This window comes from Streptomyces sp. NPDC003720 (assembly GCF_042875075.1).
In the GTDB taxonomy this organism is placed as follows: Bacteria; Actinomycetota; Actinomycetes; order Streptomycetales; family Streptomycetaceae; genus Streptomyces.
The window spans coordinates 502,341-716,478 of the sequence record NZ_JBIANZ010000002.1; the positions used below are offsets into that span (position 1 = coordinate 502,341).

Annotated in this window: 195 protein-coding genes and 17 pseudogenes (1 of these 212 running past the window's edge); 114 read left to right on the forward strand and 98 right to left on the reverse strand. The window is 70.5% G+C overall.

Annotated elements, in window-relative coordinates:
- The 13 genes from ACFYU0_RS07825 to ACFYU0_RS07885 all read left to right on the forward strand — a co-directional run.
- Positions 1-479, forward strand: partial view of an ABC transporter ATP-binding protein gene (locus tag ACFYU0_RS07825; RefSeq protein WP_351667036.1) — the 3' portion only. 451 nt of this gene lie to the left of the window's left edge; the window shows 479 of its 930 coding nt (coding positions 452-930); its start codon lies beyond the left edge, outside the window; the stop codon is at positions 477-479.
- Positions 476-1,246 carry an ABC transporter permease gene (locus tag ACFYU0_RS07830; RefSeq protein ID WP_351667035.1) on the forward strand — a complete coding sequence of 257 codons (771 nt, stop codon included), beginning with the start codon at positions 476-478 and terminating at the stop codon, positions 1,244-1,246. The genes ACFYU0_RS07825 and ACFYU0_RS07830 overlap by 4 nt, the downstream gene beginning before the upstream one ends.
- A gap of 3 nt (positions 1,247-1,249) precedes the next feature.
- Positions 1,250-2,074: an MlaE family ABC transporter permease gene (locus ACFYU0_RS07835; protein ID WP_389298579.1), complete on the forward strand. Its 825-nt coding sequence runs from the start codon at positions 1,250-1,252 to the stop codon at positions 2,072-2,074.
- Between the two features lie 5 nt (positions 2,075-2,079).
- Positions 2,080-3,342, forward strand: a complete 1,263-nt coding sequence (locus ACFYU0_RS07840) for an MCE family protein (protein WP_389298581.1) — start codon at positions 2,080-2,082, stop codon at positions 3,340-3,342.
- A complete protein-coding gene (locus ACFYU0_RS07845) occupies positions 3,339-4,379 on the forward strand; it encodes an MCE family protein (RefSeq protein WP_389298583.1) in 1,041 nt (346 codons plus the stop codon). The genes ACFYU0_RS07840 and ACFYU0_RS07845 overlap by 4 nt, the downstream gene beginning before the upstream one ends.
- A 59-nt stretch (positions 4,380-4,438) precedes the next feature.
- A complete protein-coding gene (locus ACFYU0_RS07850; RefSeq protein ID WP_389298930.1) occupies positions 4,439-5,650 on the forward strand; it encodes an MCE family protein in 1,212 nt (403 codons plus the stop codon).
- Complete coding sequence (locus ACFYU0_RS07855) at positions 5,647-6,756, forward strand: MCE family protein (protein ID WP_351667032.1); 1,110 nt, start codon at positions 5,647-5,649, stop codon at positions 6,754-6,756. The genes ACFYU0_RS07850 and ACFYU0_RS07855 overlap by 4 nt, the downstream gene beginning before the upstream one ends.
- A complete protein-coding gene (locus ACFYU0_RS07860) occupies positions 6,753-8,036 on the forward strand; it encodes an MCE family protein (protein WP_389298585.1) in 1,284 nt (427 codons plus the stop codon). Before ACFYU0_RS07855 ends, ACFYU0_RS07860 begins: the two co-directional genes overlap by 4 nt.
- On the forward strand, positions 8,033-9,307 hold the full coding sequence (locus ACFYU0_RS07865) for an MCE family protein (RefSeq protein WP_389298587.1): 1,275 nt from the start codon (positions 8,033-8,035) through the stop codon (positions 9,305-9,307). Before ACFYU0_RS07860 ends, ACFYU0_RS07865 begins: the two co-directional genes overlap by 4 nt.
- Positions 9,280-9,792, forward strand: coding sequence for a hypothetical protein (locus ACFYU0_RS07870; RefSeq protein ID WP_351667029.1), 513 nt, complete (start codon positions 9,280-9,282; stop codon positions 9,790-9,792). Before ACFYU0_RS07865 ends, ACFYU0_RS07870 begins: the two co-directional genes overlap by 28 nt.
- Positions 9,793-9,825: 33 nt before the next feature.
- Positions 9,826-10,578 carry a hypothetical protein gene (locus ACFYU0_RS07875; RefSeq protein ID WP_389298590.1) on the forward strand — a complete coding sequence of 251 codons (753 nt, stop codon included), beginning with the start codon at positions 9,826-9,828 and terminating at the stop codon, positions 10,576-10,578.
- A 426-nt stretch (positions 10,579-11,004) separates the two neighbouring features.
- On the forward strand, positions 11,005-12,606 hold the full coding sequence (locus ACFYU0_RS07880; RefSeq protein ID WP_389298592.1) for a hypothetical protein: 1,602 nt from the start codon (positions 11,005-11,007) through the stop codon (positions 12,604-12,606).
- Positions 12,607-13,110, forward strand: a complete 504-nt coding sequence (locus tag ACFYU0_RS07885) for a hypothetical protein (RefSeq protein ID WP_389298594.1) — start codon at positions 12,607-12,609, stop codon at positions 13,108-13,110.
- A 275-nt stretch (positions 13,111-13,385) separates the two neighbouring features.
- Here the strand turns inward: ACFYU0_RS07885 and ACFYU0_RS07890 are convergent.
- Positions 13,386-13,667 (reverse strand): annotated as a pseudogene (locus ACFYU0_RS07890) (calcium-binding protein); the annotation flags it as partial.
- Here ACFYU0_RS07890 and ACFYU0_RS07895 point away from each other — a divergent pair.
- Positions 13,642-13,980: a tetratricopeptide repeat protein gene (locus tag ACFYU0_RS07895; protein WP_389298932.1), complete on the forward strand. Its 339-nt coding sequence runs from the start codon at positions 13,642-13,644 to the stop codon at positions 13,978-13,980. The pseudogene ACFYU0_RS07890 and the gene ACFYU0_RS07895 overlap by 26 nt on opposite strands.
- A gap of 665 nt (positions 13,981-14,645) precedes the next feature.
- Complete coding sequence (locus ACFYU0_RS07900) at positions 14,646-16,511, forward strand: ABC transporter ATP-binding protein (protein WP_389298596.1); 1,866 nt, start codon at positions 14,646-14,648, stop codon at positions 16,509-16,511.
- Here the strand turns inward: ACFYU0_RS07900 and ACFYU0_RS07905 are convergent.
- The 3 genes from ACFYU0_RS07905 to ACFYU0_RS07915 all read right to left on the reverse strand — a co-directional run bounded on the left by ACFYU0_RS07905 (position 16,413) and on the right by ACFYU0_RS07915 (position 21,073).
- Positions 16,413-16,745, reverse strand: a complete 333-nt coding sequence (locus tag ACFYU0_RS07905; protein WP_389298598.1) for a hypothetical protein — start codon at positions 16,743-16,745, stop codon at positions 16,413-16,415. The genes ACFYU0_RS07900 and ACFYU0_RS07905 overlap by 99 nt on opposite strands.
- A gap of 932 nt (positions 16,746-17,677) precedes the next feature.
- Positions 17,678-19,924, reverse strand: a complete 2,247-nt coding sequence (locus ACFYU0_RS07910; protein ID WP_389298600.1) for an ATP-binding protein — start codon at positions 19,922-19,924, stop codon at positions 17,678-17,680.
- Between the two features lie 354 nt (positions 19,925-20,278).
- Positions 20,279-21,073, reverse strand: coding sequence for an intradiol ring-cleavage dioxygenase (locus ACFYU0_RS07915; RefSeq protein ID WP_389298602.1), 795 nt, complete (start codon positions 21,071-21,073; stop codon positions 20,279-20,281).
- 280 nt (positions 21,074-21,353) lie between these two features.
- Between ACFYU0_RS07915 and ACFYU0_RS07920 the strand changes: the two are divergent.
- Positions 21,354-21,671, forward strand: a pseudogene (locus tag ACFYU0_RS07920) (class I SAM-dependent methyltransferase); the annotation flags it as partial.
- Positions 21,672-21,919: 248 nt separating this feature from the next.
- Here ACFYU0_RS07920 and ACFYU0_RS07925 read toward each other — a convergent pair.
- Together ACFYU0_RS07925 and ACFYU0_RS07930 are read right to left on the reverse strand one after the other, a co-directional pair.
- The gene (locus ACFYU0_RS07925) at positions 21,920-22,342 is read right to left on the reverse strand and encodes an SRPBCC family protein (RefSeq protein ID WP_351667021.1); all 423 of its coding nucleotides are present in this window, start codon (positions 22,340-22,342) and stop codon (positions 21,920-21,922) included.
- Between the two features lie 100 nt (positions 22,343-22,442).
- Complete coding sequence (locus tag ACFYU0_RS07930; RefSeq protein ID WP_389298605.1) at positions 22,443-23,141, reverse strand: TetR/AcrR family transcriptional regulator; 699 nt, start codon at positions 23,139-23,141, stop codon at positions 22,443-22,445.
- 178 nt (positions 23,142-23,319) lie between these two features.
- On the opposite strand from ACFYU0_RS07930, the gene ACFYU0_RS07935 reads away from it, so the two are divergent.
- Together ACFYU0_RS07935 and ACFYU0_RS07940 are read left to right on the forward strand one after the other, a co-directional pair.
- Positions 23,320-24,351, forward strand: coding sequence for a medium chain dehydrogenase/reductase family protein (locus ACFYU0_RS07935; RefSeq protein ID WP_389298607.1), 1,032 nt, complete (start codon positions 23,320-23,322; stop codon positions 24,349-24,351).
- A 101-nt stretch (positions 24,352-24,452) separates the two neighbouring features.
- Entirely contained in the window at positions 24,453-25,049 is a 597-nt protein-coding gene (locus ACFYU0_RS07940; protein ID WP_389298609.1) for an SRPBCC family protein, read from the forward strand.
- A 500-nt stretch (positions 25,050-25,549) separates the two neighbouring features.
- Here ACFYU0_RS07940 and ACFYU0_RS07945 read toward each other — a convergent pair whose 3' ends face one another.
- Positions 25,550-25,954 (reverse strand): winged helix-turn-helix transcriptional regulator, encoded by a 405-nt coding sequence (locus tag ACFYU0_RS07945; protein ID WP_389298611.1) that lies wholly within the window; start codon positions 25,952-25,954, stop codon positions 25,550-25,552.
- Positions 25,955-26,098: 144 nt separating this feature from the next.
- Between ACFYU0_RS07945 and ACFYU0_RS07950 the strand changes: the two genes are divergently transcribed.
- Complete coding sequence (locus ACFYU0_RS07950; protein WP_351667016.1) at positions 26,099-26,971, forward strand: SDR family oxidoreductase; 873 nt, start codon at positions 26,099-26,101, stop codon at positions 26,969-26,971.
- 28 nt (positions 26,972-26,999) lie between these two features.
- Here the strand turns inward: ACFYU0_RS07950 and ACFYU0_RS07955 are convergent.
- Positions 27,000-27,182, reverse strand: a pseudogene (locus tag ACFYU0_RS07955) (IS630 family transposase); the annotation flags it as partial.
- A 9-nt stretch (positions 27,183-27,191) separates the two neighbouring features.
- On the opposite strand from ACFYU0_RS07955, the gene ACFYU0_RS07960 reads away from it, so the two are divergent.
- Positions 27,192-27,776: an SDR family oxidoreductase gene (locus tag ACFYU0_RS07960; protein WP_389298614.1), complete on the forward strand. Its 585-nt coding sequence runs from the start codon at positions 27,192-27,194 to the stop codon at positions 27,774-27,776.
- Between the two features lie 79 nt (positions 27,777-27,855).
- Here ACFYU0_RS07960 and ACFYU0_RS07965 read toward each other — a convergent pair whose 3' ends face one another.
- The 4 genes from ACFYU0_RS07965 to ACFYU0_RS07980 form a co-directional block, all read right to left on the reverse strand.
- A complete protein-coding gene (locus tag ACFYU0_RS07965; RefSeq protein ID WP_389298616.1) occupies positions 27,856-28,065 on the reverse strand; it encodes a DUF4287 domain-containing protein in 210 nt (69 codons plus the stop codon).
- 65 nt (positions 28,066-28,130) lie between these two features.
- Positions 28,131-28,796 (reverse strand): DUF998 domain-containing protein, encoded by a 666-nt coding sequence (locus tag ACFYU0_RS07970; RefSeq protein ID WP_351667014.1) that lies wholly within the window; start codon positions 28,794-28,796, stop codon positions 28,131-28,133.
- 1 nt (position 28,797) lies between these two features.
- Complete coding sequence (locus tag ACFYU0_RS07975) at positions 28,798-29,106, reverse strand: dihydrofolate reductase family protein (RefSeq protein ID WP_389298935.1); 309 nt, start codon at positions 29,104-29,106, stop codon at positions 28,798-28,800.
- Positions 29,107-29,115: 9 nt separating this feature from the next.
- On the reverse strand, positions 29,116-29,400 hold the full coding sequence (locus tag ACFYU0_RS07980) for a hypothetical protein (RefSeq protein WP_389298618.1): 285 nt from the start codon (positions 29,398-29,400) through the stop codon (positions 29,116-29,118).
- 108 nt (positions 29,401-29,508) lie between these two features.
- On the opposite strand from ACFYU0_RS07980, the gene ACFYU0_RS07985 reads away from it, so the two are divergent.
- A complete protein-coding gene (locus tag ACFYU0_RS07985; protein ID WP_389298620.1) occupies positions 29,509-30,156 on the forward strand; it encodes a winged helix-turn-helix transcriptional regulator in 648 nt (215 codons plus the stop codon).
- 249 nt (positions 30,157-30,405) lie between these two features.
- Here ACFYU0_RS07985 and ACFYU0_RS07990 read toward each other — a convergent pair.
- The 4 genes and pseudogenes from ACFYU0_RS07990 to ACFYU0_RS08005 form a co-directional block, all read right to left on the reverse strand.
- Positions 30,406-30,785, reverse strand: a pseudogene (locus ACFYU0_RS07990) (transposase); the annotation flags it as partial.
- Positions 30,786-31,106: 321 nt separating this feature from the next.
- Positions 31,107-31,637 carry a GNAT family N-acetyltransferase gene (locus ACFYU0_RS07995; protein WP_389298937.1) on the reverse strand — a complete coding sequence of 177 codons (531 nt, stop codon included), beginning with the start codon at positions 31,635-31,637 and terminating at the stop codon, positions 31,107-31,109.
- A gap of 519 nt (positions 31,638-32,156) precedes the next feature.
- Positions 32,157-32,375 (reverse strand): hypothetical protein, encoded by a 219-nt coding sequence (locus tag ACFYU0_RS08000; protein ID WP_351667010.1) that lies wholly within the window; start codon positions 32,373-32,375, stop codon positions 32,157-32,159.
- Entirely contained in the window at positions 32,372-32,578 is a 207-nt protein-coding gene (locus ACFYU0_RS08005; RefSeq protein ID WP_389298623.1) for a hypothetical protein, read from the reverse strand. Before ACFYU0_RS08005 ends, ACFYU0_RS08000 begins: the two co-directional genes overlap by 4 nt.
- A gap of 99 nt (positions 32,579-32,677) precedes the next feature.
- Here ACFYU0_RS08005 and ACFYU0_RS08010 point away from each other — a divergent pair.
- A pseudogene (locus ACFYU0_RS08010) lies at positions 32,678-33,173 on the forward strand (glycosyltransferase family 2 protein); the annotation flags it as partial.
- A gap of 137 nt (positions 33,174-33,310) precedes the next feature.
- On the opposite strand, the gene ACFYU0_RS08015 reads toward ACFYU0_RS08010, so the two are convergent.
- The gene (locus tag ACFYU0_RS08015; protein WP_389298625.1) at positions 33,311-33,856 is read right to left on the reverse strand and encodes a TetR/AcrR family transcriptional regulator; all 546 of its coding nucleotides are present in this window, start codon (positions 33,854-33,856) and stop codon (positions 33,311-33,313) included.
- Positions 33,857-34,043: 187 nt separating this feature from the next.
- Between ACFYU0_RS08015 and ACFYU0_RS08020 the strand changes: the two genes are divergently transcribed.
- The 7 genes from ACFYU0_RS08020 to ACFYU0_RS08050 all read left to right on the forward strand — a co-directional run bounded on the left by ACFYU0_RS08020 (position 34,044) and on the right by ACFYU0_RS08050 (position 40,817).
- Entirely contained in the window at positions 34,044-35,495 is a 1,452-nt protein-coding gene (locus ACFYU0_RS08020) for an aldehyde dehydrogenase (protein ID WP_389298627.1), read from the forward strand.
- A gap of 798 nt (positions 35,496-36,293) precedes the next feature.
- A complete protein-coding gene (locus ACFYU0_RS08025; protein ID WP_389298629.1) occupies positions 36,294-36,494 on the forward strand; it encodes a hypothetical protein in 201 nt (66 codons plus the stop codon).
- 261 nt (positions 36,495-36,755) lie between these two features.
- Positions 36,756-37,103, forward strand: coding sequence for a YciI family protein (locus ACFYU0_RS08030; RefSeq protein WP_389298631.1), 348 nt, complete (start codon positions 36,756-36,758; stop codon positions 37,101-37,103).
- Positions 37,100-38,386 (forward strand): RNA polymerase sigma factor, encoded by a 1,287-nt coding sequence (locus tag ACFYU0_RS08035; RefSeq protein WP_389298633.1) that lies wholly within the window; start codon positions 37,100-37,102, stop codon positions 38,384-38,386. The genes ACFYU0_RS08030 and ACFYU0_RS08035 overlap by 4 nt, the downstream gene beginning before the upstream one ends.
- A 171-nt stretch (positions 38,387-38,557) precedes the next feature.
- Positions 38,558-39,163 carry a dihydrofolate reductase family protein gene (locus tag ACFYU0_RS08040; protein ID WP_389298635.1) on the forward strand — a complete coding sequence of 202 codons (606 nt, stop codon included), beginning with the start codon at positions 38,558-38,560 and terminating at the stop codon, positions 39,161-39,163.
- 1,070 nt (positions 39,164-40,233) lie between these two features.
- Positions 40,234-40,512 (forward strand): hypothetical protein, encoded by a 279-nt coding sequence (locus ACFYU0_RS08045; RefSeq protein ID WP_351667000.1) that lies wholly within the window; start codon positions 40,234-40,236, stop codon positions 40,510-40,512.
- Positions 40,509-40,817 carry a hypothetical protein gene (locus ACFYU0_RS08050; RefSeq protein ID WP_351666998.1) on the forward strand — a complete coding sequence of 103 codons (309 nt, stop codon included), beginning with the start codon at positions 40,509-40,511 and terminating at the stop codon, positions 40,815-40,817. The genes ACFYU0_RS08045 and ACFYU0_RS08050 overlap by 4 nt, the downstream gene beginning before the upstream one ends.
- A 113-nt stretch (positions 40,818-40,930) precedes the next feature.
- On the opposite strand, the gene ACFYU0_RS08055 is transcribed toward ACFYU0_RS08050, so the two are convergent.
- The 3 genes from ACFYU0_RS08055 to ACFYU0_RS08065 all read right to left on the reverse strand — a co-directional run bounded on the left by ACFYU0_RS08055 (position 40,931) and on the right by ACFYU0_RS08065 (position 43,525).
- Positions 40,931-41,365: a DUF6228 family protein gene (locus ACFYU0_RS08055; RefSeq protein ID WP_389298940.1), complete on the reverse strand. Its 435-nt coding sequence runs from the start codon at positions 41,363-41,365 to the stop codon at positions 40,931-40,933.
- Positions 41,366-42,220: 855 nt separating this feature from the next.
- Positions 42,221-43,081, reverse strand: a complete 861-nt coding sequence (locus tag ACFYU0_RS08060) for an alpha/beta fold hydrolase (RefSeq protein ID WP_389298638.1) — start codon at positions 43,079-43,081, stop codon at positions 42,221-42,223.
- A gap of 9 nt (positions 43,082-43,090) precedes the next feature.
- Positions 43,091-43,525, reverse strand: a complete 435-nt coding sequence (locus ACFYU0_RS08065; protein WP_389298640.1) for a hypothetical protein — start codon at positions 43,523-43,525, stop codon at positions 43,091-43,093.
- 334 nt (positions 43,526-43,859) lie between these two features.
- On the opposite strand from ACFYU0_RS08065, the gene ACFYU0_RS08070 reads away from it, so the two are divergent.
- From ACFYU0_RS08070 to dapE, 3 genes are read left to right on the forward strand one after another with little or no spacing between them, the layout of a single operon-like run.
- Complete coding sequence (locus tag ACFYU0_RS08070) at positions 43,860-44,165, forward strand: hypothetical protein (protein WP_389298642.1); 306 nt, start codon at positions 43,860-43,862, stop codon at positions 44,163-44,165.
- On the forward strand, positions 44,165-45,616 hold the full coding sequence (locus tag ACFYU0_RS08075) for an amino acid permease (protein WP_389298644.1): 1,452 nt from the start codon (positions 44,165-44,167) through the stop codon (positions 45,614-45,616). Before ACFYU0_RS08070 ends, ACFYU0_RS08075 begins: the two co-directional genes overlap by 1 nt.
- Positions 45,613-46,671, forward strand: a complete 1,059-nt coding sequence (gene dapE, locus ACFYU0_RS08080) for a succinyl-diaminopimelate desuccinylase (protein ID WP_389298646.1) — start codon at positions 45,613-45,615, stop codon at positions 46,669-46,671. The genes ACFYU0_RS08075 and dapE overlap by 4 nt, the downstream gene beginning before the upstream one ends.
- Here the strand turns inward: dapE and ACFYU0_RS08085 are convergent.
- Positions 46,652-48,205: a PucR family transcriptional regulator gene (locus ACFYU0_RS08085; RefSeq protein WP_389298648.1), complete on the reverse strand. Its 1,554-nt coding sequence runs from the start codon at positions 48,203-48,205 to the stop codon at positions 46,652-46,654. The genes dapE and ACFYU0_RS08085 overlap by 20 nt on opposite strands.
- Before the next feature lie 103 nt (positions 48,206-48,308).
- On the opposite strand from ACFYU0_RS08085, the gene ACFYU0_RS08090 reads away from it, so the two are divergent.
- Complete coding sequence (locus ACFYU0_RS08090) at positions 48,309-49,064, forward strand: chorismate synthase (RefSeq protein ID WP_389298650.1); 756 nt, start codon at positions 48,309-48,311, stop codon at positions 49,062-49,064.
- The gene (gene menC, locus ACFYU0_RS08095) at positions 49,061-50,170 is read left to right on the forward strand and encodes an o-succinylbenzoate synthase (protein ID WP_389298652.1); all 1,110 of its coding nucleotides are present in this window, start codon (positions 49,061-49,063) and stop codon (positions 50,168-50,170) included. The genes ACFYU0_RS08090 and menC overlap by 4 nt, the downstream gene beginning before the upstream one ends.
- Before the next feature lie 370 nt (positions 50,171-50,540).
- Here the strand turns inward: menC and ACFYU0_RS08100 are convergent, their stop codons facing one another.
- The 3 genes from ACFYU0_RS08100 to ACFYU0_RS08110 form a co-directional block, all read right to left on the reverse strand.
- Entirely contained in the window at positions 50,541-51,890 is a 1,350-nt protein-coding gene (locus ACFYU0_RS08100) for a S28 family serine protease (protein ID WP_389298655.1), read from the reverse strand.
- A gap of 552 nt (positions 51,891-52,442) precedes the next feature.
- On the reverse strand, positions 52,443-53,510 hold the full coding sequence (locus ACFYU0_RS08105) for a pentapeptide repeat-containing protein (protein WP_389298941.1): 1,068 nt from the start codon (positions 53,508-53,510) through the stop codon (positions 52,443-52,445).
- Between the two features lie 291 nt (positions 53,511-53,801).
- Positions 53,802-53,990 carry a hypothetical protein gene (locus tag ACFYU0_RS08110; protein WP_389298657.1) on the reverse strand — a complete coding sequence of 63 codons (189 nt, stop codon included), beginning with the start codon at positions 53,988-53,990 and terminating at the stop codon, positions 53,802-53,804.
- A 282-nt stretch (positions 53,991-54,272) separates the two neighbouring features.
- On the opposite strand from ACFYU0_RS08110, the gene ACFYU0_RS08115 reads away from it, so the two are divergent.
- Entirely contained in the window at positions 54,273-55,241 is a 969-nt protein-coding gene (locus ACFYU0_RS08115) for a hypothetical protein (protein WP_389298659.1), read from the forward strand.
- A 242-nt stretch (positions 55,242-55,483) separates the two neighbouring features.
- Here the strand turns inward: ACFYU0_RS08115 and ACFYU0_RS08120 are convergent, their stop codons facing one another.
- Entirely contained in the window at positions 55,484-57,148 is a 1,665-nt protein-coding gene (locus tag ACFYU0_RS08120; protein WP_389298661.1) for a PLP-dependent aminotransferase family protein, read from the reverse strand.
- 20 nt (positions 57,149-57,168) lie between these two features.
- On the opposite strand from ACFYU0_RS08120, the gene ACFYU0_RS08125 reads away from it, so the two are divergent.
- The 4 genes from ACFYU0_RS08125 to ACFYU0_RS08140 all read left to right on the forward strand — a co-directional run bounded on the left by ACFYU0_RS08125 (position 57,169) and on the right by ACFYU0_RS08140 (position 63,007).
- Positions 57,169-58,113, forward strand: a complete 945-nt coding sequence (locus tag ACFYU0_RS08125) for an EamA family transporter (RefSeq protein ID WP_389298663.1) — start codon at positions 57,169-57,171, stop codon at positions 58,111-58,113.
- A gap of 479 nt (positions 58,114-58,592) precedes the next feature.
- On the forward strand, positions 58,593-59,258 hold the full coding sequence (locus ACFYU0_RS08130) for an HAD family hydrolase (protein ID WP_351666972.1): 666 nt from the start codon (positions 58,593-58,595) through the stop codon (positions 59,256-59,258).
- 99 nt (positions 59,259-59,357) lie between these two features.
- Positions 59,358-61,595 (forward strand): transketolase, encoded by a 2,238-nt coding sequence (gene tkt, locus ACFYU0_RS08135; RefSeq protein ID WP_389298666.1) that lies wholly within the window; start codon positions 59,358-59,360, stop codon positions 61,593-61,595.
- Between the two features lie 1,073 nt (positions 61,596-62,668).
- The gene (locus tag ACFYU0_RS08140) at positions 62,669-63,007 is read left to right on the forward strand and encodes a MerR family transcriptional regulator (RefSeq protein ID WP_351666970.1); all 339 of its coding nucleotides are present in this window, start codon (positions 62,669-62,671) and stop codon (positions 63,005-63,007) included.
- 289 nt (positions 63,008-63,296) lie between these two features.
- Here ACFYU0_RS08140 and ACFYU0_RS08145 read toward each other — a convergent pair whose 3' ends face one another.
- The 3 genes from ACFYU0_RS08145 to ACFYU0_RS08155 all read right to left on the reverse strand — a co-directional run bounded on the left by ACFYU0_RS08145 (position 63,297) and on the right by ACFYU0_RS08155 (position 66,192).
- On the reverse strand, positions 63,297-64,517 hold the full coding sequence (locus tag ACFYU0_RS08145; RefSeq protein WP_351666968.1) for a cytochrome P450: 1,221 nt from the start codon (positions 64,515-64,517) through the stop codon (positions 63,297-63,299).
- 889 nt (positions 64,518-65,406) lie between these two features.
- Positions 65,407-65,571 carry a hypothetical protein gene (locus tag ACFYU0_RS08150; RefSeq protein WP_389298669.1) on the reverse strand — a complete coding sequence of 55 codons (165 nt, stop codon included), beginning with the start codon at positions 65,569-65,571 and terminating at the stop codon, positions 65,407-65,409.
- 6 nt (positions 65,572-65,577) lie between these two features.
- On the reverse strand, positions 65,578-66,192 hold the full coding sequence (locus tag ACFYU0_RS08155; RefSeq protein ID WP_389298671.1) for a TetR/AcrR family transcriptional regulator: 615 nt from the start codon (positions 66,190-66,192) through the stop codon (positions 65,578-65,580).
- Positions 66,193-66,266: 74 nt separating this feature from the next.
- On the opposite strand from ACFYU0_RS08155, the gene ACFYU0_RS08160 reads away from it, so the two are divergent.
- Complete coding sequence (locus ACFYU0_RS08160) at positions 66,267-66,875, forward strand: peroxiredoxin-like family protein (protein WP_389298673.1); 609 nt, start codon at positions 66,267-66,269, stop codon at positions 66,873-66,875.
- Positions 66,876-66,905: 30 nt separating this feature from the next.
- Here the strand turns inward: ACFYU0_RS08160 and ACFYU0_RS08165 are convergent, their stop codons facing one another.
- A complete protein-coding gene (locus ACFYU0_RS08165) occupies positions 66,906-67,475 on the reverse strand; it encodes an ATP-binding protein (RefSeq protein WP_389298675.1) in 570 nt (189 codons plus the stop codon).
- 187 nt (positions 67,476-67,662) lie between these two features.
- Here ACFYU0_RS08165 and ACFYU0_RS08170 point away from each other — a divergent pair, with 187 nt between their 5' ends.
- Positions 67,663-68,298: a TetR/AcrR family transcriptional regulator gene (locus ACFYU0_RS08170; RefSeq protein WP_389298677.1), complete on the forward strand. Its 636-nt coding sequence runs from the start codon at positions 67,663-67,665 to the stop codon at positions 68,296-68,298.
- On the opposite strand, the gene ACFYU0_RS08175 is transcribed toward ACFYU0_RS08170, so the two are convergent.
- From ACFYU0_RS08175 to ACFYU0_RS08200, 6 genes are all read right to left on the reverse strand, one after another.
- Complete coding sequence (locus tag ACFYU0_RS08175; RefSeq protein ID WP_389298679.1) at positions 68,295-69,170, reverse strand: PfkB family carbohydrate kinase; 876 nt, start codon at positions 69,168-69,170, stop codon at positions 68,295-68,297. The genes ACFYU0_RS08170 and ACFYU0_RS08175 overlap by 4 nt on opposite strands.
- A 117-nt stretch (positions 69,171-69,287) precedes the next feature.
- The gene (locus tag ACFYU0_RS08180; RefSeq protein ID WP_389298681.1) at positions 69,288-70,289 is read right to left on the reverse strand and encodes an SIS domain-containing protein; all 1,002 of its coding nucleotides are present in this window, start codon (positions 70,287-70,289) and stop codon (positions 69,288-69,290) included.
- Between the two features lie 86 nt (positions 70,290-70,375).
- Positions 70,376-71,212, reverse strand: coding sequence for an ABC transporter permease (locus ACFYU0_RS08185; protein ID WP_389298684.1), 837 nt, complete (start codon positions 71,210-71,212; stop codon positions 70,376-70,378).
- Entirely contained in the window at positions 71,209-72,036 is an 828-nt protein-coding gene (locus ACFYU0_RS08190; protein WP_389298944.1) for an ABC transporter permease, read from the reverse strand. Before ACFYU0_RS08190 ends, ACFYU0_RS08185 begins: the two co-directional genes overlap by 4 nt.
- A 47-nt stretch (positions 72,037-72,083) precedes the next feature.
- Complete coding sequence (locus ACFYU0_RS08195) at positions 72,084-73,355, reverse strand: spermidine/putrescine ABC transporter substrate-binding protein (protein ID WP_389298686.1); 1,272 nt, start codon at positions 73,353-73,355, stop codon at positions 72,084-72,086.
- A gap of 20 nt (positions 73,356-73,375) precedes the next feature.
- Complete coding sequence (locus ACFYU0_RS08200; RefSeq protein ID WP_389298688.1) at positions 73,376-74,557, reverse strand: ABC transporter ATP-binding protein; 1,182 nt, start codon at positions 74,555-74,557, stop codon at positions 73,376-73,378.
- A gap of 233 nt (positions 74,558-74,790) precedes the next feature.
- Here ACFYU0_RS08200 and ACFYU0_RS08205 point away from each other — a divergent pair, with 233 nt between their 5' ends.
- On the forward strand, positions 74,791-75,888 hold the full coding sequence (locus tag ACFYU0_RS08205; RefSeq protein ID WP_389298690.1) for a LacI family DNA-binding transcriptional regulator: 1,098 nt from the start codon (positions 74,791-74,793) through the stop codon (positions 75,886-75,888).
- Positions 75,889-75,957: 69 nt separating this feature from the next.
- Here the strand turns inward: ACFYU0_RS08205 and ACFYU0_RS08210 are convergent, their stop codons facing one another.
- On the reverse strand, positions 75,958-76,602 hold the full coding sequence (locus tag ACFYU0_RS08210) for a hypothetical protein (RefSeq protein ID WP_389298692.1): 645 nt from the start codon (positions 76,600-76,602) through the stop codon (positions 75,958-75,960).
- 397 nt (positions 76,603-76,999) lie between these two features.
- Between ACFYU0_RS08210 and ACFYU0_RS08215 the strand changes: the two genes are divergently transcribed.
- Positions 77,000-78,184, forward strand: coding sequence for a type III polyketide synthase (locus ACFYU0_RS08215; RefSeq protein WP_389298694.1), 1,185 nt, complete (start codon positions 77,000-77,002; stop codon positions 78,182-78,184).
- Positions 78,185-78,244: 60 nt separating this feature from the next.
- On the opposite strand, the gene ACFYU0_RS08220 is transcribed toward ACFYU0_RS08215, so the two are convergent.
- Complete coding sequence (locus tag ACFYU0_RS08220) at positions 78,245-80,407, reverse strand: SpoIIE family protein phosphatase (RefSeq protein ID WP_351666943.1); 2,163 nt, start codon at positions 80,405-80,407, stop codon at positions 78,245-78,247.
- A 238-nt stretch (positions 80,408-80,645) separates the two neighbouring features.
- On the opposite strand from ACFYU0_RS08220, the gene ACFYU0_RS08225 reads away from it, so the two are divergent.
- Entirely contained in the window at positions 80,646-80,948 is a 303-nt protein-coding gene (locus tag ACFYU0_RS08225) for a hypothetical protein (RefSeq protein WP_389298697.1), read from the forward strand.
- A gap of 25 nt (positions 80,949-80,973) precedes the next feature.
- On the opposite strand, the gene ACFYU0_RS08230 is transcribed toward ACFYU0_RS08225, so the two are convergent.
- Complete coding sequence (locus ACFYU0_RS08230; RefSeq protein WP_351666939.1) at positions 80,974-81,927, reverse strand: YihY/virulence factor BrkB family protein; 954 nt, start codon at positions 81,925-81,927, stop codon at positions 80,974-80,976.
- 272 nt (positions 81,928-82,199) lie between these two features.
- On the opposite strand from ACFYU0_RS08230, the gene ACFYU0_RS08235 reads away from it, so the two are divergent.
- From ACFYU0_RS08235 to ACFYU0_RS08255, 5 genes are all read left to right on the forward strand, one after another.
- On the forward strand, positions 82,200-83,117 hold the full coding sequence (locus ACFYU0_RS08235) for an aminoglycoside phosphotransferase family protein (protein WP_389298699.1): 918 nt from the start codon (positions 82,200-82,202) through the stop codon (positions 83,115-83,117).
- 178 nt (positions 83,118-83,295) lie between these two features.
- Positions 83,296-84,243 (forward strand): ABC transporter ATP-binding protein, encoded by a 948-nt coding sequence (locus ACFYU0_RS08240; RefSeq protein WP_389298701.1) that lies wholly within the window; start codon positions 83,296-83,298, stop codon positions 84,241-84,243.
- Positions 84,240-85,595: an ABC transporter permease gene (locus ACFYU0_RS08245; RefSeq protein ID WP_389298703.1), complete on the forward strand. Its 1,356-nt coding sequence runs from the start codon at positions 84,240-84,242 to the stop codon at positions 85,593-85,595. Before ACFYU0_RS08240 ends, ACFYU0_RS08245 begins: the two co-directional genes overlap by 4 nt.
- A 4-nt stretch (positions 85,596-85,599) precedes the next feature.
- A complete protein-coding gene (locus ACFYU0_RS08250; RefSeq protein ID WP_389298705.1) occupies positions 85,600-88,353 on the forward strand; it encodes an alkaline phosphatase family protein in 2,754 nt (917 codons plus the stop codon).
- Between the two features lie 197 nt (positions 88,354-88,550).
- Positions 88,551-89,537: a hypothetical protein gene (locus ACFYU0_RS08255; protein ID WP_389298707.1), complete on the forward strand. Its 987-nt coding sequence runs from the start codon at positions 88,551-88,553 to the stop codon at positions 89,535-89,537.
- Positions 89,538-89,588: 51 nt separating this feature from the next.
- Here the strand turns inward: ACFYU0_RS08255 and ACFYU0_RS08260 are convergent, their stop codons facing one another.
- From ACFYU0_RS08260 to ACFYU0_RS08275, 4 genes are all read right to left on the reverse strand, one after another.
- Positions 89,589-90,062 (reverse strand): hypothetical protein, encoded by a 474-nt coding sequence (locus ACFYU0_RS08260; protein ID WP_389298709.1) that lies wholly within the window; start codon positions 90,060-90,062, stop codon positions 89,589-89,591.
- 394 nt (positions 90,063-90,456) lie between these two features.
- On the reverse strand, positions 90,457-90,861 hold the full coding sequence (locus ACFYU0_RS08265; RefSeq protein ID WP_389298946.1) for an ATP-binding protein: 405 nt from the start codon (positions 90,859-90,861) through the stop codon (positions 90,457-90,459).
- 212 nt (positions 90,862-91,073) lie between these two features.
- Positions 91,074-91,505: a response regulator gene (locus tag ACFYU0_RS08270; protein ID WP_389298711.1), complete on the reverse strand. Its 432-nt coding sequence runs from the start codon at positions 91,503-91,505 to the stop codon at positions 91,074-91,076.
- 3 nt (positions 91,506-91,508) lie between these two features.
- On the reverse strand, positions 91,509-91,871 hold the full coding sequence (locus ACFYU0_RS08275; protein WP_351666921.1) for a hypothetical protein: 363 nt from the start codon (positions 91,869-91,871) through the stop codon (positions 91,509-91,511).
- Positions 91,872-91,979: 108 nt separating this feature from the next.
- Here ACFYU0_RS08275 and ACFYU0_RS08280 point away from each other — a divergent pair, with 108 nt between their 5' ends.
- Positions 91,980-93,563, forward strand: a complete 1,584-nt coding sequence (locus ACFYU0_RS08280; RefSeq protein ID WP_389298949.1) for an ATP-binding protein — start codon at positions 91,980-91,982, stop codon at positions 93,561-93,563.
- Positions 93,560-94,771, forward strand: a complete 1,212-nt coding sequence (locus ACFYU0_RS08285) for a PP2C family protein-serine/threonine phosphatase (protein ID WP_389298714.1) — start codon at positions 93,560-93,562, stop codon at positions 94,769-94,771. The genes ACFYU0_RS08280 and ACFYU0_RS08285 overlap by 4 nt, the downstream gene beginning before the upstream one ends.
- 37 nt (positions 94,772-94,808) lie before the next feature.
- Here ACFYU0_RS08285 and ACFYU0_RS08290 read toward each other — a convergent pair whose 3' ends face one another.
- On the reverse strand, positions 94,809-95,177 hold the full coding sequence (locus ACFYU0_RS08290; RefSeq protein ID WP_389298716.1) for an STAS domain-containing protein: 369 nt from the start codon (positions 95,175-95,177) through the stop codon (positions 94,809-94,811).
- Between the two features lie 248 nt (positions 95,178-95,425).
- Between ACFYU0_RS08290 and ACFYU0_RS08295 the strand changes: the two genes are divergently transcribed.
- Positions 95,426-95,872 carry an ATP-binding protein gene (locus tag ACFYU0_RS08295; protein ID WP_389298717.1) on the forward strand — a complete coding sequence of 149 codons (447 nt, stop codon included), beginning with the start codon at positions 95,426-95,428 and terminating at the stop codon, positions 95,870-95,872.
- Between the two features lie 92 nt (positions 95,873-95,964).
- On the opposite strand, the gene ACFYU0_RS08300 is transcribed toward ACFYU0_RS08295, so the two are convergent.
- The gene (locus tag ACFYU0_RS08300; protein WP_351667179.1) at positions 95,965-96,330 is read right to left on the reverse strand and encodes a gas vesicle structural protein GvpA; all 366 of its coding nucleotides are present in this window, start codon (positions 96,328-96,330) and stop codon (positions 95,965-95,967) included.
- 175 nt (positions 96,331-96,505) lie between these two features.
- The gene (locus ACFYU0_RS08305) at positions 96,506-96,937 is read right to left on the reverse strand and encodes a protein kilB (protein ID WP_389298719.1); all 432 of its coding nucleotides are present in this window, start codon (positions 96,935-96,937) and stop codon (positions 96,506-96,508) included.
- Positions 96,938-97,234: 297 nt separating this feature from the next.
- Between ACFYU0_RS08305 and ACFYU0_RS08310 the strand changes: the two genes are divergently transcribed.
- Positions 97,235-98,338, forward strand: coding sequence for a fatty acid desaturase family protein (locus tag ACFYU0_RS08310; protein ID WP_389298721.1), 1,104 nt, complete (start codon positions 97,235-97,237; stop codon positions 98,336-98,338).
- 45 nt (positions 98,339-98,383) lie between these two features.
- On the opposite strand, the gene rph is transcribed toward ACFYU0_RS08310, so the two are convergent.
- A complete protein-coding gene (gene rph / locus ACFYU0_RS08315; RefSeq protein WP_389298723.1) occupies positions 98,384-100,987 on the reverse strand; it encodes a rifamycin-inactivating phosphotransferase in 2,604 nt (867 codons plus the stop codon).
- Between the two features lie 498 nt (positions 100,988-101,485).
- Here rph and ACFYU0_RS08320 point away from each other — a divergent pair, with 498 nt between their 5' ends.
- From ACFYU0_RS08320 to ACFYU0_RS08330, 3 genes are all read left to right on the forward strand, one after another.
- The gene (locus tag ACFYU0_RS08320) at positions 101,486-102,265 is read left to right on the forward strand and encodes a hypothetical protein (RefSeq protein WP_389298725.1); all 780 of its coding nucleotides are present in this window, start codon (positions 101,486-101,488) and stop codon (positions 102,263-102,265) included.
- Positions 102,262-102,648 carry a GntR family transcriptional regulator gene (locus ACFYU0_RS08325; protein WP_389298727.1) on the forward strand — a complete coding sequence of 129 codons (387 nt, stop codon included), beginning with the start codon at positions 102,262-102,264 and terminating at the stop codon, positions 102,646-102,648. Before ACFYU0_RS08320 ends, ACFYU0_RS08325 begins: the two co-directional genes overlap by 4 nt.
- 125 nt (positions 102,649-102,773) lie before the next feature.
- A complete protein-coding gene (locus ACFYU0_RS08330; protein WP_389298729.1) occupies positions 102,774-104,126 on the forward strand; it encodes a phosphatase PAP2 family protein in 1,353 nt (450 codons plus the stop codon).
- 67 nt (positions 104,127-104,193) lie between these two features.
- Here the strand turns inward: ACFYU0_RS08330 and ACFYU0_RS08335 are convergent, their stop codons facing one another.
- Entirely contained in the window at positions 104,194-105,027 is an 834-nt protein-coding gene (locus ACFYU0_RS08335) for a PIG-L family deacetylase (protein WP_351666903.1), read from the reverse strand.
- A 208-nt stretch (positions 105,028-105,235) separates the two neighbouring features.
- Entirely contained in the window at positions 105,236-105,409 is a 174-nt protein-coding gene (locus ACFYU0_RS08340; protein ID WP_351666901.1) for a CsbD family protein, read from the reverse strand.
- A gap of 245 nt (positions 105,410-105,654) precedes the next feature.
- Between ACFYU0_RS08340 and ACFYU0_RS08345 the strand changes: the two genes are divergently transcribed.
- A complete protein-coding gene (locus ACFYU0_RS08345) occupies positions 105,655-105,825 on the forward strand; it encodes a hydrophobic protein (RefSeq protein ID WP_121790737.1) in 171 nt (56 codons plus the stop codon).
- Positions 105,826-106,045: 220 nt separating this feature from the next.
- Here the strand turns inward: ACFYU0_RS08345 and ACFYU0_RS08350 are convergent, their stop codons facing one another.
- The 4 genes from ACFYU0_RS08350 to ACFYU0_RS08365 form a co-directional block, all read right to left on the reverse strand.
- The gene (locus ACFYU0_RS08350; RefSeq protein ID WP_389298732.1) at positions 106,046-106,309 is read right to left on the reverse strand and encodes a hypothetical protein; all 264 of its coding nucleotides are present in this window, start codon (positions 106,307-106,309) and stop codon (positions 106,046-106,048) included.
- Between the two features lie 151 nt (positions 106,310-106,460).
- The gene (locus tag ACFYU0_RS08355) at positions 106,461-107,129 is read right to left on the reverse strand and encodes a response regulator (protein WP_389298734.1); all 669 of its coding nucleotides are present in this window, start codon (positions 107,127-107,129) and stop codon (positions 106,461-106,463) included.
- The gene (locus ACFYU0_RS08360; protein ID WP_351666895.1) at positions 107,101-108,342 is read right to left on the reverse strand and encodes a sensor histidine kinase; all 1,242 of its coding nucleotides are present in this window, start codon (positions 108,340-108,342) and stop codon (positions 107,101-107,103) included. Before ACFYU0_RS08360 ends, ACFYU0_RS08355 begins: the two co-directional genes overlap by 29 nt.
- Positions 108,224-109,177 (reverse strand): lanthionine synthetase LanC family protein, encoded by a 954-nt coding sequence (locus ACFYU0_RS08365; RefSeq protein ID WP_389298737.1) that lies wholly within the window; start codon positions 109,175-109,177, stop codon positions 108,224-108,226. The genes ACFYU0_RS08360 and ACFYU0_RS08365 overlap by 119 nt, the downstream gene beginning before the upstream one ends.
- On the opposite strand from ACFYU0_RS08365, the pseudogene ACFYU0_RS08370 reads away from it, so the two are divergent.
- Positions 109,111-109,314 (forward strand): annotated as a pseudogene (locus ACFYU0_RS08370) (zinc ribbon domain-containing protein); the annotation flags it as partial. The gene ACFYU0_RS08365 and the pseudogene ACFYU0_RS08370 overlap by 67 nt on opposite strands.
- Before the next feature lie 119 nt (positions 109,315-109,433).
- On the opposite strand, the gene kdgD reads toward ACFYU0_RS08370, so the two are convergent.
- Positions 109,434-110,360, reverse strand: a complete 927-nt coding sequence (gene kdgD / locus ACFYU0_RS08375; RefSeq protein ID WP_389298739.1) for a 5-dehydro-4-deoxyglucarate dehydratase — start codon at positions 110,358-110,360, stop codon at positions 109,434-109,436.
- A 291-nt stretch (positions 110,361-110,651) separates the two neighbouring features.
- On the opposite strand from kdgD, the gene ACFYU0_RS08380 reads away from it, so the two are divergent.
- From ACFYU0_RS08380 to ACFYU0_RS08390, 3 genes are all read left to right on the forward strand, one after another.
- On the forward strand, positions 110,652-111,527 hold the full coding sequence (locus ACFYU0_RS08380; protein ID WP_389298741.1) for a LysR substrate-binding domain-containing protein: 876 nt from the start codon (positions 110,652-110,654) through the stop codon (positions 111,525-111,527).
- Positions 111,528-111,864: 337 nt separating this feature from the next.
- On the forward strand, positions 111,865-113,346 hold the full coding sequence (locus ACFYU0_RS08385) for a gluconate:H+ symporter (protein ID WP_389298743.1): 1,482 nt from the start codon (positions 111,865-111,867) through the stop codon (positions 113,344-113,346).
- Positions 113,347-113,407: 61 nt separating this feature from the next.
- Positions 113,408-114,742 (forward strand): enolase C-terminal domain-like protein, encoded by a 1,335-nt coding sequence (locus ACFYU0_RS08390; protein WP_351666885.1) that lies wholly within the window; start codon positions 113,408-113,410, stop codon positions 114,740-114,742.
- Between the two features lie 126 nt (positions 114,743-114,868).
- Here the strand turns inward: ACFYU0_RS08390 and ACFYU0_RS08395 are convergent, their stop codons facing one another.
- Both ACFYU0_RS08395 and ACFYU0_RS08400 read right to left on the reverse strand, forming a co-directional pair.
- Positions 114,869-115,819: a hypothetical protein gene (locus ACFYU0_RS08395; protein WP_351666883.1), complete on the reverse strand. Its 951-nt coding sequence runs from the start codon at positions 115,817-115,819 to the stop codon at positions 114,869-114,871.
- A 79-nt stretch (positions 115,820-115,898) separates the two neighbouring features.
- Positions 115,899-117,167: an amidohydrolase gene (locus ACFYU0_RS08400; protein ID WP_389298746.1), complete on the reverse strand. Its 1,269-nt coding sequence runs from the start codon at positions 117,165-117,167 to the stop codon at positions 115,899-115,901.
- Between the two features lie 510 nt (positions 117,168-117,677).
- Between ACFYU0_RS08400 and ACFYU0_RS08405 the strand changes: the two genes are divergently transcribed.
- Together ACFYU0_RS08405 and ACFYU0_RS08410 are read left to right on the forward strand one after the other, a co-directional pair.
- Positions 117,678-118,475 (forward strand): FGGY family carbohydrate kinase, encoded by a 798-nt coding sequence (locus ACFYU0_RS08405; protein ID WP_389298748.1) that lies wholly within the window; start codon positions 117,678-117,680, stop codon positions 118,473-118,475.
- 864 nt (positions 118,476-119,339) lie between these two features.
- Positions 119,340-120,101: an isocitrate lyase/phosphoenolpyruvate mutase family protein gene (locus ACFYU0_RS08410; RefSeq protein ID WP_351666877.1), complete on the forward strand. Its 762-nt coding sequence runs from the start codon at positions 119,340-119,342 to the stop codon at positions 120,099-120,101.
- Positions 120,102-120,584: 483 nt separating this feature from the next.
- On the opposite strand, the gene ACFYU0_RS08415 is transcribed toward ACFYU0_RS08410, so the two are convergent.
- From ACFYU0_RS08415 to ACFYU0_RS08440, 6 genes and pseudogenes are all read right to left on the reverse strand, one after another.
- On the reverse strand, positions 120,585-120,830 hold the full coding sequence (locus ACFYU0_RS08415) for a hypothetical protein (RefSeq protein ID WP_389298750.1): 246 nt from the start codon (positions 120,828-120,830) through the stop codon (positions 120,585-120,587).
- A 139-nt stretch (positions 120,831-120,969) separates the two neighbouring features.
- Positions 120,970-121,038: pseudogene (locus ACFYU0_RS08420) on the reverse strand (hypothetical protein); the annotation flags it as partial.
- Between the two features lie 213 nt (positions 121,039-121,251).
- Positions 121,252-121,668, reverse strand: coding sequence for a gas vesicle protein GvpJ (gene gvpJ, locus ACFYU0_RS08425; RefSeq protein WP_389298951.1), 417 nt, complete (start codon positions 121,666-121,668; stop codon positions 121,252-121,254).
- Positions 121,669-122,542: 874 nt separating this feature from the next.
- Positions 122,543-123,118, reverse strand: coding sequence for a hypothetical protein (locus ACFYU0_RS08430; RefSeq protein ID WP_389298752.1), 576 nt, complete (start codon positions 123,116-123,118; stop codon positions 122,543-122,545).
- Positions 123,119-123,275: 157 nt separating this feature from the next.
- Entirely contained in the window at positions 123,276-125,660 is a 2,385-nt protein-coding gene (locus tag ACFYU0_RS08435) for an SCO7613 C-terminal domain-containing membrane protein (protein WP_389298754.1), read from the reverse strand.
- A 174-nt stretch (positions 125,661-125,834) separates the two neighbouring features.
- On the reverse strand, positions 125,835-125,963 hold the full coding sequence (locus ACFYU0_RS08440; protein ID WP_351666869.1) for a hypothetical protein: 129 nt from the start codon (positions 125,961-125,963) through the stop codon (positions 125,835-125,837).
- 184 nt (positions 125,964-126,147) lie between these two features.
- Here ACFYU0_RS08440 and ACFYU0_RS08445 point away from each other — a divergent pair, with 184 nt between their 5' ends.
- Entirely contained in the window at positions 126,148-126,588 is a 441-nt protein-coding gene (locus tag ACFYU0_RS08445; protein ID WP_351666867.1) for an ATP-binding protein, read from the forward strand.
- A gap of 111 nt (positions 126,589-126,699) precedes the next feature.
- On the opposite strand, the gene ACFYU0_RS08450 is transcribed toward ACFYU0_RS08445, so the two are convergent.
- The gene (locus ACFYU0_RS08450; RefSeq protein WP_389298757.1) at positions 126,700-127,938 is read right to left on the reverse strand and encodes an MFS transporter; all 1,239 of its coding nucleotides are present in this window, start codon (positions 127,936-127,938) and stop codon (positions 126,700-126,702) included.
- A 137-nt stretch (positions 127,939-128,075) separates the two neighbouring features.
- Here ACFYU0_RS08450 and ACFYU0_RS08455 point away from each other — a divergent pair, with 137 nt between their 5' ends.
- Entirely contained in the window at positions 128,076-129,011 is a 936-nt protein-coding gene (locus ACFYU0_RS08455) for a LysR family transcriptional regulator (RefSeq protein ID WP_389298759.1), read from the forward strand.
- Positions 129,012-129,114: 103 nt separating this feature from the next.
- Here ACFYU0_RS08455 and ACFYU0_RS08460 read toward each other — a convergent pair whose 3' ends face one another.
- Positions 129,115-129,450: a hypothetical protein gene (locus ACFYU0_RS08460; protein ID WP_389298761.1), complete on the reverse strand. Its 336-nt coding sequence runs from the start codon at positions 129,448-129,450 to the stop codon at positions 129,115-129,117.
- Between the two features lie 118 nt (positions 129,451-129,568).
- Positions 129,569-130,573: a type I glyceraldehyde-3-phosphate dehydrogenase gene (gene gap / locus ACFYU0_RS08465; protein WP_351666859.1), complete on the reverse strand. Its 1,005-nt coding sequence runs from the start codon at positions 130,571-130,573 to the stop codon at positions 129,569-129,571.
- 139 nt (positions 130,574-130,712) lie between these two features.
- Between gap and ACFYU0_RS08470 the strand changes: the two genes are divergently transcribed.
- Together ACFYU0_RS08470 and ACFYU0_RS08475 are read left to right on the forward strand one after the other, a co-directional pair.
- Positions 130,713-131,174, forward strand: coding sequence for a MarR family winged helix-turn-helix transcriptional regulator (locus ACFYU0_RS08470; protein ID WP_389298764.1), 462 nt, complete (start codon positions 130,713-130,715; stop codon positions 131,172-131,174).
- Between the two features lie 171 nt (positions 131,175-131,345).
- Entirely contained in the window at positions 131,346-131,948 is a 603-nt protein-coding gene (locus tag ACFYU0_RS08475; protein WP_389298766.1) for a hypothetical protein, read from the forward strand.
- A 307-nt stretch (positions 131,949-132,255) separates the two neighbouring features.
- Here the strand turns inward: ACFYU0_RS08475 and ACFYU0_RS08480 are convergent, their stop codons facing one another.
- Positions 132,256-133,812: an oxidoreductase gene (locus ACFYU0_RS08480; protein WP_389298768.1), complete on the reverse strand. Its 1,557-nt coding sequence runs from the start codon at positions 133,810-133,812 to the stop codon at positions 132,256-132,258.
- Between the two features lie 205 nt (positions 133,813-134,017).
- Here ACFYU0_RS08480 and ACFYU0_RS08485 point away from each other — a divergent pair, with 205 nt between their 5' ends.
- The 6 genes from ACFYU0_RS08485 (at position 134,018) to ykgO (ending at position 139,861) form a co-directional block, all read left to right on the forward strand.
- On the forward strand, positions 134,018-134,344 hold the full coding sequence (locus ACFYU0_RS08485; RefSeq protein ID WP_351672955.1) for a trypco2 family protein: 327 nt from the start codon (positions 134,018-134,020) through the stop codon (positions 134,342-134,344).
- Positions 134,341-138,441 carry a trypsin-like peptidase domain-containing protein gene (locus ACFYU0_RS08490; protein WP_389298771.1) on the forward strand — a complete coding sequence of 1,367 codons (4,101 nt, stop codon included), beginning with the start codon at positions 134,341-134,343 and terminating at the stop codon, positions 138,439-138,441. Before ACFYU0_RS08485 ends, ACFYU0_RS08490 begins: the two co-directional genes overlap by 4 nt.
- Before the next feature lie 115 nt (positions 138,442-138,556).
- On the forward strand, positions 138,557-139,090 hold the full coding sequence (locus ACFYU0_RS08495) for a 2'-5' RNA ligase family protein (RefSeq protein ID WP_389298773.1): 534 nt from the start codon (positions 138,557-138,559) through the stop codon (positions 139,088-139,090).
- A gap of 137 nt (positions 139,091-139,227) precedes the next feature.
- Positions 139,228-139,392: a 50S ribosomal protein L33 gene (gene rpmG, locus ACFYU0_RS08500; protein ID WP_389298775.1), complete on the forward strand. Its 165-nt coding sequence runs from the start codon at positions 139,228-139,230 to the stop codon at positions 139,390-139,392.
- A 49-nt stretch (positions 139,393-139,441) separates the two neighbouring features.
- Positions 139,442-139,702, forward strand: a complete 261-nt coding sequence (locus ACFYU0_RS08505; protein WP_389298777.1) for a type B 50S ribosomal protein L31 — start codon at positions 139,442-139,444, stop codon at positions 139,700-139,702.
- 36 nt (positions 139,703-139,738) lie between these two features.
- Complete coding sequence (gene ykgO, locus ACFYU0_RS08510) at positions 139,739-139,861, forward strand: type B 50S ribosomal protein L36 (protein WP_026084623.1); 123 nt, start codon at positions 139,739-139,741, stop codon at positions 139,859-139,861.
- A 138-nt stretch (positions 139,862-139,999) separates the two neighbouring features.
- Here the strand turns inward: ykgO and ACFYU0_RS08515 are convergent, their stop codons facing one another.
- From ACFYU0_RS08515 to ACFYU0_RS08525, 3 genes are all read right to left on the reverse strand, one after another.
- On the reverse strand, positions 140,000-141,007 hold the full coding sequence (locus tag ACFYU0_RS08515) for a zinc-binding alcohol dehydrogenase family protein (RefSeq protein ID WP_389298780.1): 1,008 nt from the start codon (positions 141,005-141,007) through the stop codon (positions 140,000-140,002).
- A 149-nt stretch (positions 141,008-141,156) separates the two neighbouring features.
- Positions 141,157-142,248 (reverse strand): hypothetical protein, encoded by a 1,092-nt coding sequence (locus tag ACFYU0_RS08520; protein ID WP_389298782.1) that lies wholly within the window; start codon positions 142,246-142,248, stop codon positions 141,157-141,159.
- A gap of 182 nt (positions 142,249-142,430) precedes the next feature.
- Positions 142,431-143,546, reverse strand: coding sequence for a MerR family transcriptional regulator (locus tag ACFYU0_RS08525; RefSeq protein WP_389298784.1), 1,116 nt, complete (start codon positions 143,544-143,546; stop codon positions 142,431-142,433).
- Positions 143,547-143,692: 146 nt separating this feature from the next.
- On the opposite strand from ACFYU0_RS08525, the gene ACFYU0_RS08530 reads away from it, so the two are divergent.
- The 4 genes from ACFYU0_RS08530 (at position 143,693) to ACFYU0_RS08545 (ending at position 146,600) form a co-directional block, all read left to right on the forward strand.
- Positions 143,693-144,544: a class I SAM-dependent methyltransferase gene (locus ACFYU0_RS08530; RefSeq protein WP_389298786.1), complete on the forward strand. Its 852-nt coding sequence runs from the start codon at positions 143,693-143,695 to the stop codon at positions 144,542-144,544.
- 162 nt (positions 144,545-144,706) lie between these two features.
- Positions 144,707-145,102 carry a VOC family protein gene (locus ACFYU0_RS08535; RefSeq protein WP_351672971.1) on the forward strand — a complete coding sequence of 132 codons (396 nt, stop codon included), beginning with the start codon at positions 144,707-144,709 and terminating at the stop codon, positions 145,100-145,102.
- Between the two features lie 86 nt (positions 145,103-145,188).
- A complete protein-coding gene (locus tag ACFYU0_RS08540) occupies positions 145,189-145,578 on the forward strand; it encodes a hypothetical protein (RefSeq protein WP_351672973.1) in 390 nt (129 codons plus the stop codon).
- A 485-nt stretch (positions 145,579-146,063) separates the two neighbouring features.
- The gene (locus ACFYU0_RS08545) at positions 146,064-146,600 is read left to right on the forward strand and encodes a hypothetical protein (protein ID WP_388155940.1); all 537 of its coding nucleotides are present in this window, start codon (positions 146,064-146,066) and stop codon (positions 146,598-146,600) included.
- A 499-nt stretch (positions 146,601-147,099) separates the two neighbouring features.
- On the opposite strand, the gene ACFYU0_RS08550 is transcribed toward ACFYU0_RS08545, so the two are convergent.
- Positions 147,100-147,552: a hypothetical protein gene (locus ACFYU0_RS08550; RefSeq protein ID WP_389298789.1), complete on the reverse strand. Its 453-nt coding sequence runs from the start codon at positions 147,550-147,552 to the stop codon at positions 147,100-147,102.
- On the opposite strand from ACFYU0_RS08550, the gene ACFYU0_RS08555 reads away from it, so the two are divergent.
- Both ACFYU0_RS08555 and ACFYU0_RS08560 read left to right on the forward strand, forming a co-directional pair.
- Entirely contained in the window at positions 147,539-147,838 is a 300-nt protein-coding gene (locus tag ACFYU0_RS08555) for a DUF4240 domain-containing protein (RefSeq protein ID WP_389298791.1), read from the forward strand. The two genes, ACFYU0_RS08550 and ACFYU0_RS08555, sit on opposite strands and share 14 nt — an antisense overlap.
- A gap of 694 nt (positions 147,839-148,532) precedes the next feature.
- Positions 148,533-149,327: pseudogene (locus ACFYU0_RS08560) on the forward strand (transposase).
- A gap of 663 nt (positions 149,328-149,990) precedes the next feature.
- Here the strand turns inward: ACFYU0_RS08560 and ACFYU0_RS08565 are convergent.
- The gene (locus ACFYU0_RS08565) at positions 149,991-151,061 is read right to left on the reverse strand and encodes an NADH:flavin oxidoreductase/NADH oxidase (RefSeq protein ID WP_389298793.1); all 1,071 of its coding nucleotides are present in this window, start codon (positions 151,059-151,061) and stop codon (positions 149,991-149,993) included.
- A gap of 1,230 nt (positions 151,062-152,291) precedes the next feature.
- On the opposite strand from ACFYU0_RS08565, the gene ACFYU0_RS08570 reads away from it, so the two are divergent.
- Positions 152,292-153,239 carry a phosphotransferase family protein gene (locus ACFYU0_RS08570; RefSeq protein ID WP_389298795.1) on the forward strand — a complete coding sequence of 316 codons (948 nt, stop codon included), beginning with the start codon at positions 152,292-152,294 and terminating at the stop codon, positions 153,237-153,239.
- Positions 153,240-154,252: 1,013 nt separating this feature from the next.
- On the opposite strand, the gene ACFYU0_RS08575 is transcribed toward ACFYU0_RS08570, so the two are convergent.
- Both ACFYU0_RS08575 and ACFYU0_RS08580 read right to left on the reverse strand, forming a co-directional pair.
- Complete coding sequence (locus ACFYU0_RS08575; RefSeq protein ID WP_389298797.1) at positions 154,253-155,233, reverse strand: cation diffusion facilitator family transporter; 981 nt, start codon at positions 155,231-155,233, stop codon at positions 154,253-154,255.
- A 5-nt stretch (positions 155,234-155,238) separates the two neighbouring features.
- A pseudogene (locus ACFYU0_RS08580) lies at positions 155,239-155,371 on the reverse strand (acyl-CoA thioesterase II); the annotation flags it as partial.
- Positions 155,372-155,798: 427 nt separating this feature from the next.
- Here ACFYU0_RS08580 and ACFYU0_RS08585 point away from each other — a divergent pair.
- On the forward strand, positions 155,799-156,086 hold the full coding sequence (locus tag ACFYU0_RS08585) for a hypothetical protein (protein ID WP_389298799.1): 288 nt from the start codon (positions 155,799-155,801) through the stop codon (positions 156,084-156,086).
- Between the two features lie 123 nt (positions 156,087-156,209).
- Here the strand turns inward: ACFYU0_RS08585 and ACFYU0_RS08590 are convergent.
- Positions 156,210-156,449 (reverse strand): annotated as a pseudogene (locus ACFYU0_RS08590) (polyphosphate kinase 2); the annotation flags it as partial.
- 212 nt (positions 156,450-156,661) lie between these two features.
- Here ACFYU0_RS08590 and ACFYU0_RS08595 point away from each other — a divergent pair.
- The 4 genes from ACFYU0_RS08595 (at position 156,662) to ACFYU0_RS08610 (ending at position 160,411) form a co-directional block, all read left to right on the forward strand.
- Positions 156,662-157,660 carry a DUF1259 domain-containing protein gene (locus ACFYU0_RS08595; RefSeq protein WP_389298801.1) on the forward strand — a complete coding sequence of 333 codons (999 nt, stop codon included), beginning with the start codon at positions 156,662-156,664 and terminating at the stop codon, positions 157,658-157,660.
- Entirely contained in the window at positions 157,660-158,865 is a 1,206-nt protein-coding gene (locus ACFYU0_RS08600; protein WP_389298803.1) for a cytochrome P450, read from the forward strand. Before ACFYU0_RS08595 ends, ACFYU0_RS08600 begins: the two co-directional genes overlap by 1 nt.
- A 636-nt stretch (positions 158,866-159,501) precedes the next feature.
- Entirely contained in the window at positions 159,502-160,185 is a 684-nt protein-coding gene (locus ACFYU0_RS08605) for an HAD family hydrolase (RefSeq protein ID WP_389298805.1), read from the forward strand.
- Positions 160,186-160,189: 4 nt separating this feature from the next.
- Positions 160,190-160,411: a hypothetical protein gene (locus ACFYU0_RS08610; RefSeq protein WP_389298807.1), complete on the forward strand. Its 222-nt coding sequence runs from the start codon at positions 160,190-160,192 to the stop codon at positions 160,409-160,411.
- A gap of 29 nt (positions 160,412-160,440) precedes the next feature.
- Here the strand turns inward: ACFYU0_RS08610 and ACFYU0_RS08615 are convergent, their stop codons facing one another.
- The gene (locus tag ACFYU0_RS08615) at positions 160,441-161,871 is read right to left on the reverse strand and encodes a hypothetical protein (protein ID WP_389298809.1); all 1,431 of its coding nucleotides are present in this window, start codon (positions 161,869-161,871) and stop codon (positions 160,441-160,443) included.
- A 188-nt stretch (positions 161,872-162,059) separates the two neighbouring features.
- Between ACFYU0_RS08615 and ACFYU0_RS08620 the strand changes: the two genes are divergently transcribed.
- The 5 genes from ACFYU0_RS08620 (at position 162,060) to ACFYU0_RS08640 (ending at position 165,516) form a co-directional block, all read left to right on the forward strand.
- Complete coding sequence (locus tag ACFYU0_RS08620) at positions 162,060-162,545, forward strand: cupin domain-containing protein (RefSeq protein ID WP_389298811.1); 486 nt, start codon at positions 162,060-162,062, stop codon at positions 162,543-162,545.
- A gap of 83 nt (positions 162,546-162,628) precedes the next feature.
- On the forward strand, positions 162,629-163,120 hold the full coding sequence (locus ACFYU0_RS08625) for a FadR/GntR family transcriptional regulator (RefSeq protein WP_389298813.1): 492 nt from the start codon (positions 162,629-162,631) through the stop codon (positions 163,118-163,120).
- A 718-nt stretch (positions 163,121-163,838) separates the two neighbouring features.
- Positions 163,839-164,450 carry a peptidoglycan-binding protein gene (locus ACFYU0_RS08630; protein WP_389298815.1) on the forward strand — a complete coding sequence of 204 codons (612 nt, stop codon included), beginning with the start codon at positions 163,839-163,841 and terminating at the stop codon, positions 164,448-164,450.
- Between the two features lie 11 nt (positions 164,451-164,461).
- Positions 164,462-164,731, forward strand: coding sequence for a hypothetical protein (locus ACFYU0_RS08635; RefSeq protein ID WP_389298817.1), 270 nt, complete (start codon positions 164,462-164,464; stop codon positions 164,729-164,731).
- Positions 164,728-165,516, forward strand: a complete 789-nt coding sequence (locus tag ACFYU0_RS08640) for a peptidoglycan-binding protein (protein WP_389298818.1) — start codon at positions 164,728-164,730, stop codon at positions 165,514-165,516. Before ACFYU0_RS08635 ends, ACFYU0_RS08640 begins: the two co-directional genes overlap by 4 nt.
- Positions 165,517-165,686: 170 nt before the next feature.
- On the opposite strand, the pseudogene ACFYU0_RS08645 reads toward ACFYU0_RS08640, so the two are convergent.
- Positions 165,687-165,884: pseudogene (locus ACFYU0_RS08645) on the reverse strand (transposase); the annotation flags it as partial.
- An 89-nt stretch (positions 165,885-165,973) separates the two neighbouring features.
- Here ACFYU0_RS08645 and ACFYU0_RS08650 point away from each other — a divergent pair.
- A pseudogene (locus ACFYU0_RS08650) lies at positions 165,974-167,332 on the forward strand (cellulase family glycosylhydrolase).
- Between the two features lie 407 nt (positions 167,333-167,739).
- Entirely contained in the window at positions 167,740-169,035 is a 1,296-nt protein-coding gene (locus tag ACFYU0_RS08655; protein ID WP_389298820.1) for a hypothetical protein, read from the forward strand.
- A gap of 361 nt (positions 169,036-169,396) precedes the next feature.
- Here the strand turns inward: ACFYU0_RS08655 and ACFYU0_RS08660 are convergent, their stop codons facing one another.
- A complete protein-coding gene (locus tag ACFYU0_RS08660) occupies positions 169,397-169,753 on the reverse strand; it encodes a hypothetical protein (protein WP_389298822.1) in 357 nt (118 codons plus the stop codon).
- Positions 169,754-169,894: 141 nt separating this feature from the next.
- On the opposite strand from ACFYU0_RS08660, the pseudogene ACFYU0_RS08665 reads away from it, so the two are divergent.
- Positions 169,895-170,170, forward strand: a pseudogene (locus ACFYU0_RS08665) (hypothetical protein); the annotation flags it as partial.
- Positions 170,171-170,238: 68 nt separating this feature from the next.
- On the opposite strand, the gene ACFYU0_RS08670 reads toward ACFYU0_RS08665, so the two are convergent.
- Positions 170,239-170,394, reverse strand: coding sequence for a hypothetical protein (locus ACFYU0_RS08670; protein ID WP_389298824.1), 156 nt, complete (start codon positions 170,392-170,394; stop codon positions 170,239-170,241).
- 621 nt (positions 170,395-171,015) lie between these two features.
- On the opposite strand from ACFYU0_RS08670, the gene ACFYU0_RS08675 reads away from it, so the two are divergent.
- Together ACFYU0_RS08675 and ACFYU0_RS08680 are read left to right on the forward strand one after the other, a co-directional pair.
- Positions 171,016-171,672 carry a hypothetical protein gene (locus ACFYU0_RS08675; RefSeq protein ID WP_389298826.1) on the forward strand — a complete coding sequence of 219 codons (657 nt, stop codon included), beginning with the start codon at positions 171,016-171,018 and terminating at the stop codon, positions 171,670-171,672.
- A 123-nt stretch (positions 171,673-171,795) separates the two neighbouring features.
- Entirely contained in the window at positions 171,796-172,131 is a 336-nt protein-coding gene (locus ACFYU0_RS08680; RefSeq protein WP_389298827.1) for a hypothetical protein, read from the forward strand.
- 56 nt (positions 172,132-172,187) lie between these two features.
- Here ACFYU0_RS08680 and ACFYU0_RS08685 read toward each other — a convergent pair whose 3' ends face one another.
- Entirely contained in the window at positions 172,188-172,493 is a 306-nt protein-coding gene (locus ACFYU0_RS08685) for an endo-1,4-beta-xylanase (protein ID WP_389298954.1), read from the reverse strand.
- Positions 172,494-172,790: 297 nt separating this feature from the next.
- Positions 172,791-173,078 (reverse strand): hypothetical protein, encoded by a 288-nt coding sequence (locus ACFYU0_RS08690; protein WP_351673110.1) that lies wholly within the window; start codon positions 173,076-173,078, stop codon positions 172,791-172,793.
- Positions 173,079-173,731: 653 nt separating this feature from the next.
- Between ACFYU0_RS08690 and ACFYU0_RS08695 the strand changes: the two genes are divergently transcribed.
- On the forward strand, positions 173,732-173,998 hold the full coding sequence (locus ACFYU0_RS08695) for a lamin tail domain-containing protein (protein WP_389298828.1): 267 nt from the start codon (positions 173,732-173,734) through the stop codon (positions 173,996-173,998).
- 116 nt (positions 173,999-174,114) lie between these two features.
- Here the strand turns inward: ACFYU0_RS08695 and ACFYU0_RS08700 are convergent, their stop codons facing one another.
- The 3 genes from ACFYU0_RS08700 to ACFYU0_RS08710 all read right to left on the reverse strand — a co-directional run bounded on the left by ACFYU0_RS08700 (position 174,115) and on the right by ACFYU0_RS08710 (position 177,951).
- Positions 174,115-174,861: a hypothetical protein gene (locus tag ACFYU0_RS08700; RefSeq protein ID WP_389298830.1), complete on the reverse strand. Its 747-nt coding sequence runs from the start codon at positions 174,859-174,861 to the stop codon at positions 174,115-174,117.
- Between the two features lie 1,878 nt (positions 174,862-176,739).
- Positions 176,740-177,063, reverse strand: coding sequence for a hypothetical protein (locus tag ACFYU0_RS08705; RefSeq protein WP_389298832.1), 324 nt, complete (start codon positions 177,061-177,063; stop codon positions 176,740-176,742).
- Between the two features lie 165 nt (positions 177,064-177,228).
- Positions 177,229-177,951: a pentapeptide repeat-containing protein gene (locus ACFYU0_RS08710; RefSeq protein WP_389298833.1), complete on the reverse strand. Its 723-nt coding sequence runs from the start codon at positions 177,949-177,951 to the stop codon at positions 177,229-177,231.
- A gap of 23 nt (positions 177,952-177,974) precedes the next feature.
- On the opposite strand from ACFYU0_RS08710, the pseudogene ACFYU0_RS08715 reads away from it, so the two are divergent.
- The 3 genes and pseudogenes from ACFYU0_RS08715 to ACFYU0_RS08725 all read left to right on the forward strand — a co-directional run.
- Positions 177,975-179,465 (forward strand): annotated as a pseudogene (locus ACFYU0_RS08715) (hypothetical protein); the annotation flags it as partial.
- A 29-nt stretch (positions 179,466-179,494) separates the two neighbouring features.
- Positions 179,495-180,181 carry a hypothetical protein gene (locus ACFYU0_RS08720; RefSeq protein WP_389298835.1) on the forward strand — a complete coding sequence of 229 codons (687 nt, stop codon included), beginning with the start codon at positions 179,495-179,497 and terminating at the stop codon, positions 180,179-180,181.
- A gap of 722 nt (positions 180,182-180,903) precedes the next feature.
- Positions 180,904-181,086 (forward strand): annotated as a pseudogene (locus tag ACFYU0_RS08725) (hypothetical protein); the annotation flags it as partial.
- Here the strand turns inward: ACFYU0_RS08725 and ACFYU0_RS08730 are convergent.
- Positions 181,085-181,861: a hypothetical protein gene (locus tag ACFYU0_RS08730; RefSeq protein ID WP_389298837.1), complete on the reverse strand. Its 777-nt coding sequence runs from the start codon at positions 181,859-181,861 to the stop codon at positions 181,085-181,087. The pseudogene ACFYU0_RS08725 and the gene ACFYU0_RS08730 sit on opposite strands and share 2 nt — an antisense overlap.
- Positions 181,862-182,090: 229 nt before the next feature.
- Positions 182,091-182,678, reverse strand: a complete 588-nt coding sequence (locus tag ACFYU0_RS08735) for an ALF repeat-containing protein (RefSeq protein ID WP_389298839.1) — start codon at positions 182,676-182,678, stop codon at positions 182,091-182,093.
- Positions 182,679-183,195: 517 nt separating this feature from the next.
- On the opposite strand from ACFYU0_RS08735, the gene ACFYU0_RS08740 reads away from it, so the two are divergent.
- Positions 183,196-185,028: an AMP-dependent synthetase/ligase gene (locus tag ACFYU0_RS08740; protein WP_389298841.1), complete on the forward strand. Its 1,833-nt coding sequence runs from the start codon at positions 183,196-183,198 to the stop codon at positions 185,026-185,028.
- A 7-nt stretch (positions 185,029-185,035) separates the two neighbouring features.
- On the opposite strand, the gene ACFYU0_RS08745 is transcribed toward ACFYU0_RS08740, so the two are convergent.
- Complete coding sequence (locus ACFYU0_RS08745) at positions 185,036-185,272, reverse strand: hypothetical protein (RefSeq protein ID WP_389298842.1); 237 nt, start codon at positions 185,270-185,272, stop codon at positions 185,036-185,038.
- Positions 185,273-186,206: 934 nt separating this feature from the next.
- Between ACFYU0_RS08745 and ACFYU0_RS08750 the strand changes: the two genes are divergently transcribed.
- The 3 genes from ACFYU0_RS08750 to ACFYU0_RS08760 all read left to right on the forward strand — a co-directional run bounded on the left by ACFYU0_RS08750 (position 186,207) and on the right by ACFYU0_RS08760 (position 190,350).
- Positions 186,207-187,679, forward strand: a complete 1,473-nt coding sequence (locus ACFYU0_RS08750; RefSeq protein WP_389298844.1) for a neuraminidase (sialidase) — start codon at positions 186,207-186,209, stop codon at positions 187,677-187,679.
- Positions 187,680-188,509: 830 nt separating this feature from the next.
- Positions 188,510-189,319 (forward strand): formate/nitrite transporter family protein, encoded by an 810-nt coding sequence (locus tag ACFYU0_RS08755; RefSeq protein WP_351673296.1) that lies wholly within the window; start codon positions 188,510-188,512, stop codon positions 189,317-189,319.
- A gap of 458 nt (positions 189,320-189,777) precedes the next feature.
- Complete coding sequence (locus tag ACFYU0_RS08760) at positions 189,778-190,350, forward strand: hypothetical protein (protein WP_389298846.1); 573 nt, start codon at positions 189,778-189,780, stop codon at positions 190,348-190,350.
- A gap of 651 nt (positions 190,351-191,001) precedes the next feature.
- Here the strand turns inward: ACFYU0_RS08760 and ACFYU0_RS08765 are convergent.
- The 3 genes from ACFYU0_RS08765 to ACFYU0_RS08775 form a co-directional block, all read right to left on the reverse strand.
- Positions 191,002-192,000, reverse strand: a complete 999-nt coding sequence (locus ACFYU0_RS08765; RefSeq protein ID WP_389298848.1) for an SDR family NAD(P)-dependent oxidoreductase — start codon at positions 191,998-192,000, stop codon at positions 191,002-191,004.
- Positions 192,001-192,252: 252 nt separating this feature from the next.
- Positions 192,253-193,383, reverse strand: coding sequence for a hypothetical protein (locus tag ACFYU0_RS08770; protein ID WP_389298850.1), 1,131 nt, complete (start codon positions 193,381-193,383; stop codon positions 192,253-192,255).
- 151 nt (positions 193,384-193,534) lie between these two features.
- Positions 193,535-193,678 carry a hypothetical protein gene (locus ACFYU0_RS08775; protein ID WP_389298852.1) on the reverse strand — a complete coding sequence of 48 codons (144 nt, stop codon included), beginning with the start codon at positions 193,676-193,678 and terminating at the stop codon, positions 193,535-193,537.
- A 159-nt stretch (positions 193,679-193,837) separates the two neighbouring features.
- Here ACFYU0_RS08775 and ACFYU0_RS08780 point away from each other — a divergent pair.
- Together ACFYU0_RS08780 and ACFYU0_RS08785 are read left to right on the forward strand one after the other, a co-directional pair.
- Positions 193,838-194,306, forward strand: a pseudogene (locus tag ACFYU0_RS08780) (transposase); the annotation flags it as partial.
- Between the two features lie 209 nt (positions 194,307-194,515).
- The gene (locus tag ACFYU0_RS08785) at positions 194,516-195,112 is read left to right on the forward strand and encodes a hypothetical protein (protein ID WP_389298854.1); all 597 of its coding nucleotides are present in this window, start codon (positions 194,516-194,518) and stop codon (positions 195,110-195,112) included.
- 341 nt (positions 195,113-195,453) lie between these two features.
- Here the strand turns inward: ACFYU0_RS08785 and ACFYU0_RS08790 are convergent.
- Positions 195,454-195,726: pseudogene (locus ACFYU0_RS08790) on the reverse strand (transposase); the annotation flags it as partial.
- Here ACFYU0_RS08790 and ACFYU0_RS08795 point away from each other — a divergent pair.
- Positions 195,688-196,032, forward strand: a complete 345-nt coding sequence (locus ACFYU0_RS08795; RefSeq protein WP_389298855.1) for a hypothetical protein — start codon at positions 195,688-195,690, stop codon at positions 196,030-196,032. The pseudogene ACFYU0_RS08790 and the gene ACFYU0_RS08795 sit on opposite strands and share 39 nt — an antisense overlap.
- A 107-nt stretch (positions 196,033-196,139) precedes the next feature.
- Here ACFYU0_RS08795 and ACFYU0_RS08800 read toward each other — a convergent pair whose 3' ends face one another.
- The gene (locus ACFYU0_RS08800; protein WP_389298857.1) at positions 196,140-197,675 is read right to left on the reverse strand and encodes a serine/threonine-protein kinase; all 1,536 of its coding nucleotides are present in this window, start codon (positions 197,673-197,675) and stop codon (positions 196,140-196,142) included.
- A 293-nt stretch (positions 197,676-197,968) separates the two neighbouring features.
- On the reverse strand, positions 197,969-198,664 hold the full coding sequence (locus tag ACFYU0_RS08805; protein WP_389298859.1) for a type 1 glutamine amidotransferase domain-containing protein: 696 nt from the start codon (positions 198,662-198,664) through the stop codon (positions 197,969-197,971).
- Positions 198,665-198,803: 139 nt separating this feature from the next.
- On the opposite strand from ACFYU0_RS08805, the gene ACFYU0_RS08810 reads away from it, so the two are divergent.
- A complete protein-coding gene (locus ACFYU0_RS08810) occupies positions 198,804-199,709 on the forward strand; it encodes a LysR family transcriptional regulator (RefSeq protein ID WP_389298861.1) in 906 nt (301 codons plus the stop codon).
- Positions 199,710-200,338: 629 nt separating this feature from the next.
- Positions 200,339-201,553, forward strand: coding sequence for a hypothetical protein (locus ACFYU0_RS08815; RefSeq protein ID WP_389298862.1), 1,215 nt, complete (start codon positions 200,339-200,341; stop codon positions 201,551-201,553).
- A gap of 113 nt (positions 201,554-201,666) precedes the next feature.
- Here the strand turns inward: ACFYU0_RS08815 and ACFYU0_RS08820 are convergent, their stop codons facing one another.
- Positions 201,667-201,795: a hypothetical protein gene (locus ACFYU0_RS08820; protein WP_389298864.1), complete on the reverse strand. Its 129-nt coding sequence runs from the start codon at positions 201,793-201,795 to the stop codon at positions 201,667-201,669.
- 147 nt (positions 201,796-201,942) lie between these two features.
- On the opposite strand from ACFYU0_RS08820, the gene ACFYU0_RS08825 reads away from it, so the two are divergent.
- The 3 genes from ACFYU0_RS08825 (at position 201,943) to ACFYU0_RS08835 (ending at position 205,055) form a co-directional block, all read left to right on the forward strand.
- Positions 201,943-202,536 (forward strand): DUF4291 domain-containing protein, encoded by a 594-nt coding sequence (locus ACFYU0_RS08825; protein WP_389298866.1) that lies wholly within the window; start codon positions 201,943-201,945, stop codon positions 202,534-202,536.
- Between the two features lie 220 nt (positions 202,537-202,756).
- Positions 202,757-204,040, forward strand: coding sequence for a hypothetical protein (locus tag ACFYU0_RS08830; protein WP_389298867.1), 1,284 nt, complete (start codon positions 202,757-202,759; stop codon positions 204,038-204,040).
- Positions 204,041-204,344: 304 nt separating this feature from the next.
- Complete coding sequence (locus tag ACFYU0_RS08835; protein ID WP_389298868.1) at positions 204,345-205,055, forward strand: DUF4232 domain-containing protein; 711 nt, start codon at positions 204,345-204,347, stop codon at positions 205,053-205,055.
- Between the two features lie 118 nt (positions 205,056-205,173).
- Here ACFYU0_RS08835 and ACFYU0_RS08840 read toward each other — a convergent pair whose 3' ends face one another.
- Positions 205,174-205,626, reverse strand: a complete 453-nt coding sequence (locus ACFYU0_RS08840) for a VOC family protein (protein WP_351673597.1) — start codon at positions 205,624-205,626, stop codon at positions 205,174-205,176.
- Between the two features lie 174 nt (positions 205,627-205,800).
- Between ACFYU0_RS08840 and ACFYU0_RS08845 the strand changes: the two genes are divergently transcribed.
- A complete protein-coding gene (locus ACFYU0_RS08845) occupies positions 205,801-206,637 on the forward strand; it encodes a DUF6461 domain-containing protein (RefSeq protein WP_389298871.1) in 837 nt (278 codons plus the stop codon).
- Positions 206,638-206,719: 82 nt separating this feature from the next.
- Here the strand turns inward: ACFYU0_RS08845 and ACFYU0_RS08850 are convergent, their stop codons facing one another.
- Positions 206,720-207,808 carry an alcohol dehydrogenase catalytic domain-containing protein gene (locus ACFYU0_RS08850; RefSeq protein ID WP_389298872.1) on the reverse strand — a complete coding sequence of 363 codons (1,089 nt, stop codon included), beginning with the start codon at positions 207,806-207,808 and terminating at the stop codon, positions 206,720-206,722.
- A 96-nt stretch (positions 207,809-207,904) separates the two neighbouring features.
- Here ACFYU0_RS08850 and ACFYU0_RS08855 point away from each other — a divergent pair, with 96 nt between their 5' ends.
- Positions 207,905-208,798, forward strand: coding sequence for a LysR family transcriptional regulator (locus ACFYU0_RS08855; protein ID WP_389298874.1), 894 nt, complete (start codon positions 207,905-207,907; stop codon positions 208,796-208,798).
- Between the two features lie 285 nt (positions 208,799-209,083).
- Complete coding sequence (locus ACFYU0_RS08860; RefSeq protein WP_351673611.1) at positions 209,084-209,452, forward strand: hypothetical protein; 369 nt, start codon at positions 209,084-209,086, stop codon at positions 209,450-209,452.
- Between the two features lie 33 nt (positions 209,453-209,485).
- Here ACFYU0_RS08860 and ACFYU0_RS08865 read toward each other — a convergent pair whose 3' ends face one another.
- The 4 genes from ACFYU0_RS08865 to ACFYU0_RS08880 form a co-directional block, all read right to left on the reverse strand.
- On the reverse strand, positions 209,486-209,995 hold the full coding sequence (locus tag ACFYU0_RS08865; RefSeq protein ID WP_389298876.1) for an NUDIX domain-containing protein: 510 nt from the start codon (positions 209,993-209,995) through the stop codon (positions 209,486-209,488).
- Positions 209,996-210,165: 170 nt separating this feature from the next.
- Entirely contained in the window at positions 210,166-210,912 is a 747-nt protein-coding gene (locus ACFYU0_RS08870; protein ID WP_389298877.1) for a phosphotransferase family protein, read from the reverse strand.
- A gap of 134 nt (positions 210,913-211,046) precedes the next feature.
- The gene (locus tag ACFYU0_RS08875) at positions 211,047-211,739 is read right to left on the reverse strand and encodes a hypothetical protein (protein ID WP_389298879.1); all 693 of its coding nucleotides are present in this window, start codon (positions 211,737-211,739) and stop codon (positions 211,047-211,049) included.
- 34 nt (positions 211,740-211,773) lie between these two features.
- On the reverse strand, positions 211,774-213,432 hold the full coding sequence (locus ACFYU0_RS08880) for a hypothetical protein (RefSeq protein ID WP_389298881.1): 1,659 nt from the start codon (positions 213,430-213,432) through the stop codon (positions 211,774-211,776).
- Between the last annotated feature and the right edge of the window lie 706 nt (positions 213,433-214,138).

The following is a 214,138-nucleotide window of genomic DNA, read 5'->3' on the forward strand; positions in this document are numbered from 1 at the left end:
TCGCCCGTGCCCTGGTACTCGACCCGGAGATCATCCTGTTCGACGAGCCCGACTCGGGCCTGGACCCGGTCCGCGTGGCCTACCTCAACCAGCTCATCGTCGACCTCAACGCGCAGATCGACGCGACCTTCCTGATCGTCACTCACGACATAGCCTCCGCCCGCCAGGTTCCGGACAACATCGGGCTACTGTTCCGGCGCGAACTGGTGATGTTCGGCCCCCGCGAGGAACTGCTGGCCAGTGACGAACCCGTCGTACGGCAATTCCTGAACGGCCGCATGCAGGGGCCGATCGGCATGGCGGAGGAGAAGGACGCGGCCCAGGTGGAGCAGGAACTGGCCCAGATCGACGAAGACGGTCCGACCGACGCGCCGACTCCCCGGCTGCTCCCCGGCCCCGGCATCACCCGCCCGCCCCGCTGGGAGGCGATCGCAAGACGCGAGGCGGAGCTGCGCGCGACCGGGGTGACGGGCCCATGAGGTTCTCCCCGACCGGTGCGCTCCGGCACTCGGGCACCCTCTTCACGATGGCGCTTGACGTGGCCCGGGCCCTTCCCCGACGGCCCTTCCAGGCACGGGAGTTCATCCAGCAGGCGTGGTTCATCGCCAGTGTCACGATCCTGCCGACGGCTCTCGTCTCCATCCCCTTCGGTGCGGTCATCGCGCTGCAGATCGGCAGCCTGACCAGACAGCTGGGCGCGCAGTCCTTCTCTGGTGCCGCGTCTGTGCTCGCCGTGCTGCGGGAGGCCTCGCCGATCGTCACCGCGCTGCTAATCGCGGGCGCGGGCGGCACCGCGATCTGCGCGGACCTCGGGGCGCGCAAGATCCGGGACGAGATCGACGCGATGCAAGTGCTCGGCATCGACCCGATCCACCGGCTCGTCGTACCGCGGGTGCTGGCGTCGATGGTCGTGGCCGTCCTGCTCAACGGCCTCGTCTCGGTGGTCGGTGTCGCAGGCGGCTACTTCTTCAACGTCGTCCTCCAGCACGGCACGCCCGGCGCCTACCTGGCGTCCTTCACCACCCTCGCGCAGCTGTCCGACCTGTGGGCGGCGGAGATCAAGGCGCTGGTGTTCGGGGCCATAGCGGCGATCGTCGCCTCGTACAAGGGGCTGACGGCGCAGGGCGGCCCGAAGGGCGTGGGCGACGCCGTCAACCAGTCCGTGGTGATCACCTTCATGTTGCTGTTCGTGACCAACTTCGTGATGACCGCCGTGTACTTCCAGGTCGTCCCGCAGAGGGGTTAGCCGATGAATCCGAGAGACCTCCTCGATCGCCCCCTGCGCTCACTCGAAGACCTGGGCGCGCAGCTGTCCTTCTACGGGCGCGCCCTGGCCTGGACGGGCCGCACCCTGCGCCGCTACAAGAAGGAAATCCTGCGGCTGCTCGCCGAGGTGAGCTTCGGACGCGGCGCGCTCGCCGTCGTCGGCGGCACGGTCGGCGTGATCGCGTTCCTGTCCTTCTTCACCGGCACCGAGGTCGGCCTCCAGGGCTACGCAGCCCTCAACCAACTCGGCACCTCCAACTTCGTGGCGTTCCTGTCGGCGTACTTCAACACCCGGGAGATCGCCCCGCTGGTGGCCGGACTCGCCCTGTCCGCGACGGTCGGCGCCGGGTTCACCGCGCAGCTCGGCGCGATGCGAATCAGCGAGGAGACCGACGCGCTTGAGGTGATGGGCGTACCGTCACTGCCGTTCCTGGTGACGACGCGGATGATCGCCGGATTCGTCGCCGTGATCCCGCTGTACGTGGTCGGGCTGCTGTCCTCGTACCTGGCCGCCCGCACCATCACCACCGGCTACTACGGGCAGTCCACCGGCACCTACGACCACTACTTCCACCAGTACCTGCCGCCCGTCGACGTGTTCTGGTCCTTCGGCAAGGTGATCGTCTTCGCCCTGCTGATCATCCTGGTGCACTGCTACTACGGCTACCACGCGAGCGGCGGCCCGGCCGGCGTCGGCGTCGCGGTGGGCCGGGCGGTGCGGACCTCCATCGTCGCCGTCAACGTCCTGGACTTCTTCCTGAGCCTCGCGATCTGGGGCGCCAACACGACCGTACAGATAGCGGGGTGAGAGCGGTGTATACGCACAGAACGAAACTCAGGCTGTACGGCATCGCATTCCTCGCCGTGCTCGCGCTGCTGCTGTCGCTCGCAGTGGCCGTCTACCAGCAGGCCTTCACCTCCGTCGTACCCATCACCCTGGAGGCCGGCACTCTGGGCAACCAGCTCGAGCCACGCGCCGACGTCAAACTGCGCGGGCTGCTGGTCGGCGAGGTGCGCGAGGTGCACGCCGACGGCACGAAGGCGACCCTCGACATCGCGCTCAAGCCGCAGTACGCGTCGGACATCCCTTCGAACGTCCACGCGCGGCTGCTGCCCAAGACCCTGTTCGGCGAGAAGTACGTCGACCTGGTCGCTCCCGCCGGCACCGCGCACCCGACGGCCCGGCCCATCCGAGCAGGCGACGTCATCACCCAGGACCGCACCAGGGTCGGCATCGAGGTGCAGCAGCTGATGAACGACCTGCTGCCACTGCTGCGCACGGTCCGGCCGGGCGAACTCAACGCCACCCTCTCGGCGTTCGCCACGGCACTGGAGGGACGCGGCGACCGGATCGGTGGCAACCTCGCCCGGGTCGACAGCTACCTGCGCCGCCTCAACCCGCACATGCCCTCCCTCAAGGAGGACATCACACGGTTCGCGGACGTCGCCGAGGTGTACGGCGACGCCGCCCCGGACCTGATGCGCATCCTGCGTAACACGGTCACCACCAGCCGGACGATCGTCGAGAAGAAGGACCAGTTGGCATCGGCTCTGCGCGCGACCGCCTCCGTGGCGGGCACGGCGAACGACTTCCTGACCGAGAACGGCGACCGGCTGATCACTCTGGGCCGGGTCTCCCGCCCCACGCTGGAGCTGTTCGCCCGCTACTCCCCGGAGTACCCGTGCCTGTTGCAGGGCCTTGTCCGACAGGAGAAGGCGTCCGAGGACGCGTTCCGGGGCGGCGAGATGCGGATCACCCTCGAGGTCGTCCGGCCCCAGGGAGCGTATCGGCCCGGAGAGGAGCCGGTGTACGGCGAGCGGTCCGGCCCGGACTGCCGCGGCCTGCCGCATCCGCAGGTGCCGGGGCCTAAGCCTCGACTCCACGACGGTACGTTGGCCGGAGATTCCGGCGGCGCACCGCCCGGAGGCTCCGGCGTGTCCGCCACCCGGGCCGAGCAGCGGGCCGTCGGTTCCCTCGTGGCCCCGGTCATGGGCGTCCCCGCGGACCAGGTGCCGCCCGTGGCGACTCTGCTGTTCGGGCCGCTCGCGCGCGGGACGGCGGTGAGTGTCGCATGAGCGAGTCAGGAGCCCGGCAGACCGCCGCCCCGCTGATCAAGTTCAGTCTCTTCGCGCTGGTCACAATCGCGGCGACGGCGCTACTCGCCGCCACCATCGTGAACGTCTCCTTCACCTCCAAGGAGACGTATCACGCGGTGTTCACCGACGTCACCGGGCTGGAAACCGGCGACGACATCCGGGTGGCCGGAGTGCGGGTGGGAGAGGTCGAGGGCATCCGGATCAAAGACCGAACCCTGGCGGAGGTCACCTTCACCGTCAGCACGCAACGGCCGCTGCTTGCCGGGACTCACGCGGTCGTCCGCTACCGCAACTTGGTCGGGCAACGGTACATAGCACTCACCGAGGGCCCGGGCGACGGCACCACCCGGCTGCGCCCGGGCGGCACCATCCCGCTGTCCCGGACCCGGCCGGCGCTGGACCTCAACGCCCTGCTGAACGGCTTCAAGCCGCTGTTCGCCGCGCTCAGCCCGAGCGACGTCAACCAGCTCGCCACCGAGATCGTCCGGACCCTCCAGGGCGAGGGCGGCACGGTGAACAGCCTGCTCGCGCACACAGCCTCGCTCACCAGCACCCTCGCCGACCGCGACAAGCTGATCGGGTCGGTGATCGACAACCTCAACACCGTCCTGGAGACGCTCGACAAGCGCGGCTCCCGTTTCTCCGGTCTGCTCACGCAGCTGCGCCGGGTGGTCTCGGGGCTGTCGGCCGACCGCAAGCCCATCGGGGAGTCGCTGGCGAGCATCGGCGACCTGACGGACGTCACGTCGGGGCTGCTGAAGGACGCGCGTCCGCCGCTAAAGGACGACATCGCCGGGATCGGCGCTCTCACCGGAACGCTTAACAAGAACGAGAACACCGTGGAGGGCGTCCTGAAGCGGCTGCCGAACAAGCTCGACAAACTGACGGGCACCGCCTCATATGGCTCGTGGTTCAACTTCTACCTCTGCGACTTCGACGGCCGGATCGTGCTGCCGAAGACGAAGCAGGTGATCACCCCAGACATGCACGTGGCGCGGGCGAGGTGCGGCGGATGAGCACGCGCATCAGGCGGGGCACCGCCCGCCACCCGGAGCCGCTGGTGAAGGTGCGTGTAATGCCGCCGAAGCTGCCGAGGCTTACCAGGCTGCTGCCCAGGCGCGCACCCCACCCCGAGCCCCTGGTAAGGGTCCGGGTCCTGCCGCCGAAGCTGCCGAAACTCCCCAGACTGCTGCCCAGGCGCGCACGTCGCCCGGAGCCCCTCGTGAAGGTGCGCGTCCTGCCGCCGAAGCTGCCCAGGATCCGGCTCGAGCACCCACGCCTGAACCTCTACCGCACGGGGGCACCTCCCAGCGGTAGCCGGGGGAGGAACCCGGTCATCGTCGGCGCCGTGGGCCTCACCGTCCTCGCGCTGCTCACCGTCGCTGCCTTCAACGCAGACAGCCTGCCGCTGATCGGCGGCGGTGACACCTACAGCGCGGATTTCTCCGAGGCCGGCGGGCTGAAGCCGGGCGACGAGGTACGCATCGCCGGGGTCAAGGTCGGCAAGGTCGAGCAGGTCGACCTCGACGGCGACCACGTCAAGGTGACCTTCAAGGTGAAGGGCGGCCCGGCGTTCGGTACCGACACGGGTGCGGCGATCCGGGTCAAGACGATCCTCGGCGCCAAGTACCTGGCCCTGTACCCAAAAGGGCCCGGTCAGCTCAAGGCGGGCGGCGAGATCCCGCTCCGGCGGACCGTGTCGGCCTACGACGTCGTTCAGGCCTTCAGCGACCTGACGACCACCACCGAGGAGGTCGACACCGACCGGCTCGCGAAGGCGCTGGACACGATCTCCGTCACCTTCCAGAACTCCCCAGAGGAGGTGCGGGCGTCGATCAAGGGGCTGTCCCGGATTTCCCGGACCGTCGCCGCCCGTGACAAGGCTCTGCGCGGACTCCTCGACCATGCGAACGGCGTCACCAAGGTACTGGCCGGTCACACGAAGGACTTCTCCGCGCTGGTGAAGGACGGCGACGCCCTGTTCAAGGAGATCGACAAGCGACGCACGGCGATCCACGCGCTACTCAAAAGCTCCGCGCTGCTGGGCATCGAGTTGTCCGGCCTGGTCGACGACAACAGCAAGGAGATCGGGCCCGCGCTGAAGAACCTCAACACCTTCGTGACGATGCTCGAACGTAACCAGGCGAGCCTCGACCGCAGCGTCCGGCTGCTCGCCCCCTACGTCCGGCTCTTCACCAACACACTCGGCAACGGGCGCTGGTTCGACTCCTACATCCAAAACCTGGTCGCCACCCCGGTCACGCCCCGGACGGGAGGCACCCGATGACCCGCAGGCTCCTGGCCCTGTTCACCACACTCGCTATTCTCGTCGGCATCACCGTCGTCCTCTGGCCGGGCCCCGGCCCCGTCCGCGTCACGGCGTACTTCCCGCGTACCGTCGGCATCTACCCCGGCTCCGACGTCCGCGTCCTCGGCGTCCGCATCGGCGAGGTTAGGAAGATCACGCCCGAGGGCGGCCGGGTACGGGTCGAGCTGGAGTACGACCGGGGCCGCAAGGTGCCGGCCGGCGCACAGGCCGCCATCATCAACTCCTCCGTCGTCAGCGACCGCTACGTGCAGCTGCTGCCGGTGTATCGCAAGGGCGCGGTGATGCGGGACGGAGACGTCATCCCCGAGTCCCGTACAGCCGTCCCTGTGGAACTCGACCGGATCTTCGACAGCCTGCACACCACCGCCGAGGCGCTCGGCCCGAACGGCGCCAACAAGAAGGGCTCGCTGTCCCGGCTACTCGGGGTGAGCGCGGACAACCTCCAGGGGCAGGGCAAGAACCTCCACCAGACGGTGCAAGACCTGTCCCAGGCGGTCACCACCCTGTCCGACGGGCGCGGCGACCTGTTCGGGACTGTGCGGAACCTACAGGTGTTCACGGCCGCGCTGGCGGCGGACGACACCAGCGTGCGGTCGTTCAACACCGACCTCGCCGTCGTGGCCGGGCAGCTCGCGGGGGAGCGCAAGGACCTCGCGGCCGCGCTGAAGTACCTGGCCGCCGCCCTCGGCGACGTGTCCGACTTCGTGAAGGGCAACAAGAAGGCGCTGACCTCGAACGTGCGGGGCCTGGCCAAGGTCACCAAGGTCCTCGTCACCCAACGGAAAGCTCTGGAGGAGCTGTTGACCGTCACCCCCACGGGCCTGTCGAACCTGCAGAACGCCTACAACCCCGCCGCCGGGACGCTCGACACCCGCAACAACGCGCAGACCCCACAGAATCCGGCTTCCCTCCTCTGCTCCATCCTGAAGACGACCGGCAAGGACCACGACAACTGCGCCGGCCTGAAGAAACTCCTCGACTCCCTCCCCGAGCTTCCGTCGACTCCCGCGTCGACGGGCACGGTCGACAAGACCCTCGGCGGAATCCTGAAGGCACCGGCATGAGCGCGCGGCGCAAGGGCCGGACGGCCGCCTGGGCGACGGTCGGCTCGCTGCTGCTGACCGGCTGCCAGTTCAACGGCTGGTACGACGTCCCGCTCCCCGGCGGCGCAGCCTCGGACGGCCACGCCTACCACATCACCGTCGAATTCAGGGACGTCCTGGACCTCGTGCCGCAGTCGGCGGTCAAGGTCAACGACGTGACCGTCGGCGCGGTGGAGAAGGTGGAACTGGACGGCTGGCACGCCCGAGTGCGGCTCCGAGTCGCCGACTCGGTGAAGCTGCCCGGCAACGCGATCGCCGATCTGAGGCAGACCAGCATGCTCGGCGAGAAGTACGTCGCCCTGTCTACGCCGGCCGGCACGCGACCCCTCGGACGGCTCCGCGACGGCGACCGCATCCCGCTGTCCCGCAGCGGCCGCAACCCGGAGGTCGAGGAGGTGCTGACGGCCCTGTCCGCGCTGCTCAACGGCGGCGGGGTAGCCCAGCTGAAGACGATCACCGTCGAGTTGAACAAGGCCCTCGACGGCCGCGAGGACCGGGTCAGGTCCCTGCTGAAGCAGTTCGATGCGTTCCTCGGCGGCCTCGACGACCAGCGGGCGGAGATCGTGCGCGCGCTGAAGGGCGTCGACCGGCTCGCTAAGCGGCTGAAGAAAGAGAAGAAGACGATCACCCTGGCCGTCGACACCATGCCGTCCGCCCTGAAGGCCCTCGCCGACCAGCGCAAGGACCTGACGAAGATGCTCACCGCCCTGTCCGAGCTCGGTAAAACCGCCACCAAGGTGGTGAACGCCTCCCACGACGACACCGTCGCGAACCTAAGGAAGCTCCAGCCCATCCTGCAGGAGCTCAACAAGGCGGGCGACGACCTGCCCGACTCCCTCGAGATCCTCACCACGTACCCGTTCCCGCGCAACGCGACGGACGCCGTCAAGGGCGACTACGTCAACCTGAAGATCACCGCCGACCTCGACCTGGCGGACCTCTACGGCAACGCCACCGGCAAGCCCGGCAAGGGCAGGAAGTCCCCGAAACCCGGAACACCGCGTCATCCCAGCCTGCCCACTCCCACCCCCCTCCCGTCCCTCCCTACCCTGCCGTCCACCCCGTCTCTGCCTTCGAACCCGCCCGCGCCCTCCGCACCCTCGACGCCCTCCGACGGCAGCAGCCTGCTGTGCCCGCCAGTGTGCACCGCCGCCTACAGCACCGGGGACGACTCGAATCGCCTCCCGCCAGGAATCGACCCCGGCCTCGCCGAACTGATGCTGAAGGGGATACTGCCGTGATCACACGCACGGTCAAGGCACAACTGCTCGCCTTCACGGCCGTCACCGCCCTCGGGATGTCGTACGTCGGCGCCCGGTACACAGGGCTCGCGGACGACGTTCTGCACCGTGGGTACACCGTGCGCGCCGACTTCGCCGAGTCCGGAGGCATCTTCCCCGGCGCCGAGGTCACCTACCGGGGCGTGCCGGTAGGCCGCGTAGACGATCTGCGGCTGACCGGGTCCGGGGTCTCAGTGGCGCTCAAGATCGAGCACGGCGCCCCGAGAATCCCGGCCGACACGCTCGCGGTGGTAGCCGACCGTTCGGCGGTGGGCGAGCAGTACGTCGACCTCCAGCCGCGGCGGTCGGGCGAGCCGTACCTCACGGATGGCAGCCCGATCCCGCGCAGCCGCACCCGGACCCCGCTGCCGGTCACCGACCTTGTCCTCAGCCTCGACCGACTGGTCAACTCGGTCGGCAAGGACGATCTGCGGGTCACCGTAGACGAGCTGGGTAAGGCCTTCGCCGGCACCGGACCGAACCTGAGCCGACTGGTGAACTCCGGCAACGCGCTGGTGGAATCCGGATCCGAGTCGCTCCCTCAGACGGTCTCGCTGATCGAAGACTCGCGGAAGGTGCTCAAGACACAGGCCGACCAGGGTTCGGCCATCAAGTCGTTCTCCCACGACCTGGCCACGCTCACCGAGCAACTGAAGTCGAGCGACGGCGATCTGCGCCGGCTGGTCGGCAACACCACGCCCACTGCTCAGCAGTTGGAATCCCTGCTGAAGTCCACCCGGCCGCACGTACCGGTACTGCTGGCCAACCTCATCAGCGGCGGCCAGATCACCCTGGCCCGGCTGCCCGGCGTCGAACAAGCTCTGGTCACCCTTCCGCTCACGGTCGCGGGCAGCTACACGGTCATCCCCGGTGACGGCACCACCCACTTCGGGCTGACCGTGAACGCCGACGATCCCCCCGCGTGCACCCAGGGCTACAGCACCCAGCGGCGCGACCCGGCCGACACCAGCACCCGCCCGGCGAACACCGACGCGCGCTGCACGGTACCGCGCGGCAGCAAGACCTCCGTGCGTGGTGCCCAGAACGCGCCGGGCCCGACCACAGGTAAATACAGCGCCGACCAGGCCGCCTTCGTGGCCCCCTACGACCCGGGGACGGGCACCGTGACCGGCCCGAACGGAACGCCCGTGGAGATCGGCTCGACGGGCGGAGAACAGACCGTGTTCGGAAAGGAGTCGTGGCAATGGCTGCTCGTAGGACCGATGGCGTGACAGGAAGCCGGGCGAGGCTGCTGGCGGCAGGGCTCGTCGCCACGACCGTGCTGACGACCGTGCTGTGTGTCTGGCTGGGCCTGAAGCTGGCCGACCAGCGCGCGGCCGAACAGCGCCGTCAGGACGTCCTGGCGGCGGCCCGCCAGTCGGCGCTGAACTTCACCTCGCTCGACTACCGGCACTACGACCGGGACAGCGGCAATGTGCTGAGGGGCGCCACCGGCGAGTTTAAGAAGCAGTTCGCCGCGCAGACCGCACAGCTGACCAAGCTGGTTGCGCAGAACAAGTCGGTTTCACAGGGGCAGGTTCTGGAAGCGGGCATCGTGCGGTCGGACGCGCGCTCCGCCCGGGTCCTGATCGTGGCCGACAGCAAGGTGACCAACACCGGGGCGCCCGAGGGCCAGGCGCGCACCTACCGCCTCCAGCTCGACCTGACGCCCGTGGCCGGCCGGTGGCTGACCTCCGATGTCACGTTCGTGGGCTGAACCGATGTGAGGCCATCAATGAGGAGAGAGACCGTGGCGAACCCCACCTCCCGCACCCGGGGGACCGGCTCACCGGCCCGGCGCACCATGACTGCGGCCGCCCGCGCGGCAGCCAAGCGCGCCGGGCGGCCTGTGCGCCCCGAGCGCGGCGCCCACCAGGAAGAGCAGACTCCCTCCGGGCGCACCATGCTCGCCGAGCCCTCGACGAACGGCTTGGAGGACCCGCCGGAGCCCGAGTCGTTCGAGGCTGAGCCAGAGGACGGCGCGCGCCCGCGCAAGGCCGGCCTGCCGGGCGTGCTCACCGCAGTGCCGAGCGTCGTCCTCGTAGCAGCCCTGATTACGGCCGCCGTACTCGGGTGGCAGTACTTGCAGGAGCGACAGACGGAGCAGGCCCGCGGCGAGGCCCTGGCAGCCGCCCGTAAGGCGGCACCGGTCGTGCTGTCGTACGACTACCGGCACCTGGACCGGGACTTCTCCCGGGCCCGCGCCCTGCTGACCGGGCACTTCCGCGACCAATACGGCAAGACCACGAAGGCGGCCGTCGCGCCGACCGCGACGAAGTATCACGGCGTTGTGAAAGCCACCGTGGCCACACCCGCGAACGGCAGCGCCCCAGCGGTGTCCGTCGTGTCGGCCACGTCGGACCGGGCCGTCGTCCTGCTCTTCGTCAACCAGGTCACCCAAAGCACTCAGGTCCCACAGCCCCGGCTAGACCTCAACCGGGTGCGTATGACACTCACCCGCGCCTCCGACGGCTGGAAGGTGAGCGGCGTCGACGCCCTCTGACCAAGCCTCCGTAAGTGCTGTTGCGCAGCCGCACAGGGGAGTGGGGCGCGGCCCGAATGGTATGGCGGCCCCGCGCGGCGTTCCTCCTCTTTCGAGAAGAGTTCGCTTTCTCGCGACGGACGCCGCCTGCCTCCCCGTAGAGCACACGAAGGCGTCATTCCTACCGCCACACATCACCACCCTTCGTCCGACTCGCGAACCCACGAGGTACCTGTGGCTCTGCTCTCCACGCTCCGTCTTCACCACCACCCGAGATCACGAGGTCGTCTCGCCGTCGGGTTGCTGGCGCTCGTCGCCGCAACCCTGGCGAGTGCTGCCGCCGACGCCGCCACCCCGCCCTCCGGATCGGTCAGCGACACCGCGCCCACGACCACATGGACTGCCGGGCCCTTCGCCGTCCCGAACGTCTCTGGCACTGCCGGGACGGTGAGCTGCGCGACAGCGCAACCCTGCGACGACTACGCGCTGAAGGTGTCGGTGCCCGCGGACTACGACGTCGGTCACGGCCTGCGTATCGACGTCGGATGGCCGGACTCCGCCGCAGACTTCGACCTGTACGTCCTCGATGCGGACGGCCGGGAGGTGGCCGCCTCAGCCTCATCCAGCGACCCCGAGACCGTGCTGCTTCCGGCGGTGTCGGCGTCGTACACCGTGCGCGTGGTGCCGTACGCGCCGCTCGGCGACAGTTTCACCGGCACCGCAAGCCTGATCACCGCTCCGGTCGATCCACCACCGAGTACGGCCACACCGCCGACGTACGCGAACTCATGGGCACCCGATGGCATCACGGATGCGCACAACGCCGGTGAACCCTCGATCGGCGTCGACCGTGCGAGTGGCGCCGCGATGTTCCAGGCGTACACCTCGACGCTCAAGGTCACCTACGACAGTGCCGGTGCCGCGAAATGGCAGGACAAAAGCGCGAGTACGGCCAACGGCTGTCCCCAGGGCAGCACCGCCAGCCTCGACCCGATCCTGTTCACCGACCCGGTCACCCACCGCACCTTCGAGTCGCAGCTCGCCGGCAAGACCGCGCTGACCTGCTACACCGACGACGACGGTGAAACGTGGACGCCGACAGGCGGCTCGGGCCTCAACTCCGGTGTGGACCACCAGACCATCGGTGGCGGTCCCTTCGCCCCGGGCGGACCAGGCGCCCTCACGTCATACCCGAACGCCGTCTACTACTGCTCGCAGGACATCGCTGATGCCTCCTGCGCGGTCAGCCGGGACGGCGGCTTGACGTACGGGCCCGCCGTTCCGATGTACTCGCTGCTGGACTGCGGTGGCCTGCACGGGCATGTGAAGGTCGCCCCGGACGGCACGGTATATGTGCCCAACAAGGGTTGCGGTGGCCATCAAGCCGTGGCCGTCTCCGAGGACAACGGGCTGACGTGGACCGTCCGCAAGAACCCGTCCAGCACGGCCGGGGACTCGGACCCGAGCGTGGGGATCGGAGCCGGCGGGACTGTCTACATGGGCTACCAGAACAGCGACGGCACGCCGCGTATCGCCGTCAGCCACGACAAAGGCAAGACCTGGCTGTACGACCAGAACGTCGGCGCGGCCCTCGGCATCAAGAACGTCGTCTTCCCCACCGTCACCGCGGGCGACGACAACCGCGCCGCCTTCGCCTTCCTTGGCACCACCACGGGCGGCAACTACCAGGACCCGGCCTTCCAGGGAGTGTGGCACCTTTACGTGGCCACCACCTACGACAGCGGCCAGTCCTGGGTCACCGCCGACGCCACCCCCACCGACCCCGTCCAGAAGGGTTCGATCTGCACGGGCGGCACCACCTGCGGCAAGGACCGCAATCTCCTGGACTTCATCGACGTCACCACCGACGCCCAGGGCCGCGTGCTCGCCGCCTACGCCGACGGCTGCACCGGCGCCTGCGCGACCGGAGGAGCGCAGAACTACGACGCGCTGGCCTCCATCGCCCGCCAGTCCTCCGGCAACACGCTGTACGGAGCATACGACGCCATGGTCAGCGGCAAGCACAAGAAGCCCGGAGGAAGCCACTAGATGGGAACACCGCTCTCGGCTGCCGTACTAGCAGGAGCCGTCCTCAGCCTGGCCGCAGTCACCGGATGCTCGGCAGCGAGCAAACACGCCGAGCGCCCGGGGGTGACGCCGTACCAGGCGAAGCGGGTAACCGATCCGCCGGCCGGGAACACGGCCGGTGCCGCGCCCCACGGCTGTCCCACGGCAGCCTCACTGCCGCTCCCCAAGGACTTCCCGGACAACCTGCCGGTGCCCGACGGCGCGGTTGTGACCTCGGTGGAGCACCGCACCGGCGGCCGACTCGTCGTCGCTACCGTCGTACGGGGCGGCTTCGACACCACCCTGGCGTTCCTGCACACGCAGCTGCCCAAAGCTGGCTACATCCCCGAGGAGGGCGAAGTAGAGGAGGACGACGCCGAGTCCAACTTCTTTACCGAGACCGTCCGGGGCCGCTGGGCCCTGCGGAAGATGCCCGACTGCGAGGGAGGGGTGTACCTGACGTACCTGACGGCTGCCGTCTCCTGAACCCGGCCCGGCCGAGTCCCCTTCCCGGCCGGTGAAACTGCAAGGGGCCGATACTCGCCCGCAAGGGTGAGGAAAGCAGCTTCACGTGCATCCCACTCGTCCTCGAGGACGCCTTACCCGGCGCCGGGATCCACCACTGGCGACAATTGTCGGACAGCCGGCAGCAGGTGGCGGTGGACCATCTGTTCACCGTGCTGATCGCATTTCCTGTCCGAACGCGACGCCGCCTAGCGAACCGCCGCGCCACCGGTGGCGCGGCCGTTGGCTCGGAGAACCTACTGCAGGTCGACGTGGTCGCCCGTGGCGCTGACAGCCGCGGTGGTCGAGTTGCCCGCGAAGGAGAAGCGGACGTAGCCGTCCTCCTTGGCGGTGGTCGTCGTCTTCAGGTTGCCCTTGGAGTCCGCCGTGACGGTCTTCAGCGTGGTGTAGCTGCTAGAACTCTTCTTGTGGAACTGCAGCTTGACCGCCTGGGAGCCGTAACCGCCGTACTTGAGCGACTCCCGGTTAGCCCGGGTGAGGGCGCCGGTGACGGTGAGGGTCTTGCCCTTCTTCACCGGGACTGCTGGAACAGTACTGGGCCCCGACCGCCCCCAAGCCTCCGTCTCCCAGCATGGCCTTGCCGTGTGGTGGGGGGAGGCGGGCGATGCGGCCGGAGCCGCCGCCGCCTTCGCCGAACTGCTGGCCGACCGGATGCGGGTATTGGGCCCGAACCACCCCCACACCCTCCGCTCCCGGAACGACCTCGCCCGGTGGCAGGGAGAGGCAGGGGACGATGCTGTTATGAGCAAGGTCGGCGAGTGGCGGCCGCGCGATCGTATCGACGTCGGATCATGCTCAAGACCCTGCGACCGTCGACCGACTCCTGCATAGGAAGCGGCGAGCTTCTGCAGCGGTCGACGTCCAGGCCGAGCCGATCAGGTCGGATAGGAGAAGCTGGCCGCTCGCCCGTGCTTCGCCAAGGATGTCTGCGGCGCGCCCTTCACATACAGGTGGTCGGCGATCGACTCGCCCACACCGCGACGCCGGCACACCGCCTCGTCCCCGTGCTACCGGGCGGGATTGCAGGAAGTGGCACTCCCTGTCGACGTACAGCTTGTCGCTACTGTCCGGCGTGGCTGCCGCTTGGCTCGACAACGCGAGGAACACCCGGGCACCCAGACGCATTGCGCTGGCGTCATGAACGAGGAAAGGGTTAAGGGGCATCAGCACAGTGGCACCAGGGTCCCCCTGCGCCTGCTGGCCATGGAGACCGAGGGCATCCCGGCCGACGGCCCCACCCCGGCGACGCCTGCCGGGCCGGTGATCTACCGCTACACCGTCGACCTCCCACCCATGGGTGACAACCATCGCGGCAACCGGGGCGACGATGACGACGACCGGCGCGAGGTGGCACGACGAGTACGGCGGTCACGGCCACTGAGGGAGTACGTGACGCGAACGCAGCGGTGTCCGATTCTCGCCGTTCCGCGTTAAATGCCTGGACTGGGGACCTCCCCTGACGGGACACTTCCGACTTCCGAATCTCCGGGAGTGTGATGGCGACGACAAACACGCGAGGACCGACGCCGGGCAGGGGCGCGGTCGTTCTGGCACTGCGCCGCTACGGCCGGGAGCTGCTGCGACTACGACGACTGGCCCTGCCCGCCCTGCTGCTGCCGGCCGTGGGCAACATCGGCATTCGCTACGTCGCCCCGCTGCTGATCGCCAAACTGGCCGGGCAGGCCGCCGGCGGCGGCGGTCTCACCCTCGGCTCGGCACTGCCGTACGTGCTGGGCTTCGGGGTGACGCTGTTGCTCGCCGAGGCCGTGTGGCGGGTCGGGCAGCACTGCCTGAACCGCGTGGACGCCCTGGGCATGGAACACCTGTACGTGAGCGGCATGGACGAACTCCTCGCCAAGGACGCGGCGTTCTTCCACGACAACTTCGCCGGCTCCCTGACCAAACGGGTCCTGAGTTTCGGCAAGCGCTTCGAAGACTTCGTCGACACGGTGACGTACCGAATTGTGGGCAGCCTCGTCCCCCTGGTGTTCGGTGCCGTGGTGCTGTGGAGCTACGAGCCGATGCTCGTCGTCGGCCTTCTGGCAATGATCGCGTCGACGGTGGTGGCCGCGACGCCTCTGATCCGTCGCCGGCAGCGGCTCGTCAACGACCGCGAGGCTGCGATCGCCCGGGTCTCCGGGCACGTCGCCGACAGCCTCATGAACATGGAGACCATCCGCGCGTTCGCGGCCGAGCGGCGGGAGGCCGCCGAACACCGCACCCGTGTCGCGGACTCCCGGCGCCTGACGCTGAGGTCGTGGGACTACGGCAACCTGCGCGTCGACACCCTGATCGCCCCCCTGTCCGTGCTGACCAACGTGCTCGGCCTGTTGATCGCCGTTGCCTTCGGCGGCCCAGGTCAAGGAGTTGAGGAGGTCGTCGTCGCGTTCACCTACTACTCCAACGCGACCCAGATCATGTTCGAGTTCAACCAGATCTACCGGCGTCTGGAAAGCTCGATGACCGAGGCCGCGCAGTTCACAGAGCTGCTGCTGGATCCGCCCACCGTGCTCGACCTGACGGAACCCGAACCGCTCGCACCGCGGGACACCGGCATCCGGTTCGAGGCGGTGACTTTCGCCCACACGGGCGCGAAGCCGATTTTTGAAGGGCTCGACCTGGACGTGCCGGCAGGCGCACGGATCGGTCTGGTCGGCAGGTCCGGCGGCGGCAAGACCACACTCACCCGGCTCCTGCTGCGCATGTCGGACATCGCCGACGGACGCATCCTGATCGGTGGGCAGGACATCAGCCGGCTGCGCCAGACCGACTTGCGCTCACTGATCGCCTACGTCCCGCAGGAACCCGCCATGTTCCACCGCAGCCTGCGGGACAACATCGCCTTCGCCCGGCCCGGCGCCACCGACGAGGAGATCCACGCCGCCGCCGCAGCCGCGCACGTCACGGAGTTCGCCGACCAACTCCCCAACGGCTTCGGCACCCTGGTGGGGGAGCGGGGGGTCAAACTGTCGGGCGGCCAGCGCCAGCGCGTCGCTCTCGCCAGGGCCATCCTGCGCGACGCCCCGATCCTGCTGCTCGACGAGGCGACCAGCGCGCTGGACTCGGAGAGCGAGGTCCTCGTTCAGGACGCCCTGTGGCGGTTGATGGACGGGCGTACGGCCCTCGTGGTCGCCCACCGTCTGAGTACCGTGGCCGGAATGGACCGTCTCGTCGTCCTCGACCGCGGAAGCGTCGTCGAGCAGGGCACCCATGAGGAGTTGCTCGCGGCGCACGGTGCCTATGCCAAGCTCTGGCAGCACCAGTCAGGCGGCTTCCTCGGCGAGAGCGCCGAGCCGGTCCCCGGGCCCGCAGCCCCGGGCATACAGGCGGTCGTCGACATCGGTCCGCCGAGCGAGCAGTGAGCCGGACCGGGTCTGACCGCCCTCCACCGGGTAGGGGTGCCAGCAGGCGTTGCGGTAGCGGTCGACGGCCTCCAGGGCGCGGGTGAAGACGTCGAGGCCCGGGGCGAGCGGCACCAGTACCTCGTCGGTATGGCGGGTCAGGCGGCTGCGGATGCGCACCGTGCCGTCGTGACGGTGGAGGCACAGCTCGCCGTACTCGGTGGCGCCGAAGGCGATCAGGTCGGCGGCGGCCACCCCGTCGGGCAGCTCTCGTCCGGCAGGGCATCCTCCGCCGGTGGGCGCAGGCGTCCAGCGGGTGGATCTCGTACTGAGCGCTGTGGCACATCCCCCAGGCGGGCAGACCGATCTCCCGCAGACCTCCCGCAGATACCCCCTGCTGCCTGCGTGGATGAGCCCCACGGGCAGGTCGCCCTCGGCGATGCGCACCACGTGCCGCGCGCCACCGAAGGTGTCGTCGACCCCGGCCGCAGTCGCCGTCCAGGCTCGGGTGGACCAGGAACCAGTGGGCCGGCCGCCACCACGCCCACACCGGCTGCCACGGCGTGCTGCTAGGACCAGCCGTCCAGGAACCGGCCGCTCTCGCGGCACACCCACGCCCGCAGCGGACCGCGTCGTACCCGGGCTCGGTGGCGTAGGCGACCGTCGGGGGCCGGTGGTCGGCGTCGTGACCGACGACGAGGGTTGCCGGTTCGTGCTCGACGACGGGGCGGTGGCGGGCGAGCCGCAGGTAAAGCCGAGGCCCGTCAGCGCGGAGACTCGGACAGCCAACTGCTGCGCCCGGTCGAGGCCGAGGCCGGCGAGCCGCTGAAGTTGGTCAGCCCCCCAGCTTTCCCCCTCACAGGCTGAAGACGACCAGGGCGGTGTCGTCGGTGACGCCTTCGGCGGGGAGGAGGCGGTAGGCGCTTGACTCGCCGATACCGCGACGCCTGCACACCGCGTCGCCCCCGTGCTGTCCGGCAGGACAGTGCTGGCAGTTGCACTGCCTGTCGACGTGCAGCTTGTCCGCCAGACGAGCCCCGCACCCCCGAGCGGCAGGTCGCACCAAGGCGAATCACCACGATGACGTCTGCCCGCCCCGCCGTCCTGACCACCCAGCGGGTAGGGACCCGTACGTCTCGTGCACGCGGAAGTCACACGAGATGTTCGCCGTGACAAGCGCCGCCGTCCTACCTCCTGTAGCTCCGAGGCCGGTCGAACCACAGAGCGATCTGTGTACGTGAGCGAAGACCCAGCTTGTCGCGCACCTTGTCCAGGTGCGTGGCGACCGTATGCGCCGAAAGTCCGAGCTCACTTGCGATCTGCCGGTTCGTCAGCCCCTCCGCGACGAGTTCGACCACCATGAACTCCCTCGCGGTCAGCCGCCACCGCTCGTCGTCGGCCCCCATGGTGTCCAGCCCCCGCCGGACCTGCTCACCGCTGCCTGTCCGCAGGGCGTAGGCGACGAGCCGGTCCCCGCGCAGCTCGTGAGCGCCGACGACCGCGGCCTCCCGCGCCGCCGTCGGCAGCACAGTCCGGGCGCGGACCGCCGCCTGCTCGGTCCTGCGCCGCCAGGACGCCTCGGGCTCGGTGTCCAGCAGGCGTCGCGCCAGCGCACTCGCCTCGCACAACCTCAGGGCGCGCTGCATGTCACCGCTCTCTGCAGCCACCAGCGCCAGGCCCTCGACGGGGTACAGCGCGTGGAAGCTCCCCCCGGGGGCAATGCGCAGCACCTCGGTGAACAGTGCCTCGGCGCTCTCCATCTGCCCCAGAGCCAGCCGTACGGCGCCCGCTGTGTGTAGCGCGGCCGCGACCCGGGGCCAGGGCGCCTGCTCCCTGAGCACCGGAAGGCAATCCGCCATCAGCTCGTCGGCCTCGCGCTCCCCGCCCGCCTGGAGCAGAGCCCAGGCCAGGTGCTGGGTGCACCACGCGACGTCCTCGGGCGAGCCGAGCGGGGCGACGACGTCCAGGCACGCGCGCAGATCTGAGACGGCCTCGGTGAATTCGCCGCGACACAGCCACGCCGCGGCCCTGGCGTCGAGTGCGTTGGCGAGTCCGGAGGGCACGTGACGCTGCCGCTCCAGGTTCACCGCCCGCTCGCCCAGGGACAGTGCTCGGCGCGGGTCGGCCTGCTGGGCGGCCACCCGTGTGGCGAGCGCGGCCACCTCCCCGCCCAGTGCCTGACCGCCGGGCTCTCGCAGCAGTCCGGTCAGCAGTGCGCCCGCAGCTGACGGTTGCTCTTGCTGGTAGTGCACCCGGGCCAGTTCAAGGGTCAGCCGTACCCGCGTGGTCTCGTCCTGGCCGGTGGCGTGGGCCGGCACCGAGGCGAGGTTGTCCCGTTCCACCGTCAGCGGGCTGCTCGCCTGGTCGGCGAACACATCCCCACAAGCTCGCTCGGCCACCTCGTGGAGCCATGCGAGGGCGCTGCGCAGGGTGGGGCCCAGCTCGCCGGATGCGCGCAGACGTTCCATGGCGTAGGCGCGGATGACACCGAGCTGCCGGAAGCGGGTGGGTGCCGTATCCCCGGGCAACCGTGAGATCAGTGACTTCGCCTCAAGCGCGCGCAGGAGGGGAAAGACGTCTTGCGGCCCGATGCCGCCGCCGGCGCACACCGAGCCCGCCGCGGCCAGATCGAACCCTCCGGCGAGGACCGCGAGGCGCCGGAAGACGGCCTGTTCCGCCGGATCCAGCAGCCGGTGACTCCAGTCGACGGCGGTGGCGAGCGTGCTGTGCCGCCGGGGCCCGGTCCTGCTGCCACCGGCCAGGAGGTCCAGCTGAGACGCATGGTCGTCCAGGCCCGCGAGGATGTCGCCCGGCGCGAAGGCGCCGATGTGGCAGGCCGCTAGCTCTACGGCGAGAGTCAGGCCGTCCAGCCGTCGGCAGATCTCCGCGACCAATGGGCCGTTGGTTCGGTCCAGCGCAAACCCGGGCGAGCGGTGCGCGGCACGTTCCACGAACAGCCGTACCGAGTCCGCCCGCTGCAGGGCCGTCACGTCGTTCCCGGCGTCAGCCGGCGGCAGGGACAGCTCGCCGACCCGGAACACGGTCTCCCCGGGCACCCGCAATGCCTCACGGCTCGTGGCCAGGATCCGCAGCCGGGGGCAACGGCCCAGCAGGGTCACGACCAGCCTGGCGCACGGCTCGGCGAGGTGCTCGCAGTTGTCCAGAATCAGCAGCTGGGAGGCATCACCGATGGCACGGACCACGACGTCGACGCCGGTAGGGCCCGCCCGTTCGCCCATGCCCAGCGCGGCGGCCACGGACTGCGTCAGAGTTGCGCCGTCCCGCAGCGCGTCGAGCTCCACCAGGTCGAGCCGGGCGTACCGGCTGGATATCCCGCGGGCGAACTCCAGCGCCAGCCGCGTCTTGCCCACACCGCCCGCTCCGGTCAGCGTGAGCAGCCGTGTGCTCCTGAGCAGCGCGCGCAGGTCCGACAACTCCTGCCGCCGGCCGACGAAGGAGTCGAGCGCCGGCGGCAGGGCGCGGCCACGGGTTGCTGCGATCGCCGCGGCGGATGCTGCTGTGGGGGCCGCGGCCGACGCGGCACCCTGGCCCGGAAGGTATCCTGCGCTGCCGTCCGACGCCGGAACGCCCGTTGCCGGCAGGCGTTGCAACAGTACCGAGCCGGCCGGCCGCTCCGCGGCCTCGGAATCAGCGCCGTACCGCATACCTCGCACGTTCGACTCCGGCTCATCCCCGATTCCTGGCCGCACGTTCTCGCGCCGAAACCATGCAAGACGACTGGGCAGTGAGCGCGGCGGCCGGACTCGGCCACCGCTCCCTCGTGACCGTCAGGGTGTGGCAGTGGGGTCGATCCCGAGTACGACGGACCCCGTTACGCCCTTGCCCAGGTCACTGCCCGTCTGGGTGAGGGTCAACAGGGTGGCCGAACCGCCGTTGCGGTAGATACCGTCCCTCGCGTTGAGCGTGCGCGAGGCCGTGTTGTTCCGGTAAGGCGACAGGGCGGCGACCCTGGCGTTGTACGTCTCCGGGAAGTAGAGCTGGCCGGTGTGGGAGACATGGCCTCCGTGATAGGTCCCGTTGGAGACGGTGCCGCCCGCGTGCGTCTTGACGTGGATGTGAAGGGCCCGGCCGACGTACCACCCCGGGTAGACGGTGGTGAACTCCGCGACCCCGGACGCGTCGGTCAGTTGCACACCGCGCAGGAAGGTCGTGTCGGGGGTGGATCCGCCGGCGACGTAGCCGGAGTAGATTCCCAGCGCGTCACAGTGCCAGATGTCGACTGCCGTGTTGGGCAGCGTGGCGCAGGTGGTGCTGTCTATGACCGTGACGCGCAGGGTCAGCGGAACGCCGGCCTTGCCCTCGGTGATGTCCTTGCGGACTCGCTCCAGGTCCAGGTAGTAGGGGCCCTCGGTCTGCTCGGGCGTGAGGACGCACGCCGCAGCGAGCGGGGGAGCGGACCGGTCCGCGCTCGGGGGCGCCGCCGCCGCGGTCTGCGTGGCGGCGAGTCCAGCCGCGGCCACGCCGAGCGCGGTGGCGCCGAGGGCGGCGATGACGGACCTGCGGGTGGCCGGCTCGGGGGCGCACTGCGGGTCCGTGGCGTTGTGGTGGGGGGTATCAGTCATGCAGCGACCATGGCGCACACGACGTTCCACCGGATCGCTCAGGCGAGCGACGAGATTGGACGCGTTACGAAACCCGTGCAGGTCGTTCAGGGGGTCCAGGCAAGTTCATCCCCCGCGCAAAGCTGTCGGTAGTGCCGCGTCGGAGAACGATTGCCCTGCCGACTTGTCAGGCAGGGCCGGCTCCGGGGTGCAGGGCGGCGCGGCGGAACAGGGGGCCTCCGGGTGCACTTCCGTCATAAGGGTGACGGGAATCAACGCCGACCAGCGGTGGCCCGAGTCCATGCCAGCGGCCTATGAGCAGTACCTCGTGCCCGTGGTCTTCCGGCCCTTCGCCGCGGACCTGACCGCGAGGGCGGCGGCACCCCACCCTCGGCGCATTCTCGAACTGGCTGCGGGAACAGGCGTGTTGACGTCGAGCCTACTCGCCGCAGCACCGTCGGCCGGCGTGACGGCCACTGACCTGAATGAGGCCGTGGTCGTCTTCGGGTCGGCCCGCGCCCCAGGCGCGGAGTGGCGGCAGGCCGACGCGCAGCGGCTGCCGTTCTCGGACGGAGGCTTCGACCTGGTGGTCTGCCAGTTCGGCGTGATGTTCTTTCCGGCAGCCACCTGCCCGTCGCTGAAGTGAGGGCCCGGTTGGAAGGGCACCATTACGAAGCCATAAGAGCTCGTACGAGCAAGCATGCCGCGACGGCAGAAGTAGCAACGCACGCCACTCCTCGCCCGCCTTGGTCTCCACCGCTGCCGCCAGATCCGCAGGCTGTCCCGGCCGCCCTTCGGGCACCCACTGGGAGCACGGGCCGGTGCCCGGGCCACCGGCTGGGGCGAGAAGGCGGCACCCGAACTGCGTCAGCCCGATGCCTCGGCACGCGACCTCAGGCTCGTCGCCTCGACCTCGACGTATCGTCGCGTCTGCCAGCCCGTCAGCAGGCCTACGAGTGGTGCTGCGAACCCGGTTTGGTCGATGCCCAGGGTCAGGGTGCTCCCGTGGCCTCTGGGGGCGACGACATGTGTGCCGGTCGTCGTCACACCGCCGGACGCGGACTGCCAGCTGAAGGACCGGCCGGGTGTCCATTCGGTGATCCGCCACGTCAGCACCGGCATGCGTGGTTGGGCGATGCGCACCAGCGAGCCCGGCCCCGGCTCCTTGCCGTCGAGGCGCTCGACGCGCCGCATGGTGACGATGAACTCCGGCCAGCGTTCCACCTCCGCGACGACCCGCCACAAAGCTTCCGGCGACGCTTCGACATCGACCCGGGTCATCCACTGCATCGATCAACACCTCCGCGTCTTCCGGCACTTTGCGCTCCGCACAGTACTGCGCCCCCCACAGTCCGAGCAGAGGTCCGGCGGGAGAAACCGAGCCTCCCTGTCAGCCGTGGATGTCAGCGACCTCCTGGTCCGTAGCTTTGCAGAGATCGGTACAGGTCAGGTGGCGCAATTCGCTGATGTACAGCTCTGCCGGGTCGAGCCCCATGCCGGTGAATTGGCCTGCCAGTTCCAGGGACAGGATGCCGTGCAGGCGGGTCCAGAAGAGCAGGGCGCGGCGCAGGGCGGAGGGGGGTGCGGGGTGGTCGGCTGCCCACTCGCGGTGCTCGGCGAGGTGGGCCTCCAAGGGGGCGTCGTCCGGGGTGTCGGCGGGGGTGCCGCCGGTGGCGGCGTTGAGGAGGGCGTCCATGATCTCGGAGGCGATCGTGGTGATGTCGTCGGGGGCGTGGTAGCCGGGGACGGGTGTGCCGTAGATGAGGAAGTAGCGCTGGGGGTCGTCCAGGGCCCAGGCGCGCAGGGCGTGTCCCAGTCCGGCCAGGTCTGCGCCGGAGTCGGCGGTAGCGCGGATGGTGTCGGCGAGGCTGCGGTAGGCGTCGCGGATCAGTTCGGTGATCAGCTCGTCGCGGCTGGCGAAGTACCGGTAGAGCGCGGGGCCGCTCATGCCCATCTGTTTGGCGATGGCGTTCAAGGACAACCCGGGCGCTCCGGCGGCGGCGATCTGTTCCCAGGCGTGCTGCTTGATCTCGGCGCGTAGCTGGGCGCGGTAGCGCTCGCGTGGGGTGTCCTTGCCCGCGATGGCCATGTGCTCATCCCTTCCCTGTCGTGTTCGCCGGCTTTTCGTAGTCCGGGTGAGCGGCTGCCCGCCCGCTCTGAGTTAGACCCTATTACGAACGCGCTTGACTGTCACTGCGCGATCCAGTTATAACTTCTAACGAACGCACCAGCCGCTAACGAAGTTGGTGGAGTCGATGGAGGTCGCCATGAACGCCGCAGAAATGATCGAGGTCGTACTGCCGGGCAAGGTCGAGCCGGAGGAACTGCAGGTGCGGCAGGGTGCCGTCCCCAGTGCCGGGCCGGGGCAGGTCGTCATCCGCATGGAGGCGACCGGTGTCTCCTTCGCCGAGCAGCAGATGCGCCGCGGCCGTTACTACGACCAGCCGCCCTTCCCCTTCGTCCCCGGTTACGACCTGGTCGGCACCGTCGCGCAGACCGGGGACGGCGTCGCCCCCGCGCTTGCCGGCAGCCGGGTGGCCGTACTGCTGAAGGTCGGCGGCTGGGCCAGCCACGTGGTCGTCGACGCCGCCGACGTCGTACCGGTCCCGGAGGGGATCAGCGCCGCCGAGGCCGAGACCGTGGTGATCAACGGCATCACGGCCTGGCAGATGCTGCACCGCAAGGCCCGCGTCCGCGCCGGGCAGACGGTTCTCGTGCACGGCGCCAACGGCGGCGTCGGCTCCGTGCTCGTCCAGCTCGCGCAGGCCGCGGGAGCGAAGGTGATCGGCACCGCGTCCGTGCGCCACCACGCTGCCCTGCGGGAGCGGGGGGTGAGCCCGATCGACTATCGCAGCGAGGACATCCCCGCTCGCGTCCGCGAGCTCGCCCCGCGCGGCGTGGACGCCGTCTTCGATCACGTCGGCGGCCGCGGCATCATCGACTCCTGGCGCCTGCTCGCGCCCGGCGGCACCCTCGTCTCCTACGGCAGCGCCTCCACCCGCGACGACGAGGGCTCCAAGCAGTGGCCCGTCCTCAAGCTCCTCGGTCGGGTCTGGCTGTGGAACGCCCTGCCCAACCGCCGCCGCGCCTACTTCTTCAACGTCTGGGCCGGCCGAGCCCTGAACCGCAGCCGTTTCCGCGCCCGGCTGCGCACCGACCTCACCGAGGTCTTCGAAGCCCTCCGGCGCGGCGAGATCACCGCCCACATCGCCGCCGAACTACCCCTCACCCGGGCCGCCGAGGCGATGCGGCTGGCCGAGTCCGGCACCGTTGCAGGAAAGGTCGTCCTGCACGCCTGACGCGATCCGCCTCAGGCGCCCCGTAACTACACCCACTCCCTTGCCCGGCCCGGTCCGCTGCCAGCAGACAACCACCGCCACACGTGATGAAAGGCCCCACCATGCGCATCCTCACCGCAACGAAGTTCGCCGCCGCCACGGCCGGCGCTGTCCTCCTCGCCACCGGCACCGCCCACGCTCTCAACGACGACCCGCCCACCACCACCGCCACCACCATCACGGCCGGCACCGCCACTCACACCGACGACGTGCAGATCGACGCCAGCGCCCCGGTCATCAGCCGCGACGACATCCTCATCCACGCCCCCCTGCACACCATTTGGAAGATCCAGACCAACGTCGAGAACTGGCCCACCTGGCAGCCCAACGTCGACGTCGTCGCCAAAGACACCCCCGGACGCCTGCGCCCCGGCTCCGTCTTCCGCTGGACCACCGAAGGACTGAACATCACCTCGACCGTCAAGCAGGTCGACTACGGCAAGCGCCTGGCCTGGGGCGGCCCCGCCCAGGGCATCACCGCCATCCACGTATGGACCTTCACCCCCGCCGCCGACGGCGTCCTCGTCCACACCGAGGAATCCTGGACCGGCGACCCCGTCACCGCCAACAAGGACACCCTGCAGACTGCCCTGGACAACTCCCTCCACAACTGGGTCAACAACCTCAAGCACCAAGCGGAAAGCCAGGTCGGCAAGTAACCCTCCCGCCCTTCCCGAGCACAAGCCGCTCCGGAAGCGCCCTCCCAAGCCCGCGCCCTCGCCTGCCCAGCCGGAGAGAGACGGGGCGCGGATGTAGAAGCGATCAACTACATGAGGGCGTCAGTAGGGCCGCGGAGCCTGTGACTGAGTCAAGGCGACGGGCGCCGGCCGATGGTGTGCGCACGGCGCCCGTACCGGAGGGTGGCGTTGCGATCTGGCCTCATCAGGTCGAGCACGGCCCCAGACCCTGGGTGACCCCCAAGATGTCGGTGGTCTGGTGACCGCAGGGACACCGGGCTCGTCCAGTCCGGTTCGCCGCTGCACGAGACCAGCTGGACGCCAGGGGCCGCGTCTGCTCGGCTGCGCCTGAGTCGGAGGAGCACCCCGAATGACTAACTGAGGTTGAACTCGTGATGTCGCCGGGTGGCATAAGTGGGTCTGATTGTCGGGCCGGTCTCGGCGAGGCGGCCGTCTATGACCAGACCGCTGGCCGCCGCTGATTACCTGGTGCGCTCAGTGCGGTCGTCGTACTCTTCGCGGGCGGTGATGACTTCTTCGATGTGCAGCACGGACCACTCCGTGAGCGCCTTCAGCGGTTCCCGTAGCGTCTGGCCGAGCGCGGTCAGCTCATACTCCACGTGCGGCGGCACCTCTGGGTAGACGGTCCGGCTGACCAGCCCGTCGCGTTCGAGGGTGCGCAGCGTCTGGGTGAGCATCTTCTCGCTCACGCCCGCCAGCGCCTGCCGGAGCTGGCCGAACCGGGAGGTCCCGGTCCGGCCGAGTTCGCCGAGCACGAGGACCGCCCACTTGCTGCCGATCTGGTCGAGCAGGTCCCGCGACGGGCAGCCGCGCTCGTACGGATCGAATGACGGAATGGGCCCGGTCACATTCTCGACAGCATCCATACGGCTCACCTCAATGCTTTCGCTGCGGTAAGTACCCTACCAAGAAGTGGCTACTCCCCAACAGAGAGTGTCCAGGTCATTCTGTATTCCATCCCGCGGCGGACGGACCGCGGCAGGCGTGCGAGGCACGCGCGGAAGGAAGGAATGACCATCATGCCGATCGTCGTCACCGGAGCCACCGGCCAGCTGGGCAGGCTCACCGTCGAGGCACTGCTGCGGCGCGGGATCCCGGCCGCGGACATCATCGCGACCGGCCGGGACATCGCCGGGATCAAGGATTTGGCCGACCGAGGCATCACGGTACGCCGCGCCGACTTCGCGGACACCGACGGCCTGGCCGAGGCATTCGCGGGAGCGGAAAGGCTGCTGCTGATCTCGGCCTCGGTCCCCGTGGGCGAGCGGGTCGCCAACCACCGCCGCGTGATCGACGCCGCGGCGTCCGCAGGCGTGTCGCTAGTGGCGTACACGAGCACGACGCACGCGGACACGGCCACCACCGTCATCGGTGCCACGCACGGCGAGACCGAGGCGTATCTGCGGGACCGCGGAATCCCCAGCGTGCTGCTGCGCAACGGCTGGTACCTGGAGAATTACACCAGCCAACTGCCGCAGATCCTGCAGAACGGCGCGGTCGTCGGCGCCGCAGGCGAGGGGCGGATCAGCGCCGCGTCCCGCGCCGACTACGCCGAGGCCGCAGCGGTCGTCCTCACCGCTGAAGGCCACACCGGCGCCGTGTACGAGCTCGGCGGCGACGAATCCTTCACCCTGACTGAGCTCGCCGCCGCGATCTCCGCTGCGGCCGGAAAGCAGGTCACTTATGCTGACCTCCCGGTGGCCGACTTCGCCCAGGTACTGGCCTCCGCGGGCCTACCCGCCGAGCTGGCGGAGGTCCTCGCTGACGCTGACCGCGGTATGAACCGCGGCGAGATGTACACCGACTCTGGCGACTTGCGCCGCCTGATCGGCCGCCCGCCCGTGACCTTGGCCGAGGCACTCGCGGCCGCCCTGCATGACTGAGGTTGAACTTGTGATGTGGCCGGGTTGCTCAGGTGGGTCTGATCGTCAGGCCGGTCTCGGCGAGGCAGCCGTCTATGAGTTCGCTGCGGTACTGGATGTGCCGTAGGCCGCGCCGGATGCGCTGGACGAGGTGTTCGGGGGTACTGAACGCGACGTTGGAGAGCCAGCCGCGTCGCAGGAGGGACCAGATCCCCTCGACCTGAGGGGCGTCGACGCCGTCGTGGACACTACGAGCTACGAGGCGGCCGATCCGGACGACGCGGTGGCGCGCTTCGGTACCGCCGCCCGCAACCTGCTTGCCGCCGAGAAACGGGCCGGTGTCCGTCACCATGTACTGCTCTCGATCGTCGGCATCGACCGTATCGAAGGCAACGCCCACTATGCCGGTAAGCGTGAGCAGGAGCGCCTCGTGGCCCAGGGCCCGGTGCCGTGGACGATCGTTCCCTTCACCCAGTTCCACGACTTCGCCGCCACGGTGACCAGTTGGACCGAGCAGGACGGCGTCGCCCCGATCCCGCCGCTACTCGTTCAGCCAATCGCGCCCGCGGACGTGGCCGACATCCTCGCCGAGATCGCCACGGACGCACCGCAGGGGCGCTACCGCGACGTCGCCGGCCCGGAACCGCAGGATCTGGTGGACATGGCCCGCCGCACGAGCGATGCCCGCGGGCTCACGGTCAAGTTGATCCCGACATGGTCCTCGCTCCTGGGGCCAGAGATGGCCGGCAACGTCCTTCTGCCCGGCGAGGGCGCCCGCATCGCGCCAACCACCTTCGACGAGTGGCTCGCGGACGCTCGCCGATGACGCGCCAGGGGGCACGGTTCATTCGCGTCTCTTCGGTCAGTGTCGGGTCCAGATGTGAATGCCCGCGAGGTGGAGTGCATCACCTGTTGTTGCTGGCCAGTGTGTGCGAGACCAGTGCGTTGGCGTGACCGTGGCCTAGGCCGTGTTCGGCCTTGAGCCAGGCGACGAGTTCCATGTGCTTGGTCAGCGGTGAGGTGCGGATGAGATCACGCCACTCCTCTATCGGGCGGCCGTACTTCCTCTCGATCGCGGGAAAGTAGCTGGCTGGACCTTTGGCCGGTGACGTCATGAGGGAAGGCTCCTGTCGGTTGGCGACGGTTCTGGTGCGGTTTATGTGACGGCGGTACAGGGCCGCTACCGGCACTTGGGCACGGCTAGGCGAGCGGTAACGGCGCTGAGTGCGAGCAGGCCTAGTCCCGCTCCGGCGGTGAAAGCCGCGGCGGTGGTGGCGGAGGCGGCGAATCCGGCCAGAACGCCGACCGGCACGAGGCGGACGGCGAGCGCCCAGCCGCGCTGTCGGTCGGCGGCGAAGTGCCGTGCGAGTACGAGGAACGCGGCGCACAGCGCGAGGTAGCCAACGGCGCCGCTGAGCATGTGGACGGTGCCGTGTGCACTCAGCGAGGTGGCCCGGTCCTCGGGGGCACCGGCGGGGAATCCGGCCCCTGGGTCTGCGCTGAAGACCCCCGCGAGAAGGAACGAGGTGCCGAACACAGCGAGCAGTCGGGGTGCCCAAGTGCCCCCCGGCCTATCGCGCAGCGTCTGGCGTATCGCGATCGCACCGCCGATGACCAACAGGCCGGTGAGTAGGAAGACGGTGACCTGGATCCAGCCGAGGGCGCCGAGGCTGAGCTGGCTGAGAGCGTTGCGGGTGAAGTCGAATCCGGGCCGGGTCAGGCCCTGGGCCAGGCCGGTGGCGAGGAAGAGCGGGCCCGCTGCGATGCCGGCGGCCGAAAGGAGTCGTGGCGCCGGGCGGGCCGGGCTCATGCTGAGGGCCGCCGGGGGTTTGAGTGTCTGGGACATTTCAAAGTTCTTTCCTGGTCGTCGTTGCGGGCGGACGGAATGGTGTGGGGCGGGTCAGCGGGGCTGGGGGGTGTAGTGGGCTTCGATGACGCGGTTGGCGAAGGCGCGGGTGGCCGCTAGGTGCATGGGGATCTGTCGCCGTGCGGCTGGTGCCGGCGATGACCGGGGCGATCTGCAGGTAGAGGTCGTCCAGCAGGCCGTTGCTCATGAGCCACTGGACGAGGGTGATGCTGCCGCCGACCTTGATGTTGCCGCCGGGCTGGTGCTTGAGGGCTCGGGTCTGGCCGGCGATGTCTTCGCCCGTGATCAGGCGGCTGCCCTACCACTCGCCGACGTCGGTGAGGGTGGAGGAGACGACGTACCTCGGCACGACATTCAGCCAGTCGGCGGTGGGCAGCTGCTCGCTGGTGACTTGCGGGAAGGGGAGCTCCACAGCTGGTGGGTGCTGCGGCCCAGCAGGCCGGGCGTCGCCGTCGTCGAACAGCCGCGTAACTGCTTCGGCCGCCTCGCCGGTGTTGTAGGGCATACCCCACCTCTCCGGGCCTTCTACGACGCCGTCCATCGAGACGAACAGCCCGGCCACGATCTTGCGTGCTGCGGTCATGCGATCACTCCTCGGATGAGTCTGGGACTCGCGGACAACCGAATGTGAAGTGAGCTTGTTCTTTGCAAGCATGCTTTGTCAAGGGAATCTTGAGTTACCATCTGCATCATGGCGACTCGTGAGTACGGACAGTTCTGTGGACTGGCCCGGGCAATGGAAGTGCTTGGTGAACGGTGGGCGGTGTTGATCGTCCGCAATCTGCTCAGCGGACCCCAGCGATACACGGACCTTCGCAACGGCCTGCCCGCGATCCCCACCAACATCCTTTCGACCCGTCTCAAGCAGCTTGAAGAGTCCGGACTGGCCATCCGCCGAGCACTGCCGCACCCTGAGCGCGCGGTCGTCTATGAACTCACCGACTGTGGGCGTGACCTGGAACCGGCTCTCATTGCACTGGGCCGCTGGGGAGCCCGAACGATGACCGAGCCGCGCCCCGGCGAAGTCATCACCGCCGAATCGGTGGCCATGTCCTTCCGCACCGCCTACCGGCCGGAAGCGGCCCAGGGTGCCACCGTCGGGTTTGAGGTCCGCCTGGGTGAGTTCACCATCAACCTCCAGATCACAGGCGGTGTGCTGACCGTAGGCCTCGGCGCACACCCTGCTCCTGACCTCGTGGTCGAGCGCCTATCCGGACACCCGGTCCGCGAGCTGATGAGCGGCAGCAAGGCCCCCGACGAAGTACTCTCCGACGGCAGCGTGCGCGTTGAGGGCGATCCTGTCCTTCTCCGTCGGTTCGCCGAGCTGTTCCGCTTCTGAGGGAACTGGGCGGAGCCGGTTGGGCAACGTGCCGCATCGCGGACGGATCTTCGGAACGCAATGATCATGTCAGCTACTGCACAAACGCTCTCGCTGACCTACTGCACGGGGCAGCAGGCCTGTATGGCTCCAGCTCGGTCCAACGGTTCGCCTTCGACCTGGAGCCGGCCGGGTTGCAGAGCTGCGCAGGCGCCTGGAGCGCGTCCGTCAGCCGCCGTCGAAGTAGGCGGTCGGCGTTTCGTCGTCCCATCACGGACAGCTGCGACCGAGCCGACCCAGTCGACGCCAGCCGATCAGCGCGCATCCGGGGGTCAGGGAGGCCCCGTGGATGTCGGCGCGGACCTCTCAGGTGGATCCGCAGGCGACGGAACCAGTGCAGGTGAGCGAAGGCGCGCTCCACGACACAGCGTTGGGTGCCGGGCACCGAGCCGCGCTCGGTGCCGCAGGCGATCTCCGGCTTCACGCCGAGCGCCCAGACGAGGTGGCGGTACTTGTCGTGGCCGTAACCGCGGTCACCGAGCACGATGTTCGGGCGGCGCCGGGGCCGGCCACGCTTGCCGCGCACTGGCGGAACGGCTTCGAGCAGCGGGATGAGCTGGGGGACGTCGTTAGTGATTCCCGCCGGTCAGGTGGCGGTGAGCAGGCGCTCAGGCCGCGGCGGAAGCCGACGACGCGCCCCTCCCGGCCACATCCTGCGGGCAGTGGCTCACCAGGCAACGGACATCGGCCACTCGCGGGCAGCCGTCGTCCCCGCCACGGCTTCCGTGGAGCGTGAGCGGTATACCCTCGCGACGCCTCGCGAGCGGGTACTGCTCGGGGTGGTGCAGGCACGCAGCCTTGTCATCGACGGACAAAAGCGGGCCGCGATCGCAGCGCTTCTCCGCGCCGAGGACGGAGCAAGCGCTGATGGGCTCTCCAGGCCGAAGGCGACATTGCTGAACTGCTGAGCTTCAGCCCTGAGGCGGTGGATCGCTCGCCAACCTCGCGTGGAGCTCTACGTCATAGCGAATACCGTCGTATTCGAGCTTCTGCCGTTGGAGCCCTTCCACCGCGAAGCCAGCGGCCGCAGCGACCCGGCAGGACGCCGGGTTGTTGACCCGGTGCCCTAGTTCGAGGCGGAACAGCCCAGCGTCATCGAACGCCCACCGCGCCAGAGCTCGGCATGCCTGCGAGGCGACGCCCCGCCTCCGGGCTGCGACCGTTGTCCAGTACGAGACCCACCCGACGGCATGGCGCCGATCGACGGCGCCAACGGCAACGTGCCCGAGGATGCCGCCGTCGCCGTCAACCACGGCGAAGGCATGCGCCGAGCCCGTGTCCCATCGCTCTGTCCACCTGAGGATCCACTGCTCTGCAGCGGCCTCCGAGTCGATGGCCTCTGCGGACTGCCCACGCATCAGAGGATCTGCAAACGCGCTCATCACCGCGCGGGCGTCCAGCCCGCACCAGCGACGCAGCAGTAGTCCGGATGATGTCTCCATGTGATCACGCACGACCGGAGTCTCGCCCGATCACTGGCACCCCGTCACCCCGTTTCTTCCGTCGATCTTGCCACCCTCACCCCCGACCAGCCCTTGTACCTCATCGCTGACGAGCCTTCCGCGACCTGAGCTCAGGGAACACTGCCCGATGGCCCCGCTAGAGGCACCCGGGACCGTGACCGTCCGCGGGGCGGGTCAAGTGTTCACCTGCCCAGGAAAGTCTTTGCTTGCAGCCTCCGGAGCCGGGGGGTTACGCCCAGCGGGGCGCTGCCGAACGTGGGCTTCGGCGGTGTGCGGGGCAGTGATGGCGCTGTGAGCAGGGATGGTGGGTCCGGCAAGGGTGACGCCGCTCGCGATCCGGCAGTCACGGCCGATTGCGAGGCCAGGGCCGAGGCTGATGTGGTTGCCGGTCTAGAGCCGGTCACCGATCAGGGCGCCGAACTGGGGTGTGCCGCATCGGTACAGGCCGCCGGGGGCGCGGAGCACGATCTCTCGTTCGGGGTTGCTCATGTGGGGGCTTCACATGCTGATGGCGGCGACAGTGACGTTGGCGGACAGGCGGGTGTCCGCGCCGACCAGGGGGCGGTTCACGCCGATCCGGTGGCCGAGGACGGTCCGCTCGCCGAGGAACGGGCGGGTGACTTCGCAGTTGAAGCCGACCGAGACACCCGCGCACTGTACGGATCCGGCGCGGACCGTGGGGAACTCCCACACGTGCACTCCAGGGCGGATGATCACGTCGTCGCCGACGATCGCGGTCGGTGGATACGCGCGGTGGGGTGGATGCGGTGGGGGAGCCGGGTCAAAGCGCGGGTGTGCCAGTCCTCCCAGGCCGCGACGAAGTCGGCCAGCTCAGTCTCCTCGAACGGCTCGTGCGGGGTGCCGGCCAGCATGCCGCTAGTCGGGGCGGTGACGTAGTCACCGAGTCGGAGAGTAGGCATGGGGGCCCTTCTGTAGGTGGTCGGTGGCCGGCCCGGCGGCGGCTGACATCACCGGCACCGGAACACCGGCACCGGAACCGAGGAACGGGGAGTTCATCCGTGCGTCACCCGCGCTTAGGCGTCGCCACCTTGACCATGGGCAATCGGCCCGCCGAGCTTGTTGACCTGTTGGCGTCGGTTGCCGGGCAGGACACGCCCGCCGCGCGTGTGGTGGTCATCGGTAACGGCTCGCCGCTGCCGCCGCTTCCCGACGGAGTGACTGGTGTCGAGCTGCCGGAGAATCTGGGGGTGTCCGGCGGCCGCAACATGGCGCTGGCCCGGGCTGCGGGAGTTCGGGGACGTCGATGTGGTGGTGGACCTGGACGATGACGGTCTGCTGATCAGCCAAGACGTGTTCACGCGGCTCACGGAGCTGTACGCGGCGGATGACCGGTTGGGCATCGTCAGCTTCCGCATGGCCGACGAACGTGCCCGCACCCAGCGCCGCCACATTCCCCGCCTGCGCCCAACGGATCCGGTGCGGGGCGGGCTGGTGACGATGTTCCTGGGCGGCGGGCACGGGCTGTCCATGCGGATTCTGGATCAGGTTGGCGGCTGTCACCGCCCCTGCTGTACTGCTCCACCCGCTCCGGCGACAGGGTTGCGGCTTCTGGCGAGTTGTTGCATCCGCAGGGCAATCCGCACGGCTGCCCAGAGGTCGCCTTGGGCCACTGCGGCCGGGCCGGTCGGTCGTCAGGTGGCGCCGAGGCCGCTGAGGAAGGTGCTGGCGATGAGGTCGGCGGCTTGCGGGGGATCCATGGCGGGGAACTTGTGGGCGGCCGTGTCGACGAGTTGGTCGAGGACCGCCCGCGCCCAGGCCGCGTCCGTGCCGGCGCGCAGGTAGCCCTCGTCGATGGTGCGGCGGACGAAGGAGTCGAGTCGGGCGCTCTGCTCCTGGCGTCGGATGCCGGCCTCGGGGTCCCTCTGCATCATGCGGCGCGTGTCGACGGGCCATTGACGGCTGACGGGGATGATCCCTTCCAGGTAGCGGTGGAGGGCGACCGGAACAGGGGCCTCGGTGAGGCGTGCCTCGTCCAGGACCTGTTCGGCGGAGTCGAGTTTGGCCTGGAAGACGGCACTGAGCAGCGCCTCGCGGCTGGAGAAGCGGCGGTGGACGGTGGTGCGGTCTACTCCGGCAGCGGCGGCGATGGCCGCCATCGAGGTGCTCGGGTCCTCGGCCAGCAACTGGGCCCCGGCTTGGAGCACAGCGGTGAGGTTGCGTGCGGCGTCAGCTCTCATGATGTTGAGATTCTACGCCCAGTGGTCACTTTCGACATGAAACACGGCGCGTGAGCGGCAACACAAGCCATAAGTGCATCTTTACTGTTGCAGTAAGGGGAAATTCCTCTACTGTGGAGTGGCAAGCCCGCGCGCTCCCCGCTCCCGCCTCCCCACCGCCCTCTCGCACAAAGGAACCGTGAAAGACATGACTGTTCGCGACAAGCTCTACATCGGCGGCGCATGGGTCGCGCCCAGCGACCCGAATCTGCGGATCGACATCCTTTCCCCGCACGACCAGTCCCTGCTGGGCAGCGCCGCACAGGCCGCGCCCGCTGACGTCGACGCCGCCGTCGCCGCGGCCCGCGCGGCATTCGACGACGGGCTCTGGCCGCGCACCAGCCCTGAGGAACGACAGGGGATCGTCCGGCGCTACGACGCCCTGCGCGCTGCCCACGCCGACGAGGTCGCTCGGGCCATCTCCCTCGAGAACGGCTCGGCCGGCTGGTTCACCAGGGCCGGCCAGCCCTTCCTGACCCGCCAGGTGAAGGCGTACCTGAAGGCGGCCGAGGAGTTCGGCTGGGAGGAGATCATCGAGCCGTCCGACCCGTCGGTGTCCTTCGACACCATCATCCGACGGGAGGCGATCGGCGTGGTCGCCGCCGTCATCCCGTGGAACTCGCCGTTCTCCGCAGCCACTGCCAAGCTGGTCCCGGCCTTGCTGGCCGGAAACACTGTCGTCCTGAAGGTCTCCCCGGAGAATTCTCTCAGCATGATGCTGCTGGCGGACCTGTGGCACGAGGCTGGGCTTCCCGCGGGCGTGCTCAGCATCCTTCCCGCCGACCGCGAGACCAGCGAGTACCTCGTCTCTCACCCGGACGTCGACAAGATCTCCTTTACCGGCTCCACCCGCGCCGGTCGGCGCATCGCCTCCATCGCGGGCGAGCACCTCAAGCGGGTCAGCCTGGAGTTGGGCGGCAAGTCGGCCGCCCTGATCCTCGACGATGCCGACCTGGACGCCGCCGTCCAGGGCCTGCGATTCGGCTCCTTGGCGAACAATGGCGAGGCATGCATCCTCCAAACCCGCATCCTGGCCCCGCGCAGCCGCTACGAGGAGGTCGTCGCCGTTATCAAGGCCATGGTCGAATCGCTGAAGGTCGGCGACCCGTCCGCTCCGGACACCTTCATCGGCCCGATGATCCGCCCCGACCAGCAGCAGCGCGTCATCGACTACATCCACGTCGGCATAGCGGAGGGCGCCCGGCTGGTCACCGGCGGACCGCAGATCCCCGAAGACCTGAGGAAGGGCAACTACGTCACCCCGACTGTCTTCGCCGACGTCGACAACTCCATGCGCATCGCGCAGGAGGAGATCTTCGGCCCGGTTCTGTCCGTCATCGCCTACGACGACGAGGACGACGCCGTCCGCATCGCGAACGACTCCGCCTACGGCCTGTCCGGCGGCATCTGGACCACCGACCCTGAGCGGGCCCTCGCCGTCGCCCGCCGACTGCGCACCGGCACGGTGACCCTGAACGGCTCCCCGATGAGCTTCGACGGTCCGTTCGGCGGCTACAAGGCGAGTGGCCTCGGCCGTGAATACGGCAAGGTCGGCTTGACCGGTTACATCGAGCACAAGACGATCACCCGCGGCCGGTAGTCGTAGTCGCCCATCCTGCGACACAAGCACGGCGCAGCCACAGCCCCTGCGGCCAGCGCCGCCCCGCCCGCACGAGCCCCTCCAGCGAGGTGGTGCCGCTGGTGGAACAGGACCGCGTCCGGTGGGACATCACCGCCCCGCCTCGCTCTGGCCGACGACCCCGGCGGCGCCATCGCAGGACGCCCACCTCTGTAACACCGGTCGACCGCCTGCTGCTCAAACGGGTCGGTCGCTGACCGCGTGGCGGGTTAAGGCCGCGCGCAGTTCTCTCAGCAGGACGTCGGGCAGCGCGGCGCATTGGGCGTATTTGAGGATGTGTTCCGCGACGCCGGACAGTTTGATCGTTGGTGTGCTGGGAGACTTCCCGCAGCACCGCGAACCCGTCTGCCGCGCCACCTGCTCGTCCCGGCTGGGCACGCTGGTGTGGCTGCGGCCGTTGCTGGGCTGGGCGGGGCGGTCCGGGAAGCCAACGAAGCAGTACTCGGGCAGTTGGGGCGTTTAGTGGACTACTGCATGCCTGCCCGTGGCGCGCGTAAACATCGTAGGCGGGCGTCGGGTGCCGTAGCTGTGGTGCTGTTCTCTTGCAGGACGTGGCGCAGCACGCGTGGGTTCGCCCGCGATCGGCCGCCGGTGTTCGGCGGTCGAGGACTTCGCGGGAGCTGAAGTCTTCTCCCGCCGTGCGCGACGCCACCTCCGTTCGTGCCCACCAGCACGCCGCCGGGGCCCCACGGAGCCTCCGCCGGCACCGCCCAACTTCTCAAAAAGGTTCCAGCACTATCGGTTCCAGTACCGAAGGCGGTGAACCTGCGGCTCCTGGTACGCAGTCGCGACATCCGGCACGTGATCCCGGTGAAGAAGAACCACAAGGCCGCCCGCCAGGGCCGGGGTTCGCGCGGCGGGCGGCCTTGCGATGTCGATGCGGAGCGGTACAACAAGCGCGCCACGGTGGAGCGGGCGATCAATAGGTTGAAGCAGTTCAGGGCCGTGGCCACGCGGTAGGACAAGCGCGGCTACGTCTGCCTGGGCGGATCCACGGCGACGGCCCTCATGATCTGGCTGCGCACATGGGCGCGCCCCGGTTCCAGGGGCTGAGGAACGTCGGGACAAACCTCGCCATGCCAGGACCGACGCCTCTGAGCAGCAGAGGTACCGGGAGCCGGCCCGGGGGCATCTGAAAAACTTCGGCGAGGTCTGTCGAATTCGCGTCGCCCGTCCGACGTAGAGGCGTACCGACCAGACACACAGCCAGGGAGACCCGTGATGGCCCAGTACGCGATCCTCATCTTCGACAACCCCGCGGCCGGCGACTACACCCCCGACCAACAGGCGGCGAGCAAGCGGCACGCCGACGACCTCATCGACTCCGGCGCCATGATCACGGCTTACGCGCTGCAGTCCGCCGACACCGCCACCTCGTTGCGCGGTGATGTGGTCACCGACGGCCCCTTCATCGACTCCAAGGAGGTCATCGCCGGCGTCTGCATCATCGAGGCCCCCGACCTGGACGCCGCGCTGGAGCTGGCGCGGCGTAACCCCGCCGTCCAGTGGGGCCGCGGCGGTGTCGAGGTGCGGCCCGTCGCGGGCGGCATCCCGCCCATGGCCCGATGACGGCTGCGACCGACACAGGACAGGCGGTCGCCGACGCACACCGGCGCGAGTGGGCCTTCGTTCTCGCCGCGACAGTGCGCGTCGCCCGCGACCTGGACCTGGCCGAGGAGTGTGTACAGGAGGCGTACGCCGCGGCGCTGTCGGCCTGGGAACGCGACGGGATCCCGGACAGCCCCGCGGCGTGGCTGACCACTGCGGCCAAGCGCCGGGCGATGGACGCGATCCGCCGCGAGCGGACGTTCCGCTCGAAGCTGCCGCTGCTGGTGGAGCCGGAAGAGGCCGTCGACGAGCTCGCCCTGGAAGAGCTGGGCGGACAGAAGGAGGATCAGGACTCGGAGGGTGTCGTCCCCGACGAACGGCTGCGGCTCATCTTCACCTGCTGCCATCCCGCGCTCGCGCAGGAGGCACAACTCGCGCTGACACTGCGGCTGGTGTGCGGACTGCCGACACCGGACGTCGCCCGGGCGCTGCTGGTGTCGGAACAGACGATGGCCGCCCGGATCACCCGGGCGAAGAAGAAGATCTCCGCCGCCCGCATCCCTTACCGGGTGCCGCGACCGGCGGAGCTACCGGACCGGCTGACGGCCGTGCTCGGCGTGATCCACCTGCTGTTCACCGCCGGGCACACCGCCCCATCAGGCCCCGCGCTCATGCGCACCGACCTGGCCGACCGCGCACTGCACATGACCCGCGCCCTGCACGACCTCATGCCCGACGAGCCCGAGGTCCGCGGGCTGCTGGCGCTGCTTCTGGTGACCGACGCCCGGCGCGCGACCCGGACCGGCGCCGACGGCCGGCTGCTGCGGCTTGAGGAGCAGGACCGCTCGCTGTGGGAACGTACCGCGCTGGCTGAGGCGCACGAGTTGATCGTGGCCGGGCTGCGCGGCGACCGCGCGGGACGCTATCTGGTGCAGGCGGCGATCGCCTCGCTGTACACCGAGGCACCGACGTACGAGGAGACGGACTGGCCACAGATCGTGGCCCTCTACGACAGGCTGCTGTCGCTATGGCCCTCACCGGTCGTCGCACTGAACCGGACGGTGCCGGTATCGATGGCCCACGGACCGGCGGTCGCGCTGGCGCAGGTCGAGGCGCTGGAGAAGGACGGCCGGCTATCCCGGTACCAGTACCTGCCGGCGGTCAAGGCGGACCTACTGCAGCGCCTCGGCCGGACAGACGAGGCGGCGGCCGCGTACCGGCAGGCGCTGGAGCTGACGGGCAACGAGGCGGAGCGCGCGTTCCTCACCGCGCGCCTCACCCGTCACCAGACCAGCCCCACCTGAGGAATGGCGCTGGTTGCCGTGAGTGGCTCCGCTTCAATCCTCCGCGCCGTTGCCGCCCTCCAGGCCCTGGCACGCGATTGGCAGCCGGCCGCCGCGGGCCCGGCGGCGCGGAACCGGCGATGAGTTTTGGGCGGGTGCGCGGTCTACCCACTTCGACGAAGGGAGCGCACCATGCGCGAGATCATCGTTTGCACGTTCCTGACGCTGGACGGCGTCATGCAGGCGCCTGGCGCTTCGGATGAGGATGCTGAGAGCGGATTCCAGCACGGCGGTTGGCAGAAACCCGTGTCTGACGACGAGGTCGGCAGGGCCGTTGCCGGGTGGTACGAGCACTCCGACGCGATGCTGCTCGGCCGCAAGACGTACGAGATCTTCGCGTCGTACTGGCCGACCGCCGATCCCGACAACCCGTTCACGAGTCGGATGAACGGCATGCACAAGTACGTAGCGTCTCGGAGCTTGACGTCCGTTGAGTGGCAGAACTCCACGCTGCTGAAGGGGGACATCGTCGATGCCGTACGCAAGCTGAAGGAATCCGACGGCGGCAACATCAATGTCGTCGGCAGCGGCGATCTCGCCCAGACCCTCATGCAGCACGGCCTCGTCGATGAATACCGGCTGACCATCCATCCAGTGATCATCGGCACCGGCAAGCGGCTGTTCGCCGACGGAGCGATCCCCACTGCGCTGAAGCCGGTCAGTGTCTCGACGACGAAGAGCGGGACCATCCTCAGCGTCTACCGGCCTCACGGCGAGCCCGGCTACGACAGCTACTAGCGAGTCGAGGGCCTGTCCCCTGGCCCAGGACGGCAGCTGGCATCGCCTCTTCCGCCTACGAGCGGTGGCCTACCGTTCCGTCTCGTCTGCGCGGCCAACCGGGGGGGGGGGAGAGAGAGTTGGTGCCGCTCCGGGAGGTGGGCGGTGCGGCGGGCGGTGAAGCTTCGTGCAGGAGTCCGTGATCACCTTACGAGCCGTGGCCAACAGCTACCCCCCGGTCCGGTCGCCGTCGCTTGGCCACGGCACACCTGTCAGCGGCCGGGGAGCGCGCGCCGCTTGTGAGTGTTGAGGGCTTCGGCTCTCCCGGTCGGCTGGAGTGATCAGGTCCCGGGAGTGCTTGCGCTCGGGTACGCCTGGAGGGCATCGTCGAGGGTTTTTTGAGGGGTATGGGCAGGGGCTGACGGGTCTGGGCCCAGTCGATGATCGCTTGGGTGATGGTGTGGAGCTTGATGTTGGCGAGCTGGAGGCCGCACGCAGGACGGTGAAACCGTCAGCTGGCCTGAGCTGGTGCAGGCAAACTGGGCGACGATGGCGTGAGAGACGACGGCCTGGCGGAGCTGGGCGACTTCCTCTTCGAGCTGCGTCACTTGCTTGCCCACTAGCCATCGAGATCTTCAGTCATCGTCGCCGGGACCTTCGTCGTCTGGCGGCTGAGTACCGCTCAGTTGCCCTCGAGGACAAACGATCAACTCAAGGCCACCGTCGAACGGCTTTGTCGTGCCCTCGGTATTTCGATGGGCCGGCGAACTTCGACGCCGTCCTCGGCACGGATGGCCAGGAGCGTTTCATCGAGGCCAACGCACGTCTTGGCGGAAACGGCGTTCCGCGACTGCTCGCCGCCGCCTACGGCGTGGACGTCGTGCGTGCACTCATGGCGCTCGCGCTCGGTGAGTCATCGGCCCGACCGCATCCCGCACAGCGAAACCAGCTGGCACTGGGGCTGAGTATAGGGGTGGCGCAGGCGCTGCGATGCACATTCTCAGATCTTCGCGGTGATCGGCGAAGGATGAGTATCTTTCAGATACAGCGCGATTGGCTCGCTCTCATCGCACAGACCCAGGAGATCCAACATGAGTGAACTCAGCCAGCGGCCGATAGTAGACCCGCGGGTGGCGGCGATACCACGCACGATCAACGCTATCGGCGACGCGCTCAGCCCCGGCAGGCGCATGGCCTTCTTCGCGGCCGTCGGCGGGGCGGAGCAGGGTGAGAGGCTGAACGACGTGATGAGCCTTTGGTGGATGGAAGCGATGTTCGAGGGAGTTCCCGGACGCGAACAGCGTCTGGCCAATACCGTCGCCGGACGCGGGCTCGTCCCGCTGCCTGAAATCGTAGAGGAAGCCAGTTGAGCACAGACTCCATAGGCTGGACGGCTGTCACCGAGGCCACAGCGTCCCAGGTGTTGGCGCACATGCAGGCGTCGGGAGCGGCTCAACTGCAACAAACGATCGTTCGCTTCCTGCGGGCACTGGCTCTGGAAGTCGGGAGTGCGGTGGAAGTCGGCAAGACACCGCCAGGCCTTCCGATTGATATCGACGGAACCGTATGGTATAGCATTCCTGTTCCCTGGGAGAACGTGTTCTTCAATTACAGCATCTACCCTGCCGAGCGGCAGATTCGCGTTTGTGACCTCATCTGGGTCTCGGTCCAATAATGCGTCTCGTGTGACGGGCGGTCAGGCCTTGCTGGAGACGCCGCGCTCCGTCCATGCCCGTCAGTCAGGGCCTTCCGCTCACCCTTTAGAGGTTGTCTCACGTGGTGGTGTAGCTACTCGACCGCACTCGTGAGAAATGTGTGGAACTCAGCGGCGAGGATTCGCATGTCCTCGCCGGCCGCATGAACGGTGGTGGTCTCGAAGTGCCACTCCTCGGACGGAGGCCGGTCGTGGATGCCCCACGTCAGGTGGACATAACCGCCCGGGCGGTGTTCCGCCGAGATCGTCAGGTCGCGTTCCAGGGAGCGCCAGGTGCGCGCTCCTTCCCAGCCGCGGAAGTCCTCGGCCAGTGAGGAGAGGAAGGCGTCGAGGCCATCACCGTCCCACGTCCGCACCAGGGTCTCGATGCTCACCCATTGCCCGCGAGCTCTCACGAGGAAGTCGAGTGTGGGGTCGTCCCCGAAGGGTCTTGCCGGCTCGGAGAAGAGCAGGCGGACCGGTTGCGGTCCGGAGTCTCCTACGCGTATCGCGGCGCTACCTTCGATCAGTTGAGCAGATTAGAAGTCGCTGTACTCGACGACCAGTTCTTATCCCCGCGCAGCCCCGGGCACGAGCGAGCCCAGGCGCCACCTGGGGCATGAGCGTCCGCTGTGGCTGTGGATCTGCCACCGCGCACCGCCGGTTCGCGGCGATGACCAAGGCCGACCTGCGGCGTCGGCTGCACACCGGGCGGTCCTGGACGAACTCGGTGCCCGGGGCGAGCTTGACTGGACCTCAGCGATCATCGACGCCGCGTCCGTCCGGGCGAAAAGGGGGTGCCTCGACCTGCTAGCGGGGCATCCCGAACGGCTGACCGCGCTGATTGCCGGCGGGGCACATGGCGGATGCGTCACAGCTGCTCCGGCGGCGGTTCAGCAGGAGGTCGGACTGATCCGCGCTCGGGGAACCGCTTCCTTCATCGAGATGCTGGAACGTCAAGGACCACTCCCGGCACCCCCGGCTACGGTCGATCCAGGACACCGCTGCGGTTGCCGCCGGTCAGCGTGACGGCGAGCGGGATGCCGGTGGCATCGAGCCCCCTTGAACGCCCGGATGGGTGAGCCGTCGACCCCGCGAGAAGTCCAAGAGGTTCGCGTTGCGGAGCTTGGCGTCTCCGCCTTCTCACCGTCGCGGCCACAGGCCTCGCCGCCGATGGCGATCGTCTCAATGTGCTTCCTCGGGACTCAGAGGTAGTGCTGGCTGCGCCGCGGTGCCGGTTTCTCGTTGTCACCGGCGAGTTGGATGCCGAGGATGTGTTCGCACAGCCATCTAGGCGCCGGTGAGTTTGTCGAAGCCGAGTCGCTGTGCGTCAGTGGCACGCGTGCGACCGTGGGTGCGGGACACACGGACGTACGCCGTGGCCCTCAGGAGCCGGTCCGCTTCTCGATCCGCTCCAGGGCCTGCCCCAGGTACTGAGCGAAGCGCGGGTGGTTCTCGCTCATCGGGAAGTGGCCGATCTCCTTCATCTCGATGAACTCTGCTCCACGGATGGCCTCTGCGGTCCGGCGCCCGTCCTGGGGGGTGGTGAGGTAGTCGTACTCGCCGGTCAGCATGATCACGGGACACCGGTCGCCGTCGATGTCGTCCAGCCGGTCCCTCAGATCGTGGTCGACGGAGTAGAAGTACAGGTCGCCCTTGAACGCCTCCGACCCCTGGGTGTAGTAGAACCAGGTGGCCCAGCGGTCCTGCTCCGGGGACTGCGGTGCCATGAGGTCCCACACGCCGCTGGCGCACACCTGGGCGGCATTGGCGTGGGGATGCTGCCACCAGTCGAGGTAGAAGCCGGGTGAGTAGTCCGCGCCCTCGACGGGGATCACCGCTTTGAACCGGTCCGGGTGCCGCAGGGCGAGTTGCAGGGCCACGTTCCCCCCGAACGACGACCCCATGAAGATCGGGTCCTGCAGTTCGAGGGCGTCGCAGAAGGCGACGATGAAGGACGTGAAGTGGTCCGCTGTGAGTCGGTACTCCTCCTTCCACCACTCCTGATTCGACGGCGGGTCCGACTTGCCGTGCCGGGGGAGGTCGTAGGCGATCACCCGGTAGCGGCCGGTGATCTCCTCGTCCTCGAGGAGGCCCCGCCACTGGTGGTTGTGGCAGCCCGCGGTGTGCTGGCACACCAGAGGCGTGCCCTGCCCGTTCTCCAGGTAGAACACCTTGTACTGTGCGTCCTCCACGTCGACGGTGACGTAGTGGCCGGTGACCGGAGAAATCCTGCCGCTGACCATGGGGAGCTCCTATGTCTCACGAGAGGATGGGGCGGGCCCGGTCTCGTCCGCCGGCCCGAGGGGGCCCGTGACGCGCAGCAGTTCCAGCTGCCGGGTCACGCAGCGCAGGTTTTGCATGAGCACGAGCAGGTCGCCCTCCAGGCGCATGCCCCGCCGGAACGTGGCCGCCCATATGCCGTGGCACATCGGCGGAGGCGTCTGCTGGCAGAAGCCCTGCCACGTCTCCGCGTCCGCGCGGATCGCGAAGTCGTAGGCCGCCAATGGCTCGGGGTCGGTGATCAGTTCGTCCACCTTTCCTTTGTGCATCCGCACGAGGAACCGGTGCGGGTCCATGTCCAGCAGGAAGCTGCACGAGTAGTACGTGCCGTGGGACTGCAGTTCCGGATCGTCGTCGCTCAGCCGACGGAACTCCTCCGCCGCGTCGGTCGTCGTCGCTGATGTCATGTGCCACCTCGAGACGGGTCGTCGCTGCCGTACGCCGGGACGTCGCACCGGCACGGTGACGGCCGGTCGCCGGCCGGCGCGGCCGACGACCACTTCCCGGCCTCGCTCTTTCCAGCCTGGGCATCCTGTGAGCCGCCTGCAAGACCGGGAGGGTCCTCATCCTGCTCCGGGTCGAAGACCTCTTCAAAAGAGGGGTTCGGGCGGCCCCTGAGCATCCGCTCGGCTGTCACGCGCAGACGGCTGAGTCGTTCCTGTTGCTAGGTTGCTGACCCGTCACTGCCGCGGCCGTCGTTCTCACCGTCGTGGCCGTCGGGGCGTGTGTCAGGAAGCCGGCGTGGACGCGCCGATGTTCCTGCGGGTGCGTAACGGCAAGCGGGAAGCCGTCCATGCGCGTGCGGAGGACGAGGAACGCCACACCGCTCCCCTCAGCGACGAGCACATAGCGTTCGACGGTGCGCTGGCTGATGCCGAGCAGGTCGGCCACGCGCCGGGTGCTGCGCTGGTGCTGGCGGGCGTGGACTGTTTTGGCCCTCTGCCCAATGTGCTCGCCGCACCTTTGGCCGATCCGTACAACCGTGGGTCTTCGCCCCTCCGCATCATCAAGGGCCAGACAAAACCCGGAGGCGGAGGAGCGGTGTGATGGGAAGTGTGGGGACCCGGCCATCGGCCGGACAGGAGAGAACACGTACCGGCCGGCTCACCCGGCGGCAGGCCATGGGAACGCTGGTCGGAGAAGCGGCGGCGAGCCCCCTGAAGCGGACCATGGGCGTCGCCCAGCTGACCCTGCTCAGCGTGGGGGCGACCCTCGGCACCGGCATCTTCGTGGTGCTCGGGCAGGCCGTGCCCGAGGCGGGGCCCGCCGTCGTCGTCTCCTTCGTCCTCGCCGGTGTCACCGCCCTGTTCTCGGCGCTGTCGTACGCCGAGCTGGCAGGCATGATCCCCGGCTCTGGATCGTCCTACAGCTACGCCTACGCCACCCTCGGGGAGCTGGTCGCCTGGGTGTGCGGGTGGTGTCTGATCCTGGAGTACGGGGTGTCGGTGGCCGCCGTCGCCGTGGGCTGGGGGCAGTACGTCAACGAGTTGCTGAGTCTCGTGTTCGGCGTGACCCTTCCCGACTCGCTGAGCGCCCCGCCCGGCACGGGCGGCGTGCTCAACATCCCGGCCGCCCTCATCGTCGTCCTCGCGATGGTGGTGCTGCTGCGCGGCGCGAGGGAGAGTGCCGTCGCCAACACCGTCATGGTCGCCGTCAAGATCGCCGCGCTCGTGCTGTTCTGCGCGGTCGCGTTCACCGCCTTCCGGGCCGGGAACTTCCATCCCCTCTTTCCTCTCGGCGCCGCCGGGATGAGTGCCGGAGCGGCCTCCCTCTTCTTCTCCTACATCGGCTTCGACGCGGCCTCCACGGCCGGCGAGGAGGCCCGAAACCCGCAGCGGGACCTGCCCCGCGCCATCATCCTGTCCCTCGTCCTCGTCACCGCCCTGTACGTGCTCGTCGCAGTCGCCGCGCTCGGCGCGATGCCCTGGAAGCAGTTCGCGGGCACGGAGGCGACGCTGAGCGAGGTACTGGTGCGGTCCGTCGGCGGTGGGAATTTGTGGCCGATCCTGCTGTCCATCGGGGCCGTGGTCGCCACCACCAGCGTGGTGCTGACCGTGCAGTACGGGCAGATCCGCATCCTGTTCGCCATGTCCCGGGACGGCCTCGTGCCCCCGCTGTTCTCCCGCGTCCACCCGCGCACCGGTGTGCCCCGCGCCAACACCGTGATCGTCTCTTCGTTCATCGCCGTCCTCGCCGCCCTCGTCCCGCTCGGCAGCCTCGCGGACGCCACCAGCATCGGCACACTCTTCGCGTTCATGCTGGTCAACCTGGCCGTCGTGCTGCTGCGTCGGCGCAGCCCCGATGCCCCGCGCTCCTTCCGGGTGCCGTTCACCCCGTTCACCCCGCTCATCGGGGTCTGCTTCTGCGTCTACATGCTGGGCAGCCTCGGCACCGACACCTGGGTGGCGTTCGGGGCGTGGATGGCGGCCGGGCTCGTGATCTACGGCCTCTACGGCATCCGGCACTCCAGGCTCGACCGGAAGCAGGACCTCGCATGACCCACTCCCTGGACCTCACCGCCGGCGTGGTCACCCTCACCCGCGCCCTGATCGACCTGCCGTCCGAGAGCGGCCGGGAGGCGGAACTGGCGGACGCCGTGGAGGCGGCCCTGCGGGCGCTGCCCCACCTCACTGTGGGGCGGGTCGGCAACTCCGTCGTCGCCCGCACCGGTCTCGGCCGCCCCGAACGGGCACTGATCGCCGGGCATTTGGACACCGTCCCGGCCGCCGGGAACCTGCCGTCCCGGCTCGCCGACGGCAGCGTGCACGGGCTCGGCGCCTGCGACATGAAGGGCGGGGTCGCCGTGGCGCTGCGGCTGGCCGCCGGGATCCTGGAGCCGGTCCGCGACGTCACGTACGTCTTCTACGAGTGCGAGGAGGTCGAGGGCGACAGGAACGGGCTCGCCCGCATCGGCGCCGAGCACCCGGCCCTGCTCGCCGACGCCGGCCTCGCGATCCTCATGGAACCGTCCGACGCCGGCGTCGAGGCCGGCTGCCAGGGCACCCTGACCGCCGACATCGTGGTCGAGGGCGCCCGCGCGCACACCGCCCGCGCCTGGCAGGGGGTGAACGCCGCGCACAAGGCAGCCCGGGTGCTGCAGCGGTTGGACGACCACACGCCCGAGCGGGTGGTGATGGACGGGTTGGAGTACCGGGAGGGGCTGAGCGCGGTCGCCGTGCGGGCCGGGGTCGCCGGGAACGTCGTGCCCGACGAGTGCGTCGTCACCGTAAACTGCCGCTTCGCACCGAGCCGTTCGGCCGAGGAGGCGGAGGCGTACGTGCGCGGGCTGTTCCCGGAGTACGAGGTCCGCGTCACCGAGGTCGTTGCGGGGGCCCCGCCCCACCTGGACCGGATCGGCGGGCTGGCCCGCGCGCTGGGCGCCGAGCCGAGGGCCAAGCTCGGGTGGACGGACGTGGCCCGCTTCGCCGCGCTCGGCGTGCCCGCACTCAACTACGGCCCGGGGGACCCGTCGCTCGCCCACACGGCCGGGGAGCACGTCCCCGTCGAGCATCTCGAGCGGTGCGAGAGCAGGCTTAGGGCGTGGCTGAGCTGAGCCCCGCGAGCGCCCTCAACTGAAGCCACAGCAGCAGTCGTTCGTCGGGGTCGTCCAGGTCGACCCCGGCGTGCTGGTGCAGCTGCCGGAGGCGGTAGCGGCAGGTGTTGGGGTGCACGGCGAGGAGTCGCGCCGCGCCCGCCATGTCACAACCGGCGTCGAACCAGCAGACCAGCGTGCGGGCGTGCTCCGTGCCGTGCTCGGCGTCGTACGCCAGCACCCGCCGCCACGCCCCCGCGTTCAACTCCCGGTGTTCGCTCATCACTTCGGCCAGACGCAGCAGCGTGACCCGGGGCCGGACCTCGTCCACGGTGGCGACCGGCAGCCGGGCGTCCAGCACTCGCAGCACCAGGTCGGCGTCCGCCCGCGAGCCGGGCAGCCCGGCCGCGCCCGGCACGACCTCGCCCAGCGCCGCCCGCACCGGCACGCGCAACGCCTGTCCGGCCCGAGCCACGATGTCCTCGGCCAGCTTCCTGTGCCGCTCGCCGGGACCGGGCAGTACGGCGTACACCACCCCGTCGAGCAGCACGCACGCGTGCCGTCCGTAGCGGGCCTCGCACTGCAGGCGCACGACGTCCAGCAGACGCAGCGCGGTGCGCTCGGCGTCCGGGACGCTCGCGGCGGAGTCCAGGACGAACGCGGCCGCCCGGGCCGGGCCGTCGACGCCCAGGCGGGCGGCGGCGGTCGCCGGGTCCGGTGCCGTGCCGTCCAGCAGGCGGCGCAGCAGGTCGCTGCCCCGGTGCCGGGCCAGCTCCCGGGCGGCACGCGCCCGCAGCAGGAGCAGCGCGGCCGTGGTGGCGCCCTGGGCAAGGGTGTCCTCCGCGTCCGGCGCGAGCGAGCCGCCGTCGACCACCCACACCGAGCCCAGCGTCTCCCCGCCGGCCCGTACCGGCATCGCCAGCCGGGGCAGGTCCGAGCCGGTCAGCGCGGGCAGCCGCAGCGGCCGGTCGGCGGCGAACAGGCGCCGGTACTGCTGGGTGTTGTCCTCGCTGGCCGGCACCTGGCGGCCGAGGATGCCCTGCCGGCGGTCCTCGTCCACCGGCTGACCGGAGACCGTCGAGTAGGCGAGGATCCGCTGGCGTGCGTCCTCGACGGCGGTGGCGCCGCCGGTGGCCGTGGCGATGGCGTCGGCCAGCGCGAACAGGTCGCCGAGCCCCAGGTCGGCGGTGGCCGCGGCGGGCCGGGCGGCGATGGCGGAGGCCAGCAGCAGGTGGACATGGTGCCAGGCGGCGTCCTCGGCGACCGACAGCAGGGCCACGCCGCGGGCCTCGGCCTCCGCGACCGGGCCGTCGGCCCCCCGCACCACCACGCCGGTCAGCTCCGCCTGCGCGGCCGCCCGTAGCAACGGGCCCGCGTCCGCCGCCCGTGTCCCGACCGCCAACAGCAGCGCTCCGGGCAGCCGAGGGAGCGGGGTGTGACCGTCGTAGAGCAGGACCTCGGTGACGGGCGCTCCGCAATCGGCCGGGGCGGTGTGCAGGCGCAGCGTGGGGCCGCCGACGATGTCCAGAAGATCGCCGAGGGTGCAGGCGTCCATGGCGGGTCCTTGGAGAGGCGATTGGCTGATAGTGAAACGACAGTACGCATCTGTTGGCTGCTCCCACAACACTGCGGGTGCGTCGCCTGGCGACACTCGTGCCATGACAGCAGGAGTCACCATCCGTACCGTCCACAACGTCACCGGGTTCGCGGCCGTGTCCGACTACTTCAGCGACGTCTGGCAGACCCCCCGCACCGCCCCGCCCTATCCCGCCGAGGTCCTGCACAGCCTGGTGCATGCCGGAGGTGCCGTGCACGCGGCCTACGACGGCCCGCGCCTCGCCGGGGCGTCCGTGGCCGTGCTCGGTCCCGAGCGCAGCACGTACTCGCTGGTCGCCGCCGCCGACCGGGGGCTCGGACGGCAGGTGAAACAGGCCCAGCGGGACTGGGCGGCCGGGCTCGGCGCGCACACCATGCGCTGGACGTTCGACCCGCTGGTCGCCCGCAACGCCCGCTTCAACCTGGTCAAGCTGGGTGCCGTCGGCACGGAGTACCTGGTCGACTTCTACGGCCCCATGGCTGACGGCGTGAACGACGGCGACGAGAGCGACCGGCTGACGGTGACCTGGGACCTGAGCGCGCAGAGCGAGCCGTCCGGCGTCGACAGCCAGGGGCCCGTCGTCCGCATGGCTCCGGACGGCGGCCCGCTCGCCCGCCGGGACCCGGACGGCCGGCACCTGTGGTGCCGCGTCCCCGACGACGTCGTCAAGCTGCGCGCCGCGGAGCCCGCCCTGGCGCTGCGCTGGCGGTACGCCGTGCGCGAGGTGTTCCTGGAGGCCTTCCTGGAGGGGTTCCGGGCTACCGGGATGTCCCGCGACGGCTGGTACACGCTCTCGCACGAGGAGGCCGCGGCGTGAAGCTCGAACGCGTCGACATCGTGCACGTCGCGATCCCGCTCGTGACCCCCTTCCGCACCTCCTTCGGCACGATGACCACGAAGGACACCTTCCTGCTGCACGTCGTCACCGACGAGGCGGAGGGCTGGTCGGAGTTCGCCGCCGACCCGGAGCCGCTGTACTGCTCGGAGTTCGTCGCCGGAGCCGAGATCGTGCTGCGCGACTTCCTGCTCCCCCGGGCGGCCGCCCTGCCGCACCTCACCACGGTCGCACTGGCCCCGGCGCTGGCGAAGGTCAAGGGGCACGAGCTGGCGAAGGCGGCCCTGGAGACGGCGGTACTCGACGCCGAGCTGCGGGCGTACGGCATGCCGCTCGCCACCTACTTGGGCGCCGTACGGGACCGAGTGCCCGCCGGAGTCTCCGTCGGCATCAAGAACTCCGTTGCCGAGCTGCTGGACGACGTCGAGCGCTACCTCGCCGAGGGCTACGTCCGCATCAAGCTGAAGATCGAGCCGGGCTGGGACGTCGAGCCCGTCCGCGCGGTCCGCGAGCGCTTCGGCGGCGCGCTGCCCCTGCAGGTCGACGCGAACACGGCCTATACCCTCGCGGACGTGGAGCATTTGCGGCGGCTCGACGAGTACGGGCTGCTGCTGATCGAGGAGCCGCTTGAGGAGAACAACCTGCACGCCCACGCCCAGCTGCAGAAGCGGCTGCGAACCCCGGTCTGCCTGGACGAGTCCCTGCACCACGCACGGGACACCGCCGCCGCGATCGCCATGGACGCCTGCCGGGTGGTCAACGTCAAGCCGGCCCGGGTCGGCGGCTACCTGGAGGCCCGCCGCGTCCACGACGTGGCGCAGGCGCACGGGGTGCCGGTGTGGTGCGGCGGCATGCTGGAGACGGGCATCGGCCGCGCCCCCAACCTCGCCCTGGCCGCCCTGCCCGGATTCACCCTCCCCGGCGACACCTCCGCCTCCTCTCGCTACTTCACCGAGGACATCACCGAGCCGTTCGTCCTCGACGGCGGCCATCTCCCGGTCCCGGACACCCCCGGCATAGGCGTGGAGCCGCTGCCCGGGGCCCTGCGCCGGGTCACCAGGGAGCGGCGGCCCCTGTACCCGGCATGATTCACGTCGGCTAGGCGGTGCGGCCGCTGCGTCTGGGCGGCCCGAGCGTGGTGGTGGTCGGGTCCATCGCATGCCGATGGCGGCGAGCTGTTCGATGCGTTCCGGCGAGAGGGTGGCGGCTATCCTCCCCGCCCGACCGTCCGGACCGCCGCATCACCGTCATAGGGTTACGCCCGCAGCCGCTCCGGCTGCTGCGTCTGGCCGCGGAGACCAACCCGGCCACCTTTCCTCTGGATCGCCTGCTCCGCGAAACGCCTGCCCTCGCGTGAGGGCACCGCATGCTCGCGAGCGGCAAGCAGCCAGTTGTCTTGTCTTCTGGCGGAGCCGCCGCTCATCGCGAGAACGTCGACGGCCCCTGCGCACTTCTTCTTCACGCCGAGGGCGACGTGCCCCCCGTCCAGCGGGTCAGCATGCCGATGGCCTCCGTACGGTCGGCGGGGGACAGTTCCGCGATCGCGGTGCTGTGGTTGGCGTCGGGCGCCCAGAGGAGACGTGAGTCTCTGACGCCGGGCCGGAAGGGCTCGGCGACCGAGGGGTCCTGGGCGCCGTTGACGAACAGCAACCGGCTGCCGTGGCGGTGGACCCAGCGGTCGATGTCCGGCATGGCGTCACGATCGAACCGCACGGGGATGTCGCGCGGAACGAAGGTACGGGGCTCGCCGGCGTCCGGGTAGCGCAGTAGTCCGGCCAAGTGTCGGGTGGGGAAACTGACGTACCCCAGCTGGGTGCCGAGTTGGTAGAAGTAAGGGATGTAGCGCTGCAGCGCCGTGTCGGCGTAGAGGGCCAGGCCCGTGATGTCGTCCAGCCACCTGTACAGCTCGTCGGCGCTACAGTTCGAGCCGGGTATGGCGGCGAGGTCCGCGGCCGTATTGCGCTGCCAGAACATGAACGGAGCTCGCAGGACGGCGATTTCGAGGGCTTTGTCGGCGCTGCCGACGACGCGGAACGAGGTGTTGTTCGCGGCGGCCCAGGACTCATAGCGGGCGACCAGGTCGGAGCGGCGCAGCAGTGCCTGTTGCTGCACGGTCCGCAGGGCTTCGCGGCACTCCGCGCTGCCCACTCGCTCCAGGAACCGCGCGTAGGCGGTGTCGTCACGGTCGTTGACGTTGTTCGGGGCCGAGTAGGCCACCGTGCCGTCCACGTCGCCGGGGTGGAAGCGGCGGTGGTAGACGCTGGTCATGCCGCCTTTGCTGCTGCCGGTCGAGATCCACGCGCCGCGGTAGAACCGGCGGAAGAGGCGGACGACGCGGTGGTGGTCGTCGGCTGCCTGACGGATGGTCAGCAGGGAGTGGTCGGCGTTCGCCGGGCGCGAGGTCCCGAAGAAGCGGTGCTCGACCTGAAGCTGGTTGCCGCCCAGCAGCACGGTCGGTTCGGCCCGCCGGGGCGTGAGCGACGCCTCATAGCCTGTGCTGAACAGGACGGTGGTGCGGTCGACGGAGGTGTGGAGCAGGGTCAGGCGCTGCTCGAAGGTCCCGGCCGCGGGGTTTGTGTGGTCTGCCGGCTGGCGCAGGCCGAGGACGAAAAAGCGGTACCCCGCCTCGGCGCCCTGGCGTTCCTCGATCACCCTCAGCCCCGGCAGGGCCCGCAGGGCGGTCAGGATGTCGCCGCCGAGGCGGTTGCGGGGCCTCCCCGCGGCAGTCGCGGGTGCGGCCGCCGTTAAGGTGAGGCCCGCGGTCGCCGCCGCCGAGGTCAAAAGACGCCGTCTCGTCCACGTGTGCATGTGATTCCTCCGGTGCGGCGGCCGCCGCGACGGCACCGGGTACCCGAGCGGCGCAGCGGTCTCTTCCTCGGCCTGCTGACCGTTCCAGTACAGCCGTCGGGCGCTGTGGCGAGATCCCGCGTGCGGGGGGACTTTCTCCCCCGCGCGGGGGAGATCTTCCGCGAACGTCTCTCCGGTGTTGACGCGGTAGCTGCTGCGGGTCGTCGAGGGCCAGGCCGGGCTCCCGGCCTGCGGCTGTTGCGTCCGCTGCCACTCTCCGCCTGCGGTCCTTCCGGGCCGGTGCCTGTGGGGGCGCCGGTGATGATGCGCCCGTTGTCGTCCCGCCGGATAAGTGGCATCTTCCGGTCCGTTCTCGTGTCGACCGCCGTCGTCGCCGGATTTGTCTGTTGCGTGCGCGTGAGGGGCGGGTACCGCCCCGGGGCCCGCGCATCTTCCCGCCGGCTCATGCTCGGTCACGGTGCGGCTGTCGCCGGCCGGCGGCTGAGCAGTCCCGCCCGCATGGGCCCGCCCGCCCGGCCCGCTGCCACAGACCCATGCCCGCGCCGTGCTTGGTCAGGGAGTGGACCGCAGCGGTGGTGCCTGCCATGTCATCCCGGGTGGCTGGAGTAGGGGTGAGGGCTCGGGTCCGGGGTCGTCGGTGTCGACGACTCCAGCGGCCGTGTGGTCGAAGTCGGCGGGCCAGCGGGTGTGCTCGCTGGCCAGGGCGCCGGTCAGGCGTGCTTCGGCGAGGTTGGCGGTGCTCAAGTCGGTGCCGCGCAAGTCGGCCAGGCGGAGGTCGGCGCGGTGGAAGACCGCGCCGTGGGCGGAGGCCTTGCGCAGGTTCGCCTCGCGCAGGTCCGTCTGGGTGAAGTCGGCGTCACGCAAGTCGGTTTTGACCAGCTTCGCGGCCCGTAGGTCGGCGAGAACGCAGCGAGCCCGGCGGAGAATCGCCGTCGTGAGGTCGGCGTGCCGCAGGTTGACCGAGACCAGGGACGCCTGGGTCAGATTGGCGTGGTAGAGGCCCGCCGCTTCCATGCAAGCGCGGTCGAAGTTGACCTCGGGGAACCACAGTCCGTCGCAGTCGGCCCGGCGCAAGTCGGTGACGCTGAGATTGACCCAGGACTGCTCACGGTGCTGGCACAGCACGCCGAGCGCGGTCAGCGCCACCTGGGTGTCGGCGGCGCGGGTCTCCAGCGGTGCGATGTCGTTGATGGGCACGTCTGCCGCCGGTGATTCCGGCCCGGCGGGTGGCCAGGGCTGGTGTGTACGCAGATACGCGGCCTGGATGGAGATGATGGCCTCCCGGTCGCGGGCGGACTGCTCCGCGATCCGCCACAGCGCGTGCAGCCCGCCGATGCGCACATCCAGCTTGTCGCTGCCGAGCTGGTCGACGGCCCGGCTGAACCGGTCGGTGACGTAGCCCTCCTGGGTGGCGCGCAAACCGTCCTGACTCACACGCAGTTGCCGCCAGGTGGCGTACGCGCCGAAAAGCACGACCAGGCCGCCGACCACCTGCAGAAGCGTCGTACGGACATCGTTCACCGCCTTCAGCCGATCCTGCGCGGCGACGCTCGCCCCGCCGAGATCGTGGTCGACCACCACCTCCGGCAGTACGACGAACACTGTGCCCAGAACGACCAGTCCTGCCACGGCCAGCAGACCTGCGGCTGCACGACGCCTGACCAGCCCGTCGTGCCGTGCCCGCCGCCCGGGGTCTGGTTCCCCCATCTCCATGGGCATGAGAGCCTAGGCGCCGCTCAAAAGACGATCAAGAGTCCACGTGGCCTCCGGGGGCCGGGGCATGCGACATCGGGGCCGCGCACCCGCTGCCGCCCCGAGGCGCTTCGGCGTGCAACCGCTTCGCGGCCCGTCCCAGTCCTTCGGCGAGGGGCCGGGCTGCGATGGTGCGGTGGTGGAAGGTGATGCACCGCGTCAGCTTGAGACGTCGACCGCCTTGGCCTGCCCGACCAGGACATCGAGCTGCGCGTCTGCGCGGGCGGCCACGTCCAAGGCCGCTTCCTCCTTGAGCCGACGCCCGGCCACACTCCGCTTCTCCAGTCGCGGCTGGTCGCCGTCACCCTCGCTGACCAGGCTGGCTCCGCACTCTGCACCGCCTGGCATCCTTATCAGGTCGATCGTGGGGGACGCCGACGTCGGTCAACGTCTCGGCTGACCGCCCACTGAGGTACGGCGTCGGCCGCCTGCTGTTCGTGCCCGGGTGTGGGACTGGTCGGACGTGACCTGCGGCTGATCATCCCTCATGTGCGGACAACGGCGGCTGACAGCGACGGGCTGTTCGGACCTTGTCGACAGCGCTTGGGAGATGATCCGACGCGCGTGTCGAGCAGTGGTCCTAGGGTTCAGGGATGCGGCGCTCCGGACAGGGGTGGGAAGGACTTGGGTATGTCGGGGTGGGAAGACGATCCGGTCTACCAGGCGATCGAGGAGGCGTTCCTGGACGGTGATCCGGACGACCAGCTAGGGGGTCTCCTCGATGTCCGTGCCGTGGTGGCGTCCCTGCCGCAGGGGGCGAAGGACGCGTTCGGGTTTGACGACGTTCCCTGGGGGCGGTTCCCACGCGGTCCCGAGACCCGGGCAGACCTGGAACACCTGCGAGACGTCGATGCCGAGGCCGCCCGCCACGGACTCCGCGGTCTGGAGGGCGAGTTGGCGAACAGCGCACGGTCGGCGTGCGCGCTGACCGTACCGTTCCTCCTGCGCATCGGTGCCGATCCTCACGCCCACTTCCGCGCCGACATCCTGGTCATGGCGGCGGAGATCGCCCGCCAGACCACGGGCCCCGGCCCGTGTACACGCGAGGAGCTGCTGCGCGTCGCCTACGCCGACGGTGTGTGGATCAGCGAGCCGAGCGGCTACCCGGGGCACTGGTCGATCCAAGCCGCCCGCGACGCGATCACCGCGGACGCCGGCCTCGTCATGACGCTGCTCGCCGACCCCGAGCCGCATGTGCGCTGCGCGGCCGCCTACGCGCTGGCCGCCTCTTTCAGAAGCGAAAGCGATATTAAGGGCGCCTTGCGCACGAGGCTGAGCGCCGAGGACGACCCGGCCGTGCGCGCCGGTATGGTCCTTGCCCTCGCACAGCTGGCCCTCGAGGACGGTGACGCCGACGGCGAGGCATGGACCCGGATGCTGTGGTCCGACCCCGCGGTGCCGCGCGAGATGCGGGTGAGCGCCGCGCTGGGATGGCTGTGCCTGACCGATGCGGCCGTGCCGGACGAGTTGCGCACTGTCATGGACGAGTGTGCCACCGACGCCACTGCCCGGCTGATGGCGCCGTTGCCGTGGATGCGCGCGGTCGATCTCGGGGGTGACGCGGGACTGCAACGCTGCGTCCGAACGTTGCTTGCCTGATACTGCTTGACCAGTGGCAGTCTGAGGTGTGCCACCGCCATCCCCCTGCTTGCCTCACAGCCGGTTCGGCGGCGTAGCCGTTGCGCCAGGCCGGCCGAGCTGCTCGCCGTCAGGTCCACCGCATGCCGATCCTCCGGCTCCCGGAACAAGGCCCGCCCGGTCGGGCTCACCGTCGTCGCGTTCAGTTCCTCGCGCGGCGCGGCTCGCCAGGCTGTCCGTGGGTGTCCCGGGCTGCGGCGGGGTCAGGCGGCAGCGGGCAGGGCCCGCAGCGCCTCCCCGATGAGGGCGATGCCTTCCTCGATCTCGTGGGCGGCGCCCGCCGCGTAGCCGAGGATGAGGCCGGGTGGGCCGGGGGTGAGGCGGTGCCAGGACAGGGGGTGGGCCTTCACCTCCCGGGCGAGCGCGGCCGCGGCGAGGTCGGTGTCGCGGACGCGGCTGCCGGGCCCGTCGGCGAAGGTGACCATGAGGTGCAGTCCGGCGGCCGCCCCGTGGACGCGGGCGCCGGGCAGGTGTGCCTCGACGGCCCGCACCATCACGTCCCGGCGCCTGCGGTGGCGGCGCCGGACGTGACGCAGGTGCCGTTCGAGCTCGCCCGAGTCCATGAGCCGGGCCAGGACCAGTTGGGTGAGGATGCCGTTGCCGAGGTCGGCGTACCGCTTGGCGGTGACCAGGGCGTCGCGCAGGCGCGGCGGGACCAGGAGCCAGCCGACCCGCAGGGCGGGGGCGAGCAGCTTGGAGACGCTGCCCGCGTAGCAGACCCCGTCGGGCAGGAGGGAGCGCAGTGCCGGTACGGGGGGCCGGTCGTAGCGGTGCTCGGCGTCGTAGTCGTCCTCGATCACGACGCCGCCCTCGGCCGCCCAGCGCAGCAGCTCGCGTCGGCGTTCCCCGTCCAGGACCACGCCGGTGGGGAACTGGTGCGCCGGGGTCATCAGCACCGCCCGGGCCCCGCAGGCGCGCAGCGCGTCGACGTCCAGGCCGCCGGCGTCCACGGGGACGGGGACGGTCGTGTGGCCGCCGTACTCCAGCTGCTGCCGGGCGCCGAGCGAGCCGGGGTCCTCGACGGCGACGCGGTCGACGCCCTCGGCACGCAGCAGTTGCCCGAGCAGCCCCAGGGCCTGCGCCACACCGGCGACCACCACGACCTCGTCCGGGTCGGCGCGGATGCCGCGGTTGCGGGCCAGCCAGCCGACGACGGCCCGCCGCAGCGCGGGCGCGCCCTGGGGGCTGCCGTAGCCGAAGTCGGCCGGGGTGACGGCGGCGAGGACGGCGCGTTCGGCGCGCAGCCAGGCGGTCCGGGGAAAGGCGGCGAGGTCGGGCACGCCCGGGGAGAGGTCGATCCGGCAGGGCAGGCCGCGCAGGGCGTCGACGAGGCCGTCGCGGTGGGGGGAGGCGAAGAAGGCGTCGGGGAAGGGGGAGGCCCGATGCCCGGCGGCGGCGGGGGGTGACGAGGACGAAGGGCGGCCGGTTGCCGAGGAGGCTGTGGGCGGTGCTGAAGGGGACGCCGGGGGCGCCGGGGCGGCGACGACCACCGTGCCGCCTCTGCCCCGGCCGGCGATCTGGCCTGACTCGGACAACCGATGGTAGGCCTCGGTGACCACGCCCCGGGTGACGCGCAGCTCCTCGGCGAGCACGCGGCTGGCGGGGAGCCGCGTCCCGACCGGCAGCCGGCCGTCGGCGATGGCCGACCGCAGCCGGTCGGCGAGCCAGGCGGTCCGCCCGCCCGGGGGCGCGTCGGCGATGTCGAGCTGGAGGAAGTCGGAGCCGAGGGAGGCGCCGGGCCGAGACGGACGGCCGTCGGCCGCACCGCCGGCCCCGGAAGCCGTACCGGCCGATCTCACCGGCGCGTCCGCTGCGGCGGCTTTGGACCCCTCGACCGACGGCTCTTTGGACCTGCCCATGGCGTCCATTGTGCGACCAGGGTGGACCCATGGACACCCCTTCCGCATCCTTCGCGCCCCTGGCCCCCGGCATGCTCGGGATGGTGCTGGTCGGCAGCAGCGTCAGCGTGTCGCACGCGCTCGTCGATGCGCCCCTGTTCACCGCCCAGGCCGTGCGCTACGCGGCCGCGACCGCGATCCTGCTGCTCCTCGCCCGGCTCGCCGGTACTCGCCCGGTCCGGCCGCGCGGCCGGGAGTGGCTGTGGCTGGCGGGGCTCGCGGTGACGGGGCTGGTGCTGTTCAACGTGGCCGTGGTGCGGGGCGTCGCGCATGCGGAGCCCGCGGTGATCGCGGTCGCGGTGGCGTCGGTGCCGGTGGTCCTCGGGGTCCTGGGCCCGCTGCTGGAACGGCGCGCTCCGAACCGGCAGGTGTTGCTGGCGGCGCCCGTGGTGGTGGCGGGCGCGGTCCTGGTGGAAGGCACGGGCCGTACGGATGCGGCCGGGGTGGCCTGGGCGGCCCTGGCCCTGGGCTGTGAGGCGGCGTTCACGCTGCTGGCGGTACCCGTGCTCGGCCGGCACACGCCCTGGGGGGTGTCGGTGCACGCGTCGTGGCTGGGAGCGGTGCTGTTCACCGTCCTCGGCGTGACACGCGAAGGTCTCACGGCGGCGGGAGAGTTGACGGGAGCGCAGTGGGCGGCCGTGGGCTACCTCGCACTGCTGGTCACGGCGGTCGCCTTCGTGCTCTGGTACTCGACCGTACGCACTGTCGGCGCCGGTCGCGCGGGCCTACTCACGGGCATCGCCCCGCTCGCGGCGGCAGCGGCCGGCACGGCGACGGGCACGGGGGTGCCGGAATCCTCGGTGTGGCTGGGGATCGCGGTGGTGATCGGAGGGCTGGCCGGGGGGCTGCGGCCGTCTCGGGCTCACGGCGCAGCCGCCTCCGTGGACACCGCGCCCCGCACAGCACCCTCGCCCACGTCGGCGCGCTCCAAGTAGGCACAGGTGCGACGGCCGACCGGAACCCCCGTGCCACGGGTGCGCGCCGGAGTCCCGCCGTCGAGCAACGTGACCGACGTCGGCGACGCCCCGGACAGGCGTCACCGATGGTTGTGCACCTGTGGCCGGCCGAGCGCACGCCGGCGCGGCGGTTCGAGGACCACCGGCTGTCGGACGACGTGCACCACCACCTCGCCGCCCAGACCCAGAGCCGGTCGGCTGGCGACCCGGTGGCCGTCGCGGCGACCTTCTCCGGAGGAGCCGCCACCCGCCACTTCGAAGTGCTGCGGCCCGGCTGCGCTGGTTCCCGATCCATGCCCCGAGCCGGGGCTGCCGCTCCTTCTCCTCTTCCTCGTCCTCCTCTTCCTCGTCGCCGCCGCAGGTGCTTTCTGGGCACGCGGGCCGTAACCGTACCGACGATCGCCTTGTTGGTTCCGCGGTCTCCGTGTGGGTATCGGGCCGGCGGGTAGCCGGTGAGCGTGACCGCATCCGCCATCGCCGTCCTTGACATCGACGGGACACTCATCGACTCCAACTACCACCACGCCCTCGCCTGGTACCGGGCACTGCGCTCGGTGGGCGAGATTTATCCGGTGTGGCGGCTGCACCGGCTGATCGGGATGGGCGGGGACCAGTTGGTCACCGCTGTCGGTGGCGAGGAACTGGAACGCCGGGTGGGCGACCGGGCCAGGGAGCAGCAGGGCAGGGAGGTCGACGAGCTGCTGGAGGAGATGGCGCCGTTGCCCGGTGCTCGCGATCTCCTACTGGCGGTCAAAGAGCGCGGGCACCGGCTCGTGCTGGCCAGCTCTGCTCAGCAGCGTCACGTGGAGGTCTTTCTGGACATGCTGGACGCCCGTGACATCGTCGACGACTGGACCACCAGCGCCGATGTGGAGTCCTCCAAGCCGGCGCCGGATCTGCTGCAGGTGGCGCTGAAGAAGCTGGGAGCGCCGCCCGACGCGTCGAGTGTGATGGTCGGCGACTCGGTGTGGGACGTCGAGGCGGCCAAGAGAGCGGGGATGCCGGCGATCGTCGTCCGTTCCGGCGGCTTCGGGGACGACGAGCTGCGGAAGGCCGGCGCCATCGCCCTCTATGACACCCCGGGCGACCTCGCGAAGGCACTGGACGACACCCCGCTCGCCTGACGCCCCCACCGTCGCCGGGCCCGCCCGGTTGCGGCGCCCGATATCGGCCGCTCGGTGAAAAGCATCTACCGTCCCACCCCCAAGGGAGTACCGCCAACCATGACCGCCAATGAGGCAGACCCCGCCACCGAGGCGAAGAGCACCCGCCCCGAGGCTCCCGCCGAGGCCGCGAGCGACGCAGCCACCGGCAACCCCTTCCAGCCGCACCCCACCCTCCCTGAGGGGATGGGCGATCTCGACCGCCGCGCGATCGACACCGTGCGCGTGCTGGCGATGGATGCCGTGCAGAAGACCGGCAACGGCCACCCCGGCACCGCGATGAGCATGGCCCCCACCGCCTACCTGCTGTTCCAGAAGTGGCTGCGCCACGACCCGGGCGAACCGAACTGGGTCGGCCGTGACCGCTTCGTGCTGTCGATGGGGCACTCGAGCCTCACCTTGTATATCCAGCTCTTCCTCTCCGGCTACGGCCTGGACCTGGCCGACCTTCAGGCGCTGCGCACCTGGGGCTCTGCGACCCCGGGCCATCCCGAGGTCAACCACACACCGGGGGTGGAGACGACGACCGGCCCGCTCGGCCAAGGCGTCGGCAACGCCGTCGGCATGGCGATGGCCGCCCGCCGCGAGCGCGGTCTGCTGGACCCCGACGCCCCCGGGGGCGAAAGCGTCTTCGACCACACGATCTGGGCGTTCGCCTCCGACGGCGACCTGGAGGAGGGCGTCAGCGGCGAGGCGTCATCGCTGGCCGGCACTCAGGAGCTGGGCAATCTGGTCCTGGTCTACGACGCCAACCGGATCTCGATCGAGGACGACACCGACGTCGCGTTCACCGAGGACGTCGGCAAGCGTTACGAGGCTTACGGCTGGCACGTGCAGCACGTCGACGACGGCGAGGACCTGGCCGCGGTCGACCGCGCGCTGGCCGCTGCCCGGGCCGAGACCGGCCGCCCGTCGCTCATCGTGCTGCACACGATCATCGGCTGGCCCGCGCCGAACAAGCAGAACACCGGCGCGGCCCATGGATCCGCGCTGGGCGAGGACGAGGTCCGGGCGACCAAGGAGATCCTCGGCTTCGACCCCGACAAGACCTTCGAGGTCGACCCGGAGGTGCTCGAGCACGCCCGCCGGGTCGCCGAGCGCGGCGCGCAGGCGCACGCTACGTGGCAGCAGCGCTTCGACGCGTGGCGGGCCGGCAACCCCGACGGCGCCGCGCTGCTCGAGCGGATGTCCACCCGTCGGCTGCCGCAGGGCTGGGCGGACGACCTGCCGGTCTGGGACGCCGATCCGAAGGGCGTGGCGACCCGGAAGGCATCCGGCGAGGTCCTCGCCGCCCTGTACCCGGTCCTGCCGGAGCTGTGGGGTGGTTCGGCCGACCTGGCGGAGAGCAACAACACCGCGGTCAAGGGGGAGGCTTCGTTCCTGCCCGAGAACCGGCAGACCAAGATGTGGTCGGGCGGCCCGTACGGGCGCACGCTGCACTTCGGCGTCCGCGAGCACGCCATGGGCGCGATCATGAACGGCATCGCGCTGCACGGCGGGACCCGCGTGTACGGCGGCACGTTCCTCACCTTCTCCGACTATATGCGCGGTGCGGTGCGGCTGGCCGCGCTCATGCAACTCCCGGTCACCTGCGTATGGACGCACGACTCCATCGGGCTGGGCGAGGACGGCCCCACCCACCAGCCCATCGAGCACTACGCGGCGCTGCGGGCCATCCCCGGCCTGGACTTCGTCCGCCCGGCCGACGCCAACGAGACCGCGGTGGCCTGGCGCACCATCCTCGAGCACAACGACCGCCCGGCCGGACTCGCCCTGTCCCGGCAGAACCTGCCTGTCTTCGACCGCACACAGTTCGCGTCGGCCGAGGGCGTCGCCCGGGGCGGCTACGTGCTGGCCGAAGCCTCCAGCGGCAGTCCTGAGGTCATTCTGATGGGCACCGGAAGCGAGGTGCAGATCGCCGTCGCCGCCCGGGAGACGCTGGAGGCCGACGGCATCCCGACGAGGGTCGTGTCACTGCCGTGCTGGGAGTGGTTCGCGGCCCAGGACCGGGCCTACCGCGAGCAGGTGTTGCCGCCTGCGGTGCGCGCCCGGGTGAGCGTCGAGGCCGGCGTGCCCATGGGCTGGCGGGAGTTCGTCGGCGACGCCGGCCGCATCGTCGGCCTTGACCACTACGGCGCCAGCGCGGCCTACACCGTGCTGTACGAGCAGTTCGGGCTCACCGCGGACGCGGTCGTCGCCGCGGCCCGGGAAAGCCTTGCCGCCGCCGAGGCGCCACCGCTGGCCCCCGCCGGCCCGGCCAGCGTCGGCGTCCTGCAGGCCCCCACCGGCGATCGCTGACCCGCCCGCCCCGCCCACGGCGGGGTGGGCGCGGCGCACACCGCCGACGGGTCGCCGCCGGCGTCGAGCGTGCACGGCAGCCGGTCGGACCCCGCAGCAGGTCGCTGAAGCCCCCGGAGCCTGCCCTCCGCACCCTCCGGTCGTCCGGTGCCTTCCGGTGCGGTCGGCGGTCGCGGGCGTCGGGATGTCAGGCGAGGCCGCGACCAACGCCCTCCTCTGGATCGCCGATGCCCGGTCCTGTCCGTTCAGTGCGTGCGCCGGCCTCGTGGCGGGCAACCCGGCGAAGGCCACCTTGGCGCCTTTCGGTGTCGCTGCTCGAGGTTGATTACCTCATCGTCGAACGCTCGGAAATCTATGCTGGCCGGAGTAGACATTGGGTTGTGATCTGGTTATGGTTTCTGTCGTAGCCCGAAGGGATCGAAAGCCCGGCAGAGACGAACTGCCGGGCAGCGGGACCGTAGTTCCCGCAATCGCAGTGCGCAGGACGGTGCGGTGACGGAGTTTCGAAGCCAGGTTGGTTGCAGGACGGCGACGGGACTGGTGACCGGACCGGGTGGCCCGCGGTGATCAGGGGCCGCCGTGAGGAGTACCCGTAGGAAGTGCAGTCGGCAGTACCCAGCAGCGAAGTCAATGAGCGGTACCTCGGTGAAGGCGTCGGCTGCGGGCGCACGCACCGGGAGGTTCGGCAGCGGGGTTCCAAGCCAGAGCAGATGCAGGATGGGCGACGGGGCTGGCTGCCGAAGTGGCGCTGTGAGAGGCCACCAGCAGTGCGCAACACCAGCAGTACGCAGTTCCCGTTTGGTAAGTGATCGATCCAGAGGGAAGAACGGAGGAGCGAAGCGCCATCAGGATCGCCCGGGAGAGCAAGGGAGCCCGGGTACCGCAGGACATCGATAGTGAGGTGGTCTCCGGTCACGCATCCGCGATCCCCGCGCCCCCGACAACAGTCAGGTCGGGTCTGCGGAAACAGAAGGCCGGCGCAGTATCAGGGCCGGCAGATGGTGTAGCAGTTCCTTCGGGGCCCGGGAGTCACCTGCTCCCGGGCCCCTCCACGCGTTCCACAGAGAGGTGCAATGACCGCAGACGATTCGTTCGGCCGTCTCGACGACGACGACTACCCCGCCTACACCATGGGCCGGGCCGCTGAAATGCTCGGCACCACCCAGGGCTTCCTCCGCGCCCTCGGAGAGCACCGCCTCATCACCCCGCTGCGCTCGGCCGGCGGACACCGCCGCTACTCCCGCTACCAGCTGCGCATCGCCGCCCGCGCCCGGGAAATCGTCGACCAGGGCACCCCCATCGAGGCGGCCTGCCGGATCGTCATCCTCGAGGACCAGCTCGAAGAGGCCCAACGCATCAACGCCGAGTACCGTCGCGCCGCCGAATCAGCGAATCCGACGGCCGCGGCTTGACCTGAGCGCGCCTGCCGCCCCAGACGGCGGACCTGCCCGCACACGGTCCACAATGTGTACTTGTTTCCTGTCGTGACAGCGTGTGCGGGCGTGTACCGTCCGCGTCAGCTGTCGTGGCTCGGAAGTTCCCCTTGCCCACGCCGTAGGCGTGGGCGTTTTGCTGTGCTGTGCCGCGGGCCGCTTCCCTGACCGACGACCCGTCGCTGTCCGGTGTGCTGTCATCGGACTGCTCAGGGTTCGTTCGGGGAACCTGGGCCGGAAACATGGTGGTCTTCCGCGTCGGTATCGGTCAGTGGCCCGGCATCGGGCGCAGGCGCACGGGGACGGAGGCGTGTCCGTTGCTGATGAGGCTCGGCAGTTTCTTCAGCGCGCTTCGCTCCGTGGCGAGTTGAGCGTCGGGGAAGCGTTCGAAGAGCAGGCGCAGCGCGGTGGCGACTTCGAGTCGGGCCAGCGGGGCACCGAGGCAGAAGTGAACGCCGTGTCCGAAGGCGAGGTGTTCCTTGCTGGGGCGGGTGGCGTCGAAACGGTCGGCCTCCTTGTGCCAGTCGGGGTGGCGGTTGGCGGCGGCGTAGGAGGCAAGGATCGCCTCGCCGGCTTTGATCGTCCGGCCGTCGGGGAGCGGGATGTCGGTACGGGCGTAGCGCAGGGGAAGGTGCTTGACCGCGGGCTGGTGGCGCAAGGTCTCCTCGACGACGTCCTGCCAGGTGCAGCGGCCTTCCCGGATGTGGGCGAGCTGCTGGGGATCGGTCAGCAGGGTGGTAATGGCCTGGTCGATCACGTTGACGGTGGTCTCGTATCCGGCGCTGATCACCAGCAGGAGCGTGTCGCGTAGCTCGGCGTGGCTGAGGGCGGAGCCGTCTTCCTCGTCGCGGGTGGCGATCAGCAGCGAGGCCATGTCCTCACCGGGTTCGCTGCGCTTGGTCTCGATCAGGACGTCCAGCAGGCCGTAGAGGGCGGTGGTGTTCGCCGCCTGTTCCTCGACGGAGAGATGGGTGGCGAACACGTTGTCCACCACGGTGCGGAACTCGGCGCGCTGGTCGGCGGGGACGCCCACGAGCTTGCCGATGACAGCGATCGGGAGCGGGTAGGCGAGGTGCGCGCGCAGGTCGACCGTCCCGCCGGCCGGGAGGCCGTCGAGGATGCCGTCGACGAGGGCCTCGATGTCCGCCTGGAGGGCGGCGGTACGGCGGGCGGAGAGGGCGGGCGCAACCATGCGGCGCAGGCGGCTGTGATCCTTGCCGTAGGCGGTGAACATGTTCTCCACCGCGACCCACAGGGCCAGCGGCCAGGTGGTGACGGTCTCTGCGAAGGCCGGCCAGTGGGCGCGGCCGTCCTTGGAGACGTCCTTGCTGGTCAGAAGCTGCTTGAGGAGGGCTGGGTCGGAGACCGACCAGGCGCGCACGCCGAGGATGTCCACCAGCGTCGCAGGGCCGCGCTCGCGCAGGGCCTGGTGTTCGGCGTCCGGGTCGGATCCGGTCGGGTCGAGGACGAGTATCTGCTGTTCGGACACGGTGAGGTCTCTTTCAGCTCGTGGGGAACGTGACGGGCCGGGCGATCAGGCAGCGGTGGCAGGGAGCGGGACGCCAGACGACGTGGTCCCGATGGCCGTCGAGGTCCATCACGGGCAGAGCGTCGACGGCGAGGAGGACGCCGGCTTCCGCGATGAGGTACGCATGCGATCCAGCCGGGCAGGGTGCGGGCCGGGTAGGCCCGATTGCCCAGCGGCCGGTGGGATCCCAGCCGGGAGTCGGTGTTTCAGGCGGTGTGACCGATGACCACCGGCAGTCGCCCGGAAGCAGAAGGCCGCCGATGTCGACCGGCCTGGTCGGATAGGTCGGTAGCGGCGGGGGAAGACGCTCCATTGGTTGTGCGTCTCGAAGAGCACGGCGGTGACCAGCCGCAGGAGCCCCTTGCGGTAGGCGGTGCGGGCCTCGGTGTGCTCCGTCCACTCGGCGCCGATCCGGGCCGCGGCCTCGGACTCGATCAGCATCCGCTCGGCCACACTCCGCACGAGTTCGACTCGGTCCGCCGAACGCAGTGACTCCAGCAGGCGGAGTAAGTCAGGCCGGGACAAGGTCACCGCGCACCTCCTGCGTCGAACTTGCGGGCCAACATGGAGAGTTGCACGATGACCGCCTCATGCGCAGGGAGCGGAGAGCGTCACCGGTTGCACGCCCCGCGCACACCCGCTCGGTGTTCGTGACGGACGGCGCGGCCTCGCTCTCCCGATCGCGCCGGCCTGTCGCCGTGGTCGTCGAAGACCGTGTTGCGTGACCTGTTACTTGTCCACTGCAGAGGACAAGTCCAGGCTCGGACCGGGCAATGGACAGGGAGTTGACGTTGAGCGACATCGAGGACCGGCCACAGGTCTCATCGCAGAGCGCAGGGAGCGGGCCCGATCAGTTGGCCGACATGTTCCGTGTCATCTCGGCTGCCTCGGTGCTGGCGCGTTGTCCGAGATCGCCGAACAGCTGCACCGTGACGGCGGCCAGGACGTCGTCCCCGCCGACAGTCCGCCTCTCCCCGTTGCGGGTGGACAGGGCGAGGACGGGGTCCTTGGGCACGCCGTGTCACCCGTCGAGTCCGTCGAGCAGCAGTCGGAGTCCTCCGAGGAACTCCCGGTCGGCGTCCATGGTCCGGGCAGTGCGGGCGGTCTGCGTCATGTGGGGGAACTCGTCGGGCGGTAGCCGGGTGATGGCCGTGGTTCCCGGCCCGGCCAGCGGGCCCAGGTGTTCGAGCTGGATGGCTCCGATGAGATAGCCGAGCAGGGCGCGCAGGGCGATGACGCGCCGCTCGCCGCTGATACCGGCCGTGGTGAGGATGGCGAGCACGGTCTCCGACCAGCGCAGCCCGGCGGGGGAGCGGTGCCGGTGCACCACGGTGAGGGGGATGGCCTCCGGGTGGGCGCCCACGGTGTCGCGCAGGCGCCGTGCCATGACCTCGATCCGGTCGCGCCATGGCGCGCCGGGGTCCGGCGCACCGGTGTCCACCTCGCTCAGTACCCGCTCGACGACGAGTCGTTCGAGGTCCTCGCGGTCCTGGACGTACCGGTACACCCCCATGGTGCTCATGCCGAGTTCCTGGGCGACGGCGCGCATGGACAGCGCGCTCAGGCCGTCGCGGTCGATGACGGCGAGGGCGGCCGAGGCTAGCCGGTGGTCGGTGAGCGAACGCGGGCGTGGCATGGCGGTTGACAGCGTACGGCATACGCCTACGCTGGTGAGCGTACGCCGTACGCCTACGAAGAGAGGCATGCGCCATGGCCCGCAGCACGGCACAGCACAGGACCACCGTCGAGCGACGCGAACTCACATGCGTCTCGGGTGATCGCATCGCCGTTCCCGACCCCGATCGGCTCATCCACCTGCAGTTCCGGCGCTTCGCCGGATGCCCGGTCTGCAACCTGCACCTGCGCTCGGTGGTGCTGCGGCACCGGGAGATCGAGGCCGCCGGTGTCCGTGAGGTCGTGGTGTTCCATTCGCCCGCCGGTGAACTGGCGCCGCACGTGGCGGATCTGCCGTTCGCGGTGGTCGCCGACCCGGACCGGCGGCTCTACGAGGAGTTCGGTGTGGAGCGTTCGCCGCGCGCGCTGCTCGACCCGCGTGTCTGGGGGCCGATCCTGTGGGCGGTCGTCAGCGGGGTGTGGAACGTGGCGCGCGGGCGGGAGCGGCTGCCCTCCCGCAGCCCGCACGGCGGCCGGCTCGGTCTCCCCGGCGACTTCCTCGTCGCGCCGGACGGCCGGGTGCTCGCCGCGAAGTACGGCGAGCACGCCTACGACCAGTGGTCGGTCGACGAACTGCTGGAGCTGGCGGCCCATGCGGACGCGCGGGCGCGCACCGAGCGGCGGACGCCGGACTCCCGCATCTGAGCGATGCGGGACGGCTCTCCCGGAGCGTCGTCACCGTGGTGCGACCGGCGCCTGCTCGGGCTCCGCTGACCCGGCCGGGCGGTGCAGCGCGAACCAGACGCTCTTGCCGGTCGCCGTTCGCGCGCTGCCCCAGGCGTCCGCCAGCAGGTCCAGTAGTTCCGTTCCGCGACCGCCCTCCGCGTCCGGGCCGGCGATGTTGCGCACCGGGCCCGCGGACTCGGTGTCCTCCACCTCGCAGAGCAGCCGGGATTCACTCAGGCGCAGATTGAGCCGGAGCGGACCGCGGGTGTGCCGCAGCGCGTTGGTGACGACTTCGCTGACCAGGAGCTCGGCGGTGTCGCCGAGGCCGGGCACGGCCCAGTCGGCCAGCTGCGCGGAAACCAGCCGCCGCGCCTGGCGCACGGAGAGCGGTTCCTGCTTCAGGGGCCAGGACGCGTCCCAGGCGGTGGCGCGTGCACGGGGTGCGTCCAACGGGCGCAGGGGTGCGAGCGTACGGGACCACAGGGCCCACTGCCTGACGGCCCAGGCGTTCACTGCGGCGCGCGAGAGGGGCCTCCTGCGGCGAGCCGCGGCGGGGAGGCCGATGGCCAGGACGGCCATGGGAATCAGTCCTTTCGTGAAATGAGCTGTTCGGTTCCCCGAGATGCGCGCTGCTGGACACGTCGGGCGCAAACATGTAGCGGTTGCTACACCAAAAAATATACACGTAGCGGCTGCTACGGTAAAGACCTATACAAAAAATCTCATACCGGACAGATGTGAGACCACCGCGATGTCAGGAGCCGTCATGCCCCGCCCACCGGACACGGCCAGACGACGAGACCTTCTCGACCAGGTCCGCGACTACGTGCTGCGCAACGGTCTCGCGAACCTCTCGCTGCGGCCGCTGGCGCGGGCGCTGGGCACCAGTGACCGGATGCTCCTCTACTACTTCGGCACCAAGGAGCGGATGGTCGCCGAGGCTCTCGCCGACTACGAACGCCGCCCCCTCCTGCGCGCCCGCGAACTGCTGGAGTCGGCCGGCCCGCCCAGGGACCCAGCGGCCCTGAGGCGCTTCATGACCGAGGTGTGGCGGCAGTTCCGGGCCCCCGACGTACGCACCGCGCTCCCTCTCTACCTGGAGATCATGAGCGCCGGTGTCCTGCACCCCGACCGCTATGGCTCCGTCATGCGCGACGTCGTCACCTCGTGGACCGACCTGCTGACGTCCGTCCTCCAGGACCTGGGCATGCCCCGGGACCGGGCCCGGACCCAGGCCACCCTCCTGACCGACGCCACCTTCGGCCTGCTGCTCGCCCCGCTGGCGGACGGCCACTGGGACCGTGCCGACGCGGCCTTCCAGGCCCTCCTCGACAGCCTGGAATCGGAGTGGCACGCGACAGGCCCGGGCGGGCGGGCTCGCGGCGGGGCCGACGCGGACTAGTCCCGGCCCGCCGGCGCCGGCCAGCCGCAGCCGAAGGCGGCCTCCACGAAGCACTGGTCGTACGCCGCCTCCGCGCCCCGGCGCAGAGCGTCCCGCAGGGCCTGCGGGGACGGTGGAACACTTCGGGACCATCCGTCGCGGAGCAGGGACACGGCGAACCCGGTGAGGAAGGCGTCGCCGCAGCCCATCGTGTCGGACATGGCCCCCGGATCCGCGGTGCGGGCCGGCGCGACGGCGGTGTTCCGGCCGTCGTACGCGACCGCCCCGTGCAGGCCGCGGGTGGCCAGCGCCAGTCCCGCCCCGCGCCGCACCGCCTCGGCGAGCAGGGCGCGGGTCGCGGTCTCGTCCAGGTGCGAGCACGACAGCAGCGCCAGGTCCACATGGGGGCAGACGCGGTCGAGGTACACGGGCGCGCGGAACTCCTCCTCGTCCGAGAAGTCGAAGCTGACCAGCGGTCCGGCCGCCGCGAGCGCGGGGAGTTCGGCCTCCGTGCCGGAGTAGACGCTGGAGTGCACGAGGCTGAAGGACGCGGCGTAGGCGAGCAGCTCGGGAGTGAGGGGGAGCGGCTCCGCCACCGCGCCGCCGCCGGGTTCGTAGCCGAGGAAGACCCGGTCGCCGTCCTTCACCCGCAGGGTGGAGACCGAGGTCGTTCCGGGGCGCACCACGCTGCGGTCCGCGGTGACGCCTTGCGCCGACACGGCCGCGCGCAGCCTGGCGCCGGGACCGTCGTCGCCGAACACCCCGAGGTAGGCGGCGTCCAGGCCGAGCCGGCGGGCGTAGACGGCGACGTTGACGCAGTTGCCGCCGGGGTAGTCGGTGCCGCGGTCCACGAAACGGTCGACGGTGTTGTCGCCGAAGCCGAGGACGTTCATCAGGGTCTCCCGAGGCGCGGACGCGGATGCGCTGGTGCGCGGCGCCCGCCGTGGGCGCGCCGGTGCCGGGGCACCGGCGCGCGGGGCGGATGGACGGGGTGGAACCGGTCGGAGGGCTCAGTAGTCCATGACGCGGTAGTAGCGGCGCAGGTCCAGCGAGTGGTCGCGCACCCGCTCGAGGTGCTTGCTGACCCGGTCCATCACGGTGTCGAGCACGAGCGGCGCGAGCAGTCCGCGGAACTCCGGGCTGATGCCGTCGAGCGGGTAGTCGCGCGTGTCGAAGACGGTGACGTCCCTGGAGACGCGCCTGGCGAAGGCCTCGGCCCGGTCGGTCAGCGCCCGGGTCTCGTCCTCACCCTGGAACACGATGACGCTGGTGTCCTCCTCCAGCAGTTCCAGCGAGCCGTGGAAGAACTCCGCGCTGTGCACCCGGGTCGTGCGCAGCCACTGCATCTCCTCCAGGATGCACATGGAGTACAGGTAGGTGAACCCCCACAGGTTCCCGCCGCCGACGAGGAAGTGGTAGTCGGTGTCCTTGTGGGCCTCGGCGAACTCCGACGCCACCGGCTCGGCCTGCCGGGCGACGTCCACCAGGACGCGGGGCAGCGCCGCGAGTTCGCCGGCGAGCCGCTCGTAGCCCTCGAACTCACCGCGACGGGAGAGCAGTCGGCCCATGAAGAGCAGCAACTGCACGTCGAACGGCCAGGCCTTGGGCTCGGAGACCAGCGCCGTGTCGACGTTCCGGGCGACGGGGGAGTCGGGGTAGCCGGTGAAGCCGATCGTGTGGGCGCCACGGGACTTGCAGTAGTCGATGGCGCGGAGGCTGTCGTCGGTGGTGCCGGAGACGGACGTGAAGACGGCGATGGTGCGCTCGCCGAGGCGGGCGTCGCCGGAGACGACCAGTTCGGCGGCGACGGCGGCCCGGACCGGGAGCACCGAGCTGCGCCGGGCGAGGTGCTCGTAGGGCCACATCTGCGCGTACGTGCCGCCGGCGCCCACGAGGAGGACGTTGTCGTAGCCCTCGTCGGCCAGCCGGTCGACGGTCTTCTCGATCTCGGGACGCAGCGCCAGCAGGCTCTCCGTCTGGGAGACGAACTCGGCTTCGTTGAACTTGAGCACGGTGATGACTTCCTCAAGGGTTGTTCCGCACCGGCCGGCGTGTGCCGGGGAGCCGGTGTTGCGAGGTGCGCGGGGACCGGATCGGGTCAGGCCGCGCGACGCCGGGAGAACAGCACGTTGGCCCCGGCGATGATCAGGCCGCCGGCGAAGATCAGCGTTCCCATGACGTTGACCTGCGGGGGCACGCCGGTACGGCTGGCGCTGTAGACCCACAGCGGGAACGTGACCGTACGGCCGGCGTTGAAGCTGGTGATGACGTAGTCGTCGACGGACAGGGCGAAGCAGAGCAGGGCGCCGGAGGCCACGCCGGGCAGCAGCATCGGCAGGGTGACCAGCCGGAACGCCGTCCAGGGGCCCGCTCCGAGGTCACGGGCGGCCTCCTCCAGCGTCGGGTCGTGCCCCGCCATGCGCGCCCGTACGGTGATGGCGACGTAGGGGATGCAGAAGGCCACGTGCGCGATGACGACCGTCCAGTAGCCGCGGGGCACGCCCAGCACGATGAACAGCGACAGCAGCGCGGCGCCGAGGGCGATCTCGGGAGCCGCGATGGCGGCGAACATCAGCAGGTCGACGGAGCCCCTGCCGCGGAAGCGGTGCCGGCCGAGCGCCAGCCCGATCGGAGTGCCCAGGAGCGTTGCCACCACGGCGACCACCAGGGCGATGGTGAGGCTGTTGACCAGGGCGGAGGTCAGGTTGGGGATGGCGAACAGGTGCCGGTACCAGTCGAGCGTGAAGCCCTGCCAGGTGAAGTTCACCTTGCTGCCGGTGTCGTTGAACCCGAACAGGATCATGACGGCGATCGGCAGCAGCAGCCAGACCAGCACCAGCACGGTGTACACGGTGAGGGCCGGGCGGCGCGGTGCGCGCCGGGCACGGGGCCCGGCGGGCGCCCCGGTCACGGGGGCGGCGGTCGTGGTGGTCATCGCGCGGCCGCCTCCAGGACCTCGTCGGTGCCCAGGGCCCGGGCGTAGGTGAACACGGCCAGCAGCAGCGCGCCCATGAGGACGAAGGACAGGGCGGAGGCGCCGGGGTAGTCCAGGTTGCTGAAGTACTCGGTCTGGATGATGTTGCCGATCATCGTCGTCGAGGGGCCGCCGAGGATGCCGGCGTTGACGTAGTCGGCACAGGCCGGCACGAACGTCAGCAGCACTCCCGCGAAGACGCCGGGCAGCGACAGCGGCAGCACCACGCGGAGGAAGGTTCCCGCCCGGGAGGCGTACAGGTCGGTGGACGCCTCGATCACCTTGGGGTCCACCCGTTCCAGCGCCACGTAGACGGGCAGCACCATGAACGGCAGGAAGTTGTAGGTCAGTCCGCCGATCACCGCGTAGGGCGTGGCCAGCAGGTGGAAGCCGGCTGGGAGCAGACCGACGTCCTTCAGCGGCCCGAGCAGGACGCCGTGGTCGGCGAGCACCACGTTCCAGGACTGGGTGCGGATGACGAAGGACACGAAGAACGGCAGCAGGAGCAGGAAGAGGAACACCGACTTGTGCCGGCCTGCCCGGAAGGCGATCCAGTAGGCCACCGGGTAGCCGACGACGGCGCAGGCCGCGGTCGCCGCGGCGCCGTAGACCAGGGAGCGGACCAGTTGCACGTGGTAGGTGCGGACCACGTCGGCGTAGGTGCCGAAGTGGAAGGTCTGGCGGAAGCCGTCGATGAAGTTGCCGGTCTGCAGCGACAGGGACACCATCACGATCACGGGAGTGACGAAGAAGGCGGCCAGCCAGAGCCAGCCCGGCAGGATCATCAGATAAGGGGCCAGCGCGTCACCGGGACGGCGGCGCCGCCGCCGGGTCACGCCTGGTAGATCGGTTCGAACAGCGCGTTCCACTGCTTCTCCTCCTCTTCGTCGAGCACCCGCAGACGGCGCAGCTTCGACTGGTCGGCCTCGGTCGGGAAGACCAGGGGACTGGTGCTCAGGGCGTCCAGCACGGTGCGCCGCTTGCCGGTGGCGGCGGCCGCGTCGCGTGCGACGACCCGCTGCGCGGCGGGGACGGGGCAGACGAACTGCACGGTCTCGCTGATCCGCGCGGCGACCTCGGGCCGGTAGGCGTAGTCCATGTAGGTCAGCGCGTCGACGGGGTGGGCGGCCGTCGACGGGATGCAGAGGTTGTCGGTCCACAGCAGACCGCCTTCCTCCGGGATGACGAACTCCAGTCGTGAGCCGCTCTGGTTGGCCTGGAAGACGTCGCCCGAGTACACGAGCGAGGCCGCCAGGTCGCCGCGCTGCAGGGAGGACTGGTACGTCGAGGTGGAGTAGGAGCGGACCATCCCGGCGTCGCGCTGCCCGCGCAGCCAGGCCGCCGCCTTGCGCCAGTCGGCGTGCGTGGAGGTCTCCGGGTCCACCCCGACGGCCAGCAGCGCGATGTTGCCCATCTGCACCGCGTCGTTCCACATGCCGACCCTGCCGCGCAGCCCGGGGTCGAGCAGGTCCTGCCAACTGGTGATCTTCCGGCCGACCCGGGCCGGGTCGTAGCCGATGCCGGTCATGCCGGACTGCCAGGGGACGGTGTAGACGTTGCCGTGGTCGAAGGAGGTGTTCTTGAACGCGGCTCCGCCGTACCTCGCGAAGTTGGGCAGGCGGCTGTGGTCGAGCGGGGCGAGGTAGCCGAGTTCGATGTACTTGCCGAGGTAGCTGTCGCCGCCGACGACCATCAGGTCGTAGCCGATGCCCTGGCCGGAGGCGAACTCCGGCTGGATCCTGCCGAACCAGGAGGCGCTGTCGTCGATCAGCTCGTCGTAGGCGACCTCGATGCCGCTCTCGCGGGTGAAGGCGTCCAGGGTCGGGTGCTTGCTCTGGTCGGCGGGGTCGACGTCGATGTACTGCGTGTAGTTGACGAAGTCCAGCTTTCCTGACCGCTTCCTGCCGGCCCAGAAGTCGGTGACGGCGGCGGCGATCTCGGCTTCTCCGGTGGGGACGTGCACGCGGGCGCCGGGGACGCTGCACGCGGCGAGCGGGGCCAGCGCGGCGGCGCCGGCCGCGGCGCGCAGCAGGCCGCGCCGCGTCCAGCCGCGCGGGGCCAGTCCGCGCGGCCGGGGCGCGAAGGGTGTGGAGTGCTCGGGCATGGTGGTCGGTCCGCCTGTCGTCAGTACGAGGTGAGGGAAACCGGGTCCGCGGCGGCGGTCGCCGCGGGGGCCGGGGCGGGGTTGAGCGGGTAGGAGTGGCCGGTGGCCCAGGAGAGCCAGACGGTGTCGCCGCGGGACGGGGACGCGCAGGCGGTGCCGTCGTTGGGCTGGAAGACCGTCATCTCCGCACCGGCGCCGGTGTCCACCGTGTAGCTGGTGGAGGTGCCGAGGTAGACCACCTCCCGGACGGTGCCGCGGACTTGGCTGGCGGTGCCGGCCGGCTCGGTGGTCAGCGTGATCTTCTCGGGCCGCACGGTGAGTTCGACCGACTCTCCGGCGGCGTGGGAGCCGTGCAGCGGGACCGTGACGCGCTGACCGTCGCCGAGGTCGATCACCCCGGTCCCCGCGCTCACGGAGGACACGCGGCCGCCGATCAGGTTGGAGGTGCCGATGAACCCGGCGACGAACGCGGTGGCGGGCCGCTCGTACACCTCCTGCGGTGCGCCGACCTGCTCGACCAGGCCCCGGTTCATCACCGCGATCCGGTCGGACATGGTCAGGGCCTCGGCCTGGTCGTGCGTGACGTAGACGAAGGTGATGCCGACCTCGCGCTGGATGCGCTTGAGTTCCAGCTGCATCGTCTGGCGGAGCTTGAGGTCGAGGGCGCCGAGGGGTTCGTCGAGGAGCAGTGCGCGCGGGCGGTTGACCAGGGCGCGGGCCAGGGCGACGCGCTGCTGCTGGCCGCCGGAGAGCTGGCGGGGGCGGCGGTCGGCCTTGTCGGCGAGTTCGACGGTGGTGAGGATCTTCTGCACCCGCTCGCGGATCTCGTCCTTGGGCACGCGCTTGCGGCGCAGTCCGAACGCCACGTTGTCGGCGACGCTCAGGTGCGGGAACAGGGCGTAGGACTGGAACACCATGTTGATGTCACGCCTGTTGGCGGGCACCCCGACCATGTCGCGGCCGTGCAGCAGGATCTGCCCGGACGTCGGTTCCTCGAAGCCCGCGATCATCCGCAGGGTGGTGGTCTTGCCGCAGCCGGAGGGCCCGAGGAGCGAGAAGAACTCGCCCTCGCCGATGGCGAGGCTGACGCCGCGGACGACCGCCGCGTCCCGGGCGCCGGCGCCGCCGAAGTCCTTGATCACATCGACGAGGGTGATGGCAGGGCCAGCGGTCTTCGGCGGCGAGGGGGTGTCGGTTGCCATCCGTGGTACCTCCGGTGTTCGGGGCGTGGGATCTGGGCTGACGCGGGCAGGGGCATGCCGTGGCCGGCCGGGGAAAAGGCGGACCGGGGCGGGTGTCGGTGAGAGTTGATAACGTTACCAACGAGGCCGACCTTACCCACGGACATGCCTCGTCCGTCAATGGTTGAATGGCCTCGAATTCCATCGGCCGTTTCCCCGGCCGCCGCCGGACCGCCACCCATGAGAGACCGCCCATGCCCAGCACCGCCAGGCCGCCGCGTCGCGTCACCATCCCCGACGTCGCCCGGCACGCCGGCGTGGGACAGGCCACCGCCGCCCGGGTCCTGGGCGGATACGGCTCGTCCAGCGCGGCCACCCGGGAACGCGTGCTGGCCGCCGCCGCCGAACTGGGTTACAGCACCAACGCGGTGGCCCGGAGCATGATCAGCGGGCGGACCCATACGCTGGGCGTGGTCGTCGCCGACGTGGAGAACGCCTACTTCGCCCGCGCGGTGCGCGGCGTCACCGACGTCGCGGCCAAGGCCGGACTGCAGGTCGTCCTCGCCAACAGCGACGAGAAGGGCGAGACCGAGAGGTCCGCCGTGCAGATGTTCATCGAGCGGCGGGTGGACGGCCTGGTCGTGGCGCCCGCCGCGGCCGACCACGAACACCTCGACAAGGCCGTCGCCGCGGGCATCCCCGTGGTCCTCCTGGACCGCGCGCTCGGCGGCGCCGCGCTGGACACGGTCGTGGTGGACAACCGCGGTGCCGCCAAGGCGGCGGTGTCCAGGTTCACCGAAGCGGGGCACACCCGTATCGCGGTGGTCACCTCGGCCTCCCCCGACGAGGACGCCGCGCGGCTCGCTCCCGGCGCCGACATATGGACCACCACGGAGCGGCTCACCGGATACCGGCAGGCCCTGCGCGCAGCGGGCATCCCGCGCGGGGCGGAGCTGATCCGGCACACCGGGTACGACCGGGCCTGGGCGCGATCGGCCGTACTGGACCTGATGACCTCCCCCGACCGGCCCACCGCGCTGTTCACCACCGACAACGTGGCCACGCTCGGCACACTCGACGCCCTGCTCGACCTGGACGCGCACATCCCCGCCGACGTCTCGGTCATCGGCTTCGACGACGCCGAGTGGGCCACCCTCGTCCGGCCGAGGCTGAGCGTGGTCAGCCAGCCGGTGCAGGAACTGGGCGGGCTGGCGGCCGACATCCTGGTCCGCCGGATCAACGGCTCCACGGCCCGTCCCCGCAGGCACACCCTGCGCGCCGCCTACGTCTCGCGCGAGTCCACCGGTCCCGTGCCCGCGCGGGTCCGGCGGCTGCGGCCGGTGGGGGAGTGACGGATCGCCTCGCCCGCCTCCTCGAAGGCGCCGAACGCGCCGGTGCGGCCGTGAGCCGGCGGTCCGGGATCAGCTGGACGGCCGCCGGGCCGCGCTGCGGTGGATCGAGATGCCCAGGGCGAGCATCCAGTAGCTGAGGACGGCGCCCATCAGCGCGGTGGTGCCCCAGCCGTTCGCCGCGTAGAAGTGCGCGGGCGTGTTGCCGAAGAACAGTGAGGGCACGAAGGCCAGGTTGACCCCTGCCAGCACGAACGCGGAGCGGCCGGTCCACCGCGGGAGCAGGTCGGTCCGGGAGATCCCGTGGCCCACGGCGGTCAGGAAGAGCGCGAGCATGACGCGGCCGATCGACCCGTACAGGATGTAGGTGCCCTCGACCGTGACGGTCGGGTCGATCGGGTGGTCGGCGGCGATGACAGCGCCGGCCTCCAGCCCGTGGGAGACCAAGGTGATCGTCGCGTAGACCAGCCCGGCGGCGAAGGCCGTCGTGCCCACCCACTCGCAGGCAGGGTCCGCCCTCTTGACGAGCTCGCTGAAGGCGGTGGCGAAGACGATCAGGAACGCCAGCGCCAGGATCCCGATGAGCAGTCTGGCCAGGACGTTCGAGTCCGGTGGCGGCCCGGAGTAGAGGAAGTACAGGGGTACTTCGACGATGAGCGCGGCCGCGGTGGCGATGCCCGCGAGCCCCGTCAGGCGCCTGACGCCGGTTTCGTTCATGGAGATCCCCCTCGGCCCCGTGCCCCGGGGCCCTGGTCGGTCGGTTGCCGGTGAGGTGAATGCTGCCGCTCCCGCCGCTCCTCGTCGCTGGGCGTGAGCCCCGGATCAGGGGTGGTCCTGCTGACACCCTGACGGCGCGACTCATGACTGACGGTGGGTCAGTTTCGAACCTCGGAGCCATCCGGGGCCGACCGATGGTGTGTGCCGTGTCACGCACCCGAAATGTCGCCCAAGTTGTGTGCATCACAGCGCAAATGTCCTTTTAGGCCCCATCCTCGAAGCGGCTACCGGCTTCCGAAGTGGGGCCAGTCGACGTCGCCTTGGGCGTGAAGTCCGATGTGACGCCCGCCATACCACTCGCGAAGTTCTCCCCAGTTCTCCCGGAAAGGTGCCCACCATGGCTGCTTACCTCTGTCCTCCTGCCGTGATACACGGCGAGCACGCAGTGAAGACCAGCGAGATCGTGGCGGAGGTGCGCGACCGGCACCCGGACGCGGCGTGGGCGCCGCGGATCGACGGCATCGCGGCGAGCACGGGCATCGAGACCCGTGGCTGGATGCTGCCGCTGGAGACGGCCGTGGCCCCGGGTGACGGCGGCGGCCTGCGGAACCTCGGCGTCGGGCGGGCCCAAGAGGCGCTGGCGCGCGAGGGGTTCACCGAGCAGGACGTCGACCGCGCCATCGCCGCCCTCGAGGCGGTACCCGCGCCGCAGACCGTCCAGGAGCGCACCGCGCCGGCCTGGGAGGCCGTGCAGTCCTACGGCGAGCGTGCGGCGCGCGGAGCCCTGCAGATCGCCGGGCTCGACGTCGCCGACGTCGACTGCCTGATCACCAGTCACTCCACCACTCCGGCGCTGCCGGGCCTGGACGTCGCCCTGGCCAACAAGCTCGCGCTCCGCTCCGATGCGATGCTGCTGCCGGCCACGCAGTGGGCCTGCGTGGCGGGGACCCGCTCGCTGGCGCTGGCGGCGGATCTCGTCGCCGCCGACCCCGACCGGGTGGTCCTGGTCGTGATCTCGGAGGCGCTGAGCACGACCTACCAGCCCGCGGACGACACTCTCGAGTCCCTGATCGTGCGCCTGCTGTTCGCGGACACCGCGGTCGCCACGGTGGTCACCGGCCGCCCGCGGCGCGAGTCGGTGCTGCGGCTCGACGCCGCCTGGCACCACACCCTGCCCGGCACCCAGGACCTGCACCGCCTGGAGACGCGCGCCGACGGCACCCACTTCGTGATGGACCGGCGCGGTCCGCGCGCCGTGCAGGAGACGGTCACCGCGATGTGGGAGTGGCTGCGCACCCGCCACCGGGACGACCCCGACTCCTGGCACCCCGACGTGCTGCTCGCGCACCCCGGCGGCACCCGGGTGCTCGAGTACATGGAGCAGACGATGCCCGACACCTGGCCGTCGGGGCTCCTGGACTACAGCCGGGACAGCTACGCCAGCGGCAACCGCGGCGGCGCCGCCGTGTTCGACATCATGCGGCGGGCGCACGACGCCGGGCAGAAGCCGGGCACCCGCGCCGTGCTGTACGCGGCGGCGCCCGGGCTCACCGCCACCGCCCTCGAAGGGGAGTGGCTCTAGTCCGGGCCCGCGCCCGCCGGTGCCCGGCCGGCCCGGGGACACGGCGGGCCCGCACCCCCGTCAGCGTCCGACTTCGGCCCAGACCACCTTGCCGGTGTCCGTCCACCGCACCCCCCACCGGCTGGTGAGCCCGTGCACGACGTGCAGGCCGCGCCCACCGTCGTCGAGGAGGCCGCCCCGGCTCAGCCGCGGCCTGCCGTTGCCGGTGTCGCCCACCTCGCACAGCAGACCGTGACCGGACCTGATCAGCCGCACGGTGACGGGACCGGTGGCGAAGAGCACCGCGTTCGTGACCAGCTCGCTGACCAGGAGCAGCACGTTCTCCCGGGTGTCGTCCCGGGTGCGCCACCGCCGCAGCAGCGCGGACACCAGCGCGCGGGCACGGCCGGGCGCGTCGTAGCGGGCGGGCAGCCGCCAGGTCGCCGTGTCCTCCTTGCGGTAGCCGATCATGCGCGCGAGCAGCAGGGTCACGTCGTCGCGCTGCCGCGCCGGCGCCAGCGTGGCGACGACCCGCCGTGCGGCCTGCTGCAGGGTGTCCCAGGGGTGCACCGCGGACACGGCGCCCGCCAGTCTGTCGATGCCCTCGTCGATGGGGACGGCCGGATCCTCCACCAGCCCGTCGGTGTAGAGGGCGAGCAGGGAGCCCGGGGGCGCGTCGAACGTGTGCACGTGAAACGGTTCCCGCAGCGCGAACTCGGCCCCCAGCCCGGGGTGGGGGCGGATGGCGAGCGGGCCCGCGTGCCCGTCCGGCGACACCAGGACCGGGGGCAGGTGACCGGCGCTGGACAGCGTCACGTGGTGGCCGACCGGGTCGTACAGGGCGATGCAGCAGGTCGAGCCGAGGGCGCTGTAGCCGGCCGCCAGCCCCGACTCGGAGTCGTCCAGCATCGTCACGGTCTCGTCCAGGTGCTCCAGCACCTCGTCGGGGGCCAGCCCCGCGGAGAGCAGCGCGCGGGCCTCCATGCTCAGCTGGCCCATGGTCGCGGCGGCCCCCAGGCCGTGCCCGACCACGTCGCCGACCACCAGCGCGGTCCGGCCGTCCGGCAGCGGGAAGCTGTTCACCCAGTCGCCGCCGACGCCCGCGCTGTCAGGGGTGGCGGGCTGGTAGACGCTGGCTATCTCGACGGTGTCGCCGCCGGTCCGGGGCAGCAGCCGGCGCTGCAGCGCCAGCACCTGCGTGTGCTCCCGCTGGTGCTGACGGGCCAGGTCCACGTGGTGGGCGGTTCTGGCCACCAGTTCCTGCAGGTCGAACAGCTCGTTGTCGCGGAAGGGGACGTCCGCCCGCCGCCAGACCTCCGCCACGCCCAGCACGACGGGCGGCGCGCCGTCGAGGACCAGCGGTATGCACGCCACACCCGCCGACGGGTCGCCGGGCACCAGGGCACGCATCACCCGCGGGGTGCCGAGGACCCGCTCGACGGCCTCCCGGTCGGGCATGACGATGGCCTGCGGAGCGTCGCCACGCCGTACCGCCTGCGCCAGCAGGCGACTGGCGTCGCCGGGCAGATCGTGGCCGGGGGTGACGTAGCCCTCGGGCCAGGCCCGGTCCGGCACCAGGGCCGCCCGCCGCAGCCGGATGCGTCCCCGGCCCTGCTCGATGACTCCCTCGCCCGTCCACACGGCGAAGTCCAGGTCGACGGCTGCCACGTCTCCCCAGGCCAGCAAGGACTCCGCCAGAGACTGCGCGGTCTCGCCGATGTCCAGCGAGGTGCCGATCGCGGTCTCGGCGGCGTACAGGTGCAGCCTCGTGGCCATGGCGATCACCGAGACCGTCAGGCCGTCCTGAGGCACCGCTGCGGGCAGGATGCTCAGCGAGACCACCAGCTCCGAACCGTCGCGGCGCCGCAGGCGCTGGATCCGCGCCACGTGCGCCTCACCGGTCTCCAGTACCTGGCGCAACCGCCGGGTGACCGTCGGTACGTCCCCGGCGGGCAGGAGATCGACGAAGGGACGTCCGGGCACGGCCTCCACGCCCGCGAAGACGGGGGCGTCCAGATTGCAGCGGGTGATCCTCAGCTCCGTGTCCACGTTGATCGCGCCGAGGATCTGGTCCTGCGGGCCGTCCGCCGCGTCTTCCGGCACGCGCCGGCCGACCGCGCGGTCGTCCGGCGCGTCGGCGGTACCGGCCGGCGCCGCACGTCCGCCGCGCGGGATGTAGCGCCCAAGAGCGCTGCTGACCAGTTCGAACGGCGAAGAGGACGAAGGGGACGGTGTGGAGTCCATGCGGCTCTCTCAGCAATCCCCGGCGCGCCGCCGGGGCCGTACGCGGACCCGTGCGTCGGGGCCCCGAGATCCCTGATCGCACACCTCATTGAATAACACCGGGAGTCGCTTCGCCCACATCAGATCGCTCGGCGCCGATGACGGAGGTGTGTGGCGGCGGTGCGGGTGGGTAAGCGAACCAACTGGAACGGATGATTCCACTCAGGGATCCGCCGCTAGAGATGCTGGAGGACAGACCGTGAGCAAGCTGATACGGCGTTGTGCCGTCACGGGCGTTTCCGCCTTCGCCGCTGTGGGGGCCCTCGTCGCCGTGGGTGGTCCCGCGAGCGCGGCCACGGCCACGACGCCGCAGGCGTCGCCCGCTTCCGCCCAGGCGACGGCCGGTCACCACCCGTCACAGCCGTCCGCGGGACACCGGCACATCGACTCCTGGGTCGCGGGCCAGATCGCGCAGTTCGACCCCGCGGCCGCCCGGCGGCTCGCGGTCTACGACCCCTGGGTCAAGGACCAGCTGGCGCAGTTCACCCCTGGCGGGAAGTGACCCGCGGGCCCGCGGAGCCGGACCCTCAGACCCCTGGGTCGGCTTCGACAGGGCCGGGCCGACGCCCGCGCGCCGCTTCCAGCTGCGCGGCGAAGGACAGCCCGAGGAACAGCGCGATCGAGGTCAGGTAGGCCCACAGGAGCAGGGACATGAAGACGCTCAGAGGCCCGTAGAGGGTGTCGAAGGAGCCGCTCACGTTCAGGTAGAGGCTCAGCAGCCAGGTCAGCGTCATCCACAGCACCAGGTAGACGGCCGCACCGAAGGCCAGCCAGGTGTAGCCGGGCTGCTTGCGGCGCGGCGATCGGCGGAAGACCGTGCTCGCGGAGATGAGCGCGAGCAGCAGCCCGAACGGCCAGCGCAGGACGTCCCAGGCGGTCCGCGCGCCGGAGTCCAGGTGGTAGACCGTCACCGCCGCCGAGGCGAGGTCGCCCCCGGCGACCATGACGACGAAGCCGAGGCCGAGCGGAAGCCCAGCGCCGACGGCCATCAGCAGGCCGCGAAGGTACTTGAGGTGGAAGGGGCGGTCGCGTTCGTTGCCGTAGATGCGGTTGGCGCCCCGCTCTATCTGGCACATCGCGGTCGTGACGTTGACGAGGGAGAAGGCGGCGCAGAGCCAGAGGGTGACGGCCGCGCCGTCCCCCGCGGTCCGCCGGCCGCGGGCGAGTGCGTCGTCGACGACGCCGGCGCTGGGTCCGCGGGTGATCCGGTGGATCGTCAGTTCCGCCAGCCGGCCCACGTTCTCGGTGTGCAGGACGGTCGAGAGCCCGACGAAGGCGATGGCCAGCGGGACCAGTGCCAGCACCGTCTGCAGGGCGAGGGCCCGTGAGTGGCTGAAGCCGTCGGCGTACCGGAAGCGGACGAACGCATCCCGCAGGAGGGACCAGCCGCCGTAACGGCGCAGCGCCGCCCACGCCTCGTCGCCGGACAGTTCCTCCCCGCTCATGTCCCGTGTCTCGGGAACCTTCGTCGCGGTGCCCATTCACCTCTCCTCGCGGCCCGGTGGGGCCGGGAGTACCCGGACGCCGCACCCGGCCGCCGTCATCGTCCCAGGCATCTGCCGCCCCCCGATTCCTCATCGGCCGCCGACGGCGGCTCTGTGCGTCTACCCGCGAGCGCGGCCGCCCCAGCGTGCGATTAATCGGACGCCCGCCGTCCGCACGCGGACGCGAGGCCCACCGCCCTGAACCGTCCTCCGTAACGGAACGGAACGGAGGGTGGCACAACGTGCCGCCCCGGCTAGCGTTGCTCCGCATGACGGCGACCGAGACGGACATCACGGCGGACCTGATCCGGGATCTGCTCCGCGAACAGCACCCCGACCTGGCGGATCTTCCGCTGGAACTGGGAGCGCTCGGCTGGGACAACCAGGTGTGGCGGCTCGGCGAGGACCTCGCCGTCCGGATGCCCTGGGCGACCGAGTCCGCGGACGCGCTGCTGCGCAAGGAACACGCCTGGCTGCCCCGGCTCGCCCCGCACCTCCCGCTCCCGGTTCCGGTCCCGCGGCGCCTCGGTGAGCCCTCCGAACGCTTCCCGCGGCCCTGGCTCGTCACCACCTGGGTACCGGGCGAGCCCGCCGACCGCGCTCCCGTCACGCGCGCCGCCGAGGCGGCCGCCGCCCTGGCTGGCTTCCTGACCGCTCTCCACCGCCCCGCCCCCGACGAAGCACCGGCGGGCCGGGACCGCGGCGGCCCGCTGGCCGACACCGCCGGACGGTTCACCGGGGCGCTCGACTCGGCCGTCGAACGAGGGCTGGTCCGCGACCCGGAGGCCGTCCGCGCGGTGTGGGAGGACGCCGCCGCGGCGCCCGAGTGGGCCGGCCCCCGGCTCTGGCTCCACGGCGACCTGCACCCGGCCAACGTCCTCACCGCGCACGGCGGTCTCGCCGGAGTGATCGACTTCGGCGACCTCTTCGCCGGCGACCCGGCCTGCGACCTGGCCGCCGCCTGGATCCTGCTGCCCGACGGCGCCGCGGACCATTTCCACGCGTCCTACCGGCCGCGCCCGGACAGCGCTACCCTGCGCCGCGCCCGCGGCTGGGCGGTGCTGCGCGCACTGGCCGGCATCCACATCGGGGACGCCGGCGTCCACGGCCGCCCCGGAGGCAAGCGGACCTGGGGCCCGCCCGCCCACGCCGCGCTCGAACGTCTCACCGCGACGGTCCGCCCGTGAACGACCGTCCGGTGCCGACCGCACCGAGTTCTGCCCAAGTCTGGCCGCATGACGCCCGGTTCGCACCCCCGATCTTGTCCATGCTTTGACAACTCGTTCCCCGGACGTTCAACCGGCCTACCCCGCCGGAGCTGTGTGCCGTCCGTAAGGTCCCTGAGCGTTGCGGAAGAAGGGACTCATGGACGAACTCCTCGCGGTCCGCGCTCGCGGGATCACCAAGTGTTTCGGCGACGTGGTCGCGCTCGACGGCGTCGACCTGGACGTGACGCAGGGTCAGATCCACGGCCTGGTCGGACCGAACGGCGCCGGCAAGACGACACTGCTCGGCCTCCTGCTGGGGCTGGCCGCGGCGGACAGCGGCCGCCTCGAGATCCTGGGCACGCCGGTCGGCCGCGCGCTCACCGCCCCCGGCGGGGTCGCGGGCTTCGTGGACGGGCCCGGCCTCTACCCCTCGCTCACCGCCCGGCAGAACCTCGCCGCGCTGGCCGCCCTGCACGCGAACGGCGCACGGACGACGCGCATCGACGACGTGCTCGGCGAGGTCGGGCTCACCGACGTCGCCGACGACCGGGTACGGGGATTCTCCCTCGGCATGCGCCAGCGGCTCGGACTCGCCGCCGCCCTGCTCACCCGGCCCCGACTGCTCGTGCTCGACGAACCCGCCAACGGCCTCGATCCGGCGGGCAAGAGGCATGTGCACGGGGTCCTCACCCGGCTCGCGGCGGACGGCACCAGCGTCGTCCTCTCGAGCCACCGCATGGACGACCTCGAGGCACTGTGCTCCGAGGTGACGATCATCGCCACCGGACGGGTCGTCTTCTCCGGCCCGCTGGACAAGCTGGCCGCCGAGAAGCGCGAACTCGAATACCGGCTGGTGACCTCCGACCCCGAGGCCGCCCGCCGCCTGGCCGCCGGCACGGAGGGCGTCCGCACCGTCGACGACGCCGGCACCCGGTACGGCGCCCAGGTACTTGTCGTACGCGCGCTGGTGCCCGCCCTCGACGAACTGGTGACGGCACTCGTACGGGCCGGCGTCGCGCCGCGCGAGCTCACCCCCGTGGTGTCGCCCCTCGAAGCCGCGTTCCTCGCCCTGACCGAGCAGCACCAGCAGGAGCGGGCCGCATGACCACGACCCTCGCACCCCGCGGCGACGTCCGGCCCCGCCCCGTTCCGCTGCTGCGCGGCTACCGGTTCGAGCTGGTCAAACTGGTCTCGCAGTGGCGCACGCGCCTGCTGGTCCTCGCCTGCTGGATCATCCCGGCGCTCTTCGTGGCGGCGGTGAGCCGGCAGAGCACGCTCCCCGTCGACACCCTCTTCGGCCGCTGGATGCACGCCACGGGCTGGGCCGGGCCGCTGGTGGTGCTCGGATTCGCGGGCACCTGGGCGCTGCCGCTGCTGACGTCCGTGGTCGCCGGCGACGTGTTCGCCGCCGAGGACCGTCTCGGCACCTGGCGCCACCTGCTCGTGGCGGTACGGTCACCGCGGCGGATCTTCGCGGCCAAGGCACTGGCCGCCCTCACCGTCATCCTGCTGCTGGTGGCCGGGCTCGCCTGTTCCAGCGCGGCCGGCGGAGCCGCGGCCGTCGGCGACCATCCGCTGGTCGGCCTCGACGGCCACCTGCTGACACCGGCCGACGCCGCCGGCCGGGTCCTGCTCGCCTGGACCTGCGGGCTCGCCCCGACGCTGGCCCTCGCCGCGATCGGACTGCTCGGCTCCGTCACACGGGGGCGCTCCCCGATGGGCCTGCTGCTGCCCGCGCTGTTCGCGCTCGCCACACAGCTCGCCCAGATGCTGCCGCTGCCCGTCGCCGTGCGCCTCGCCCTGCCCGGCTACGCCTTCATCGCCTGGAACGGCCTGTTCACCAGCCCGGCGCAGCTGCGGCCGCTGCTGATCGGCGTCGCGGTCGCTCTCGCCTGGGCCGTGGTCGCGACGACGCTCGCCTGCCTGCTCTTCGTACGCCGCGACTTCACCAACGCCGCCTACGACGGCTCGGGGCGCCGCGCCCTGACGGCCGGGGTGCTCGTGCCGGCCGGACTGCTCGCCGCGACGGTGCTGGTGGTCGCCACGACCACCCCGTCCTCCGGCTCCGGGATCGAGCAGGAGAAGGTACAGCGCTCCCTCGCCACGGAGTTCGCCCATCTCTACCGGCTGCAGACCGGTCAACTGCACCGCCCCGACGTCTCCGAGGCGCAGCTGAGGACGACCGCGACCTGTGACAAGGGCAGTGTCCGGGTCGCCGCCGAGGGACCGGGCAACGACTGGCGCTGCGTCGTCTCGTGGCACCTGCCCGGCGTCGCGGCCACCGGCTCGGCCGTCTACCAGCTCGACGTCACCGCGGACGGGCGGTTCGTCGCCGACGGCGACGGACCGAAGGAAGTGAACGGCTACTTCCTGGTGCGCACCCCGACCGGGGACGCGCCGAACCCGCTCTGGCAGTTCGACGGCAACGTCGATCTGCTGTCCACCTCGAAGGGATGAACCCATGCAGGTAACACGCCACCGCAGGCGTGTCCAGACGAACGGTGTCGCTCTCCTCGGCAGACGCGTCGGCCGCCGGACGCTGCTGACCGCGGGCATCACCGCCGTCGCCGTCACCGCCGCGGGCACCGCGTTCGCCCAGACGCACCAGTTCGGCACCGACCAGGTCGGACAGGTCACCGACCGGGGCCAGGTGGTCTCCGCCGACCAGTACATCGCGCCCTACGGCGAGCGACTCGTCGTCGACAACGGCAAGATCATGTCGTCCTCGGTGAGCCCGGACGGCACCCACCTGGCAGCCTCGGTCACCGACGGCGGCGCCGCGCTGTCCATCGTCGACCTGAAGAAGTGGACGGTGCAGCAACTCGTCGGCACCGCCGCCTCGTCCAGCCCGCGCCTCGGCAGCAACGAGGTCGGCCAGGAAGGCCCCACCTACTCGCCCGACGGCTCGCAGCTCTGGCTCGGCCAGACCGACGGCTACACCAGGTTCACCGTGAACCCGGACGGCAGCGTCGCCGATCCCACCACCGTGAAGATCCCGGCGGACGGAACCAGGCACGCGCTGGTGGGGGAGGCGGTGTTCTCGCCCGACGGCTCCACCGTGTACTCCGCGGTCAACGGCCAGAACCGGGTCGTCGCCCTCGACGCGGCGACCGGCGCCGTCCGCCGGAGCTGGGCCGTCGGCAACGCCCCGCGCGACCTGGTCCGGGTGGGCGACAAGCTGTACGTGAGCAACGAGGGCGGGCGCCCGGCCGGATCCGGCGACACCACCCTGAACTCCTACGACACCCAGGTGCCGGCCGACCCGAAGACGGGCGCCACCACGACCGGCACGGTCGGCGTCATCGACCTGGCGCACCCGGACGCCGCCCCCACGAGCATCGACGTCGGTCTGCACCCGACCGCCCTGTACGCCAAGCGCGGGGCGCTGTTCGTCACCAACACCGCCACCAACGACGTGTCGGTCATCGACACCCGCCGCGACAAGGTCGTGCAGACCATCGCGACGCAGCCCTGGCCCGAGGCCTCGGTGGGCTACGAGCCCGACGCGGTGACGCTCACCGACGACGGCCACCTGCTGGTGACGCTCGGCCGCGCCAACGCGGTCGCCGTCTACCGGTACAGCACCCCCCAGGAGCCGGTCAGTTACGTCGGTCTGCTTCCCACGGACTACTTCCCGGCGGAGATCGCCACCGTCGGCGACCAGGTGCTGGTCTCCAACACGCGCGGTGTCGACGCCCGCCGTCCCACCAGCGCCGCCGGGCACGCCACCCACGACACGACGTCGAGCCTGACGCGGTTCGCGCTGCCCGACGACAGCGTCATCAGGTCCCAGACCCCCAAGGTCTTCCGGCAGAACGGCTGGAGCCGCGGCTCGGTGCAGTTCGCCGAGGGCAAGGGCCACGCGAAGCCGGTGCCGGTCCCGCAGCGGCTCGGCGACCCCTCGACGATCAAGCACGTGTTCCTGATAGTCAAGGAGAACCGGACCTACGACCAGCTCTTCGGCGATCTCCCGCAGGGCAACGGCGACCCGTCGCTCGCTCAGTTCGGCGAGAACGTGACCCCGAACCAGCACGCCCTCGCCGAGCAGTTCGGGCTGTACGACAACACCTACGACATCGGCACGAACTCCGCCGAGGGTCACAACTGGCTGATGCAGGCCGACAATCCGGAGTACACGGAGTCCTCGGCCGGTGAGTACAAGCGCAGTTACGACACCGAGGACGACGCTCTCGGCCACCAGCGCACCGGGTTCATCTGGTCCGGCGCCCAGGCGGCGGGCAAGAGCGTGCGGAACTTCGGCGAGTTCCAGCAGTTCCTGTCGAAGCCCGCGGACGCGAGCTGGCAGAACCTGTACTGCGACGCCAAGAACATGGACGCGACCGGGCAGGACACCGCGTACACGCTGAACTCGTCCTCGCCGATCCCGTCGCTCAACGACGTGTCCGTGCACGGCTTCGCGAAGTTCGACACCAGCGTCCCGGACATCTACCGGCACCAGATCTGGAAGCGCGACTTCCAGAAGGACGGTCCGGCGAACCTCAACATGTTCTGGCTCTCCAGCGACCACACCGGCGGCCCGGCGAACGCGGCCGCCCAGGTCGCCGACAACGACCTCGCCACCGGCCGGATCGTCGACGAGATCTCGCACAGCAGGTACTGGAAGGACTCGGCGATCTTCGTCGTGGAGGACGACTCCCAGGCCGGCCTCGACCACGTCGACGGCCACCGCGCCCCGATCCAGATCATCAGCCCCTGGGCCCGGCACGGCACGGTCGACAGCCGCTACTACTCCCAGATCACGGTGATCCGGACCATCGAGCAGATCCTCGGGATCCACCCGATGAACCAGAAGGACAGCGCGGCCACCCCGATGCGGGGGGCCTTCACCCAGAAGGCGGACCCCACGCCGTTCACCGCGCTGCCCAACCGGACCTCGCTGACCGGCGGCCTGAAGACCCCGCCCGCCTGCGGCGTGGACACACCGGCGCCGCAGGACCCCGCGGCGGCCCCCGCGCCGTCGGCGAAGGTCCCCGCGGACCAGCGGTCGCTCGCCGCGAAGTGGGACCGCTGGAAGTCGAAGCAGCGTCTGACCGGCCCCAACGCGGTGCCCGACTACGCCAACCCCGCGCAGATGAACCACTTCACCTGGTACGAGACGCACAACTGGAAGAAGCCGTACCCCGGTGAGAGCAGGCTCTTCGCGCCGGACGACGTGCCGGGCGCCTACATCCCGTCGTCGGAGTCCGACGGCTGACACCCCAAAGAGCATGAGGGGCCCCCGTCCGGCGTCGCAGCCGGGCGGGGGCCCTGCCGTTCCAGGCCGCGGTGCGCACGCCATCGTCCGCGGGGTGGAGTGCCGGGTTCGCCCAGCGGGGGAGCGGGGCACGCCCGGGGGCTGATGCGAAGGCCCGCGGGGGCGCCGGACGATGGGGCCCAGCGGAGGGAGACGTCGTGGAGCGTTTTGACCGGATCGGGCGTGCGGCGGCGTACGGAGCGGCACTGGCCCTCGTGCCGTACCTGGTGATCAAGGTGTCGTGGGTGGTCGGTTCGCTGCTCGGACTGCTGCCCGTCGGACGGGGTTTCAGCCTCGGCGGGTGGCTGGTGCTCAACACCGTCACGATCGGCATGGCCGCGGCCGGGATCACCTTGGGGCTGGCGCTGGTGCGGCCGTGGGGGGTGCGGATCCCCGGTCGTCTGGTGGGATTCGTCGGCTGGGTGGGCGCGGGGTTCCTGGTGTCGATCCTGCCGTTCGTGGTCGTCAGCACGCTGATGAACTCCGGTGCGCGGGCGTCGGGTTCGGGAGGCTCAGGGAGCTCCGGCGGTGACGCGGCGATGCCGGGCTGGGAGGCGGTGCTGCTGCAGTGCAGTTTCGTGGGCACCGGGATCGCGCTCGCCGTCGCGCTGCCCGCCTATCTGCGCCGGCGCTGGCCCCACGCGCTGCGCAGGCCCGAGTGGGCGCCCGCTTCCCGGGAACCGCTGTGGCCCGCCGTGACCGGCGCGGTGACCGGCCTGGTCTGGCTCTACTGGGCGGCCGGCGGCCTGCTGGGCATCGCGCACCGCGAGGAGCGGCCGGCCGACTGGCATGTACTGGTCGGGGTCAGCGCGTGCTGGGCCCTGGCCGCGTCCGCCGCCGTAGCGGTCCTCGGCCGCCGTCGCCCGGCCAGGCTGCCGTATCCGCTCGTGCTCGCCCTGGCGTGGCTCGGCTCCGGCTCGATGTTCGCGTGGAGCGGCTGGCGGCTGCCGGCCACGGTGTACGTGGCCCTGGCCCACCCGAGCGACGTCGCCTACCCGGAGAACGCCACGCTCGCCGTGGCCCTGCACCTCACGGCGGTGCTCGCGGGGGCGGGGATCATGCGGACGCTGACGCGCGACCGCGGCCGGGCCGGCGTGGCCGCCGATGACGGGGAGCCCGCCGAACGGGTGGGCGGGCGGCGGTGAACGCGGGCGCCCACCGGGACAGAGGCGGGCGCCCGGTCAGGGGGGCGGGGCTCAGGGGCCGGGCGCGGGCGGCGCGAGTCGGCCGATGCTGAGAATGCCCTCGGTCTCGTGCCCCGTCCGGGCGCCCCGCTGAAGGGCTTCGCACCGTTCGAGCAGCGCGTAGCCCTCGCAGAGAGCGGTTTCGTGACCGCCGTAGGACTCCAGGTTCACGACCGCCGCCTCCAGGTGCCGGATCTCGTCGGCCCGCATGATCACGGCGCCGTCCTCCCCGGCCCCGGCGGTGGCTCGCCGACGCAGCAGTATTGCCAGCTCGGTGCCGCTGGCGTTGCGGATCGTCTCGGCGTCGGCGCCGCTGCGCAGCACCAGGCAGGCCCGGGCGTGCTCGATGACGCGGAGGAGAGCCCGGTATTCGGGCGGGGACAGCTCGAACACCGGCGGTCCGTCGTCCCGGCGGCCGTCGACGAGCGCGGCGTCGACGGCCGGGCCGGAGATCGTCGTACGTCTTCGTCCGCCGAACCTCGGCATCCATTCCCCCCAGAAAACGGTGTCAGCGCTGACCGTGACCGCGCGCGGTGCACTGCTACCCGGTCTACACCAGTCCAATGCTCAACTGTTGTCGCGTGAAAGCTTTTGGGTCAAACTTGATCAACCGCGGTCGCGGGGGGCGACTCCGCTAGGCCTGCCGACGGGTACGCAGCTTGTCGAAGAGGCGCTGGGCCTGGGCCCGGCGGCGCGGATCGGCCGCGGCGCGTCGGGCCTGCTCGATGGTGCGCCGACCCTGCGGACTTTGTGCGAACTGCTTGAGTCGCTGGAGAACGCCCGGCATGTCACTCCTATTGCCATGGGTGCCCGGCTGCTGCCGGGCCCGGTGGAGTCCGGTTACCCGCTCGCCGGCCGTCCAGCCTCGTCGGGGCCGTGGCTAGACCTGATCGGGCGGAGGGCCCGGCAGGTGCAGGTGGACCACAACCTGCTTGCCGGTCGCCAGGGCGACGGTGTGCAACTGCCCGCACAGCATGGTCACCAGGCGGAGGCCATGGCCTCCGACGCGGCGGGCGTCGTGCTCCTGCGGCTCGGGCCGCAGCGGAGAGCTGTCGCGGACCGTGATCCGCAGCAGGGCGGCGTCCGGTACGACCTCCAGCTCCAGCCCGCCGGGGCCGGGCGCGTGCCGGTGCGCGTTCGTGACGAGCTCGCTGACCACGAGCTGGGCGTCCTGGCACGCCCGGTGCTCCGGCGGATGTCCTGCCTGGGCCAGCAGTGTGCGCACGGCTTGGCGAGCGTCGGCTATCGGTGGCTGTTCCTCGTCCCAGGCCGTGCTGTACCGCAGGGCCCCTGCCGGTTCTCGTCCATCCGGCGCCTGATTCCTAAGCGGGATGACCATGAGTGTTCCTGTGGGGGGTGTCTTTGCCTTCTGACCGTGTGATCTCTGTGTCGTGCACTTCCGCTTACCCGCTGCCGTCGTTCCCATGAGAGGTCCACGCCGGGAGCAGCCGTGTGCCGCGTCACGGCGCACGGCTGCTCCCGGCGTGGGGACAGGCCCTACTCCTTGGGCGGCTTGACGGTGATGTCGAGGTAGAAGGCGTCGATGCTGCGGACCGCCGCCTCGAACTCCTCGAGGTTGACCGGCTTGGTCACGTAGGCGTTGGCGTGATGGTGGTAGGCGCCGGTGACGTCGTCGGGAGCCGCGGACGTGGTCAGCACGACCACCGGAATCGTCCGCAGATCGGCGTCCTCCTTGACCACGGCGAGGAACTCGCGACCGTTCATCCGCGGCATGTTGAGGTCCAGGACGATGAGGTCCGGGCGCTCGTTCTCCGGGTCGCGCAGGTATTCCAGGGCCGCCATGCCGTCGGAGACCTGGGTGAGGTTGCGGGTACCGCGCTCGGCGAGGGCGTCCTGGATGAGCATGGCATCGGCGACGTCGTCTTCGACCAGCAGGACGTCGTAGGGGCGGGTGGCGGCGGCAGCCATGTTTCACAAGCTCCGGGGTTCGGGGGACGGCGGGGTGGGTGTGCTGTTGGTGATGAGACCGGGCCAGCGGCGACGGGCCCCTTGCCTGCTCATGCTCATGGCCTGGCCGATCTCGGGGTAGCCCGCCCCGCTCGCTGCCGCCGCATGCGCCGCCTGGTCCTCCAGACGTCTCACGGCCTGCTGGACGCCGCGCAGCACACGCAGGCGAGCCAAGGCGTGCCGTCGGGCGTCACCGGCCGTGTCCGCGAGGTCCGCGGGTGGGTGGGGGACGTCCTGCGTGAGTCGCCGGGTGAGTTCGTCCACCACCTGGGTCACCAGCGCGGCCGTCTCCCCGGGCAAAGGCGGAGTGGAAGCGGGACCAGGCATGACGTCACTCTACGGTGATGTTCCCGACAGGGACAACATGCGTTGTCGAGGCGTGGGTACAGTTGTGCTTGCCCCATGGCAACAGCGGCCCACTCGTCCGAGGAAAAGATGCAGACCGCCATAGAAACCGAGTCGTCCGGCAACGGCGTTCTCTCCGGCTGGACGACGCGGCGCTGGCTGCGTACCGGAGTCGCCACCACCCTCGCGGTCCTCGCGGTCCTGGGCTCACTGGGCGGCTGGGCGATGTGGCGAACGTCGCAGATCACCTCCGAGCTGGTCGACCGCCGCTCGCCCGCCCTGATCGAGGCCATGCGGGTGGAGCAGGCCCTGGTCAACCAGGAGACCGGCATCCGCGGATACGGCCTGTCCGGCCGCACCGACTTCCTCCAGCCCTACGCGCGTGGCGTGAGCGACGAGAAGACCGCCCTGCGCCTGCTGCGACCGCTGGTCACGGACGAGCGGGCCGCCGCCGACCTGGCCGAGGTCGAGAGGCTCGCCGACACCTGGCAGCGGAACTTCGCCCGCCCCATCTCGGAAGCCTCGCCCGACGAGGCCGTGAAACTCGCCACCCGGCGTGCGGGCGAGGGCAAGTCGAGCTTCGACGTGCTGCGGCGTGCCATGGCACGCCAGCAGGACCACCTGCAGAGCGAGCGGTCGGCGGCCACGAGGACGCTGAAGCGAGCGGAGACGCTGCGTAACTGGATGTTCGCCGTCATCGCCGTCGTCATCGTCCTGGTCGCGGTCCTCGTCTCGGAGGGGCTGCGCCGCGGCGTGACCCGTCCGCTGACCCGGCTCGGCTCGGCGGCACGTGAGGTGGCGCAGGGCCGATTCGACCGCTCCCTCTCCGGCACCGGACCCGCCGACCTGCGGCAACTGGCATCCGACACCGAGGCCATGCGTCAGCGGCTGGTGCGGGAACTGCAGTTCAGCGAGCAGGCACGCGGGCTCCTGGACGAGCAGGCCGAGGACCTGCGGCGCTCCAACACGGAACTGGAGCAGTTCGCCTACGTGGCCTCGCACGACCTGCAGGAGCCGCTGCGGAAGGTGTCCAGCTTCACCCAGCTCCTGCAGCGCCGTTACGGCGGTCAGCTGGACGACAAGGCCGACCAGTACATCGCCTTCGCCGTCGACGGCGCCAACCGCATGCAGACGCTCATCAACGACCTCCTGGCATTCTCCCGGGTCGGCCGGGTCCACAACGACCACCAGACCGTCGATCTGGAATCGGTGCTGGGCAAGGTCCTGGACGATCTCAGCGTGACCATCGAGGAGACGGGCGCCGAGATCACCCACGACCCGCTGCCCACCGTCGTCGGGGACGCCACCCAGCTCGGCATGCTCTGGCAGAACCTGCTCTCGAACGCCATCAAGTTCCGCAGTCCCGACCGGCCGCCCCGCGTTCGGGTCGGCGCGGCCTGCGACGGAGGCGTGTGGACGTTCTCGGTGACCGACAACGGGATCGGCATCGCGCCCGAGTTCCACGACAAGGTCTTCGTCCTCTTCCAGCGCCTGCACACCAAGGACGCCTACCCGGGCACCGGCATCGGCCTCGCCATGTGCAAGAAGGTCGTGGAGTTCCACGGCGGCACGATCGGCATCGACGCCGGCCACACTTCGGGCACCCGTGTCGTCTTCACCCTGCCCGCCACCGGCTCCGCGTCCGAGGCCCCGCGAAGAGAGGTCCAGCCGTGACCGATCCGGCCGCGACCCGCGACCTGCGGTACGCCATCCTGCTCGTGGAGGACGACGACGGGGACGCGCTCCTCGTCGAGGAACTCCTCCACGACACCGACCTGCCGCACACCCTCACACGCTGCCGCACGGCCGCCGAGGCCCGTGCGGCACTCGCCTCGGACGCCGTGGACTGCGTTCTCCTCGACCTGCACCTGCCCGACGCCTCCGGACTGGAGTCGGTCCGGGCGATCCAGTCGAACACCCACGCCGCGATCATCGTCCTGACCGGCCTGGACGAGCCCCGCGCGGGCGTCGACGCGCTCGCGGCCGGCGCCCAGGACTACCTGATCAAGGGCAAGGTCGAACCCGACCTCATGCAGCGTGCCCTGCGTTACGCCGTCCAGCGCAAGCAGGCCGAACGCGCCAACGCGGCGCTGCAGATCGGCCGCCTGCGCGCCGAGGAGAACGCACGCCTCGAACGCGGTCTGCTCCCCGAACCCCTCCTGTCGTCCTCCACCGTCACGGCTTCCAGCCGCTACTACCCCGGCCGGGCCCAGGCCCTGCTGGGAGGGGACTTCCTCGACGTCGTCCAGACCGACGACGGGCACATCCACGCCGTCATCGGCGACGTCAGCGGCCACGGCCCCGACGCCGCGGCACTGGGCGTCTGCCTGCGCATCGCCTGGCGGGCCCTCGTCCTCGGCGGGCACCGCGACCAGGGGCTGCTCCATCTGCTGGAGCAGATCCACATCGCCGAACGGGCCGGCAGCGACCTCTTCACCACCTGCACCCTCATCACCCTGGACCCGGACGCGGCCACCGTCACCCTCCACCTGGCCGGGCACCACGAACCCCTCCTCGTCACGCCCGAGGGAGCACGGGTGGTGACCGCCGCCCACGGGGTCGCGCTGGGGATCGTCCCCGGGCTGGGCAAGTGGCCGTCCACCACCATCGCCCTGCCCGACCGCGGCGCACTCGTCGCCTACACGGACGGCCTGATCGAGGGTTTCGCCGGCGACCGCTCCGCGCGGCTCGGCGTCGAAGGCCTGCTGGACATCATCGGCACCATCGACACACCGGATCCCGGCTCCCACCTGGACCAGCTCATCGCCCGCAGCCGCACGCTCAACGCCGACCGGCACACCGACGATCTCGCCGTCCTGCGCCTGGACTGGAACAACACCCACACCGGCCGCACCCCGAGCGCCTGGCGCACGGTGCCGTAGCCCCGCCGGAACGGCAGCGGCGGGCCGGCCCGCCGAGTCAGGCCGTGAGGGCTTCGCGCACGCTGCCGCAGCAGGGGACGAGGGTGTCGATGCCGACGATCTGCAGGGTGCGCAGCACGTACGCCGAGGCGTTCGCCAGGCGCAGCCAGCCGTCCGCCGCGGTGAGGTCGCGGTGGGCGGCGAGCAGGACGTTGATGCCGCTGGAGTCGATGAAGGTCACCCCCGCCATGTCGACGATCACGCGGGGCCGCTGACCGAGACCGCTGACGTCGAGGGCCCGGACGAGGTGGCCGGCGCTGCCGTGGTCTATCTCACCGGCCGCGCTCACCACCGTGACGCCGTCGGTGGTGCTCGTCACCACCTCCAGCAGCTCGGGCTCCTGGGGCTTGTCGGTGTCGGTCTCCACCACGGCGTTCCTCAACATCCTCGAGATCAGATACGAGCGCGCATACCTCTTCGCACTAGTGCCCGGTAGCGGCCGAGGCATCCCCGAATCACGGCTCGGCGGCGCGCGAGTCCGTATCCGTACCCCATCCGCCCCGACAAATGCCGCGCAACGCACGTGTGATGTACCCGGCGTCTTCGGGTACCTGGACGTGGAGGCAGCGGCATCAGCCGCGAGCGGACCGAACGAATCTGGTCGGTGAGGACAGCATGACGCTCCACGACGACGGTCGTCCACGTGCCGCGGCAGCCCTGGACGGGCAGAGCCCCTGCATCGCGGAGGCCCGCCGACTGGCCGCCGGTTTCCTGTCCCGGATGCGCGCCGAACACCGTGTCCCGGTCTCCCAGCGAGCCGTCGAGCTGACCCAGCTCGTGGTGAGCGAGCTGGTCACCAACGCCCGCAAGTACGCCTCCGGGCCGATCCTGCTCGATCTGCGGCTGGCCGACGATTCGGTGGAGGTCCAGGTGTGGGACTCCGACCCCGAGCTGCCGGTGGTGCGGGTGGCCGACGCGGGCCGGGTGGGGCAGCACGGCCTGGAGATCGTGAAAGCCGTCTGCCAGAGCGTCGAAGCGGTGCGGGAAACGGTCGGCAAGCGCATGACCGCACGACTCGCGCTCGCGGACCCCGTCTGCGAGGACGCCGCGCGCCTCGGGTAGCCCGGCCGCCGGGCGGTCCTGCGCGAGTCCTGCCCGCGGCCCTCTGCTGCGGGGCCCGGCGCGGTCTCGCGAACCGGCCGGGCCCCGTCGCCCTATCGCGCCCTGTGCTCGTCTCGTGCCTGCTTGAAGGCGTCCGAAATGGTCTCCGCGGCACCGGAGAGGGCTCCCTTGGCCGCACCCTGCGCGCCGGACTCCGTGAGCTTGCCCTTCAGCTCGGTGAGCCCGGCCGGCTTGCGCGGCCCCGATTCCAGGTCGAGCCGGTTGCACGCCTCCGCGAAGCGCAGATAGGTGTCGACGCTCGCGACCACGATCCGTATGTCGATCTTGAGGATCTCGATACCGACGAGGGAGACCCGCACGAACGCGTCGATCACCAGCCCGCGGTCGAGGATGAGCTCCAGAACGTCGTACAGGCCACTGGAACCGCCTCCGCCGCCCTGCTGTGTCGCCACGGTCATCGCGACCAACCCCTCATCGTCCGGTTCCGGCATGCTGTGGTGGGTGGAGCCCGTCGGCGGCGCGACGGCCTCGCGGGCGCCCGCCGCGACCTGGGCTTCAAGGTGCGGATGCCCCCGCCACCTGGGACAAAACACCAGTACGAGGGCGGCGAGCGGGGCCGTCCGGGCCGGGACGTCAGGCCATCGCGCGGCCGGCGGCGGCGACCAGTTCGTCGGTCGCCGCGATCGCGACTTCACGGCGGGCGGCCAGGTCGGTGTGGTCGGAGGCCTCGCGCAGGCCGAACGCGGCCAGGGCGGCCTGCCGGGCCGGCTCGGCGAGGGAGCGGTCGAGGACGGACACCGCGACCAGCGGGGCGGTCACGGCCGAACGCGTGGCACGGGAAGCCGTGCGGGCCGCCTCGACGGCTTCCTCGCCCGCGCCGTCCAGACGGAGGACCTCGCGGTGCCACATGGGCCGCCGATGGTCGCCGAGCGAGGCCACCAGTTCGCCCAGCGCCCGGCGCAGGGCTTCCGCCCTCTGGTCGGCACGGGCGGCGCTCTGGGCGATCCGCGTACTCCTGATCTGCAGCAGCCCCGTCAGGGCGCCTCCGAGCAGTGTGCCGACCACGGCAATGATGCTGGGCCACATCGCCAAGTCCCCCTCAGGCAACGGTAGTAGGGCGGGCCAGAGCCGGCGGCTCCCCTTCGGCGCCCGTTTCTCCGGCGTGGCCGGGAGCGTAACGGACGCGCCCTCCAGGGCCGTCCGCCTCATGGTCGTCCGAGCCGTTCCCGCACACCGCCCGGCTCGGCGTCGCCGGGCCGTCGTGGCGGGGGATAACCCCCGGCCGGCCAGGGGGAATGCCCGGCGGGCAGTGGGTGGCTGGCAGGCTTACTCCGGGCACCGCCCGACAGAAGACTTCCGGGCATGACGACATCCACCGACATCTCCTCGTCCCGGTCCCGTCCTGCCGCCGCGGACAGGTCCGTCACGGACAGTTCCGTCGCGGACGGGTCCGGCGCCCCCGGCGGCAGTGACTTCGCACGGCTCTCCCGGCGGATCGCCGAGGCCGGCCTGATGCGCCGGCGCCCCGGCTACTACGCGGCGCGCGTCGGCCTGGTGGTCGCGCTGTACGCGGCGGGCTGGGGAGCCTTCTTCGCCCTGGGCGACACCTGGGGGCAACTGGCCGTCGCGGCCTTCCTGGCCTTCGTCTTCGGGCAGGTCGCCCTGCTCGCGCACGACCTGGCCCACCGCCAGGTCTTCCGGCGACGCCGCCCCAGCGAAATCATGGGCCGGCTGTTCGGGAATCTGGGCGTGGGCATGAGCTACGGCTGGTGGATGAACAAGCACACGCGCCACCACGCCAACCCCAACCACGAGGACCTGGATCCCGATGTCGCCCCCGACATCCTGGTGTGGTCCACCGATCAGGCGCGGGCCAGCCGTGGGGTGGCCCGTCTGATCGGTGGCCACCAGGCCCTGCTGTTCTTCCCGTTGCTCACCCTCGAAGGCTTCAACCTGCACGTCGCGAGCCTGCGGGCGCTGCGCTCGCCGTACATGAGGAACCGGACGCTGGAGGGCGCCCTACTCCTGCTGCACATCGCGGGCGTGCTGTCCGCCCTGTTCCTGGTTCTCCCGCCCGGCAAGGCGGTGGCGTTCCTGGCGCTGAACCAGTGCCTGTTCGGCGTGTACCTCGGCTGCACCTTCGCCCCGAACCACAAGGGCATGCCCACCTTCACCGGCGACGAGCGGCCCGACTTCCTGCGGCGCCAGGTCGTCACCTCCCGCAACGTGCGCGGCGGCCGGATCACCGACGCGCTGCTCGGCGGCCTCAACTACCAGATCGAGCACCACCTGTTCCCGAGCATGCCCACGCCCCACCTGCGTCGCGCCCAGGCCGTCGTCCGGCGGTACTGCGCCGAGATCGGCGTGCCCTACCACGAGACAGGACTGCTCCGCTCCTACCGCGAGGCGCTGACCCATCTGCACCGGGTCGGAGAGCCCATCAGGCGGCGGCGGAGGGCACGGTGAACGCCGGAGTGCTCCACGCCCGGGGACCTGACGCCGACGGGCCCGTCAGGGAAGGATCTCGACGTACCCCTCGGTGCCGTGCACCCGGATCCGCTGCCCGTCGCGGACCAGCCGGGTGGCCCGCTCGACACCGACCACGGCGGGCAGACCGTACTCCCGGGCGATCACCGCACCGTGGGTCATCAGGCCGCCCACCTCCGTCACCAGGCCCGCGATCCCGACGAACAGGGGCGACCAACTGGGGTCGGTGTAGGCCGTGACCAGGATGTCGCCCGGCTCGAGGTCGGCCTCGGAGATGTCGAGGACGACCCGGGCCCTGCCCTCCACCGTCCCGGCGGACACCGGCAGGCCGAGCAGGGCGCCGTCGGGCGCGTCGTCACGCCGGTACGCGCCGGTGACGCACTCCCCGTCCGATGTCAGCACCCGGGGCGGCGTCAGCGCCTGGTACGACCGGAAGGCATCCCTGCGCCGCCGGATGAGCCGGTGGTCGACCTGGTTCGAACGCGCGGCGTCGCGGAACTCCTCGAACGTGAGGTGGAAGACATCCTCCCGCTCGGCGAGCACACCGGCGTGCACCAGGCGCTCGGCCTCCGCCAACAGGGCCTGCTTGTAGACGAAGTAGCGGCTGATGATGCCGTACTTCGGGTACTCCCGGTATCCGGCGAAGGTGCGGACCCGGTCGATCATGCGCTTGGCCTCGCCCGCCTTCCGCTCCCCGTCCGGCAGGGCCCGCAGACGTGACAGCACGTCCTGTTCCTTCTTCTCCGCCTCCCGGAGCCCCTGCTCGAAACGCCGTCGCGCGGCGCCCGGCGCGAAGTTCCGCACGTTGTCGAGGATCGCCGGTACGAGCGCGGTGGGGCGCTCACGCCAGCGCGGCCTCGTGATGTCGATCTCGCCGACGCAGCGCATGCCGTACAGATCGAGATAGCCCTCGATGGCGTCGCGGGCCTCGGTCCCGCCCGGCAGTTTCGCCAGTTCCTCCAGGAAGCCCTCGTCCCTTGCACCCCGCAGGAAGGCGACCACCTCGGCGTGCGGGCGGACGGCGTCCGCGACGTCGAGCAGCGCCAGCCCCATCTCCGAGGTGACGTTGCCCGGAGCGGACAGGGTGAGGGTGTCGGCCGCGTTCTTCTCGCCCAGCCACTCGTACAGCTTGTCGTTGAGCCACCAGGTGGCCTCCATCCCCGCCATGATCACCTGAATGCTCAGCGGATCGGCGAGGACCCGCTTGTGCTCCTCGAAGGCGTCCAGCAGGAAGTCGAACAGCTCCGGTCCGGTCTTCGTCCGGATGTCGCGCTCCAGGGCGGCGACCGACCTCCGGGTGCGTTCGATCAGTTCGGTGACGACGGCGGGATCGGTCTCGACGGAGGGGGAGGCGGAGGCGCCGCCGGCGGGCGGCCCGGCGGGAGCGGCCTCCGGAAGGGACGGGACGAAGCCGTCGCGCTCCAGCACCGTGTCCAGCGCGTCCCTGATCAGCGGATCGGACCTCCCCACCAGGTCCAGGAAGGCGCCGCGGCTCGCCGGTGACGCCAGACGCCCGGTGACGTCGACGAACAGCCGGCCGCCGGCGTCGTGCATCCGGATCATGGCCGTCAGCTTCCACATGGAGAGCCCCAGGGGCCTCATGGCGTCGGTCATCATCTGCTGGTGACCGACGGAGACGTACACGTGGTTCTCCTGGTCGTCCCGCTCCGGGACGGGGAACAGCGTCGTGATCGGCCGGCTCTGGACGATCCGGAAGTCGTCGTCGACCAGGCACCATTCGATGTCCTGCGGCCGGCCGAAGTACGCCTCGATCCGCCGTCCGAGCCGCACGAGCCGGACCACCTGCGCACGCGTCAGCGCCGGCTCCTCCTGTCGCCGTGCGTCGACCGCGACTTCCCGCGTACCGCCACCGGGCAGGGCCTGAACGGCGCGCCGCTTGGCGGCGACCGCCTCGGAGACGACCTCGCCGTCCCGCACCCGGAAGACGTCCGGGTTCACCAGGCCGGAGACCAGTGCCTCGCCGAGGCCGAACCCGGCGTCCACGGTGGCCGTCTTCCGGTCGCCGGTCACGGGGTCGGCGGTGAACAGGATGCCGGCGGCCTGCGGGAAGACCATCCGCTGCACGACCACGGCCATGCGCACCGTGCGGTGGTCGATGCCGTTGCGCAGGCGGTAGACGACGGCGCGCTCGGTGAACAGCGAGGCCCAGCACCGGCTGACGTGCCGGAGGACCGCCGCCGGCCCCACGACGTTCAGATAGGTGTCCTGCTGGCCGGCGAAGGAAGCCGTCGGCGAGTCCTCCGCCGTCGCGCTCGACCGGACGGCGTAGGCGGCCTGTTCGCCGTCGCCGAGGACGGCGCGTGTGATCTGTGCCGCGATGTCGTCGGGGACGGCGATGTCCTCGACGGTCCGGCGGATCTCCGCGCTGAGGGTCCGGATCGCCTCCGGGTCGTTCAGCGGCAGCCGTGACAGCTCCTCCAGCCGGGCGTCGAGCGACGGCGCTTGCGCCATGACCCGCCGGAAGGCGCCCGTCGTCACGCAGAAGCCGTCCGGCACCCGCACGCCCGCGACACGCGACAGCGCGCCCAGGTTCGCGCCCTTGCCGCCGACCGCCTCGACCTGGCTCTCGTCGACCTCTCGAAGATCCAGCACATACCGCTCGGTCATGATCTCTCCCACCACCGCATCGACGTCGCCTCGCCCCCCGTACGTCGGCCACGACACACAGGTCGTGCCTCGTTTCCGCAGCTTGTGGGCTCGGCGGACGATTCTGCGCCAGGACCGGGGCCTTGCCGCAAGCCCCCCGGTGCGCTATAAGTTGAGAGTGGCGAGGAGAGGGATCTCCTCGCCTTCGTGTTTTCGCCTCGACTCCGCCCCGGACGCCGTCGCTCGGAGGCGTGAGGCGGCCCGGTCGCGTCCGCACATGTCCCGGGACGCCGACGTGGTCTGGCCCCATGCGGTGGGCTTCCTCGCCGAAGCCGCCCCTTCCCACCGAGCTGCGCCGCCCCGCGGTCTGACGGCCTTTCACGGGCAGGCGGGACGAGCTGGGGAATGATCGCCGACTTGTAGCGACGTGTTGACACAAGCCCCTTGAGGCGGCCATCTTGTATCCAGGGGTTGATACAAACAGGGGGCGCGAGTTGCCCCGACACGGGGGGTATTTCCATGGCTGATTCCGACGTGCGCACCGCGCCGACCGCATCCCACGGTCCCGTCGACCGTTACGCCAGGTACGCGGGTCTGGCCGTGGGCGCCCTGGCCGGCGGCCTGCTGTCCCCGCTCCGCGACGGCGACGGCGTGCTCTACGCCATCCCGGCGTTCGGCCTCTGCGCCGTCGGCGGCGTGCTGCTGGGGGACGCGCTGACCGCGCCGGCCCGCGGCGCCGTCCGCGCCGCCGGCCTCACGCCGCGCCGGGTGCGCGACTACGTACCGCCCCGTATGACCGTCCTGCTGCTCGTCCTCGCCGTCGCCCTGGTGGCCCTGCTGGCGGTCGCGGGCGCGGTGGCCGGTCCGGACGACCTCGGGCGGGCCGGCCGGCGACTCACCCTCACCTGCGGGGGAGTGGCCGAGGGGCACGGAGCCTGGCCCGGGTTCCACTACGGTGCGCCCATGCTGGCCGCCCTCGCCATCGCCACGGTGGCGTGCGGTTGGTCGCTGCGGCGTATCGCCACCCGGCCCGGCGACGACCGTTCGCGGCGCGACCGCTCGCTGGCGATCGTGGCCGCCTGGGGCGTCGTCGTCTCCACCTCGCTGCTCGGCGCGGCCTCGACGGCCTCGGGCGCCCTGTCGGACATGACGTGCGACGGCGCCGCCGGCACGGCCGCCAACGCGGTCCTCCTGCCCCTGGCGCTCGTCTCCCTGGTGACCGCGCCCTGGATGCTCTTCACCGTCTGCTCGCCCCGGGCCGCGTGGTGGCACCGTACGGACCGGGGGGCGCGCGGGTGACCGGCGCCGCCGTCCGGGTCGACACGACCACACCCGTCCCGCCGTACGAGCAGATACGCGCCCAGCTTGCCGACCTGATCGGCGCCGGCCGGCTGGCCGAGGGCGAGCGGCTGCCGACGGTGCGGCAACTGGCCTCGGACCTCGGCCTCGCGACGGGCACCGTGGCCCGGGCCTACCGCGAGCTGGAGGCGGCCGGCCTGATCCGTACCCGCCGCGGCGCGGGAACCCGCGTGGCTCCGCCGCCGCCGGGCGCCGGCCTCCGGGAATCACCGGAACTGAGTGCGGGCACAAGGGACTTCGTGGCCTGGGCGGCCGCCCTGGGTTTCGAGGAGGACACCGTGCTGGCAGCCGTACGGAGGGCCTTCCGGGAGCGGGAGGGCTGAGCCGTGGAAGCCGTGCGACGCTCCGATAGCATGTTCGAACTCGCGATGGCGACCGTCATCGCTTTCCGTCCATTCACTCCATATCGAGCAAATCGGCCAAACGATTGATACTCAAACCATCGCGGGTGTTCTCACGAATAGACGCCGGCGCCGCGTTGGCGGCCTGCCGTCAACGACGGGCCGTGCTGTGGGCCGTGGCGGGCGTCGCTGCCCTGGGAATCCTCGTCGCACTGGAGATCGCCGCACGCCGCTACGGTCAACCTGGTCCGATCACGGACCAGTTGAGCGGGCTGTTGTTCGCCCCGAAACCGGGTCCGCTGTACGGCGGTCTGGCGTTGATGATGGTGGTCCTCACCTGGCGGCAGCGGTTCATCGCGGCTGGTGCGGCCGTCGGCATCGACGCCGTCTTCGTGCTGGTGCGGTGGGCGGTCGGGGCCGAGACGGCCGACGGCCGCTTCTTCGGCAACGGTGCGCTCTGGGTGATGCTGGGCTGCGCGGTCGTCGCCGTCACGCGCCGCACCGGCCCCGAACGCACCCTGCTGCTGAAGGGCGTCGGTCTGGGCCTGCTGCTGGTGGCCGGCCGCAAGACCGGCGACACCTGGCTGCTCATCACCGCGAAGTCCAGACCGGCGGTGCTCGACCAGTACGTGGCGACCGCCGACCACGCGCTGGGCAACCCGTCGTGGCTGATGGGCCGGATCGTCGACGCCACCGACCCGATCGGCCCCCACGTTCTCCACCTCGTCTACGCGCAGCTCGCGGTCGCCGCGGTCGTCGTCGCGCTCTACCAGCTGCGTGACGTGGCGGCCGAGCGCCGCTTCCCACGCCACCACCTGGTGCGCACCTTCCTGGTGATCGGCCTTCTCGGGCCGGCCATCTACATGATCTTCCCGGTGGTCGGGCCCGTCTTCGCCTACGGCCCGGGCGCCTCCGGCACCGGCGGCGTGCAGTGGGCGGTGGCCGATCTGTGGCCGGACGCGCCGCCGGCGCTCGGCACTCCGCACTCGATGCCGTACGACGGGATCACCCCGCGCAACTGCATGCCCAGTCTGCACACCGCGTGGGCCACCGCGATCTTCATCCATTCCCGCAGGGCGCCACGCATCCTGCGGTTCGCGGGCACGTTCTGGCTGGTCGCCACGCTCAGCGCGACGCTGGGATTCGGCTACCACTACGGAGCGGACCTGGTCGCCGGCGTGGTCTTCGCCCTGACGGTCGAGGCGGCCCTGCGCTCATTCGACCGGGGCTGGGACCGCGCGGGAATCCAACTGGCCTGCTACGGCGTCACGGTCTTCGCCGCGCTCCTGGTCTCCTACCGCTACCTGCCGACGCAGCTGGCCGGACATCCGTGGCTCTTCGGGCCGCTTCTCGTTCTGGCGATGGTCTCGGTGATCTACGGCTATGTGCGGACCACCGAACTGTGGGAACCGGCGACCGCGCCGGCACAGCAGCCCGAACCGCAACTCGAACCCGCCTGACCTCACCCCCGCCACCGGGCGGGGCCGCTTCGCGGGGTCCGCCGGAGCGGACCCCGCGCGCGGTCGCTCAGCGCAGACCGGCGAAAAGGTCGTTCTCGGGCACGGCCGCGCCGGTGGTGTCCCGAACGCGTACGAAGGTCTCGACGCCCATCAGCTCGGTGAACCTCTCCTGGCCCATCCTGAGGAAGAAGATGTTCTCGCCCTGGCTGGCGTGGGCGGCCAGCGCGTCGAACTTCTGAGCGCCGAACGCCGTGGTGTCCACCCAGGTGGTGATCTCCTCGTCGGGGAGCCCGATCTCGGCCATCGCGTCGGTCTCGGCGGGGTCCGGCTCCTCCCAGTCGCCGCCGAACTCGCGCATGAGCTCCCCGAACCGCCGCATCATGGAGTGGGGCGCCGTCGTCCAGTACACCTTGGGCGTCAGCTCGGTCATCGTCAGCGCCTTCATCGTGATGCGGTTCGCCTGGATGTGGTCGGGGTGGCCGTAGAAGCCGTTCTCGTCATAGGTGACGACCACATCGGGGCGGTAGTGGCGCATGAGTTCCGCGAGCCGGGCGGCGCCCTCCTCCACGGGCGTCCGCCAGAAGGACCCTGGGGCGTCGTTCGCCGGCCAGCCCATCATCCCGGAGTCGGCGTAGTCCAGCGTCTCCAGGTGACCGACCTTCAGAATGCCGCAGCTGGCCTCGAGCTCCGCACGCCGCATCGAGGCGACGGCAGCGGGATCGTGGCCGGGATCGCCCGGCTTGACGCCCCCCGGTCCGTCACCGCAACCGCCGTCGGTACACGTCACGAGGACCGTACGGACACCCTCCGCCGCGTACCGCGCGAGGACGCCTCCCGTACCGGTGGCCTCGTCGTCGGGGTGGGCGTGCACCGCCATGAGCGTCAAGGGTCGGTCACTCATGAAACTGTCCTCCTGTGTGAGTGGGCATCGGGCCCGGATCATGCCGCAGCGGACGGCCTCTCGGCCTCTTCGATCCGTTCCCGCCCCGGCGCCGGTCCCCAGGGTGGTGCAACATCACCGGCCGGACCAGGTGTTCCCGCCGAGCCTCACGAAAAGGAGTGGGGCGGCCCCGATACCGGGACCGCCCCACGCGGTTGACGTATGCCGGTCAGGGCCGGCCCGTGTCCTTGAGCGACTCCTTGCCCTCGCGGGCGTGGCCCGCCGCCTCGGCCGCGTGGCCCTTGGCGATCAGCTTCTCGTTGCCCGTGGCTCGTCCGACTGCCTGGGCGGCCTTGCCGACGGCCTGCTCGGCCTTGGCACGGGCCTTCTCACTGGCGGCCATGCTGCTCACCCTCCTTGGCTCTCGCGTGCGGTGCTGACTGTGCGCATGACCCCGCTCGACCCCGGCAAACCTTGGGCCAGAGATTCGCGCTGAGTGCATCGTGACGGCGCGGCGGCAGTGCATCAGAGGCCAGGGAGGGGGAATCGTGCGTGGCGTGCGTTCCCCGCACCCCGCGGAAATAACTCATATTTCGTGGGCTTGTAGGGATGAGATAAGGGCAACCGGTGGCCAGGAGGTTGATAACAATGGTTCCCCTGCTTCTGGTTCTCCTGCTGGCTCTGATCCTCTTCGGTGCGGGCTTCGCCCTGAAGGCACTGTGGTGGATCGCAGTGATCGTGCTGATCGTGTGGCTGCTGGGCTTCGTCGTCCGATCCGCGGACGGCGCGGGCCGCAAGGGCCGCTGGTATCGCTGGTAGGCGCGGCTCCGGTGTGAGAAGCGCTGCCGGTGACGGCAATCGACGTGGGGCCCGGCCGGGTACGGCCGGGCCCCACGTTCGTCGTGCGGGCGGGGACCGCTGAAGGTCCCCGGGATGGATCGGGCGTATCGGGCGCGCCGCGGGGTATGTGTGCCATGCACCGGCCCCGCGGAAGCCGCAGTGGAACCCTGCGCCTCCTATCTCCGCGGGGCCGGCGCCGTCAGCCCACGTTCTTGGTCCTGCTGACCCACTGCGGCAGCGTGAGCCGCCCGGCCGCGGGAGCCGGCCTGCGGCGCGGAAGCTGCACGTGACCGCGCTCCGATCGGCCGCCGGCGCGTCCGTACCGGTCAGGGCGGGTTCCGCCGGCCAGAGAATGCCGCAGGAGGGACAGATGCGGTGCCACGGCCTCGAGGCAGTCGTCCTGCCGGCGGTCCGCCGCCGTGGTCCGGTCGCCTTCGCTGATCCGGCTGGGAGCTTCAATCATGGTGAGACCTCCGTTCGCCCTCTCACCTTCCCTCAGCGGCACCCCCTCGCGCGTCGTCCTGCCGCAGCGATTCCCGGCTACCACGGCCGTGGTATCCGGAGCGCCCGCCTACAGCCGCGACAGACCCGCCGGCCCGCACCCCGGGACGCGGTCACGACACCGCACTGGCCAGGCCGCACTGGTAGGCGATGACCACGAGCTGTGCGCGGTCGCGCGCCGCCAGCTTGGTCATGGCCCGGTTGACGTGCGTCTTCGCGGTCAGCGGGCTCACGAACAGGTGCTCGGCGATCTCGTCGTTCGACAGGCCGAGGGCGACCAGCGCCAGGACGTCGCGTTCCCGCGGCGTCAGGCACTCGAGCCGCTCGTGCACCTCACCCGGGCAGAGGTCCGGCTGGGCGAGGAAACGCCTGATCAGCGCGCCGGTGGCCGCCGGTGACAGCAGGGCGTCGCCGGCGGCCACCGTGCGGACGGCCTCGACCAGTTCCTCCGGGCGCGCGCCCTTGCCCAGGAATCCGCTCGCACCCGCGCGCAGCGCTTCGGCCACGTGCTCGTCGTCCTCGAACGTGGTCAGGATGAGCACCTTCACCGCCGCGAGGTCCTCGGACTCGCTGATCAGCCGGGTGGCCTCCAGGCCGTCCATCTCCGGCATCCGGATGTCCATCAGCACCACGTCCGGGTGCTGGGTCCGCGCCAGCTCCACCGCCTCCTGGCCGTTGGACGCCTCGCCCACCGTCTCCATGTCACCGGTGGATTCGAACAGCATCCTGAAGGTGCCCCGCAGCAGGGCCTGGTCATCGGCAAGCAGTACGCGAATCGTCATGCCCGTCTCTCCTCGGTGTCTCGCCGACCAGCCGGCCGGGACGCAGCGGCAGGTCCGCCGTCACGCTGAAGCCGCCACCGGGTCGCGGTCCCGCGTGCAGCCGGCCCCCGACCGTGGCCACCCGCTCCCGCATCCCGATCAGCCCGTGCCCGGTACCGGCGGGCGGCGGGTTGTTCCGCGCGGTCCCCCCGTCGTCCTCCACGGTGATCGTCAGCCGCTCCGGGTGGTGGTGCAGGATCAGCCGGGCGTGGTCGGCGCCCGCGTGCTTGCGCACGTTGGTCAGGGCCTCCTGGACGATGCGGTACGCGGTCAGATCGACCGCCGGCGTCAGGGGAGCGGCGGTGCCGTGCCGGGTGTGGTCGACGGCCAGGCCGGCCCGGGCGAAGGACGCCAGCAGCACCGGCACGTCGGCCAGCCCCGGCGCCGGGGTGCGCGGGGCGACCGGATCGCCGGACTGCCTGAGCAGCCCCACGGTGACGCGCAGCTCGTCCAGCGCCGACCGGCTGGTGTCCCGGATGTCCTCCAGGGCCGTCAGTATCTGCTCCGGCTGCCGCTTCGCGAGATGGGCGGCCACGCCCGCCTGGGCGTTGATCAGTGCGATGTGGTGCGCGACGATGTCGTGCAACTCGCGGGCGATGCGCACCCGCTCGGCCGCCACCCGTTGCTGCGCCTCCTGTTCGCGCGTGCGCTCCGCGTGCACCGCGCGTTCCTCCACGGCCGCCACGTAGGCGCGGCGGGAGCGCAGGCCGTCGCCGACCGCGGCCGGCAGCGCCGTCCACGCCAGCAGCGCCACATTGTCGGGGTTCAGCCACGAACGTGGGGCGCACAGGATGGCGGCGCCCACCAGGATGGCGGCCGAGGCGGACGCACTGATCCAGGTGGTACGCCGGTCGGTCAGCAGGGCCACGGTGTAGACGGACAGCAGGACCGGGCCGAGCACCAGCGGGCTCTCCCGGAACCCCAGGACGAGGAAACTCACCCCGCAGCCGAGTGCGACGGCCAGTACGCCGATCGGGTGACTGCGCCGCCGGACGAGCGCGGAGCAGCCGATGCCCGCCAGGAGCACGGCGGACCAGCGCAACGAGAACCGGTGCTCATGCGGGACGACCGAGGCGGCCACCACGGACAGCAGGAAGAGGACGGCCAGGCCCAGCGCCTCGGCCACACTGGTCCGGGCCGGCGCTTTCCGACTTTGGTCGCTGATCACCACCATGACCCCACCGTAGGGTCGGCGGCGGGATCGGGCATCGCGTCGTCGCCCCGGCACACGGCGGTCGAACGGGGGACGGTCCCGACGGCGACGACACGCTACGGCCGCGTACGCGGCGGTGCGTCACAGCGCCCGGGCGGTGCGTCACAGCGCCCGGGCGTCGGCCGTGGCGGGGCCGGCGTCGGAACCGGGCCGGGGCATCGCGACCGGGGGCTGGTCCGGCCCGGCGAACGCGTACCGGGGGTCGCCCCCGCGGCTCAGTCGTACGAAGCGCAGGAGTGCGCGGACGATGCCCGCGTCTGCCCATCGCCCAGCCGGTGCACGGTTCGAGGTCGCCCGGGTTCGGCCGGTGCTCGAAGTTGGACCAGCGGGCGCCGCCGGTGTCCCGGATCGCGCGGGCGGCGAGGTCCGCGACGAGGATGTGGGCGAAGTCGTGGGGGTCCTGCTGTTCGGCGATCCGGTCGCAGGCCAGGGCGAGCACGCCCGCGGTGCCGCAGCAGCGGCCGCTGCTGTCCCAGAAGCCGGGGCGCAGCCGCCGGGGCAGACCGGAGTGGGCGACCGTGTGCCAGCAGTGGTCGGCCAGGTCGGCCCAGCCGGGGTCGGCCGTGACGTCCCGCAGCAGCCGGAAGGCCTGGGCGTCGCCCGCCGGGCCGTGGCACCAGCCGTAGCTGACGGGATCGATCACGTCCGGGCGGTACCGAGGAGTGGAGTGCGGCACCAGGAAGCCCTCGGGCGGCGCCTCGTCCCGCGCCGTCACGTCCGCGGCCCCGGCCAGCGCCAGTCCGCGAGTGGACGTGCGCCTGTGGCGCCGTGCATGACCGCGACGTGAACGCGGCACGCAACATCCTGGCCGCCGGGCTGGCGGCGTCTGCCTGTGGAGACGGTGTAAGACCTCAACGGGAGTCCTCCCGGACGGGGCGGTCGTCGGTGAAGCAGGAACCCCAGCGGGCGACCGCTGGAACTCCCCGCCTTTAGGCGGGGGAGGAAGTCAAGGGTCCACTCTCACACGGCCTCTCGCGCCCACCCGAGTGGTCGGGGACATCCCGCCCCGCGCCCGGACGCGGAGCCGTCCTTCCGCGACGGCCGGTGCGCGGTCAGGCCGCGGGGGAGGGCAGCTTGGCGATCAGTGCCCTGAGCTCGTCGAGTTCCTGCGCGGTCAGATCCGTGAGCGGCGGCCGGACCGGACCCGCGCCGTGACCGGTGGCCGTCATACCGGCCTTGACCACGCTGACCGCGTAACCGGCCCGGCGGTTGCGGATCTCGGTGTACGGCAGCACGAAGTCGGACAGCATCCGCGTGACGTCGGCCTGCCGGAATTCGCGTACGGCGGCGTAGAAGGCCAGGGCGAACTCGGGCAGGAAGTTGTAGATCGCGGAGGAGTACGTAGTCACGCCCAACTGCAGGTAGGGCAGCGCGAACAGCTCGGCGGTGGGCAGGCCGCCGATGTAGGTGAGGCGCTCACCGAGCCGGGCGTGGATGCGGGTCATGGTGTCGATGTCACCGACGCCGTCCTTGTAGCCGACGAGGTTGGGACACGACTCGGCCAGGCGCGCGACGCTGTCCGCGGAGTAGACCGCGTTGGCGCGGCTGTAGACCACGACACCGAGGGAGGTGGCGCGACAGACGGCTTGAACGTGCCGGACCAGGCCCTCCTGGGAGGCTTCGGTCAGGTACGGCGGGAAGAGCAGGATGCCGTCGGCGCCGGCGCGCTCGGCGGCCGCGGCGAACTCGACGGCGGTCGCGGTGCCGTAGCCGGCCGGGGCCAGCACCGGCGTGCCGGCGGGCGCGCTGCCGGCTGCGGCGGTGACGACGCGCTCGACCTCGGCGGGCGTGAGGGAGAAGAACTCGCCGGTGCCGCCGGCCGCGAAGAGACCGCCCACGTCGTACCCGGCCATACGGACGATGTGGGCGCGGTAGGCGTCCTCGTCGAAGGACAGGTCGTCCCGGAAGTGCGTCACGGGGAAGGACAGCAGCCCGGAGCCGATACGGCGGCCGAGTTCTGCCGGGCTGAACGATGTCATCGGACTGCTCCTGAGGGTCGAAGTCGTGTACCGCTGCGGCGTGCACCGCAGTCGTCGGCCGGGCGCCGGACGGGCGCCGCCGTGACGTGCAACCGGCGGGGGAGGGGCGGCCGTTCGTCGTCCGAGCCGTCAGCGCCGGTCCCCGCGGACGCCGACGGCGCAGACGCCGGTCCCTGTCCGACGAGGGTGCGACCACCGGCGCCTCGCAGCCCGTCGACGGCTGACGCTACGCTCCGCGAATGATTCACGTCCAACACGGATTTTGGATGTGGCGATACCCGGAGAGCATCAGTGTTCACTTTTACACAGTTGACCAGCTTCATAGCGGTCGCCGAGGAACTGCACTTCACCCGCGCCGCGGAACGGCTCAACATGACGCAGCCGCCGCTCAGCCGGCAGATCCAGCTGCTGGAGAACGAGGTGGGCGTCCAACTGCTGGACCGCACGAACCGTTCCGTGCGGCTGACCCCGGCCGGCCGGGCCTTCCTGGTCGAGGCGCGCCGGATCCTGCGCCAGACCGAGCAGGCCACCCTCGCCGTGCGCCGGGTCTCCACCGGGGAGGCGGGCACGATCGCCGTAGGGTTCACGGCCGCCAGCGCGTACTCGGCCCTCGGCCGTCTGCTGGAAACCGCGCGGGCCGCCCTGCCGGGCGTGGAGATCCTGCTGCAGGAACTGGTCACCAGGGACCAGTTGAAAGCGCTCGCGGAGGGCTCGCTCGACCTCGGGCTGATCCGGCCGGCCGCCGTGGGAGCCGATCTCACCGCCCACATGGTGGTCCGCGAAGGGCTGCTGGCCGCGCTCCCCGCCCAGCACCCGCTGGCCGCGCAGACGCGACCCATGCCGGTGGCGGACCTCGCGGGCGAGGACTTCCTGATGTACTCGCCCGTCGAGGCCCGCTACTTCCACGAGCTGCTGGTCAGCATCTTCCGGACGGCGCGGGTCCGGCCGGTCTTCACGCAGTACCTCTCCCAGGTGCACAGCATCCTCGCCCTGGTCGACGGGGGCTGGGGCATCGCCCTCGTACCCGAGTCGGCGGCCCGGATGCGCTTCGGCGGAATCGCCTTCCGGCCGGTGACCCTGCCCGACCCGAACCCCGTCGAGCTGAACGTCGTGTGGCGCAAGGGCAATGACAACCCGGCTCTCGAGGCTTTGCTGCGGCACATGTGACACCCGGCCGCCCGGCCCGGCGGACGGCGGTCATGCGGGCAAGGTATCGCACCCAACAAAACTTGACATGGACGTGAATCAGAACCGTCTCTACGGTCGGTGCAGCCGCCGGTCGCGTGGCTCGGAGCGCACGGCGCCGCTGCCGCGCGACCAGGGTCCGGGAGAGATGGATCATGCCCGCTCGGGTCCGGCGGGAGGAGCCGGCGGCCACCGGCACCGAGCCCCGTCGGCGCGACCCGCGTCGGGGAGCGCACGGCCGGTGGCGGGCCCCGAAGCGCAGGCGGCGCGCGGTCGCTGAAGCACGGCCGTCGGACCCCTCACAAGGAGCCGCCCGACCGTGCCGTGCCCGCGTCTCGACCGCCGCGGCGCGCCCCCACCCGCCGCGGCGCCGTCCCGCCGTACGCCTCGCCGCACCACCCGACCACGCCGAACCGCCGTTTCAAGCCCGCCCGCCCGAACCACAGTTCAAAGGGGAACTGACATGCCACTTGTCGTAGTCGGTATCAGCGTTCTGGTTGTGCTCCTGCTCATGACCAGACTCAGGCTGAACGGCTTCGCGGCCCTCCTGCTGGTGGCGGTCGGGGTCGCCGTGGTCCAGGGCATCCCGGTCAAGGACATCCCGGACGTCCTCTCGGAGGGCATCGGCGGCCAGGTCGGCGACACGATGCTGACCATCGGGCTCGGCGCCATGGTCGGCCGCGTCATGGGCGACTCCGGCGCGGCCCAGCGCATAGCCGGCGAACTCCTCGACGCCTTCGGCCCGCGCTGGGTCCAGGTCGCCATGGTCGTCACCTCGATGCTCATCGGCGTGACGATGTTCTACGAGGTCGCGTTCATCATCATCGTGCCCATAGCCTTCACCCTGGTCAGGGTCACCGGCGCGAACCTGCTGTGGGTCGGCCTGCCGATGTCGATCGCCCTGTCCACGATGCACAGCTTCCTGCCGCCGCACCCCGGACCCACCGCCGTCGCCGCGACCTTCCACGCCTCCGCCGGACTCACCCTGTTCTACGGACTGTTCATCGCGGTCCCGGTCGGCGCGTTCATCGCCCTGCTCTGGCCGCGCCTGCCGTTCGTCAGGGCCATGTCCCCCTCCATCCCCAAGGGGCTCGTCAGCGACGGCGAGTTCACCGACGAGGAGATGCCCGGCCTCGGCTGGTCGTTGTTCGTGGCCCTCTTCCCCGTCGTCCTCATCGCCGGCGCCGCGGTGATCGACATGGCAGTCCCCGGGGACACCCCGTTCCTGCACACCGTCGCCTTCATCGGCTCGGCGCCCATCGCGCTCCTGCTCACCCTGGTCCTGGCCGTCTGGGCGTTCGGGCCGAGGATCGGCCGGAGCCTGTCGGACGTCAGCTCCTCGTGCTCCTCGGCCGCCCAGGCGATGGCGATGATCCTGCTGGTGATCGGCGCCGGCGGCGCCTTCAAGAACGTCCTCGTCGAGGGCGGCATCTCCGACTACATCAAGGACTTCACCAGCGGTTGGTCCGTCTCACCGATCGTCCTCGCCTGGCTCGTCGCGGTCATCCTCCGCGTGGCGCTCGGCTCGGCGACGGTCGCCGTCGTCACCGCCTCCGGTGTGGTGCTGCCCTTGATGGCCGGCAGCGGCGCGAGCCCCGAGATGATGGTGCTCGCCGTCTCCTGCGGTTCCATCGCCTTCTCGCACGTCAACGACCCCGGGTTCTGGCTGTTCAAGGAGTACTTCGACCTCTCCGTCGTCCAGGCGCTCAAGGTTCGCACCACGTACACGACGGTACTGTCGGTCCTCGGCCTGGGCGGCGTCCTCGCAGGCGAGTGGGCCGTCGGCGCCCTCGGCCTGTGACCCCTCGCCCGATTCCCAACCCCTTTCCCGCTCACCCTCGTCCAAGGAGTCTGAAGGCAGCATGAGCACGAGCCGGCCGACCGTCACCGGGTACTCCGTCTATCCCGTCGCGGGCCGCGACAGCATGGAACTCAACCTCTCCGGCGCCCACGGCCCCTACTTCACGCGCAACATCGTCGTTCTCACCGACTCCGAGGGACGTACGGGCCTCGGCGAGGTGCCGGGCGGGGAGAGGATCACCCAGACCCTGCGGGACGCGGAGTCCCTCGTGGTCGGGGCGAAGGTCGGCGACTACAAGCGGGTGCTGCGCGAGATCGGGGACCGCTTCGCCGACCGCGACTCCGGTGGACGCGGTGCGCAGACCTTCGACCTGCGCACCACCGTCCACGCCGTCACCGCCGTCGAGTCGGCCCTGCTGGACCTCCTCGGCCAGCACCTCGACGTGCCCGTCGCAGCGCTCCTCGGCGACGGCCGGCAGCGCGACAGCGTCCGCGTACTGGGCTACCTCTTCTACGTCGGCGACCCGGGCCGCACCGACCTGGAGTACCACCGCGCACCCGACGCGGACGTCGACTGGTACCGCATCCGCCACGAAGAGGCGCTGACCCCCGAGGCCATCGTCCGCCAGGCCGAAGCCACCTACGACCGCTACGGCTTCCGCGACTTCAAACTGAAGGGCGGAGTCCTGGACGGCGCCGACGAGGTCGAGGCGGTCCGCGCCCTGAAGGCCCGCTTCCCCGAGGCCCGCATCACCCTCGACCCCAACGGCGCCTGGTCGCTGCGGGAAGCCGTCGAACTGTGCAAGCCGCTCGTGGGCACGCTCGCCTACGCCGAGGACCCCTGCGGAGCCGAAGGCGGCTACTCCGGACGCGAGGTGCTCGCCGAGTTCCGCCGCGCCACCGGCCTGCCCACCGCGACCAACATGATCGCCACCGACTGGCGGCAGCTGACCCACGCCCTCGCCCTGCAGTCGGTCTCCATCCCCCTGGCCGACCCGCACTTCTGGACCATGCAGGGCTCCGTGCGCGTGGCGCAACTGTGCAACGCGATGGGGCTCACCTGGGGCTGCCACTCCAACAACCACTTCGACATCTCGCTGGCGATGGTCACGCACTGCGGAGCCGCGGCGCCCGGGGAGTACAACGCCCTGGACACGCACTGGATCTGGCAGGAGGGCCTGGAGCGGCTCACCGTCGCCCCGCCCCGCATCGTCGACGGCGAGATCGCCGTACCCAAGGCCCCGGGCCTCGGCGTACAACTCGACATGGACCGCCTCCTGGCCGCTCACGAGCTCTACCGCACGAAGGCGCTGGGCGCCCGGGACGACGCCGCGGGGATGCGGCAACTGGTTCCCGGCTGGGAGTTCGACCCCAAGCGGCCCTGCCTGGTGCGGTGAACACCGCGCCGCCCCGGACCCCCGTTCCGGCGACGGGTGCCGCCGCCCGGCCGGGGGCCCTGGGGTGCAGGCTCTTCAGAGCACACGCCCGTCGAACACCAAACCGCCCTTCGAGCCTTGCCCGTGTCAGGCCTTCCCCATGGCGATGGCGCGCTGGGCGGCCTCGCGCAGCACGCCGACACTGTCGTCAAGCGCCCGGGACTCCTCCGGAGTCATCGCGGGTTCGTGCATCTGCTGCACGCCTCCCGCGCCGAGAACGGCGGACAGGGAGAGGGTGACCTCACGGGTGGCCGAGTAGGCCGCGACGGGCAGCACCGCGCGTTCGTCCCGCAGGACCGCGTCGACGAGCCGGGCGGAGACGGCGCCGATCCCGTACTGGCTCGCGCCGGTGCCCTCGATGATCGTGATGTTGGCGTACCGGATGCCGTCCTCGACGTCCGCGCGTATCCGGTCCACCGGCCGGCCGTCCCGGGCCAGCAGGTCGGTGACGGGGATGCCGCCGACGCTCGCGGAGGACCACAGCAGCACCTCGGAGGTGCCGTGCTCGCCCACCACCAGAGCCTGCACGTCACGCGCCCGGACCCGGAGGCGGTCCGCGAGCTGTACGCGGAAGCGCAGGCTGTCGATGAGCGTGCCGGTCGAGAACACCCGGTCGTGGCCCGCGAGATGGCGGGTGAGGTCGGCCAGCGGATCGGGCGGGTCGGTCACGACCATGAGCACGGCCTGCGGCGCGACCTCCATCACCCGCGGCACGATGTCGGCGAAGACCCTGGCGTTGGTCTCCAGCAGCCGCAGGCGCCCCTCGGGGTCGGACCGGTCGGTGGCGCCGCCGGCCTTCTCGTTCACCCCTGCGGTGATCACGACGACAACGGCGCCGTCGAGGTCCCGGTAGTCGCCCGACCGCAGATCGACCGTCGGCGACAGCGGGGCCGCGTAGCGCAGATCGGCGGCCACCCCGTCGGCGCGGGCCCTGTCGCGGTCGATCAGCACGATCTCCCTGCACATGCCCCCGCGTTCGACGAGTGACAGGGCCGTGGCCGATCCCACCGCCCCCACCCCGATGACCCCGACCTTCATCTTCGTACCTCCTCCGGTGTGGGACCCGTCGGCTCATGCGCCCGCGCCGCCGCACGGCCCGCCGGGTCGTACGGCGTGGTCACGCGGCTGGTGAGGACGCATCCGGGAGCGGGCCGAGCCATGCGAGGGCCGCGGCGGTCAGCGCCGTGACACCGTTGGTGAGGGTGGGCTGCATGACGGGTGCGAAGAACGGTGAGTGGTTCTGCGGGATGTCGCGGTTCCTGGTGCCCGCGGCGTCGGCCTCCGCATACACGTCCGGGTCGACGCCGCCGATCAGCCAGTAGCACACCGGGACGTCCGCGCTGGTGCCGAAGACGCCGACGTCCTCGCTGCCGGAGGAGGCGCCGGGGTCGGTCAGCCTGTCCTGGCCGATCACGTCACCGATAGCGGCCATGGTGCGGGTGCAGGCGCCCTCGTCGTTGACCATGAGGGGGAAGGTGTGCATGGTGCTGATCCCAGGTTCCTCCTCCGCTCCGGCGGCGGCCGCCTCGCCGCGCACGATCCGTTCGACGGCGGCCAGGACCGCCTTCCGCACCTGCGGGGTGTAGGTGCGGATGTTCAGCTGCAGCTCCGCCAGGTCCGGAATGACGTTGTCCTTGGTGCCCGCCTGGAGGGCGCCCACCGTGACGACGGCCCGGTCCTCGGACGCGATCTCACGGGACACCACGGTCTGCAGCCGCATCACGGTGGACGCCGCCATCACCACCGGGTCGATGGCCGCCTCCGGCATCGACGCGTGGGCGCCACGCCCGGCCATGCGCACCTTCAACGCGTCGGTGGCGGCGAAGGCGAGACCGGGATGACAGGCCACCGTGCCCGCCGGTATCGCCATCACGTGCTGGCCCAGAACCACCTCGGGGGGCCCGAAGCGGGCGTAGAGGTCGTCGTCGACCATGGCCTGAGCCCCTTGGCCGAGTTCCTCAGCGGGCTGGAACACGGCCAGCACCGTCCCCGCCCACTCGTCGCGTGCCCGGGCGAGCAGGGCCATGGTGCCCAGCAGACAGGTGGCGTGCACGTCGTGCCCGCAGGCGTGCATGACGCCCTGGTTAGTCGAGGCGTAGGGCAGTCCGGTCCGCTCGGTCACGGGCAGCGCGTCGAAGTCGGCGCGCAGCAGCACGGTCGGGCCGGCCCCGTTCACCAGCCTGGCCACCACACCGGTACGCCCCACACCCTCGGTGACCTCGTAACCCAGCTCGCGGCCACGACGCGCGACCTCCGCGCCCGTGCGGTGCTCGGCGAAGGAAAGCTCGGGGTGGGCGTGCAGATCCTGGTACAGCGCTTCGAGATCCCGGGTCAGAGTGGCGTCCAGACCCGCCAGGACCCGCTCGGCCGTCCCACTCGCGGCCATCGTGCGACACCGTCCTTCCGGCCCTGCTGAATGAGGCCCGCGACCAGAACGCGGAGTTCCGCCGCCACGGAGGACCGTGCGGGCGGTGCCGGCCGCGCCGGTACTTCTCGGCCGCCCACCTACAGCGTGCTCCGGGCGGCCCCCGGCGGCATCTTGAAAGACCCGGGGGCCGGGCCGGGCCGCAGTGATCAGCCCACGACGAGGCGACGAACGCGTTCGAGCGGCGTTCCCCGCCACCCTCCCGCGGCTTCTGCCCGAGCCCTCCGGCAGGTTCCGGTCCGCGCCCTGGCCGCCGTAGGGCCGGCGTACGAACCGCTCGGCTTCCGCCACGATTCCTTTCGCGGACCCGGGACCCGCATCCCGGCGCCGTGCGCGATCGACGCCGGCCGCCTCGTCGTCGCCCGGCACAGCCGCGCCGCACCGAGCCACCCCGGGCGGAGCGGACGTCGGCCGCGCCCTGGACGGCGCCGTCGGCACACCGCCCGCGGCCGCCACCGAAAGGACTGCGCGATGACCGCGATCCTCGCGATCGACCAAGGCACCTCGGGCACCAAGGTGATCGTCCTCGACGCGGAGGACGGCACCGTCGTCGTCGCCGAGGAAGCCGTCCGCCCCACCTACCCCGATGGAGGTGGCGTCGAGCAGAACCTGCACGAACTGCTCGACTCCGTCCTCACCGCCGGGCGCCGGGAGGTCGGTTTGGCCAGCCGCCCCATCGACGCGGTGGCGCTGGCCAACCAGGGAGAGACCGTCCTGGCCTGGAATCCGGCCACGGAAACGCCCCTGACCCCGGCGATCGTCCTCCAGGACCGCCGCGCGAAGAGCATCTGCGGGGTGCTCGCCGAGCACGGTGAAGCCCTGGCCCAGCGCACCGGCCTGGTCCTCGACCCGTACTTCTCCGCCCCGAAGAGGGCCTGGCTGCGCCGCAACCTCACGCGCGAGGGAGTCGTGACCACCAGCGACACCTGGTTCATGCACCACCTCGCGGGCGAGTTCGTCACCGACGCCTCCACCACCAGCCGCTCCCTCATCCTCGACCTCGACTCTTATGCCTCATCTTTGACCAGCCTTCAACGACATGAAGCCAGGAGACGCTGTCCGATGCGGGCCCGTAGGGGTCGGAAAGTCGTATACACGACCTGGCCTCACCTGGTCTGCCATATGGGGTCGCCGGGTTGTCGACGGCGTGGATCCGCCTCATGCCATTCGCTGGTTACGTGGTGCTTCACCTCGCTTCGTCGCCCGACGACGATTGCCGCGACCTTCAGGGCCAACACAGCGCGAGCGAGCCTGACGCGGGGCAAGTGAGTCCGTGGTGAGCATTTTCATCCCTGAAGCCGTGCTCTCGTTGTGGCTGTTGACCACCGAAAATGCGCCGCTGGGCGATCTGGTTCACCACACTGTCGACATGGGAAGCCGCGGCCATGCCCCGCGGTACGGGGCGGCCCGTCGCCGAGGGCGGTAGCGGAGTCAACTCGCCGCCGCAACGGGGTAATACGCGCCTTATCGAGGGTCTGCAGCCGATCCGCTCAGGGAGGCTACTGGATGCGGGACCGTTCGGTCTCCCGGAGGGAGACCCTAAGACGCCGTGACCGCCCCACGCCCGTGCAGACCAGCTGCGGCACGATGGTGGCCGCGGCGAATCCGTCCACCGTCCACGAACACCAGCCTCGCGTTTCTCGGACCAGGGCGGAGGTGGTCGCTGAGGCGGCCACACGCAGAAGCTGCGGTATGGCGCTGCCCCCACGTGGCTGAGGGCCTTCGGCGACTTTCGCCACATGGCAGTCAGCGGCTGCGTGTCCCGGGACTGCAGGGACACGTGTGTTGCGCGTGAGGGTGGACACGGTCGTGAACACGTCCTGCGACTAAGCTGCCGGCCTGACCCGTTACTGTGGTGCCGGACCGGCTTCGACACCGGGAACCTCCGGGCTGGCCGGGCCGTCCGGCCGAGAGAAATGGGAGCGGGGGACCTCCCCGCCGTTTCGACGACCAGCAGGGGAGAGCCGGCGCCCGAGGCAGCGAACACGGCGCCCCGTTCTCCTCGGGTACACCTCCGTGGCGGACACCGTTATCGGCCATGGGTGGGCAGGCCTAAGGGGGCCGATCTGTCACCGCTTTCCTGGCCCACCCAGCGCCGGGTGGGCGGAGTCTCGCTCATTTAAGGAGCACATCATGGATTTCCGCACCACTGTTGAGCGCGCTCAGCGCCTCGGGCGCCTGCACGCTGAGTACAAGCCTCTCGTGCTGCCGACCGTGTGGGACGTCTGGTCCGCGCGGACGGCGGCCAGGGCCGGATTCCCCGCGCTGACGATCGGCAGCCATCCGCTCGCCGACTCTCGCGGGGCGGCCGACCAGGAAGGGCAGACCTTCGAGGAGGTACTCGTCGCTGTCCGGCCGATCATCGCGGCGGTCGATATTCCCGTGTCCGTCGACCTCGAGTCCGGGTACGGACAGACGCCTGCGGAACTGATCGCCGGCCTCACCGAAGCCGGCGGCGTCGGCCTCAACATCGAGGACACCGTCCACTCGGAGGGCGGACGTGTGCGCAGCACGCAGGAGCACGCGGAGTATGTTGCCGGTCTGCGTGCGGCGGCAGACGACAAAGGGATCCCGGTGTGGGTCAACGGACGCACCGACCTCTTCAAACACGCCGCCGACGCCTCCGCTGTCCTCGACGAGGCGATCGAGCGACTGCGGGCCCTGGAGCAGGCAGGCGCCGACAGTGTGTATCCAGTGGGTATCCAGGACAACGACGAATTGCTCGCGGCGGTGACCGGCGCCGTCGCCGTTCCTGTGAACTCCACCGCCCATCCGGGAACGCACGACCTCGACCGCTTCCGCCGCCTCGGCGTCGGACGCATCACCAACGGCCCACTGCTGCAACTCGCCTTGGCGGACGTGATGAAGGACATGCTCGGGCCATGGCGCCCGTGAATCAGGCGGATCCCTCGCCTAAGTTGCTTCGGGACGAGGAGGTCGTGGACCAGGCACCGGTTTGAAGCACGGGCCGGATCTGCTTCCGGTAGGCCTCCTCGGTCACGGCGGTGCTCGAGTGCCCGACGTGCCGCGAGATTCCCTCCCGCGGCACGTCCCGGGCGGAACTGTGGACCCAGCAGTTCTACCTGCACCCCGACGATGCCGAACGGGTGGCCCAGTCACTGCTACGAGCTGCCGAACACGATCCGCCACATCGCGGAAGCTCGAAGGGGGACTGACCCAAGCACCAGCCATGGCGGCTGAGTTGCAACTGCCTCTACTGGTCAAGCACCCGTCCACGCACGAGGCCTGGTATGTGGAGGGCTCGCCGTGGTTCCCCGTTCTTTCCCGCCAGGCGCTGCTGGCAGCAGTACGCCGGCTGGGAAGCCTCCACATCTGCGACTGCCCCTCCACGTGTTGCCCTTGACCGCGCTCCGGTGGTCAGGCGTCGTGGCGCGGCCCGCCGTAGCCGAGAGCTCCCCGTAGGTCAGGGTCCCGCCCTGCTCCAGCCCGGCGAGCTGCGCGGGTGATCTCCTGCTGCAACGCCGGGCCCCAGCGCTCGGGCTGGTCGTAGAAGCCGGTCACCTTGAGCGTCGTACCGTCCGCGCGACAGAGCGTGTAGACGTAGGTGGTGCCGACATATATGGCGTTTGCGTACCGCTCGGTGATCTCCTGAAGCACCGTCATCGTGTCGGAGTCGAACCGACACCGGCCAGTCGATGTCGATACGCCAGAGGTTTCGCGGTGCCGCAGCAGTGGGTTCATCGGCGCCGGCGCGCAGGATGCCGTAGTACAGGACGGGGAACTCGGGGACATTGGGCAGCATCAGGCCGACCCGGTCGCCGGGGCGGACGCCACGGGCGGCGAGGAAGGCGGCGGTGCGGCCGGCGAAGGCGTGCGGATCGGCGTAGGTGAGCCGCTGGGCTCCGAGTTCGAGCGCGGTGTGGTCGCTGTGGTGCCAGGTATCGCGGCCGCGGGCTCAGGGCGATCAGGGTCTCGGTGGCCGCGCGTCCTTAATCCTCGACGCTGATCACCACTCGACCCGGCCTGACTCAACGAGCCAGACCCCTTGGAGGGTCAACCTTCAAGCGTCGCTACCGGTCCCTTTTCAGCGGTCGCCGACACTCTCGGGGGAAGTGCGCCCGCCAGTGCGTTCTGCGCTCTGGTCGCGGGCCTGCTGGTAGGCGTCCAGGAGAGTTTCGGCTGCGTCGGCGAGGACGCCTTTGGACTTCTCGCCCTCGGCGTCGGGCTGGCCCGCAGGGTCTTCGGCGGTTTGGGGGATGCCGGCTGGTCTACGCGGCCCGGATTCCAGGTCCATGCGGTTGCATGCCTCTGCGAAGCGTAGGTAGGTGTCGATGCTGGCGATGACTATCCGGACGTCGATGGTGATGAGCTCGATGCCGATGACGGAGACGCGTATGAACGCGTCTATGACCAGCCCGCGGTCGAGAATGAGTTCCAGGACGTCGTACAGGCCGCTGGAACCGCCTCCACCGCCCTGCTGCCGTGCCGTGGTCATCGTGATCAGTCCCTCGTCATCTGTTTCGGCCGGTCCCGTCCTGGTCGCCGGTTCGCGGTAACGATGAACGCTGCGGCGCAGGCTGCAAATGCCCCCTACCTCCATGACAAAACGCCTGGACAAGGTTGGCGAGGCGAGCGCCTGCGAGCAGGCCGCTGCCATGGCCTGGAGGCAGTCTGGTGGGCGGCCTCGCTTCGCCTTGCCGGGGCGTCTGGTGTTCCGTGGCTGCGCGTGTTCATGCGGCCCGGCGCCGGCTGCGGGGGTGCGGTGCACGGTCATCGTCGGGTGCGCCGGGGACTGGCGACAGGGCTCAGGTCGCCCGCGTATGAACCCGTTCGTTGCAGGTCACATGGCCTGTGCAGGGATGCGGAGCTGAACGCCGCAGGGCGTTCGGGATCGTTCTGCCCGATTCCACGAGTGTGCGGTACGGGTGCGTTCTAGCGTGCGGGGACGCGAACAGAGGGGTTCGGGCTCGTTACGGAGAGTGGCTCCGAGCTGGTGAGGGCCGGTGGCGATGCGGCCGTCATGGCGTACTGGGAGGCACTGCACCTAGGCTCTGGCGATGTCCCGGTGGGACGGCGCACTGAGAGATGCGAAAGGCGTTCAGCCGGTCCGGGAGAAGGACCAGGCGGAGAAGGAGGCACAGGCACTTCGCTCGGCCGCGCGGGGCGAGGCCGTGGCCGAAACGGATGACGACCAGGACGTCACAGACCGTCTCGATCTCGGCCAGAAGGTGCGAGCACGGATGCCGCGGGACGGCCCCAGCCGGCTCCATAAAACGTCGTCTCAGTTGGAGGTATGCCAAGATCGGATGACGCCGACGATGCCCCGCTAGCACGGCTGTTCATGGAAAACGACGGTGAGCGCTGGTCATATCGAGTCAGGCGCGTAGTCGGGCGAGTTCGTCTGCTCGACGGTGGTCCTTTGGGCGACCGAGGGCCCGACGCATGCGGATCAGGTCGTCGAGTGCGGCGTAGCGGATGACGAATCCTGCGGGGTCGCGGGTGGTTTCCGCCGAGGTCAGGCAGGGGGTGACATCCATCGCACCCCAGCGCAGCTCGGGAGTGCACAGGTCTCCGCTGGCGCCGGTGACTCGGTAGCCCGCTTGTGAGCGGTCGAGATCGGGCAGTTCGGAGCAGCCGCACAGGGTTAGGGCGTCGCGCAGGGCTTGCGCCTCGCCAGGGGTGCCGTCCCAGAGCAGGTCGAGGTCTCCGGTCAATTCGGTGGAGCCGTGCACGATGCCGGCGACCTGGCCGACAACTATCGCGCGCGAGCCGGCGTCGTGGATTGCTTGGAGGAAGGGGAAAGGGTCGAAGCCGAGTGCCCCGTCGGTGGCGAAGGTGCCCAGTAGATCGTCGGCTTCCTCCGGGCGGCGCCCGACGGGGGTACGTTCTCGCGTCGCATCTTCGGTCCGGGCGATGGCCTGCCGAAGGCGCAGGGCTGCTGTCTGGCTCATGGGCCTATCCAACACGGCCGAACTCTGGCGGCGATCAGAGGTGCTTTCACCACGCTGGCGCGAAGAACTGCTGCCGGCCCTTTCGGCACGGTGGGGCAGGGCCGCGCACCAGCTGCCGGACGGCAGGCCTCCCGCCCGGACCCCGCCGGCGACACCCCTAGTTCATCCGGCTCAGCACGTCCCGCGCCCGCCGCACGTCCCGCAGCCGCTGTTCGTACGTCGCGCCGACGGCGAGCAGCAGCAGACCGGCGAGGGCCGGGGGCGCCCAGCGGGGGAGCAGGCCGGTGATCTGCACCAGATACGGGGCGAGTTCGTGCAGCGCGTCCAGCACGAGCACCCCGCCGCCGAGCAGCAGCGGCGCCCGCAGCCGGTGGCGGGCGCCTGCCAGGGTCACCAGCAGAGCCGCCGCGCCGAGCAGCCACGGGCGGGTGGCGTAGGCGTCGGTCCAGGCGGCCGCGAGACTCGGGACGAGCGTGGCGGCCAACCCCGGGCCGTACGCCACCCACGACGACGCCTGCGGGTCCCGGCGCCGCTGCAGGACGCCCAGCATGAGCGCCACGACGGACACGGGCGCCGTGTACGCCTCCGGCGCCGTCACGCCCCAGGCCGCCAGACGCACCCAGGCAGCTAGCGCGAACAGCGCGGTGGCCGCGTGGGCGGCGGGGCGGCGGTCCGCGCGCAGGGCAGTCCCGGCCAGGATCGCCGCGCACAGGCCCAGCGTCAGGGAGAGGACCGCCGGATCGCCGAGCGCCAGCCCGATCGCGAGGAGACCGGCGGCCGCACCCGTCACCTCGGCCACCACGGTCGTGCGCCCGTCGGCGGCGCGTGCGGCGAACAGCGCCGCCACCGCCGGTACCAGCAGGACGAGCAGGGCGGTGTGCTGCGGTGCCCAGCCCGCCGCGGCGCCCACAGCGCAGGCCCAGGCGGCGCCGTACCCGAGCGCGGCCGGGACGGTGACCGCGGCGAGACGCCGCTTGCGGGACACGCCCGCGAAGAGCGCCGTCAGAGCGGTGAGCACGGCCACGGTCGCGAACCTCGTCGGCAGTGAGAGAAGCGCCAGCGAGAAGGACGTCAGCAGGGCCAGGACCAGCGCCGGGAGCGTGCCGGTGCGCTCCGTCAGCCGGGGTCGTGTCGCCATCGCGAGCAGGACCGCCGTCGTCAGCGACTCCATCACGAGCACCGCCGGATAGGGCAGGTCCGTCACCACCGGGACGACCACGACCGCGGCCCATCCGAGGACCAGCGCGCCCGTGAGCGCCTTGGGCCGCCAGGCCTCGCTACGGATCGCTAGTACCAGGACGGTGGCGACGGTGGCCAGGACCAGCGGCACCGGCAGCGCCCACGGCAGCCACGGCGCGGACACCGACACGGCCTGCCGGGCCCCACTCGGCGCCCCCGACCACACCTGTGCCGCCCAGCCGGCCGGCCCCAGCAGCGTCAGCGCGAGCAGCGGCAGCGTCCACAGCACCGCGAGGCCCTGCACGGCGGCGGAGGCGACGGCGAGCCCGCGCCGCACCCGCTCCGGCAGCCGATCGGCCCGTACCGCCGCCAGCAGCGCCACCCCGAGCAGGAGATGGGTGGGAACCGCCCAGACGGCCGGCAGCACCGGGCGGACGACGCCGCCGAGCGCGATGACGGCGAGCAGACCGGCCGCGATGGACAGCCCGACGGCGTGCCCGGCGGCACGGCCCCGCCATGCCGCGGCCAGCGCGACACCGGCAGCGAACACCAGCAGCGCGGCCGCCCGGGCGCCGGCGCCAGGACCACCCGCCGTCCACGAGAGCCAGACCGCACCCAGCGCTCCCCACGCCCCCACGCCGTACGCGCCGGCCGTGGCGGTGATCCGTATCAGGCCGGCCGGAGCGCGAAGTGCCGCCGCCGTGTCGAGCGCGGCGATCAGGAGCAGCGCACCGGTGATCGCCAGCGTCCCCGCGTCGACCGCCACCGCCCCCAGCGACAACGGCAGTTGGGCCGCGGTCAGCGCGGCCGGAAGCGGCAGCCGCAGCGTCCTCACGCGCGGCAGCAGTCCGTAGCCCGACCACACGGCCGCCAGCACCGCCGACGCCCAGGCCGCGTACGCCGTGGCGTCCACGCCGGTGAGGGCGACCGCGTGCAGCGCGTAGGCGTCGAGCACGGTGAGCGCCAGCGCGAGGCCGGCCACCGCCTCGGCCGTCGAGCGCAGGCCGCGCTTCAGCAGCGGCAGCGGGGCGGCCAGGGCGGCCACGGTGACCGCGCCCAGCACCAGGGAGCGTCCGGCGATGCCGAGATGCCCCCAGCCCACCAGCGTGAACGCGACCGCGGCGATGGTCAGCAGCAGGCCGCCCAGGAGCAGCAGCACATTCTGCACGCGCGGCGCGGTGGCCTCGGGGCGCTGCGGTGCCGCCGCGGCGGCGGGCGGCACCGCACCGGGCTGCGGCGGTGACGAAAGAAGGCCGAGCAGCCAGGCGCGGCGCGCCAGCAACTGGACGCGGCGGGCGTCCAGTTGCCACAGCTCGGCGTCGATGAGCCGCAGTTCCTCGGCCGGTGGCGGAACAGGTGTCATGGTTCGAAAGTGTGGGCCGCGCCGCCCCGCAGGGCATGAGCGCGCCTACTCAGAAGGTACTCAGGTGCCGGTCGGCCCCGTGGGACGAGCGGGCCGGGTGAGGATTCCGACGGTAAGCGGGGCCCCTGACGTCGGCGCGCTCGGCCATCTCGCTACGCCCGCCCCGCAATCTCGCTACGCCCGGGCGGCGGCCCGTCTGGCCCCGGCGATGGACCAGGCGGCCGTGGACCACAGGGTCAGCGCACAGCCGACTCCGACGAGGGTGAAGACGGCGCCCGGTGAGGCGCCCGCGGCTCGTGCCACAAGGCCGGAGCGGTCTCCGCCCTGCCGGTCAGCCAGGACTCACCGGCACACGTCGTTGCCCTCGGCCGAATCGACGCGTGAAATCCTGTGTGTACGGCGGCCGATCACGGGTATCCGGGTGTGGACTTGTGAGGTGGTTGAGGCGAACCGGATGAATCGGACCTTGTCGGGCCAGGACAGCACCATGTCCCGCGACGACGGTCACCTACGCGCCGCGGCGGCCCTGGACGGACGGGGCGGCTGCATCGCCGAGGCCCGCCATCTCGCCGTCGGCTTCCTGTCCCGGATGCGGAGCGAGCACCGGATCCCGGTCTCCCAGCGTGCTCTGGAGCTGACCCAGTTGGTGGTGAGCGAGCTGGTCACCAACGCCCGCAAGTACGCCGAAGGCCCGGTCCTGCTCGATCTGAGCATCGTCGGTGACCTGGTGGAGGTGCAGGTGTGGGACTCCAGCCCGGACATGCCGGTGGCCCGGGACGCCGACGTCAGCCGGGTCGGACAGCACGGCCTGGAGATCGTCACGGCCGTCTGCCGGAGCGTCGAAGCCGTACGGGAGCCGGTCGGCAAACGCGTCACCGCCCGTCTGCCCCTCGCCGACGACGCCTCCGGCGCCGACTCCACGCGCTGACGACACGCGCGGCCGGGCCGGTCGCAGGACATGCGCCGGGTCGGCCGCGTCCTGCGTTCCTCGTCCAAACGCCGTGACCCACGGGCCGCCGCCGCGGCGTGAGGCGGTGCGTCATACGCGGCTGCGGGACGGCTCCGGCTCGTTTCGCGAGGCGTGCTCGCGCCGGGGCAGCAGGAGCGGCGTGGCCAGGATGAGCAGCCCCGCGGCCGTCAGAGCGGTGCGCGGGCTGGTGAGGTCGGCGAGCAGCCCGCCGAGCGCGGTGAGCACGGCGATGGCCGCCTGCTGGCCGATCGCCCAGGCCGACAGGGTGCGGGCGACCAGGTGCTGGGGCGTGAGTTCGAGCCGGTGGGTGGCGAGCACCGGGGTGTACAGACTCATGTTGATGATGATCGCCAGCTCGACGGCGATCACGGTGACGAGGCCGACGACGCCGGGGTGGACGAAGGCCAGGCCGATCAGCCAGACGGCGCGCAGAGTGCCGGCGGTCCTCAGGACCCGGTGCCGGCCGTAGCGGGCCACGACCCGCTGGGCCAGCCGTGAGCCGATGAGTCCGCCGAGGCAGGGGGCGGCGAAGGCGAGGCCGTACTGCCAGGGTGCGAAATGGAGTTGGCGGAGCAGCAGCACGGCGAGCACCGGTTCGGTCGCCATGATCAGCCCGGCGACGAGCATGTTGTTGAGGTAGAGCGCCCACAGGCCGGGCTCGCCCATGATGTGCCGCCAGCCGCCGAGGATCGCGCCCGCCCGCACCGTCTTCTGCCGTGGTGCCTCCTCCCGGCCGCGAATCGCGGTGATGCCCAGCGCGGAGAGCAGATAGCTGAGCGCGTCGGCCACCACGGTGGTGACCGGCCCGAAGAGGCCGATCGCCGCCCCGCCCAGTGGTGGGCCGATCGCGATGGAGCTCCAGTTGGTCGACTCGAACCGCGCGTTGGCTACGAGCAGGTCGTCCCCCGGCCGGACCAGGGCCTTGAGGTAGGCACCACTCGCCGCGTTGAAAGCGATCTTGGCCGCGGCGACCACGACCGACACCACGAGCAGCTGGACGAACCCGAGCCGGCCGACGGCATAGGCGACCGGGAGCGTCGCCATGGCCGCGAACCGGGTCAGGTCCATCGCGATCATGACGGGGCGCTTGCGCCGGAGCTCCACCCACGGCGCCAGCGGCACCGCGATCAGCGCGCCCACCGCAGGCCCCACCGCGGACAGCGCCGACACCTCGGCGGGGCCGGCGTGCAACACCAGTACGGCTATCAGCGGCAGGGCTCCGAACCCCAGCCCGGACCCGTACGCGCTCACCGCGTACGCCGCCCACAGCCAACCGAACTCCCGGCCCAGCCGTCTCCTGCCCGCCATGCTCGTCCACTCCCTCCGCCGTCCCCACCGAACAAACCGGCGTTGACCCACGAGAGCAAACCGGGCGGCACAACAGCAGGTCAAACAACCACCCAGCCGACTTCGCACAACCACCGGTTGTCTCCTAAGGTGGCGGCGTGGATCTCGAAGCAGTGCGCACCTTCGCCGCCATCGCGCGAACCGGCCAGTTCCAGAAGGCGGCCGTCGACCTGGCGGTCACCCAGCAGGCCGTCTCCAAGCGCGTCGCCGCGCTGGAGCGCGAGCTCGGCGTGCGCCTGTTCACCCGCACGCCGCGCGGCGCCGAACTCACCATCGACGGGCAGGCGTTCCTCCCGCACGCACGCGAGCTGCTGCGCGTCGCGGAGCGCGCGGTCGCGTCCGTGCGCACCGGGCACCGCCCACTGCGCGTCGACGTGATCAACTCACGCGGCGCGGCCTCGGGCCTGATGCGCGGCTTCCACCGGGCGCGCCCCGAGGTCGACCTCGACGTGGTGATGCTGTTCGACGTCGAGACGGCCGTCGCCGCCATCCGCTCCGGCACGGTCGACGCGTCCTTCCGCGCCGTCGCCGCGCCCGGCCGGCCCCTTCCCGAGGACATCGAGTCCGTCCGCGTGCTCGACGAGCCGCTCCAGCTCCTCACCGGCCCCGCCCACGCGCTGGCGGACGCCACGTCGGTGACCGTCGCCGAGCTGGTCGGGCACCGCATCTGGATGCCCGGCATCGTCCCCGGCACCGAGTGGGCCGCCTACTACGACGACCTGGTGGCGCAATTCGGGCTCACCATCGAGGCCACCGGCCCCAACTTCGGCTCCGACGCGCTCCTGGACACCATCGCCGACACCCCGGCCCTGGCCACCTTCATGAGCGAGCACACCCGCCTCGTCTGGCCCGCCGGACACGGCCTGCGCCGCATCCCGGTGACCGACCCGACGCTCGTCTACCCGCACTCGCTCCTCTGGCACCGCGACAACCCCCACCCGGCCCTGCCCACCCTCCGCGCCCACCTCGCCGCCGTGACGACCGGCCACGACGCCCCCGGGACGTGGACACCGGACTGGGTGCTACCGCGCTGAACGCACCGCCGAAGGACTGCCTGGGACGCCCGATCGGCGGAAGCGACCCGTCATCGGGGTCGCACCCGCCGACCGAAGCCCACACCACCCCAGGGGCACCGGATCACTCCGGACGAGCCGCGGCCTCCTTCTGCAGCTGCACCGCCGCGAGCAGGCTCAGCTCCGGAGCCGCCTGGCGCAGCGCCCTCACCGCCGAGACCGAGGTGATGTCGCCGGTGAAGCCGACGGCGGCCAGCCGGGAGCGGACCCAACGCGCACGCAGCTCGCCCTCGCTGGCGGCGGCAGTGGCCTCGACGAGCGCGGCGGCCCGTTCCAGACCGGGGCGCTCCTCCGGCGAGGCCTCGGCCAGCGCCCTGCGCAGAGCCGCCCCGACCACGTCCGCGTCCCGAATCGTCAGCACGACGCTGTTCTTCCTGCTCAGTCCCATGATTCCTGTCATGAGAACAAGCCTGACGGCCAAGCCCACCGCGCACCAAGCGACTTGAGGAGCCTCAGAGGAGGACGCATCCGACGAGCACCACCACGAGGGCGATGCCACTGAGCCCCGAGGCGGCGTACTACAGGGACGACCCGACGAGCAGCGCCAGGTCGATGAGGCGGTTCGAGTAGCCCCACTCGTTGTCGTACCAGCCGACGACCTTGACCTGGGGGCCGGACACCCGGGTGAGCCCGGCGTCGAAGACGCAGGAGGCCGCGTCGCCCACGATGTCGGTGCTGACCAACGGCGCGTCCACGTAGGAGAGCAGGCCCTTGTACGGTCCCGAGGCAGCCGCCGCGTACGCCTCCTTCACCTCCTCCACAGTGGTGCCGCGTCGGGTGGTGACCGTGAGGTCGGTGACCGAACCGGTGGGGACCGGCACGCGCAGGGCGAAGGCGTCAAGCCGGCCGGCGAGTTCTGGCAGGACGAGGCCGATGGCCTTGGCGGCGCCACTGGAGGTGGGCACGATGTTCAGGCCTGCGGCCCGCGCCCGGCGCAGGTCCTTGTGCGGGGCGTCCTGGAGGTTCTGGTCCTGCGTGTAGGCGTGGACCGTGGTCATCATGCCGGAGTCGATGCCGACGGCGTCGTGCAGCACCTTGGCCAGCACGCCGAGGCAGTTGGTGGTGCAGGAGGCGTTGGAGATGATGGTGTGGCGCTCGGGGTCGTAGTCGCCGTCGTTGACGCCCAGCACCACGGTGAAGTCCTCGCCGCTGGCCGGAGCGGCGATGATGACCTTCTTCGCTCCGCCGTCGACGTGCGAGCGCGCCTTCGCGGCGTCGGTGAAGATGCCGGTGGACTCGATCACGATGTCCACTCCCAGATCGCCCCAGGGCAGGGCGCCGGGGTCGCGCTCGGCGAGGACCTTGACCGACCGGTCGCCCACGCGGATCGCGCCCGGCTCGGCGGTGATCTCCTCGGGGAAGCGTCCCAGGATCGAGTCGTAGGCCAGCAGGTGGGCCATCGTGGGCACGTCGCCCAGGTCGTTGACGGCGACGATCTCCAGCTCCGAAGCCCGCGTGGCCGCGGCACGGAAGACGTTGCGGCCGATGCGCCCGAAGCCGTTGATGCCGATTCGCACAGTCATGGGTGTGTTCCTCACCTAGCGCTCTACAAATCCAGCGACGCGCCGTTGCGCCGAGCTGCACTGCGAACCGTGCGCCTGGACGAGACGGCCGGTGCGCAATCGATCAGGAGCTTATATAAGTCTGCGATATATTTCCAGGGTGACTTCTACTCAGCGTGCCGACCACGAGACCGACTTGGACGTCGGTGACCTCACCACGGCGATCGAGAACTTCAACCGCTACTACATCCGGCTGCCAGCCGTGCAGAAGCTGTCCTTCACGACGCTGTCCGTGCTGGACACCCTGGCCGTCGGCGGCCCGAAGCGGCTGACCGAACTGGCCAGAACGGAGCAGATCAGCCAGCCGGGCCTCACCCAGCTGGTCACCCGGCTCGAGCGCGACGGTCTCGTGGAACGCCGCCCCGACCCGACGGACGGCCGCGCCGTCCTCGTCGTCCTGACCGACAGCGGCCGAAGAATCGGCCAGTCCCGGCAGGAGGACCGCGGCCGCCACCTGGTCCCGCTGATCGCCCGGCTGACACCGGCGGAACGACAGGCGATCGCCGCGGCCCTGCCGGCCCTGACCCGCCTGGCCGAACTGGGCGCCGAGGCGGGGCGGTAGCGCCGTCTGCGGCGCCCCGCGCCGGCCGCCGAGGACGGTCAGTGAAGGGCCTTGCGCCGGCCGCCGAGGACAGCGAACCTCTCGTCGGCCGCCGACGGCAGCGATCTGCCTCTCGCCGTCGCGCGGTATCTCGGTCGCCGGAGCGGGCGGCGGCCTGGCAGGGTGTCCTTCATGCGCACTGAGCCCGCCCATCCCGCCCCGGTCCGCCACCGCGACCACGGCCAGTGGCTCGTCCAGTTCACCGGCCAGGTGCTCGTGGTCTGCCCGAGGTGCGGTGGCCGCGCCCTCGTCGTCCCCCGGCCCGGCGTCGCGCCGCCGAAGTACTTCAGCGCACTGCTCTTCCAGCCCCGCCGCCTCGCCTGCGCCCACTGCGGCGCGACCGCCGACTGGACGGCTGAGGAGCGGGGCGCCGGCTTGGTAGGCGCGGTACCCGGCGGCACCGAGGACCCCTTCTTCCGGCGGCCGCTCTGGCTGCAGACCCGCTGTGCGGGACGCGTCCTGTGGGCCTACGACGAGGAGCACGTGGACGCCCTCGACGCCTACGTGCGCGCCCGGCTCCGTGAGCGCCACGCCTCCCCGACGATGGGGATGTTCGCCCGCCTGCCGGCCTGGATGAAGTCGGCCGGGCACCGTGACGAGGTACTGACCGGCCTGGCAGCCCTCCGGTCCCTCGCCGCGCTCTCGACACCCGCGGACCGTTCCGACGCGGCCCACGACCGGGGCGACCGCCCGCGCCACCACCGCAGCATGCTATTCCGGGGCGGCCCCTACTAGGTCGTGTCCGCGAAGTCGCGTCGTTCGCCCGCAGGGCGGGCGTCGCGGCGTCCGGTGCGTGCTCTGGGGGTCCCCCCGGCCGAAGGCTGGGGGAGTGCCGGCCGGATGCCCTCGTACTGGGTGTACTCGGGCTTTCGGCCGGTGCGGCGAGAGTGCGTGCCGGGCGTCGCGACGCAGACGCGACTTTGCGGACACGGCCTAGGGCCTGTCCGCTGCTCCTGGCCGAGTCCGCCCCTCACCCCCGCCCGGCATCGACCTCCGCGACGCCTCACCGCCCTGGGCGCACTGGCTCGATGAGCAGCGCCCGCTAGCTCTTCTGCACGGTGCGGGTGACACCCGCGATGACGGCGGTCGTCAGCACCCAGCCGAACGCGATCAGCAGATAGGCCAGCCACTGGAGGCTGCCGTCGGGCCAGTACCAGGCCGAGCGCTGGCCCAGACCACCGATGGGGATCAAGAGGTCGAGCGTGTAGACGAAGGACTGGAACGGCGCGCCTTCGCCCTTCTGCACCGGCTTGGGGGTGCCGGCGCTGAAGGACAGCGTGCCGAGCAGGGTCAGTGCGAGGAGCCAGACGCCGGCCAGCCAGGGGCGGTATCCGTAACCGACGGTCAGGTCGAGCAGGTGCCCCCACCCGCGCGCGGCCGCGTGCAGAGTCCCACGACGATGGCGCTGTTTGGCCAGGAGCACCCGGCGGGCGTCGTCGTCGTGGCCGGCCTTCCGGTACCAGCTCGCCAACTGCTCGTAGGGCTGCGGGCTGTACCCCGGGCTGCGGCGTATCCACGCCACGCGGCGGGCGACGGAGTCCCGCTGGCCCACCGCCTCCCGACGCTCGCCTGCTTCGTCCGTCTTGATGGAGCCGTAGACGAATCCGTCCAGCTCCACCACCTCCGGCCAACTGCGCTCGCTGTCATAGAGGTAGGACACCTGCGCGCCCCGCAGGTCCACCGTGCCGGACGGCGCCTGGGCGAGGGTGAAGTCGAGGTCGACGGTCTGCACCAGCGGGGCCACCAGCGACGGGCCGTGGCCCTCGGCCGGTCCGTTGAGGACGGCTCCCGCGAAGGACAGGCTGTCGGAGATCCGGGCGCCCCGCAGCCGTACGGTCCCGTTCGCGGTGAACCCGCCGGAGAGGTCGATCGTCGAGGCCACGGCGTTGTCCAGGGCGAGAGCCACTCCGCGCTCGGAGGGGCCCTCCAGGCGGGCGCCTTTCATGAACAGTCCGCCCGGCAACTGAGCGCCCAGCAGCCGTACTTCACCTCGTGCCACGAACCCGCGGTTGCAGAAGACGCCGCCTTCCATGACCAGGCCGCCGGCGGCCACGGCCCATCCTCCGGGCGCGCTGATCTCGGCCCCGCTGAGGAGGATGCCGCCGCTCACCCGGGCGTCGGTCAGCGACAGCGCGGTGCCGACGTGGTTGAAAGGCGAGGAGTCGAGGCTCTCCACGACAGAGCGCCGCAGGTCGAGGACCCCCTCGATGTTGGCCGCGTCGGCTTCGATGCCCGGCACCCGGCTGTCCGAGATCACGACGGTCCGAGTCGACGCTCCCAGCAGGTCGACCGACTCTTCGAACCAGCAGCCGTCCAGCCACAAGGCGTGAGCGATCTGCGCGCCGGCCAGATTGAGACGTCCGGTTATCCGCGCCCCGGCGAGTCTCAGGCACGCCACGGCGCCCGGCTGCGTGGTGTTCGCACCCAGGAGCAGCGCCGCGATCACGGCAGCCCGCACCCTCCGCTCATGGCCCCACCGCCCGCCCGCGTCCACCCGGTCGTCCTCCTGCGAGCCCGTGCGCAGGTCCACGCGGCGCCCCTCGGGGAACGCGTCCCACAACTCCCGCTCCGGGGCCGTCAACTCGTCGTATGAGAGCACTCGTGCAGAGTAGTGACCTGCCTTCGGGCTCGCCCTGCCCGACGGCAGAACGAAGGATGGTCGAAGGGCGACGGCCCCGCCCGCGAGTCCCGAAGATCCGTCAACCCCTGACCTGGAGAACATGCGTGGGGTTACCATCGTCAGCACTGGGCCGCCTGCGAGCGGCCGGAAGCGGGGCGGTCCGGCGGACCTCGGAGGAGGGGCAGTGAGTTCTTCGGAGGAGTTCCAGGAGATCGGCCTGTCGGCCGCTCTGGGCGCCATTCGCCGCGAGTTGGCCGAGGCCATGGCGGAAGCCGAGCACGAGGGCGGTCCGGTGCGCCTGGGCGTCACCTCGCTGGAACTCGAGCTGCAGACCACCCTCACCCGCAGCAGCGACCTGAACGGCGGCATCAAGGTCCACGTCATCTCCGCGGGCGGCAAGCGCTCGCACAGCGACAGCGCGGTGCAAACCCTGCGGATCCAGCTCGACGCCCGCACCACCGCGGGCACCCCGGTGCAGACCAAGGACCGGCTGACCCAGCTGCCGCGATGACGGGCGGGCAGGCCTCCCAGGCCGCCGTCGAGCCATCCCGCGTCGCGCGGGTGGCCGTCCACGACACCCGTCAGGAGAACTACGCCCTGGGCACCGGGTACCGCATCTCCCACCGGCTGGTGCTGACCGCCGCCCATGTCGTCGAGGGCGACGGTGACGTCCTGGTGAGTCTCGGCGACGACGTTGAGTGGTCCGCTGCCGAGCGCGTGTGGGAGGACCCCGAAGTCGACGTCGCGTTACTGCGGTTGGAGCCGACGCCGGACACCACGGTGACGCCCGTGCACCTGGGCCGGGTGGACGGCACCACAGCCGGCCGGGTGACCGCCGACGCGCTCGGCTACCCCGTCCACGCCCTCGTCGTCGACGACCTCACCGGAGATCACTACCGCGGCAGGCAGCACGTGCGGTGCCGGGTCGTCACCGCGGCCAGGGGGCGCCCCAAGACCCTGCGCCTGGAGCTCGACAGCACCCCGGACCCCTATGCCGGCGGCGACAGCCCGTGGCGGGGCATGTCGGGGGCGGCCGTCGTCACCCGGGACAGCGGACTGCTCGTCGGGGTCTTCCGCGAGCACGTGCCCGCGATGGGCGTCAGCGCACACGACGTCACCGACCTGGCCGCCATCGACGACACCCGGTGGCGCGAGTTGTTGGACGAGGAAGGCGTCCACCCCGAACCACGCCTGGCCCCGCCGGACGGCTGGAACACCACCGGAGGCCGCCTGGTCCTCCACCATCAGCACATGGCGGCCCTGGCCGGCAACGAGTCGGTGTTCACCCGGCACGCGCTGCCCTTCGTCGACCCCGAACCCGGTCACCCCGCGGTCCCCAAGAACATCCTCAGGAAGCTCGGCGAGTTCGCCGGCGACGTCCAGGCGCCGCTCGGCGTCGTGCTCACCGGCCCGGCGGGCACCGGCAAGAGCCGGATCTGCCTGGAGACGGCCCGGCTCGCCGACCGGGAGGGCTGGCTGGTCGTCCACCTCGACGACGTCCCACTGGACGCCGCCTGGTCGTGCGTGCACCCCCTCGCCCGGCGCATCCTGCTCGTCGTGGAGGACGTCGCGTCGCTCTCGGAACTCAGCCGCCGTGTCGCGGACCGGCTCTGCTGGGCCGCCGACGACAAGAACGTCGAGCTTGCCGTGATGGTCGCCGCCCGGACGACGGCCTGGCGTCTGCACCAGACGCGCCTCAAGCCGTTCTTCCAGCGGATCGAGGCACCCGACGACTCGGCCTACTACGCCGGCGTCCGCCGCGCCGCGGTACGCGCTCTGGCCGGCCCGGCGGTACGCCAGATCGGGGAGCGGCGGACCATGCGGCTCTGCGGCGGGCCGCCGGCGATCGCGCTCCACCTCGCCCACCTGCGCGGACTGCAGGCCTCCCGCGGCCAGGACCTGCGCCGCGCCGTCCCCCTCGACGCGCGCCGGGTCACCGTGTGGATGGGCGACGTGCTGGACGCGGAAGGCCTCGCCGGACCCGGCGTCCGGACCGCGGCCGACCAGTGGGAGGACGAGCCGCCGCCCTCCCCCCTGCTGATGGACTCCGCCAGGGTCGCGGCCGCCACCCCCTGCGCCTCCCGCGAACTGGCCGGCGTCCTCGGCGAGGACACGGCGGAGAAGTGCGTCAACGGACTGCGCCTGCGCGGACTGCTGGAGGAGCGCGGCGGCGAAGTGCACATGGTGCACGGCCTCTTCACCGACCAACTGCTGGCGCGCGCCGTCCTCATGGGCGACGAGGAGACCGTACGCCACGAAGCCCTGGGGACGGTGCTGGACACCGGCCTCGCTCGTCCGCAACTCTTCGGCAACGTCCTGAGGTCCGTCAGCCGGCTCCACGACGCACTGGGGGAGTCCCGCAGCGACTTGCTCGCCGAAGCCGTCGCCCAGTGGTTCGGGGAGGCGGACGGAACACGGACCGCCCGGGCCGGCGAGCTCATCGCCGCGGACCCGCGGGGCCGCGCCCTGCTCACCCTGCTGCGCGGCCGCCCCTGGCGGCACCTCGCCCAGCGGTACCCGCAGCAGATGGTCGAGCCCTGGCTCCGCGCCCACTACCGTGACTCCGCCGCCCGGCACGCCCTGGTGGCCGTGCGGTCCCACCTCGACGCCTCGCACAGCATGGCGTACCTCATGGGCTGGATCGACAAGAACGCCGTCCTGCCGGAAGCGGCCTACGTCTTCCACCACGCGGTCCCCGCCGCCGACGCGGACCCGGCCTTCACCGAGTGGACCGTCGACGGCATGTACGAGTACCTCACCCGCAACTGGGACCGCCCCGAGGCCTCGCGCGTCTACGACCGGCTGCTCGACAGCGCCAAGGGGCTGGCCCTGAGCGAGGGCGACCCGCGCGTCGCGCAGGTGATCGACTGGGCCCTCACCTGGCTCCGGCGCCATCCCACCAGAACCGAAGCGGGCTACTTCGCACCCCAGTTGGTGCTCCGGCCCGAACTCACCGGCCGGCGACTCGCCACCACGGCGCAGTACCTGCTCGACACCGTGATTCCCCGCGCCCGCGGCAACGCCAGCTACTCCCTGGAGCCGCTGCTCAAACGGCACCGGCTGCGCCGGGACCTGCCCCACCCGGTCTTCAAGCAGACGGTGAAGGACGCCCTCGCCTGGCTGGAGGACGGAAACCTCGGGCTGCTTCCCGAGGCCGCCTACGTACTGGGGGAGCTCCTGCGCCGCGAGCTGCCCGGCCGCGACGACGCTCCCCGTGCCGCGCAGTGCGCCCTGAACTGGCTGGAGACGCGGGCGACCCATCCCGACGCCTGGCGCGTGCTCGCTCCGCTGCTCACCAAGGTCCGCAAGCCCGCCACCCGCGCCGAGGCGATGCTCACCGACGACGAGTGCGCGGAGCTCGCGAGCCACGCGGTGTCCTGGTTGCGCGAGCCCGGCGCGGAACCCCGCAACAAGATCAGTCTCCTCGGCGCGCTGCTCCGGACCCGGCTCTTCGACGGCGACGACGAGGAGCTGCCCCGCCTCGCCGGGCAGGCACTGGAGCTGTTGCGGCGATCCCCGGTCCCCACCGCGGCACGGGCGCTGCTGCCACCGCTGCTGGCCAAGAACTCGCTTCCGGCTCAGGACAGGGAGGCCGTACTGGAGGCCACCTTCGGCTACCTCCGGCACCATCCCCGAAGCGAGCACACCAGCTTTCCGCTGACCGTGCTCGTCTCCCGCCAGGACCTCACCGAGCGGCAGTTCCAGGACGTCATGACCGCGACCCTCGACTGGATCGACGCCCACCCCAGACAGACCAGCGCCTTCCGTCTCCTGTCCGGCGCCCTCAACAGCCCCCTGGCAGGACCGGCCGAACGCAGCAGGCTGGCCGGGCGCGTCATCGAGCTGCTGTCCGCCGAACTCCTCGCCACCGACGCGCAGCACCGCCTCACCAAGCGCCTCCTCGCGCACCGGGACGAGATAGTCCCCGAATGGAACCGCTTCGTGGCCCGCGCCGGTCAGGTGCTGGCCGCCGCGGGCTTCCCCCCGTCCGGCCTGACCGTGCTGCGCCCGATGCTCGAGGGCGCCGACAGACTGGACCAGCCGACGAGGGACGCCCTGTTCGCGACGTGTGCCGCCTGGTGCGAGGTCCGCCCGCTGTCCTCGACCGCGCTCGCCCTCCTGCGCACCGTGCTCACCACCCGCCCGCTCTCGGCGACCGCCCGGCGCACCGTCTCTGCGGCCGGCTGCCGGATGGTCTCCCCGGACACCGTGCGCAAGCGGGAAGGCGGCGGGCTGCTCCTGGAGCTCCTCCGCCAGGGTGACCTCGCCGCCCTCCCGGCGGCGGAGGCCGACGGCGGGACACCGATCGAGAAGGTGGTGCGCGTCTCGCTCGACTGGCTGGACGCCTGGCCGGAGGACGCCCGGGCCACCGCCCTGCTGCAACAGGTGACACACAGACTGCGGCACAAAGGCGGCACGCCGACCAGACCCCGGCCCGGCCTCCTCGGTGGGACGGACGAGCCGTCCGCCGCGCACATGGCGGAACGCGCGATCCGCCACTGGGAGAACTGGCCGGCCGCGCACCCGAGCGCCACCCGCGAGGAGCGCGCCGCCGCGGAGGAACACCTGCGGTACCTGCGGAGCGCGGTGCGCGGAACCGGCGGATAGACGCCACTGGCCGATGGCCGGCGCGCGGCCCCCTCCGCGCGGCGACCTGGCCCGCCGCCCACCGCCGCTCCTCCCGGGCGTGCGGCACGGTCCCACACGCCGGTAGGCTGCGGCGGTGCGCACGGTCGAGCTCCTGTTGGACGAGGCGGCGGAGCTGGAGGTCCGGGAGGCCTGGCGACGGCTCGCGGACGCGGGGCTGCCCAGTCAGGCGCGCCACCGCTCACCGACCAACAGTCCGCACCTCACCCTGGCCGCCTGCCCGGAGCTGACCGCCCCGATCCGCTGGGAGCTCGCCGAGGTGGCCGCCGCCCTGCCGCTGCCGGTGCGCTTCACCGGAGTGGTCCGCTTCGAACGGCCGACCTCGGTGCTGGCGTGGGCGCTGGACCTCGACTCCGTCCTCGCTGACCTGCACCGCCGGGTGTGGGAGGCGGTGGCTTCGGACACTCCGCCCGCGGCCCTGAACCCTTTCCACCAGCCCGCGCGCTGGAGCCCGCACATCACTCTCGGCCGCACCCGGCGAGCCGGCGCCTTCACCGGCAGACGGGTCCTCGACCTGCTGCCGGCGCCACCGCTGTCGGTCCGGCTCGTCACCCTGCGCAGCTACGACACGGAGACCGGCGCCCTGGAGGTCCTGCAGCCCCGCCTCTGAGAGGGCGGTGCCCCGAACCATGATCGCGTCGAGGGGGCCGGCCGGTGGGAATGTACCGCCGGGGGGTGTTGTTGAGCAGGCTGTCTGACATGACCGAGTCATGGACTCGGGATGTGGGACGACGGAAGGAGACCCCCATGGCACGCAGCACGGCGCGGCTCGTCGTCACGCTGAAATCGACGGCCGGTACCGGAGCCGTCCACGTGACCCGCAAGAACCGTCTGAACGATCCCGACCGGATGGTCCTGCGCAAGTACGACCCCGTGATCGGCAAGCACGTCCCGTTCCGCGAGGAACGCTGACACCCGCCTTCGTCGCCCGGCGACGGAGGTTCCCGAGGAGGGACACTCCATGAGGCCCGGCATCCACCCCGTCTCCCGCCCCGTCGTCTTCCGCGACCGGGCGTCGGGGTTCCACCTGCTCACCCGCTCGACCGTCGACACCCGGCAGACGGTCGAGTGGGAGGACGGGATCACCTACCCGGTCGTCGACGTCGAGATCTCGTCGGCGAGCCACCCGTTCTACACCGGCAACACGCGCGTCGTGGACACCGCGGGCCGCGTGCAGCGCTTCGAGCGGCGCTACGGCCGTACCACCCCGGCCCGTCACTGACCGCGGGCCCCGTTCGATCTCCCGAGAGGAGCCCTCATGAAGGTGCGCAAGTCCCTGCGCTCGCTGAAGGCCAGGCCCGGCGCCCAAGTGGTGCGCCGGAGGGGCGTGACCTTCGTCATCAACAAGAAGGACCCCCGCTTCAAGGCCCGCCAGGGCTGACGCCCGGCCGCAGGGCCCCCGCCCCGTGAAAGCCCCCACGCCGGACGACGCGCGCCGCGTCGTCCGGCGTGGGGGAGGGGCGCCATCCGCATCGCCTTCGCCGGTCACCTCCGGCTGATCCGACGGGGCCCGCGCACCCTAGCCGATGTCGTTGACCAGCACCGCTGCCCCGTCGAACCGGCCCGCCTTCAAGTCCCGCAGGGCGACCGGGGCCTGGGACAGGGGATACGGGTGGGTGGTGGCGCGTACCCCGTAGCGCGCGGCCAGCGCCAGGAACTCGCGGCCGTCCGCCCGGGTGTTGGACGTGACGCTGCGCAACTCCTTCTCGTAGAACAGCTCTCGCTGGTAGTCCAGCGGCGGTGTGTCGGTGAGATGGATGCCCGCGACGGACAGCACTCCGCCGCGATCCAGGGCACGCAGCGCGACCGGGACCAGTTCACCGGCCGGCGCGAAAAGGATCGCGCTGTCGAGGGGTTCCGGCGGCATGTCGTAGGCTCCGCCGGCGGACGCGGCACCCAGCTCGAGCGCCAGCCGCTGCGACGCCTCGCCACGCGTCAGCACGTGTACGACAGCGCCCTGCGCGAGCGCCAACTGGGCGCACAGATGGGCGCTGCCCCCGAACCCGTACAACCCGAGCCGCCCGCCCGAAGGCAGCGACGCCCGGCGCAGCGCGCGGTAGCCGATGATGCCCGCGCACAGCAGCGGAGACAACGCGACGTCCTCCACCTCACCGGGCAGCGGATAGGCGAAAGCGCCCGGTACGGTCGTGTACTCGGCGTAGCCGCCGTCGGCGTCCCACCCGGTGTACCGCGAGTCCGGGCAGAGGTTCTCGTTCCCGCGCCGGCAGTACGCGCACGTGCCGTCCGTGCGCCGCAGCCAGGCGACACCGACCCGGTCCCCGAGGGCGTACCCGCTCACCGCCTCGCCCATGGCCACGACCAGACCGACGACCTCGTGACCCGGCGTCACATGCCGCCGGTGCAGCGGCAGATCGCCCTCGACGACATGAAGATCGGTCCGGCACACGCCGCACGTGCGCACACGCACGAGGAGTTCGTCGGGGCCCGGAACCGGCACGGGCTTCTCGACGAAGCGCAGCGGCGTCCCCTCGACGGGGCCGGGCTCGCCCACCTCCCACGCCCCCATGGTCCCCGGTGTGCCGCTCGCCATCTGCCACCCCGTCTCGCCACGCGTCGTCGCCTGCCGGGCCCGACCCCTCCCAGTCTCGTGCGCGACCGGGAGCACCGCCACACAAGAGGGCGTGACACACGAGCCGACGGCACGGGCGAGGGTGATCAGCCAGTCCGGTAGTGGATCAGGTCCGGCAGGATCGCGGGACTCACCGGAGCAGTCAGCCGGAACTCGATCAGCCGGGCCGGACAGCCCTTGGCGACCAGCTGCGCGAGAGCGGTCAGGCGGTGGTTGCCGTCGAGTACCAGGAACCGGTCCGGACCCAGGGCATATGTCGCGAGGATCAGTGAGACACCCTGGTCGTCGAGCCGGGTCGCGTACTGGTCCCGCAACGCCCCGATCCGCAGACGCCGGTCGATCTTGAGGACGGAGAAGTCCGTCACGAGCTCCGTGTGGCGGATCGGCACCGCGTCGTGCTGGTCGTACGCGACTTCCCCGGACCAGGACGCGTCCCGGTACCAGGGGGCGTGGTAGCCCTCCAGGGCGGCCGGACGGTACGGCGTGAGCTCGGTGGTGATCATGGACAGCCGGACGGTTCCGTCGTCCCGTCGGGCCATCTCCGACAACGCCTCCCAGTCCAGGGTGGTGCGGATCCGGTCGGCGCCCTCGGTGAAGTGGGCGCGGAACACGTCGAACGGCACGGGATCGGTCCCGATCCGCAGGAGCTCCTGCGTCCTCGTGTCGATTCCGCCGGCCCAGTGAGCAGCCACGATCTTCGATTTCCGCGCGTGGAACACGGCGGTCTCCCGCAGTGTCCCGACCACCGAGGCGAAATGAGACCAGTCGTCGTGAGTCCACTGAGCACGGGAACGAAGGGAGGAGCTGAGCCTGTCGGTGATCGTCTCCAGCACTCTCGACACCGTCCGCAGATACTCCTCCTGCATCGGTCGCCGGGCGAGGGGCACGAGTGACAGGCCGGCTCTGCAGTCGTACAGCGCCCGGTAGGTGAGCTCCGGCGCGCCGGCTGCGCGCAACTGGGACAGGGAGAAGGTCAAGTAGGCGACCTTCTCGGTGAGTTCGAGATCGGCGAGCGCCTCCTGGATGTTCCCCTGCCGCCGGGCGAGCAGCATGCCGACGATCATCGTGGTGACGGCCCCCAAACCGAAGCTGGACGCCCAGTCCGACCAGCTCCACGGCTCGCCGCGCCACCACAGGAACAGATCCATGGCCCCGGCGGCGAGGGGGAGTACGGCCAAGGGCCAGTACTCCGTCCATAACGACCGCGCTCTCGGCATCCTCGCTCCTCCTCCGGCCGCGAGACCGCGGCCTCATGAGAGGAAGACCCGTTGTGCCGTCGGTCGGTTGCACCACCATGGACAAGCGCGGGCCGGACAGCCGTGAGCCGCCAAGACAGCCATAACAGCGAACCGGGACGCGGTCAGGCTATGAGCAGACGGAGGCCGAGATCCGCCGTGTCGAGGTCCGCGATGTCGCTGTTGCGGTCGGTCCAGCGGCCGGAGGCCAGGTCGTCGCCGAGGGCGCGCACCGCCCGCTGCTCGGCCTCCGGCCCGACCCTCGTCCACACCGACATGGCACGGCGCACGTGATCCTGCAGATACGCTGCCGGTCGGCGCCAGTACGCCTCGAACAGTCCGTCGGCGCAGTCCCACGGGACGGGCACCGGGTCGGCGCGGGCGCCGATCGCGTCGGCCATCGCGGCGAGGGAGGGGAACTCCACTAGGAGAGCGGCGAATTCGGGCAGGTAGTCGCGGGTGAGCCAGAACCGGTCCGGCCATCCGGGTTCGTCGGTGTCGAAGGTGAGCACCACCACGCGGCGGGCCACGCGCCGCATCTCGCGCAGCCCCGCTATCGGATCACGCCAGTGGTGAACGGTGGAGACGGCCATCGCGACGTCGAAGGACCGGTCGCCGAACGGCAGGCTCTCCGCGGCGGCGGCCAGGCAGGGCGCCGAGCCTGCGGGCCGCTGCCCGCGCATGACCGCCGAGGGCTCCACTGCGGTCACGTCGCGGTCGGCAGGCTCGTAGGAGCCGGTGCCCGCCCCGACGTTCAGCACCGTCCGCGCGTCCCCGAGCGCGTCCCAGATCTGTGCGGCGATCCGCGGCTCGGTACGCCGTGTCGCGGTGTAGGCGCCGCCGATCTCGTCGTACAGCCGTGCACCGAGCATCTCCAGTTGCTCCTCCGGTGTCACCGTCAGTCCCTTCGACCGTGCTTCGAGTTCCCTGTCGATGGCCGCCACCATGGCATCGGCGCGATCACGCCGTTCCAGGAGCAGGCCGCGCAGCCGGCGCAGGTGCGCGACCGCGTCGGCGGACGCGTCACCGACCAGTTCCGCGACCTCACGCAGCCCGAAGCCGAGCCGCCGGTAGGCCAGCACCTCCCGCAGCCGCTCCACGTCGGCCGCCGAATAGGCCCGGTACCCGGCCGCGGTCCGCGTCGAAGGGCGGACGAGCCCGATCGCGTCGTAGTGGTGCAGCGTGCGGACGCTCACGCCGGCCAGCTCGGCCACGCGTCCTACGGTCCAGTGATCTTCCACGGCACCGACTGTGCAGCCTGACGCCACGTGAGGGTCAAGGCCTTCACTCACGGCGGCAGAACGCGAACGCGAACCAGCGGTCCGGGGCCAGGAATCGAGCGGAGCGGCCTGGCGCGGCCGAGTGGTCGATCACCTAGGCTGGCGCGGTGACTGATGCGCAGGGGCTCGTGCGGCCGTCGGGAGTATGGGCAACGGCGGTGGGGGTGGCCAGGGTTCGGGCGCTGGAGACCGAGCGGGAGAACGCGTTGTTCCGAGACCCACTGGCCCGGGCCTTCGCCGCCGCCGGCGGCCTGTGGCCCTCCTCGTCGCCGCTGCCCGATGACGAGGCCGCGCGACGCCGCCGGCTGGCCGTGTCGCTCTCCATCGTCATCAGGACGAAGTTCCTCGACGACCTGTTGCGGCAGGCCTGCGCGTCCGGGATCCGGCAGGTCGTGCTGCTCGGCGCCGGCATGGACAGCCGGGCCTTCCGGATGGACTGGCCCGAGGGCACCCGGCTGTTCGAGGTCGACACCGCCGCCCCACTGGACTTCAAGGCCTCGGTGCTGCGCCAGGAGCGGGCCGTCGCGCGCTGCGAGCGGATCACCGTCGCGGTGGATCTGCGCGAGGACTGGCCGGGCGCGCTGGCCGCCGCCGGCCACGACCCGGCCGCGCCGACCGTGTGGATCGCCGAAGGACTACTGATCTATCTGCCCGAGGACGCGGTGGAGTTGCTGCTGGCCCGCATCAGCTCGCAGTCGGCGGCGGGCAGCCGGATGGGGCTGACACTGGGCTCGCGCGGCGTCATCGAGCGCTTCGGCGCGGACGCCGCGCCAGGATCGGCGGCGTCCATGTGGATCTCGGAGGCGCCCGACGACCCGGTGCGCTGGCTGGCCGGGCACGGCTGGGAGGCCGGCAGCCACACCCTGCGCGACCGCGCCGCCGCCTACGGCCGCCCGATCAGCACACCGCCGCAGCACGAGGAGGGACCCGGGGGACTGATCTCGGCGGTCCGCCGGTAGAGGACTCCCGGCGCCCTGCATCCGCGGGCGAGCGCAAGGTCGGCGCCCCCCTGGGTGGTCTCCTCCAGATCAAGCCCGTTCGAAGTCTCTGGCCGAAAGGATCTCGGATCTGCCGGGCGGGCGGCCTAGGCTGAGCCCCGTCCGCACTACCTGGGGGGAAGCATGACGAGCAGGTTCACCGAGCTGACGGTCGACTGCCACGATCCGGAGAGGCTCGCGGCCTTCTGGTGCGAGGTCCTGGACTTCAAGGTGATCGACCGCGGCGAGGACAAGGTCGAGATCGGCTCTTGGGAGCCGACCGTCGAGGATGTCCGGGCCCGCCAGATGCCGCCCACCCTGGTGTTCATCCGTGTGCCTGAGGGCAAGACCGTCAAGAACCGGCTTCACCTCGACGTCAGCCCGATCGACGTCAGCACCGAGGACGAGGTGACCAGACTGCTCGGTCTCGGAGCCGTCAAGGTGGACGTGGGCCAGGGAGCGGACCGGAGCTGGGTCGTCATGGCCGACCCCGAGGGCAACGAGTTCGACGTCGTGCGCACCTTGGCACCGCAGGACTAGGCAGCCTTACCTGGATCGCCTTCCCTGGTCGCGAGGTTCTCGTCTCCGCAGGCCTCCGTGGACCGCACCACCAGGAGGAAGAACCAGTGTCGTATCCTCAACCGCTCACCCCCGATGAACAACTCGTCGAAGCCAAAAGACAGTTGAGCCTCCCGCGCATCGTCGTTATCTGCGGCTCCACCCGTTTCATGACCGAGATGGCCGAGGCCGATCTCCGGGAGACCAAAGCCGGAAAGATCGTCGTCAAGCCGGGTCTCGACATGAAGTCGCCGCACGAACTCTGGTCCGATCCTGTCGAGGCCGAGGCGCTGAAGGCCCGACTCGACGATCTGCACCGGGCGAAGATCCGGCTCGCCGACGAGGTGCTCGTAGTCGGCGACTACATCGGGGACAGCACCCGAGCCGAAATCTCCTACGCCCGGTCGCTGGGCAGGCCTGTGCGGTTCACGCACCCCGAAGTAGACCCCGACGCCTGACCGCCCGCTCCCGCACCCTCCGCGGACACCCCTTGTGATCGTCCGGGCGATGTGGATCGATACACCGATCATGCACGGGCGAGACGACCGCCGGCGCGTGCGGCCTCCGGGGTGAGTCCGGTCCAGCGACGGAACGCTCGAAAGGCACGGACAACCGCGACCTGTGCCGAACGTCGACGACCGATCAGCCGAGGATCTTCAGCCGGTTGATCGACGTCGCCGGCCCCCCGTGTCGACCTGATAATGATGAGGGCAGACCTCAAAGCCTGCATCGGATACGTTGATCATCCAGGGGCGGACACGCTCGGCTAGACCGCGCCCGGCCAGGCCCCACCGACCCCGGCTGTGACGCAGCTCCTGTCGCCCCCGGGGGAGGCCGCCGTACCGTTGTCCGCACCTCCCCGCCCGGGCGCGCAGTGCCCGCGACCGAATCACCCACACCGGAACACCCAGGACAGGCGGGCATACGCACAGGACGGTCCACCATGCCCACCGCGCTCTCGCCCGTCATCGCCGCCTCCGCACGCTGGCTGCTGGCGGCCTTCCCCCCGGCCACCGGCCCGCTGAACCAGGCCCTGGCCGAAGCCCAGGCAGGCCATGCGGCCACCATCGCCGCCGCCCTGCGCTACCCCACCGCGCTGGACGCCGAACTGCTGGACCTGCTCGGCCCCGGCGGCTCCGGCCGGCTGGACTTCGTCACCGGCGCCGACGCACCCCCGCTGACGGACGCCACCCACGCCTGGCGCACCCAGGTCGACGAGACCGTCGTCAGCTGGGCTGCCTGCCTGCTGGCCGACGCCGACCTCGCCGCCCTGGCCGCCGCCTGCCTGGCCGCCACCCACCACGGCCCCGACAGCGTGGGCGACGCGCGCCGGCTGACCATCCCCAGCCCGCGCGACCACCGCGCGGCCCCCCTGCTGCGCCACCCGGACTTCCTCGGCCCGATCGCGGACCTCCACCGCGAGACCCTCCTCGGCCTCCTCGGCGCCGGCCCGGCCGTCACCGCCCCCGAACCCGGGTGACCACCGAGCCCGTACGACCACAGGCAGCCGGCCACCGTCGGGCCGCCGCGGCCCGTCGCGCTCAGGGCGCCTTGAACAGAGCCGGGAAACGCGGAGCGAGCCAGGGCTTGCGCCCCCCGACCAGGATGCGGCCCTGAGCGAGGGGACCCCACTGGCCCCGGCGCCCGAGCGCCATCAGGAGGAACGTGACCGGCTCGATGAGGATGGTGCAGCCCGTAACCGCTCCAAACTCGATGGCAGGCCCCGACAGGCCGGACCACGCCTCAGCCGGCAACGGACGCGAGCAGCACCTGCGGCAGCTTCATCGCCCCGGCCGGTGTGGGCCAGCGCCGGAGGTGTAGGTTCTCGCGACCCGTGTCATCTGCCGCACCTCTGACCTCGACGGTTCTCGGACTTCCCACGCCATGTCATGTGCTGGATTCCCAGCGCCGTGTCATTTTCCCGGCTCGCCCAGCCAGAAACGGCGACGCCGCCGCCCAAGAAGAGGTCCACCGGACGGTCAGAAACTCCAGCTGTAGAGGCCGCCGCCCGTGGTCACCGCAGACGCCGCAAGCCGGGACACTGCCCGCAGGACCGCCAGCAGATCATCGTCGGTCATTTCGTCCCCGTCGGCGGACCTGAGCCTCGCGGTCCAGCGATCTGCCAGTTCCTCCAGCTCAACGGAGGTGGCGTCGGCCAATGCCCGGATCAGCCGCGGCGGCAGAGCCAACACCTCAACACCATCGTTCAAGGGGGCAGTGACCCACTCCGGCCACGGCCATGCAAGGAGCTGCTCGATCGGCGGGAGCTCGGCCGCGGGCTCCTCGAAGTACATGTCCCACTCCGCGATGGCACTGTCCGGATCTATGAAATGGCAGGTCACAGACTCAAACGCTGGACCAGGTCCCTGTCGGCGCGTCGCAGCCGCACTCTCGTCGTCCGGAGCGAGGAAGAACACGATGTCGTGGGCCATCTCAGAATGGTGGCAGCCTGCCGAGCTGATCGAGGAATGCCGGTCGAAGGCTCACGTCAGGGCTGAGCGGCTGGCGTGGTTGAAGGACGAGCTCGCGCGAAGGCCCGTGAAGGAGACCGTGGGGTTCCAGGCTTGCCTTGACCGTCTGTGCGAGCAGGCGTTCACCAGGGATCTTTGGGCTGCCGCCGAAAGGATCTTCGGCGGCTGGTGCTCGGATGACGGCTTCTGCTACCGGGTCTATTCGCAGTGCACCGGGCTTCAGCCCGGTGGTGAAGCGAATCTTTAGCCTGCTCTGACCTCAGCTAAAGGCTGTCCCGCATCTGGCGGCGGAGGGAGCCGCCGCCAGATGCAGACGCTGGACACCGCCTCGTGTCAGGAGCATCCTGCGGCTGGCTACGAGGTCATGGGCGGCAGGGCCGATCCGCATCCCGGAAATTCGACGGCCCTGCGCGCTCTCAACAATGGCTGGCCGGGTCGCCAATCGGAGGGCCCTCCAGGCGAGGTTCGTCTCCTTCGTCAGGACTTGATGGCTCTCAGGCCCGACTTCCTGTTCGAACCAGCGCACCGCGAGACGCCCGGCCTCGAGGACTTCGCCCTCGCCGTCCCGAAGAAGGCGTGAGCAAAGGAACTGCACTACGGCCGAGTGCCCGAAGCCGGCCCTAGGGGCGACTGCCTTGTCCACCAGAACGTCCTCCGGTGCCCGAGCTGCATCGGGCAGGAGCAGAAACGCTTGCCGGCCACCGCAGCGCAGGGCCTCCCCGAGCGAGGAATGCAGGTGCACCTGGTGAAGGCCCTTCGGGCCGGGGTGGCTGCAGAGCCAGCCGGATCGCGGCAGGGCCTCGCTGATGCGCTGCCCGATGCCTTGCTCGTCCTCGGGCAGCGCCCAGACATCGGTCGTCTTCGTGCGGGAGCCAGGAGTAGCCACGGACGCAGCATGGCAGAGGACAGCGGCATCCCCCGCGGGGGCGCCCGGGCCACGGCTGGCTGTAGGTGTGATCACCGCATCGGAAGCATCATGGATACTCCCGTTCACCGGGCTGGCTCCCCGCGAATTCCGCACGGTGATCGCCGCGCTGCGTCGCGAGGGTGCCGAAAAAGCACGTCCGGGACGTCGCTGGAGCCTGTCCCTTGAGGACCGGGTTCTGCTGGTCGCCGCCTACTGGCGGACGACCTGACGCTGCGACAGCTCGCGCCTCGCTTCGGTGTATCCAAGTCCGCTGCCGACCGCATGCTGCGGCACATTGGCCCGCTGCTTGCGCTCAAGACTCGCCACCGATTCCGCCCTGGCACCGTGCTGATCGTGGACGGCACACTGGCGCCCACCCGGGACCGCTCCATCGCCGCACAGTCGAAGAACTATTGCTACTCGACCAACCACCAGGTCGTCGTCGAGGCTAACACCCGCTTGGTCGTTGCCGTCGGGCGCCCCGCTTGGTCGTTGCGTCGGGCGCCCACTGCCGGGCAACCGCAATGACTGCAAGGCGTGGGCCGAGTCGGGTGCAGCCGCCGCGGTGGGCAAGACGACCACCATCGCTGACGGCGGGTACCAGGGCACCGGCCTCGTCATCCCACACCGCCGCCCCGCCGGCGGCGACCTCTGCGCCTGGAAGCAAGAGCACAATCATTCCCACAAGCGCGTCCGCGCCCGCGTTGAGCACGTCTTCGCGCGAATGAAGACCTGGAAGATCTCCCGCGACTGCCGCTTGAAGGGCGACGGCGTCCATACCGCCATGCTCGGCATCGCCCGTCAGCACAACCTGCTCCAGGCCGCGTAGCCCACCAACGCGTCCCAAGCACCGCCAACGGGCTGCACGTCAAATATCGGTTGCGGGACTTCCCAATGCTGATGTCAAGCCGCTGGTGCGACGGAGAGCGAGGGGCTGTAGCCCGTGCTGTCTCGGGCGGCTCTTCCCCGGCTCGCGCAAGGATGTCGACGCTGTCGGCCAGGCCATCGATCGTGTGGCCACGCTTCAAGGAGTGGTGCATTCGGCGTCGGAAGACGCCCGCGTGCCGGTTGGCCGGGACCAGGCCGTCCCAGACGACGAAGTCAGCCCCGGCGATCAAGGCGGCGCGCGCAGGTCCGCACGCCGGGGTCTGTTCGCGGAGCATGGCGATGAGGTCGTCGCGAGTCACACTGCCGCCAGGTGACAGGAAGGACGGCGATCGGCTGTGTGTGACAAGTACAGCGCCTCCCTGGTGACAGTCCGGCTGCTCCGGACCTCGTTGTGCGATGGCGGCCAACCGGGGTTGCTGAATCTTGAAACGCGGCGCGCACCCGCCCGGCGGGAAAAACGGTTGGTGATGTCCACCAACTCCTGGTTCAGCGAACGGTTCGAGCGGTCGTGGTGAGGTGTCTGGCGCTACCCGACATCAACGGACCAAGCCCGCATCACGGGACGAAACAACGTGCGGGAACGACCTCTTATCTGGCTGGTGCCTCAGCGATGAAGTGGGCGGCCACGCTGGTACTGTTTCGGCCACGGGACGTCGTCACCGAGCACGCGGGCCGCGCGGAGCGGCCAGGTCGGGTTGCGCAGCAGTTCGCGCGCAAGCATGATCGCGTCGGCCGAGCGATCCACGAGGATTTGGTCGGCTTGCTCCGGTGCGGTGATCAGGCCGACTGCGGATACGGGCAGGGCCGCGCCCTCGCGGACGGCTCGGGCGAAGGGCACCTGGTATCCGGGCTCCACTTCGATACGGGCGTTGTGGACGAGGCCGCCGCTGGTGACATCCACCAGATCGACGCCGTGGGCCACCAGGTGCCGCGACAGCTCGACCGTCTCCTCCAGCGTCCAGCCACCGTCGGCCCAGTCCGTGGCCGAAAAGCGTACGAATAGCGGGCGGTTCTTCGGCCACTGTGCCCGTACGGCGTCGGTGACTTGGACGAGGAAGCGGCTGCGCCCGTCGAGATCGCCTCCGTACTCGTCGCCGCGGTGGTTGGACAGCGGTGACAGGAATTGGTGCAGCAGATAGCCGTGCGCGGCGTGGATCTCCAGGACCTCGAAGCCGGCGGACAGCGCCCGCGCGGCGGCCTCGCCGAAGGACCGTACCAGTGCGCGGATGTCGTCCGCGCTGAGCTCCCGTGGGGCCGGCCAGTCGCCGAACGGCAGCGGTGACGGTGCCAATGTCTGCCATCCGCCGGCATCCGGTTCGACGTACCCGCCGCCTTCCCACGGCGGTGCCGTCGACGCCTTGCGGCCGGCATGGGAGATCTGGATGCCGGCAATGGTTCCCTGCCCATGGACGAAGTCGGTAATCCGCTTGTACGCGGCGGCCTGGCCGTCATCCCAGATGCCGGCGTCGGAAGGGGTGATCCGGCCCTCCGGTTCCACTGCCGTGGCCTCCTGCATGACCAGGCCGGACCCGCCGCGTGCCAGGGAGCCGAGATGGACCAGATGCCAGTCCTGCGGATAGCCGTCGACCGAGCTGTACTGGCACATGGGGGCCACCCAGGCCCGGTTCGGGAAGGTCGTGTCGCGGAGGGTGAGCGGCGAGAAGAGACGGCTCATAGGAGGCCTCGCAGGAGGGATGGGGGACGACGGGTGTCCCGCAGCCGTCAAGCCGTGACGGCCTGGGATCCTGCGGGGGCGCCCCTCACAGTGGATGCACCCGAGTACCCGGCCACTCGTGGCACAACCACGGCCAGGGGTGCCCACCCACGCGGATGTCCCGGTCCGTGGCGGTCCCGGGCCGTGCTCCGGGTCAGGCGGCACACCGCCGACGACGTCGACGCGCGCCGACATCGCCCTGATCGTTCGGGAAGAGGCGATTCTGAACGAGTGCGCAGGTCGTCGTCGTGCGCGGAGACCTCGGGCAGGCGGTAGGTCTTGCTCCAGCGGCTGGTCCCGGCGAACGTCAGTATCAGGGCCCCTTTCGACGACCGGAGCCACATAGCCGATTACGTCGCGCGCGGCGCCCTCCCCGAGAGTGCGGGTGACCACCCAGGTGGCGAGGTACTGGGATGCCAGGCAGCCCCCTGCTGTGACGATGTTTCCCTCGGCGTGGAACGGCGCGTCCAGCACGGTCACGTCGCAGGCTTCGACAAGGGACCGGCTCTTCACATCGGTGCAAGCCGGCCTGCCGTCCAGCAACCCCAGCCGGGCGAGCGCCAGCGCGCCGGAGCATCGCGCACACATTGCCGACGCCGCGGCGGGCGAGGCGGAAGCAGCGGAGTGACACGATCCCACAGATCATCAGGCTCAAGATCATCCGCCACCCGCAGAACTCTGCCGCCCGCCAGCCACTGCCAAGCCTGTCAGCCAAACTCATTTTGGAATGATCAGAAAGGTGGGAACGTCCTGCTACGACAGGGCTGCGGGGCCCCGGGCGGCCCTTCGCCGTGCGCCCGGTCAAGGGCCGCCTCCCGCTCCGCCCAGGATCCTGCAAGGTCGAGTTCGGCCTGCGTCCCGGGCGGGGCACGGCCGGAATAGCGGTAGAGGGCTGCGGCCGACGGACACGCCGCAGTGCGTGGTGCCCGTCGGCGGGTCCCCGCGCAGTGGCCGGACGCGGCCGTCGGCGGGCGACGGCCGCCAGTGTGCGAAGGAACAGCCACTGTCGGCTCCGGATACGCAGGTTCCGCCGGCACTGTTCCGCCGTACACGCGTGGCGGACCGCACGACGCCCGGGAGCGCTCCGTCACCGGGTGTCGCGCGGACGAGGGGCCTACCGTGGGAGGTGGACCCGGCGTCGGCCCCGCCGACCGGCTGGTCGTTCACGCCGGGGGCGGAAGGAGGCACGAGATGTCCGATGCGATACGGGACACCACGGCCCGGCGCGTACGACATTTCGTCGAGGCCGGATATCCCGACGCCGCGCCTGTCGAGGCGGCGGTGGAGGGAGCCGTCTACCGACTCGGGGACGGAACGGTGGCCAAGGTGTGGGAGCGCCGACGGGGATCCGAACTGCGGCGGATGCAGCGCTTCTACGCCGATACCGCGGCGCACCTGCCGTTCGGCGCCCCGGAGATCCTCGCCGTCGAGGACATGGACGGTGTCCCGATGACCGTGGAGCGGGAGCTGACCGGCGAGCCCCTGGCGGGCAGGATCCGCATCGACGACCCGGACGAGGTGCTGCCCGAAGCGGTCGACTGCCTGATCGGCGTGCTGCGCGCCCTCTCGGACGCCCATGACGTCGACGAGGTCAAGCACCTTCCTGTGTTGGACGAGGAACGCCCGTTGTGGGAAGGCCACACCACTTTCGGATCCGCCCTGGCGGACCTGGTGGACCGGCGGGTCAGCCGGTGCACGGACCGGCTCTCCACGCATGTCCGCGACTTCGACGACACGCGCGCCCGGCTGCTTCGGAAGCTGCGCTCGCTGCCGCGTACCGACGAGGCGGTCGTCCACGGTGACGTCTTCCCGGAGACCGTGCTTGTGGACGACGACCTGCGGCCGCTCGCCCTTGTGGATTACGGCTTCCTGTCCACGGGCGGGGACCCCCGGTTCGACGCCGCCGTGGCCGCGGCCATCTTCCCGGCGGGCACCGAGCACGCCCCGGAGATCACCCGGCAGCTCACCACGCGGTTCGCCGACGAGCTCGGCTACGCGGTCGACGACCTCCTGCTGTACCGGGCCGCCTATGCGATGACCACGAGCGACGCCTTCGCGCCGGGCGGCGGTGACGAGCACTTCGCCTGGTGCGTCAGCGTGCTCGAGGACCCGGCCGTCGCCGAGTCCCTGCACCGGTGACGCACCGCGGGCGGCAGCCCGGCGGCCGGGAAGTTCCGGTGACGGTGTGTGTCGTGCCCTACGATCCCGAGCGGATCCAGGGGCACATGGCCCTGGTGGTCGAGCGGCCGTTCTCTCTGCCGACGACGTCCGAGGAGGCCACGAAGACAGCGGGTGGATGGTCGAGAGGCCGGGGTTCCAAGCAGTCAGGCACTGCGCGCTTGGTACAAACAGCGGCTGGGGTAGCGCCGTCAAGGGCCAGAACCGCTAGGACCCAATGACCTTCTCGCGTTGATGCGGGACGCCAGACCAACGGGCCTCACCCGGACGACGTCGCAACCCGGCCCAAGAGAGTGCCCAGCACCTGGACCTCATCAGGAACCGCCAGCAGGCCTACTTCCTCGTGGAGCTCACGGACTGCGGCCAAGCGACCACCCGGCTTCGGCGTGCAGTCCGGGAGTATCGGCTCGATCCGCGCCCACTGCGCATCTGTCTATTGAGGAGGGCTCCGTGGGGTAGCACCCAGGACGGGGCGACGAACATTTCGGATACCGCCGGCGCAGCCGACGCGCTCGCCTTGATTGCGGAGGAGGGATGCCGGGCTGCTGGAGTCCGCCGTCACCGACGCGGGCCGCGACGGGCCCGGCCCGGAAGAGGGAGCGGTAGACGTCACCGTGCGTAGCGTAGGCAGGCTCGTCGTCACGCTGCTGCCGGGCAAGGGCCGCCACCGCAGCAGTCCCAACTCCAGGACTGAGGCCGGCCTTACCGGCCGGGGTGTCTGAACGCACACGCGATGAACCAGCCGCCGTAGGCCCGTGTGATCGGCCTCCCCACACCCCGGTGCCCGCGAGCGGATGGCCGACAGCCTTGGTGGTCGAGTGCGGCGGCGACGGCGGGGTCGGCCGCGAGGTCGGCGACCGTCCGGACGGCGTGCAGGAAGGCGTCCTGAATCCGCCCGCCCCACCAGTTCCGCGGCTCCGCGATGACTGTCACGGCTCATCCCGCTGGGCGCGCCTCGCGCCTACAAGCCGTTTTCACGAACCGGGGCTCAGGCCCTCGGAGCGCCGCTGCGCATGCCCGGGCGTCGGGTCCAGGTACACCCGGCACACCGCCGGGAACGCCTCGTGCAGTCGCTGCTCGGCCCGCTCGCAGGCCCACTCAACTTCGGCGGCGGTCGACAGGTCACGGAAGTCGACCTTGGCCGCCACCAGCGCTTCCCCCGGCGCCTGCACCAGCGTCGTCAGCTCCAGTACCGCCTCGATGTGCTCCACCTGCAGGAGTTCCGCCCGGATCCGCTCCCGCACCGGCCGGGGCAGCGGCCGCCCGATGAGAAGCTCCACGTTCGACCGGCCGAGCACCCAGGCGACGTACAGCAGCAGCACGCCGATGGACAGGGAGGCGATGCCGTCCCAGACCCCGGATCCCGTGAGCTGCCCGCCCAGCAGGCCGCCCGCCGCCAGCACCAGGCCGATCAGTGCAGCCGAGTCCTCCAGAACCACCGCCTTCACGGCGGTGTCGGGTGTGTGCCGCAGATAGAGCCGGAAGGGCATCCCGCGGCGGTCCGCGTCACCACGCGCCTGGCGCACCCCGGTCCGCAGCGAGAAGCCCTCCAGCACGAAGGCGACCGCGAGGACGATGTAAGACACCCGCGGGTCACCGAGCGTCTCGCCCCTCGTCAGGGTGTGGATGCCGTCGTAGAGGGAGAAGACCGCGCCGCCGACGAAGGTGGCGACTGCGGCGAGCAGCGCCCAGACGTAGCGTTCGGGGCCGTATCCGAGGGGATGGTCCTCGTCGGGGGGTTTCCGGCTGCGCTTGAGCGCCGTCAGCAGCAACACCTCGGTGACCGTGTCGGCGACCGAGTGCGCGGCCTCGGAGAGCATGGCGCTGGAGCCGCTGACGAGGCCGGCCGTCACCTTGGCTATCGCGATGCCGAGGTTGGCGAGGGCGGCGACGACGACCGTGAGGGTACTTCCGACGTCGGTGTCCCGCCGGTCCCGGTGCAGTGCTTTCGCCATGTCCCTCAGTGTTCCCGCGGAACCCGTACCACGCCCTCCTGGATGACCGAGATGGCCATGCGCCCGGTCCTGCGTATAGGTGCGGGCCTGACCGAAGCCGCGGCCACCGCATGCCGACGGGGACTTCTGGTCGTACATGACCCGGACGCGATGCAGCTGCGCACCTTCGTCCCGCGACATCCCGATGCGCTTCGGCCCCGCCGCGATGCCGGACATCGACCACCGGGTCAGCCGTAACCGGCTGCTGTTCGTAACGGCAGCCAAAATCCCGCCGTCGCCGAGTCCTTCCAACCCCGCTCCCGCGACTCCCGCGTCCTGTGGGCCTCCGGCAGCAACCACCACGCCGCCATCTCCGGCCTCAGCTCCAACGACCGCGCCGAGGCCCTCGCCCCCCTCACGCGCTGGACCAGCACCCGCTGAAGGCATGACAGCCTCGGGCGTACGCACACCGCACGGAAGACAGACGCAATGCGAGCGCAAGAGGGGCGGGGGCCAGGCAGGTGAGCCTGCCGACCAGGACACTGGTGACGTACTGGCTTTGACCAGCCCAGGGGAGTGGCCCGGGATGACCTCGTCCAGGGTCTCCGCCGCCGAGCGGGAGGCCTACGCCAACGACCTCGGCGACGACCGCGCGCTGATACCGGTATCGGCCGCCTCGAAGCGGTCCCAGGCGGACCAGGACCCCACCACCTGGCTGCCGCCGGCCGTCGCCTACCGCTGCCAATACGTCACCGACTGGGTAGCCGACAAAACCCCCTGGGGCCTGAGCATCGACACCGCCGAACAAACCGCACTGGCCGAAGAGCTCGGCAACTGCGCGGATGCTCCGATCACCGTCGTCCTAGCACGCTGAGCGGTACCCGGACGAGTCGGCGGCACGGCGACGGCCGCAGCCAGATCGGCCTCCGGCCCAGGCCGCGCACTGCAGACGGCTGCGGGAAAGTCACGCAGACCACCCATCACGGCCGCCGATATGCCCGGTCTCCTTCACCCTGCGCTGCAGCTTGAGCAGTTCGATCTGCAGGATGCGCTTCGTCCGCTCGTACTCGCGCCGTCCGACCCGATGGTCGTACGGGTGGTCCTCCCGCCAGGTATCGATCGGCCGTCACCGTCCTGAAGCACCGGCCGCTCCGGTTGCCGATTATCCATCAGCCAACGCGTGCAACAGGTCGGCCTCGCGCCGCGTGCTCCGGCTCCCCTGCCCCTCCAGACCCAGACGTACTACTGCGGTGTCCTGTGCTGCTGGCGGTGCCGTCACAGCCTCGGCCGGGCCCGGAGTCGAAAGCCTCGGCCGGAGGCGGCAGCGGCCGGCGCCACCACCTCGGGCTCGCCTCTCACTCACGCGTTAGTCCACCTGCGGGACGTGGCTGAGTTGATCACCGGACAAGGCGGGATTCGGTGATTCGATCGAGGCAGGAGGCATATGCCATGGCTGACAAGCGACAGCAGGACTCACGATCCCCACTCACGACGTCGCGGCGCCGGGTGCTGGCCGCGGCCGCCCTCGCGCCCGCGCTGGGCGCCGCGCCGGCCCGGGCTGACGCACTGTCCGCCCGCCGGGAGGACCACGCCCTGGTCGAACCGGTGATGACCAAGCTGGCGGACTGGACGAAGGTGGGCGCGGCACTGGGCCGGCCTGGTGACATGAAGCGATTCATGTACCACACAGCCTTCCCGCGCCTGGACCTCAAGGTCTTCTCTCGAGGCGTTCTGGTCGACCCCGCGCTCGCCTTGGGCACGCACGTGTCCTTCGTCCGGTACGCGGACCTCAGCACGCTCCTGATGGGCGACACCGTGGTCACCGAAGGCGAACTGCAGCATTTCTGCGATGTCTTGCAGCAGCACGGCATCATGCAGACCGCCATCCACAAACACCTGCTCGCCCACCAGCCGGCCGTCTGGTGGGTCCACGTGCACGCGCACGGTCACGATCCGGTGGCCGTTGCCCGGGGCCTGCGTGCCGCGCTCGACCGCACCGGTACCCCACCTGCCGAGCCCGTCGTTTCCTCGCCACCCGTCGACCTGGACACCGCCGCCATCGACGCCGCGATGGGCGTCAAGGGCATCACTGACGGTGTGATCTACAAGAGCACCTATGTCCGTCGTGAGACCGTCGCCGACGGCCGTCTGGTGCTGCCTCCTGGGCTGGGTTCCACCACGTCCGTCAACTTCCAGCCGCTCGGCGGCGGAAGGGCCGCCCTCAGCGGTGACCTGGTCATGATCGCCAGTGAGGTCCAGCCCGTCCTCACGGCGCTGCGACGCGGCGGCATCGAACTCGTCGAGCTGCACCACCACAACCTCGACGACCAGCCACGCCTTTTCTTCGTCCACTACTGGGCCGTCGGCAACGCGGTCAGACTTGCCCAAGCCGTTCGCAGGGCCGTGGACACCACCAACGTCGTACCCATGCCTGGAGGAGCCGGCTGATGACCGCGGACAACGAGACGCTCACTTGCCCGTTCGATTTCAGCAGAGCCCTGGATTTCGATCCCTCGCTCGGGTCCTTGATGGAACGCCGAACTCCCGTACGCATCCGGCTGCCTTACGGCGACGCGGACGCCTGGCTGGTCACGGGCTTCGACGCCGTCAAGCAGGTGACCACCGACCAGCGGTTCAGCAGGGCGTGCATCACCGGCAAGGATTATCCCCGGATGACGCCGGAGCCGATCGTCTCTCCGGAGTCGATCAACGTGATGGACCCGCCGCAGAGCAGCCGCGTTCGTCACCTGGCCTCGCAGGCATTCACCCAGCAGCAGGTCGACTGTATGCGGCAGCGGATCGTCCAGCTCGCGGACCGCCTGCTGGACGACATGGAGGGACAGGGACCGCCGGCGGACGTGGTCGAGCACCTCTCCGACAATCTGCCCCAGCATGCCGTCCTGGACCTCCTCGGCATCCGGCGGGAGGAGTGGCCCTGGATCGAGGACGCCGTGCACCAACTGCTCGTCGTGGGTGCGGAGAACAAGGACGCCGCCACGAAGGCCAAGGCCGACCTGGCGGACTACTTCGCCGAACTGGTCGCACAGCGCCGCAAGTCACCGGGCCCGGACCTCATCAGTGCGATGGCCGCGGCACAGGAGGGCGACGAACAGCTCGACGACAGAGAACTGGCTGTCATGACGTTGACGTTGGCGCTCAGCGGCCAGGACACGGCAACCTGCCAGATCAGTAACATCGTCTACCTGCTCCTGACCCGCCCCGTACTGCTGCAGCACCTCAGGAGCCGGCCGGAGACCGTGACCGACGTCCTGCACGAGATGCTCCGCTACATCCCGTTCCGCAAGGGGGTCGGCATCCCCCGGGTGGCTCTCGAGGACGTCGAACTCGACGGTGCGCACATCCGGGCGGGCGACTTCGTCCACGTGTCGTACCTGACGGCCAACCGTGACCCGGAACGCTATCCGGACCCCCATGTCATCGACCTCGATCGCCCCAGCACTCCCCATATGACTTTCGGCTGGGGCGGACACCGATGCATCGCCGTGCCCTTGGCCATGGCGGAACTCGAAGTTGCCATCGGCCGACTGGTGCAGAGGTTCCCGCGTCTTCGGCTCGCAGTGGCACCGGAGGAGGTGCGTTGGGACACCAACACGATCAGACGGTTCCCACTCGAGTTGCCGGTGGCCTGGTAGACGCCTCGCGACCGCAGAAGCGAACTCTCCCGGTACGGGACCCGCTCGCGCCTAGCTACGGCGGGCGGAGCCGGTGCCGGGGGCGTCGTCCGTGAGGGGCAGACGCGGGTGATGCGCTTGCCGACTTGCTCCCGTACGGCTGCCACGCTCTCGCAGACGGCCATCACGATCTCCAGGTCGTCATCGCTCCGGGGACACCGCGCACTTGGCGCGGTTCCTCCTTCGCAATTACCGGCCGAGCGGTGAGAACAGGTTCTCCCCGCCCTTTCGCGTTGATTGTCTCTAAGGGATCCGGAAACATGACGAACAGTGCCGCCTGCACGGACACCACCGAGATCTCGCACGCGAGCTGGACAACGTCTCCGGCGGTCTCGCCGCCGCGGGTGCCGGCTGCCTCCACCTGGAGCCCCGCTCGGGACAGTCGGCGTCGACCTCCTGGCCGTCGCCTGCCCGCAGGGCGTCACGGCGGGCGCGAGCCTGCGCGCCGCCACTGTGTGACGACCACGCGAAACCCCCGCGGGGGCCCGGGCCGACCGGCCCGGGCCCCCGCGGCGTCGCCGTGTCCGGGCGGCCCGCCGCGGCTCTTTCACCCGGGCGGGCCGACTCGGAAGGGTTCACCAAGGGCAGGCACCGCACATGCCTGTGATCTTCTTCGACATCGGGGCAACCCTGGCGGACGTCCGCACGGGACCCGACGGCTCCCTGGTGCTCCGGCCCCTGCCGCGCGTCATGGCCGTGCTCGACGCCCTCCACGAGGTGCGCCAGGGCATCATCTCCAACCCCGGCCCGAGCGAGGACGACGTCCGGCGCGTCGCGGCCGCGCTGCACACGGCGTTCCCCGGCCGGTTCGGCGACGGGGCGCTGCTGCACTGGGGGGTGAAGGACGGCCGCGGCATCTTCGACCGGGCGGTCGCGAGCACCGGCGAAACGGCGTCCGACGCGTGCGTCTTCGTCGGCGAGGACGCCCAGGAGCGCGCCTTCGCGCGCGAGGCGGGGATGCGGACGGCGGCCCACCCGGTGTTCGCCCTCGCCGCGACGCAGAGCCGGGCCGTGCTCCGGGCGCGCGTCGCACTGCCGGACGGACGGGACCTGTCCGAGCTGACCACGGCCATGAACGAGACCGAGGCCGTCGTCGTGCAGACCGTCTCCGAGCGGCTCGCCCTCGCCATGGTGACCACCGAGGGCGCCCAGGCGCTGGAGCGGGCCGGCTTCACGGTGGAACCGCGCGGCCCGGTCGACGCCACGGAGACCTTCCCCTCGGCGCAGGGCCGTCCGGCGCCGCAGGCGCCGCTCGCGAACGCGCCGCGACCCGGCCGGTGACACCGTGCCCGGTACGACCGCGAACGGCGAGGAGGACCCGGCGGGCGACGGTGCGGGGGAGCAGGGCGGCGACGCCGAGCGCCGGGCCGCCGAGAGGTTCGTCACCGATCTGTTGGCGCGCGGTGAGGCGGTATTCGAAGGGGAGGAGCCGACGGCCAGGACCACGCACGTCGTCAGGCGCGAGGACGACGGACGGCTGACCGTCCGTCGTCTGCGCTTCCACTGATCCGGTCGTCCGCCGGTCCGGCCGACCGCTCAGTCGAAGCCCCGCCGGACCAAGGCGAGACCCTCGCCGGTCGTGCTCGGCACGATCTCGTGCGTCTTGATCCGCGAGGGGCTGTCGTCGACGAACGCGGCGGCGGAGCGGTGCTCGGCGGGCACGTGGACGCGGCCGCGGCGGAACAGGTCCTCCAGGTACGACGTGGCCACCCGGTCGGGATCGGCGGGCTGCAGGGAGCCGCCGGCAGGGTCGGAACCGGCGATGCCGAACCGGCGTTCCCCCGCTGGAGCGGAGAGGGTCACGGGCTGCGTGACGCCGTACGGCGCACCGTGGACCGTGACGTCCGCGAGCCCGTCGTCGTCGGCACCGCCCGGCATCGACTCGTCGATCCCGGCGGCCCGGCGCGTCACCTCGGGCTCGGTGAGGGACGCGGCGGCCTCCAGGGAGAGGATGCCGTGCCGGATGAACGCCGAGCGCAGGGCCTGGCCGTACAGGCCACCGTTGCGGCGCTGGTCCGCCGCGATCATGTGACCCGCGAGCTGCGCGTAGTACGCGGCCACCACGGGCGCGGCCACCGCTGCGTCCACCAGCAGCTGTCCGGCGATCTCGGCGGCTCTGGCCAGGCCCGCCTGGTCCTGCAGGTCCTGCTGCCGGAAGATCCCGGCGACGACCTTCAGGAACGCGCCGCTGAACACCCGGGAGAAGGAGTGCGGCTCGCTGGACAGTGTGTTCGCGGGTCCGCTCGGCGGCAGCTGTACCGGGTCGCGGTAGAAAAAGCTGTTCGCCAGGTTGCGCAGGCAGTCCTGGTCGACCGCGTTCGGGTGGCCCTTGCGGATCGCGGCGCCCAGCTGCTCGGCCATCCGCGACACGCGCGAGGACAGTTCGAGGTCGCCCTGCGTCTCGGCCAGCACCGCGACCCGCAGGGACTCCAGCCTGAGCGAGGTCAGCAGCGCGCTGATGTCGCCGAACGCCTCGTGCAGGGCGGCCGTCTCCGCGCTCGCCGTGTTGAACAGCTGCGGGCGCAGCGCGTCGAGGATCGCGTGTCCCGTCTCGTGTGCGACGACCTCGGTGCTCTCGCACGAGGCGACGGTAACACCCGCCACCGTGTGGCGAAAGAACCACAGGCCCTTGCGGTCGTAGAAGGCGTTGAGGTCGTCGCCCGCGTCGAGGTGCGCGGTGAGGGCGCTGCCGACCGACGCGTGCCACCGCGTTCCGGCTGGGACCAGCGGGCCCCAGGTCTGGCCGGCCCTGCTGAGCCCGTCGGCCGCCACCCAGTAGCGGAAGGCCTCGGTGCCCGGTCCGGCGCCGTCCGGTTGCGGCGCGGGATCGGCTATGGCCATCGGGAAGGGCCGGCCGTCGAGGTGCGGGACCGGATGCGGTACGGGCATGTGGACCTGGGGAGGAAATCCCGGGTCGTCCTCGTACACCAGAACCGTGGGCATCGCGGCGTGCTGCTGCACCGTCATGGCGCCTCCATGGGATCGGGAGATGGTGGTTGATGGCATCCCCCCACAGGGCAGCTCCGACCGGGAGGCCCTCACTGTCAGTACGGGACCACGCCGGTCGGGTATCAAGATGAGCGCGGCCGGACGGGTGACGGGGCGCGCCACGCCGACCGCCCGGTACGCGCGCCCCGGCCTGTCACCATGCCTCCATGACCGCAGACCAGCCCCGCACGCCCGACCACCCGCTCCTGCGCCGCCCCGGTGACGGTGAGCTGATCGACGTCGCCGGGGTCGCGCACTTCTTCCGGCTCACCGGCGAGCACACGGGCGGGCGCTTCGCCTTCGAGGAGTTCAGCCTCGCCCCCGGCACCATCGGTGCCAGGCCGCACGTGCACGAGGGGCACGACGAGTACTTCTACGTCCTGGAGGGCGAGTTGACACTCCACACCGGGGACGGCGAGACAGCCGCCCCTCCAGGAGCCCTGCTCGCCGCGACCCGGGGCACCCCGCACGGCTTCCGCAACGCCGGGGACGTCACGGCGCGCGCCTTGTGCCTCTACACGCCCGCTGGCTACGAGGACTACTTCCGCGACGTCCACGCCGCCGTGAGCGCCGGCGCCGAGGCCACCGACGAGCTGCTGGCCGAGTTCCGTGCCCGCTACCGAACCCGTTCGCACCAGGAGCCGTTTGCCTAGTAGCCGATCTTCACGCCCGGCCATTGACTCCTCGGGCTGGTGTTGGTTGAGGACTCATCCACTGAGCCATTCAGGAGAACGGCGTGGAGGCACTGCCCCGCGAGACCATCGTCGACGTGTTGGAGGGCCGGCTGTGGGAGGACATCCTCGCTGGCCGTCATCCGGCGGGCGGTTACCTGCCACCTGGGCGCACCCTCGCCGACGGGTACGGTGTCACGCGCATCACGCTCAAGCACGCGTTCGGCCGTCTGACGCAGGCCGGTCTGCTGGAGACCCGGCACGGTCTCGGCACCCGCGTCCGCGACTACCTGCGGCTCGGCGGGGCCGACCTGCTGCCGATGCTCGTCCGGCACAGCCCCGACTGGATCGGGGAGGTCTGCGAAGTGCGATGCCACATCGGCACGTTGATCGCCGGACGCGCCGCCGCTCGTGCGACCGAACGGCAGCGGGACCAGCTGCGTGCACTGCTCTCGGCCGTCGGGGACGCGTCCGACGCGCTGCCGTCCAGCTCGCGGACATTGAGGTCCACCGGGCCCCGGCGCGGGCCACCGGCAACCGCCTGTACGTCCTGCTGACCATCTTCAACGCCTACCTCCCCGTCCGCGCCCCGGGCGCCTCCGCCCGCATCTACGGCCACACCTATGGCACAGCGGCTTCGGGCCGGTTCGGCGGCGACCGACGCCAACGAGCGGCAGCCTTCCCGGCGTAGCCGAGAAGTCTCCGCGGACGGCGTGCGAAGGGGCGGCACCCCCGCACAGGGTGTAAGAACAGCAACCTGAGCCGGGAACCTTCCAACTGCCGCCTCTACCAAGTCACTTTCAGGGCACCTTCAGCGCGGCTTCCCTCGTGCCGGCAGTCAGGCCTTCTTGATCAAAAGTGAGGTGTAGAGGGCTCAGTAGCGTTCCCGTCCTCCAAGCGGGTCGATCTCCCAATGGAAGAGCGCCGGGCAGATTCAGCCCTCCGCGCTCTGTTTGCGCGACCCCCGGCATTGTCATACGGTGGAAATAAGTGACCTTTTCACGCCTCGTGCAGCCGCCCCGTACTCCACGGAGGCGCGGTTAAGAGGATCCGTGATCTCCTATGTGTGTGCGTGTCAATTGGGGGAAGCTCGCGGCGGAATATCATCCCTTAACCCGCAGGCTTAGTTAGCGCATTTCGGCATATCTCCTCCCGGTTTGAATTCCGGGCAGTTCCCGGTTTATCGATCCCACCGTGATGTGCCATGCGCCATGCGGGCACGACTTCTGATCACAAGTCTGATCAACAAGTTAGAGGGGCGTCGAAATAATGACAATGAGCCTGACCGAGCTGCGCGCCCTCGCCAAACAGGCCGGGTTCACCGACAGTGACATCAAAATCGCGGCGGCCGTCGCCATGGCAGAGTCCAAAGGAGACCCAGGCATCATCGGAGACCAGGGTCTGGTCGACCACAAGTGGGGGCCGTCCATTGGTCTCTTCCAGATACGCTCCCTCAAGCATCCAGGGCAGTTCTCCCCGCCGGACACGCTCAGGATTGAGGGAAAGCTCAAGGACCCGCTCTACAACGCCAAGACGGCAAAGGCCATCAAGGACGCACACGACTGGAATCAATGGTCCACGTTCGCGAGCGGGGCCTACAAGGAGTACATGGACGGCGGGCCCGCCATCCCAAGCAGCTTCGAACCGTTCCCTGGGGCGTCGTTCTTCCACACCGGTCGGAAATCGCCGATCGTCGCCGCAATGCACCGTCGGCTCGTCGCCGAAGGTTGCAACCGGTACCAGTCGAGCGCCAACTCCGACGTCTGGGGCCCGGGCGATGTGAGGTCCTACGCCGCCTTTCAGCGAAAGCTCGGCCTCGCAGGTGACGATGCCAACGGCATCCCCGGCAAGACCAGCTGGGACAAGCTGCAGGTCCCCAACGTCTAGAGGCCGAGGCCATGGTCGTCGCAGAAGCGATCGGAGGAGCGGCGACGAGGGAATTCGTCCCCGGTCGCTCGTCGAATGTGAACCGGCGACGCGAATCTGTGGAACTCAAAGGACAGCTCATGCCCCACAAGAACTTCGACGACGAGGACGTGAAGGCGGCCCTCGAGAAGACCGATACCGGCGATGGACCCGGAACCGACAACCTCGACGGCCTTCCGGAAAGCGACTTCGTCGCCTTCGCCGAGGACGACGTCGAGAACGACGCGGAGGACTCCAGGTGACCGCCACAATCGCTTACGACCGTGCCGTCTCGAACCTCATCGACGAGCTCAGCGCGACGGGCCACGTCACCCACAAGTCCTACAGGAAGACGTCGGTCACGCTGCACCACAATGGCGCCCGGCTTTCGCACCAGGGTGTGCTCAACGTCTGGAAGACGCGTCCGGCCTCGGCCCACTTCGACGTGGACGCCGCCGGTGCCGTCGCTCAGTACGTCAAGGTGAACGAGTACGCCTGGGCCGTCGGCGACACGGCCGGCAACCAGAGCACCATCAGCATCGAAATGGCGAACGAAACGCTCGCGCCCGGCTGGACGATCACCGAGGCCACCTGGAAGAACGCCGCACGTCTCGCCGGCTGGCACTTCGCCAAGGTGATCGGCGAACGCCCCAGCAGGAACAACCTCTTCTACCACCACCACTGGTCCTCGACCGCCTGCGCCGGCCCGTACATGGACAAGATCTACGACAAGGTCCTCGCGGCGGCTCAGGAGGCGTACGACCACTTCAAGGATTCACACCCCGCCCCCGGGCCGCACACCGAGCCGTTCCCGGGTGCGTCGTTCTTCCAGACCGGACGGAAATCGCCGATCATCGCCGCAATGCACCGTCGGCTCGTCGCCGAAGGTTGCAACCGGTACCAGTCGAGCGCCAACACCGACGTCTGGGGCCCGGGCGATGTGAAGTCCTACGCCGCCTTTCAGCGAAAGCTCGGCCTCACAGGTGACGACGCCAACGGCATCCCCGGCAAGATCAGCTGGGACAAGCTGCAGGTCCCCAACGTCTGACCGTCCTCGCTGATGGGTGCATCGAGCAGCAACCCGGGAGTCATCGGGGCAGAGTTCTTACACGGAGCAGGAGACGATCACGCTGACCGTCTACACCCATCCGTGTGAGGCGGAGGAAAACCGCACGCAACCGCCCCTGGAGGGAACGACGGTGCTGTTGTTTCGAGGCGGACGCCGGCCTCGTTCCAGACCCGCAGGCGCCGCCAGCACGTCATGCCCGCACCGAAGCACAAATCCTGAGGCAGGTGTTCCCGCTGAATCCCGGTGTGCAGCACGTACAGGATAAAGGCGTAGTTGTCGGAGGTGATCGACGAAGGTCCCGCCGGCCTCGGCATAGCGGTCGAGGACGGCGAACGAGGTCTTCTCATCGGTGCGCGACCCGAACAGCATCGCGCCGAGCGCGGGCACGCTCACCTCGCGGCGGGTGGCCGGATCGGTGCCGACGGTGCGGTACTTCATGCTGGTCCTCCCTGTACTGCCTGCGATGCTGACGGCGGACGCGGTCCTCGCCGGCTTCCTGGCCCGCGCCACCACCCACGCCGAGGAAACCGGGCTGGACGTCCCCCGGCTCACCGACCGGCAGGGGCGGGTGCTCACCGGGCACGACTGGAACATCGGGACAAGACGCACCGGGGCGAGGAGGCCTGACCGCCGTCACCGAACGCCATCTTCGCGACCTGCGGGCCCGGGGCTTGGACTTCGCCCGGCTGCTGGTCTTCTGGGACGACCTGGAGCCGCGACGTGAAGGTCGTCTTCGACGCCCACCAGGACGTCTTACGGCCCGCGTTCGGCCACCGCGGCATACCCGAGTCGGCGACCAGGACCGACGGACTGCCGTGCACCGCGCACCCGCACGACTGGTTCGCCGAGTACTTGGAGCCCGCCGTGCGGCGGGCCTTCACCCACCCTGTACGAGGAAGCGGACCTACGGCGCGCCCAGGCTGCCATGTGGCGCACCCTCGCCGCCCGGTTCGCCCACCACCCGGCCCTGCTCGGCTACGACCTGATCAACGAACCGATGGGCGAGCAGCGGCCGGGAGAGGACTTGGCGACGGCAGCGCGCCGTGTCGAACGCGAGCCGCTGTCACCGATGTACAACCGCCCCGCCCACGCCGTCCGTTCGGCCGACCGGGACGCCTGGCTGTTCGTGGAGCCGGCCCCGGTCGTGGGCGAGGGCGTACCGACCGGCCTCGGCCGCGTGGAGGCCCCTCGGGTGGTGTACGCGCCGCACTTCTACGGCACCGCCATGGAGGAGGCGCCGACTACGACCCCGGGGCCGGCTGGGTCGAGGCGCACCAGCGGGCCGTCACCGGGTACCCCAGGCGCTACCGGGTCCGGGTGGTCGTCGGCAAGTGGGGGCCGCCGGACAGCACGCTGTGCCGCACATGAATCTCTTCTACCGGGACGCGCTGGCCTCCCTGGGCCGTTAAGACTCCGGCTGGGCGGGCTATGTGTGGTCCTATGGCGGTGGGTGCTGCGCCGTGGACGACACCGGCGCCTTCCGCCCCCACAAGGAGCTGACCGCCGAACCGTCCGCGGAGGCGGTGGCGGGCACGATCCGCTCCGCCGGGTACGACCCCGGGGCGGGCGTCTACCGCCTCACCTACCGCGCGGCCCCCACGGTCCCCGGACGACCACCCTGTCCCTGCCGCCGGGCCCCTGGCGCGTCACGGCCGCCGGCGACGCACGCGTCCTGCGCGCGCGGTCCCGCGTACTGGCCGCCCCGGGCGGCGAGGTGACCGTCACCGCGACCCGCGGCTGGCCGCACCAGGCGGTTCCGCCGCCTCCGCCGGGGTGCAGCACGCCCGCACGGTGACTAGCGTGGGAGTGAGCGAGTCCGCGGCGCGCATCCGCCGGGTCGACATAGTCCCGGAACCCTGCCGTCCGCCGACGAACGGGCCGGCGGTTCAGGTCGACCTCGTCGCTTCCCACGAGCCCCGCCGCGGCCCCGGCATGGCAGCGCGAGTACGTGCTCAGTCCGGCCCCGAAGACGGTCGTGGTCGGCCTGTCGCGGGTCAGGGAGTGGACGGGCGATTTCCGGCCGCCCCCGGGCACCGGGGCCCCTGCAGGTACGGGTCCGCGAGGTCGAGTTCATCCCACATGACGAACCCCGCGAGGGCGCGTTCCTGCGCACGTCCACGCCGGACGAGAGCAAGGAACGAATCGTGTTCACGGACACGGTCTCGCTGCCCGGGCTCCGATCGGCCGCGAGGAGGTGGTCCCGTGAGGATTCACGGCAACTCACCCGCCAGCTCTCGCCAGCGGGCGCAACGGACGCTGGCACAGGCGCGGCCCAGACCATCGCCCGTCTCTCTCGCGTTGATCACGCTGGTTCTCCTCGTGACGATCGGGATGCTGGCCTGGTTCGGCTACGAGGACTTCGTGGGAGCGCTGACGTTCGCCGGCCGCCTCACCGGTGCCGTGCTCATGGCGGTGGCCTTCACCACGCTGTTGGGCGCTATCGCGGCCACGGACCACTGGCTGTCGCACAAGTACGAATACTCCGGGGTGATCGCGCTGATCGCCTCGTTCGGGGCCGCGCTGACCAACCTCCTCGTCGCGGCCGAGATCCTGAAGGACGGTGATTACTGGTATTTCAAGGCGCTGTTCATCGTCCTGACGGTGGGCTCGGCCTGGGCTGCCTTTGCGGTGTTCCGCACATCGGTTCTGATCCCCGCTCCCAAGCGAGTGGCCGCCACGGTGATCGTCACCACGGTCATCGCGGTGGCGAACTTCGGCTACCAGAACCTCTACCAACCGTCCCAGCACGAAACCACGCCGGTCGTCAAACTGACCGTGGGGAAAAGCATGCAGAACCGGGGCGGCAAGTCGTTCTCCGTACCGGTGGACATCGAGATCGAGAACCGCGGTGATGCGGCTTTCTACGTCCTGGGCACCGAATTCCACGCCATGGCGGAGACGGTGCACCTGAGCCGGAAGGACAGGTCCCGTCGGGAATGGCAGGGCGACTCGGAGAAATGGAGGGACTTCCAAGCGTTCAACCCGGTATCCCGTAGGGAGATCCACCAGCCCGGCCAATTGGTGTCGGCGCAGCCGTGGATGCCCGTGGGACGATGGATCTACGCCAGGGACAAGTTCTCCGCGCGAGTGGTCGTTCAGCTCCCCAAGAGGACCCCGTACGACCAGCTGACCTTCTACGCCAACGCGCACCTCACACGCAAGGACCTCTCTTCCGTAGTGCGTTTCGGTCCCCCTGCGTTCACCTGGAAGAAAGCCCAGGTGCCCGCATGGGTGAAGAATCAGAAGGACTTCGACTCCGTCATATACAAGAGCGAGATACGGGAAAACAACTCGGTCGACGCAAGAACGAGGAAGCCGCGGTACATCACCGTGTACTGGCAGTTCGGTCTGCACGGCGTCAACATCATGGAAACAATCAACATTGCGGGCACCGGAAAGGACGAGTCCCAGGAAGTGGTGGAGAACCGGTACGGGGTACGCGTGGTGTCCGCGGGTCCGGTTGAGACGACCCTGTGGGACATCAAGAACCAACGATGACCGGCACGCCCGCGCCGGATGCCGCGGATCGTTCGTCCGGCAGGCTCTCCAGCCGGGCCACGAGGCCGGCGAGCTGTTCGGCGGTCCCAGAGCGGGAGTGCCCATGCCCAGCCGGGCCTCCCATACCACCTGGCAGCGCGTGTCGGTGTCGAACATCTCCGCGGTGAGCGGATGCCGTGCGCAGCGGCAGAGGTCGATGAACTCGTCGCCGTGCGACCGCAGGCCGTGGACGTAAGCCCGGACGGAACGTGGCTGCGGCGGGCAGCCGGCGCATCGTGGCCACGACCTCCGCGTCGAGGAACGGCTGCGAGAGGAGAACCCGTTCTGCTGGTACCCCACGGCCCAGCATCCCTGCCGATCGTCAGCCGCCGAGAGTCCCCATGCACGTCATGCACCGGCTCGTCGCCTGCAGCCGCGTGTTCCCCCCACTGGCGATGGCTGGGCAGACTTCGTTGATACGGCCCCAATGCCCGGGAGACGGTTCGAGGATCCAGCCCCACTTCGGGGGCCGCACCTCGTCTTCTGTCATGTGATCGCAGGCGCCTGGCACGTGCGCCTTGCCGTTCTGCTTGATCAAGATGGCGTTGCCGGGGAATCGCCGCCACTCCTGTCGAACAGGCCTCCCCTCCGGGTCGGCCTTCGGCACGCTTCCGTCAGGAGGGCAGGCGCACCCCATGCCGATGATGTTGCCGCATCGCTCGCAGCGCACCTCTTTCATGTGAGCAAGTCTCCCATCTGAGAGTGTGCAAGTCGCGCATAACAGCAGGGCCTTGCTGTTGGTTGCAGGCACACGTACCCGGCCACCTTCACCACCCTCCGCCGCGACGGCACCCCGCACGTCACCCCAGTCCCCTTCACCTTCGACGCGTCCACCGGCCTGGCCCAGGTCACCACCCGGGCCAAGGCCCGAAAGCCCCGGAATGTGGCGGCGGGCTGCCCGGCGGTCCGCGTCGCGCTCTGCCAGGCGGACGGCTTTCGGCTGGGTCACCCTCGAAGGCCGGGCCACCGTCACCGACGACCCCCCGCGCCTGGCCGAGGCGGTCCGCTGCCACATCGGCCGCTACCGCCCGGCCCCGCCCGCCCCGTTGAACCTGGTCGTCGTATGGTGGGCAGCTTGTACTGGATCAGGGCGTGATGGCTGGCCTCCAGCATCTCCTCGATCCGGACGCCGGTGTGCTGCAGGAAGTCGATCGTGGCCCAGGCTCAGAACGCCCGCTCCTCGAGCAGCCCCGGATGGAGGCGTCGGCCGGACTCGTCGTAGGCCCGGAACGGAGTCGACGAGTCCTTATTTTGGCGCGTGTAGGTACGGCCCCTGAACGTGAACTGGCCGCCGAGTGGGGCGGCCTGCAGGGCGTCCATCCCCTCACGGGCTTCCGTCCAGTTCGCCCTGGCAACGCGGACGACGGTGGACAGCAGCGCGGTGGTTCTCGCCTGGTGGGTCAGGCCGGAAAGTCCACGGCGAGCGGGGGCACCAGGCGGGAGGCCGGCCCAAGCGCTTGGCTCCGTCCGCCTGAGGATGCTTGCGCTTCCGGGCGCGTTCGGCCCAGTAGTCCATGAGGCTCGGATCGTCTTTGGATGCCGTTCCCTTGACGGGGATGTGCCTCACGATCTTGGTCCAGGCGAACTTGTACAGCTATCTCTCCGGCTCCGGTCACCGAAGACCCATCGATCCTCGCGTTGCGAGTGGTAGCGCCCTCAGTGCGGACTTCCCCGCCGGGGAGGCAGCGGTGCTTCGGCCGACGCCGCAGCCTGCCCGGTCCGCGCCGGCCGAGGCGTTGAGCCACTGCTCCGATGTACCCGTCCCCGGCACCTTGGCGCGCGGTAGTGCTGGCCGGGCGCCGGGCCGTGCGGCTATGGCAGTGAGCCGGGTTGGATCCGGTGCCTTCAGCGCATTGAGTTGCTGAGACACCAGCAGGCTCAGCAGGACGGCGGCCGTGGTGGGGTCGGGGCGCTCTTGCGGACCGGTCCTACGCTGGATGCATGGCCACCGATCCCTTGCTCAGACAAGGTCCCGACTCGACGGATCTGATCCTGCGCGGCGGCTCGCCGGCCGGGTCGGCGCGGATCGCGCTGACCTCGGCGGGGCCGGCGCTGTTCACTCCGCTCGCCCTGGTCGTGCCGACTCTGCTCGTCGCCTTCTGGATGGCGCTGGCCGGGGCGCGGGCGTCGACCGTGTTCGTGGTGGTGGGGGTGATCGCCGGGTTGGAGTACCTGCTCGGCTGGCCGGCGGTGGCCTATTCCCGGGCCCGGCGCATCCTGCGGGTGGAGTTCGCGCCGGCCGGGGTGCCCGCGTCCCTGCGGTTGGTCCGGGCCGCCAGGCCGGACGACTGGCTTCCCGTCGACACCCTGCGCGAGGTGCGGCTGACGCACGAGGTGGTGGAGCCGTACGAGGGGGACCGCAAGCCGACCGTCTCCACGCTCGCGCTGGAACTCGTCCTGCGGGGCGGCCGGGAGCGGCTCGCCCCGCTCCCGTTCGGCGGCGACCCGCAGCGGCTCGCCGACGCGCTGGAGGCCCTGCTCGGTCCGGCAGGGGTCGTGGTGGAGCTGCGCACCGAGCGCAGCACGCGCCCTCGGCCGCTGTCCAACTCTGGCTGGACCTCCGGCGGTTCGGCCTCGGCCGGCTCGGCTGGCGGCTGACCCCGGGCTGCCCGTGGCGCTCTCCGGCCGGGGAGCGCCCGTGGATGCAGCCGGCGGAAGGCGGTGCGGGGATGCCTGCCGCTGCTTGGGCGCGTTGAGCCGCAGGGTCGGCACGGCCGCGGTGTGGGCCTGCTCGACGGCTTCCGGGTACGCCTCGGGCTTGACATGCTCGGCGAGCGCCCGGTAGATGCTGGCCACCGAAGGGTTGTGTCCCTTGCGTTTGCCGGTGGGGATGATCAGGTCGGGCTGGATCTGCTCGACGGACTCGCCGCTTGCGCGGCGCCGGAGCACGGTGTGCAGCATGTCGTCGGTGATGACCGGCAGCCGGCCGCCGTGCTTGCCCTTGCGGGCCGCAGTGTCGAGCCCTCCAGCGTCGACTCGCAGATGTTCTCCCGCTCGGTCTCCGCCATCGCCGCGAAAAACGCGAACAGAAGTTTCCTCGGACCGGCGGGGTCGTAGATGCCGGGCAGGGGCCCGGCGAGCATCTCCAAACCGAGAGATCGCACCTTGATTCCTCACGCCTCGAGCAGGCGCTCGTACGCCGGCTTCGGCCGTAGGGCTGCGTCCCATGGCAGGGAATCGGCCGTGCGCGCAGGATAGATCTTGGTGTCGGCGGTGGAACCGTACCGGTCGGTGAATCCCCACGTGGAGAACGATGTGCAGTTCGGCCCCTCCAGGCAGACCCGCAGCTTGCCCGCCATCTCATCAGCCTGGGGCTGCCGCCCGTCCTCCTCGTCCTCACCTACGGGGACGGTGGGTCCTACTTCTCCAGCAGCGGCAGCATGGCGGACCCCGACGACGTGACGACATACGGCACCCAGGCCACGGCGGGAGTCAACAGCGGTCGTCTGACCGGTGGTGGACTGCTCGGACTGGGCTGGCTCCTCGGCTGATGCGGCGCTGGCTGGGCCGCCGCTCGGGGCGGCCCAGCCAGCAACCCCCGGCGTACGCACGGGGCGCGAAAGATGGACGCCATGCGATCGTCCATGCGTTCGTTGTGAGTAGGGCAGCGGTGCTCGCAGCAGGTCCAGTCACGGATGCTGCATGAGGCTGCCGCCTTCAGCACACCGCCGCAGCTGGAGTGCTGTAACGCCGGCGGGTCTGCCTCGTTGAGGTGTCTACAAGCAGGGCTCGATCCTGTCGTGCACCATGTAGATCCTGATGACCCGGCGGCCACCCAGGTATCGCGTCTCCCCCTGGCAGAACGTGCTGGAGGTGCCGTCCTTGAAGTAGACGTACCCCGACCACTCTCCTGCCTGGATGCTGTAGCCACCGGAGTTGAGGGTGTAGCTGCCCTCACAGTTCTTGGCCCAGTCGGCGATGGTGCCGCTTGACGTGTAGTACTTGTAGTGCAGGTAGTTGGGCGCGCAGACGGCCTGTGGAGCCGCCGCGGCAGTGCCGGGCACAAGACCTCCGAGGGCGGCGGCACCAGTGACGGCAGCGGCGATTAGGCACCGGCTCGTACGGTTCAAAACGATCGTCCTCCAAGCGCGAGAGACATGGGTCAGGTGTGCGGGTCGTGATGCTCCGGCGTTCCGACCACCGACAGCTGGCCACTAGCTTGAGTCGGTCAGGGCTGGTACCGCGACGGTTGGTGCCATGATTCGAGCAGGTTCGAATGGATGGCTGCGGGACCAGCAGGACCGGACAGCCGAAGGTCCCTTGAACGAGTTCACCGTGCACGCCGCCGGACTCACACGTTCTCGCTTCGCTGTCTCACCGCTGCACGAGCTCTCGCGATCTTGTGTTGGAGGCCGAATGCCAATCCCGCCATCGCCGCTCTCGCTATGCTGGGCGGCGTCTCCGCCTGGGCCACCGCCCCACCGCTCGGCAGGCTCGGCCGTGAGAGTCCACTGGACGAATGGCGGTGAGCTGCTGCTGGACATCTTTCGCGAGGGCGCGACGCGGCTAGCATTGATTTCTGCGGCCATGCACATCTCAGTCGACTTCCACATGGGCGAAAGTGCCGGCGCACTGGAGATCCAGGTAACTCCGGACTTCTGCGTACGCGACCGCTTGCTGTTCCAATGAGGATTCGGAAGACCAGCACACCCGCCGGGTGGTGAACCAGGACGGCTGGACCCTCAAGGACGAGGAGGGTCACTCCTACACATTCCCACTTTCGCCTCGACGGGCGTTCCACGGCCCGCGTCCACCCGGGGGCGTCACCGACGTCTTCCAGGACCGGCGGGCGTACGTGTTGAACAACGACCACGACACCGCGATGCTGCGTAACGACCGGGGCCGGTTCGTCGACGAGGTGTCCGGGTGGGTTGCCACCGCGAGCACCGCCACTGATCCCCGCTTTCCCAGTAGCTGTAGGTGACGCCGACCGGTGAGCCTGCGCCCCATGGGGGCCTCCCAACCGGTGGGGGAGAGGCTCGAAACCGGTCCGGGGCGGCACCCTGATGGGCGCTGGCTGCGCCCGTCACCGAGCCACGCCTACCGAGGACGTTGTCCCGTACGGCTCTGCCACGCACGCCGAGCGTCATCCAGGGCCAGGCGCGCCTTCGGGAGTTTGACGTCCGCATCCTGGCGGGTTCGTATGTCCTCCAACCGCTCCTTCGCCGCCTCCACTTGCTCCGTCGCCGAAAGAGCCTCCTGCAGCTCGGCCCGGGCGGCACGGACGCTTCCGGCGCGCTGTTCCCGCAGCTCGCCGGCCGCCGCGGCCGCGTTCTTGACTCGTACGGCGAACCTGCGCACCGCGTCCTCGGTGTACTCGGCGCCACCGTAACGCTCCATCCGCTCACGTCCGTCGGGCGGCGTGAGATACACGTACGACGTGCCCTTGGAGCGGCCCAGCTCGAATCGGACCTGCAAGCCCACCAGTGCGACCTCATCACCGCGGACGGCAACCGTGTGCTCGTACAGCACGATCTCACCCAGTCGCTCGATCTGTGCTCCGCGGTGCGGCGTATGCAGCTGCTCCAGCTCGGACTCCGCCCGGCGGATCCGGCGCCGATAGGTCCACTCCGCCCGCTTCACCGCAATCTGTGCCTGCCACCTCTCACGACGAGCCGTCCGGCGCAGCCCGCGCACAGCTCTGCGGGCATCCTCCAGAGCCCTACGGGCCTCCCGATGCTCCGCGTCGAACGCGTACGTCCAACCACCGGGGTACCGGATAAGCCGCCGCAGCACCCACCACACGCCCAGGGCCGTCAGCGCGACGACCCACCCCAGTACGATCACGCGTCCCCCTTTCCGCGACTGCACCGCCGCGGCCAGTGCCAGGAATAGCGGCGCACCGCAGACTCGGTCAACTCGCCCTGGCGCGAGCCACGGTGCGCGCCCATTGACTGGCCCGGCCGCCCGCTCACGGCTGGGCCTTCCGCATGCCCGGCAGGATTCGAACCTGTGCACACGGCTCCGGAGTGGTATTCGCTCGTGAGGGCGCCTCCCGGGGGGCGTGGTCGCCGCGATGGTGGTGGTCACGCCGGCCGTGACGCGCACCCGCCGTACGTCGTGGGCCGGGGAGGCCATCCTCTTCGGCGGCGTCTGCCTGCTGATGGCGCCCGCCCTGGTGGAGCACCTGACCGCCCGACACCTGGGGAGTGAACAGCCACCCGTGCTCCGCGGGGCAGGCCGCCGACCAGCGTCGCTACAGCCTCACTCCGATTGGGGCCCGGCTGTGGCGCGCCACCACCGACTCCAGCATGGCTCGGACCTTCCGCCGGCGAGTGGATCAGCTCGTCCAGGTCTTGATCTGGGAGGCGACCCCGGTGGGAGGCAAGCGGGGCGGACGCGCCTGGAGGGGCCGCATGATCGCCGTAGAAAACGCCGACCGGCTGCGAGTCCGACCTGCACCTCCATGGGCGCCGCCGGCGGCCACCGAAGGTTGCGGTCCTAGCCCGCCACCTGAGCACGCTGCTGCCCGACCGGCCGGAGACTGCCGCGCCGGACGCACTCCACTCATCCAAGGGCGGCAACCATGACCGGGGATTCGGGGCGACCAGGTGGTTGACCGCAGTCAGCAGGTCCGTGGTCGCCATCGTTCCGTCGAGTACGAGATCGGCCCGATGCCGGGAGGGGGCGACGTATTCGACGTGGCGGTCTCGGCCGCTGAGCAAGCAGTTGTGCAGGGAGAGCAGTGGGTCCTGGTGCTGGATCTCGATCTTGCGCATGAGCTTGCGGGCCGGGCGGATGTCATCGGGGGCGTGGACGTAGATCCGCCAGGTGGCTCGGGCCGCGATCTTGGGCAGCGTGAGGGCGACAGGCCCTCAACTACCACGATGCGGTGCTGCCCGCTGGTGGCCGCTGCCTCGAGCGCGGCAGTCGCGGCGTCCTCGTCGATGGAGCCGGGATGGTTCCGATCCAGCGTCTCGGCACCCGTAGCGCTCAGCGTGCAGACCCCGCGGTGTGGCTCGTGCGCGGGGAGGTAGAAGTCGTCCAGGTGGATGAGAGCCACAGCCGTGGGCCGGTGCAGTGCCAACGCCTGGGCGAGAGTGGACTTGCCCGATGCGGTGCCGCCGGCGATCGCCAGCACCGGCGCGCGGTGCCCCAGGCTCGCAACACCCGTGTTTCGCAACGGCCTTTCTTCCCCAGGAAGGGGGGGGCCGGGTTGGGGTGTGCCTTGGTCTGGCTGAGGACGTGCTCGGCGGTTCTGGTGTGGGGTGTGGCAGCACCCACCCCCTGACCGGCCCGAAGCACCGGCTGCCAACCGGCCACCCTCGCCCCGGTCCGGCCCCCCCTTATTCTGCGCGGGCAGGCAGCGCTCACGTGCCGATGTACGTGCGACAGATGATCCGATTCCGTACCGTTTTACCTCCCGGCTCTGACAGGACGACCGGGAGTCGGCGGTCCCGCGCCCCGATCGCACGCTGCGCGGGACCGCCATCCATGGTCGCGACTAGGACCCGTAGGCTGGCCGTGCCGATGCGCCAGGTGCAACGCCTGGCCCCGTGGGGCCCGGCGAGGCTGGGCCCCACCGCGCGCAGATCGCCGGCTGGTGAAGCAGCTGGGTCACCGACTGGTGAGCAGCTGGCTGTGTTGGCGCAGCGCGGCATCAGCGCAGGGACGGGAGCTGGGCTGGGTCGCCGCGGCCGCCGCCTGGGCCTGCCACATGCGGGACTATGCGCCCTTCCGGCCTCCGACGGTGCTGTCGCGGAGCTTGGCGCGCGCCGGCGAGGTCGACGACGCCGGCAGCTCGCCGCGGCCACCGAGGACCTGATCGTCACCACCACCCGGCAGGTGGCCGAACTCTTCAACCGGCTTCAGGACATCGACCAGCCCCGCAGTAGCCTCGTCGAGGACTGGAAGGCGCTGGAGGCACTGTCCGCTGACGTGCCGGAACTGGGGGAGAACGCGAACTGGCTGCTCGACCAGATCGCCCTGCGCGACGCGCACGCCCAGCGCCTGCGGGCCGTCCTCGAACCAGACGTCACCGACTACCACCGCGACCGCGACCCCTCGATCGACAGCACGGGCGCGCCCGTGCTGGACATCTTGCCGCCAAGAGCGCCCACCTCGCTGCCCGGGAAGGCCAGCTGCACCACCCGCACGAGGCGCTCGGGCGTCTGGCGTATTCCGCTCAGCCCTCCGCCGCCTCGCCCACGCCGCTCATGTGGAGGATGGCTCCACGGCCGCCCTGATGTCGGGCGGCAGCACTGTCTCCGCATTAAGGCGTGCCGACCTGACTTGCTCCGTTCCCAATCCCCGGACATCGGTGAGGTCCGCCCCGCCCAGGTCGGCGCGTGTGAGGTCCGCCCCGTGCAGGGAGGCGCCGGTGAGGTTCGCCTTGGCCAGGTTGGCGCCGGTGAGGTTCGCCCCGTCCAGGAAGGCGTGGGTGAGGTCCGCACGGCGGAGGAAGGCGCTGGTGAGATCCGCTCCGGACAGGTCGGCGCGGGTTAGGTTCGTCCTGGTCAGGAGGGCGTCGGTGAGGTCGGCTCTGACCAGGTCGGCGCCAGCAAGGTGAAGGATTGCGAGGTAGAGTCTTTCGCGGTCGTCGACGTGAGTGCGCGACTCGGGACGCGTTAGGGCGGTCAGGGCCACCTGCACATCTGCTTCCGGAGACGTGGGCAGTGAGGTGTCCGTCTGGGTTGTCTCACCGCCCGGAGCATTAGTTGGGCGCGGGCAGGTGGGAGCGCGGTCGCGCACGAAGTGGCCCAGCACTTGAGCGGCGTGGGTGGCCTGTTCGGGGGCGTCCTGAATGATCTGCTCGAGCGCCAACACTCCACCGATCCGCACATACCTCTGGTCGGACCCGAGGCGTTCTAGGGCTTTGGTGAACCGATCGGTGACCTGCCCGCGCCGGGTCAGCCGGTAGTTGCGGATCGTGTACACCAGGGCCACCCCGGCCCCGAGTCACCGACAACTGGGGTCCGGAGCTGCGCAAGTTGGGCACCGAGCGCATTCCGCTGGCCAAGAACGACTACGGCGGGCCGTTCGGATACCAGCTCCTCGGCGGGATCATGCGGTACGGGAACTACGACGCGAAGTTCCTCAACCCGATCGCCGAACACTTGGCGCAGCTGCACGCGAAGGATCCGTACATGTTCGCCGGGAACAAGGTGGTGAACAGTCCGTTCAAGAACCCGTTCAACCCCTCCGGCGTGAACGGGGCCGGCTACGACCCGGCCACCGCCATGCTGGAAGCGCTCGGCAACAGTCCGGAAGCGGCGAAGAGGTTCTTCGCCGATCCGCCGACCGCGTACAACGAGGACGGCACGGTCAACCACGGTGCCACGGCCGGCCTCGGCAAGAACAAGGACGGCGAGGCGATCGACAACTACCTCGACTTCTTCGGCAACGAGAAGTGGGAGTCCTTCCCCGACGTCAACTCGCTCGACGACAAGGAACTCAAGGCGTCGCTTGGCCAGATGCCCGACGCCCTCGGCCACGCCCTGGAGGCGGCGACCCTCGGCTACCCGGCCGGCCACCCGGACGCCGGCGTGGAGCGGGATGGGGACAACGCCGCGGTCATGCAGAAGGTCATCGAGAAGTACGGCGCGGACCCGGGTCTGCTCAAGGAGCACCAGGAGACGATGGCCGACAGCCTGGGCGTCATGGGCGCTGGCTACATCGACGACATCAACTGGGCGTTGGACAAGAACGATCCGGACAGCGTGTTCGCGCCCGGCGGGAACGCGGACGGGCACATCGACTTCGCGGACACCGCGGACGGGAACGGGCGGAGCGCCGTCCGGGGCTTCCTCAGCACCCTCGGCCAGCACCCGGACGCCTACGCGACCGTCTCGACCGCGGAGCAGGTCTACACCCGAAGCGCGCTAGAAGACACAGTGGGCCCGGACGGAAAGATCCACGAGGGCGCTGCCAGGGCGACCATGCGCGTGGGCGCCGAGGTGCAGGGCATGCTCGACCAGTCCCGTGCCGACCAAGTAGAGGCGACGAACCTCAAGACCCACGAGGACTACGAGAAGGCGGTCGCCAAGCGGTCGGGCTGGGTCGAGTTTGGGGCCACGGCGGGCCTCGCGGCAGGTGTCGCCTTCCTGCCCGCGACCGCGGCCGTGGGCACGGCCGCGGTACTCATCCCGCTGGCGACGGACACCGCCAGTGGTGCCGCCGAGCAGGTCATCGGCCAGATGGTCGGCGACTTCTCCGACAACTCGGTAGATGAGCACAAGGAGAAGCTGGAGGAGCTCACCAGGGAGGAGAAGACCAAGATCTACTCCGGTGGTGAGAGCATGGCCGAGGCCCCGATGGGGGAGTTCCTGGATCGTCACGGTGTAGGCAAGGACAGCGTGTTCGGCCAGGATCTGCGCGAGTCGATGCTGATCGGCTACGGGGTCGGTAACGACCGGGAGAACCAGCAGGGCAACGACCCGGAGACCGGCTGATTCCGGTGGCCGGCCGAGGAGACATGAGGATGCGGACAGTGATCAGTCGTGGGTCGGTACGCGCGGGACTGCTCTCCGCGGCCGTGGCCGGCTCGCTGGTTCTCGGAGCCACCGGTTGCGGAGGGGACGGGGACGAGGAGAAAACGCCCAAGGACTACAAGGCGGTCGCGGGGACACAGCTCTGCGGTGGCAATGCCGTGTCCGCCGACGCATCCAAGGCACTGAAGGTGATCACAGGGTCGTCGCGGTTCGAGGCGTCGGGCAAGGAGTATTCCGTGGCAAAAGCCGCGGCGAACCTTGTCGAGGCCTCCGCGGGCTCCACCGTGACCAAGGACGTCTGCCGTGTCTTCACGCCCATCGGCACGCCGGAGGTCCAGCTCAGGATCACGTGGGATCTGAAAGACGGCGCCCCGACCGGCACCTCGGCCCCGAAATTCACGGTGCTGAAGATGGGGGAGCGAGCCGTGACGGCGGCGGACATGGCGTACGTCTTCTTCGCGTGCCGGAGCGACAAGCTGGCCGGCTCGTCGGAGGCGGCCCACATCGTCGTGGGGGTCGAGCGCTGGGACATGCCGAAGCCGCCCGAGGGCGACGTCGAGGCGTTGAAGGACGCCTACGCGACTGTGGCGCACTCCGTCTCCCTGGCCATGGCCAGGGAACTGCGCTGCGAGAAGAACGGCGGGCTTCCCGCGAAGCTCGTGCTGGAGCCCTCGTAACCATCGGCGATGCGGTGACGACCATGAGCGGGGCGGCCCTTCCTGTCCGGAGGAGGTGCCGCCCGCTGTGTGCGGTGCGCCACGGTTGGCGGCAGGCTCCCTTAGGTGCGGGTCCGGCGTTGGTGAGTGTTCGTCGACGGGGCAGCGCTGGGTTCAGGGGCCATGCCCCAAGCGTCGCGTACTCCAAGCCGACCGCGACGGCTTACGGCGAGAGATGGGTAATGACTTCTTCGTCCCGAAGCAACTACGGCGGGGGTGTGGCCTTGGGCTGATCTGGCTCTCACCTAGTGCAACGGTCCACAGGCGTCAGCGGTTGTCCGCTGCTGTTCGTCTGCCTTGTCACGCAGTTAGACACTCGCCACTACCTGCCCGGCGGCCTGGAGGACTTGAGGGTCTGGACGGGCGCCATGACCTACGACCAGGTGCACTCCCAGGTCTTGGGCACCCTCGACGGGATGTAGGACGCGTTCCGACGGGCGGCCCGCTCAGCGAGCAGGCCGCCCGAACAGCCATCCCCCCAGTCCCGCCACACCGTTCTTGCACTCCCGTTCTCAACGGCACGCGCCCGGCCAGGCCAGTCCCCAGGCGCCGCGTAGGAAGAACCCATCATGAACCCGTTTGCCATACCGCGGCCTCCGGAAGGGTCGTGGGCCTAGGGCCAGAAGACGTTGGTCCGCGCGTATCGCCAGCGCAACAGGCTTGGTACTACTGGCAGGTCTGCTCTGACTCCCGCCAAGGAGCGCACCTGGTCCATATGGCGCGGCTACCAGCAGGTCACCCACCTCACCGGTATCTCCACCGGCACACAGAGCAGGCAAGTATCCGTCTACCTGCGCGGCATGAACGGTGACCGCGTTCTCGGTTCCGACGGCAAGACCCCAGACCCCGACAAGCGCAGCCCGATCAGTTGGCCGACGTGGTCCGTGTCATCTCGGCTGCCTCGGTGATGGCGCGTTGTCTGAGATCGCCGAACAGCTGCATCGTGACGGCGGCCAGGACGTCGTCCCCGCCAACAGTCCGCCTGTCCCCGCGGCGGGTGGACAGGGTGAGGAGGGGGTTTTTGAGCAGAGGGGCTGGGGCTGGCTCGCCGGGCATGACCAGGCTGACTGTCCCGAACTGCTTGACCCCGCCCTCGCGGACGACCTTGGCCGCGTCCCGGGCCAGGTCCGTCAGGAACACGCTTGCGATGCCGTCCAGGTCGCGGACCATCGCCGGGACCGCCCTCACCCGCCGGCTCCTCAGCAGCCTTCTCAGCCCGGCCTCGAACCGGTGGGCGCCGGCCACACCACTCGGTGTACGCGCCCCGCGGCGCTCACGAAGAGACACGAGCGCACCATCGGCGTTGCGTACCTCGCCCATCAGGCCGTGGAAGGTCGGGCTGTGCAGGTACCACGCCGATCCCACCTCCAACTCGACGTTCCGGTCGATCGCCGAGATGAGGTCCTTGGGAATCAGCCTCTTCCTGGCCTCCTCGGCCGCCGCTCTTCCGGCGCCGTCGATGATCTCCGTCAGCACGGTCCGTGTCACCGACGCGGCGGCCCACGCGGCCAGCCGGGAGACGGGCAACGAGGTCACGTCCCTGAACACCGCTTTGACGAGCTCAGGCCTGAAGGGCAGGTCGGTCACGACGGAAGCGATCTGCGGACCGCTGCGCTCGGTGCGTAGGGGTTGTGTGGTCATCGAAGAATGTGCTTTCTGCTGTCGGAGGGGTCAGTGGCCCGTGCCGCACCGGGCGGCGAGGCCACAGAACTCTGCGGAGGGCGCCGAGCCGGCACAGGGCCTGCCGGGCGGGGCCGCCGGCACACAGAGGTGCAGGCGGCCTCGCCCGGGTTCTCGGCGTTCCGGCGACCGTGCGTGCGGCAGGGGGTGCCGCCCGGGCTACGCGCTGTGGTGCGGCGCGCCGTGCCGGTCAGGCGACCTGGTACCTGCCGACTTCCAGGAAGTGGCGCAGTGCTTCGGGTGTGTTGTCGTCGAGGGCGGCGTTGGCTGCCGCGCGCAGGGCCGGGCTGACGGACGGGTCGGCGAGGATGCGGGCGATGGCGACGCGGTCGTCCTCGGCCTGGGCGATGCGGTAGCCGGTCTCCAGCCAGGCGCGGATCGCGTCGGAGTCGTTGGCGTCCAGGAGGGCGTTGACCTCGGCGATGACGCGCCGGCCGCTGTCGGGGTCGGCGAGCAGGCGCGTGATGGCGACGCGGTCGTCCTCGGCCTGGGCGATGCGGTAGCCGGTCTCCAGCCAGGCGCGCATAGCCTCGGGGTCGTTGGCGTCCAGGAGGGCGTTGGCTTCTCGTGTCACACGCCGGCCGCTGTCCGGGTCGGCGAGGATCCGGACTATGGCCACCCTCAGGTCGTCGGCGTCCGGCTCGTCCGCGGACGAGGGCACCGGAGACGCCGTCACCGCGGTCGGTGCCGCCGTGGCGGCGAAGGACGGGGTGGCGAGCAGCAGGGCCGGGGCGAGGATGCCCGCGGCGATGCAGGGCGTTACGCGATGAAGTCGCAAGGGGAGTGCTCCTCTTCGTTTGCTACGGAGGTGAGTTGAGGACGCCTCAGGGCGTTCACTTCGGTAATGCTGCCACTTGGGTCTGACAGTGGCAGTTGCCCCGCTGCGGTCGCAGGGCACCGTCGTCGCGGACGCGACCGGCGATGGCGGCGCGGCCTCGAGAGGGGTGGCCTCAAGCGCTGCTCGTGGCTGTCGGGGCATGATCGGGGCGAGACGATTCCTGGGGGCACGTCAAGGGAGGCGCCCACGGGCACTCGTGCTCCCCGCGCCCGCGGGGATGGTCCCAGCATCACGTCGCGGACCGACGCCGCGGCTCCGTGCTCCCCGCGCCCGCGGGGACGGTCCCGCGCCGGCTGCACCGGCTTCTACGGCGTGGGAGAACCCCCGGCACCGGACACCGCGCACCAATGCAACGAGAATTGGCGGACAGCCCCTAGGCTCCCGGGATGACGGCCGGTATGTTGCGCCCCTGCCCGCCGCGAGGCGGGCACGGTGGACGGCTCATCATGGGGGTAGCGTGCGCGACTTCAGCCTTCCGGCACTGGTGGAGACCCTGTCGGCGGGAGGCCTTGCGGACTCGGTGTACGAGGTGGCGGAACGCGACCCGAAACTGGAGCAGTTGGCGCGGCGCGACCCCCTGGACGACCAGAGGTGGTGTGCGGTCACCGCGGCCGAGTTCCGCGACGAGGTCCTGGCGCTGGCCAAGGGGCTGCTGGCCGGCGGGATCCAATTCGGTCACCGCGTCGCCGTGATGTCCCGCACCCGTTACGAGTGGACGCTCTTCAGCTACGCGTTGTGGTCCCTCGGCGCCCAGGTGGTCCCCGTCTACCCCACCTCCTCGGCGGACCAGGTCCGCTGGATCCTGTCGGACGCGCAGGTGGTGGCCGTCGTGGTGGAACACGAGGACCATGCCATGACCGTGGGGGCGGTCTGCGACCAGTTGCCGCTGCTGAGGGCGATATGGCAACTGGACGCCAACTGCGTCCAGTGGCTGGCGGAAGCGGGCTGGGGCATCCCCGACGACGTGGTGCACCAGCACCGCAGGGCAGTGCAGCCGGGCTCGGTCGCCACCATCGCCTACACCTCCGGCACCACCGGCCCCCACCCCAAGGGCTGCCTGATCACCCACGCCGGTCTCGCGGCCGAATGCGACACCCTGAACGCGGGCTGGCGGGAGGTCCTCGCCGAGCCCGGTGAGCAGCCGGCCGTTCTGGCCTTCCTGCCCCTCTCCCACATCTACGGTCTGATGGTGCAGGTCGTCTGCATGCGCGGTGGCATCCGGCTGGGGCATCAGCCGGACCTGTCCCCCGCCGCGCTGCTGCCCGCCCTGGCGTCGTTCCGGCCGACGTACGTCTTCGCCGTGCCGTACATCTTCGAGAAGATCTTCCATTCGGCCAGGCGTTCGGCCGAAGCAGCCGGCCGGGAGGCGCTCTTCGACCGGGCCGCGGACGTCGCGGTGCGCTACGCCGAGGAAGTGGAGCGCCGGGACAGGGGCGAGGGCTCGGGGCCCGGACCGCTGCTGAAGGCCTCGCACACCGTCTTCGACCGTCTGGTGTACGGGCGGCTGCGGGCCGTCCTCGGCGGCCGGGTCCGGTACGCCACCTCCGGCGGGTCGAGTCTCGACCGGGAACTCGGCCTGTTCTTCGCCGGAGCCGGGGTCACCATTCACGACGGATACGGGCTCACCGAGACGACCGCCGCCGTCACCAGCCAGCCACCGGGCCGGCCCCGCTTCGGGACCGTCGGCAGACCCCTGCCCGGCTGCTCCGTCCACGTGGCACGGGACGGGGAGATCTGGGTCCGCGGGGACGTCGTCTTCTCCGGCTACCTCGGCGATCCGGCGGCCACCGGGTCGGTGCTGCGCGACGGGTGGTTCGCGACGGGTGACGTGGGCCGGCTGGACGACGACGGCTTCCTGGTCATCACCGGACGCAAGAAGGACATCCTCATCACCAGTGGCGGCAAGAGCGTCAATCCCCGGGTGCTCGAGGAGCGGCTGCTCAGACATCCCCTGATCTCCCAGTGCCTCGTCGTGGGCGACAACCGTCCCTTCATCGCGGCACTGATCACCCTGGATCCCGAGGCGTCCCAGCACTGGTGCCGACTTCGCGCACAGCAGCACGCCCGCCCCGGGGAGGCGCCGATCAACGAGGAACTGCGTGGCGAGATCCAGCGGGCCGTGACGATGGCGAACGCGGCGGTCTCCCAGGCGGAGGCGATCCGCGCGTTCCGGATCATCCCGAACGAGTTCAGCACGGCCGACGGCCTCATGACGCCGTCGCTGAAGCTGCGTCGCGCCGCGATCGTGCAGGCGTACGCGGCCGACATCGAAGCGCTGTACGGCTCCTGAGGGCCCCTCACCGGTGGTCGGACCGCCTCGTTGCTGATCGGGTGCGCCGCTGGTAGATCGCGGCGTCGGAGACGCCGACAGCGGCCGCGGCCGCGAGGACGGTCGTCCCCGGAGTGCGCAATTCGGCGAGGAACCGGGCGACGCGCTCCGGGGCCAGCCGCATGGGCTTGAGGAAGCCGTGCGGCACCGAGGCGGCGCTGATGACGTCGCAGGCGGCCGCGACTGCCGGGTCGTCACGCGCCACGTTCCTGGGTCTCCGGTGCCCAGGATCAGTTCGGCGCGGGGGGCAGGACGAGGGCCAGGAGGCGGAGGTAGTCGGCGCGCAGGGCGTGGCCGCCTTCGTCGAGGGCGTCCCGGTTCCGGCCGGCGAGCGCGACGGCCAAGTGGGTGTCGGTGCGGGCCGCACTCAGACGGCACGCAGGTCGATGCCCAGCCCGACGGCCGCTTCGTCGACGGCCTGGCCGTGCCACAGGGCGGCGATGAGCCGGTCGGCGAGGAGGGCGGACAGCGGGGCGGGGGCCGTCATGCCCGCACCCTAAGGGCGGCGCGCACGGCTGCGCTCCGACCGGGGAAGTCGCGCGACCCGAGCCCAGGGGGCGGGGCGGCCGGCGGGGCGCCGGGACCTTCACGGTGTGCGCCTTGGCCGGGGCTCGGGCTGCAGGACGCTACTCCCGGCATCGTTGGACGGCCCGCCGTGGAAGCAGCAACCGTGGATCAGGCACGAGAGGCCGTGGATCGTGGTCGTTCCAAACCATCCGCAGAAGAGGTGCGTAGTGCTTCAGGTGCCCCCGAGGACATGCCTGAAGTACGCGTACGCGGGCGCACAAGGAGGTCGGGCTGGCATCCGGCCGACTGGCGGCTACTGGTTGGGGCGGATGGCTTGAACGCCGGTACTCGCGTACGCCTTGAGTCTCAGGGTGAGCAGGTACCGGCCGGTGGGGTGGTGGGGGGAGGGGCCGGCGACGATATCGGCCATGCCCTGCGGCCCGGGACCGATATCGTCGTCGGCCCCTGGGGGAAACTCCGCCGTTCAGCCCATCAAGGGCGCCGGACGCAACGCCGAAAAGGATCAGGCGGAGTCGCCCCGCTCCTGCCGGTCCAGCATCCCTCCGCGTCACTGGCCGCCTCGTGATACGGCGGTCCCGTATTCCGGCCGTCAGGCCCGGAGGAGTTTCCGCATGCGTGTCTTCCTGCCCCTGACCGCCGTCACCACCGCCGCACTCCTCCTCAACGCGGTCGCCGGCGCCAGTCCCGCCGCAGCGGACCGAAACCCGGACAGCACACCACTGATCAAGGTGTCCCGGGGCGACCCGTATGCGGATTGCACCATCGGTAGGAGGTCCCCCGACAGCGTCGTCTACCCGGGCACCGAGGTCGAACCGTATCTGTCCGTTGATCCGCGCGCCCCCAAGCGCGTGGTCACTGTGTTCCAGCAGGATCGCTGGAATGATGGCGGCGCCCGTGGCCTGGTGGCCAGCTGGACAACTGACGGCCACACCTTCCACCGGAGCGCGCTGCCGTTCAGCCTGTGTGCCCCCGGCGGCGCGGACTTTGAACGGGCCTCCGACCCTTGGGTGAGCACCGGACCGGACGGTACCGTCTACGCCAGCGGAGAGGGCGTCGACTTCACGAGGAGCACACGCAGCGCCCTCCTGGCCGCCACCTCCCGCGACGGCGGCCGCACCTGGCAGAACCTCACCACCACGCACGTCGACCAGCAGCCGTTCTTCAACGACAAGCCTTCGCTCACCGCCGACCCGGTCCGCCACGGCACCGCCTACCAGGTCTGGAACCGCCTCGACAACGATCCGCCCGGCCCCAGCTCCCTCGACGGTCCGGGTTACATCTCGCTCACCCGCGACGGTGGCCGCACCTGGAGCAAGGGCCGCGCCTTCGTCGACACCAGCACCGTCCCCAACACTCAGACCATCGGCCATGTGATCGTCGCCAACCGGCGCACCGCCACCCTGTATGACTACTTCGACCAGATCACCTACTCCGATGACCTGAACACCGTGACAGAAGCCCACTACGCGATGGTCACGTCGACCGACGCCGGAAAGACCTGGAGCGCGCCGGTGATCGTGGCCCGGGACACCTCTGTACCAGAGGTCGACCCGAACGACCCCGACAAACCGCTGCGCGCCGCGGCCACCCTGCCCAGCCCGGCCGTTGACCCCGAGACCGGCGCGTTGTACATGGCCTACGAGGGCTCAGACTTCTCCGGCGGTAAGTTCGACTCCGTCCAGCTCGTGCGCTCCACCGATGGCGGACGCACCTGGGAGACCCCGCAGCTGATCAGCCCGGAAGGCGTGCCGGCCTTCTCACCGTCGATCGCGGTCGACGAACGGGGCACAGTCGCGCTCACCTACTATGACCTGCGCTTTCTCAAGCCGGGTGACACCACCACCCTGCCCACCGCCTACCAGTTGGTCACACTGCCGCATGGAGACCCCGAGCGCCGAACCGAACGACGGATCTCACGGGTCTTTGACTGGCTGCAGGCGCCGTTCGCCGGGGGCTACTTCCTCGGCGACTACCAAGGCCTGGTGGCGGACGCAAAGCGAGTACGAGCGGTACTCACCGAGACCCACTCCGGCTCACCATCGAACCGCACGGATGTGTACACCGGCAGTCTCCGCACCCGGTGACCGACCCAGGACAGACATCCGATGCGGGTCGTGTCATAAACGATTCACGGGGTGGCGAGGCCGACCGCGGTGGTGAGGCCGGTGGCCCATGTGTCGGCCTGGCTGCGCCGCGGCTTGGGCTTCTCTCCCTCACCGGCCGTTCGATGCCGAGGATGTGCTCGAGCACCCATTGTTGTGCGCAGGTGAGCCTAATTCAGCCGAGTCGCTACGTGCGCGTACCCAGCACCCCAGTCAGCTGCCGAGGCCGGGAGTCTGACGGCGGCTCGGGTGCGGCGGTCCGGCGGCCGCCGGTCGGGGGAGTGGGCCCTCCCTTTGGGGAGCAGCGGGGCGGGGCCCGGCCGTCGTGTCGCTGGGGCGTGCCCGCGCGCGCTGCGCACCCGCGGAACGCGCGCTGCGCGCGCTCACGCCCGGGTGAGGGGCCGGGCCGCTGCGCGCCCCGGACGCGCCCTGCGCACGCTTTTCCTGCCCCTCAACCCCACCGTGCCCGCTGCGCGGTCCTCCGGCGGGCCCGTCTGGTGCCGGGGCAGTCGCTGTGCGTGGCCCCGCCGCCTGCGGCGGCCGGACGGGCGGGATCCTCACCGCTGCGCGGGGTGGATCTGACCTCGCGCGCGGTCCTGCTCGTGCCGGCGGCGGGCGCGCAGTGGCTGCCGGGCGGCACTAGGCGCGGGGGCAGCCGTAGTCGGCGGCTCGATCAGGTCTGTGAACTCTGCAGGGTCGGATGGCGTGGGTGACGGAATCCGGAGGCGGGCTGACCGAAGATCTCTCGGGGAACGTTCACGTCACTGGGCCGGGGAACGTTTCCGTGCTGACGCGAGACCGGAGGAACCGTCATGGAGCCGGATGACCAGATCATGCGGGGTCCCGGGGAGCAGAGAGTCGCTGAAGCGGCGGAACGCATCGTGGCCGAGGGCCGGCCACGGCTGCACCGCACCTGGACGTCGCTGGTGGCGACCTCGCTGCTGGGCGGTATCGACGTCGGTGTCGGCGTCATGACGCTGCTGTTCGTGCGGCACACGACCGGCAGCGAACTTCTGGCCGGACTGGCCTTCTCCGTAGGGCTCATCGCTCTGTTGCTCGGGCACAGCGAGCTCTTCACGGAAGGGTTCCTGGTGCCCGTCGCCACCGTCATCGCCGGCGCGGCCACCTGGCTCGATCTGGTGCGCATGTGGGCGACGGTCTTGGTGATGAACCTGATCGGCGGCTGGCTCTTCATGTGGCTGGTCATGCAGGCCTACCCGGACCTGCACCGCACCGCGGCTGCTCTGGGCGCGCACTTCGTCGACGCAGGCTACACAATGGGCACCTTCTGCCTCACCGTGCTGGGCGGCGGCGTCATCACCCTCATGACTCGCATGCATCACGGCACCGAGTCCATGACCGGGAAGATCATCGCATCGATCACCACCGCCTTCGTCTTGGCGGGGCTCGGGCTGTGGCACTCAGTGCTGGACTCCCTGATCGCGTTCGCCGGCCTGCACACCGGCAGGACGTCTTACGGTTACGCCGACTGGCTGAGGTGGCTGGCCTGGGCGGTCCTTGGCAACATCGTCGGCGGCCTCCTGCTGACGACCGGACTGCGCCTCATTCGCAGTGCCCCGGTGCTCAGCGCGGACGACGAGTCGGCGAAAGCCGACTCCTGACGCCCGCGAAGTGGGCATGAAGCCCCGCGACTCCATCTCGTCCGCTGACCACCGACCCTCCAGCCCGCTTCACCTACGGGCCTGCCCCTCAGTTTGTGTCCGGGGCAGGTGAATCGTGACCAGGCAGCGCACCGGGAGAGGAGCATCTGGACGGTACGGGGGTGAGCCTGGAGCACTCCGTCTCCTTCGCGGTCAGCTGGGTGCGGGGCGCGATCGAGGTCGACCAGTGGCTCGTCGAGCGACTCCAGGTGCCCCAGAGCTGAAGCTGAGAACTTCCACCGAAGGCGGGCCGCACCCACTAGGCGCGGCCCGCCTTCGGTGTTCCGCGCTCATGGGGTGTCGTCCTGGCGCGCCGCAGCATGAGGGTCAGGGCGTGGGTCCGCACGCGGCCCGGTGTGGCGGAGTGCCGGAGGTGCTAGGGATCCCCAACCCCCGCCCCATCACGGCAGGATGTGGGCATGAACGAAGCATGGGCCGCCATCATCGCGGCCATTGCCGGCGGTGTATTCGGCATCGCAGGCATCCTCGCCGGCATCTACGTCGGCCGCCGACAAACCACCGACCAAGCCGACGTCGAACACCAGCAGTGGATACGCGGGCAACGGCAACAGACCTACACCCAGTTCCTCGCCGCCTGGGATACCGCCATCAACCAGACTGGACCGATCCTCACCCACCTGAGCGACCACCTCAGGCTCGGCGGAAGCCGCGGCATGCAGGGCTGGGCGCTGAACGTAGCAACAGTGGTGAGGGACCTTCTCGGTGCGACGGGGCCGGCGGTGAAGGCTGTGGAGAGTGTGCAGTTGCTCGGTCCGGCGGACGCGGCGGCCAGGGCGAGGGCGATGGGGGACGGCTTGAACGACGTGGTGAAGGAGTTGGTCACGTTCGCTCGTGATGAGCGAACACCGGATGAGGTGGATGACAAAGGGATGGAGCTGGTGGAGCGACTGCAGCAGTTGCACGAGCTGCGTGGCCTCTTCTTCGAAGAGGCGCGGATGGTGATGGCGAAGCCGCCGTCTCCGGGGGTGTGAGCGGTAACGGCAGGCGTGCGCCTGATCGTTGATCGGGTGCGCCGCGGGCCCTGGCCGGCCACTCCAGCCAGGGCCCGCCCCTTCGGCTGCCGATCCTGGACCGGGTGACGAAAACGAGCCCAGTGCCAATGAGCGCGACGGTACGGAACCGCACGACGCGCACGAGACATGGCCCATCCGCGAGGAGCTTCCGGAACGCACCTGCGCATGGTGTGGCGACCCCGTCGCCTACAGCGGCCGAGGCCCCCCCGCGCTACTGCAGTCCGGTGAACCGCCGCCGGGCATGGGAAGTGCACACAGCATGGGCTCGCGCAGAGCGACCCGTCAGCGAGGGCGGCACGACCCGTGAACCGATCCGCGAGGTGATCCGGCCAGGACCGGGCGGCCAGTGACTCCCACAAGCTCGATGAGGGTCTCCTCGTTGAGTGAGGTCTGCCCTTCCAGCGACCAGAGCCGCCAGTCATCAGCGCGCTCCTGAAGCAGCTCCATGTCCACCCCGTCCGTGAAGGTTGCCGCCCTGTTCAGCGGGTGCCGATGGCGGGCGACGATGAGAGAACCCCAGTACCCCGTGTGATTGCTCCGTGTCTGAGAGTCACTGCTTGGCGGCGCTCGCCAACCCACGCCTCCAGGCCCAGCCGCACGCTCACGCCCTCACTGTCGGCTCTCCCAGTCCCGCAGCCATTGTTCGAACTCCGTGGCGACGATGCGCTCGTCATGCACGCCGGCTGCGTCGTCGGAGGCCAGCCAGACGATGGGCGGGTCCATCACCGCCGGCCTCAGGAACCGGTGGCCCTCGGGGGCGACGACGTCCTGGGGCAGCATCCCGGTGACCGTCGCGCCTCCGGGCAGCAGCAGGTTGACGGTGACGCCCGTGCCCCGCAGGTCGGCCGCCATGATGCGGGACAGCGCCTCGCTGCCGGCACGCGACGGCCCGTAGGGAACGAAGCCGGCGCGTCGCATGGTCGAGTGGTTGATCGAGATGTTGACGATGCGGCCCCCGCCGGATGCCAGCATCCGTGGCGTGATCTCGCGGGCGACCAGGAAATAGCCGGTCAGGTTGGTGTCGATCACCGCGCGGAAAGCGTCGGACGGTACCTCCCAGAATCCCTGCGGCTGTGTCATGAAGCGCGGGTTGACTGTGCGCATGCCGATGCCGGCGTTGTTCACCAGCATGTCGATGCCACCGAGCCGCGACCACGCTCGGTCGACGGCCCTGGCCACCGACGACTCGTCCCGCACGTCCATTTCGACGCCGGTCGCCCCTGGCAGCCCCGCGGCGACGGACTCCGCACGCTCGCCGGACCGTCCGGTCAGCGCGACGGTGGCTCCCGTCGCGGCCAGGGCGGAGGCCATGGCGAGTCCGAGTCCGCTCGTCCCGCCGGTCACCAGCACTTTCATCGGATTACCTCTGTCCTGAGAACCGGCCTGGCAGGTCAATGGTCGCGCCCACCGCCGCGTTGACAGTCGCCGTTCCCGACCGTGGTCCTCGGTGGCAGGGCGTACCCGTGGGCGGAAGTCCGTGACCGGAACTATAGGGATTGGAGCACGCTCGAAGTCCAGCCGCGGCGGCTTATGGCCCGTCCGGATGGCATGCCCGAGGTCGTACGGGTGGCGCCGCTCAGGGCCATCCGGGTGCATGCGCCTCAGCATGCCCCGTTTGTTCCATACCCTCAGCGCACGCTGGCTCACGCCCTCGCGGCTGCCGCGAGGGCATTCGTCACGCCGGTACGCGGACGCTCGCAAAGCTGAACCCGCACGGCGGTCATTCAAGCGAAACAGGCGTGGGCTGGTCTGGAATGACCGGCGTGTGCAGCCTGTACCGCCGACACGCTCGCCAGCGGTGAGCGGCGATGCGGGCACACGCACCCAGAAACCATTTACACCGGTATCGGTTCACTCGGTTCACTTCGAGGGCTGGTCACCGTGGTCGTCGCGGAGCGTGTCGCGACGTTCCTGCTCGCGCTTGGAGAAGGCGGCTGCCCGGATCGCCTCGTCACTCTCGAAGCCCGAGCCCAGCGCGCCGCCCACCGTGGCGACCGAAGCGACGAACCAGGACAGAGTCCAATACTCCGCGGCATGCAGCGGGGTCCGTGTCATGGAGGCGAAGACGCGGTCGTTGAGGATGAACAGGGCCCACACCAAATTGATGACGATCAAGCCTCCGTAGCAGACGATCACCCCGATACCCACGGTCATGACCGTCGAGGCGTTGTAGAGGCTCGTCCTCTTCCTCTCCTCCGGCGAGGTGTCTGTTGATCGATGCCACAGGTGCGCGTTCACGATCAGCCAGCCGATCATGAGCGTCACAGACCCCACCATGGCGATCAGGAGGCGTGGCGTACTCAGGGCCTCGGACAGGCTCCAGATGGTGGAGTTCATGGTGGCGATGGCTCCCGTGGCGAGGGCGGCCGCCAGGGCTTTCGTCAGCCCCGGCACCAAGCGCCACGGCTGGTTGGCGCGGACCATACCGCCGAGCACCCTCAGGTAACCGCGCGGCCCGCTGACGACGTACCGCAGATCAGCGGTCTCCTCCTCGCCGATAGGGCCCCGGTGAATCGGCGCGAGACGACTGACGAAGCGCCCCAGCGGCTGACGCTCCGGAGGTTTCTCAGCCCCGGTGGCTCGCGGACTCGCCAAGCTGAGCACGGTTTCTACCACCGCCCGCATGGCTCTTGTCTGAAGACGCAGGCCTCCCAGCGGAGGAAGGGACAGCAGCGCCAAGCCGTGCTCATGACTCAGATCCACGACGAGCTTGCGTCCGTGCGTGTGCAGCGGAAGATCGGTGAGGGCCACGACGATGTCCCAGTTCTCCCCTCGCCTGCGGTCCAAGATCCTGCGCGTCAGTGTGGACAGGTCCTCGGTCCCCGCGGTGAAGGGCTCACTGACCACCTCCACCTCGAACCGCCGCCCTTGCCCCGACTTTTTGGCTAGCCGGGCAGGAAGTACCCGGGCCATATGCTGCGCGATCTCCGTCGGCGCATCCGGATCCGCCAAGAGAGCCACGACCGTAACGCCCTGCGACGACTCCCGCATGACCGGACCCTCCTCGTCGGATACCCCGGCGCTCACCAGTGCCCAAAATGTCCCGAATATAACGTTGCCGCCTATGACCGCTGCCGATTCGCCGACGGAGGTCAATGTCCTGTTTCATGCGCGAATTGCGCAGGCTTGAGATACTGAATCTTCACCAGTAGGCGCGCACCAGACCCGCCAGCGCGCCCCCACGCTGCTCCTCGCCCGCTACGACAGCGAGCCGCAGCCGCGCATGGTCGCCCGCACCACCCTTCTGCGCGGTCCCGCGCAGCACGAGCTGGCCGATCGCATCCACCCCGCCGACCCCGACCACCCGTGGATCGGGCGCCGCTTCTCGCCTCGATGGAGCACCCACGAAGACCTCAAGTGCTGACGGCCGACTACGTGGTCACCGCCGACTTCGAGCCTGCCCGCCGCCATTCCTCCAGCACGCCTGTCAGGTCCGGGCCGATGAGCCGACCACGGCCAACGAGTCGTCTACGTACCAGGCCGGACGGTCAACGGCATGGCCGGCGCCTACCGGGGCGAGGCCAAGACCGATGCCCGCGACGCCTACGTCATCGCCGAGACAGACCGTTTGAGAAGGGACTTCGCCCCCCGTCGAGGTGCCCACGAACCAGATTGCTGACCTGGCTCTGCTCACGACACACCGCTCCCACTTGATCGCCGACCGGGTCCTTCTGCTCAGCCGTCTCCACGACGTGCTCAGCGGCATCAGCCCTGCCCTAGAAGCGGCCTTCGACCACGCCGGCCACAAGGGCGCCCTGGTCCTGCTCACCGGCTACCAGACCTCCGGCGCCCTGCGCGGCTGCGGCCAGGCCCGTCTGACCCGCTGGCTCGCCGCACGAGGCGTGCGCCACGCCGAAACGGTCGCCGCGATCGCTCTCACCGCAGTGCATGCCCAGCACATCCAACTGCGCGGCCGCGACAGGACACGGCCGCGGGCATCACCGCGGACCTGGCCACACAAGTGCACCGCCGCTACGAGCGCAAGGCCGAGCACTTCCTCGCTCTCGTCGGCATAGCTGCCGCCCCCATTGGCTACCGCCGGCTCAGCAGCTGAGCCGGCTCAAGCCTGCTGTGTCGGTGGCAACCCATAAGGTGCGCGCAGCGTCTCCGAGGAGGAGGTTCCGTGGGATTTTCGGGTCACCTGGTCTTTGCTCGTAGCAAGCGTCCGCTGCTGGAAGCTCCCGTGTTCGACGGCATTCATCAGGAGCTGAAGGACACCGTGCGTGCGTGGTGGCCGCGACCGGGCGGTTGGCAGACCCTCCAGTTCGAGCACGGACTATGGGAAGAGGAGTACCTGTCCGCCCTGGTCGGATGGACCGGCGCACCGGCCTGCGTCGCAGACGTCTCTGATAGCGACATCGCCCTCGTGACCGGGCTGGGAACCAACAGGCAGCATTGGCAGGCGTGGCTCAACCTGGATAACGCTGCGGCACTCCTCACCGAGGAACCCGAGGATCTGGACGACGTGAGCCTTTGGGTGGGCACACCCGAGTTCGACGAGGCTGTGAGGCGCAAGCGCGCGGAGCTCGAAGTGAATGTTCCAGCCGACGCTGAAGGCGCTCTTGTGTGGGCGGCAGCGGCTGGCATCCCAGCTACAGGGCAGCAGCCCCGGATCGAAGAGCTACTGCGCTCGCGGGAGACCTTGGCGGAGGACCTCTTCAGCGCGCTGCTGGACGAGTTGGGCTTTCCCCAGGCCGCCCAACCCTCACCGGAGCCATAAGAAACGACGTCTAAGACTCCGCCGACCTAGTCGTCGTCCCCCAGGCATGCCGTCCGTCGGTGAGTGTTTCCCCAAGCCTGGCGAGCAAGATCGACGGTATGGTTCCGCGAAGTCGTCTAGTGGGGAGGGAGCGAGAATATGCGGCCTGATGGGGCTGAGGTTGCCGAGACACCGATGCCGGAGGTGCTAGAAGCGCTTGCGGATCGGCTCGAGGAAGAGACAGTTGCGTCTTTGGAAGCGCTGCGTCAGCAGGCCGCTCGTCTACGGGCGGAGACTGCTGCAACGGTGGCCTCTCTGCGAGAGCAAGCTGCTCGTTTGCGCGATGACCGAGACTTCCGCTGCTAAAAGGTCCTGACAAAGGCGTTGGACGTGGCGGTGATGAGGCAGGTGGCGAGGCAGAGGAAGGCCTCGAGGATGTCGTCGCGTCGTTCCCAGCGGATGCGTAAGCGGCGAAAGCCACGGAGCCAGGAGATGGTGCGTTCCACCACGCTGCGGACAATACCCAGGCCAGAGCCGTGTTGCACGCCTCGCTCAGCGATCACGGGTCGGGTGCCGCGCTGCCAGAGGAGGCGCCGGTGCTTGTCGTGGTCGTAGCCGCGGTCGGCGAGGAGCGCGTCAGGCCGGCGTCTGGGTCCGGCGCCATCCGCACCGAGTGGCGCGGCATCGTCGCCGACCGGCTGGAGAAGTATTCCGCCACGGGTGCCTACTCCGACGAGGCCGAGGCCGTAGCCGCCGCCATGCGCTCCGGGAACATGACCAAGCGCATGTCCCCGCCCACCGTCGTCGCCGACGCCATCGGCAAGGCCGTCACGGGACGCCGGCCCAGGACCCGCTACGCTACCGGCTTCGGCGCACGCCCCCTCATCGGCCTACGGCGCCTCCTCAGCGACCGCGCCTTCGACACCCTGGTCTCCCGGTAGATGGGCCCCCTCGCTGATCGCACCCGCAAGGCCAGGAACGCGGCACATCCGACGACCGAACGGCGGCGTCAGTCCTCGATGCACGGCCGCAGCAAACTCCACGGCGGTCAGACGCGGTCCGGTGTGTGAGCCACGGTCTGGGCACGCACCGACGCCGAACTCGCCCGGCGCGTCGTGATCTCGCGCGTGCAGTAGAGCGCGATGGCCGACACGCCCACGGCGAGGGGGACCCATTCCGGTGAGACGAACCAGACGTACTGGAACCAGAACCGATGATCCGACACCACTTCCCTGAACGTGCCGAGTACCGCGAGGGTGTTGACGCCGACGAGGCTGTAGCCGATTCCACGCGTCCGGCGCCTCGCCCGGGGGGTGAGGGCCGCGGTCACGGCCAGGAGACCTGCCAACGCGAGAGTGGAGATCCCGCCGACGCGAAGCCAGCGACTCCAGTCGATCCCGCCAAGCGATGCGTCGTCGGCAATGGACACCGCGACCACCACGGCGTAGGCGCCGAAGAGGAGCATCGGCGGGAGGCATCGGAGCGGCAGGGCCACGTGTGCCTGCCAGTGGGGTCGTGCCCGGACGGCGAACCACGCGATCAGCCCTCCAGTGGCGACGGCGACCGCACCGGCGCCGCTGGCTACGTCGCGACCGTCGGAGACTCCGTCGAGATTGACCGCGGTCACCGTGGCGGCCACCAGCGTGGCGAGGAACCAGACCGCAACCGCGATCCAGGAGCGCGCCACAGCAGGCTTCCCGGAAGCCGAGCCGACCGAAGGCGGCGACGGCAGAGGCTCCGGCAGCGGCGCGGTCGCCGCCGGCACGGGATCGGGCGCGGCCGCGAGCCTGCGCAGGGCCCGGGCGGCGTCGGCGGCGTCCGCGAACCGCTCTGCGGGGTCCTTGCGTAACAGCTTGAGCAAGGGAGCGTCCCATGCCCCTGGCACACCCTCGGCCGCGGAACTGGGCGCGGGCGGCTGCTGACTCAAGTGCGCCGTCAGGTAGCCGACACTGTCCGGGGCCTGGAACGGCAGCCTGCCGGTGACCAGTTCGAAGAGCAGGCAGCCCAGGGCGTACAGATCGCTCCTCGGTTCCGGGTAGCCGCGCGCCTGCTCCGGTGCCATGTAAGGGGGCGTGCCCACGATGAACCCGGTCTGGGTCAGCCGGTCCGCGGTCGCGTAGGGGTCGGCGGCGCGAGCGACACCGAAGTCGAGCACCTTCACCGATCCGGCAGGTGTGACAAGGATGTTGGACGGTTTGATGTCCCGGTGCAGGATGCCGTGAGCGTGCGCGTCACCCAGTGCGTCACAGATCTGAGCACCCCAATGGGCCGCCTCAGCGAGATCGACGGCCCCTTTGCGGATCTTGGCATCGAGGCCTTCGCCACGCACCAACTCCATGACCAGAAAGGGCGCCGTGCCGCTCTGCGTAGTGCTCTCGCCCAGATCGTGGACGGTCACGATGTGCGCATGCTCCAGCCGGGCCGTGATCCGCGCTTCGCGCAGAAAGCGCGCGCGGGCCTCATCGCCACGGCTTCCGCCGCCGGCGAGCAGGGAGATCACTTTCACGGCCACCGGCCGGTCCAGCGTCTCGTCCCGCGCCTCCCACACCTCGCCCATGCCGCCCTCGCCGAGCTGCCGGACCAACCGGTACCGGCCCCCTAGTAGCTGGCCCTCCACAACGCCCCCCAATCGTGGACTCACCGTGACTCTGCGCCCCGAGCCCCTCGATCATGGCACTCGGCGCAGTGCATCACACGCGATGTCAGAGACACCGGGGGAAGCGATTTCAGCTCTTCCCTGTACGACGTCGCTCGGACGAGGCTCAAGCGTGTGGTCGGCCGCGCGCTCCTGGGTGGTTCGGCCGCGCGCTCCTGGGTGGTTCGGGGCGAGCCCTTTCACCGGCGCGCGGCCGTCACCGCATCCGGGGTGCCCCGGGATCAGCCCAGCCGCTTCAGCAGCTCCTGCGCCACCCCCGCCGAGGAGGCCGGGTTCTGACCGGTGATCAGATTGCGGTCGACGACCACGTGCGGCGCCCACGGCGCGGCCGTCCGGACGTCGACGCCCGCCTCGGTCAGCCGGTCCTCGAGCAGCCACCGGACACGAGGGGCCAGGCCGCCCTGCGTCTCCTCCTCATTGGTGAAGGCGGCCACCGGGCGCCCGGCGAAGGCGTTCGCCCCGTCGGCGCGCACCGCCGCGAGCAGCGCGGCCGGACCGTGGCAGACGACGGCGAGCGGCTTGCCGGAGTCGAGGGCCGCGACGAGCAGCCGCCCCGAGTCCTCGTCCACGGCCAGGTCCTCCATCGGCCCGTGCCCGCCGGGGTAGAAGACCGCGGCGAAGTCGTCGAGGTCGACCTCCGCCAGCTTCACCGGCTCCCGCAGCTCGGTCATCTCCTCAAGGCCGCGCGCGATGTCGTCGGCCCGGTCCTGGCCGCCGTTGACCTCGGCGGCCAGGCTCGCCCGGTCGACCGGGGGCAGCGTGCCGCCCGGCGTGGCGACGACGATCTCGTGGCCGGCGGCCTTCAGGGCGCGGTAGGGGACCACAGCCTCCTCGGCCCAGAAGCCGGTGGGGTGCTGGGTACCGTCGGCAAGGGTCAGGCGGTCGGCGCCGGTCAGCACAAAAAGAATCTTCGTCATGGTCGTCTTCTCTCGGTAAGTGCGGCTTACGGGCAAAACGTAGGCGAGCCGACCCATAGGCAACCAATGAAGTCCTGGATGACAGACATTGGATCCTCTATGGGTCACTGAGGCCCGGGCGCGCGGAATACTCGGCCGTGTGGACACCCCCTCGCTCGACCTGAACCTGCTGCGTACCTTCCTCGCGGTCTACCGCTCCGGCTCCTTCACCGGCGCCGCCCGCCTGCTGGGCCTGTCGCAACCGACGGTGACGACACAGATGCGCACGCTGGAACGGCTGAGCGGGCGGGAACTGTTCGAACGGCTGCCGCGGGGGGTCACTCCGACGCCGGTGGCCGACGAACTGGCCGCCCGCGTCGCCGCACCCCTGGACGAACTGGCCGCAGTGGCAGGCCCCGACCCCCTGGAAGGCGCCCGCCCGGAACCCGTCCACATCGCGGGGCCCGCCGAGTTCCTGTGCACGCAGGTGCTGCCCGCCCTCGCACCGCTGATCGCGGAGGGCGTACGGCTGCGGGTGGCCACCGGCCTGACCGAGCTCCTGCTCGACGAGCTGCGAGCGGGCCGCCACGACCTGGTGATCGCCACCGCCCGCCCGCGCGGCCGAACGCTTCACGCCGTGCCCCTCACGGACGAGGAGTTCGTGCTGGTCGCCGCCCCGGTCTGGGCCGAACGGCTGGCCGGCCGGCTGTCCGCCGAGGGCCCGGCCGCCCTGCAACCGGTCCCGCTGATCACCTACGCCGAGGACCTGCCCATCGCCCGCCGCTACTGGCGGCACGTCTTCGGTCAGCGGCTGTCTCGCACCGCCGCCGTCACCGTGCCCGACCTGCGCGGGGTGCTGGCGGCGGTGGTCGCGGGCGCGGGATTCTCCGTTCTGCCCCGCTATCTGTGCGCGGAGCCGCTGCGATCCGGTGCACTGGTGGAACTGCTGGAGCCCGAGGACGCGCCGATCAACACCGGCTTCCTCGTCCAGCGCCCCGGCGCCTCCGACAACCCGGACGTGGTCCGCGTCCGCGAACTGCTGGTGCGGGAGGGGCGGACCTGGTGAACCCGGCCGGGGTGGTTCCTCGCAACCCCGGGGGCGGCCGGGCGCGCGGGCGTCACCCGGTGAGTGAGTGGGACATCTGGTACGCCAGCCTGCGGTCGGCGCCGTCCCCGATCTCCGTGAGCACCTCGTCCAGCTCCATGAACCACTCCCAGGCGGCCCGCCCGTCGGCGCCGGCCAGCAGGGCGACGATCAGGTCCTCCAGTTCGGTGACGCGCTTGTTCTTCCAGATCTTGTCGGCGAGGCTCAGTGCTCATCACCCGTGGCACCATGGCGAACATGACCGGCGCCGGCGACTGGCGCAGGCACGTCATGCTCCTGCTCGAGGGCATCCGCGGCCCGGAACGCTGACCCGGTAAAGGCGGCAACACCGCATGCCGTCGCGCCGGACGAGTGGGCCGACCGATGGAATGCGTGTAGTGATCTTGGCGGAATGTGCGCAGTGATCGCGTGGATCGCTCACTGCACCGCGTTGGTCACTCGGAGCATGGTGATCGGATTCCGGTGTGTACCAGGAAGGTGATCACGTGACGACTTCCGCAGGGCCCGACCCAGAGGCCCGCTTCGGCGCCTACGTTATGGGGCGAAGAGGCCTGAGATGCCCGTGCTCGCGGACAGAAATGGCATGGGTCGTGCTGGTCCTGCTCGCGACCGCGGTGCCCGTGGGCTGGTGTGGCTTCCAGGACTTCAGCCAGGCCCTGACTTTCGCGGGGTGCGTCACCGGAGCGGCCCTCATGATGGCGGCTCTCATCATGCTCGTGGGCGTCGGAGCGGTCGTGGACTGCTGGCTCCGCGGGCCGACTTCCAACTTCCGGGTGGTCGCGCTGATCTCCACCGGCGTGGCGCTGTTGACGAACGTCCTGCTCGCGTTACAGGCATGGAACGACGGCGAGAAAGTCGTCTACCAAGCGCTGTCCATTGTACTCAGCGTAAGTTCGCTGTCCGCTGTCGCCCTGGTGTGGCGAAGGCTGGATGAGGTCCCCACTCCGAAGCGGGTGGCTGCGGCGCTCATTATCTCCACGCTCGTAGCGGTCGCCAATTTCAGCTACCAGTACCTTTTCCAGCCGTACCGACGCGAGGCCACCCCTCTCGTGCAGCTCAGTCCGGGCAAGGCAGTGCTCAGCGCGGACGGCAAGGTGCTCTCCGTGCCGGTCGACATCAAGCTCGTGAATCACAACGACATGGGCTTCTACGTGCTGGGCGCCGAGTTCCATGCCATGGGAGAGGACGTCGCGGTGAGCCCGAGGGACCAGGCCTCGGAGAAGTGGCGACGGGACGCCGAGCAATGGGCTCAATACAGGGAAAAGCACCCGCTCACCCGCAGGGAGGTCTACCAACCGGGCAAGCTGGTGGCGGCGCAGCCGTGGATGCTGCCCGGATACTGGGTCGAGGCGAACGACGAGTTGCTCACGCGAACCGTTGTTCAGCTTCCCAGCAACACGGACTTCGACAAGCTGACGTTCTACGCCACCTTGAACCTGGCGCGTAAAGACCGGCTCAGGATGGATCAATTCGCAGGTTTCAGCTACTCCTGGCGGGGCACCGCTGTACCCCCATGGATGAAGAAGGAGCAGAAAGAGAAAAAGTTCGACACCATTATTCAAACGGCCAATATGCAAGAAAACAACGCGATTGATCAATTCACGAGACACAAACGCCGCATCACTACCTACTGGTCTTTCGGCGTACATGGTGTCGACGTTGTGCCGGTCATCGCGCCGGTGGGCGAGGAGAACCGCACCTTCTCCGAGCAGACGAACCGCGAGGTCCGGAGCCGCTACGGCCTGCTCGACGTCCTGGCGGGCCCGGTCGAAGTAACGCTCGACGAGGTCAAGGGCCGACGCTGAAAACCCCTGCCGCTTCGCGGGCATCCACCCGTCCACGGGACCCCGGCCTCCGCTCGTGCCTGGCTCCGCAGCGTGGAGTCCGGAGAACCCATCCGCCACCCTGCCAGTGAGTCTCAGCCCGCCGAGCGGGTGACCGCGGCACCCTGGCGCAGGGCGCGGGGGATCTCGGCGACCTCGTCCCCGCCGGCCTCGGCCTCACGGTAGAGGTCGTTGAGTACGCACGCCGCCACCGCCAGGTTCATGGCGCAGATCGAAGTGACCGGGCGGGGACTTCGGACTCCTGGTGTCGGCATCCTGAGCCCGAAATTGGCACCCACCCTGCAGGAACGGCGGCTCGCGTCACCGTAATTGGATGGCGCGTATCGAACCGTGCGCCCACCCTGGTTCCCGTGTCAGAACCCAAGTACCAGATTCGAGCCCTGCACACAGAGTCCACGGTCACCGTGTACCAGGCTTACGCCCAGGAGATAGGCCTCCCGGCGGCCCGGGAGGGTCGTTTCCCGGCGGTGTGGAAGCGGGACCGTATGACGTGGATCAAGCCGTCGTTCCTATGGATGATGTACCGCTGCGGCTGGGGCACCAAAGAAGGACAGGAGACCGTCCTCGCCGTCGAGATCTCCCGTGACGGCTTCGAGTGGGCACTGGAAAACGCCTGCCTGTCCCACTATGAGCGCGGGCTCCACGCCGACCGCGCCGCATGGAAGCACCAGTTGAGGAAGGCCCCGGCCCGGGTGCAATGGGACCCCGAGCGCGACCTGCGCCTTCAGCCGCTCGCCCACCGGTCGCTGCAACTCGGCCTCGCAGGCGAAGCCGCGCGTCTCTACGCCGATGAGTGGACCGTCTCCATCACCGACGTCACACCGCTCGCCCACACGATCCACGCGCACGTACGAGACGGAGACCTGGACGCCGCACGGCAACTCCTGCACAGCGAACGCCCCTACCCTGTGAACGACCAGACCCTGAATCACCTTCTCCGATGAGAGCGGCTCCCACGGATATCGAGGCGTCGGTGCCGGTACCGCACTGTAGAGGGTTGTTCCGCAGGGAGCTGGAAACTGCTGGAACCCAGAGCCATGAGCAAAGTAAGGAGAAAGAGTGATGCCACACCCATCATGACAGGTCGTAGTGGCATTTCGTAGGAGGAACGGCACAGCTGACCACCCTTGTTCGGCCCTCTCCCGGACACTCAGAATCTCCGTCATGAATCACACGGGGAAAATCGACCAAGACGACGTCCTGCGAGCCAGAAATGCGTTGCTCGGGACGGGGCGCCGCACCGCGCGCGAGGAGGTCGACGCCTACAGGGTGCTCGCCCAGGTCGGTCCCGCCTCGTACCTGCCGCTCCTGGTCAGGGCGTTGCACCGCCTCAGCTATGACACCAGCACCGGAACAAAGCATGCCGCCTGTCTCGCGCTGTACGAGGAGGCGGTGACCGCGGCACGGTCCATCGATCCCGCCGAGCCGACCCGTGCGGAGGTTCTGTACAGGGCTCTCGACGCATGCCAAAGCGAGCTGTACATCCAGGGGCGCAGCGCCGAAGGACTCGCCATGCGTGCGGAGATGCTCGCCATCGGCCGCGCCCGAGCCGAACTGTCCGGAGATCCCGTGGTCAAGGGGCTACGTGAGTGGGCCGCCGGCCTTGCCGAGGAAGGCCGGTACGCCGAGGCTGCCGATGCCATGACCGAGTTGGTCTCGGCGCTCCTGCCCGACGGACCCCATCAAGGTTCTCTCGCCTGGTCGCTCCTGGATTGGATAGGCGCTCTCCATGACGCCGGCCGGGCAGACGAGGCACTCGCCGCGTTCGGGAGACTCGTCAGTTTGGAAGCCGACGAAGCGGCGCACGACCGCGGCCCGATGGCCTGCCACCTCTATTCGCTCATCGGGTACGCCCTGATGCTGGACACCTATGGCCGAGGCGCACAGGCGACCCTCGTCCGGCAGGAGGCACTCGCCTTGCTGACGGAGTTGGCCGACACCGGTGAGCGGAAGGTCTGGAGTGGCTATCAGTCGTCCTTCTGGGCGGTGCTGTTGTCCTTCTCCGGCACGGAGAGCGATCGGCCCGCGCCCGGTGAACCGCGTCTCGACTCAGGGGCGGCACCCATGCCCTGGTCGCCCGATGCCAGGCGACGTTACGTCGACGGCCGTCACGCTCTCCGGGAAGCGGTGGACTCCCTTGCGGTGCGAGCCATGGAGAACCCGGACGAGGATTTGGCCGAACTGGTCCGGCTGCAGAGGGCCTTCACCATCCGCTCCGCCGTGCACTGGGAGCACCGCACCCATCAGTTCGCAGAGCGAGTGCGCCCCCTGTTCGACGACGGAGTGGGTCTGGCCCGTCGCCTGTTTCAGCACGCTCCGGCGGACGGAGCGCGAGCGTTGGCCAGAGCGCTGATCGACCGATCGACCTTCCATGCGGCAGCCCACGAGTTCGGGGCCGCCCTCGACGACTTCCGGCAGGCTCTGAGCCACCTGCAGGAGACTCACTGACCCAACGTCCGCCGGGGGCCGGGACATCAGTGCGGCCGGCCCAAGGCACGAACGTCCCGGTTCTGTCCCAGCGGGCGCCGGTCCCCGACAGGCGGGGGAGGGGCGTGGCCGGTGGTGGCATGCGATGCCACGGCGCGCGTGTAACAGGCATGTACCCAGCGGTCGGCCGGGGGAACGGCTCGCCGTGCCCGACCCCTCCTGTTGGTCAGAAACGCTCGCCGGTACCGACTGACACCAACGCGTACGGAGATGTGCAGGACGGTACCGAGCGGCCGGTGCCCACAACCGATCCGAGGAACAGACGATGCGCGTTCACAAGCTCACCCTCGCCGCTCTGGCAGTCGCCACGAGCCTTTCGCTCACCGCCTGCCAGGAAGGCGACGGCGGCACGACGGGACGGAACGAACCGTCGGCCGCGTCCACCGCTTCTTCTTCGGACAGTGGTAAGGGCGCGGGCAGCGGCTCCGGTCAGAGCGGCGGCGCGCAGGGTTCCGACGGCACGGGCTCCGCCGGAAACAGCTCAGCGGGCAAGGGCTCCTCCGCGCAGGGCGCGGCCGCGGGCGGCGGATCCGGCGCGGCGGACAGGACCGGCAAGGCCGCCAGGTGCCGTACCGACGAGCTGGAGATCACGGCGGTGGACAGCACCATCGACGGCGATCCCGACCGCACCGTCGCCGTGACGATGAAGAACCACGGTGGCCGGGACTGCACGATCTCGGGGTACGCGGGAGTCGACCTGAAGCTCAGGGAGGGCTCGCTGTCCGCGAAGCGCACGGGCGAGAAGGCCACCTCGTCGGTCCTCAGGAACGGGCAGTCGATCGCCTTCGGCATCCACTACCCGTCCAACGACTCGGGCGGCTCCGGCGTCCGCGTCACGGGGCTGCAGGTGACGCCGCCCAACGAGACCCGTACGGTCACCCTCAAGTGGCCCGGCGCCGCCACGCTGCCCGTCACGGACGGCACCGCCTCCCAGGTGACGGTCGGCCCGGTGGGCAGCGCCGGCCAGGGCGGCTGACCATACCTCCGAGCACCAACGGCGCGGGGCGGCGCGCGGCTGACCGCCGCCTCCCAGGAGACAGCGGCCAGTCCCGCTCCGTTCCCGCGCGCGGCAGGGTCCGTCCGACGACGAGGCCCTAGCCTCTACCGGCCGGCGGGTCCGCGTAGACGCCCCGCAGCATGCCGGTGGCCTGCCCCACTTCGATGAGGTAGCCGTCCGGGTCGCGCAGGTAGCACCGCACTTCGGCCTTGCGATCGATGGGCGGCGTGAGGAATTCGGCCCCCTTCGCGCTCCACTCTCGGTGACATGCCTCGATGTCGGCTACGCGGAGGTTGAGGAAGCTGCTGACCGTGCTCGGGTCGGAGGGCGGCCGCAGGGTGACGTCCGGCTTGTCCGGGGTGGGGCCGCCGCCCGGATTCATGATGATCCATCCGTTGGCGAGCTTGATGGTGCAGGGGTTCTCCTCGAGCACCACCTCCCCGCCGAGCACGTCGGTGTAGAAGGCGCGAGACCGGTCCACGTCGGCCACCGTCAGGAAGTGAGTGAGGAGAAGCCCGGAATCCGGGGCAGGAAAACCCTCACGGTGCATGCAAGGCCTCCAGATGAATGGGGTGTTTCCACACATAGTGGACCGACGGGCGTCCTGAGATACGGATGAACACGGCCTGAGAGCTCGCCGCGTCGGCTGCAGCGGTCAGTCAGTTCTGCTGCGGGGAAACTCCTGCCAGGTGCACTGTCAGGGGCGTCCGGCACACTGCGCCGTATGAACTCGGTTACCGCACACGACTACGCCTGGATCCGCACCTCGCCACTCTTCCGCCACATGATGAAAAGCGGATACACCCTGACACTGATACGGGGGAGGAGCCCCCAGGAGGTGCTGCGCGCGATGGAGGCGGAACCGCGCGGCACCGGGGAAGGCACGGCCGGGCTGATCAACGCCGACGACGCTCACCGTGGCGACGTGGATCACGACTACTGGGACGATTCCTACGTCGCGGGCGCCTTCGAAGCCCCGGGCGAGAGCGGCGACTGGACAGTCGTCCTCGGCTTCGACGGCGGCCTCGGGCTGCCGTGTGCGGACACGCTATCGGTGGGCGGCCGGGTCGTGGCGCACTCGAGCAACGGCGGCAAACCCATCCACCTCTTCCACTGGTTCGAGGACGGCGAACTCCGTACGACGTTCGAGGGCCCCTCGGCGCGCGATGGCAGCAGCCCCGATGAACTGATCGCCCTGTTGCGGCAAGTCGGCTTTCCGTTGACCCCCGAGGGGGAGCACGACGAGAACGCCCCGGGCGTCGACGGGAAGGCGGCGGTCCTCGCTCTGACCGAGAGGCTCACCGGCATACGCGTTACCGAATCCCTCCTTCAGAATGCCACGTACGAACTGGGGCTCGTCCCCGAACAACCTGCCGAGGAGTGGACCGGCCTGGTCATCGACATCACCGATGCGAACGGAGAGCGGCTGTACAAGGAATGGACCTACGAGGAGGTAGCAGCGGCTACCGACCGCGCACGGGCGGAGGCGAACGCGCCGGTGGTGATCACGTACAACGAGCCTCTCACTCAGGACCGTTCGGAGCATGAGACGGGTGAGTAGCGAACGTGCGCGTGGCGGGCGCCGGCTTGCCCAGGCTCTCGATTCTCGGGGCGCTCCGCGGGAGATGACTGGCCATAGCGCCTCAGCGAGCCGCCGGGATGAGGGCTGTGCGGTCGAACGGGCCGCCATGTGAGGCCGCGTACGAGACCGCGTCGTTGACCGCGTCCAGGCCGAACGACCGGACTCGTTCGGGGGCGAGGTCCAGGGTGCCCGAGGTGAGGAGCCGGATGATGCCGACGTTCGCTGTGCGCGGGTACATCCACTGGCCGCGCACGGTGATCGAGTTGCGCATGATCCATGGGTAGGGGAGCGCGAGGTCGTCACCACCGAGCATGCCGACGCCGCCCATGAGGACGACGCGGCCTTGCTCGCGCACGGTCATGGCTGCCGTACGCGCCGCCGAGCTGGGTGCGCTCGGCGGCAGCAGGTCGATCACCATGTCGATCGGACCGTCGGCCGCCGCGCACATGGCCGCGCGATCGCCGGCCTCGTCCCCGGTGAGCGTGACCGGGCGCACGAGCGGTCCGAACCGGTCGGCGAGGAGGTCGAGCGCGGCCTGGTTGCGGCCCGGGGCGACCACGCGGCCCGCCCCCATGGCGATCGCCACCGCGACCGCGCTGCTGCCGAGGTTGCCGGTGGCCCCGCTGACGAGCAGCGTCTCACCGGCTGCGAGCCCGCCGGCCAGCAGCCCGCCGTAAGGGATGACGTGCACGCCGAGCGCGGCCCAACGGGCCGGGTCGTCCCCGGCCGCTGTGGGGAGCGGGAAGACGTTCTCCGTCGGGACCCTCATGAGCTCGGCGAACGATCCGTCGTGCAGGTACCGGGCAAGGCGCGCGCCGCCCTCGCCGCGGGAGCTCCAGCCCTGGAGCGTGATGTCGGGCGTCAGGGCGTCGTCCCGTGAGCGCACCGTCGAGTCGCACCACACCAGGTCGCCGGAGCGCAGCCGGGTGGCGTCCGGGCCCACGTGGACGATCCGTCCCACGCCCCCGATCCCGGGCACGACGGGAGGGACCAGAGGGTACTTCCGCTCGCCGCTGAAGACCTCGGCGGCGTAGGGCGCCACGGTGGCGGCGAGGACCTCGACCACCACCTCGCCGCCGCCCGCCTCCGGGGCGGGAACCTCCCGCACCGTGAGCGGGGCGCCGAACCCCGTCAGAACTGCTGCTCGCACGTGATGACCTCCGTGTTGGTTCGTCGAGATCGACACTAGGAGCCCGACAGGCATGCGGGAAGCGACGATCAGGCATCTGTGGTATGCCTCTGGCGCATGGACATCTCCAGCGCAGGCCTACGGGTCCTGCGGCAGATCGCCGAGTCCGGCAGCTTCACCGCAGCCGCCACCCGGCTCGGCTACACCCAGTCGGCGGTCTCACGCCAGGCCGCCTCCCTCGAACGAAGTGCGGGCGCCGCCCTGTTCGAACGCCGCCCCGACGGTGTGCGGCTCACCCCCGCGGGTCTGACTCTGTTGCGTCACGCTCGCACGATCCTGGACTGCCTGACGGCTGCCGAGCGCGACCTCACCGGCACCGTCCCGCGGACCGAACTGGTGCGGCTCGGGCTGTTCCTGAGCGCGGGCGCGGCCCTCCTGCCTCCCGCGCTCACCCGCCTCGCGGCGACCGACCCGCAGATCACGGTCACGACCACCGAGGGCACCACACCCTCCCTGATCCGGGCACTGCGCGCGGGCTCGATCGACCTGGCCGTACTGACGTCCCGCCCGCCTCACCGGCCGCTGGACGGCGAGGCGCCGCGCCTGCACGTCGAGACCGTCGCGGACGCCGAACTGGTCGTGGCGGTGCCCTCGACCGGAGAGTTCGCCGGCCGCACCGCGGTGCACATCGACGAACTGGTCGACGCCCGGTGGATCGCCACCCCGGCGTCGAACGCCGAACCACTGCTCGGCGTCTGGCCCGGCCTGCCCGGACGGCCGAACATCGTCCACACCGCACGCGACTGGCTGACGAAGCTCCAGCTGGTCGCCGGCGGCTTCGGGGTGACCACGGTGCCCTCGCGACTCTCGCCCGTGCTGCCGCCCGGGGTGAGCCTGCTGCACGTCGAAGGGGCACCGCCCGAGATCCGCCGGGTCCTCGTGGCCCGACTCCCGGGGCGCCCCACCTCGGCGATCACGGCCGTCACCCGAGCGATAGCCTCGACCACCTGATCCGCGCCACCGAGGCCGTCGGTTTCGGTGCAGGAGCCAACGGAGGCCACAGCGTGAGATGACGCCCGATCCTTCTGCCGACGCGGTGCCCCCTGACACTCCACTCGTGAGGGCCCTCCGACCGTATGGAGATGGCGCCCTCCTGCCACCCGCCCGCCCGAGGCGGCTGACCCACCTGCCAAATTCTTTGCCTGACCGAGCAGTTCACACCTAGCGTGCAAGCGCACAGGAACGGTGCGCCGGGGCAGCGCACCACACGCACGAGGGGCAACCGCCGTGGGAACCATGGTCTCGGTCAGGGGCTGGCTGCAGTGTGACGACGGACAGCTGGCCCAGATCAAGGAGATCGTGGAAGCGGACGATCCGGAGCGCACCTACAGCGGTGGCTGGGCCTTCCCCGCTCGGCAGTACAACAACGTCAGGTGGGCCTTCTACGGGGGCGACATCCGCGCCGTGTCCCTCGACTGGTTCGAGGAGAGGTTGCGTCAGATAGCCCGAATACCGGCCTCCTACCAGGACGAGGAGTACGACGAGAGGCCCCGGGGCCTGTTTCTGGTCAGCCACGACGTCGACGGCATGAGCGAGTGGAGGGTCCAGAACGGCGGATTGGTGATGGGCCCTCCCGATGGGGACTACCGCTACCTCGACGCTTAGCCGGATCACGAGACCGCCAGCTCCGGAGCACGGTCACCGCACAGAGGTCCCATCGGGGCGATCACCGAGATACCGATGCAGTATCTCCGGACTGTCGGGAGTGAAGGTCCACTCCTGGAGGATCCGCGGCAGGTCGGACTCGTTCAGCCAGCCGTGCCAGGCGACTTCGCCCGAGTTCGGCATGACAGCCCGCGGAACGACGGCATCGCACACCCCGAGCCAGTGAGGGCTCAGACCGCTTCGGTTGAGGAACTTGAACCGGTAGCGCACTGCCACCGACACCCCCAGCTCCTCCTTCAGTTCACGGGTGGCTGCCTGCTCATAAGACTCCCCGACTCCCAAAGCCCCGCCGATTCCGACCTCGTAGCACCCAGGGAATCTGGACACCTGATCAGCACGCCGATGGACGAGGATCCGACCCTGCCGGTCGTGACACACGGCCACGGCGATCCGGTGCAGCCAGCCCTTTCGGACGGCGTCCCTCCGGCTCACCGGCCCCAGCGCGCGGTCCTGTGCGTCAACGCGTTCCACGACTTCGTCCACGGTGCACACGATCGCAGAGCCCACTGACAGCAGCCCTCACGGCGCAGCCATCACAAGTCGCTCACGACAAACACAGAGACATCTTCGCGACTGGATGCGACCTGCCGAGATCATCCGGCCCATGATCGATGCTGCGGGTCAGACGGCTTGGGCGGCGGGCCCGCGCGGCCTCACATCCGGGCTCTCAGCACGTCGACCTCACAGCCCGGCGCGAAGGGGTCGAAGCCGTGCTCGGTCAGCCAGCGAACGATCAGCAGGCTTCGCAGCGACCACCACGCGTGGATCACCTCGAGGTCGACGTCGACGCCGTACCCGGCGATGACGTCGTCGAGGTGCTCCTCGTGCCCGAGCGTGAAGGTGGCGAGGTCGTACAGGGGGTCGCCCCGGCCCGCCTCGGACCAGTCGATGATGCCGGTGACCTCGTCGCCGTCGACGAAGACGTGGTCGATCTGCAGGTCGCCGTGCGTGAACGCCGGAGTCCAGGGCCGGAGCGCGGCCTCGGCGACCTGGCGGTTGCGCGTGACCAGGTCGGCGGGCAGGACGCCGTTCGTCACGAGCAACTCGCACTCGTCGTCGAGTTCCGCCGCCAGCGCGACGATGCTCCGGCCGGCTCTGCCGGGCCGGGCCGGCAACGGCGCGTCATGCAGCTTCCGGATGGCGGCGCCCGCCGCGGCCCACGCCGCCGGCGACCCGGTCGAGGGGCCGCCGAGGCGCCCGAGCGTCGTCCCTGGGAGAGCGGCCATCGCGAGTACCGGCGGTTTGCACCACAGCACCTCCGGGGTCGGAACCGGCGCCAGAGCCATCGCCTCGACCTCGACGTCGATGCGCCCCCGATCGGCGTCCACCTTCAGGAACGTGTCGCCGACGCGTAGGGTCGCGCGCTCGGAATGGGCGACTACGACTTCGACCTCGTCCATGGCCGACCAGTATCCCGGGGATGACCGCCGACGGGCACCGGGTCGACCGGGTGCAGCACACCCTCTACGACGCCGGCGCCGGCCCTCGACGGCAAGTCGAAGGTCCGGGCCGGCCGGGGTTTGGGCTTGGCAGGTCAGCGGATGTGGCGGTGCATGGTGACGGTGGGGGCGAAGTTGGCCAGCGGGTCGGTGGTGCCGCTGGTGCGGGGAGCGCGTGCCGCTTCGCGGTCGAGGATGGCTTTGACCTGCCGGGCGAGTTCGTCGGCGTGGTGGGTGATCTGGTCGATGGGCAGGCGGGACGCCCTGAGGGCGTCGACCTGGCGGTTGATGCCGTTGAGTTCGCTGCGCGCCTGGCGGCTCAGGCTGAACTGCCGGGGGGTGGCCACGACGAACTGGTAGGCGGCGGAGACGGTCTCGCAGGCCGGGCAGTGCTCATTGACGGACCTGCTGATGTTGGTGGCGTTGATGAGGCGAGCGTTGCGGCCGGCTGTCGTGACGATCTGGTAGGAGAGCGCGACGGAGCGGCAAGGGTTGTTCAGTGAGCAGCCGGCGGAGACGGCGGTGGCGCGGTTGTTGGCGGTCACGGCGATGGTGGGGCCGTACTCGTGGATGGCGAAGGAACTGTCGGACTGGTTCACGTGGGTCCTGTCGGCGTGGCTGAGGGCGGTGTCGACGGCGATGGCGACCTGGTGGGCGAAGCCGGTGCGGTTGGGTGTGGCGCGTGCTGTGGTGGTGGCGGCGGTGATGGCGAGGCCGGCGGTGACGACGGCGCCCAGCCGGACGGCCGTCGTGCTGCTCTTGGGGGTGCGGGGCTTGCGGTGGTGCATGGTCTTCTCCTGCGAAGGGATGCGTGACGTGGTGTCAGGACTGGCTGCGGTTCGACGGCGTGGTCGCCGTCGGTGAGGGCGAGGTGGGGGGAGGCTGTGAGGGTGAGGAGGTCTGGGAGGGGGTTTCGGTGGGGGTGCGAGTCGGTGATGTGCTGGGCCGTGGGCGGGTGGGGGTGGCGCGGGGCGACGTCGTAGGGCTGGGTGTGCGGGTGCCGGGGGCCTCGCTTGCCAGGGGTGTGGTGGAGGGTGTCGCCGTGGGGGTGCGCTGAACGCCCTGGCTTGGACGGGGAAGTTGTACGGAGTGGCTTTGGCCGGATGTGGCGGCCGGGGAAGGACTGCTGGCGGGGCCGGCGGTGGCCGATTGTGTGGGGCTGGCGTCGGGGGTGCGGGTGGGTGTGCCGGGTTGCAGAGCGGGGGTGGCGGGGGCCGCTTGAGGGAGCGGCTTCGGGGTGAGGCCCTGGATCCAGGCGGTGGCGAGGACGGCGCAGCCCGCGACGGTGGCGGTGGCCAGCGTCAGACGCATCAGGGGTTTTCCCCGGGTGGCTTTGGCGGCGGCGCGCCAGAGGCGGGTGGTGATGCGGGCGGTGAGGTAGGCGCCTCCCGCCAGGGGGCACAGCAGCATGACGGTGCCGACGACTCCGACCAGCCCGGCCGCCGGGTGCCCGTCGGTGAACGCCGCGATGGTTCCTAGGACTTGCTGGTGCAGGGCGCGGGCGGCGGTGGCGACGAGACGGGGCAGGTTCCACAGGGCGTAGGCGGCTTCGGCGAGAAGCAGCGGGACCATGGTGAGGACCCACGCGGTGATGATGGTGCGTGCGGAGCGTTTGAGCTCGGTTACCTGTGCGGCGGCGGCGCGGTGGCGTCTGCCGGGGAGCAGGCTGAGCAGGATCGGTTTGATCTTGCCGTAGAGGTCGGGTACGCCGGCGAGGTCACCGAGGATGTAGTAGCCGTCAAGGCGGACGGCGGGCATGAGCTGTTCGAGGACCTCGAAGTGGGCGAGATAGACGGCGGCGAGGAGGAACGGCTGGCCGGTGAGGAGATAGGCGGCGGTAAGGGCCAGCATGAAAAGGACGTTGAAGTAGACGCCGCCGAGTCCGGTGCGCAGCCGGCCGGCTCTCCCGACCCGATAGACGTCGGTGACGTCGGTGTACATGGACGGCCAGATGAGAAAAATGCCGCAGCCGATCTTTCCCGGTACCGCTCCGCTGTAGCGGCAGGCGGATGCGTGGCCGAACTCGTGGAAGAGGAGGGACGCCACGGTCAGCAGGAAGACGATGAGCATCCACAGGGGTTGTTCGAGTACCTGCAACACGGCGGTCATGGCGCCGTGGACGGCGAAGAGCCAGACGTCCATGACGACGGCGCCGGCCAGCGTCAGTGCCACGACCGAAGGGCGGTGCAGCCAGGCGAGGGCGGCGGCGATACGGGCCACGTGCCTCTCGTGGAAGATCGTCCTGTGGCCGCGCAGGGCCAGCAGCAGATCGGAGCGAGGTGCGGCGATCTCAGCGGGCTGCCCGTGAAGGGGGAGGGTGATACCGAGCGGGGTGAGCTTGTGCTCCACGAGATGGAGGACGTTGTCGGTGGTGACTTCCTCGCCGTAGCGGCCGCTGACCCGGTGGGAGATGGCCTCGGCGTCGCGGATGCCGTCGATGCTGGCGACGACGAGGTACAGCAGGCGGGAGAGTTGAATCATCTGTCCGTCACCGCGGCGGACGATGTACCGGCGTTCGGTGAAGCCTGATCCCTGGTACTCACCGAGAGTCTGCAGACCCTGGCTCGGCCGCGGCACGGGCGCGCCCTGCAGGGGTGCGGGGGTATGGGCCGTCGCGAAGGGTGCGGAGTGCGCCGAGTCGTCGGATGCGTGACCGTCGGGTGCGAGGGGGGCGGCTGCCTGTCCGGGGATCTGTCCGGGGTGTGGAGAGTGGGCCTGCAGGGTGGCGCGGCTCTGGTCGTCGGACGCCGGCATGGTCTTCTCCTGGGCGCGGTTGACGGTTGGACACATGGGCGTGGTGTGGGGCGGGGGTGGGTGGGGCCGGGGTTGGGTGTTTGTCGGTTCGGTCCGGGCCCTTGCTTCGGCCCGTCGGCCCTGAATTCCGGTCCGGGCCGCGGCCCGGCCTTGGCTTCACCCGGCCCCGGCCCTGGATCCCGGTCCGGGCTGCCCCGGCGTGGCTTCGGCCTGACCCGGCCCCGGCACCGGTCTCGGTCAACTCTGTTTTGTGTCTTGGGTTTTCGTTGTCGGGGGCGGGGTGTCGGGGGTGGGGGTGTTACTGGTGGATGTTGATGGTTTGGGTGGTTTCGGATTGGGCGGTGGCGTAGGGGGAGCACTGGTTGAGTGCGGTGGATTCGTTGTGGGCGTTGATGTGGGCGGTTTTCTTGGTGATGGTGGTCAGTTTGGTGAG

Coding starts and splice junctions, on each gene's coding strand:
- ACFYU0_RS07830 (WP_351667035.1), top strand. CDS start 476: ATGAGGTTCTCCCCGACCGGTGCGCTCCGGCACTCGGGCACCCTCTTC.
- ACFYU0_RS07835 (WP_389298579.1), top strand. CDS start 1,250: ATGAATCCGAGAGACCTCCTCGATCGCCCCCTGCGCTCACTCGAAGAC.
- ACFYU0_RS07845 (WP_389298583.1), top strand. CDS start 3,339: ATGAGCGAGTCAGGAGCCCGGCAGACCGCCGCCCCGCTGATCAAGTTC.
- ACFYU0_RS07850 (WP_389298930.1), top strand. CDS start 4,439: ATGCCGCCGAAGCTGCCGAGGCTTACCAGGCTGCTGCCCAGGCGCGCA.
- ACFYU0_RS07855 (WP_351667032.1), top strand. CDS start 5,647: ATGACCCGCAGGCTCCTGGCCCTGTTCACCACACTCGCTATTCTCGTC.
- ACFYU0_RS07860 (WP_389298585.1), top strand. CDS start 6,753: ATGAGCGCGCGGCGCAAGGGCCGGACGGCCGCCTGGGCGACGGTCGGC.
- ACFYU0_RS07870 (WP_351667029.1), top strand. CDS start 9,280: ATGGCTGCTCGTAGGACCGATGGCGTGACAGGAAGCCGGGCGAGGCTG.
- ACFYU0_RS07885 (WP_389298594.1), top strand. CDS start 12,607: ATGGGAACACCGCTCTCGGCTGCCGTACTAGCAGGAGCCGTCCTCAGC.
- ACFYU0_RS07900 (WP_389298596.1), top strand. CDS start 14,646: ATGGCGACGACAAACACGCGAGGACCGACGCCGGGCAGGGGCGCGGTC.
- ACFYU0_RS07915 (WP_389298602.1), bottom strand. CDS start 21,073: ATGACTGATACCCCCCACCACAACGCCACGGACCCGCAGTGCGCCCCC.
- ACFYU0_RS07925 (WP_351667021.1), bottom strand. CDS start 22,342: ATGCAGTGGATGACCCGGGTCGATGTCGAAGCGTCGCCGGAAGCTTTG.
- ACFYU0_RS07930 (WP_389298605.1), bottom strand. CDS start 23,141: ATGGCCATCGCGGGCAAGGACACCCCACGCGAGCGCTACCGCGCCCAG.
- ACFYU0_RS07935 (WP_389298607.1), top strand. CDS start 23,320: ATGAACGCCGCAGAAATGATCGAGGTCGTACTGCCGGGCAAGGTCGAG.
- ACFYU0_RS07940 (WP_389298609.1), top strand. CDS start 24,453: ATGCGCATCCTCACCGCAACGAAGTTCGCCGCCGCCACGGCCGGCGCT.
- ACFYU0_RS07945 (WP_389298611.1), bottom strand. CDS start 25,954: ATGGATGCTGTCGAGAATGTGACCGGGCCCATTCCGTCATTCGATCCG.
- ACFYU0_RS07950 (WP_351667016.1), top strand. CDS start 26,099: ATGACCATCATGCCGATCGTCGTCACCGGAGCCACCGGCCAGCTGGGC.
- ACFYU0_RS07965 (WP_389298616.1), bottom strand. CDS start 28,065: ATGACGTCACCGGCCAAAGGTCCAGCCAGCTACTTTCCCGCGATCGAG.
- ACFYU0_RS07970 (WP_351667014.1), bottom strand. CDS start 28,796: ATGTCCCAGACACTCAAACCCCCGGCGGCCCTCAGCATGAGCCCGGCC.
- ACFYU0_RS07980 (WP_389298618.1), bottom strand. CDS start 29,400: ATGACCGCAGCACGCAAGATCGTGGCCGGGCTGTTCGTCTCGATGGAC.
- ACFYU0_RS07985 (WP_389298620.1), top strand. CDS start 29,509: ATGGCGACTCGTGAGTACGGACAGTTCTGTGGACTGGCCCGGGCAATG.
- ACFYU0_RS07995 (WP_389298937.1), bottom strand. CDS start 31,637: ATGGAGACATCATCCGGACTACTGCTGCGTCGCTGGTGCGGGCTGGAC.
- ACFYU0_RS08005 (WP_389298623.1), bottom strand. CDS start 32,578: ATGCCTACTCTCCGACTCGGTGACTACGTCACCGCCCCGACTAGCGGC.
- ACFYU0_RS08015 (WP_389298625.1), bottom strand. CDS start 33,856: ATGAGAGCTGACGCCGCACGCAACCTCACCGCTGTGCTCCAAGCCGGG.
- ACFYU0_RS08020 (WP_389298627.1), top strand. CDS start 34,044: ATGACTGTTCGCGACAAGCTCTACATCGGCGGCGCATGGGTCGCGCCC.
- ACFYU0_RS08030 (WP_389298631.1), top strand. CDS start 36,756: ATGGCCCAGTACGCGATCCTCATCTTCGACAACCCCGCGGCCGGCGAC.
- ACFYU0_RS08035 (WP_389298633.1), top strand. CDS start 37,100: ATGACGGCTGCGACCGACACAGGACAGGCGGTCGCCGACGCACACCGG.
- ACFYU0_RS08040 (WP_389298635.1), top strand. CDS start 38,558: ATGCGCGAGATCATCGTTTGCACGTTCCTGACGCTGGACGGCGTCATG.
- ACFYU0_RS08045 (WP_351667000.1), top strand. CDS start 40,234: ATGAGTGAACTCAGCCAGCGGCCGATAGTAGACCCGCGGGTGGCGGCG.
- ACFYU0_RS08060 (WP_389298638.1), bottom strand. CDS start 43,081: ATGGTCAGCGGCAGGATTTCTCCGGTCACCGGCCACTACGTCACCGTC.
- ACFYU0_RS08065 (WP_389298640.1), bottom strand. CDS start 43,525: ATGACATCAGCGACGACGACCGACGCGGCGGAGGAGTTCCGTCGGCTG.
- ACFYU0_RS08075 (WP_389298644.1), top strand. CDS start 44,165: ATGGGAAGTGTGGGGACCCGGCCATCGGCCGGACAGGAGAGAACACGT.
- dapE (WP_389298646.1), top strand. CDS start 45,613: ATGACCCACTCCCTGGACCTCACCGCCGGCGTGGTCACCCTCACCCGC.
- ACFYU0_RS08085 (WP_389298648.1), bottom strand. CDS start 48,205: ATGGACGCCTGCACCCTCGGCGATCTTCTGGACATCGTCGGCGGCCCC.
- ACFYU0_RS08090 (WP_389298650.1), top strand. CDS start 48,309: ATGACAGCAGGAGTCACCATCCGTACCGTCCACAACGTCACCGGGTTC.
- ACFYU0_RS08100 (WP_389298655.1), bottom strand. CDS start 51,890: ATGCACACGTGGACGAGACGGCGTCTTTTGACCTCGGCGGCGGCGACC.
- ACFYU0_RS08110 (WP_389298657.1), bottom strand. CDS start 53,990: ATGCCAGGCGGTGCAGAGTGCGGAGCCAGCCTGGTCAGCGAGGGTGAC.
- ACFYU0_RS08115 (WP_389298659.1), top strand. CDS start 54,273: ATGTCGGGGTGGGAAGACGATCCGGTCTACCAGGCGATCGAGGAGGCG.
- ACFYU0_RS08120 (WP_389298661.1), bottom strand. CDS start 57,148: ATGGACGCCATGGGCAGGTCCAAAGAGCCGTCGGTCGAGGGGTCCAAA.
- ACFYU0_RS08125 (WP_389298663.1), top strand. CDS start 57,169: ATGGACACCCCTTCCGCATCCTTCGCGCCCCTGGCCCCCGGCATGCTC.
- tkt (WP_389298666.1), top strand. CDS start 59,358: ATGACCGCCAATGAGGCAGACCCCGCCACCGAGGCGAAGAGCACCCGC.
- ACFYU0_RS08140 (WP_351666970.1), top strand. CDS start 62,669: ATGACCGCAGACGATTCGTTCGGCCGTCTCGACGACGACGACTACCCC.
- ACFYU0_RS08155 (WP_389298671.1), bottom strand. CDS start 66,192: ATGCCACGCCCGCGTTCGCTCACCGACCACCGGCTAGCCTCGGCCGCC.
- ACFYU0_RS08160 (WP_389298673.1), top strand. CDS start 66,267: ATGGCCCGCAGCACGGCACAGCACAGGACCACCGTCGAGCGACGCGAA.
- ACFYU0_RS08165 (WP_389298675.1), bottom strand. CDS start 67,475: ATGGCCGTCCTGGCCATCGGCCTCCCCGCCGCGGCTCGCCGCAGGAGG.
- ACFYU0_RS08170 (WP_389298677.1), top strand. CDS start 67,663: ATGCCCCGCCCACCGGACACGGCCAGACGACGAGACCTTCTCGACCAG.
- ACFYU0_RS08175 (WP_389298679.1), bottom strand. CDS start 69,170: ATGAACGTCCTCGGCTTCGGCGACAACACCGTCGACCGTTTCGTGGAC.
- ACFYU0_RS08185 (WP_389298684.1), bottom strand. CDS start 71,212: ATGACCACCACGACCGCCGCCCCCGTGACCGGGGCGCCCGCCGGGCCC.
- ACFYU0_RS08190 (WP_389298944.1), bottom strand. CDS start 72,036: ATGATCCTGCCGGGCTGGCTCTGGCTGGCCGCCTTCTTCGTCACTCCC.
- ACFYU0_RS08195 (WP_389298686.1), bottom strand. CDS start 73,355: ATGCCCGAGCACTCCACACCCTTCGCGCCCCGGCCGCGCGGACTGGCC.
- ACFYU0_RS08200 (WP_389298688.1), bottom strand. CDS start 74,557: ATGGCAACCGACACCCCCTCGCCGCCGAAGACCGCTGGCCCTGCCATC.
- ACFYU0_RS08205 (WP_389298690.1), top strand. CDS start 74,791: ATGCCCAGCACCGCCAGGCCGCCGCGTCGCGTCACCATCCCCGACGTC.
- ACFYU0_RS08210 (WP_389298692.1), bottom strand. CDS start 76,602: ATGAACGAAACCGGCGTCAGGCGCCTGACGGGGCTCGCGGGCATCGCC.
- ACFYU0_RS08215 (WP_389298694.1), top strand. CDS start 77,000: ATGGCTGCTTACCTCTGTCCTCCTGCCGTGATACACGGCGAGCACGCA.
- ACFYU0_RS08220 (WP_351666943.1), bottom strand. CDS start 80,407: ATGGACTCCACACCGTCCCCTTCGTCCTCTTCGCCGTTCGAACTGGTC.
- ACFYU0_RS08230 (WP_351666939.1), bottom strand. CDS start 81,927: ATGGGCACCGCGACGAAGGTTCCCGAGACACGGGACATGAGCGGGGAG.
- ACFYU0_RS08235 (WP_389298699.1), top strand. CDS start 82,200: ATGACGGCGACCGAGACGGACATCACGGCGGACCTGATCCGGGATCTG.
- ACFYU0_RS08240 (WP_389298701.1), top strand. CDS start 83,296: ATGGACGAACTCCTCGCGGTCCGCGCTCGCGGGATCACCAAGTGTTTC.
- ACFYU0_RS08245 (WP_389298703.1), top strand. CDS start 84,240: ATGACCACGACCCTCGCACCCCGCGGCGACGTCCGGCCCCGCCCCGTT.
- ACFYU0_RS08250 (WP_389298705.1), top strand. CDS start 85,600: ATGCAGGTAACACGCCACCGCAGGCGTGTCCAGACGAACGGTGTCGCT.
- ACFYU0_RS08260 (WP_389298709.1), bottom strand. CDS start 90,062: ATGCCGAGGTTCGGCGGACGAAGACGTACGACGATCTCCGGCCCGGCC.
- ACFYU0_RS08270 (WP_389298711.1), bottom strand. CDS start 91,505: ATGGCTGCCGCCGCCACCCGCCCCTACGACGTCCTGCTGGTCGAAGAC.
- ACFYU0_RS08275 (WP_351666921.1), bottom strand. CDS start 91,871: ATGCCTGGTCCCGCTTCCACTCCGCCTTTGCCCGGGGAGACGGCCGCG.
- ACFYU0_RS08280 (WP_389298949.1), top strand. CDS start 91,980: ATGCAGACCGCCATAGAAACCGAGTCGTCCGGCAACGGCGTTCTCTCC.
- ACFYU0_RS08295 (WP_389298717.1), top strand. CDS start 95,426: ATGACGCTCCACGACGACGGTCGTCCACGTGCCGCGGCAGCCCTGGAC.
- ACFYU0_RS08300 (WP_351667179.1), bottom strand. CDS start 96,330: ATGACCGTGGCGACACAGCAGGGCGGCGGAGGCGGTTCCAGTGGCCTG.
- ACFYU0_RS08310 (WP_389298721.1), top strand. CDS start 97,235: ATGACGACATCCACCGACATCTCCTCGTCCCGGTCCCGTCCTGCCGCC.
- rph (WP_389298723.1), bottom strand. CDS start 100,987: ATGACCGAGCGGTATGTGCTGGATCTTCGAGAGGTCGACGAGAGCCAG.
- ACFYU0_RS08320 (WP_389298725.1), top strand. CDS start 101,486: ATGGCTGATTCCGACGTGCGCACCGCGCCGACCGCATCCCACGGTCCC.
- ACFYU0_RS08335 (WP_351666903.1), bottom strand. CDS start 105,027: ATGAGTGACCGACCCTTGACGCTCATGGCGGTGCACGCCCACCCCGAC.
- ACFYU0_RS08340 (WP_351666901.1), bottom strand. CDS start 105,409: ATGGCCGCCAGTGAGAAGGCCCGTGCCAAGGCCGAGCAGGCCGTCGGC.
- ACFYU0_RS08345 (WP_121790737.1), top strand. CDS start 105,655: ATGGTTCCCCTGCTTCTGGTTCTCCTGCTGGCTCTGATCCTCTTCGGT.
- ACFYU0_RS08350 (WP_389298732.1), bottom strand. CDS start 106,309: ATGATTGAAGCTCCCAGCCGGATCAGCGAAGGCGACCGGACCACGGCG.
- ACFYU0_RS08355 (WP_389298734.1), bottom strand. CDS start 107,129: ATGACGATTCGCGTACTGCTTGCCGATGACCAGGCCCTGCTGCGGGGC.
- ACFYU0_RS08360 (WP_351666895.1), bottom strand. CDS start 108,342: ATGGTGGTGATCAGCGACCAAAGTCGGAAAGCGCCGGCCCGGACCAGT.
- kdgD (WP_389298739.1), bottom strand. CDS start 110,360: ATGACATCGTTCAGCCCGGCAGAACTCGGCCGCCGTATCGGCTCCGGG.
- ACFYU0_RS08390 (WP_351666885.1), top strand. CDS start 113,408: ATGAGCACGAGCCGGCCGACCGTCACCGGGTACTCCGTCTATCCCGTC.
- ACFYU0_RS08395 (WP_351666883.1), bottom strand. CDS start 115,819: ATGAAGGTCGGGGTCATCGGGGTGGGGGCGGTGGGATCGGCCACGGCC.
- ACFYU0_RS08400 (WP_389298746.1), bottom strand. CDS start 117,167: ATGGCCGCGAGTGGGACGGCCGAGCGGGTCCTGGCGGGTCTGGACGCC.
- ACFYU0_RS08405 (WP_389298748.1), top strand. CDS start 117,678: ATGACCGCGATCCTCGCGATCGACCAAGGCACCTCGGGCACCAAGGTG.
- ACFYU0_RS08410 (WP_351666877.1), top strand. CDS start 119,340: ATGGATTTCCGCACCACTGTTGAGCGCGCTCAGCGCCTCGGGCGCCTG.
- ACFYU0_RS08415 (WP_389298750.1), bottom strand. CDS start 120,830: ATGACGGTGCTTCAGGAGATCACCGAGCGGTACGCAAACGCCATATAT.
- ACFYU0_RS08430 (WP_389298752.1), bottom strand. CDS start 123,118: ATGAGCCAGACAGCAGCCCTGCGCCTTCGGCAGGCCATCGCCCGGACC.
- ACFYU0_RS08435 (WP_389298754.1), bottom strand. CDS start 125,660: ATGACACCTGTTCCGCCACCGGCCGAGGAACTGCGGCTCATCGACGCC.
- ACFYU0_RS08445 (WP_351666867.1), top strand. CDS start 126,148: ATGTCCCGCGACGACGGTCACCTACGCGCCGCGGCGGCCCTGGACGGA.
- ACFYU0_RS08450 (WP_389298757.1), bottom strand. CDS start 127,938: ATGGCGGGCAGGAGACGGCTGGGCCGGGAGTTCGGTTGGCTGTGGGCG.
- ACFYU0_RS08460 (WP_389298761.1), bottom strand. CDS start 129,450: ATGACAGGAATCATGGGACTGAGCAGGAAGAACAGCGTCGTGCTGACG.
- gap (WP_351666859.1), bottom strand. CDS start 130,573: ATGACTGTGCGAATCGGCATCAACGGCTTCGGGCGCATCGGCCGCAAC.
- ACFYU0_RS08475 (WP_389298766.1), top strand. CDS start 131,346: ATGCGCACTGAGCCCGCCCATCCCGCCCCGGTCCGCCACCGCGACCAC.
- ACFYU0_RS08490 (WP_389298771.1), top strand. CDS start 134,341: ATGACGGGCGGGCAGGCCTCCCAGGCCGCCGTCGAGCCATCCCGCGTC.
- rpmG (WP_389298775.1), top strand. CDS start 139,228: ATGGCACGCAGCACGGCGCGGCTCGTCGTCACGCTGAAATCGACGGCC.
- ACFYU0_RS08505 (WP_389298777.1), top strand. CDS start 139,442: ATGAGGCCCGGCATCCACCCCGTCTCCCGCCCCGTCGTCTTCCGCGAC.
- ykgO (WP_026084623.1), top strand. CDS start 139,739: ATGAAGGTGCGCAAGTCCCTGCGCTCGCTGAAGGCCAGGCCCGGCGCC.
- ACFYU0_RS08515 (WP_389298780.1), bottom strand. CDS start 141,007: ATGGGGGCGTGGGAGGTGGGCGAGCCCGGCCCCGTCGAGGGGACGCCG.
- ACFYU0_RS08535 (WP_351672971.1), top strand. CDS start 144,707: ATGACGAGCAGGTTCACCGAGCTGACGGTCGACTGCCACGATCCGGAG.
- ACFYU0_RS08545 (WP_388155940.1), top strand. CDS start 146,064: ATGCCCACCGCGCTCTCGCCCGTCATCGCCGCCTCCGCACGCTGGCTG.
- ACFYU0_RS08555 (WP_389298791.1), top strand. CDS start 147,539: ATGTCGTGGGCCATCTCAGAATGGTGGCAGCCTGCCGAGCTGATCGAG.
- ACFYU0_RS08550 (WP_389298789.1), bottom strand. CDS start 147,552: ATGGCCCACGACATCGTGTTCTTCCTCGCTCCGGACGACGAGAGTGCG.
- ACFYU0_RS08565 (WP_389298793.1), bottom strand. CDS start 151,061: ATGAGCCGTCTCTTCTCGCCGCTCACCCTCCGCGACACGACCTTCCCG.
- ACFYU0_RS08570 (WP_389298795.1), top strand. CDS start 152,292: ATGTCCGATGCGATACGGGACACCACGGCCCGGCGCGTACGACATTTC.
- ACFYU0_RS08575 (WP_389298797.1), bottom strand. CDS start 155,233: ATGGCGAAAGCACTGCACCGGGACCGGCGGGACACCGACGTCGGAAGT.
- ACFYU0_RS08585 (WP_389298799.1), top strand. CDS start 155,799: ATGACCTCGTCCAGGGTCTCCGCCGCCGAGCGGGAGGCCTACGCCAAC.
- ACFYU0_RS08595 (WP_389298801.1), top strand. CDS start 156,662: ATGGCTGACAAGCGACAGCAGGACTCACGATCCCCACTCACGACGTCG.
- ACFYU0_RS08600 (WP_389298803.1), top strand. CDS start 157,660: ATGACCGCGGACAACGAGACGCTCACTTGCCCGTTCGATTTCAGCAGA.
- ACFYU0_RS08605 (WP_389298805.1), top strand. CDS start 159,502: ATGCCTGTGATCTTCTTCGACATCGGGGCAACCCTGGCGGACGTCCGC.
- ACFYU0_RS08615 (WP_389298809.1), bottom strand. CDS start 161,871: ATGACGGTGCAGCAGCACGCCGCGATGCCCACGGTTCTGGTGTACGAG.
- ACFYU0_RS08620 (WP_389298811.1), top strand. CDS start 162,060: ATGACCGCAGACCAGCCCCGCACGCCCGACCACCCGCTCCTGCGCCGC.
- ACFYU0_RS08630 (WP_389298815.1), top strand. CDS start 163,839: ATGAGCCTGACCGAGCTGCGCGCCCTCGCCAAACAGGCCGGGTTCACC.
- ACFYU0_RS08635 (WP_389298817.1), top strand. CDS start 164,462: ATGGTCGTCGCAGAAGCGATCGGAGGAGCGGCGACGAGGGAATTCGTC.
- ACFYU0_RS08660 (WP_389298822.1), bottom strand. CDS start 169,753: ATGAAAGAGGTGCGCTGCGAGCGATGCGGCAACATCATCGGCATGGGG.
- ACFYU0_RS08670 (WP_389298824.1), bottom strand. CDS start 170,394: ATGGACGCCCTGCAGGCCGCCCCACTCGGCGGCCAGTTCACGTTCAGG.
- ACFYU0_RS08675 (WP_389298826.1), top strand. CDS start 171,016: ATGGCCACCGATCCCTTGCTCAGACAAGGTCCCGACTCGACGGATCTG.
- ACFYU0_RS08720 (WP_389298835.1), top strand. CDS start 179,495: ATGCGGACAGTGATCAGTCGTGGGTCGGTACGCGCGGGACTGCTCTCC.
- ACFYU0_RS08730 (WP_389298837.1), bottom strand. CDS start 181,861: ATGACCACACAACCCCTACGCACCGAGCGCAGCGGTCCGCAGATCGCT.
- ACFYU0_RS08750 (WP_389298844.1), top strand. CDS start 186,207: ATGCGTGTCTTCCTGCCCCTGACCGCCGTCACCACCGCCGCACTCCTC.
- ACFYU0_RS08755 (WP_351673296.1), top strand. CDS start 188,510: ATGGAGCCGGATGACCAGATCATGCGGGGTCCCGGGGAGCAGAGAGTC.
- ACFYU0_RS08760 (WP_389298846.1), top strand. CDS start 189,778: ATGAACGAAGCATGGGCCGCCATCATCGCGGCCATTGCCGGCGGTGTA.
- ACFYU0_RS08765 (WP_389298848.1), bottom strand. CDS start 192,000: ATGCTGAGGCGCATGCACCCGGATGGCCCTGAGCGGCGCCACCCGTAC.
- ACFYU0_RS08770 (WP_389298850.1), bottom strand. CDS start 193,383: ATGCGGGAGTCGTCGCAGGGCGTTACGGTCGTGGCTCTCTTGGCGGAT.
- ACFYU0_RS08805 (WP_389298859.1), bottom strand. CDS start 198,664: ATGACGAAGATTCTTTTTGTGCTGACCGGCGCCGACCGCCTGACCCTT.
- ACFYU0_RS08820 (WP_389298864.1), bottom strand. CDS start 201,795: ATGAACCTGGCGGTGGCGGCGTGCGTACTCAACGACCTCTACCGTGAG.
- ACFYU0_RS08830 (WP_389298867.1), top strand. CDS start 202,757: ATGAATCACACGGGGAAAATCGACCAAGACGACGTCCTGCGAGCCAGA.
- ACFYU0_RS08835 (WP_389298868.1), top strand. CDS start 204,345: ATGCGCGTTCACAAGCTCACCCTCGCCGCTCTGGCAGTCGCCACGAGC.
- ACFYU0_RS08840 (WP_351673597.1), bottom strand. CDS start 205,626: ATGCACCGTGAGGGTTTTCCTGCCCCGGATTCCGGGCTTCTCCTCACT.
- ACFYU0_RS08845 (WP_389298871.1), top strand. CDS start 205,801: ATGAACTCGGTTACCGCACACGACTACGCCTGGATCCGCACCTCGCCA.
- ACFYU0_RS08855 (WP_389298874.1), top strand. CDS start 207,905: ATGGACATCTCCAGCGCAGGCCTACGGGTCCTGCGGCAGATCGCCGAG.
- ACFYU0_RS08860 (WP_351673611.1), top strand. CDS start 209,084: ATGGTCTCGGTCAGGGGCTGGCTGCAGTGTGACGACGGACAGCTGGCC.
- ACFYU0_RS08870 (WP_389298877.1), bottom strand. CDS start 210,912: ATGGACGAGGTCGAAGTCGTAGTCGCCCATTCCGAGCGCGCGACCCTA.
- ACFYU0_RS08875 (WP_389298879.1), bottom strand. CDS start 211,739: ATGCACCACCGCAAGCCCCGCACCCCCAAGAGCAGCACGACGGCCGTC.
- ACFYU0_RS08880 (WP_389298881.1), bottom strand. CDS start 213,432: ATGATTCAACTCTCCCGCCTGCTGTACCTCGTCGTCGCCAGCATCGAC.